General features: G+C 61.5%; 211 protein-coding genes and 2 tRNA genes (2 of these 213 cut by a window edge). 140 read left to right on the top strand and 73 right to left on the bottom strand.

Going from position 1 to position 230686, the window contains the following annotated elements:
- Both AB7813_RS18610 and AB7813_RS18605 read right to left on the bottom strand, forming a co-directional pair.
- A protein-coding gene (locus tag AB7813_RS18610; protein WP_441228255.1) for an MBL fold metallo-hydrolase crosses the window boundary here: on the bottom strand, positions 1 to 163 show its 5' portion. It extends 506 nt beyond the left edge of the window; the window shows 163 of its 669 coding nt (coding positions 1-163); it begins with the start codon at positions 161 to 163; its stop codon lies off the left edge, out of view.
- 250 nt (positions 164 to 413) lie between these two features.
- The gene (locus tag AB7813_RS18605) at positions 414 to 1538 is read right to left on the bottom strand and encodes a vWA domain-containing protein (RefSeq protein WP_439083865.1); all 1125 of its coding nucleotides are present in this window, start codon (positions 1536 to 1538) and stop codon (positions 414 to 416) included.
- Positions 1539 to 1686: 148 nt separating this feature from the next.
- Here AB7813_RS18605 and AB7813_RS18600 point away from each other — a divergent pair, with 148 nt between their 5' ends.
- Positions 1687 to 2181: an MmcB family DNA repair protein gene (locus AB7813_RS18600; protein ID WP_439083866.1), complete on the top strand. Its 495-nt coding sequence runs from the start codon at positions 1687 to 1689 to the stop codon at positions 2179 to 2181.
- A 14-nt stretch (positions 2182 to 2195) separates the two neighbouring features.
- Here the strand turns inward: AB7813_RS18600 and AB7813_RS18595 are convergent, their stop codons facing one another.
- Positions 2196 to 2750, bottom strand: coding sequence for an ActR/PrrA/RegA family redox response regulator transcription factor (locus AB7813_RS18595; protein ID WP_089263491.1), 555 nt, complete (start codon positions 2748 to 2750; stop codon positions 2196 to 2198).
- 214 nt (positions 2751 to 2964) lie between these two features.
- On the opposite strand from AB7813_RS18595, the gene AB7813_RS18590 reads away from it, so the two are divergent.
- Positions 2965 to 4230, top strand: coding sequence for an MFS transporter (locus AB7813_RS18590; RefSeq protein WP_439065297.1), 1266 nt, complete (start codon positions 2965 to 2967; stop codon positions 4228 to 4230).
- Between the two features lie 95 nt (positions 4231 to 4325).
- Here the strand turns inward: AB7813_RS18590 and AB7813_RS18585 are convergent, their stop codons facing one another.
- Together AB7813_RS18585 and AB7813_RS18580 are read right to left on the bottom strand one after the other, a co-directional pair.
- Positions 4326 to 4823 carry a VOC family protein gene (locus AB7813_RS18585; RefSeq protein ID WP_439065296.1) on the bottom strand — a complete coding sequence of 166 codons (498 nt, stop codon included), beginning with the start codon at positions 4821 to 4823 and terminating at the stop codon, positions 4326 to 4328.
- A gap of 139 nt (positions 4824 to 4962) precedes the next feature.
- Entirely contained in the window at positions 4963 to 5508 is a 546-nt protein-coding gene (locus tag AB7813_RS18580) for a carboxymuconolactone decarboxylase family protein (RefSeq protein WP_068729735.1), read from the bottom strand.
- 172 nt (positions 5509 to 5680) lie between these two features.
- Between AB7813_RS18580 and AB7813_RS18575 the strand changes: the two genes are divergently transcribed.
- Both AB7813_RS18575 and AB7813_RS18570 read left to right on the top strand, forming a co-directional pair.
- On the top strand, positions 5681 to 6865 hold the full coding sequence (locus AB7813_RS18575) for an acyl-CoA dehydrogenase family protein (RefSeq protein WP_439065295.1): 1185 nt from the start codon (positions 5681 to 5683) through the stop codon (positions 6863 to 6865).
- Between the two features lie 163 nt (positions 6866 to 7028).
- Positions 7029 to 8165, top strand: coding sequence for an acyl-CoA dehydrogenase family protein (locus AB7813_RS18570; protein WP_439083867.1), 1137 nt, complete (start codon positions 7029 to 7031; stop codon positions 8163 to 8165).
- A 155-nt stretch (positions 8166 to 8320) separates the two neighbouring features.
- Here the strand turns inward: AB7813_RS18570 and AB7813_RS18565 are convergent, their stop codons facing one another.
- From AB7813_RS18565 to AB7813_RS18525, 9 genes are all read right to left on the bottom strand, one after another.
- Positions 8321 to 9361, bottom strand: a complete 1041-nt coding sequence (locus AB7813_RS18565) for an amino acid ABC transporter substrate-binding protein (RefSeq protein WP_439083868.1) — start codon at positions 9359 to 9361, stop codon at positions 8321 to 8323.
- An 82-nt stretch (positions 9362 to 9443) separates the two neighbouring features.
- The gene (locus AB7813_RS18560) at positions 9444 to 10046 is read right to left on the bottom strand and encodes a L,D-transpeptidase (protein ID WP_089263709.1); all 603 of its coding nucleotides are present in this window, start codon (positions 10044 to 10046) and stop codon (positions 9444 to 9446) included.
- Positions 10047 to 10206: 160 nt separating this feature from the next.
- A complete protein-coding gene (locus AB7813_RS18555; RefSeq protein WP_320445888.1) occupies positions 10207 to 10356 on the bottom strand; it encodes a DUF2474 domain-containing protein in 150 nt (49 codons plus the stop codon).
- Positions 10356 to 11357, bottom strand: a complete 1002-nt coding sequence (gene cydB, locus AB7813_RS18550) for a cytochrome d ubiquinol oxidase subunit II (RefSeq protein WP_089263497.1) — start codon at positions 11355 to 11357, stop codon at positions 10356 to 10358. Before cydB ends, AB7813_RS18555 begins: the two co-directional genes overlap by 1 nt.
- Positions 11354 to 12763 carry a cytochrome ubiquinol oxidase subunit I gene (locus AB7813_RS18545; protein ID WP_439083869.1) on the bottom strand — a complete coding sequence of 470 codons (1410 nt, stop codon included), beginning with the start codon at positions 12761 to 12763 and terminating at the stop codon, positions 11354 to 11356. Before AB7813_RS18545 ends, cydB begins: the two co-directional genes overlap by 4 nt.
- A gap of 344 nt (positions 12764 to 13107) precedes the next feature.
- Positions 13108 to 13719, bottom strand: coding sequence for a sigma-70 family RNA polymerase sigma factor (locus AB7813_RS18540; protein WP_093757615.1), 612 nt, complete (start codon positions 13717 to 13719; stop codon positions 13108 to 13110).
- A 192-nt stretch (positions 13720 to 13911) separates the two neighbouring features.
- Positions 13912 to 14649, bottom strand: a complete 738-nt coding sequence (locus tag AB7813_RS18535; protein WP_439083870.1) for a response regulator — start codon at positions 14647 to 14649, stop codon at positions 13912 to 13914.
- A complete protein-coding gene (locus AB7813_RS18530; protein WP_175369165.1) occupies positions 14646 to 16394 on the bottom strand; it encodes an ATP-binding response regulator in 1749 nt (582 codons plus the stop codon). Before AB7813_RS18530 ends, AB7813_RS18535 begins: the two co-directional genes overlap by 4 nt.
- Entirely contained in the window at positions 16364 to 18391 is a 2028-nt protein-coding gene (locus tag AB7813_RS18525) for a sensor histidine kinase (RefSeq protein ID WP_244558258.1), read from the bottom strand. Before AB7813_RS18525 ends, AB7813_RS18530 begins: the two co-directional genes overlap by 31 nt.
- Positions 18392 to 18810: 419 nt before the next feature.
- Between AB7813_RS18525 and ugpB the strand changes: the two genes are divergently transcribed.
- Positions 18811 to 20133, top strand: coding sequence for a sn-glycerol-3-phosphate ABC transporter substrate-binding protein UgpB (gene ugpB / locus AB7813_RS18520; protein WP_184512337.1), 1323 nt, complete (start codon positions 18811 to 18813; stop codon positions 20131 to 20133).
- Positions 20134 to 20171: 38 nt separating this feature from the next.
- Here ugpB and AB7813_RS18515 read toward each other — a convergent pair whose 3' ends face one another.
- The 4 genes from AB7813_RS18515 to AB7813_RS18500 all read right to left on the bottom strand — a co-directional run bounded on the left by AB7813_RS18515 (position 20172) and on the right by AB7813_RS18500 (position 24446).
- A complete protein-coding gene (locus AB7813_RS18515; protein WP_439083871.1) occupies positions 20172 to 21023 on the bottom strand; it encodes an energy transducer TonB family protein in 852 nt (283 codons plus the stop codon).
- Positions 21020 to 21457: a TonB system transport protein ExbD gene (gene exbD, locus AB7813_RS18510; protein ID WP_089263503.1), complete on the bottom strand. Its 438-nt coding sequence runs from the start codon at positions 21455 to 21457 to the stop codon at positions 21020 to 21022. The genes AB7813_RS18515 and exbD overlap by 4 nt, the downstream gene beginning before the upstream one ends.
- Positions 21458 to 21460: 3 nt before the next feature.
- Positions 21461 to 22246 (bottom strand): tonB-system energizer ExbB, encoded by a 786-nt coding sequence (gene exbB, locus AB7813_RS18505; RefSeq protein WP_120287491.1) that lies wholly within the window; start codon positions 22244 to 22246, stop codon positions 21461 to 21463.
- A gap of 130 nt (positions 22247 to 22376) precedes the next feature.
- Positions 22377 to 24446, bottom strand: a complete 2070-nt coding sequence (locus AB7813_RS18500) for a TonB-dependent receptor (RefSeq protein ID WP_439065290.1) — start codon at positions 24444 to 24446, stop codon at positions 22377 to 22379.
- A 319-nt stretch (positions 24447 to 24765) separates the two neighbouring features.
- Here AB7813_RS18500 and AB7813_RS18495 point away from each other — a divergent pair, with 319 nt between their 5' ends.
- From AB7813_RS18495 to AB7813_RS18435, 13 genes are all read left to right on the top strand, one after another.
- Positions 24766 to 26385, top strand: coding sequence for an ABC transporter substrate-binding protein (locus AB7813_RS18495; RefSeq protein ID WP_439083872.1), 1620 nt, complete (start codon positions 24766 to 24768; stop codon positions 26383 to 26385).
- A 234-nt stretch (positions 26386 to 26619) separates the two neighbouring features.
- The gene (locus tag AB7813_RS18490) at positions 26620 to 27633 is read left to right on the top strand and encodes an ABC transporter permease (protein WP_439065288.1); all 1014 of its coding nucleotides are present in this window, start codon (positions 26620 to 26622) and stop codon (positions 27631 to 27633) included.
- Positions 27634 to 27643: 10 nt separating this feature from the next.
- Positions 27644 to 28564, top strand: a complete 921-nt coding sequence (locus AB7813_RS18485) for an ABC transporter permease (protein WP_439065287.1) — start codon at positions 27644 to 27646, stop codon at positions 28562 to 28564.
- Between the two features lie 10 nt (positions 28565 to 28574).
- Positions 28575 to 30389 carry a dipeptide ABC transporter ATP-binding protein gene (locus tag AB7813_RS18480; RefSeq protein ID WP_439065286.1) on the top strand — a complete coding sequence of 605 codons (1815 nt, stop codon included), beginning with the start codon at positions 28575 to 28577 and terminating at the stop codon, positions 30387 to 30389.
- A gap of 23 nt (positions 30390 to 30412) precedes the next feature.
- Entirely contained in the window at positions 30413 to 30592 is a 180-nt protein-coding gene (locus AB7813_RS18475) for a DUF4089 domain-containing protein (RefSeq protein ID WP_439065285.1), read from the top strand.
- Complete coding sequence (locus AB7813_RS18470) at positions 30582 to 31997, top strand: AtzE family amidohydrolase (protein WP_439065284.1); 1416 nt, start codon at positions 30582 to 30584, stop codon at positions 31995 to 31997. The genes AB7813_RS18475 and AB7813_RS18470 overlap by 11 nt, the downstream gene beginning before the upstream one ends.
- Position 31998: 1 nt before the next feature.
- A complete protein-coding gene (gene hpxZ / locus AB7813_RS18465) occupies positions 31999 to 32397 on the top strand; it encodes an oxalurate catabolism protein HpxZ (RefSeq protein ID WP_439065283.1) in 399 nt (132 codons plus the stop codon).
- Between the two features lie 11 nt (positions 32398 to 32408).
- Entirely contained in the window at positions 32409 to 33134 is a 726-nt protein-coding gene (locus tag AB7813_RS18460; RefSeq protein WP_439069003.1) for a GntR family transcriptional regulator, read from the top strand.
- Positions 33135 to 33349: 215 nt separating this feature from the next.
- Entirely contained in the window at positions 33350 to 34804 is a 1455-nt protein-coding gene (locus AB7813_RS18455; RefSeq protein ID WP_175369593.1) for an MFS transporter, read from the top strand.
- Positions 34805 to 34814: 10 nt separating this feature from the next.
- Positions 34815 to 35630 carry a trehalose-phosphatase gene (gene otsB, locus AB7813_RS18450; RefSeq protein WP_175369592.1) on the top strand — a complete coding sequence of 272 codons (816 nt, stop codon included), beginning with the start codon at positions 34815 to 34817 and terminating at the stop codon, positions 35628 to 35630.
- Between the two features lie 156 nt (positions 35631 to 35786).
- Positions 35787 to 37259, top strand: coding sequence for a trehalose-6-phosphate synthase (locus tag AB7813_RS18445; RefSeq protein ID WP_170849615.1), 1473 nt, complete (start codon positions 35787 to 35789; stop codon positions 37257 to 37259).
- 225 nt (positions 37260 to 37484) lie between these two features.
- Positions 37485 to 37574 (top strand) — tRNA-Ser (locus tag AB7813_RS18440).
- A 372-nt stretch (positions 37575 to 37946) separates the two neighbouring features.
- Positions 37947 to 38792 carry a DUF2778 domain-containing protein gene (locus AB7813_RS18435; protein ID WP_439083873.1) on the top strand — a complete coding sequence of 282 codons (846 nt, stop codon included), beginning with the start codon at positions 37947 to 37949 and terminating at the stop codon, positions 38790 to 38792.
- 290 nt (positions 38793 to 39082) lie between these two features.
- Here the strand turns inward: AB7813_RS18435 and AB7813_RS18430 are convergent, their stop codons facing one another.
- From AB7813_RS18430 to AB7813_RS18420, 3 genes are all read right to left on the bottom strand, one after another.
- Positions 39083 to 40309: an alpha/beta fold hydrolase gene (locus AB7813_RS18430; RefSeq protein WP_439083874.1), complete on the bottom strand. Its 1227-nt coding sequence runs from the start codon at positions 40307 to 40309 to the stop codon at positions 39083 to 39085.
- Between the two features lie 12 nt (positions 40310 to 40321).
- Positions 40322 to 41212 (bottom strand): NAD(P)-dependent oxidoreductase, encoded by an 891-nt coding sequence (locus AB7813_RS18425; protein WP_439083875.1) that lies wholly within the window; start codon positions 41210 to 41212, stop codon positions 40322 to 40324.
- 61 nt (positions 41213 to 41273) lie between these two features.
- Positions 41274 to 41957 (bottom strand): GntR family transcriptional regulator, encoded by a 684-nt coding sequence (locus AB7813_RS18420; protein WP_439083876.1) that lies wholly within the window; start codon positions 41955 to 41957, stop codon positions 41274 to 41276.
- A gap of 114 nt (positions 41958 to 42071) precedes the next feature.
- On the opposite strand from AB7813_RS18420, the gene AB7813_RS18415 reads away from it, so the two are divergent.
- Genes AB7813_RS18415 through AB7813_RS18390 form a run of 6 tightly spaced genes read left to right on the top strand, consistent with a single transcriptional unit; the run spans position 42072 to position 47049 of the window.
- Positions 42072 to 43295, top strand: coding sequence for an ABC transporter substrate-binding protein (locus tag AB7813_RS18415; protein ID WP_439083877.1), 1224 nt, complete (start codon positions 42072 to 42074; stop codon positions 43293 to 43295).
- 20 nt (positions 43296 to 43315) lie between these two features.
- A complete protein-coding gene (locus AB7813_RS18410) occupies positions 43316 to 44176 on the top strand; it encodes a branched-chain amino acid ABC transporter permease (protein ID WP_089263519.1) in 861 nt (286 codons plus the stop codon).
- Complete coding sequence (locus AB7813_RS18405) at positions 44173 to 45144, top strand: branched-chain amino acid ABC transporter permease (RefSeq protein WP_439065276.1); 972 nt, start codon at positions 44173 to 44175, stop codon at positions 45142 to 45144. Before AB7813_RS18410 ends, AB7813_RS18405 begins: the two co-directional genes overlap by 4 nt.
- Positions 45141 to 45866 carry an ABC transporter ATP-binding protein gene (locus tag AB7813_RS18400; protein ID WP_439065275.1) on the top strand — a complete coding sequence of 242 codons (726 nt, stop codon included), beginning with the start codon at positions 45141 to 45143 and terminating at the stop codon, positions 45864 to 45866. Before AB7813_RS18405 ends, AB7813_RS18400 begins: the two co-directional genes overlap by 4 nt.
- The gene (locus AB7813_RS18395) at positions 45863 to 46585 is read left to right on the top strand and encodes an ABC transporter ATP-binding protein (RefSeq protein ID WP_441228254.1); all 723 of its coding nucleotides are present in this window, start codon (positions 45863 to 45865) and stop codon (positions 46583 to 46585) included. Before AB7813_RS18400 ends, AB7813_RS18395 begins: the two co-directional genes overlap by 4 nt.
- 59 nt (positions 46586 to 46644) lie before the next feature.
- Positions 46645 to 47049, top strand: a complete 405-nt coding sequence (locus tag AB7813_RS18390; protein ID WP_068729678.1) for a carboxymuconolactone decarboxylase family protein — start codon at positions 46645 to 46647, stop codon at positions 47047 to 47049.
- Between the two features lie 163 nt (positions 47050 to 47212).
- On the opposite strand, the gene AB7813_RS18385 is transcribed toward AB7813_RS18390, so the two are convergent.
- Entirely contained in the window at positions 47213 to 47761 is a 549-nt protein-coding gene (locus tag AB7813_RS18385) for a DUF1269 domain-containing protein (protein ID WP_439065274.1), read from the bottom strand.
- Between the two features lie 70 nt (positions 47762 to 47831).
- Positions 47832 to 48395 (bottom strand): HdeD family acid-resistance protein, encoded by a 564-nt coding sequence (locus AB7813_RS18380; protein ID WP_439065273.1) that lies wholly within the window; start codon positions 48393 to 48395, stop codon positions 47832 to 47834.
- 1026 nt (positions 48396 to 49421) lie between these two features.
- Between AB7813_RS18380 and AB7813_RS18375 the strand changes: the two genes are divergently transcribed.
- The gene (locus AB7813_RS18375; protein ID WP_439065272.1) at positions 49422 to 51248 is read left to right on the top strand and encodes a metallophosphoesterase family protein; all 1827 of its coding nucleotides are present in this window, start codon (positions 49422 to 49424) and stop codon (positions 51246 to 51248) included.
- Positions 51249 to 51423: 175 nt separating this feature from the next.
- Entirely contained in the window at positions 51424 to 51894 is a 471-nt protein-coding gene (locus AB7813_RS18370; RefSeq protein WP_439065271.1) for a DUF992 domain-containing protein, read from the top strand.
- A 501-nt stretch (positions 51895 to 52395) separates the two neighbouring features.
- Here AB7813_RS18370 and AB7813_RS18365 read toward each other — a convergent pair.
- Entirely contained in the window at positions 52396 to 52791 is a 396-nt protein-coding gene (locus AB7813_RS18365; protein ID WP_439065270.1) for a hypothetical protein, read from the bottom strand.
- A 696-nt stretch (positions 52792 to 53487) separates the two neighbouring features.
- On the opposite strand from AB7813_RS18365, the gene AB7813_RS18360 reads away from it, so the two are divergent.
- Both AB7813_RS18360 and AB7813_RS18355 read left to right on the top strand, forming a co-directional pair.
- Positions 53488 to 54033 (top strand): hypothetical protein, encoded by a 546-nt coding sequence (locus AB7813_RS18360; protein ID WP_231078828.1) that lies wholly within the window; start codon positions 53488 to 53490, stop codon positions 54031 to 54033.
- A gap of 108 nt (positions 54034 to 54141) precedes the next feature.
- Positions 54142 to 55581: a basic amino acid/polyamine antiporter gene (locus tag AB7813_RS18355; protein WP_439065269.1), complete on the top strand. Its 1440-nt coding sequence runs from the start codon at positions 54142 to 54144 to the stop codon at positions 55579 to 55581.
- A gap of 16 nt (positions 55582 to 55597) precedes the next feature.
- On the opposite strand, the gene AB7813_RS18350 is transcribed toward AB7813_RS18355, so the two are convergent.
- The 4 genes from AB7813_RS18350 to AB7813_RS18335 form a co-directional block, all read right to left on the bottom strand.
- Positions 55598 to 56698: an AI-2E family transporter gene (locus AB7813_RS18350; RefSeq protein WP_439065268.1), complete on the bottom strand. Its 1101-nt coding sequence runs from the start codon at positions 56696 to 56698 to the stop codon at positions 55598 to 55600.
- A 39-nt stretch (positions 56699 to 56737) separates the two neighbouring features.
- Complete coding sequence (locus AB7813_RS18345; RefSeq protein WP_439089176.1) at positions 56738 to 57373, bottom strand: response regulator transcription factor; 636 nt, start codon at positions 57371 to 57373, stop codon at positions 56738 to 56740.
- Positions 57374 to 57503: 130 nt separating this feature from the next.
- The gene (locus AB7813_RS18340) at positions 57504 to 58133 is read right to left on the bottom strand and encodes a response regulator transcription factor (protein WP_439065267.1); all 630 of its coding nucleotides are present in this window, start codon (positions 58131 to 58133) and stop codon (positions 57504 to 57506) included.
- A gap of 121 nt (positions 58134 to 58254) precedes the next feature.
- Positions 58255 to 59052 (bottom strand): sensor histidine kinase, encoded by a 798-nt coding sequence (locus tag AB7813_RS18335; protein WP_439065266.1) that lies wholly within the window; start codon positions 59050 to 59052, stop codon positions 58255 to 58257.
- Between the two features lie 526 nt (positions 59053 to 59578).
- On the opposite strand from AB7813_RS18335, the gene AB7813_RS18330 reads away from it, so the two are divergent.
- From AB7813_RS18330 to AB7813_RS18270, 13 genes are all read left to right on the top strand, one after another.
- Complete coding sequence (locus AB7813_RS18330) at positions 59579 to 60700, top strand: efflux RND transporter periplasmic adaptor subunit (RefSeq protein WP_439065924.1); 1122 nt, start codon at positions 59579 to 59581, stop codon at positions 60698 to 60700.
- Positions 60697 to 63762 carry an efflux RND transporter permease subunit gene (locus tag AB7813_RS18325; protein ID WP_439068659.1) on the top strand — a complete coding sequence of 1022 codons (3066 nt, stop codon included), beginning with the start codon at positions 60697 to 60699 and terminating at the stop codon, positions 63760 to 63762. Before AB7813_RS18330 ends, AB7813_RS18325 begins: the two co-directional genes overlap by 4 nt.
- A 362-nt stretch (positions 63763 to 64124) precedes the next feature.
- Positions 64125 to 65555 carry a basic amino acid/polyamine antiporter gene (locus tag AB7813_RS18320; protein ID WP_068729654.1) on the top strand — a complete coding sequence of 477 codons (1431 nt, stop codon included), beginning with the start codon at positions 64125 to 64127 and terminating at the stop codon, positions 65553 to 65555.
- Positions 65556 to 65575: 20 nt separating this feature from the next.
- Positions 65576 to 66829 carry an arginine deiminase gene (arcA, locus tag AB7813_RS18315; protein ID WP_439083881.1) on the top strand — a complete coding sequence of 418 codons (1254 nt, stop codon included), beginning with the start codon at positions 65576 to 65578 and terminating at the stop codon, positions 66827 to 66829.
- Positions 66830 to 66931: 102 nt separating this feature from the next.
- On the top strand, positions 66932 to 67744 hold the full coding sequence (locus AB7813_RS18310; RefSeq protein WP_439068658.1) for an outer membrane beta-barrel protein: 813 nt from the start codon (positions 66932 to 66934) through the stop codon (positions 67742 to 67744).
- A 23-nt stretch (positions 67745 to 67767) separates the two neighbouring features.
- A complete protein-coding gene (locus AB7813_RS18305; protein WP_439065262.1) occupies positions 67768 to 68016 on the top strand; it encodes a hypothetical protein in 249 nt (82 codons plus the stop codon).
- Between the two features lie 10 nt (positions 68017 to 68026).
- Positions 68027 to 68566 (top strand): Na+/H+ antiporter subunit E, encoded by a 540-nt coding sequence (locus tag AB7813_RS18300; protein ID WP_439065261.1) that lies wholly within the window; start codon positions 68027 to 68029, stop codon positions 68564 to 68566.
- Positions 68559 to 68834 carry a monovalent cation/H+ antiporter complex subunit F gene (locus AB7813_RS18295; RefSeq protein ID WP_089263539.1) on the top strand — a complete coding sequence of 92 codons (276 nt, stop codon included), beginning with the start codon at positions 68559 to 68561 and terminating at the stop codon, positions 68832 to 68834. Before AB7813_RS18300 ends, AB7813_RS18295 begins: the two co-directional genes overlap by 8 nt.
- Positions 68835 to 68841: 7 nt before the next feature.
- On the top strand, positions 68842 to 69135 hold the full coding sequence (locus tag AB7813_RS18290; protein ID WP_093757580.1) for a monovalent cation/H(+) antiporter subunit G: 294 nt from the start codon (positions 68842 to 68844) through the stop codon (positions 69133 to 69135).
- Positions 69132 to 70073, top strand: coding sequence for a hydrogenase subunit MbhD domain-containing protein (locus AB7813_RS18285; RefSeq protein ID WP_439065260.1), 942 nt, complete (start codon positions 69132 to 69134; stop codon positions 70071 to 70073). The genes AB7813_RS18290 and AB7813_RS18285 overlap by 4 nt, the downstream gene beginning before the upstream one ends.
- Positions 70070 to 70402: an NADH-quinone oxidoreductase subunit K gene (locus AB7813_RS18280; protein WP_439065259.1), complete on the top strand. Its 333-nt coding sequence runs from the start codon at positions 70070 to 70072 to the stop codon at positions 70400 to 70402. The genes AB7813_RS18285 and AB7813_RS18280 overlap by 4 nt, the downstream gene beginning before the upstream one ends.
- Positions 70402 to 71925, top strand: coding sequence for a complex I subunit 5 family protein (locus AB7813_RS18275; protein ID WP_439083882.1), 1524 nt, complete (start codon positions 70402 to 70404; stop codon positions 71923 to 71925). Before AB7813_RS18280 ends, AB7813_RS18275 begins: the two co-directional genes overlap by 1 nt.
- A 125-nt stretch (positions 71926 to 72050) precedes the next feature.
- Positions 72051 to 73553, top strand: coding sequence for a proton-conducting transporter transmembrane domain-containing protein (locus AB7813_RS18270; protein ID WP_439089174.1), 1503 nt, complete (start codon positions 72051 to 72053; stop codon positions 73551 to 73553).
- Positions 73554 to 73596: 43 nt separating this feature from the next.
- On the opposite strand, the gene AB7813_RS18265 is transcribed toward AB7813_RS18270, so the two are convergent.
- Complete coding sequence (locus AB7813_RS18265) at positions 73597 to 74130, bottom strand: TerB family tellurite resistance protein (protein ID WP_439083884.1); 534 nt, start codon at positions 74128 to 74130, stop codon at positions 73597 to 73599.
- 244 nt (positions 74131 to 74374) lie between these two features.
- On the opposite strand from AB7813_RS18265, the gene AB7813_RS18260 reads away from it, so the two are divergent.
- Entirely contained in the window at positions 74375 to 74950 is a 576-nt protein-coding gene (locus tag AB7813_RS18260) for a DUF992 domain-containing protein (protein WP_439083885.1), read from the top strand.
- A 25-nt stretch (positions 74951 to 74975) separates the two neighbouring features.
- Here AB7813_RS18260 and AB7813_RS18255 read toward each other — a convergent pair whose 3' ends face one another.
- Together AB7813_RS18255 and AB7813_RS18250 are read right to left on the bottom strand one after the other, a co-directional pair.
- Positions 74976 to 76418 carry an alpha/beta hydrolase gene (locus AB7813_RS18255; protein WP_439083886.1) on the bottom strand — a complete coding sequence of 481 codons (1443 nt, stop codon included), beginning with the start codon at positions 76416 to 76418 and terminating at the stop codon, positions 74976 to 74978.
- A gap of 207 nt (positions 76419 to 76625) precedes the next feature.
- Positions 76626 to 76829, bottom strand: coding sequence for a DUF6894 family protein (locus AB7813_RS18250; protein ID WP_439089213.1), 204 nt, complete (start codon positions 76827 to 76829; stop codon positions 76626 to 76628).
- Between the two features lie 583 nt (positions 76830 to 77412).
- Here AB7813_RS18250 and AB7813_RS18245 point away from each other — a divergent pair.
- A complete protein-coding gene (locus tag AB7813_RS18245; RefSeq protein ID WP_439083888.1) occupies positions 77413 to 77673 on the top strand; it encodes a DUF3551 domain-containing protein in 261 nt (86 codons plus the stop codon).
- A gap of 169 nt (positions 77674 to 77842) precedes the next feature.
- Here the strand turns inward: AB7813_RS18245 and AB7813_RS18240 are convergent, their stop codons facing one another.
- Positions 77843 to 79489, bottom strand: a complete 1647-nt coding sequence (locus tag AB7813_RS18240) for an amidohydrolase (RefSeq protein WP_439060051.1) — start codon at positions 79487 to 79489, stop codon at positions 77843 to 77845.
- Between the two features lie 226 nt (positions 79490 to 79715).
- On the opposite strand from AB7813_RS18240, the gene AB7813_RS18235 reads away from it, so the two are divergent.
- The 3 genes from AB7813_RS18235 (at position 79716) to AB7813_RS18225 (ending at position 83242) form a co-directional block, all read left to right on the top strand.
- Positions 79716 to 80126, top strand: a complete 411-nt coding sequence (locus tag AB7813_RS18235) for a nitrile hydratase accessory protein (RefSeq protein ID WP_441228253.1) — start codon at positions 79716 to 79718, stop codon at positions 80124 to 80126.
- Between the two features lie 148 nt (positions 80127 to 80274).
- Positions 80275 to 81642: an aspartate aminotransferase family protein gene (locus AB7813_RS18230; protein ID WP_439083890.1), complete on the top strand. Its 1368-nt coding sequence runs from the start codon at positions 80275 to 80277 to the stop codon at positions 81640 to 81642.
- A gap of 28 nt (positions 81643 to 81670) precedes the next feature.
- Positions 81671 to 83242 carry an ABC transporter substrate-binding protein gene (locus AB7813_RS18225; protein WP_439083891.1) on the top strand — a complete coding sequence of 524 codons (1572 nt, stop codon included), beginning with the start codon at positions 81671 to 81673 and terminating at the stop codon, positions 83240 to 83242.
- 253 nt (positions 83243 to 83495) lie between these two features.
- On the opposite strand, the gene AB7813_RS18220 is transcribed toward AB7813_RS18225, so the two are convergent.
- From AB7813_RS18220 to AB7813_RS18205, 4 genes are read right to left on the bottom strand one after another with little or no spacing between them, the layout of a single operon-like run.
- On the bottom strand, positions 83496 to 85145 hold the full coding sequence (locus AB7813_RS18220) for a dipeptide ABC transporter ATP-binding protein (protein WP_439084259.1): 1650 nt from the start codon (positions 85143 to 85145) through the stop codon (positions 83496 to 83498).
- 10 nt (positions 85146 to 85155) lie between these two features.
- On the bottom strand, positions 85156 to 85986 hold the full coding sequence (locus AB7813_RS18215) for an ABC transporter permease (protein WP_410001892.1): 831 nt from the start codon (positions 85984 to 85986) through the stop codon (positions 85156 to 85158).
- A complete protein-coding gene (locus AB7813_RS18210; protein ID WP_439084260.1) occupies positions 85986 to 86927 on the bottom strand; it encodes an ABC transporter permease in 942 nt (313 codons plus the stop codon). Before AB7813_RS18210 ends, AB7813_RS18215 begins: the two co-directional genes overlap by 1 nt.
- 15 nt (positions 86928 to 86942) lie before the next feature.
- Positions 86943 to 88190 carry a serine hydrolase domain-containing protein gene (locus tag AB7813_RS18205; RefSeq protein WP_439083892.1) on the bottom strand — a complete coding sequence of 416 codons (1248 nt, stop codon included), beginning with the start codon at positions 88188 to 88190 and terminating at the stop codon, positions 86943 to 86945.
- Between the two features lie 135 nt (positions 88191 to 88325).
- Between AB7813_RS18205 and AB7813_RS18200 the strand changes: the two genes are divergently transcribed.
- Entirely contained in the window at positions 88326 to 89456 is a 1131-nt protein-coding gene (locus AB7813_RS18200; RefSeq protein ID WP_439083893.1) for a LysR substrate-binding domain-containing protein, read from the top strand.
- Between the two features lie 195 nt (positions 89457 to 89651).
- On the opposite strand, the gene AB7813_RS18195 is transcribed toward AB7813_RS18200, so the two are convergent.
- Together AB7813_RS18195 and AB7813_RS18190 are read right to left on the bottom strand one after the other, a co-directional pair.
- The gene (locus tag AB7813_RS18195) at positions 89652 to 90863 is read right to left on the bottom strand and encodes a serine hydrolase domain-containing protein (protein ID WP_439084261.1); all 1212 of its coding nucleotides are present in this window, start codon (positions 90861 to 90863) and stop codon (positions 89652 to 89654) included.
- A 159-nt stretch (positions 90864 to 91022) separates the two neighbouring features.
- Positions 91023 to 91220: a hypothetical protein gene (locus AB7813_RS18190; RefSeq protein ID WP_089263559.1), complete on the bottom strand. Its 198-nt coding sequence runs from the start codon at positions 91218 to 91220 to the stop codon at positions 91023 to 91025.
- Positions 91221 to 92381: 1161 nt separating this feature from the next.
- Here AB7813_RS18190 and AB7813_RS18185 point away from each other — a divergent pair.
- Both AB7813_RS18185 and AB7813_RS18180 read left to right on the top strand, forming a co-directional pair.
- Positions 92382 to 92885 carry a hypothetical protein gene (locus AB7813_RS18185; protein WP_210269244.1) on the top strand — a complete coding sequence of 168 codons (504 nt, stop codon included), beginning with the start codon at positions 92382 to 92384 and terminating at the stop codon, positions 92883 to 92885.
- A gap of 35 nt (positions 92886 to 92920) precedes the next feature.
- Entirely contained in the window at positions 92921 to 93253 is a 333-nt protein-coding gene (locus AB7813_RS18180; protein WP_089267827.1) for a GYD domain-containing protein, read from the top strand.
- 22 nt (positions 93254 to 93275) lie between these two features.
- On the opposite strand, the gene recQ is transcribed toward AB7813_RS18180, so the two are convergent.
- Positions 93276 to 95153, bottom strand: a complete 1878-nt coding sequence (recQ, locus tag AB7813_RS18175) for a DNA helicase RecQ (RefSeq protein WP_439083894.1) — start codon at positions 95151 to 95153, stop codon at positions 93276 to 93278.
- A 217-nt stretch (positions 95154 to 95370) separates the two neighbouring features.
- Between recQ and AB7813_RS18170 the strand changes: the two genes are divergently transcribed.
- The 3 genes from AB7813_RS18170 to AB7813_RS18160 all read left to right on the top strand — a co-directional run bounded on the left by AB7813_RS18170 (position 95371) and on the right by AB7813_RS18160 (position 96978).
- The gene (locus AB7813_RS18170; protein WP_139285792.1) at positions 95371 to 95694 is read left to right on the top strand and encodes a hypothetical protein; all 324 of its coding nucleotides are present in this window, start codon (positions 95371 to 95373) and stop codon (positions 95692 to 95694) included.
- A gap of 120 nt (positions 95695 to 95814) precedes the next feature.
- Entirely contained in the window at positions 95815 to 96159 is a 345-nt protein-coding gene (locus AB7813_RS18165; RefSeq protein ID WP_120288051.1) for a RidA family protein, read from the top strand.
- A gap of 3 nt (positions 96160 to 96162) precedes the next feature.
- Positions 96163 to 96978 (top strand): 3-keto-5-aminohexanoate cleavage protein, encoded by an 816-nt coding sequence (locus AB7813_RS18160; RefSeq protein ID WP_439065247.1) that lies wholly within the window; start codon positions 96163 to 96165, stop codon positions 96976 to 96978.
- 211 nt (positions 96979 to 97189) lie between these two features.
- Here the strand turns inward: AB7813_RS18160 and ilvD are convergent, their stop codons facing one another.
- Both ilvD and AB7813_RS18150 read right to left on the bottom strand, forming a co-directional pair.
- Positions 97190 to 98884: a dihydroxy-acid dehydratase gene (ilvD, locus tag AB7813_RS18155; RefSeq protein ID WP_439065246.1), complete on the bottom strand. Its 1695-nt coding sequence runs from the start codon at positions 98882 to 98884 to the stop codon at positions 97190 to 97192.
- A gap of 101 nt (positions 98885 to 98985) precedes the next feature.
- On the bottom strand, positions 98986 to 99945 hold the full coding sequence (locus tag AB7813_RS18150) for an ABC transporter substrate-binding protein (protein WP_439065920.1): 960 nt from the start codon (positions 99943 to 99945) through the stop codon (positions 98986 to 98988).
- Positions 99946 to 100216: 271 nt separating this feature from the next.
- Here AB7813_RS18150 and AB7813_RS18145 point away from each other — a divergent pair, with 271 nt between their 5' ends.
- From AB7813_RS18145 to AB7813_RS18135, 3 genes are read left to right on the top strand one after another with little or no spacing between them, the layout of a single operon-like run.
- Positions 100217 to 101113, top strand: coding sequence for an NAD(P)-dependent oxidoreductase (locus tag AB7813_RS18145; RefSeq protein ID WP_439065245.1), 897 nt, complete (start codon positions 100217 to 100219; stop codon positions 101111 to 101113).
- Positions 101114 to 101123: 10 nt separating this feature from the next.
- Complete coding sequence (denD, locus tag AB7813_RS18140) at positions 101124 to 102092, top strand: D-erythronate dehydrogenase (protein ID WP_439065244.1); 969 nt, start codon at positions 101124 to 101126, stop codon at positions 102090 to 102092.
- A 15-nt stretch (positions 102093 to 102107) separates the two neighbouring features.
- Positions 102108 to 102629 (top strand): NUDIX hydrolase, encoded by a 522-nt coding sequence (locus AB7813_RS18135; RefSeq protein WP_089267820.1) that lies wholly within the window; start codon positions 102108 to 102110, stop codon positions 102627 to 102629.
- 35 nt (positions 102630 to 102664) lie between these two features.
- Here the strand turns inward: AB7813_RS18135 and AB7813_RS18130 are convergent, their stop codons facing one another.
- A complete protein-coding gene (locus tag AB7813_RS18130) occupies positions 102665 to 103030 on the bottom strand; it encodes a glyoxalase superfamily protein (protein ID WP_309942205.1) in 366 nt (121 codons plus the stop codon).
- A 67-nt stretch (positions 103031 to 103097) separates the two neighbouring features.
- Positions 103098 to 104168, bottom strand: a complete 1071-nt coding sequence (locus AB7813_RS18125; RefSeq protein ID WP_244528141.1) for a methyl-accepting chemotaxis protein — start codon at positions 104166 to 104168, stop codon at positions 103098 to 103100.
- Positions 104169 to 104490: 322 nt separating this feature from the next.
- Between AB7813_RS18125 and AB7813_RS18120 the strand changes: the two genes are divergently transcribed.
- From AB7813_RS18120 to AB7813_RS18095, 6 genes are all read left to right on the top strand, one after another.
- Positions 104491 to 104805 (top strand): hypothetical protein, encoded by a 315-nt coding sequence (locus AB7813_RS18120; RefSeq protein WP_089267817.1) that lies wholly within the window; start codon positions 104491 to 104493, stop codon positions 104803 to 104805.
- Positions 104806 to 104947: 142 nt separating this feature from the next.
- Entirely contained in the window at positions 104948 to 105124 is a 177-nt protein-coding gene (locus AB7813_RS18115; protein WP_210269243.1) for a hypothetical protein, read from the top strand.
- Between the two features lie 32 nt (positions 105125 to 105156).
- Complete coding sequence (locus tag AB7813_RS18110) at positions 105157 to 105453, top strand: DUF3303 family protein (protein WP_320445823.1); 297 nt, start codon at positions 105157 to 105159, stop codon at positions 105451 to 105453.
- Positions 105454 to 105575: 122 nt separating this feature from the next.
- The gene (htpG, locus tag AB7813_RS18105; protein WP_439083895.1) at positions 105576 to 107447 is read left to right on the top strand and encodes a molecular chaperone HtpG; all 1872 of its coding nucleotides are present in this window, start codon (positions 105576 to 105578) and stop codon (positions 107445 to 107447) included.
- A gap of 63 nt (positions 107448 to 107510) precedes the next feature.
- Positions 107511 to 107735, top strand: coding sequence for a hypothetical protein (locus AB7813_RS18100; RefSeq protein ID WP_089267813.1), 225 nt, complete (start codon positions 107511 to 107513; stop codon positions 107733 to 107735).
- A 151-nt stretch (positions 107736 to 107886) separates the two neighbouring features.
- Positions 107887 to 109080 carry an ABC transporter substrate-binding protein gene (locus AB7813_RS18095; protein WP_089267812.1) on the top strand — a complete coding sequence of 398 codons (1194 nt, stop codon included), beginning with the start codon at positions 107887 to 107889 and terminating at the stop codon, positions 109078 to 109080.
- A 254-nt stretch (positions 109081 to 109334) separates the two neighbouring features.
- On the opposite strand, the gene AB7813_RS18090 is transcribed toward AB7813_RS18095, so the two are convergent.
- From AB7813_RS18090 to AB7813_RS18075, 4 genes are all read right to left on the bottom strand, one after another.
- Positions 109335 to 110420, bottom strand: coding sequence for a lipocalin-like domain-containing protein (locus AB7813_RS18090; RefSeq protein WP_439083896.1), 1086 nt, complete (start codon positions 110418 to 110420; stop codon positions 109335 to 109337).
- Positions 110410 to 112872 (bottom strand): FtsX-like permease family protein, encoded by a 2463-nt coding sequence (locus AB7813_RS18085; RefSeq protein ID WP_439083897.1) that lies wholly within the window; start codon positions 112870 to 112872, stop codon positions 110410 to 110412. The genes AB7813_RS18090 and AB7813_RS18085 overlap by 11 nt, the downstream gene beginning before the upstream one ends.
- Positions 112869 to 113522: an ABC transporter ATP-binding protein gene (locus AB7813_RS18080; RefSeq protein WP_439083898.1), complete on the bottom strand. Its 654-nt coding sequence runs from the start codon at positions 113520 to 113522 to the stop codon at positions 112869 to 112871. The genes AB7813_RS18085 and AB7813_RS18080 overlap by 4 nt, the downstream gene beginning before the upstream one ends.
- A 62-nt stretch (positions 113523 to 113584) precedes the next feature.
- Positions 113585 to 114799, bottom strand: a complete 1215-nt coding sequence (locus AB7813_RS18075; protein ID WP_439083899.1) for an MFS transporter — start codon at positions 114797 to 114799, stop codon at positions 113585 to 113587.
- Between the two features lie 175 nt (positions 114800 to 114974).
- Here AB7813_RS18075 and AB7813_RS18070 point away from each other — a divergent pair, with 175 nt between their 5' ends.
- The 13 genes from AB7813_RS18070 to AB7813_RS18010 all read left to right on the top strand — a co-directional run bounded on the left by AB7813_RS18070 (position 114975) and on the right by AB7813_RS18010 (position 128208).
- Entirely contained in the window at positions 114975 to 116228 is a 1254-nt protein-coding gene (locus AB7813_RS18070; RefSeq protein ID WP_439083900.1) for an ATP-grasp domain-containing protein, read from the top strand.
- Between the two features lie 329 nt (positions 116229 to 116557).
- Positions 116558 to 117268 (top strand): Crp/Fnr family transcriptional regulator, encoded by a 711-nt coding sequence (locus AB7813_RS18065; protein ID WP_439083901.1) that lies wholly within the window; start codon positions 116558 to 116560, stop codon positions 117266 to 117268.
- 133 nt (positions 117269 to 117401) lie between these two features.
- Entirely contained in the window at positions 117402 to 119033 is a 1632-nt protein-coding gene (gene ccoN, locus AB7813_RS18060; protein ID WP_439084262.1) for a cytochrome-c oxidase, cbb3-type subunit I, read from the top strand.
- A 9-nt stretch (positions 119034 to 119042) separates the two neighbouring features.
- Positions 119043 to 119777 (top strand): cytochrome-c oxidase, cbb3-type subunit II, encoded by a 735-nt coding sequence (ccoO, locus tag AB7813_RS18055; RefSeq protein WP_439083902.1) that lies wholly within the window; start codon positions 119043 to 119045, stop codon positions 119775 to 119777.
- A gap of 12 nt (positions 119778 to 119789) precedes the next feature.
- Positions 119790 to 119954, top strand: a complete 165-nt coding sequence (locus AB7813_RS18050) for a cbb3-type cytochrome oxidase subunit 3 (RefSeq protein ID WP_068729582.1) — start codon at positions 119790 to 119792, stop codon at positions 119952 to 119954.
- A 7-nt stretch (positions 119955 to 119961) separates the two neighbouring features.
- The gene (ccoP, locus tag AB7813_RS18045; RefSeq protein ID WP_439065235.1) at positions 119962 to 120837 is read left to right on the top strand and encodes a cytochrome-c oxidase, cbb3-type subunit III; all 876 of its coding nucleotides are present in this window, start codon (positions 119962 to 119964) and stop codon (positions 120835 to 120837) included.
- A gap of 100 nt (positions 120838 to 120937) precedes the next feature.
- Entirely contained in the window at positions 120938 to 122386 is a 1449-nt protein-coding gene (ccoG, locus tag AB7813_RS18040) for a cytochrome c oxidase accessory protein CcoG (protein WP_439065234.1), read from the top strand.
- 11 nt (positions 122387 to 122397) lie between these two features.
- Positions 122398 to 122898 carry a FixH family protein gene (locus tag AB7813_RS18035; RefSeq protein ID WP_439065233.1) on the top strand — a complete coding sequence of 167 codons (501 nt, stop codon included), beginning with the start codon at positions 122398 to 122400 and terminating at the stop codon, positions 122896 to 122898.
- An 8-nt stretch (positions 122899 to 122906) separates the two neighbouring features.
- Positions 122907 to 123077 carry a cbb3-type cytochrome oxidase assembly protein CcoS gene (gene ccoS / locus AB7813_RS18030; protein WP_089267801.1) on the top strand — a complete coding sequence of 57 codons (171 nt, stop codon included), beginning with the start codon at positions 122907 to 122909 and terminating at the stop codon, positions 123075 to 123077.
- Between the two features lie 203 nt (positions 123078 to 123280).
- Entirely contained in the window at positions 123281 to 124864 is a 1584-nt protein-coding gene (locus tag AB7813_RS18025) for a GMC family oxidoreductase (protein WP_231078865.1), read from the top strand.
- A gap of 43 nt (positions 124865 to 124907) precedes the next feature.
- A complete protein-coding gene (locus AB7813_RS18020; RefSeq protein ID WP_244528046.1) occupies positions 124908 to 126071 on the top strand; it encodes a M20 family metallopeptidase in 1164 nt (387 codons plus the stop codon).
- An 83-nt stretch (positions 126072 to 126154) separates the two neighbouring features.
- Positions 126155 to 127876, top strand: coding sequence for an FAD-binding protein (locus tag AB7813_RS18015; RefSeq protein WP_439065232.1), 1722 nt, complete (start codon positions 126155 to 126157; stop codon positions 127874 to 127876).
- On the top strand, positions 127873 to 128208 hold the full coding sequence (locus AB7813_RS18010; protein ID WP_439065231.1) for a 2Fe-2S iron-sulfur cluster-binding protein: 336 nt from the start codon (positions 127873 to 127875) through the stop codon (positions 128206 to 128208). The genes AB7813_RS18015 and AB7813_RS18010 overlap by 4 nt, the downstream gene beginning before the upstream one ends.
- 78 nt (positions 128209 to 128286) lie before the next feature.
- Here the strand turns inward: AB7813_RS18010 and AB7813_RS18005 are convergent, their stop codons facing one another.
- The gene (locus AB7813_RS18005) at positions 128287 to 128781 is read right to left on the bottom strand and encodes a MarR family winged helix-turn-helix transcriptional regulator (RefSeq protein WP_320445806.1); all 495 of its coding nucleotides are present in this window, start codon (positions 128779 to 128781) and stop codon (positions 128287 to 128289) included.
- A 161-nt stretch (positions 128782 to 128942) separates the two neighbouring features.
- On the opposite strand from AB7813_RS18005, the gene AB7813_RS18000 reads away from it, so the two are divergent.
- From AB7813_RS18000 to AB7813_RS17950, 11 genes are all read left to right on the top strand, one after another.
- Positions 128943 to 130220 carry an amidohydrolase/deacetylase family metallohydrolase gene (locus tag AB7813_RS18000; protein ID WP_439065230.1) on the top strand — a complete coding sequence of 426 codons (1278 nt, stop codon included), beginning with the start codon at positions 128943 to 128945 and terminating at the stop codon, positions 130218 to 130220.
- 51 nt (positions 130221 to 130271) lie between these two features.
- Positions 130272 to 132653 carry a xanthine dehydrogenase family protein molybdopterin-binding subunit gene (locus AB7813_RS17995; protein WP_439065229.1) on the top strand — a complete coding sequence of 794 codons (2382 nt, stop codon included), beginning with the start codon at positions 130272 to 130274 and terminating at the stop codon, positions 132651 to 132653.
- A complete protein-coding gene (locus tag AB7813_RS17990; RefSeq protein WP_441228252.1) occupies positions 132650 to 133483 on the top strand; it encodes an FAD binding domain-containing protein in 834 nt (277 codons plus the stop codon). Before AB7813_RS17995 ends, AB7813_RS17990 begins: the two co-directional genes overlap by 4 nt.
- Positions 133480 to 134682: a xanthine dehydrogenase family Fe-S subunit gene (locus tag AB7813_RS17985; RefSeq protein ID WP_439065227.1), complete on the top strand. Its 1203-nt coding sequence runs from the start codon at positions 133480 to 133482 to the stop codon at positions 134680 to 134682. The genes AB7813_RS17990 and AB7813_RS17985 overlap by 4 nt, the downstream gene beginning before the upstream one ends.
- Before the next feature lie 79 nt (positions 134683 to 134761).
- Positions 134762 to 135916, top strand: a complete 1155-nt coding sequence (locus AB7813_RS17980) for an ABC transporter substrate-binding protein (RefSeq protein WP_439083904.1) — start codon at positions 134762 to 134764, stop codon at positions 135914 to 135916.
- 202 nt (positions 135917 to 136118) lie between these two features.
- Positions 136119 to 136991, top strand: coding sequence for a branched-chain amino acid ABC transporter permease (locus AB7813_RS17975; RefSeq protein ID WP_176454739.1), 873 nt, complete (start codon positions 136119 to 136121; stop codon positions 136989 to 136991).
- Positions 136988 to 138034, top strand: coding sequence for a branched-chain amino acid ABC transporter permease (locus AB7813_RS17970; protein WP_439065225.1), 1047 nt, complete (start codon positions 136988 to 136990; stop codon positions 138032 to 138034). Before AB7813_RS17975 ends, AB7813_RS17970 begins: the two co-directional genes overlap by 4 nt.
- Complete coding sequence (locus AB7813_RS17965; protein ID WP_089267863.1) at positions 138034 to 138846, top strand: ABC transporter ATP-binding protein; 813 nt, start codon at positions 138034 to 138036, stop codon at positions 138844 to 138846. The genes AB7813_RS17970 and AB7813_RS17965 overlap by 1 nt, the downstream gene beginning before the upstream one ends.
- Complete coding sequence (locus tag AB7813_RS17960) at positions 138839 to 139543, top strand: ABC transporter ATP-binding protein (RefSeq protein WP_068729545.1); 705 nt, start codon at positions 138839 to 138841, stop codon at positions 139541 to 139543. The genes AB7813_RS17965 and AB7813_RS17960 overlap by 8 nt, the downstream gene beginning before the upstream one ends.
- The gene (locus tag AB7813_RS17955) at positions 139515 to 139877 is read left to right on the top strand and encodes a Rieske (2Fe-2S) protein (protein ID WP_439089173.1); all 363 of its coding nucleotides are present in this window, start codon (positions 139515 to 139517) and stop codon (positions 139875 to 139877) included. The genes AB7813_RS17960 and AB7813_RS17955 overlap by 29 nt, the downstream gene beginning before the upstream one ends.
- Positions 139878 to 140105: 228 nt before the next feature.
- Entirely contained in the window at positions 140106 to 141248 is a 1143-nt protein-coding gene (locus tag AB7813_RS17950) for an alpha/beta hydrolase family protein (protein ID WP_439083906.1), read from the top strand.
- Between the two features lie 43 nt (positions 141249 to 141291).
- Here the strand turns inward: AB7813_RS17950 and AB7813_RS17945 are convergent, their stop codons facing one another.
- The gene (locus tag AB7813_RS17945; RefSeq protein ID WP_439083907.1) at positions 141292 to 141990 is read right to left on the bottom strand and encodes a MarR family winged helix-turn-helix transcriptional regulator; all 699 of its coding nucleotides are present in this window, start codon (positions 141988 to 141990) and stop codon (positions 141292 to 141294) included.
- 194 nt (positions 141991 to 142184) lie between these two features.
- Between AB7813_RS17945 and AB7813_RS17940 the strand changes: the two genes are divergently transcribed.
- The 9 genes from AB7813_RS17940 to AB7813_RS17900 all read left to right on the top strand — a co-directional run bounded on the left by AB7813_RS17940 (position 142185) and on the right by AB7813_RS17900 (position 153981).
- Positions 142185 to 143705, top strand: a complete 1521-nt coding sequence (locus AB7813_RS17940) for a porin (RefSeq protein ID WP_439083908.1) — start codon at positions 142185 to 142187, stop codon at positions 143703 to 143705.
- Between the two features lie 195 nt (positions 143706 to 143900).
- Positions 143901 to 145898, top strand: a complete 1998-nt coding sequence (locus tag AB7813_RS17935; RefSeq protein WP_439083909.1) for an O-linked N-acetylglucosamine transferase family protein — start codon at positions 143901 to 143903, stop codon at positions 145896 to 145898.
- A 471-nt stretch (positions 145899 to 146369) separates the two neighbouring features.
- Positions 146370 to 146576, top strand: a complete 207-nt coding sequence (locus tag AB7813_RS17930; RefSeq protein WP_068729538.1) for a hypothetical protein — start codon at positions 146370 to 146372, stop codon at positions 146574 to 146576.
- Between the two features lie 277 nt (positions 146577 to 146853).
- The gene (locus AB7813_RS17925; protein ID WP_120287415.1) at positions 146854 to 147753 is read left to right on the top strand and encodes a LysR family transcriptional regulator; all 900 of its coding nucleotides are present in this window, start codon (positions 146854 to 146856) and stop codon (positions 147751 to 147753) included.
- Positions 147754 to 147931: 178 nt separating this feature from the next.
- Positions 147932 to 148423 carry a formate dehydrogenase subunit gamma gene (locus AB7813_RS17920; protein WP_184512234.1) on the top strand — a complete coding sequence of 164 codons (492 nt, stop codon included), beginning with the start codon at positions 147932 to 147934 and terminating at the stop codon, positions 148421 to 148423.
- Complete coding sequence (locus tag AB7813_RS17915) at positions 148420 to 149988, top strand: formate dehydrogenase beta subunit (protein WP_439083910.1); 1569 nt, start codon at positions 148420 to 148422, stop codon at positions 149986 to 149988. Before AB7813_RS17920 ends, AB7813_RS17915 begins: the two co-directional genes overlap by 4 nt.
- Before the next feature lie 11 nt (positions 149989 to 149999).
- On the top strand, positions 150000 to 152909 hold the full coding sequence (gene fdhF, locus AB7813_RS17910; protein ID WP_439083911.1) for a formate dehydrogenase subunit alpha: 2910 nt from the start codon (positions 150000 to 150002) through the stop codon (positions 152907 to 152909).
- 15 nt (positions 152910 to 152924) lie between these two features.
- Positions 152925 to 153782 carry a formate dehydrogenase accessory sulfurtransferase FdhD gene (gene fdhD / locus AB7813_RS17905; protein ID WP_439083912.1) on the top strand — a complete coding sequence of 286 codons (858 nt, stop codon included), beginning with the start codon at positions 152925 to 152927 and terminating at the stop codon, positions 153780 to 153782.
- Positions 153754 to 153981 (top strand): formate dehydrogenase subunit delta, encoded by a 228-nt coding sequence (locus AB7813_RS17900; RefSeq protein WP_068729526.1) that lies wholly within the window; start codon positions 153754 to 153756, stop codon positions 153979 to 153981. Before fdhD ends, AB7813_RS17900 begins: the two co-directional genes overlap by 29 nt.
- A 169-nt stretch (positions 153982 to 154150) precedes the next feature.
- On the opposite strand, the gene AB7813_RS17895 is transcribed toward AB7813_RS17900, so the two are convergent.
- Complete coding sequence (locus AB7813_RS17895; protein ID WP_089267781.1) at positions 154151 to 154423, bottom strand: BolA family protein; 273 nt, start codon at positions 154421 to 154423, stop codon at positions 154151 to 154153.
- A 137-nt stretch (positions 154424 to 154560) separates the two neighbouring features.
- Here AB7813_RS17895 and AB7813_RS17890 point away from each other — a divergent pair, with 137 nt between their 5' ends.
- The gene (locus AB7813_RS17890; RefSeq protein ID WP_089267780.1) at positions 154561 to 155217 is read left to right on the top strand and encodes a J domain-containing protein; all 657 of its coding nucleotides are present in this window, start codon (positions 154561 to 154563) and stop codon (positions 155215 to 155217) included.
- 399 nt (positions 155218 to 155616) lie between these two features.
- Positions 155617 to 157125 carry a L,D-transpeptidase family protein gene (locus AB7813_RS17885; RefSeq protein ID WP_439083913.1) on the top strand — a complete coding sequence of 503 codons (1509 nt, stop codon included), beginning with the start codon at positions 155617 to 155619 and terminating at the stop codon, positions 157123 to 157125.
- A 29-nt stretch (positions 157126 to 157154) separates the two neighbouring features.
- Here AB7813_RS17885 and AB7813_RS17880 read toward each other — a convergent pair whose 3' ends face one another.
- A complete protein-coding gene (locus tag AB7813_RS17880) occupies positions 157155 to 157862 on the bottom strand; it encodes an MgtC/SapB family protein (protein ID WP_309942303.1) in 708 nt (235 codons plus the stop codon).
- 202 nt (positions 157863 to 158064) lie between these two features.
- Positions 158065 to 160911: a preprotein translocase subunit SecA gene (gene secA, locus AB7813_RS17875; RefSeq protein WP_441228251.1), complete on the bottom strand. Its 2847-nt coding sequence runs from the start codon at positions 160909 to 160911 to the stop codon at positions 158065 to 158067.
- Between the two features lie 368 nt (positions 160912 to 161279).
- Between secA and AB7813_RS17870 the strand changes: the two genes are divergently transcribed.
- The gene (locus AB7813_RS17870; RefSeq protein ID WP_089267776.1) at positions 161280 to 162218 is read left to right on the top strand and encodes a peptidylprolyl isomerase; all 939 of its coding nucleotides are present in this window, start codon (positions 161280 to 161282) and stop codon (positions 162216 to 162218) included.
- A 148-nt stretch (positions 162219 to 162366) separates the two neighbouring features.
- Here the strand turns inward: AB7813_RS17870 and AB7813_RS17865 are convergent, their stop codons facing one another.
- The gene (locus tag AB7813_RS17865) at positions 162367 to 163173 is read right to left on the bottom strand and encodes an SDR family NAD(P)-dependent oxidoreductase (protein ID WP_441228250.1); all 807 of its coding nucleotides are present in this window, start codon (positions 163171 to 163173) and stop codon (positions 162367 to 162369) included.
- A 122-nt stretch (positions 163174 to 163295) separates the two neighbouring features.
- On the opposite strand from AB7813_RS17865, the gene AB7813_RS17860 reads away from it, so the two are divergent.
- Positions 163296 to 164243: a GlxA family transcriptional regulator gene (locus tag AB7813_RS17860; RefSeq protein ID WP_439083916.1), complete on the top strand. Its 948-nt coding sequence runs from the start codon at positions 163296 to 163298 to the stop codon at positions 164241 to 164243.
- Positions 164244 to 164255: 12 nt separating this feature from the next.
- Here the strand turns inward: AB7813_RS17860 and AB7813_RS17855 are convergent, their stop codons facing one another.
- Entirely contained in the window at positions 164256 to 165218 is a 963-nt protein-coding gene (locus AB7813_RS17855; RefSeq protein WP_093757526.1) for an acetyl-CoA carboxylase carboxyltransferase subunit alpha, read from the bottom strand.
- 139 nt (positions 165219 to 165357) lie between these two features.
- Entirely contained in the window at positions 165358 to 166008 is a 651-nt protein-coding gene (locus AB7813_RS17850; protein WP_439083917.1) for a DedA family protein, read from the bottom strand.
- 297 nt (positions 166009 to 166305) lie between these two features.
- Between AB7813_RS17850 and cobS the strand changes: the two genes are divergently transcribed.
- Genes cobS through AB7813_RS17830 form a run of 4 tightly spaced genes read left to right on the top strand, consistent with a single transcriptional unit; the run spans position 166306 to position 170742 of the window.
- Positions 166306 to 167313, top strand: a complete 1008-nt coding sequence (gene cobS, locus AB7813_RS17845; RefSeq protein ID WP_068729504.1) for a cobaltochelatase subunit CobS — start codon at positions 166306 to 166308, stop codon at positions 167311 to 167313.
- A gap of 19 nt (positions 167314 to 167332) precedes the next feature.
- Positions 167333 to 167728 (top strand): GNAT family N-acetyltransferase, encoded by a 396-nt coding sequence (locus tag AB7813_RS17840; protein WP_441228249.1) that lies wholly within the window; start codon positions 167333 to 167335, stop codon positions 167726 to 167728.
- Positions 167729 to 167737: 9 nt separating this feature from the next.
- On the top strand, positions 167738 to 169639 hold the full coding sequence (gene cobT, locus AB7813_RS17835; RefSeq protein WP_093758161.1) for a cobaltochelatase subunit CobT: 1902 nt from the start codon (positions 167738 to 167740) through the stop codon (positions 169637 to 169639).
- 50 nt (positions 169640 to 169689) lie between these two features.
- Positions 169690 to 170742: an esterase-like activity of phytase family protein gene (locus AB7813_RS17830; RefSeq protein ID WP_439083918.1), complete on the top strand. Its 1053-nt coding sequence runs from the start codon at positions 169690 to 169692 to the stop codon at positions 170740 to 170742.
- 4 nt (positions 170743 to 170746) lie between these two features.
- Here the strand turns inward: AB7813_RS17830 and AB7813_RS17825 are convergent, their stop codons facing one another.
- The 3 genes from AB7813_RS17825 to AB7813_RS17815 all read right to left on the bottom strand — a co-directional run bounded on the left by AB7813_RS17825 (position 170747) and on the right by AB7813_RS17815 (position 176083).
- Complete coding sequence (locus AB7813_RS17825) at positions 170747 to 173476, bottom strand: bifunctional diguanylate cyclase/phosphodiesterase (protein ID WP_439083919.1); 2730 nt, start codon at positions 173474 to 173476, stop codon at positions 170747 to 170749.
- Between the two features lie 125 nt (positions 173477 to 173601).
- Positions 173602 to 175092 (bottom strand): sensor domain-containing diguanylate cyclase, encoded by a 1491-nt coding sequence (locus AB7813_RS17820; RefSeq protein ID WP_439083920.1) that lies wholly within the window; start codon positions 175090 to 175092, stop codon positions 173602 to 173604.
- Positions 175093 to 175333: 241 nt separating this feature from the next.
- The gene (locus AB7813_RS17815; protein WP_231078896.1) at positions 175334 to 176083 is read right to left on the bottom strand and encodes an SDR family NAD(P)-dependent oxidoreductase; all 750 of its coding nucleotides are present in this window, start codon (positions 176081 to 176083) and stop codon (positions 175334 to 175336) included.
- A gap of 349 nt (positions 176084 to 176432) precedes the next feature.
- Between AB7813_RS17815 and AB7813_RS17810 the strand changes: the two genes are divergently transcribed.
- Positions 176433 to 177359, top strand: coding sequence for an AraC family transcriptional regulator (locus AB7813_RS17810; RefSeq protein ID WP_231078897.1), 927 nt, complete (start codon positions 176433 to 176435; stop codon positions 177357 to 177359).
- Between the two features lie 253 nt (positions 177360 to 177612).
- Positions 177613 to 178245, top strand: coding sequence for an HAD-IA family hydrolase (locus AB7813_RS17805; RefSeq protein ID WP_441228248.1), 633 nt, complete (start codon positions 177613 to 177615; stop codon positions 178243 to 178245).
- Between the two features lie 237 nt (positions 178246 to 178482).
- On the opposite strand, the gene AB7813_RS17800 is transcribed toward AB7813_RS17805, so the two are convergent.
- Positions 178483 to 178815, bottom strand: coding sequence for a PepSY domain-containing protein (locus AB7813_RS17800; RefSeq protein ID WP_439083922.1), 333 nt, complete (start codon positions 178813 to 178815; stop codon positions 178483 to 178485).
- A 244-nt stretch (positions 178816 to 179059) separates the two neighbouring features.
- Positions 179060 to 179233, bottom strand: coding sequence for a DUF2283 domain-containing protein (locus tag AB7813_RS17795; RefSeq protein ID WP_439079996.1), 174 nt, complete (start codon positions 179231 to 179233; stop codon positions 179060 to 179062).
- Positions 179234 to 179364: 131 nt separating this feature from the next.
- Here AB7813_RS17795 and AB7813_RS17790 point away from each other — a divergent pair, with 131 nt between their 5' ends.
- The 4 genes from AB7813_RS17790 to AB7813_RS17775 all read left to right on the top strand — a co-directional run bounded on the left by AB7813_RS17790 (position 179365) and on the right by AB7813_RS17775 (position 181729).
- A complete protein-coding gene (locus AB7813_RS17790; RefSeq protein WP_439068648.1) occupies positions 179365 to 179808 on the top strand; it encodes an SRPBCC family protein in 444 nt (147 codons plus the stop codon).
- Between the two features lie 60 nt (positions 179809 to 179868).
- Positions 179869 to 180522 (top strand): dihydrofolate reductase family protein, encoded by a 654-nt coding sequence (locus tag AB7813_RS17785; RefSeq protein ID WP_439083923.1) that lies wholly within the window; start codon positions 179869 to 179871, stop codon positions 180520 to 180522.
- A gap of 323 nt (positions 180523 to 180845) precedes the next feature.
- Entirely contained in the window at positions 180846 to 181112 is a 267-nt protein-coding gene (locus AB7813_RS17780; protein ID WP_439084264.1) for a hypothetical protein, read from the top strand.
- A 284-nt stretch (positions 181113 to 181396) separates the two neighbouring features.
- Positions 181397 to 181729 carry a helix-turn-helix domain-containing protein gene (locus AB7813_RS17775; RefSeq protein ID WP_441228247.1) on the top strand — a complete coding sequence of 111 codons (333 nt, stop codon included), beginning with the start codon at positions 181397 to 181399 and terminating at the stop codon, positions 181727 to 181729.
- 130 nt (positions 181730 to 181859) lie between these two features.
- Here the strand turns inward: AB7813_RS17775 and AB7813_RS17770 are convergent, their stop codons facing one another.
- Both AB7813_RS17770 and rpmB read right to left on the bottom strand, forming a co-directional pair.
- Positions 181860 to 185558 (bottom strand): DEAD/DEAH box helicase, encoded by a 3699-nt coding sequence (locus AB7813_RS17770; RefSeq protein WP_439083925.1) that lies wholly within the window; start codon positions 185556 to 185558, stop codon positions 181860 to 181862.
- A 167-nt stretch (positions 185559 to 185725) separates the two neighbouring features.
- Positions 185726 to 186028: a 50S ribosomal protein L28 gene (gene rpmB / locus AB7813_RS17765; protein WP_089267758.1), complete on the bottom strand. Its 303-nt coding sequence runs from the start codon at positions 186026 to 186028 to the stop codon at positions 185726 to 185728.
- Positions 186029 to 186400: 372 nt separating this feature from the next.
- Here rpmB and AB7813_RS17760 point away from each other — a divergent pair, with 372 nt between their 5' ends.
- The 5 genes from AB7813_RS17760 to AB7813_RS17740 all read left to right on the top strand — a co-directional run bounded on the left by AB7813_RS17760 (position 186401) and on the right by AB7813_RS17740 (position 193543).
- Complete coding sequence (locus AB7813_RS17760) at positions 186401 to 187372, top strand: DUF3108 domain-containing protein (protein ID WP_439083926.1); 972 nt, start codon at positions 186401 to 186403, stop codon at positions 187370 to 187372.
- Between the two features lie 547 nt (positions 187373 to 187919).
- Complete coding sequence (locus tag AB7813_RS17755; RefSeq protein WP_439083927.1) at positions 187920 to 191411, top strand: helicase-related protein; 3492 nt, start codon at positions 187920 to 187922, stop codon at positions 191409 to 191411.
- Between the two features lie 48 nt (positions 191412 to 191459).
- The gene (locus tag AB7813_RS17750) at positions 191460 to 191729 is read left to right on the top strand and encodes an RNA-binding S4 domain-containing protein (protein ID WP_093757514.1); all 270 of its coding nucleotides are present in this window, start codon (positions 191460 to 191462) and stop codon (positions 191727 to 191729) included.
- A gap of 151 nt (positions 191730 to 191880) precedes the next feature.
- Positions 191881 to 192219 carry a ferredoxin FdxA gene (gene fdxA / locus AB7813_RS17745; protein ID WP_068730400.1) on the top strand — a complete coding sequence of 113 codons (339 nt, stop codon included), beginning with the start codon at positions 191881 to 191883 and terminating at the stop codon, positions 192217 to 192219.
- A 259-nt stretch (positions 192220 to 192478) separates the two neighbouring features.
- Positions 192479 to 193543, top strand: coding sequence for a CarD family transcriptional regulator (locus AB7813_RS17740; protein WP_439059997.1), 1065 nt, complete (start codon positions 192479 to 192481; stop codon positions 193541 to 193543).
- 84 nt (positions 193544 to 193627) lie between these two features.
- Here AB7813_RS17740 and AB7813_RS17735 read toward each other — a convergent pair whose 3' ends face one another.
- Together AB7813_RS17735 and AB7813_RS17730 are read right to left on the bottom strand one after the other, a co-directional pair.
- On the bottom strand, positions 193628 to 195091 hold the full coding sequence (locus AB7813_RS17735) for a M48 family metalloprotease (RefSeq protein WP_374725594.1): 1464 nt from the start codon (positions 195089 to 195091) through the stop codon (positions 193628 to 193630).
- 101 nt (positions 195092 to 195192) lie between these two features.
- Positions 195193 to 195981, bottom strand: a complete 789-nt coding sequence (locus tag AB7813_RS17730) for a thermonuclease family protein (RefSeq protein WP_439083928.1) — start codon at positions 195979 to 195981, stop codon at positions 195193 to 195195.
- 195 nt (positions 195982 to 196176) lie between these two features.
- On the opposite strand from AB7813_RS17730, the gene AB7813_RS17725 reads away from it, so the two are divergent.
- The 4 genes from AB7813_RS17725 (at position 196177) to AB7813_RS17710 (ending at position 201226) form a co-directional block, all read left to right on the top strand.
- Positions 196177 to 197382, top strand: coding sequence for an ABC transporter substrate-binding protein (locus tag AB7813_RS17725; RefSeq protein ID WP_439074450.1), 1206 nt, complete (start codon positions 196177 to 196179; stop codon positions 197380 to 197382).
- A gap of 55 nt (positions 197383 to 197437) precedes the next feature.
- Positions 197438 to 198226, top strand: a complete 789-nt coding sequence (locus AB7813_RS17720; protein WP_439083929.1) for an enoyl-CoA hydratase — start codon at positions 197438 to 197440, stop codon at positions 198224 to 198226.
- 2 nt (positions 198227 to 198228) lie between these two features.
- Positions 198229 to 198990 (top strand): hypothetical protein, encoded by a 762-nt coding sequence (locus AB7813_RS17715; RefSeq protein ID WP_439065200.1) that lies wholly within the window; start codon positions 198229 to 198231, stop codon positions 198988 to 198990.
- Positions 198991 to 199099: 109 nt separating this feature from the next.
- Positions 199100 to 201226 carry an acetate--CoA ligase family protein gene (locus AB7813_RS17710; RefSeq protein WP_439065199.1) on the top strand — a complete coding sequence of 709 codons (2127 nt, stop codon included), beginning with the start codon at positions 199100 to 199102 and terminating at the stop codon, positions 201224 to 201226.
- 77 nt (positions 201227 to 201303) lie between these two features.
- On the opposite strand, the gene AB7813_RS17705 is transcribed toward AB7813_RS17710, so the two are convergent.
- The 3 genes from AB7813_RS17705 to AB7813_RS17695 form a co-directional block, all read right to left on the bottom strand.
- On the bottom strand, positions 201304 to 202110 hold the full coding sequence (locus tag AB7813_RS17705) for an enoyl-CoA hydratase/isomerase family protein (RefSeq protein WP_439065198.1): 807 nt from the start codon (positions 202108 to 202110) through the stop codon (positions 201304 to 201306).
- 132 nt (positions 202111 to 202242) lie between these two features.
- Entirely contained in the window at positions 202243 to 203403 is a 1161-nt protein-coding gene (locus AB7813_RS17700; protein WP_120287384.1) for an acyl-CoA dehydrogenase family protein, read from the bottom strand.
- 27 nt (positions 203404 to 203430) lie between these two features.
- A complete protein-coding gene (locus AB7813_RS17695; RefSeq protein ID WP_439065197.1) occupies positions 203431 to 204495 on the bottom strand; it encodes an acyl-CoA dehydrogenase family protein in 1065 nt (354 codons plus the stop codon).
- A gap of 256 nt (positions 204496 to 204751) precedes the next feature.
- Between AB7813_RS17695 and AB7813_RS17690 the strand changes: the two genes are divergently transcribed.
- Complete coding sequence (locus tag AB7813_RS17690) at positions 204752 to 205537, top strand: SDR family NAD(P)-dependent oxidoreductase (RefSeq protein ID WP_439065196.1); 786 nt, start codon at positions 204752 to 204754, stop codon at positions 205535 to 205537.
- 73 nt (positions 205538 to 205610) lie between these two features.
- On the opposite strand, the gene AB7813_RS17685 is transcribed toward AB7813_RS17690, so the two are convergent.
- Both AB7813_RS17685 and AB7813_RS17680 read right to left on the bottom strand, forming a co-directional pair.
- A complete protein-coding gene (locus AB7813_RS17685) occupies positions 205611 to 205880 on the bottom strand; it encodes a GlsB/YeaQ/YmgE family stress response membrane protein (protein ID WP_309942377.1) in 270 nt (89 codons plus the stop codon).
- A 27-nt stretch (positions 205881 to 205907) separates the two neighbouring features.
- Positions 205908 to 206537 carry a YidB family protein gene (locus AB7813_RS17680; RefSeq protein WP_231078917.1) on the bottom strand — a complete coding sequence of 210 codons (630 nt, stop codon included), beginning with the start codon at positions 206535 to 206537 and terminating at the stop codon, positions 205908 to 205910.
- 133 nt (positions 206538 to 206670) lie between these two features.
- Between AB7813_RS17680 and AB7813_RS17675 the strand changes: the two genes are divergently transcribed.
- The 3 genes from AB7813_RS17675 (at position 206671) to AB7813_RS17665 (ending at position 209193) form a co-directional block, all read left to right on the top strand.
- Positions 206671 to 207687 carry a 2-dehydropantoate 2-reductase gene (locus AB7813_RS17675; RefSeq protein WP_439065195.1) on the top strand — a complete coding sequence of 339 codons (1017 nt, stop codon included), beginning with the start codon at positions 206671 to 206673 and terminating at the stop codon, positions 207685 to 207687.
- Positions 207688 to 208159: 472 nt separating this feature from the next.
- Positions 208160 to 208417, top strand: coding sequence for a hypothetical protein (locus tag AB7813_RS17670; RefSeq protein ID WP_231078919.1), 258 nt, complete (start codon positions 208160 to 208162; stop codon positions 208415 to 208417).
- 338 nt (positions 208418 to 208755) lie between these two features.
- Complete coding sequence (locus AB7813_RS17665; RefSeq protein ID WP_309942386.1) at positions 208756 to 209193, top strand: CAP domain-containing protein; 438 nt, start codon at positions 208756 to 208758, stop codon at positions 209191 to 209193.
- A 21-nt stretch (positions 209194 to 209214) separates the two neighbouring features.
- Here the strand turns inward: AB7813_RS17665 and AB7813_RS17660 are convergent, their stop codons facing one another.
- Entirely contained in the window at positions 209215 to 209940 is a 726-nt protein-coding gene (locus AB7813_RS17660) for a hypothetical protein (protein WP_309942388.1), read from the bottom strand.
- 329 nt (positions 209941 to 210269) lie between these two features.
- The gene (locus tag AB7813_RS17655) at positions 210270 to 210650 is read right to left on the bottom strand and encodes a hypothetical protein (protein ID WP_309942390.1); all 381 of its coding nucleotides are present in this window, start codon (positions 210648 to 210650) and stop codon (positions 210270 to 210272) included.
- A gap of 193 nt (positions 210651 to 210843) precedes the next feature.
- On the opposite strand from AB7813_RS17655, the gene AB7813_RS17650 reads away from it, so the two are divergent.
- Positions 210844 to 210920: transfer RNA gene (locus tag AB7813_RS17650), tRNA-Arg, on the top strand.
- 60 nt (positions 210921 to 210980) lie between these two features.
- Here AB7813_RS17650 and AB7813_RS17645 read toward each other — a convergent pair.
- Positions 210981 to 213710 carry a bifunctional diguanylate cyclase/phosphodiesterase gene (locus tag AB7813_RS17645; protein WP_439065194.1) on the bottom strand — a complete coding sequence of 910 codons (2730 nt, stop codon included), beginning with the start codon at positions 213708 to 213710 and terminating at the stop codon, positions 210981 to 210983.
- A gap of 106 nt (positions 213711 to 213816) precedes the next feature.
- Positions 213817 to 214566 (bottom strand): GntR family transcriptional regulator, encoded by a 750-nt coding sequence (locus AB7813_RS17640; protein ID WP_439065193.1) that lies wholly within the window; start codon positions 214564 to 214566, stop codon positions 213817 to 213819.
- Between the two features lie 227 nt (positions 214567 to 214793).
- Here AB7813_RS17640 and AB7813_RS17635 point away from each other — a divergent pair, with 227 nt between their 5' ends.
- The 18 genes from AB7813_RS17635 to AB7813_RS17550 form a co-directional block, all read left to right on the top strand.
- On the top strand, positions 214794 to 216035 hold the full coding sequence (locus AB7813_RS17635) for an alpha/beta hydrolase family protein (protein WP_439065192.1): 1242 nt from the start codon (positions 214794 to 214796) through the stop codon (positions 216033 to 216035).
- Between the two features lie 2 nt (positions 216036 to 216037).
- On the top strand, positions 216038 to 216685 hold the full coding sequence (locus AB7813_RS17630; protein ID WP_439065191.1) for a cysteine hydrolase family protein: 648 nt from the start codon (positions 216038 to 216040) through the stop codon (positions 216683 to 216685).
- A gap of 37 nt (positions 216686 to 216722) precedes the next feature.
- Complete coding sequence (locus tag AB7813_RS17625) at positions 216723 to 217607, top strand: polysaccharide deacetylase family protein (RefSeq protein ID WP_320445755.1); 885 nt, start codon at positions 216723 to 216725, stop codon at positions 217605 to 217607.
- Complete coding sequence (locus tag AB7813_RS17620; protein ID WP_439065190.1) at positions 217604 to 218311, top strand: fumarylacetoacetate hydrolase family protein; 708 nt, start codon at positions 217604 to 217606, stop codon at positions 218309 to 218311. Before AB7813_RS17625 ends, AB7813_RS17620 begins: the two co-directional genes overlap by 4 nt.
- Before the next feature lie 2 nt (positions 218312 to 218313).
- Complete coding sequence (locus AB7813_RS17615) at positions 218314 to 219198, top strand: polysaccharide deacetylase family protein (protein ID WP_439083930.1); 885 nt, start codon at positions 218314 to 218316, stop codon at positions 219196 to 219198.
- A gap of 19 nt (positions 219199 to 219217) precedes the next feature.
- A complete protein-coding gene (locus AB7813_RS17610) occupies positions 219218 to 220069 on the top strand; it encodes a branched-chain amino acid ABC transporter permease (protein ID WP_068729440.1) in 852 nt (283 codons plus the stop codon).
- Complete coding sequence (locus tag AB7813_RS17605; RefSeq protein ID WP_439065189.1) at positions 220066 to 221028, top strand: branched-chain amino acid ABC transporter permease; 963 nt, start codon at positions 220066 to 220068, stop codon at positions 221026 to 221028. The genes AB7813_RS17610 and AB7813_RS17605 overlap by 4 nt, the downstream gene beginning before the upstream one ends.
- A 45-nt stretch (positions 221029 to 221073) precedes the next feature.
- Positions 221074 to 222333 carry an ABC transporter substrate-binding protein gene (locus AB7813_RS17600; protein ID WP_439083931.1) on the top strand — a complete coding sequence of 420 codons (1260 nt, stop codon included), beginning with the start codon at positions 221074 to 221076 and terminating at the stop codon, positions 222331 to 222333.
- 62 nt (positions 222334 to 222395) lie between these two features.
- The gene (locus tag AB7813_RS17595) at positions 222396 to 223151 is read left to right on the top strand and encodes an ABC transporter ATP-binding protein (RefSeq protein WP_158596725.1); all 756 of its coding nucleotides are present in this window, start codon (positions 222396 to 222398) and stop codon (positions 223149 to 223151) included.
- Positions 223144 to 223848 carry an ABC transporter ATP-binding protein gene (locus tag AB7813_RS17590; protein ID WP_439065187.1) on the top strand — a complete coding sequence of 235 codons (705 nt, stop codon included), beginning with the start codon at positions 223144 to 223146 and terminating at the stop codon, positions 223846 to 223848. The genes AB7813_RS17595 and AB7813_RS17590 overlap by 8 nt, the downstream gene beginning before the upstream one ends.
- 7 nt (positions 223849 to 223855) lie before the next feature.
- Complete coding sequence (locus tag AB7813_RS17585; RefSeq protein ID WP_147421581.1) at positions 223856 to 224050, top strand: hypothetical protein; 195 nt, start codon at positions 223856 to 223858, stop codon at positions 224048 to 224050.
- Positions 224050 to 225435 carry an amidase gene (locus AB7813_RS17580; protein WP_439065186.1) on the top strand — a complete coding sequence of 462 codons (1386 nt, stop codon included), beginning with the start codon at positions 224050 to 224052 and terminating at the stop codon, positions 225433 to 225435. The genes AB7813_RS17585 and AB7813_RS17580 overlap by 1 nt, the downstream gene beginning before the upstream one ends.
- A 16-nt stretch (positions 225436 to 225451) precedes the next feature.
- Positions 225452 to 226441, top strand: coding sequence for an amidohydrolase family protein (locus tag AB7813_RS17575; protein WP_439065185.1), 990 nt, complete (start codon positions 225452 to 225454; stop codon positions 226439 to 226441).
- 48 nt (positions 226442 to 226489) lie between these two features.
- Positions 226490 to 227128, top strand: a complete 639-nt coding sequence (locus AB7813_RS17570; RefSeq protein ID WP_120287366.1) for a flavin reductase family protein — start codon at positions 226490 to 226492, stop codon at positions 227126 to 227128.
- A 116-nt stretch (positions 227129 to 227244) separates the two neighbouring features.
- Entirely contained in the window at positions 227245 to 227595 is a 351-nt protein-coding gene (locus AB7813_RS17565; protein WP_439065184.1) for a VanZ family protein, read from the top strand.
- A 347-nt stretch (positions 227596 to 227942) separates the two neighbouring features.
- Positions 227943 to 228845 (top strand): LysR family transcriptional regulator, encoded by a 903-nt coding sequence (locus tag AB7813_RS17560; protein WP_139285789.1) that lies wholly within the window; start codon positions 227943 to 227945, stop codon positions 228843 to 228845.
- Positions 228846 to 228999: 154 nt separating this feature from the next.
- Positions 229000 to 229434, top strand: coding sequence for a TadE/TadG family type IV pilus assembly protein (locus tag AB7813_RS17555; RefSeq protein ID WP_089267729.1), 435 nt, complete (start codon positions 229000 to 229002; stop codon positions 229432 to 229434).
- Positions 229435 to 229446: 12 nt separating this feature from the next.
- A protein-coding gene (locus AB7813_RS17550; protein WP_439065183.1) for a TadG family pilus assembly protein crosses the window boundary here: on the top strand, positions 229447 to 230686 show its 5' portion. Its footprint extends 419 nt past the window's final position; 1240 of the gene's 1659 nt are visible here — the first part of the coding sequence; the start codon lies at positions 229447 to 229449; its stop codon lies beyond the right edge, outside the window.

Raw genomic sequence — 230686 nt, 5'->3', positions numbered from 1 at the left:
CCTTGGCAATGGCGTCCAGGATCAGCGGCACGTCGCCGCCGGGATCGATCACCACGGCCTGCCGCGTGGCCTCATCCCACAGCAACATGCAGTTCTGTTGAAACAGGGTCACCGGAATGATGGTGCCGCCGGCCTGGGCTTTATGTTCGGTTTCATCTGTCATCGCGCCACAATGCTGATTTTTGCGGGCGAGAAAAGGGGGAATTTGGGCGGCTTTCTTTCTTCCCCTCTCCCCGGGCGCGGCGCAGCCGCGACGGGTGGGAGAGGGTGGATCGAACCGCAGAGCGGTTCGAGACGGGAGAGGGGGCGCTCGCTCAAGGCCCTCTCCCGCCTTCGCTTCGCTCAGGCGCCCTCTCCCACGGCGCGCAGCTTCGCTGCGCTGGGGGAGAGGGGAGGGGAAGGACGACCGCGTTCTACTTCTTCAACTGCACCTTCAGCGTCGCCTCCACCTCGCGGTCGAAGGACGATGCCTTGGCCGGCGCCTTGTCGCGCTGGGTCATGAGGTATGCATCGCGCTTGGCCACCAGCGCTGTCAGCTTGTCGTTCAGCGCCTTGCGATCCTTCATCTGCTTGCCGAGTTCATCGGCGCGCTGCTGCGGCGACAATTTGCGAATGGCCTCGGGCAATTCATCCTCCTTCACGCTGTCGAGCTTCTGCTTGCCGGCGGACACGTCGCTGACGAGGTCGCCGCCGCCGGTGACGGCTTCCGACGACACTTTCGCGCGCTTGTTGATGTAGCTCGCCATATCCGTTGCCGAGGCGGGCGCCGCCGCTGCGACTTCCGAGAGCTGCCGGGTCTTGTTCTCGGTGTGCTTCTGCAGCGCGCGCGGGCCGTAGGGGATCACCGTCTTGTTGATGTCGTTCTGCAGGATGATGATTTCTTCGTCATAGGGGGTCTGGATGATGACGATCTGGCCGCCATCTTGCGGGATTGCGATGAAACGGCCGTCGCCGCGTTGGGCAACGTCGCGCCAGACCTTCTCCGTATCGCGGGCAGCGCCTGCCAGAACAGCGTTGACGATGATGTCCTTCTGCTTCGCGACTTCGAGCGTGGTCGTGTATTTCGTGTCCTGCTGATAATCCATATGCGGCGGTGCGTCACCGACCAGGAAGACGATACGCCTGACATCGTTGCCCTTGGTCCATTGCAGCTTGTTGACGGCGACATCGAGCGCCTCGTTGACGCTTTCCGGCCAGTCGCCGCCACCCTTCGCCCGGACCTGCAGCAGGTTGCCATAGAGGTCCTGGATGTCGGTGGTGAGGTCGAAGGTCTTGGTCACGTAGTCGTCGCCGATGTCGCGATAGGCGACGAGACCCATACGGATGTCGGCGTCGGGATTGCTGTCGAGGATCGTGGTTGCGATCGACCAGATCTTACGTTTGGCGCCTTCGATCAGCCCGCTCATGGAACCGGTGGTGTCGAGCACGAAGGCGACTTCGACGGTCGGCTTTGCCTGCGCGGAACCGGCGAAAATCGCCTGCGGCAAAGTTGCGGCAGCGGCGATCAGGATGACGCGGCCGATATGGGCTAAGTTCATGGGATGTCTCCGTAATCCGGGCTGCAGCGATGGAAGAACTCGCCCGCCGCCGCTCGCGGAAAACTTGCGTCCGGCTTGCGACATGCGAGCGGCAGACCGGCGGGAGACGTGATGGGCGGCCCCGCCGAAATCGGCTAAGTTTGTCGCCATGGAATCGAATGCCGTTCACACCCCCGCGCTGATTTTCGATCGCCGCCAGTCGGAGACGGCGTTGGCCATTGCGCGCGGAACCACAAGGCTGCTGCGGTCGCTGGGATTCTCATGCGTCAGCGAACTATCATTGCCGTCCGGACGGCGTGCGGATCTGGTCGCGCTGAACGAGCGCGGGGATGTCTGGATCGTCGAGATCAAGTCATCGATCGAGGATCTGCGGGCGGATCAGAAATGGCCCGAGTATCGCGCGCATTGCGACCGGCTGTTCTTTGCCTTCACGCAGGATCTCCCCTGCGAGATTTTTCCTGCCGACACAGGCCTGATCGTGGCGGATGCCTATGGCGCGCATGTTCATTGCGATGCACCGGAGCACCGGCTGCCGGCGCCGACGCGCAAGGGCATGATGCTGCGCTTCGCGATGACCGCGGCGCACAGACTGAACAGGCTGCACGACCCTCAAGGTCATGCAGCCTGGCCGAACGAAATCTAGCTTTTAAAGAAGGCTCAGCGCGGCGCGCGCTTGGCGAGAATGCGCTGCAGCGTACGGCGATGCATGTTCAGACGACGTGCGGTCTCCGAGACGTTGCGATTGCACATTTCATAGATGCGCTGGATGTGTTCCCAGCGCACGCGGTCGGCCGACATCGGGTTGTTCGGCAGTTCGGACTTGTCATTGTCGATCGCGAGCAGCGCTGCAACGACATCGTCGGCGTCGGCCGGCTTCGACAGATAGTCGACAGCGCCCATCTTCACTGCGGTCACGGCGGTGGCGATGTTGCCATAGCCGGTGAGCACGATGGCGCGCGCATCGGGACGCTGCTGCTTCAGCGCCGACACGACATCGAGGCCGTTGCCGTCACCGAGACGAAGATCGACTACGGCAAAAGCGGGCGCTGATTTGCTGATCTGGGCGAGACCTTCGGAAACGGAGTCGCAGGACGTGACCGTGAAGCCGCGCGTTTCCATCGCACGCGAAAGACGCTCCAGAAACGGCTTGTCGTCCTCCACGATCAGGAGCGAACGGTCGGTCTGTTCAGTCACTTCGGCGAGCGCATTCACGGTTCAAAATCCTCCATATCCAATACGATACCATATGGCGCTGCCGAATGCAGCTGCCAAGGGTGTGAAGATTTGAATGGCTTGATTGTGAAGTTAATCCAAAAGCGGTTTGGCCCGTAAAACGGGTGGTTAATTCTAATCACGGTGGTACATCAGCGCGGCGTGTTGTCGCAGAGCAGCATGATGGACGAAACGTAATGAAAGCAGATCCGGAATGGACGCGACTCCGACTGGGCCGAAGAAGCCCGAGTTAAATGACGAGACATCCGCTCGTTACGACGGCTGGCGTATCGTCGGTGTTTGTTTCCTGCTCGCGACATTCGGCTGGGCGCTCGGTTTCTATGGCCAGAGCGTCTATCTCGCGGAACTTCAGCGCGTGCATGGCTGGCCGGCCTCGACCATCGCAACGGCCACGACCTTCTTCTATCTCGTCGGCGCATTGCTGGTCGCATTCGTAAGCGAAGCGATGCGCGCGCTCGGGCCGCGTAACTGTTTGCTGGCCGGCGTCGGCGTGATGGCGTTTGCCACCATCCTGCTCGGACAGATCACGTCGCCCTGGCAGCTCTATGCGGTGAATGTGCTGCTCGCATTCGGGTGGGCCGGCACAAGTCTGGGCGCCATCACCAACACGCTCGGTCTGTGGTTCGACAAGAAGCGCGGTATGGCCATCAGCCTTGCGCTGAATGGCGCGAGTTTCGGCGGCATCGTCGGCGTGCCTTTACTGGTCGCGGCGAGCAATGCCTTCGGCTTTGGCGGCGCGACTATCGCAGCAGCGATCGCGATGCTTGTGCTGCTCGTCCCGGTGATCATTATCTTCGTCGGCCATCCGCCGCATCGCGCAGCATCCGCCACACCGGACGGTGTTGCCGCTACGGCCAGCGCGCCATCGTCGACACGCATTCGCGCGGAGGCGATGCGCGACGTGGCGTTCCTGACGCTCACCATTGCTTTTGCGTTCGGATTATTTGCGCAGGTTGGTTTCATCGTTCACCTGATCTCGTTTCTCGATCCGGTGATCGGCCGCGAGCGCGCGGCGGCCGCGGTATCGCTGCTGACGCTGATGGCGGTGGTTGGCCGCGTCTTGTTCGCGACAGTGATCGATCGGCTCAATCAGCGACTGGCATCGGCGCTATCGTTTCTCAGCCAGGCAACGGCGCTTGCGATAATTATCAATTCGCGCAACGAAGCGCTGGTGTTCTTCGCCTGCGCGTTGTTTGGCTTTTCTGTTGGCAATCTGATCACGCTGCCGGCGCTGATCGTGCAGCGCGAATTTGCTGCGCGGTCGTTCGGGGTGCTGGTCAGCCTGATCACGGCGGCGACGCAGGTCACTTACGCTTTCGGTCCGGGCATCGTCGGCTGGCTGCGCGATCTTTCGGGCAGTTACGCCGTGCCGTTTTATGTCTGCATGGCGTTGCAGGTGGCCGCGGCACTGTTGATCATGGTGCGGGGGCGGAAGAGCAAAGCTCTAACCTCATGGTGAGGAGGCGCGTAGCGCCGTCTCGAACCATGAGCTGCTTGGCACATCCTTCGAGACGCCGTGCGAAGGGGCGCGGCTCCTCAGGATGAGGACAGAGCTCAAACGTCCCGCTGCTTCAGCAGCTCCTCAACATCCAGCCGCTTCGTAAACATCGCAATCCCGCCATCGCCATTCCGTGGCCACTCCGCCTCCGGCCGATCCCAGTACAGCTCGACGCCGTTCTGGTCGGGGTCGCGCAGATACAGCGCCTCGCTGACGCCGTGGTCGCTGGCGCCGTCAAGCTGTATGCCGGCCGAGAGCACGCGGTGCAGCGCGTCGGCCAATGCGGCGCGGGTGGGATACAGGATCGCGGTATGGAAAAGACCTGTGGTGCCGGGCGCCGGCGGCTGGCCGCCTTTGCTCTCCCAGGTGTTCAGGCCGATGTGGTGATGGTAATCGCCGGCGGCGATGAAGACAGCCTGATCGCCATAGCGCTGCTTGACCTGGAAGCCGAGCACATCGCGGTAAAAACCGAGCGCGCGATCCAGATCGGCAACCTTCAGATGAACATGCCCGATCCGCGTGCCTGCGGGGATTGGCGGGGTTGGGTCGGGCATGTGGGAGCTCCTGAGTTGCGTGATGCTCAAGACGATCTAGTCACGGGATCGAAGGATCGGTAGAGCGTCTTCGCGAAACCCATCGTTTCCGGGAATTGGATTGATGGGTCTCGCGGCGCTTTACCCATAGGGGCATCGCCTACGCAAGTTCCGAGACCAGCCCGTCCGGCAGGCCGAACTCGTAGGTGTTCAGCGTCATCGAGACCATGGTGTAGTAGCCGCACAGGCCGATGATCTCGACGAGGCCCTGGGCGCCCAGCGTCTCGGTGGCTTCGTCATAGAGCGGCTTGGACAGGCCCTGCGCCTCATGCAGCGACTTGGCGACGTCATAGATCACCCGCGCCTTCTTCTCGCTGAAACTCGGCGTGCGACGGTTCTTGATATCTTCGATGATGGCGGGATCGAGGCCGCCGTCGAGCGCCATCTTCTTGTGCGCATACCATTCGAAATGCGCGGTCCAGTGCCGCGCGGTGACGAGGATCGCCAGCTCGGCATGCGCGGGTGTCAGCGTGGTGTCGTAGCGCAGAAACGCGCCGAGGCGGGTCGCGTGCCGGGCCATGTTCGGGCTGGCGAGCCAGGCCATCATCGGCTCCGGCGGGCGTCCGCGCTTGCTGGCGATCGACTCGTCATAGATGGATTTCTGGTCGGGAGACATTTCGCCAGGCGAAAGCCACTTGAGACGCATGTTGTTTCCTCGTGTGTTTTTGCTCGTTGTTCTCTGGCGATACACCGGAATGGCAAGCCTGACTACTTCCGCTTTGCAGCAGGCCATTGAATTCCACGAAGTGGCGAGTAAGCTTCGCCCAACAACATTGCGGATGCTTGGCATCCCGCGCACAAAATGGATGGAAACGCTGATGTCGGATCTCGATCAATTTCGCAGCGAGACGCGCGCCTGGCTTGATGCCAATTGCCCGCCGGAGATGCGCAAGCCGATGAGTTCGGACGAGGATACATTCTGGGGCGGACGTAACGCGAAATATTCATCCGAGCCGCAGCGGATCTGGTTCGAACGGATGCGCGACAAGGGCTGGACCGTGCCGCATTGGCCAAAGGAATATGGCGGCGGCGGCCTCGACGGTGAACGGACGAAGATCCTGCGCCAGGAAATGGCAGCGATCTCGGCCCGTCTGCCGCTGGTGTCGTTCGGCATTTCAATGCTCGGGCCGGCGCTGTTGAAATATGGCACCGACGCCCAGAAGCAGGAGCATCTGCCGAAGATCGCGGCGGGTCTGATCCGCTGGTGTCAGGGCTACTCCGAACCCAATGCCGGGTCCGATCTCGCCTCGCTACAGACGCGCGCCGAGAGCGACGGCGATGACTATCTCATCACCGGTCAGAAGATCTGGACGTCTTACGCGAACTATGCCGACTGGATCTTCTGCCTGGTGCGCACCGACGCGTCCGGCAAGAAGCATGACGGCATCAGCTTCATCCTGTTCGACATGGCGTCGAAGGGTGTCTCGACCAAGCCGATCCTTTTGATCTCTGGCAAGTCGCCCTTCTGCGAAACTTTCTTCGATAGCGTCCGCGTGCCGAAGTCGCATGTGCTCGGCACCGTCGATCGCGGCTGGGACGTGGCAAAATACCTGTTGCAGCACGAGCGCGCGATGATCTCCGGCATGGGCGAGCGCGGTGCTGGCCGGCCGCTTGGCCAGGTCGCTGCCGACTCCATCGGGGCGGACGAACAGGGCCGCCTCGACGATGCGATGCTGCGCGGGCAAATCGCAAGTTTCGAAGTCGACGAGGCCGCATTGGCCTGTGCGGCCGAGCGCGCGGTCGATCTGGCGAAAGCCGGTCAGGCGCATCCAGCGTTTTCGTCGGCGATGAAATATTACGGCACCGAACTCAACAAGCGCCGCCATGAAATCCTGATGTCGGCAGGCGGCATCGATGCACTGGAATGGGAAAGCCAGCGCTCGCATGAAGGCGCACGTCCGCGTGCGTGGCTGCGTACCAAGGCGAATTCGATCGAAGGCGGCACCAGCGAGGTGATGCTGGGGATTGTCGCCAAGCGCATTCTGGATTTGCCGGGGGCGTGAATTTCACTCTGCCCTCATCCTGAGGAGTGGCCGAAGGCCGCGTCTCGAAGGATGGTGGTGCACTCCATCTCATGGTTCGAGACGGCGCTTCGCGCCTCCTCACCATGAAGACTGAGCTAGGATCAATTTGGTCGCCAGGCCGCCTCATCATTGGATCACACCCATGCCTCTCCTCCTCAACGAAGAACAGACCATGCTGCGCGACAGCGTCCGCGGCTTTATCGGCGACAAGGCGCCGGTCAGTCATTTCCGGCAGCTGCGCGATGCCAAGGATGCGACCGGGTTCTCGCGCGACTACTGGCGCGCGTTTTCCGAGATGGGATTTGCTGGATTGCTGGTGCCGGAAGCGTTCGGCGGCAGCGGGCTTGGCGCCGTCGAAGCCGGCGTCGTGATGGAAGAGATTGGCCGCACACTGATGCCGTCGCCATTCTTCTCCACGGCTGTGCTGGGCGTCTCGGCGCTGAATCGGGGCAGCGACGCGCAGAAGTCGGAATATCTGCCGAAGATCGCCAGTGGCGCGCTGCTGGCGGCGCTGGCCATCGATGAAGGCGCGAAGCATCGCCCGCTGCAGACAGCGATGAAGGCCGCGCGCTCCGGCAATGGTTTCAAGCTGAATGGCGCGAAGGCCTTTGTCGTCGATGGCCACACCGCCGATCTCCTGATCGTCGCGGCGCGCAGCGCGGGTGCGCCGGGTGAGCGCGACGGCCTCACGCTGTTTCTGGTCGATCCGAAGGCCAAGGGTATCGCGCTCGAGCGCACCGCGATGGTGGATTCGCACAATGCAGCGCGGATCACGTTCGACAATGTCGAGGTTACCGCCGACAGCGTGCTCGGCGATGTCGATCAGGGCGGGGCATTGTTGGACAGCGTGCTGAATATCGGCCGCGGGGCCGTCGCCGCCGAAATGGTCGGCCTGTCAGACGAAGTGTTCGGCCGCACAGTGACCTATCTCAAGGAGCGCAAGCAGTTCGGCAAACTGATCGGTGAATTCCAGGCGCTGCAGCACCGCGCGGCGCATCTCTATACCGAGATCGAAGTCACGCGCGCGGCCGTGCTGAAGGCGCTGCAGCTGATCGACGACGGCGCACCGACGGCGCCGGCCGCGATTGCCGTCGCCAAGGCCAAGGCCGGCACCACGGCGACGCTGGCTGTGCAGGAAGGCGTGCAGATGCATGGCGGCATGGGCATGACCGACCAGTTCGACATCGGCTTCTTCATGAAGCGCGCGCGGGTCTGCCAGGAATTGCTGGGGGACAGCAATTATCACGCGGACCAACTGGCGCGGCTGAAGAATTATTGAGTGCGGGCGACGAGAGCTCGGACGGACTAGCTGAAACTCGTCATGCCCGGGCTTGTCCCGGGTATCCACGTCTTGGGGTCTTGCTAGGGAAGACGTGGATGGCCGGGACAAGCCCGGCCATGACGGCGTTTAGCTATGACGGAGGGTCGTTAGCCCTACCTGATCGGCGGGGCGTATTGAATGCCACCGGCGCTCCAGATCTGGTTCAACCCGCGCGGAATCTTCAGCTTCGAGCCTTCGCCGATATTGCGGTCATAGACTTCGCCGTAATTGCCGACATGGCGGATGATGCGGGCGGCCCAGTCCTTCGAGAGGCTGAGGTCTTCGCCGTAAGCACCTTCGGTGCCGACCAGACGCATCACGTCGGGCTTCTTGGACTTCAGCGCTTCGTCGATGTTCTTCGAGGTGATGCCAAGCTCTTCGGCATTGATCATGGCATAGAGCGTCCACTTCACGATCATCATCCAGTCGTCGTCACGCTGGCGCACCACGGGGGCCAGCGGCTCCTTGGAGATGACGTCGGGCAGGATCAGGTGATCGTCGGGCTTGCTCATGGTCAGGCGCAGCGCATAGAGCTGCGACGCATCCGCCGTGAAGGTGTCGCACTGGCCGGAATTATAGGCCTTGAGGACTTCGTCCAGCTTCGGAAATTTCACTTCGGTATATTTGATGTTGTTGCTGCGGAAGTAGTCGGCGAGGTTCAGCACGGTCGTGGTGCCGTCCTGGACGCAGACCTTGCTGCCATCGAGCTCCAGCGCGGAATCGATCTTGCGAGACTTCGGCACCATGAAGCCCTGGCCGTCATAATAGGATACGGCGGGGAAATAGAGATCGTAATTGGTTTCGCGCGACATGCTCCAGGTGGAGTTGCGCGACAGAATATCGACCTTGCGGCTCTGCAGCTCCTTGAAGCGATCCGACGCGTCGAGCGGAACGAAGGTCACCTTCTTCGGATCGTTGAAGATCGCAGCGGCGACGGCCCGGCAGAAGTCGACGTCGAAGCCGGCCCAGGTGCCTTGCGCATCCGGGGACGAGAAGCCGGGCAGGCCGGTATTGACGCCGCAGAGTACAGCGTCACGCTTGACGGTGCGCTTCAGCGTCTTGGTGTCGTAGCGCTCATAGGTGATCGCAGCCGCAGCCACTGCAGTGGCAACCACCAGGCCGATGGCCAGCCCGGTCGTGAAAGTCCGCTTCATCCCCATGCGACGTCCGCCCCGTATTCAGAGAAAAATATGTCAGAGAAAAACTGGATCGAAGAGCTGTGCGGCGAGGCGCAGATCAGATTTCAGGCTTCTGCCGTACGATGACCTTGGTGCCCACCGGGATCCTCTCATAGAGGTCGGCGACATCGGCATTGACCAGCCGGAAGCAGCCGGACGATACGGCGGTGCCGATGGTGTCGGGCCGGTTGGTGCCGTGGATGCGATAGACGGTGGCGCCGAGATAGAGCGCGCGGGCGCCGAGCGGATTGCCGGGGCCGCCGGCCATAAAGCGCGGCAGATAGGGCTGACGCGCGATCATTTCCGGCGGCGGCGTCCAGTCCGGCCATTCCGCCTTGCGCGAGATTTTCAAGAGGCCCTGCCACTGGAAGCCGTCGCGGCCGACGCCGATGCCGTAACGCAGCGCGCGACCATTGCCCTGCACCACATAGAGATGGCGCTCTGAGGTCGCGATGATGATGGTGCCCGGTGCCTCGGTGGTGCGGTACAGCACCATCTGCTTCTGGAATTCCGGTTCAAGCTGAACGGAGTCGTCGGCAATCAGCCCGGGCTCGTCGCCGACATCCGGGCGCGGTTGCTGGGCGAGGCCTTGCGTGATCGACAACATCAGGCTGGCTGCGGCGACGAGCTGAAAGCCAAGCAGGCGGCGGATGTTGATCATCGCAGGCATCTCCGGTTTCGCGTCCGATATTCTGTATCATCCCAGCCAAATCACGGGAACCATGAAATCAGCGGGCATGGGGACGGTCCGCGCGCGGACGTCGTGAGTCGCCGGCATATTTGCCGTCTGCGGGTGACGATTTGATTAAAGGTCACCGCGTCTATTTCGGTGCAATCCACAGTCGCAGCACGTAGCTGACGAGGGTCACACTGGCGACGCCGCCCAGCCACAGCGCAACAAACCACAATAGGCGCTGTATCAGCGGGCGCTTGTCTGAAGGGACGGCCTTTTGCTGCGACGCAGGTGTCATCAGTGATAGCCCGCGCCAGCGCGAACCTTGCCGCGAAACACGTAATAGGCCCAGGCGGTGTAACCGAGGATGATGGGAACCAGCACGGCGACGCCGTAGCTCATGAAATGCAGGCTATTGTCGGGCGACGCGGCCTGCCAGATGGTGATGCTGCGCGGCACGATATAGGGCCACATGCTGATGCCCAATCCGGCATAGGACAATGCGAACAGCGCCAGCGACAGGAAGAACGGCCGGTAATCCTGTTTGGCCGCGAGGCTTCGCATCAAGAGCGCCGTGATGGCAGCAACTGCAATCGGCACCGGCGCCGTCAGGATGATGTTCGGCCAGGCGAACCAGCGCCGCGCATATTCGGCATCCAGAAATGGCGTCGCGATGCTGACGAGACCGATGGCGGCGAGCATGGCGAATAGAAGCCACCAACTCAGCCGATAGGCCTGATCGCGCAACGCGCCTTCGGTCTTCAACACCAGCCAGGTGGCGCCGAGCAGGCCGTAACCTGCCATCAGTGCGAGTCCGGTCAGGACGCTGAACGGTGTCAGCCAGTCCCACCAGCCGCCGCCATAGTGGCGACCATTGACGACGATGCCTTGCAGGATCGCGCCGAGCGCCACACCCTGCGCCAGTGTGGCCATCAGCGATCCGCCCGCAAAGGCAATGTCCCACAGATTTCGCTCGCGCGTGGTGCGCCAGCGGAATTCGAAAGCGACGCCGCGAAACACGAGGCCGAGCAGCATCACAATCATCGGCGTATAGAGCGCCGGCATCAGCACCGCATAGGCCAGCGGAAACGCCGCCATCAGCCCTCCGCCGCCGAGCACCAGCCAGGTCTCGTTGCCGTCCCAGACCGGGGCGACCGAGTTCATCATGACGTCACGGTCTTCCTTCTTCGGGAAGAGTGGAAACAGCATGCCGAGGCCGAGATCGAAGCCGTCCATCACGACATAGACGAAGACGGCAAAGGCGATGATGAAGGCCCAGACGACCGCGATATCGATCATGACACGTGCCCCGATGCGGTTGCACCCACGGCCGGGGTAATGCCCGCCGCACGACTCGGCACGTTGCCGGCCGGGCCTTGCTCATCATGATGCGGCGGCGCGGCCATGAGCCGGAGCAGATAGATCGTGCCCGCGGCGAAGACCAGGAAATAGACAATGGCGAAGGCGATCAGCGACGACGCAACGGCTGGCGCCGCCAGCGGTGAAACCGAATCACTTGTCCGCAGCAGACCGAACACCGTGAACGGTTGCCGCCCCGTTTCGGTTGTCACCCAGCCGGCTAGCACGGCGATGAAGCCGGCCGGGCCCATCGCGAGCGCAAAGCTGTGAAGCAAGCGCGACTCATAGAACTTGCCGCGGAAGCGCATGAAGAGGCTCAGCAGTCCCAGCCCCAGCATCAGAAAGCCGATGCCGACCATGATGCGGAACGACCAGAAGGTCACCGGCACCGGCGGCCAGTTTTCGCGCGGAACAGTATCGAGCCCGGCCATCGGCGCATTGAGGTCATGCTTCAGGATCAGCGATCCGAGCTTGGGTATCTCGATGGCGTAGTTCACTTTGCCTTCGGCCTGGCTCGGGAGACCGAACAGGATCAGCGGCGCGCCATGGGGATGGCTCTCGAAATGGCCTTCCATGGCCATGATCTTGGTTGGCTGGTGCTCAAGCGTGTTGAGGCCGTGCTGATCGCCGGCAAGAATCTGCAGCGGGGCGACCAGTGTCGCCATCCACATCGCCATGGAGAACATCACGCGCGGGCCGGGCAGGCGCGTATCCTTGAGCAGATGCCAGGCGCCAACCGCGCCGACCACGAAAGCCGTTGTGAGATAGGCCGCCAGCACCATGTGCACGAGACGATACGGGAAGGACGGATTGAAGATCACCTTCCACCAGTCGGCGGCAACGAACTGGCCGGCAGCATTGATGCTGTAGCCGGCCGGCGTCTGCATCCAGGAATTCGCGGAGAGAATCCAGAAGGCCGAAAACAGCGTGCCGATCGCGACCATCAGCGTAGCGAAGAAATGCAGCCTTGGACCGACGCGCTTCAGTCCGAACAGCATGACGCCGAGAAAGCCAGCCTCAAGGAAGAAGGCGGTGAGGACTTCATAGGCCATCAGCGGGCCGATGATCGGTCCCGCTTTGTCGGAGAAGGCCGACCAATTGGTGCCGAACTGGTAGGACATCACGATGCCCGAGACCACGCCCATGCCGAAGGCCACGGCGAAGATCTTGAGCCAGTAATTGAACAGGTTGAGGAAGACCTCGCGTCCGGTCCACAGCCAGAGCGCTTCGAGCACCGCGAGATAGCTCGCTAGCCCGATGGAGAACGCGGGAAAGATGATGTGAAATGACATCGTGAACGCAAATTGCGCTCGGGCTAGTATGACAGGGTCAAAGCCTTCGAACATTTGCATCCGTCCATGTGTAGTCTGGTCGTGTTCTATCATGCAGAGCGCGCGGGCGAAACTGCGCGAGGTCTTTGTTAGTTGGCCGCCCGGATTCGGCAACGTCTTGAAAAGGCTGTCCATCTGCCCACATTGGCGTTCGCCGTTGGACTCGTAGACAATTTGTCCAATTTTGTCAGATGTATTGCGCAGGTCGATGCGGAAGTTCGTGCGTCCGCCGACGATGACAAAGCCGTAGCTCCAAACAGAATACGACCCGGAAGGGGGCATCCCGTCCGGGTCGCTGGAGGTGGGGAGGTTTACGCGAACTGACGTCTGGAACGTTGGAGCAAAAGGAACGCGGCAGATTACGCTGCGATACTGTCGATGCCGGCGGTCTTCAGGAGATCGGCGAGCTGCTTGCGGGCGTAGAACATGCGGGTCTTCACCGTCGACGCGGGGATGCCGATCAGGCCGGCGACCTCTTCCACTGACTTCTCATGATAGTAGACGAGGTTGACGATCTCGCGATGCGCCGGCGACAGCTTGGCGACACATGCGCGAAGAATGGCGCTGGTGCGGCTGCGATCGAGCGATGCCTCAGGTGTATCGGCCTGGTCGGCGATTTCCATGACATCGTCCTGGTCGATGTCTTCATATTTACGCTGGCGCAGCGCGGTCAGTGCCTTGAAGCGTGCGATCGACAACAGCCAGGTGGAGACCTGCGAGCGGCCTTCGAACTGGCTGGCGGTCCGCCACACGTCGAGGAATACCTGACTGACCAGATCTTCCGCCGCCGACGTGTCGCGCAGCATGCGGAGAACGAAGCGATAGACCCGCACATTGTGCCGGGCATAAAGCGTGTGCATCGCCGTCCGGTCGCCGCTGGCGATATTCTCCAGCAGCATCTCATCCGAGGTGGCGCGGGCCGTAATGATACCCTGCTGACCGGCGGCATTGAGGGCGATGACGTTCTGCATGACTAACTCCCGTAAGAGACCGCGTTGCGGCTTCGTTGGGAGGATTGTTAAGGAGCCCAAGTTTCAGGGCGTCTGCTTCAAAAGCGGAAAATGGTTTCATGGAACCGGAGAATTGTTTCGTCGCAGGGTTAGCGACGAAACATTCAGAGGTGAAATGCGTGTAAATTGAACGAGATAGATTCCAAAAGGGGCTCAGGCCTTGTCGCCCACCGGGGAGAACAAATAGCCCCCGCCGCGAATTGTACGGATCACGGCGGGTTTCGTCGGATCGGGCTCGATTTTGCGGCGGATTCGCATGATCCGCAGGTCGACCGCCCGGTCGAAAGCCTCGGCGTCGCGAGCATTGGCCAGTTCGAGCAACCGTTCGCGCGAAAGCACGCGCTTCGGATTCGCGGCGAATACCTTGAGCAGGCCAAATTCAGAAGCTGTCAGCGGATGTTCGTTGCCTTCGTCGTCACGCAAGGCCTGCGCTTCCAGGTCGAGCCATTTCGTGCCGAAGCGCACGAGATGGTCCTTGTTCTCCTTGGCAGGCGTTGCATCTGCTGCTGCGCCTTTCACCGGCGTGCTTCGGCGCAAGACCGAGCGGATGCGCGCCATCAATTCGCGGAGTTCGCAGGGCTTGGCGATGTAATCGTCGGCGCCGAGTTCGAGGCCGACGACACGGTCGATCGGGCTTGCGGTGGCGGTGAGCATGATCACCGGCACGTTGATGCGGCTCTTGAGGTCACGGATGATCGAGAGCCCGTCTTCCTCGGGCATGTTGAGGTCGAGCACCACGAGATCCGGCACCTTGGTCTCGATCTCGCTGCGCAGGCTCTTGCCGCCGTCGCACAAGGTCACGGCAAAGCCGTGCATCTTGAGATAGTCGCCCACCATCTCGCGGGCGGGTGCTTCGTCGTCGACGACGACGATATGCGGGCTCTGGCTCATGACAGGCCCTCACTGGTGGCTGGCAGCAGGATGGTGAAGGTGGCGCCCTGGCCGGGGCTATGTGCATTCACCTCGCCGCCATGCATGTCGATGATGCGTTTGACGATCGACAGGCCGAGGCCGGTTGAACTTTCACCACCGGTTGGCTTGGCTGAAAGCCGCTGGAAACGACCAAACAGGCGGTCGAGATCCTCCGGCGACAGGCCGGGACCTTCGTCGCTGATGCTGATGCGGACATAATCGGCATCGCCTGTGATGAGCAGCGCGATCTTGCCGCCGATCGGGCTGTATTTGATGGCGTTGCTGACGAGATTGTCGATCGCTTCGCGCATCCGGTCGGCATCGCACATGGTGAGATCGTGGTGATCCGGCGCCGAGACGGAGAGGTCCTGCTGCTTGTTCACCGCAGACGGCCGATTCGCTTCAGCGACGTCCCGGACCAGCGTCGCCAGATCGACCGGCTCACGGCGGATGGTGATATCGAAGGCGTCCGCCATGGCGTCCGAGATCAGGTGATCGACCATCGAGGTCAGTCGCTTGGTGGCGTCACGAATGTGATCGACCTGCGCGGAGATGTTTTCCTTCGGCGATCCCGCGGATATCAGCTCGGTCAGCATCTCGGTGCGGCCGAGGATCACGCCGAGTGGATTCTTCAGGTCATGGGCGACGGTACCCAGAATCTCGTTCTTGAAGCCGTTGGCGCGCTGCAGCCGCAGCCACTGCGCGGAAAGCCGGCGATTGGCCTGCATCAGGGCGCGGGTACGCTGCGCCACGCGGTCTTCCAACTGCGTATTGGCCTCGTGCAGTTGCTGATAGAGGATCACGTTGTCGAAGGCGATCGACAGCCGGCTGCCGAAGATCTCAACCAGAGAACGGTCTGTCTCCGACAATTGCCGCTCCGCCTGCAGCAGCACGACAACCTCACGGCCGCTGCCGGTGCGAATATAGAGCGCCGTCCGATGGTCGGCGAAGTCGTGCTTGCGGCGCTTGAAGGCATCTTCGACCATCTGGCGCAGGTCCGGATCGAGCGACTGTGCGGTGGCGGTACCCATGAAGCGGCTGTAACAGCCTGATCCGGCGAGGACGGCATAGTCGTCGCCGACAACGCCGCCATCGCGCAGCACCAGAATGCCGGCGCAATCGACATTCAGCAGCGAGGCGATCTGCGTCAGCACGCCTTCGGCAAGCCGCTGCATCGACTTGAAATCATAGAGCGTCGAGGCGGCGTCGATGATGATTTCGAGGCCGCGCCGTGTCTGCACCATGCGTTCGAGTTGCTGATAGCTGCGCAGCGCGGCCGTCAGCGAGGTGAACAGCTTGTCGGCGGTCAGTTCGGTCTTCGCCTTGTAATCGTTGATGTCATAGTCGACGATGACGCGGCGCTCCGGCGCCTGGCCGGGCTGGCCGGTACGCAGGATGATGCGGACGGTTTCGTTGTGCAGCTCGTTGCGGATGAACTCGACCAGTTCGAGGCCGGCCGCATCCGTCTCCATGATGACGTCGAGCAGTACGGCTGCGATATCCGTATGCTCGCGCATCAGGGCCTGGCCTTCGGCAGCGGAATAGGCCGACAGGATTTCCAGCGACTGGCCGTTCAGGGTGTAATCGCTCAGCGCGAAGCGCGTGCCCTCATGCACGGCCTGGTCATCGTCGATGACCGCGATCTTCCATTTTCGGTTATTGGATTCTTCCGGGACATCACCGGAGTCTTCAATCAAGTAGAGGACATCGTCCTGGTCGGCCATTGCGTAGTCCCGTCAAATGATCCGGCGGCGCCAGTGGCGGCCCGCGGCATGATAATGCGAAATGTCGTGCCTTGTCCCAGTCTTGACTCCAGCATCATCCGGCCACCCAGCTGCTGGGTCACCAGATTGTACACGATGTGGAGGCCAAGGCCGGTGCCGCCTTCGTTGCGGCGGGTGGTGAAAAACGGGTCGAAAGCCTGTCGCTGGACGTCCGGGCTCATGCCCGCGCCGTTGTCGGAGAAGCTGATCTCAATATCGTCGGTGCCGCGCGGCTTGGCGGTGATGGCGATGGCGCCGGGCTTGCCGTCCGGGAACGCGTGATTGGCCGCATTCAGGAACAGATTGGTCAGGATCTGGCCGTAGGACCCGGGATAGCCATCGATCATCAGCCCGTCCGGCACGTCGACCGTCAGTGTGATCGGAGCCTTCTTCAGGACGGGGCGCAGACTGGCGATGATCTGATCGGTGGCCTCGGAGAGGCTGAATTGCCGCCGTTCGGCGTGGGACCGATCGACGGCGACCTGTTTGAAGGACTGAATAAGCTCGCCGGCGCGATGCAGGTTGGCGACCAGTTGCTGCGCCGCATCGCGTGACGTCTTGACGAATTCTTCCAGTTGCGAGCGCCGCAGCGGGGCATTGGAGCGCAGTTCGGCCTCGAACATTTCCGAGCGCCGCGCGAAGCTTGATGCCACGGTGAGGCTGATGCCGATCGGATTATTGACCTCGTGGGCCACGCCGGCGACCAGACCGCCAAGTGCGGCCAGCCGTTCGGCGTCGATCAAATTCTGCTGTGCGGCATTTAGTTCGAGCAAGGCGCTCTCGGCCTTCTCCTTCGACGCGCGCAGCTCGTTTTCGGCTTCGCGCTTGGCGACGGCGTTCTCACGGAACACCTCGACCGCGCGGGCCATGGCGCCAACCTCGTCCTTGGCGGCGGTGCCCTGAACCTTGCGATCATAGTCGCCGGAGGTGATTGCGCGCATCGAGGCCATGATCTGCTGCAGCGGCAGGCGGATGCTCAGCGCGATGATGATGCCTGCGGTGATGATCAGCCCAAGAAAGCCCGTGGCGATGACCATGACATTGCGGGAGATCGCCGTCAGCGTGCGGTCGAAAGTGGCCTGCGCGGACTGCTCGCGCTGGCGCATCTTGACGGACAGGCCATCGATCGCAGCAATCGTGTCGGCCTGGCTGGCATCGATCGAATTGCGCAGCAGGTCCGTGCGGCTGGAGAGTTGTTCGGACAGTTTTGCGAGCCCCTGGCGGAGGGCAACTGAGCGTCCCTTGAGCCGCTGCAACGCAATACGCTGCAGATCATTGTCGGCGAGGTCGGTCATGACCGGGATAGTACGCTCGATCGTCTCGGTGTTGCGGCGTGCATCTTCGGCCGAGGCGGATGCCAGCGACAGATAATAGGCGTTGGCGGCGACCAGCATCGCGGTGAATGCCTCACGCGACTTGCCGAGTGCCGGCCAGATCAGCGCGTCGCGCTGGCCGGTGGCGCCCTCGATGATGGAGTACAGTCCCGCCATGTCCTTGGCAGGCCCAAGCACCTGTTCTTCGTAGGTCTTGGCAATGGTGGTTTGAAGCGTCCGCAATTCACCGAAGCCGCTAAGGAAGCGCTCGGTGACGCGCTCGAGCTCAGCAACGGAGCCGGACAGCATCGGATCGGTCGAGGCACGGGTGTTCAACGTGCCGAGTACAGCCTCGCGGAGCAGCAGGATTTCGGCGAACAGTTCGGGGCTGGGCTGATTGATATAGCGATGGATCAGGTTCTGCAGCCGGCCTGTCTCGCTCTCGAGCAGGGCCAGAACCTGATCGGACTGCCGGACCTGGCGCACATCGTCCCAGGCCGAGGACAGCACCCGCGAGCCGCTCCAGATCAATCCCGCCAGGACGAGGACGACCGCCGAGTTCAGGGCTGCGATGGACAAAATGCGCCAGCGGATCGGAATCGCACGGACAGCCGCGACGAGGCCGGTCCGGCCTCGCGCCGCCAGCTCGTCCTGTCCTTCAGAAACTCCGTTGTGCGGGCTCGTCACCACAGGTGTGTCATTCGGCCTTGCGAAAGGTTCAATCGGTGAGACAGCCGTGCGTCGCAACCCGGCAACTCGATCTTTATAGTCTGAAAGAGTTTCGTTGAGGTTGCGAGACAGTTCAATGTAGCAAATACAGGCGGTGCTGGCTATTAACCTGCAACAACTGGTTGAACTGGCGCAGTCCCGATTGAACCGAACGCCGCGAAGTCGCAACAGAGTGCTGCGGCAGATCGCGTCCGGTGAACGCCACCGTGCGGGGCGATTTCGATCAAAACTATAATGGAATCATTATTTTATTGGGCGGCGGAAGCTTTGGCCTCCCAACAAGAATGATTAGCACAGCAGGCCGGCAGCCGACGGCGTTGTAAGGGCAGAATGAAATGAAGTTGAAGGTGGCGCTCGGATATCTCGCGCTCGTGGTGACAGTCAGCCAGACGGCGACGCCCGCACGCGCCACCGACATTCAGTGGTGGCACGCGATGTCCGGAGAACTCGGCCGGCACGTTGAAAAGCTGGCCGCGGATTTCAACGCCACGCAGACGGGCTACCGCATCGTTCCGGTCTACAAGGGCAACTATACCGAGACCGTCACGGCGTCGATCTTTGCCTTCCGGTCCCGGACCCAGCCGGCCATCGTCCAGGTCAACGAAATCGCGACGGCCACCATGATGGCCGCCAAAGGCGCAACCTATCCCGTCTATGAGCTGATGCGCGATCAGGCGGAGGCGTTCAATCCGTCAGCCTATCTGCCAGCCATTACGGGCTACTACACCGACATGGCCGGCAACATGCTGTCCTTCCCATTCAATGCGTCGACGCCGATCCTTTACTACAACAAGGATCTGTTCCGTGCCGCCGGACTCAATCCGGACGAGCCGCCGCGGACCTGGCCGGAACTCGGCGCAGCTGCCAAGCGATTGCGGACGGCAGGCGCGGTTTGCGGCTTCACGATGGCCTGGCCGTCATGGATCAATGTCGAGAACTTCTCGGCATTCCACAACATTCCGGTGGCGACCAAGTCCAACGGCCTTGGTGGATTGGACGCCGTGCTCACCTTCAACAATCCGCTGATGGTGAGGCATATTACGCAACTTGCCGAATGGCAGAAGACCAAGGTCTTCGACTACAGCGGCCGTGCGACAGCGGCTGAGCCACGCTTTCAGAAGAGCGAATGCGGGATTTTTCTGGGCTCGTCAGGCACCCGCGCCGACATTCTCGCCAATGCGAAATTCGAGGTCGGCTATGGCATGATGCCGTATTGGCCGGATGTCACGGCGGCGCCACAGAATTCGATCATCGGCGGCGCAACGCTCTGGGTGCTGCGCGATCGCCCGCGCGAAGAATATAAGGGCGTCGCGAAGTTCTTTGCGTTTCTTTCGCAGCCTGAAGTGCAGGCGACCTGGCATCAGAAGACGGGTTACCTGCCGATCACACGCGCCGCTTATGAACTCACGCGCCAGCAGGGTTTTTACGACCGCAACCCCGGCACCGTGAAATCCATCGAACAGATCACGCTCAAGGCGCCGACGGAAAATTCGAAGGGATTGCGCCTCGGCTCGTTCACGCTGATCCGCGACGCCATCGAGGATGAGTTGGAACAGGCCTTCAGCGGCAAGAAACCTGCGCAGGAGGCCCTCGATGCTGCAGCAGAGCGCGGCAACAAATTGCTGCGCCAGTTCGAGCGCGCTAATCCCGTGCAGTGATATCTGCCCGGTCGCGGCGTCATGACCTTCGTTAGTCGCTAACGAAGATCGTATCTCAAGGGAACATTGAACGCCTCCGTACCGCCGGTCTTCTCCGGCGGAAATGCCGGGAATGGCTGCGCGCGACGAACCATGGCGAGCGTTTCGGCATCGAGCGCTTGATTTCCCGACGATCCCAGGAGGTGAGAAGACAGCACGCGACCGCTGCGATCGAGTGTAAAGGCGATTCTGACGACTGCCGTGCCTGACTGACCGGTGCGTGCACTCTGGGGAAATTGCTTGAAGCGTTGCAAGTGTGATTGAACGAGCTGATTGTAAGACGCAGATGCTGCCCTCGAGGCACCGGCCGCTGCAGCCGATGCCGCAGGCGCGATGCGTTCTGCGCGCGGTGCTGCAGTGGTCTGCGGCGCTGCCGGCGTATCGTTGGGCTTCTTCTTGACCTCGGCGCGTATCGGCTTTGGCTTGGGCTTTTCCGGCACCGGCTTTGGCGGATCGGGAATGATCTTGGCGGGCTCGGGCGGGGGAGGCGTCGGCTCGGTCTTCTGCTCGGGCGGCGCTTCGACGACCGGTTTCTCCATCAATGGCGTCGGCGGGATCTGTTCTTCCACCTGCTTCTGCTGAACCGGTTCGGGCGGTGGCTCGGACGGCGCTTCCGCTTTCTGCATCTCGGGGCCGGGCGCGATATCCAGCGGCTGCGTTTCAGGCGCGGCGGTGGCCGGCGCCATGTCGATCATGATGGTCGGCATCGTAACGCCCGGCGGGTTCGGTTGATGGTACCACCAGATGCCTGCGGCGATCAGGCTGGCATGGATCGCGACGATAGCGATCGCCGACCCGGTCCAGCGAAGACCGACGCTGTCGGTCGGCGCATGTAGCGCAAAGACGTTCATGGCGCAGAGGTTCGTCCGTCGAGGCCGACCAGCGCGATCTTGAGATAGCCTGCATTGCGCAGCAGGTTCATCACTTCCATCAGATCGCCATAGCTCACGACCTTGTCCGCGCGCAGGAAGATGCGCTCGTCCTTGTTGTTCTTGGTCGCAGCATCCAGCGTGCCGCTCAGCGTATCGCGCGGGATGATGTCTTCGCCCACGGCGATCGTCAGGTCCGGCTTGACGGTGACGAAGACCGGCTTGTCGGGACGCGGCTGCGGTTCTACGGCGCTTGCCGGCAGATCGACACCGAGATCGACCGTTGCAAGCGGCGCCGCCACCATGAAGATGATCAGCAGAACCAGCATCACGTCGATGAAAGGCGTCACATTGATTTCGTGGTTGACCTCGAGGTCGTCACCGCCGCCTGAGCGTCCACCTAATCTTGCAGCCATGATCTATTCCGCCGCCCGCGAGATCGGCATTCCGCGACGGCCGTGATCGCGGCTCATCAGCAGCATGACCTGTGCGGAGGCATCGCCGAGCAGCGCTCGGTAGGTCGTGATGTTACGAACGAGCTGGTTATAGATCACCACGGCCGGAATGGCTGCGACAAGACCGAGTGCTGTCGCGAGCAAGGCTTCTGCGATGCCCGGCGCGACGACGGCGAGGTTGGTGGTCTTGGTTTCCGAAATGCCGATGAAGGCGTTCATGATGCCCCAGACGGTTCCAAACAGGCCGACAAAGGGTGCAGTCGCACCAATCGTTGCGACCACGCCGATGCCGCGGGAAATCCGGCGCGACATCGCCTGTTCGACGCGCTCAAGCCGAAGCGCAATGCGCTCCTTGAAGCCGTCATCGAACAGTCCATGGGAGAGGGCAGTCTCGCGCACGGCCGAATGAATGAGCTGGGCCACGGGATCGCGGGCATTGGCGCTATCGCGCTCGACCTGGGCTAGCGTCGTGTCGCTTTCCAGTATATCGAGCCGCCGTTTGGCGGACCGCGTTTCGCGGTTGAGTTCGATGGTCTTTGCGAGCCAGACCGTCCAGGTCACCAGCGAGGCGATGGCAAGCCCGATCATCACGGCCTTCACCACGATGTCGGCATTCATGAACATGCCCCATGGGGACAGATTATGCGGAAGCAACGCTTCCGTGGTCGCAGCTACGGCAAACTGCGGAACCGCCGCCGTTCCGCCAACCGCCAGGAATACAGTTGCGATGGGAGACCAGGATCTTGTCATAGGGGCTGCATTCCGTCGGTCGAAGTTTGCAATGGGAGATGATGGCGAAGAATACCTTCGCATGTGAACGATGTCGCCCTCTGGAGGCCGAGTTGAGGCCCAAACTGGAGCGATTCCAAGGTCATTGGGCTCAAAATCTCATACTCGTGAAGAGCCGCACGCCGCGTCCGGGCTGCAACACCTCCGCCTTCTTGAAGGAGATGTGGTTGCGGACCTGTTCGTCGAGCAGATTGTCGCCGGTGACGCCAAAGGTGATGTCGCGCAGGCCGCCGTCGACCTTCGCGAATGTGTGGGTATAGCTCACCTCAGCCTTCAGCAGATTGTAGCCGGCCGTCGAAGTTTCATTGAGTGCAATATCATTCTGTGTGAACGCGTGGAGCACGCCCAGGCGCGCATACCATTCGGCGCTGCGCCACCAGACGCCGCCGCCCACGCGCATCGGTGCGATGCGCGGAACATTGCTGCCATCGGCGAAGGTCGCGCGGACCACGTCGAATTGGGTGTCGATTCCGAGCATGCCGTCGCTGAGCGGCGTCACGTCGAGTTGTGCCATCAGCTCGGCGCCGCGGAAGTTCGCATCTCGTTGACCGTAGGCCACTTGCAGCAGTGGGCCGGTCGCGCCGCAGCTTGCGAAAGTGTCGGTGCAGAAGTTGCCGGTCACCTGCTTGAAGATGAAATCAAGATAGCGCGTGTAGTAGAGGCTGGCCTCGAAACGAAGCTGGCCGTTGCTGCGCTTGAGGCCGACTTCGATCGATTCTGCGGTTTCGATTTTCAGATCCGGATTGCCGATGACGAAAGTGCCGGATGCGCCGTCGGAGCCGCGCGAATAAAGCTCCGGCGCGGCAGGCGCGCGCTGCGCACGCTGTACGCTCAAATTGGCAACCATGTCCCAGGGAAGTGATTTCAGCAGTCCGAAGCTGAAGCTCTTCGGGGTGAAATCGCGCGTCGCTGCGGTCTCGGAGAATGTGTCGGGCGGTGGCAGGAAATTGCTGGGGAAGATCGGCGCCATGCCGGATACGGAAAGATGTTCGATGCGGCCGGCCGCCTGGAATTTGAGAGTGTCCGAGAGCTGCAATTGCTCGAACACGAAGCCCGCGACTGTGTCCGTATTGGTGGGAGCGAGCAGCCCGCCGAGCAGGCCCGCGGTGCCGAGCTTGCGGTTGCTGGCCTGTACGCCCCAGCTTCCGGTCAATGCGCCGAGCGGTGTTGCGACCGCGGCGTGGTCCAGTTCGAAGCGGCCTTCGATTTCCTTGTTGGTGATGGTGTTCTGCAGGCCGTCGACGCCATTGCCGCCGATGCCGAGCTCGCCATGCTTGTAGTCGCTGACACCGAACGTATAGCGGATCGCGGCGATGCCGTCGGTGGGCGCGCGCCATTCGCCCTTGCTGGTCACCTTGGTCTGTTCGAGATCGATGCGAGTCCGCGACGCGGATTCGGCGATGCCGGGGATATGATACAGGCTGGTGATGTGCTGGATCGCGGTGCCGATATAGCCGCCGTCGAAGATGTAGGAGCCGCCGACCGACTGGCCTTCCGAGCGTAGCCTCGTATTGGCCTGCACGCCGCTGCCGGGAATTCTGTAATCGCCGGCGCTGCGGCCGAAGGCGTCGACGTGAATGGCGACATTATTGCCTGATGCATCGATGCTGGCTGCGCCGTCGATGCTGCTATCCACCGAGGAGCCGCCACCCTTGATGCGCGCGCTGAAATTGTCCGGCACGAGATTTTCCGGAATACGATTGTTGCTGGCATTGACGACGCCGCCGATGGCCTGATTGCCGTAGCGCAGTGTCGCTGGACCGCGGATCACCTCGATCTTGTCGGCGGAGAGTGGATCGACCGGGACCTGATGGTCCTGGCTGAAATCCGACGCGTCCTGGCTGCCGATGCCGTTCTCCTGAATGCGAACACGATAGTCGTCGAGGCCGCGGATATTCGGCCGGCTCGCGCCCGGCGCGAAGGTCGATGCCGCAACGCCCGGCTGGGTTGCCAGCAAGTCGGCGATGGAGGCCGAGGTCGTGCGCTGCAGGGCCTCACCGGTGAGCAGGGTGGTGGACTGGAAGGCGTCAGCTTCCTTCTGCCGCTCGGCACTGACCACGATTTCCGACAGCGTTTGTCCCTCCTGGGCCTTCGCGTCTCCAACCCAGACTGACGAGAGGCATGCTGCCCCCGTGATCGATGCCCACAACCTTAAACTCACGCCATTCCCCAACGTTACTGATCTGATGCGAATGCTAATGCGAACTATTCGCAATAAGGAGACGTGAGCCGTTTATGTCAAGCCGGAATCGGGCGAGTAATGACCGGGCAGGCACGCGGGGTGGTCTAAATTTTATGCATATCAATATCTTTGTATGCAACGTGACTGAGTCTCTGGCGATGCTGACCGTCGCAGGCGTTGCGGAAATGCAAGGTTTATCAGATGCCTAGGCGCGCATTAGGTGTTCGTTAAGCTCTGGCACGAAGTTTGCGATGTCTGTTCCCAAGCCGATCCACTCGCGCCCTTGGGGAGAGCCAGAATGAAGCGTCGTGATTTTCTGAAAACCGCCACAGGCGCCGCGGCCGGCGCCATGGTCTCCGGCCCGGCGATCTTTTCGTCCGCCAAGGCAGACGCCCGATCCGAAACCCTGCTGATCGTCTCCGAAAGCGGCCCCAACAACCTCGATATCCATGGCGTGGGCACCAATGTGCCCGGCTATGAAGTGTCCTGGAATTGCTACGACCGCCTGATCGGCCACGAGATGAAGGCCGGCCCCGGCGGCGTGCCCTATTACGACCGCGACAAGTTCAAGCCCGAACTCGCCGAGGACATGACCATCAGCGACATGTCGGCGACCTTCAAGCTGCGCAAGAACGCGAAGTTTCACGACGGCACGCCGGTGACGGCGAAGGACGTCAAGTGGTCGCTGGATCGTTCGGTCAGCGTCGGCGGTTTTCCGACCTTCCAGATGAGCGCCGGATCGCTGAAGAAGCCCGAGCAGTTCGTCATTGTCGACGATCACACCGTGCGCGTCGATTTCGCCACCAAGGATCGCCTGACGATTCCGGATCTCGCGGTCATCGTGCCCTGCGTGATCAATTCCGAGCTGGTGAAGAAGAACGCCACAGAGAAGGATCCGTGGGGGCTCGAATACACCAAGATGCAGACGGCAGGTGGCGGAGCCTACAAGGTGACCAAGTGGACCGCGGGTACCGAAGTTGTGCTCGAACGCAATGACGACTGGGTCAGTGGCCCGATGCCGAAGATCAAGCGCGTGATCTGGCGCATGGTGCCGCAGGCCGGCAACCGGCGTGCGCTGCTGGAGCGCGGCGATGCCGATATGTCTTATGAACTGCCCTACAAGGATTTCCAGGAGATCAAGGCCAACGGCAAGATGAATGTCGTGTCGCTGCCGTTCTCCAACGGCATCCAGTATATCGGTATGAACGTCACCAAGCCGCCCTTCGACAATCCGAAGGTGCGTCAGGCCGTGGCCTATGCGTTGCCCTATCAGAAGATCGTCGATGCCGTGTTGTTCGGTCTCGCCAATCCAATGTACGGCGCATCAGCCGACAAGCCGACCGAAGTCGCGTGGCCGCAGCCGCATAAATACAATACCGACATGGCCAAGGCGAAGGCACTGCTCGCGGAGGCCGGCTATCCCAACGGCTTCGAGACCACGATCTCATTCGATCTCGGCTTTGCCGTCGTCAACGAGCCGCTATGTGTGCTGGTGCAGGAAAGCCTCGGCCAGATCGGCATCAAGACGACCATCAACAAGATCCCCGGCGCCAACTGGCGCACCGAGCTGAACAAGAAGGAGATGCCGCTCTACACCAACGTGTTCTCCGGCTGGCTCGATTACCCCGAATACTTCTTCTACTGGTGCTATCACGGGGACAATTCGGTGTTTAACACCATGAGCTACAGGTCGCCCGAGATGGACAAGCTCATCAACGGTGCGCGCACCGCCGCCGCAACCGGCGACAAGGCAGCCTATGATGCGGACGTGAAAGGCTTCGTCGATCTCGCTTTCAATGATGTGCCACGGATTCCGCTGTATCAGCCCTATGTCAACGTGGCGATGCAGAAGAACATCTCGGGCTACCAGTACTGGTTCCATCGCCGGCTCGATTATCGCGCGCTCGTGAAGGCGTGATGTGATGATCGCCGTTGCAACGCGCACTCTCTTGCTTCCCCTCTCCCTCAAGCAGCGAAGCTGCGCAGGCGGGAGAGGGTGGATCGAACACGCGAAGCGGGTTCGAGACGGGAGAGGGGGCTCTTGCGATCGTGGCGCCCCCTCTCCCGCCTTCGCTTCGCTCAGGCCCCCTCTCCCGCCAGCCGCAGCTGCGCTGCGCCCGGGGGAGAGGGGGCAAAAGCAACGGAGCGTTCTATGCTGACCCTGATCGGCAAGCGACTGATGTTCGCGATCCCGAGCTTGATCGGGGTCGTCATCGTCACATTCCTGTTGACGCGCGCGCTGCCCGGCGATCCCGCGGCCTATTTCGCGGGACCGTCGGCGGACAAACAGGCGATCGAGGAAATCCGCAAGAAGCTCGGCCTCGACAAGCCGCTGATCGAGCAGTTCTTCCGCTACACGGCGGATCTGGCCAAAGGCGATTTCGGCAACTCGCTGACGACCGGCCAACCGGTAGCGACTGAAATTCGCAATCGCCTGCCGGCCTCGGCGGAGCTGACGCTGCTGGGTCTGCTGGTCTCGGTCATGATCGCCATTCCGCTTGGCATTCTCGCCGCCACCCGGCCGGGCTCGTGGATCGATCATCTCTGCCGGGTGACGACGACGGCCGGCGTATCGCTGCCGGTGTTCTTCACCGGCCTAGTGCTGGTCTATGTCTTCTATTTCAGACTGGGCTGGTCGCCGGCTCCGCTCGGAAGGCTCGACGTGTTCGCATCGACGCCGCCCAATGTAACCGGCTTCTATCTGATCGACAGTCTCGTCGCGCGTGACTGGGAGGCCTTCAGGTCCGCCTTCAACCAATTGATCCTGCCGACGGCGACGCTGGCGATCTTTTCACTCGCGCCGATCGCGCGCATGACGCGCGCGTCGATGCTCGCGATCCTGTCATCGGACTTCGTGCGAACGGCCCGCGCAAGCGGTCTGTCGCCACGCGCCGTGATCGTCACTTATGCCTTTCGTAACGCCATGCTGCCGGTCATCACCACGCTGTCGATGACGTTCTCGTTTCTGCTCGGCGCCAATGTGCTGGTCGAGAAAGTCTTCGCCTGGCCGGGCATCGGCTCTTACGCGGTCGAAGCGCTGATCTCGTCGGATTTCGCGCCGGTGCAGGGCTTCGTGCTGACGATGGCCGTCATGTATGTGCTGATCAATCTGATCATCGACATTCTCTACGGCGTGATAGATCCACGCGTGCGGCTGGAAGGGTGAGGTGTCAACCATGAACGCTGTCACGCCTGTCGATTCCGAAGCCGTTCCCGCGCCGCAGCCTGCGCCCGCAAAACGCACATCCGGCCTTGCAGCGACGCTGCAGCATACGCGCTACATTCTAGGCGAGAATCGCGTCACGGCGTTTGCATTCGGCCTGCTGGTGCTGATCGTGTTCGCAGCGCTGTTCGGTCCCTATATCGTGCCTTACGATCCGCTCGCCAGCGATACGGCGCAGGCGCTGAAGGCGCCGTCTGTGGCGCACTGGTTCGGGACCGATCAGCTCGGGCGCGATATTTTCAGCCGCGTCATCGTCGCGACCCGGCTTGATTTCTTCATCGCGATTGCCTCGGTCATCCTGGTGTTCGCCATGGGCGGCCTCGCCGGCATCGCCTCGGGCTATTTCGGCGGCTGGACCGATCGCATCGTCGGCCGCATCGCCGATACGATCATGGCGTTTCCGCTGTTCGTGCTCGCCATGGGTATCGTCGCGGCGCTGGGCAACACCGTGCAGAACATCATCATTGCGACGGCGATCGTGAATTTCCCGCTTTATGCGCGTGTCGCTCGCGCCGAGGCCAATGTCCGCCGCGAGGCCGGCTTTGTGCAGGCGGCCCGGCTGTCGGGCAATAGCGAGATGCGCATCCTGCTGGTGCATATCCTGCCCAACATCATGCCGATCATGATCGTGCAGATGTCGCTGACCATGGGTTACGCGATCCTCAATGCGGCGGGCCTCTCCTTCATCGGTCTCGGTGTCCGTCCGCCGACCGCAGAATGGGGCATCATGGTCGCCGAAGGCGCATCCTTCATGGTGTCGGGCGAATGGTGGATCGCATTGTTTCCCGGTCTGGCGCTGATGATCGCGGTGTTCTGCTTCAACCTGCTGGGCGACGGTCTGCGCGACATCGTCGATCCGCAGCGACGCACCTGAGGGCCCGGACATGACAGCTCAACCGCTTCTCGACGTCAGCGACCTCACTGTCGAATTCGCCACGCGGCGCGGCATCGTCAAGGCCGTGCAGCACGTCAATATTTCCGTGGCCAAGGGCGAAACACTCGGCATCGTCGGCGAGTCCGGCTCGGGCAAGTCGGTGACGTCCTATGCGGTGATGCGCATTCTCGACCGGGCCGGCAAGATCGCCGAAGGCTCGGTGATGTTCTCCGGCGTCGACATCAAGGGCGCAACCGAGAACCAGATGCGCGACCTGCGTGGCCGCGAAATCTCGATGATCTTTCAGAACCCGCGGGCGGCACTGAATCCAATCCGGAAGGTCGGCGACCAGATCGAGGACGTGCTGCGGCAACATGCGCAGGCTGGTAGCGCAGACCGTGCGGAGAAAGCCATCGAGGCGCTGGAGCAGGTCAAGATCGCACGCCCGCGCGAGCGCTATCACGCCTATCCGTTCGAACTCTCGGGCGGCATGTGCCAGCGCGTGGTGATCGCATTGGCGCTGGCCTGCAATCCACAGCTCCTGATCGCTGACGAGCCGACCACGGGCCTCGACGTCACGACGCAGAAGGCGGTAATGGATCTGGTCGTCGAGCTCACCAAGAGCCGCGGCATGTCGACGATCCTGATCACCCATGATCTCGGCCTGGCCGCTGCCTATTGCGACCGTGTCGTGGTGATGGAAAAGGGCAGGGTGGTCGAGACGGCGCTGTCGGCCGATATCTTCGCCAATCCGAAACACGCCTATACGAAGAAATTGATGCAGGCGACGCCGCGGCTTGGCGTCTCGCTGCGCGATCTGCTGCCGGCCGAAGAACGCGCGGCAATGCCGGTGCAGGCTCTTCTTACCTCTCCCCGCTCGCGGGGAGAGGTCGACGCGCGCAGCGCGTCGGGAGAGGGGGAGCCGGCGAGTGAATCTCTGACTCCCCCTCTCCCCGACCCTCTCCCCGCAAGCGGGGAGAGGGAGCAGAGGCCCCTTCTCACCGTCGAAAATCTGGTCAAGGAATATGTCCGCCAGGGCGCAACCGCCTCTCTGGCAAAACTGTTCTCGCGCAAGCCGCCGACCGAGCCGGACAAGTTTCGTGCTGTCGATGGCATCAGCTTTACGGTTGGCCACGGCGAGAGCGTCGGTCTTGTCGGCGAATCCGGTTGCGGCAAGTCCACGACGTCGATGATGGTGATGCGGCTGATCGACAAGACCTCGGGGCGTATCTCGTTCGATGGCGACGAGATCGGCGAGATGGCGCCGAATTCCTTTGCGCGCTTGCCGCTGCGCAAGAGCATCCAGATGGTGTTCCAGGATCCGACCGACAGTCTCAATCCGCGCTTCACGGCGGCGCGTGCCATCGCCGACCCGATCATGCAGCTTGGCGACATCAAGGGCGGCGATGCATTACGTGCAAAATGTGAAGACCTCGCGCGACAGGTGGGGCTGCCGCTCGAATTGCTCGATCGCTTTCCGCACCAGATGTCCGGTGGCCAGAAGGCGCGTGTCGGCATTGCCCGGGCCGTCGCGCTGCAGCCGAAGCTGATCATCCTGGACGAGCCGACCGCCGCGCTCGACGTCTCCGTGCAGGCGGTGGTGCTGAACCTGTTGCAGGACCTGAAACAGTCGATGGGAATGAGCTATTTGTTCGTGTCGCACGATTTGAATGTGGTGCGTTTGCTGTGCGATCGTGTCATCGTGATGCGCACGGGGCGGATCGTCGAGCAGGGCCTGACCGAGGCCGTGCTGGATGCGCCGCAAGATGCTTATACGAAGGAACTGCTGTCGGCGATCCCGCATCCGCCGCTGCCGGTTCACTGATACGAATGATCGAGAGAGGGACCGTGGCCGAACCGCTTGATGACTATATCGACGCTGTCGCCGGGGAGTTGGGACTGCCGATTGAAGACGCGTGGAAGCCATCCGTCCGTGCCAATCTCGCGGTGACGCTGAAAATGGCCAAAATGGTCGACGAATTTGCGCTGCCAGATGAAACCGAGCCGGCGAGCATCTATGCAGCTTGATCTTGTCATCACACCCGAAGGCGACTGGCGCCCGGCCTCCGACATCGCCCAGGCGGTTGCCGCGAAGAAGATCTCGGCGCTCGCTGTCACCGAAGCTGCGCTCGCGCGGATCGCGCAGCACAATCCGGTCCTGAACGCATTCACCGATGTCACCGCCGATCGCGCGCGCGCCACGGCCAAGGCGCTGGATGCCGCTATTGCTGCGGGTCAAAGCGTAGGGCCGCTTGCAGGCGTGCCGTTTGCGGTGAAGAACCTGTTCGATGTCACCGGCTTGCCGACCCGCGCCGGCTCCAAAATCAACCGTGATCGTCCAGCTTCGACCCGCGATGCGACACTGGTCGAACGCATGGAAGCCGCAGGCGCCGTATTGGTCGGCGCGCTCAATATGGGCGAATACGCCTATGATTTTACGGGCGAGAATATTCATGACGGCCCGTCGCGGAATCCGCATGACGTGACCCGGATGACTGGCGGCTCGTCGGGCGGTTCCGGCGGCGCAGTCGGCGGCAGTCTCGTGCCGCTTGCCTTGGGGTCGGACACCAACGGTTCAATCCGCGTGCCGTCGTCGTTTTGCGGTATCTTCGGCCTGAAGCCGACTTACGGCCGGCTGTCGCGGGCGCGCTCGTTTCCGTTTGTCGCGAGCTTCGATCATCTCGGCCCGTTCGCACGATCGGTCGAGGACCTCGCGCTGTCCTACGATGCCATGCAGGGACCCGATGCCGAGGATGCGGCGTGTTCAACCCGCGCCATCGAGTCGGTGACGGCGCTGCTCGGACAGGATATCGGCTCTCTCCGCATCGCTGCGGCCGGCGGATACTTTCGCAAGAACCTGTTTCCGGAGGCCCAGGAGGCGGTTGCGCGTGTCACGAAGGCGCTCGGCGTCACACGCGACATCGAGCTGCCCGAGGTCGCCCGCGCGCGTTCGGCGGCCTACGTCATCTCGACCGTTGAAGGCGCCTCGCTGCATCTGGACCGTCTGCGGACACGGCCCAATGACTTCGACCCGGCGGTGCGAGACCGGTTGCTGGCCGGCGCCATGGTGCCGGCGCCGCTGGTTGATCGCGCGCAGAAATTCCGTCGCTGGTACCGCGCGAAGGCGCTCGAATTGTTCAAGGACGTCGACGTGATCATCGCGCCGGCGACGCCTTGCATCGCGCCGAAACTGGGGCAGGCGACTTTCGTGCTCGACGGCGTCGAACTGCTAGTGCGGGCCAATATCGGCATCCATACCCAGCCGATCTCTTTCATCGGTCTGCCCGTGGTCGCCGTCCCCGTGCCGCTCGATCCGATGCCGATCGGTGTGCAGATCATTGCGGCGCCGTGGCGGGAAGACATCGCGCTGCGCGTCGCTTATGCTTTGGAGCGGGCCGGCGTCGTTGCCGCGCCCCCCGCAAAAGGGTTCTGACATGGAAATCGATCTGCCGGACGTCATCGCCGAAGTGGGCGCCGCCTTCGCACGTTATGAGAAGGCACTAACGACCAACGACACGGCGGTGCTTGGCGAGTTGTTTCGCAACGATCCGCGGACGCTCCGTTACGGCATGGGCGAAAACCTCTACGGTTATGACGAGATCCAGGCCTTTCGCGGTGCACGCTCGCCGGTCGGATTGATGCGCCGCACTGCGCGCACGGTGATTTCCGCCTATGGCCGCGACACTGCGGTTGCCTCGACGCTATTTTATCGCGACACGGCTCCGGGTAAGGTCGGTCGACAGATGCAGACGTGGATCCGCTTTCCGGAAGGCTGGCGAATCGTGGCGGCGTCTGTCAGCCTGATCGACGAATCGCAGGGCGCCAAGGGATGAGTTTCGACGACATGCTGATCCAGCCGGGGAAGTCGCGCCGCAAGGCGGGCATCGCCGGGCCGGTCAGCCGGGTTGACCGTGCCGGGACTATCACCGGCAAGATGACGCGCGCCGAAGAACTCCGCCTGCAACTGGCCGACGAGATCGTGCGCGGCGTGCTGCCCCCCGGTACCTCACTCGACGAAACCGATCTGGCACAACGTTTCAATGTCTCGCGCACGCCCGTTCGTGAAGCGTTGCGCCAGCTCACGGCCAGCGGCCTTGTCGACTCGCGCGCGCATCGCGGCGCCGTCGTGGCGCAGCCGTCGATCGATCGCCTCACCGGCATGTTCGAGGCGATGGCCGAGCTCGAAGCGATATGTGCCGGCCTCGCGGCCGAGCGGATGCCGGCCGTGCAACGTCACGGGCTGGAGGCCATCCACGAAGAGCTGCGGGTGCTGAGCTATGACGGCAATCCGGATCGCTTCCACGAAGTGAACGAGCGTTTTCACAACGCGATCTATGCGGGCTCGCAGAACGAATATATCGCCGAGATCACGCTTGCGACCCGGGTTCGGGTGCAGCCGTTCCGGCGCGCACAATTTCGCAATCTCGGCCGTCTTGCCAAGTCGCAGGCTGAGCACGACCGCGTCGTCGTCGCCATCATGCGCGGCGATCGCAATGGCGCCGCGGCGGCGATGCGCGCCCATATCGAGCTGGTACGCGGCGAATACGAGCATTACGCCGTTTCGCTCTAGGTCCCAATTCCCCCCGCATAAAATGGGAACCAACGCGTTCTTCGTGGGTTGTTTCGCGGAGAATGTAACCCTCTGGCGCTGAATGACCCGTCACCGCAAGGTTTCGGGCTTTTCGCGTTGATGTCGATTTCCGCTTGTCCGTGGGGTAGCGAGCAAATGCTCAGGAGCAAGGCGGCATGGCTTATCTGAGCAGCGCGGATATCGCGGCTTCGCCGATGCCGAGCCAGACGTCAGCTTCTGACTCGGATCGTATCATCGAAACCGATATTCCCGCGCGCCTGGATGCGCTGCGCTGGAGTGGCTTTCACACACGGGTTGTCCTGGCGCTCGGTATCACATGGATACTCGACGGCCTTGAGGTGACCCTGGCGGGGGCGCTATCCGGCGCGCTGAAGGAAGATCCTGCGTTGAAGTTTTCGAACCTCGATGTCGGCTTTGCCAACAGCGCTTATCTTGCAGGCGCTGTGATCGGCGCGCTGGGCTTCGGCTGGCTGACGGACCGCATCGGCCGGAAGAAACTGTTCTTCATTACGCTCGCGCTTTATCTCACGGCGACTGCCGCGACAGCGCTGTCATGGAATCTTGCCAGCTATGCCGCGTTTCGCTTCCTGACGGGCGCCGGCATTGGCGGCGAATATACCGCGATCAATTCGACGATTCAGGAGCTGGTGCCGGCGCGCTATCGCGGCTGGACCGATCTGGTGATCAACGGAAGTTTCTGGCTGGGCGCTGCAATGGGCGCCGTTTGCGCCATCGTTTTGCTGGACCCCGCAGTGATTTCGCAAGCCTATGGCTGGCGGCTGGCCTATTTCACCGGTGCTATTCTGGGTCTCATCGTGCTGTTCATGCGGATGTGGATTCCGGAAAGCCCGCGATGGCTGATGATCCACGGTCAGCCGCAGCGCGCCGAAGAGATCGTGGCTGAGATCGAAATCTCCGCGCATCAGAAGGCCAAGCCGTCGGTTCTGGCCGCGCTGCCGAAGATCAGGCTGACGATGCGCGATCATACGCCGCTGAAGGAAGTCGCGCAGACACTGTTCGTGCTGTATCGGCAGCGGTCGCTGGTCGGACTCGTGCTGATGGCGTCGCAGGCGTTTTTCTACAACGCGATCTTCTTCACCTATGCGCTGGTACTGACGGATTTCTTCGGTATCCCGTCCAACCATGTCGGCTGGTATATCCTGCCGTTTGCCGCAGGCAATTTTCTTGGACCGCTGCTGCTCGGCCGGCTGTTCGATACGCTTGGGCGTCGCGTCATGATTGCGGTTACCTATGGCATGTCGGGCATCTTGCTTGCGATCTCCGGCTATCTGTTCTCGATCGATGTGTTGAGTGCACAGACCCAGACCATCGCCTGGATGATCATCTTCTTCTTTGCGTCGCCGGCGGCGAGTGCGGCCTATCTCACCGTCAGTGAGACGTTCCCGATCGAGGTGCGCGCATTAGCGATCGCTGTCTTCTACGCGATCGGCACCGGGATCGGCGGCGTTGCCGGCCCGGCGCTGTTTGGCGTGCTGATCGATACCGGGTCGCGCAATAGCGTGTTTGCCGGCTACCTGTTTGGCGCTGTTCTGATGATCGTGGCTGCGATTGTCGGCTGGCGCTATGCCATCGCGGCGGAACGCCAGCCGCTTGAATCAGTTGCACGGCCGCTGGCCGTGGTGGAGTAACTTCATGAACATGTCTCAGAAAATTATCGAAATTCCTGTCGACGATGCGCCGCATTCCGAAGAGGTACTGTATCCGGGTGCGGAATTGCCGCGGCTTAGCGAATGTGCGCTGCTGCTCGATATCGACGGTACGCTGCTCGATCTGGCGCCGACGCCGCGTGAAGTGTGGGTGCCGCCGGATCTGGCGACGTCCATGGGCAAACTGCTGCAGCGCACGAATGGCGCCATGGCGCTTGTCTCAGGTCGCTCGATCAACGACATCGATCTGATTTTCGCGCCGATGCAATTCCCGGCGGTCGGCGGCCACGGCGCTGAAATGCGACTATCGGCAGAGAATGAATCGGTCGCGTCAGGCGCGCCGCCGATGGACAAGGAATTGAAGCGTCGCCTTGCTGCCATTGCAAAGTTGAGCCCGGGCATTCTGCTCGAGGACAAGGGCTATGCGCTCGCGCTGCATTATCGTCTCGCGCCGCATGCCGAGAAGGCGATCTATGATGCAGTCTCAGCGATCCGTGCGGATCTGCCGAATGCGCCGATCGAAGTGCTGCCCGGCAAGGCTGTTTGCGAGATCAAGCCGGCTGGTGTGACCAAGGCGACGGGCGTGATCGAATTGATGACGCATGAGCCATTCAGCGGGCGCCGTCCGATCTTCATCGGCGATGATGTCACCGATGAATCGGTATTTGCGATCATGCCCGGCATGAATGGTCTCGCATTCTCCGTCGGTCGCCGTGCGCAAGGCGTATCGGGGCACTTCGACGAGCCGCGCGATGTGCGCGCATGGCTCGCGCGCTTGCTGATCGACGATGCAGCGAAATCGAAGTGATTCATCTCATGTCTTGATACCGATGCAGATGGAACTCACTGAAAGGTGAGTTCCATCGTCGCGTGCCCGAATTTGGTTTCAATTGGGTCGAATGGTGACGAGGAACCATATTGATGAACGGACGTTTATCAGTGTGTGCAATCAGGAGGGGACCCTGTGAATCTCGTCGTAGTCTCAAACCGAGTATCGCGCGCTTCGGCGAATGAGCCGATGACCGGCGGTCTGGCAGCAGCCTTGCTGCCCGTGGTGGAGAAATCTGGCGCGATTTGGGTGGGTTCCAGCGGCCGCGTGCGCGATGGCGCGCAGAAGGAACCGTTTGCCGAAATTGAGGCGCTGGGCGCCGGTGCGCTGGCGATGCTCGATCTGCCTGCGGCGCATTACGGTGGCTATTACGAAGGCTTCGCTAATTCGGCGCTTTGGCCTGCACTGCATTCCCGTACCGACCTGATCTGCACGTCGCACGATGATTATCAGTCGTATCGTGAAGTGAATTCGTTCTTCGCGCGCGCGCTGCTGCGGTTCCGCAAGCCCGATACCGCGTTCTGGATTCAGGATTACCATTTCCTTGCGCTTGGCGCAGAATTGCGTGCGCTTGGCGTGACGCATCCGCTCGGCTTTTTCCTGCATACGCCGTGGCCGGCGCGCGATATTTTTGGCGGCGTGCCGCATCATCGCGAACTGGTCGAGGCAATGCTCGCTTACGATCTAATCGGCTTCCAGACCGAAGGTGATCGCGACAACTTCCTGTCTTATGTCGATGGCGAACTCGGCCTGGACACGACGGGTGGTGTGGTGATGTCGCGTTACGGCGTGTCGCGCTGTGCGGTATTTCCGATCGGCATCGATCCCGCGAAGTTTGCTGCGCATGCTGCCAAGGCGGCGTCGCATCCGGATGTGTCGCGGCTGCGCCGCAGCCTGAACGGCGAGAAACTCGCCATCGGCGTCGATCGCGTCGATTACTCCAAGGGGCTCGTCAATCGTCTCGATGCGTTCGATCGCATGCTGACGCGGCAGCCGCAGCTCAAGCGCTCGGTCTCGCTGTTGCAGATCGCGACGCTGTCGCGCGGCACGATCGAGGCCTATGGCGATCTGCAGAACCAGCTTGCGAAGCTGGTGAGCGATATTAACGGGCGTCACGGCGAAGTTGACTGGACGCCGATCCGCTATCTCAACAAGGGCTTCAGCCAGACCGTGCTCGCTGGCCTCTATCGCACCGCGCAGGTCGGCCTCGTTACGCCGCTGCATGACGGCATGAATCTGGTCGCCAAGGAATATGTCGCTGCGCAGAACCCGGTCGATCCCGGTGTGCTGGTGCTGTCGAAATATGCCGGCGCCGCCAACGAGCTCGATACGGCCTTGCTGGTCAATCCGCATGATGTGGACGGCATGGCGCGCACCATCGCGACCGCATTTTCGATGCCGTTGCTGGAGCGCCGGATGCGCTGGGAAGCCATGATGGCGAAGCTGCGCGCCGGCACCATTCAGGACTGGTTCGCCGATTTCGTCGAGGCGCTTCAGCAGGCCCATGTCGCCAATGACAAGACGCCGGTGGAAACGCTGCCGGTTGAGCCGGCCGTACTCTGGCCGGTCCAATCGCTGGGCGCTGGGGTCGGTAGCCGGTTCCACTGAGCCGCGGCGCCGCCCAGGCGAAATGGGGAGGTCCCCCCGCGGCGCGCTAGCGCGGGGATTGCTGTGCCGACGCATCGCAAGCCGATTCGCCGCTCGCCAGGACGGGCAGGTGGCGCCAAGGCTCCCCGGAATTCCCTATATCCTTCAATAATTTGAGAAAAACCGCCAGGCCGAGCCGGCGGTCCCTTGCAAATCTCGCTCCGGCCCGTCATGAGAAGGCGCGCCGGAGAGATGGCCGAGTGGCTTAAGGCGCACGCTTGGAAAGCGTGTGTGCGGGAAACCGTACCGTGGGTTCGAATCCCACTCTCTCCGCCAGCACCCCCTCCTAACCATCTGATCCATTTGCGAGCCGGCCGTCGACCTTCCGCTCGCCGCGCGGTAACAGGATGACGTCTGCGTCGATGGCTAGGTTTTTAAGGAGCCTGTATCGGAAGGCTGGGATTTGAAAGGAACCTCACGCTCTGGAAGGCGGCCCATTCTTGAATGGCGCAAAGTCTGGCAAGGCCAAAATGGCCTAATACGTCAGGCTGGTTGGCTTGATTTAAGCTTGAATTATTGGGTAGCCTTTTTGCGTCGCGTCCGGGGCATCAATTGCGTAGATCTCGAATTGTTATCGCTGCTGCGTCTGTCGGAGCCTTCGCTGCGGCCCTGACGTTATGCGCGTATGTTCGAGAGCCTCAAAAGGTAGTGAGCTTCTTTAAGGCCAAAAATCCAAGTGGTCCCCAGCTCGACGACGTCTCGTTCGTTCAGCGTTTTCCGCAAGCGTTTGATTTTGAAGTGTCGGCTTCTAATGTCGAATTAGAAGTTCAGCGGGCTAAGTCGCAGCTCGCGCAAGCAATGCGATCGCCGCCAGTGCTTCCCGCCGACAGCTCGCTCGGAATCTCGGCGGCGAATGGAAAAGTGCCGCTACCGAGAGTCCGGCCGTCGGCGGCCAATTTGATTGCTGTGTCTCTGCCCGATCAAGCGTCAACACCGTCTGATCCTTTGTCCAACGTAAGCGCAGCACTTAAAAAAGTCTTCGCGATGCTACAGCCGTCTGAAACTGTTTTGGCATCTGCGTCACCCGAGGGTGGAATCTCCGGTGACGGAAAGGACAGTGCACCTCCAACGTTGGCGGAAACGCGAACGGCGCTTTACGATATTTCCGCGCGCACCGTTTACATGCCCGACGGAACGCGGCTCGAGGCTCACTCCGGACTTGGCGAACTGATGGACGATCCAACGCAAGTCCACGTCCATGATCGAGGTGCGACGCCGCCGCAGATATATGAACTGAGCAAGCGAGAGAAGCCGTTTCACGGCGTTGAAGCATTGCGAATGAAGCCGGTGGGTCAAGGTGATCTGTTTGGCCGCGCCGGATTGCTTACGCACAGCTACCTGATGGGACCAAAGGGAGATTCGAACGGTTGCGTATCGTTCAAGGACTACGCAACGTTCTTGCAGGCCTACAAAGCAGGCGCCGTGAAGCGATTGATCGTCGTACCGAGCCTAGCCGATCCGACCGTTATGGTGGCACAAAAAACGTCGATGTAGCCGTGTCTGTGAATACTCAGATATCGCACCGGCTTGAGATTGATCTTCAGAACTAATTTTCGCCCAGATTTAGATTGGTAGTATGCCAACGCCGAATCGGGGGATTCGCATATGACACCCAGTGACTACGCGCGAATGGCGAAAAATTGCGCTGAGCGAGCTGACGCCTTGGAGCCCGGCCCGAAGAGAGACGAGTTGCTTAAGAAAGCACAGCAGTTTCGTTTTTACGCGAAGGTCGAAAATTGGGTGGCGTCACCGGGGCTGCAACCTCCGGATTGATTTCCGCGCAGTCAAAGCGGCAAACTCCGCAGTGCCTGGAAAACGGGACGCAGATAGTCCAGCATTTTTGGCGCGTTCTCCGTCATCGGAAAATGCCCGAGCTCCGGCATCTCTGTCACCACGGCGCCCTCGATCCATTCGGCGAGCGCGTAGGCATCGCTCACGGTGGCGGAGAAGTCGTAGTGACCGATCAGGAGATGTACGGGGATCTTGTGGCCATCGATGAGCTTGGCGGTCTGCTCGCCGTCGAACTCGTCCGAATAGAAAGCCAGATCGCCGTCATAGATGCCCGGCGCACCCTGCGAATAGATCCAGGCAGCGCGTCGGCGATCCTCAGTGGGGCTGGACGGGCTCATCAATCCGCGCACATAGGCTGCCGAATGCCAGCCGCCATTGACGCCTGCATGCGTGAGATAGTCGTTCCGACGGCCGCGTGGGCGCAAGGGCGCTTCGAGCGCGATCACGGCTTTCACGAGATCAGGTCGCTCTGCGGCGAGCGCCATGGCGATGCCGGCGCCCATTGAGCAGCCCATCACCACAACGGGTTCGCCGATCGCCTGTTCGATGAAGCTCGCGCACCAGTCCAGATAGGTTGGCTGATCGAGCTGATAGATGCTGCCGTCCCAACCGATAGGTGGCATGGAGCGGCCATGATGCGGCATGTCGAAGCCGATCAGGCGCCAGTCGCGCCCGAGTTCGGGATCGCACATCACGCCGTGAAACTGCCGCGTATCCGCTCCGGCCGTGTGGAGGCACAGCACTGGCCTGCCGGTGCCCGTGGCCTCTGAATAGATTTCGGCAATCTGCCCGCCGGCGCTGTGCACGCGGTGATAGCGGCCCTCAAGGCGCGTGAGATCGACTTCGACCGCATGCGCGGCCGGCACCGTCAGATTCGCAAACACGGCTTCTAGAAATGCGCGGGCCTGCGCAATGACCAGCGCATCGCCGCTCACGGTGAAGCTGGTGTTGCGCAGCTGGATCGATGAAAATGAATGATAGGTCGGCGGCGGGCAGGGCGCCAGCACCTTCAGCCATGCTGTGGCTGGTCCAGATAGCGCGATATCCGGCGCATTGCTGGGTATACTGACAACCGGCTGGTTGTTGCGACAAGCGATCGCGACGGCGGCCTCATCGATCCCAAACTGAATTTCAAGATCCAGTCCGCGCGCAAAAGACTGCACCTCCGGCGCGGCAATCGCGACCGCAAGTCGATTGCGAAGCTCGTCGATCAGGCCCATGCCCAACGTTACCTACTTCCTGGCAGTGAGATAGCGGCCAATCTCGACATGGTCGGCCGACGGTCCGAGTTTCTCCAGTGCAGCATCCCACAATGCGGCGACTTCGTCTGCCAGCGGCGCGCTGACGCCGATCTGGTGTGCGAGCTCGTCGGCGGTGCGGATATCTTTCGCCATCAAGGCCAGCCCAAATCCCGATGTGTATTTCTCGGGAATGATGAACTGCTTGAGCTTGTTTTCGGTCGAATTGTTGCGTCCGGTGGAGGCATTCAACACGTCGACGAGGACATTCGGATCGATGCCGAACTTTCCACCGATGGCAACGGCTTCGGCGGCAGCGGCGAGGCCTGCTGCCGAGACGTAGTTGTTCAATGCCTTGGCGGCGTGACCGGAGCCGAGCGGACCGGTGCGGAACACCGACTTGCCCATGGCATTCAGCACGGGATCGGCGCGATCGATGGTCTTGCCGTCGCCGCCGGCCATGATCGCCAGCGTGCCGTCGACGGCGCGTTTCACGCCGCCCGACACCGGCGCGTCGATGAAAGCGAGACCCGCTGCGATCAGTTCTTCGCCGAGCGCGCGCGTGCCCATCGGAGCGGAGGAGCTCATGTCGATCACCACCGTGCCCGGCGCGAGCTTCGCCTTGAGGCCTTCCACGGCCGCGCGCACGATCTTGCCGTCGGGCAATAGCGTGATGACGGCGGCTGCGTCCTTGACGGCTTCATCGACTGTCGCAACTGACGTGCCGCCGGCCTCGGCATATTTGGCGCGCGCTTCGGCGAATGTATCGAAGCCAACCACCTGATAGCCTGCGCGCGCAATGCATGCGGCCATGGGGCGTCCCATATTGCCGAGGCCGATTACTGCGATCTTGGCGGGCGGATTGATGGCGGCTGAATTCGACACGGGCGTTCCTCTTCAAGTTCTTATTTTAGTCGATATCTGGCGCGGCAGGTGATCGCGCTGGTCAGGGATTGTCGCGCCGCAACGCTTCCAGCGCTATCGCGGCGGCATTCTTGATGTGCTGGACGCAAGCCTGCTCGGCGCCATCTTCGTCGCCGGCCTCGATCGCGACAAGGATGGTCTCGATTTCGGCAAGACTGCGGCCGATGCGATTGGACTGGGTCATCGACGTCATGCGCAGCACCGTGACGCGGTTCAGCAGCATCTTCAGAAAGCGTTCGACGAAAACATTGCCGCAGCCTTCGAGCAGCGCAGCATAGAATTCAGTCTTGGCGGCCAACAGGTCGCTGCGGTCTTCCTGACCGGCTACCGCGCCCATCTGGACGAACTGTTTGCGCAATCGTTCGATGATCACCGGATCGCGCAGCCGTGCACATTCACGGCCGGCATAGCCCTCTAGCAGCGCGCGCAAATCATAGAGCTGCTCGGCTTCCTCGACGCTGATGGTGCTGACGATGGGGCCGCGATGCGGGATCGTGGTGACGAGGCCCTCTGCCTCCAGTTGCCGGAGCGCCTCGCGGATCGAGGTGCGGCCGACGCCGACCTGCTCGCACAGTTCACGCTCGATCAGCCGCTGGCCAGGCTTGAACAGCCCGCTACCGATTGCAGAGCGTAGTCGGTTTTCAACCAGCAGTCGCAGGCTGGTCGATTCCCGCGAGACATTCAGTTCCGATTCGATCTTTGCCATGCGTCAAGTTGACCGCCTATCAGACAATCTGTCAAGCAGCTTGACCGCTCGTCTGTTTTATGTCGAATTGGCGATGAAGCCGCAAAGGCCGTTCTGCATTCGGAGAAAACGCCCATGTCCAAGACAACCTCCCATCGTGGTGGCCTGAGCCGACGTTCGCTGCTCGCCGGAACCGCGTCTCTGCTGGCCAGCCCGATGGTGCTGTCGCCCGCCCGTGCGCAGGCGAAGCCGGTCAATATCGGCGTGATCATGCCGCTGTCGGGTGCCAATGCGCAGTTCGGCATCAATTCGCGCAACGGCATCGAATTGGTGGCCGACGAGATCAACGCAGCCGGCGGCATCAAGGCGCTCGGCGGTGCCAAGATCAATCTGATCGTGGCGGACGCGACCTCGACACCGACCACCGCGGGCACCGTCGCGCAGCGCCTCATCACCCAGAACGAGGTGACGGCGATCCTCGGCGCATTCGCATCATCGCTGACCATTGCGATTTCGGAAGTCACGGAACGCCGTGACATTCCGCTGCTCACGATGTCTTTCGCCGACCAGATCACCGGTCGCGGCTTCAAGAACATCTTCCAGATCGTCGCTAAGGCCTCTGCGCTCGGCAAGGCGCAGCTCGACTACACGCTGGCGATTGCGCAAGCATCCGGCGCCAGGATCGACAAGATCGCGATCATGTATGAAGACACCGCCTATGGCACTGCGCAGGCGGCTGGCCTTCGTGCCGCTGCCAAGGCAGCCAATATCGACATCGCGATGGACGATGCCTATCCGCTGGGAATCACCGACACCACGCCGTTGATCAACAAGCTGCGTGCGTCCGGTGCCCAGGCCGTCTTCCCGGTGTCCTATCTCAATGACAGCCTGCTGCTGATCCGCACCATGCGCCAGCAGCGCATCACGATTCCGGCCATCGGTGGCGCGGCCGGCTATGTTATTCCGGATTTCGAGAAAGGCCTCGGCGAATTCGCGGAGAATGTGCTCTCGATCGCGCCAGCCAATTACGATCTCGCGCCGGATCTCACCGAGCGTTTCCGCAAGCGCTTCGGCTATTTCATGGTGCATGAGGCGCTGGAACACGCCGTCGCGCTCGACGTGCTGGTGCAGGCGATCGAGAAGGCGAAGTCGGCCAAGGCCGAGGACGTCACCATGGCGCTGCGCGGCGCGAAGTTCACCGGCGGCTGGACCAAGGCGATGACCGGCGGCGCCGTCGAATTCGACAGCACTGGCCTCAATATCCTGTCGGTTCCCGTCATGGCGCAATGGCGCAACAAGGAGCTCGTCACGGTCTGGCCGAAGGATGTCGCCAAGGGCACGGCGGTCTGGAAGTCCTGACGAACTGAAGAAAGATCGCAGTGTCATTTCTACAAGCAATAATCGACGGGTTGTTGGTTGGTGGCGTTTACGCCGTCATCTCCATCGGCCTGACGCTGGTCTATGGTGTCATGGGCATCGTGAATTTCGCGCAGGCGGAATTCCTGATGATCGGCATGTTCGTGTCCTGGTTCGCCTGGGCCTATCTCGGCCTTGATCCGGTGCTGGCCGCGCCGCTGTCCTTCGCGGTGGCGTTCGGCATCGGCTGGCTGGTGCAGGGGCAGTTGATTGCGCGCGTGTTGAAGGCACCGTCGGTAGCGCAGATCTTCCTCACCGTCGGACTCTTGATCGTCATCGAGAACGGATCGCTGTTGCTGTTCGGCTCGCAGTTTCGTTCGGTGACCACGTCCTACCAGACCATGTCGCTGTCGCTCGGCGCGCTGTTCATCAGCGTGCCGTATCTGATCGCCTTCGGCATGTCGCTGGCTTGCGGCCTTGCCCTGTGGTGGTTCATGCGCACGAGCTGGTTCGGCCGCGCCATGCGTGCCACTGCGCAGAATCCCATGGCTGCACAGTTGATGGGGATCGATACGGCATTGATGTACAAGATCGCATTCGCGCTTGGCGTCGGCCTCACGGCCTTCGGCGGCGCGGTGATCCTGCCTTACGTCACCGTATTCCCCGGGGTCGGTGGCCAGTTCGTCGTGCTGATGTTCACCGTCGTTGTGCTCGGCGGTCTCGGCAGCGTTGCGGGAGCGGTGGTCGGCGGATTGGCTGTGGGCGTCATTCAGGCATTGTCGTCGCTGTTTTTCCCGATCCAGTTGCAGAACCTCATTCTGTTCATCGTCTTTATTTTCGTGCTCGCGGTAAGGCCGCAAGGCCTTGTGGGAGCATCCCGATGAAACGCTGGATCGCGATTCTGGCTGTGATCGCCATTGCGGCTGTGTTGCCGCTGCTGCTCAGCCCGACCGGATACTGGATCCGCGTGCTCACCTTTACGCTGCTATTCGCGGCGATGGCACAGGTCTGGAACATCATCGGCGGTCTGGCCAATCAGACATCGCTCGGCCATGCGGCCTTCTTCGGCATCGGCGCCTATACATCCACCATCCTGGTGCTGAAATTCGGCATCAGCCCGTGGATCGGCATGTTCGCGGGCGGCCTCCTCGGTGGCATCGCCGCGCTGATCATTGCCGTTCCGACCATGCGACTGCAGGGGCATTACTTCGCCTTGGCCACACTGGCGTTCGGCGAAGTGATGCGCGTCATCGCCAATGTCTGGTCGTCGCTCACAGGCGGGCCGGTCGGTCTGTCGGTGCCGTTCGTGCCGCCCAGCATCGCTGCCTATTCCTTCAAGCAGCTATTGCCGCATGCCTATATCGCGCTCATCGCTTTGATCGTTGTGACCTTCATTTTTGAGGCGATCCGGCGCAGCGCGATGGGCTATCGGCTACGCGCCATCAAGGAAAATCCGGCTGCTGCGGAAGTGATCGGCATCGACACCACCAAGGTGAAGCTGCAGACCGCTGTTATCTCGGGCGTGCTGATGGCCATGCTGGGCACGCTCTATGCGCAGGTCGCGGTGTTCTTCGATCCGGATACGGTGTTCAGCGCCGCCTCCATCTCCATTCGCGTCGCGTTGATCGCCATTCTGGGCGGCGTCGGTACGGCGATCGGTCCGATCCTCGGCGCATTGTTCATCATCCCCGTGGAGGAGCTGATGAACGATCTATTCTCGTCGGGCGCGGCGGGCCTGTCGCAACTGATCTTTGGCGTCATCCTGATCGCCGTCATTCTGTGGCGTCCACGGGGCTTTATCACGGTGTTCGACTCGTTGATGGCACGCTTCTCGAAGAAGGCACGCTCATGACCATTCTCGATGTGCGTGGCATCTCGCGTCGTTTCGGCGGCCTTCAGGCGCTGTCAGACGTGACGTTCTCGGTGCCGAAGGGTCAGATCGTCGGCCTGATCGGCCCGAATGGCGCCGGCAAGACGACGTTCTTCAGTACACTGGTCGGCCTCATTCGCCCGGACAGCGGCTCCATTCAACTCGACGGCACCAGTGTGGTCGGCCAGAAGCCGCACAAGGTCGCGGCGCTTGGCATGACCAAGACGTTCCAGAACGTGGCGCTGTTTGCCGAAAGTTCGGTGCTCGACAACGTGCTCACCGCGGGCCTGTTGCGCCACGATGTGGAGACCGCGCGCAAGGAGGCATTGATCTGCCTCGACCGCGTCGGGCTCAAATCCGTTGCTCACAAGCTTGCCGGCAATCTCTCGTTTCCCGAGCGTGCGCGCGTCGAACTGGCACGCGCATTGTGCACTGGCCCCAAAGTGCTGCTACTCGATGAGGTGATGGCCGCACTCAATCCGGTCGAGATGCACGAGATCATGGATCTGATCCGCTCGCTGCGCGACGACGGCATCACGCTGCTGGTTGTCGAGCATCATATGCGCGCAATCATGACGATCTGCGATCGCATCCTGGTGCTGAACTTCGGCCGCCTTCTAGCCGATGGTACGCCGGAGCAGGTTGCGAACGATCCGGTGGTGGTGGAAGCCTATCTCGGCCGTTCGATGGAGGCCCACAAATGAGTGCGTCTCAGCCATTGCTCGAGATCAAGGGTCTCAATGCCGGTTACGGCGAGATCGAAGTCCTGCACGGCATCGATCTGCAGATGTTCGAAGGCGAGTTCGTCTGCATCATCGGCGCCAATACCGCCGGCAAGAGCACGATCCTGCGCGCGATCTCGCGCCTGGTGCCGCATGTCACCGGCACGTTGCGTTTTGCCGGCAATGATCTGTCAAGCCGTGCCTCGCATGACATCCCCACGCTGGGCATCGCGCATGTTCCCGAAGGGCGCCATGTGTTTACGGATATGATGGTGGAAGAAAACCTGATGCTCGGCGCCTTTACGGCGCGGCATGCCAAGGATCTGTCGTCGCGTATGGAAGGCATCTTCGAGCTGTTCCCGCGTTTGCGCGAGCGGCGCGGTCAACTGGCAGGCACGCTTTCTGGTGGCGAACAGCAGATGGTCGCTGTCGGGCGCGCGCTGATGCTGCAGCCAAAGCTGCTGCTGCTCGATGAGCCGAGCCACGGTCTGGCGCCGAAGGTCGTCGAAGAGATGCACGATGCCTTCACCAAGATCCACAGCCGTGGAACGTCGATCCTGCTGGTGGAGCAGAATGTCGGACTGGCGCTCGACGTCGCGACACGCGGCTATGTGCTGGAAAGCGGTCGCATCGCACTGCAGGGCGCGTCTGCAGAATTGAATGAAAATCCTGCCGTTCGCGCGGCCTATCTCGGCATATGATCGAGGCAGACGGGCGAACGACGTCAAACCCTGGCAATCGCAAATAGAAGGAAGAAAATATGAGCTACGATCAGACGATCACCCTTGGCGGAATGTTCGACATCGGTCTTGCCGCACGGCGCGAAGTGCTGGGCGCGGCCTATGTCGACAAGTCGATGCAGTCGACCAATGATTTCATGATGTCGTTCCAGCACATCACCACCGAATGGTGCTGGGGCTACGCCTGGAATCGTCCGGGCCTCGATCGCAAGACCCGCAGCATGTTGAACCTCGCAATGCTGACGGCGCTGAACCGCGCGCCGGAAATCAAGCTGCACACGCGCGGCGCAATCACCAATGGCGTCACGGTCGACGAGATCAAGGAAGTGTTGCTGCACGCCACGGTCTATTGCGGTATCCCGGCCGGCCTCGATGCGTTCAAGGCCGCGAATGAAGTGCTCAAAGAGATGGGTAAGGTGGAGTAGGTCGCCGGCCTGACAACGACACCTCAAACGCAAATTCAACAGTCCGCTTGATCTGCGCAAGATCAGGCGGACTTCGTTATTCGCGGCGATGATACGCACAAGAGCAATTGGCGCAGATATCTACGCCGGACGCTTCTGTTGTACCCATGCCAGTCCCGCAAACTCAGGCAGCGGGCTTGGATGCCGTGGTCGTGGATGCCGCTGGTGCTTGAGCCTGGGGCTCGGTTGTGGCCTTGGCGAGCGCGTTCCTGAGCGCCTGCTCCTTGGCATCGTCCAGGGACGTCTTCAGCACAGTGCCGCCGGCGTCCTGGATTTCCTTGAGCACCTTGTCTGCAGTGATGCTCTTGATGAGAACGAACAGCGCCGCATTTCCCGGCTGAAGGTTTGCCGATAGCTCCTTCATGAAGTCGTCATTGATGCCGTAATCCGTCAGTGCGCCGCCCAATGCACCGGATGCGGCGCCCAGTGCTACGCCGAGAAGGGGATTCAGGAACAGCACGCCGATCAATAATCCCCAGAAGCTGCCGGAGGCCGCGCCGGCCATGGTGGTATTCATCAGCTGGTTCAGCTTCACGGGGCCGGCTTCGGTTTTCACCGCGATAACGGCATCGCTGATCGTGATCAGATATTCCTTCTGCAGCTTGAACAGACGCTGCCGCACCTCTTCGGCTTTTGCCTCGGATGGATAGATGATCGCAACGAGATCTGACATTTCCAATCCTCCTGACTAAGAGATTTCTATTCCGCCACGTGGTCTGCGTCGTTGATGGTTCCTTCTGCGGCTATGCTGCCTTGGTTCTCAGCTGCCATGCGTAAGCGAGCCACGCCAGACCGTGAGAGATCATGTCGACGGCCAGCAGAGAGCCGAGGACCCACAGGCCTGTCCTGGGAAAACCTGTCAGAATAACCAGACCTGCCAGAACGCCGAACAGTCCTGAAGCCAGCATGATCCAGCCCCCTTTGCTCCAGCGGCTAAATCCGAGCAGCGCGCGAATGACGCCGGAAACCAGCAGCAATATACCGAGGACATAGGTGAGGATGATTGCGCTGGCGACGGGCTGTTGCACCAGAACGATGCCGAATGCGATGTAGAGAATGGCGAGCAGGATCTGCCACAGAAATCCTCCCCATCCCTTGGTCCAGAACGCATGGATCATTTCGAACACGCCAGCGGCAATGGCCGTCCAGCCGATGAACAGCGTGCTGATGACAGTGGCGAGAACGACGTCGCCGAGGATCAGGAGCCCGGCCAAAATCAGAACGATGCCAAGCAGTACGCATATCCAGAACGGCGGTGAAGACAAGCCGCTGACGCTTACCGAGGAACTATTGCCATACGTCGTCATCTTGTCCTCCCGCTCCTGCGCTGCTTTTGCGCTATGATTTGAGGCCGCCCGTGTCACCGCGCATGCGCTTCACACCATCAGCGCCAAGCGCAGACGCGGCGACCATGGCGCCACCAACACACACGGCGACGACGTCGCCACGATCGATGCGGGTGGTGAAGGACCCTGCGTGGCGGCCGGCCCGCCACAACCACCTGGGCGTTTTCGGTGAGGGGCTCCAACTTGTTGGCAAGGTCTTTCTGCAGCGGGATTGGCGCGGCCTTGGCAGTCGTCAGAAAGACGCTCGTGCCAAGCCCCGTGGCGACCGCGCTGAACAGAAGGCCCTGCAAGAGGTTTCGCCGATCCATCGCTTCCATAGAACTTCTCCTTTCAAGAATAGAAAAGGAACGTCAGGGATATAAGGAGGCACCGGAATTGCACGGCAGAGCCGATAATCGTAGCGACTCCGAATGGCGACGGCATCGCAAGATCAACGGTGAGGCGCGGACGTGCATGGGCGCGCAAATGGCGGTCGCGAATGATAGTTCACCCATGAAAGCTGTTGTGAAGCGGCGATGGGTTTCAGGCGCCAGCCCTTGAACAGTCTCCGACCAGGTCGATTGCCCAGTCGGGACATCAGGCCGTTCAGCCTGTGTTGCGATCGATTGCGAGTCCATGGGACTCCGTTCCGGCTTTTTATCAGCCTGATTTTTGATATCGCACGGGGCGAATGGATATTACCAAAGGCGCAGTCCGTCAATCAGAACGGGAAGATGCGCTCGATATGGGTATGCCTCGCTGTCTCAATTTTCAGAAGTCTTGAACCGCCTAATTAGATCTGCATGCCGCAACATGTTCGAGAAATTGAGTGATATTTTCAGTGACCTGTCTCTATTTGCCGCGCTCATCTCTCGCCATGCTTCGGTAATTACATCATGCGAGCGGTGATGTTGCATCGGGTCAAACCCTGACGCGTGCGGATGTCGTCGAAGATATGATAGCGTTACTCTCGTGACAGGATTGTGCCTGTTCACAAGAGGCGGTGCCATGAAGAGAGGGGATGCGGGAGACGACGAGCCAACGAAGGAGTGGAACAGGGAAACGATCGACCCGCGTAGGGGCGATATCGAGGACGATGCCGCCAGCCCTGAACAGCGAACTCTGCTCTCGATGGCCGGGAGCCTGCTTGTTGAAGTCAGTCTGCCGAAGCTCCTGTTTGCCTGGACAGTATCGTTGTTACTGCCGGCGGTGTCGTTGGGTCTCGCGGCATTGGTTGCTTCTGCCTGGCTCTCAACTCTGTCGGACAAGGTTCTCGTCCTGACCGAGATCGGCGCGCTGCTGGTGGCAATCGGGATTGTCGCGCTGGGGTGGATCGGCTGGAAGCCTCTGTTTCGGTTCGCCGAGGTCAACTTCTGGTCTCTTAACGCGCTTGCCATCCAGCCTGGATATGTTCTCGGCCGCGAGGGCTTGCAGCATCTGACGGAGAAGATGCTGGGGAGACATCTGACCGTGCGTGGAAGAGCGCGCTTGCGCGCGGTGAATTCGGCCGCGGCAGGAATCGCCATCTCCATCTGCGCTGTAGCGGTTGCGATGTGGGCGTGGCCAGCCTCGCGCTGGACAGGAAGCCTCGAAGATTTTGGTGTTCCTCATCGTTTGATCATTCCGACGCTGGCAAATGCCGCAGTCCTGATATGCGGCTACCTTGCCGGCGCATCGCTTGTCTGGGGCCTGGCCGATGCCCGTATGGCGCAGCCGGTGGATATTGTCGCGTTCGATGCAGCGCCGGCGCATGCCAGGATCTGGCGCGTGGCTCATTTGTCGGATCTCCATGTGGTCGGCGAACGATACGGTTTCCGCATTGAAAGCGGGCGCGCCGGGCCGCAGGGGAATGAGCGTCTTGAGCAAGTGCTGGCGCGGCTGGCCGCCATTCACGCCGTTGATCCGCTCGACCATGTACTGATCAGCGGCGATATGACCGATGCCGGACGGGCGACCGAATGGGCGGAGTTTCTGGACGTCCTGTCACACTATCCGGACCTCGTCGCGCGCACCTTCGTGCTGCCCGGAAATCACGACATCAATATCGTGGACCGGGCGAATCCGGCACGGCTGGATCTCCCGTTCAGTCCGGGCAAACGGTTGAGACAGGTCCGCACGCTTTCGACCATCGCTGCCATTCAGGGCGATCGTACTTTTGTTGTGAAAGACGCGAAAGGTCATACAACGACACTGACCGACGCGTTGGCGCCGTATCGCCGTCAGATGGCCGACTTCGCGGACCTCGGTGGCCTGCAGCGCGCAGCCCGGTTGCGTGGGGTCTTCGATGATTTGTATCCGATGGTGGTTCCGCCTCTGGAGGAGAATGGACTCGGCATAGCGCTGCTCAATTCCAATGCTGAAACACATTTCTCCTTCACCAATGCACTTGGCCTCGTCTCGATCGAGCAGACCCGCCGGCTGGAGGCCTTTATCGCTCAGTTCCCGAAAGCGCGTTGGATAATCGGATTGCACCATCACCTGATGGAGTATCCGATGCCAGTGACTGCGTTCGCTGAACGCATCGGCACGGCGGTGATCAACGGCAGCTGGTTTGTACGTCGGCTGAAGGCCTTTGCTGATCGGGCCGTCGTCATGCACGGGCATCGCCATATCGACTGGATCGGCACCTTTGGTTCGTTGAAGGTCATTTCGGCTCCGTCACCGGTCATGGCCGCTGCTGATGTGGCCTGCACGCGCTTCTATATTCACAGGCTTGCGGCCGGGCCGGGTGAGCAGCTTTGCTTGCTTGAGCCGGAGCGGATCGATGTGCTGGCGGGCGCGAGTGACCGAGCGGATGCGGCGGAGGATACGACCGCCAGATCATCGATCGCGTAATGCTATCACTCGCAATCGTCGGCAGAAATGGCTCGACCAGGAAAGCGCGCCGAGCCGCATCGCGTCGTAACTATTCGAATCGAAATCGAGTCAGCTTGTGAGTTGTGCCTGACGTGGCGATCTTGCGGCGCTGAATAGCCACTGCCATATTCTCGCGCAGAAAGTGGAGGCTCCCATGATCAAGAAGGCCCTGCTTGGACTTTTCGGCGCATCCCTTTTGCTCTGCGTTTCATCGCTGCCGGCTTTCTCTGCCGCATTCAGGGCAGGAACGCTGACATGTATGAGCAATCCCCGGATTGGCCTAATTATCGGCTCGCGTCAGACGCTGCGATGCGTGTTCAGGATACGAAATGCGTCACGGCAGTACATCTATGAGGGAACGGTGCGCCGCATCGGCCTGGATCTCGGGGTGACTCCGTCGAGCGCGCTGGTCTGGCGGGTCTTCGCCCGGAACTCACAGGTCGGCCGGGGTACGCTCCGTGGAAATTACGTCGGCGCGAGTGGCAGCGTTGCGTTTGGCCCGGGTCTGGGCGCGAATGTTCTGATCGGGGGATCTCGCAGGACCGTGATGCTCCAGCCACTGTCGCTTGAGCGCCAGATCGGTGTGAGCCTTGCCGCGGGAATAGCGACGCTGACGTTACGCTAGTGGTGGTGCCCGCTAGCTTGATAGTCCCGTGAAACCAGGCCAACGAGATCACGCGATGCAGGATCGTGGGCGCCTGCCTTGGAAACCGCTATTTTAATCCTATCACTCGACTGATTTTTGTTGCCGGCGCAGCCGCAATTGTCGCTCGCTCGGAGGTCGCGGCATGGCGTGCAAGCGTGGTCGCCCTCTGCGGTGCAGTGTCTGTCCTTGAGGTTGTCGCGGTTGTTCTATGTTGAGCGGGGACGCTGGTGTCTTCAGACGGTTGGTGCGGACATCGTCCCGAATTGCTTCAGAATCCAGCCTTTGACCACGCTCGACGGAGTCGCGAGGGTCTGCAGTCGCGGAGAACGCAGCGCACAAGAAAATCATCCCTGAACCTGCCGCAGCAATAAAGCGCTTCATGATATCTCCTGTTGAGGATCGCTCCGAACGGAGACTCTTAAATGAGAAAGCCGCGCATCTCCATGCGGCCTAACGCAGCTTCCTGGTTTGTCGGATCCGCTAATCGTCGCTTAGCCCAAGGCGCCGGCGGGCCGCTTCGATGTCCGATGTATCTTCGTCCGATGTGTCTGCGTGATCGGCAACCGGATCGCCTGGCGAGGCGGGCCGTGAAGACGCCGTTCGCTCAGATCGACGCGTATCCGTCCGGAGCGACCAGAAAGCCATGGCAAGGCCGATCACGAAGACCACAACCAAAATCAGAAAGAGCGCCGATTGCTTGATCCAGGAGATCGCGGGAACTGCCAGAGCCATTGAGAGGCCGAGAAAGCCCATTTGCAGCGACATAAGGTTCAGGCCGGCGAGAAAAGTGCCAAGCGCTAGCAACATCAAAAGCACGAGACTCGTCGCAGGCGCAGGCAGAAGCTGTTGAACGCCTGCCAGCAGCATGATGTTCATCGTAACAAACCGCGATCCAGTGAAGCGCTTGCGTCCATACCAGTCGAACCCGAGCCTGCCTGTCGTCGCGCTCGGTCCATTCGGTTACGACGCTTACAACGCCAATTGCGAGGGCAAGGAACTCCCAGTAGCCAATGAGTGGTTTGCCTGAAAAATTCGTATAGGCCACGCCCGCAATTGCAAGCGCGAGAATGGCAAGAAAGGGTAGCTGCCTGAGGACGATGCTTCTCGTTCTGAAGTGAAGGTCTTCAGTATGCCGACCCGGTGGCAGATCCAGTTCACTCATCGAAGATCCAGTCGTAATCCCGTCTATTGCCGCGAATTCCAAACGTCGCGTCCTCCGTGAAAAAGCTAGCCTAGGCTTCTGCGAGCCGATGCGATATCGGATGATCACCTTAGGGGACCTAGGGGATTTCCCGATGAGTTCGCAGGTATCAATTTGTTTCCGGTCTGGCTGAGGCGTTGCTTGACGCAACAAACGCGGGCGCAATCGGCGTTCCCTAATCTGGATCCTGCATCTCGCCCTAGGGGAAACACCTGATTGTACTGGTGGCAGCGTCAATGATCTGCTGGGATTTCTCGGCTCGTCGGACATTCCCTGCGACCGCCGCGCCAGCACGCTGTGTTGCTCGAAGACGATCGAGAAAGGCTATGAGAAACCGTTCGACCGAAGGGGCACAAGTCGGGCGAATAGAAATGAAGCTTCGCAAGGTATCGCAGCTCTTCGATACGCTCGATCCGTCTCCGTTCCGCGAGACTGATCTCGCGCTACAGGCTGAGGATTATATCGTTGATCGCGCGCTGGAGTTTTCCGACCGTGTCCCAATTGAAATCGTCATCTATCTGCCGCCTGACGAACTGCGGAAAACGCATGTATCCGATATCGCAGCCGCGGTCAGATACTATTTTGGCCTTCGAAGCCAGGCCGTCTCACGTGAACTGAGCGAGTTGTTCAAGACCGGCCGGCTGTCACTCGTCGTCGGAATGGTGATCCTTTTCATTTGCCTCTTGCTCGGCTGGGTCTTCGCTCAGCGAATGACGGAGGGACCGTTTTCAAGGGTTCTGTCAGAGAGCTTTCTTATTCTGGGCTGGGTTGCGATCTGGAAGCCTTCGGAAATCTTTCTTTACGCCTGGCCACCCGTTGCAGCTCGCAGAAAACTCTTTGACCGGCTTTCCAGGGCGGCTGTTCTGCTCGATGAGGACGACACCGTGTTGTCGACTGCAGAAGGTGCAAACGGATAGCCGGAACGATCTCGGAGGGACCCGGAAACGGTGCCTTCCTATTGCTGCGCCAATGTTGGTCCTTCTTCATTCGACCGATCGTCTTCGAGCGTCAGGTTCAATAGAAAAATGGGAACATCATCCAATTCATCCGATCAGAAGCTCTCGCGCGGCGCGTTGATTGCGCTCGTGGTCGGCTCGATGGTCGGCTCCGGGATCTTTGCTTTGCCATCGGCATTCGGTCGCGCCACGGGCGGTCTCGGCGCCCTGATTGCCTGGTGCATCGCCGGCACCGGAATGCTGATGCTCGCTTTTGTCTTTCAGACGCTGTCCCGGCGTCGGCCCGATCTCGATACGGGCATTTTCGCCTATGCTGAAGCTGGCTTCGGCGACTATGCCGGCTTTGCATCTGCGGCCGGTTACTGGATCGGATGCTGCCTTGCCGATGTTGCGTGTCTTGTGCTGATCAAAGCGACATTGGGGCAGTTCTTTCCGGTGTTTGGCGATGGCACCACGCCCGTTGCGATCGTGGGCGCTTCGTTGCTGCTCTGGAGCGTTCACTTCCTTATCCTCCGGGGCATCAAGGAAGCTGCCGCACTCAATACGATTGCGACATTCGCGAAGATGATACCGATACTCCTTTTCATCGTCGTTGCCGCTTTTGCGTTCAAGGCCGACGTCTTCGCGCTCAATTTCTGGGGCGGTGAGGAGCCGAGCTTTGCCAGTGTGTCGAGCCAGGTTCGCAACACGATGCTCGTCACCGTATTCGTGTTCGTGGGAATCGAAGGAGCAAGCGTCTACTCGCGCTATGCAAGGGACCGCAATGATGTTGGGATCGCGACGGTTCTGGGTTTTCTCGGTGTGCTCGCTTTGCTTGTCCTGGTCACCATGCTGTCCTATGGAATTCTGCTCCGCCCAGAGCTGAGCGCGCTCGCGACGCCGTCGATGGCGGGCGTATTGGAAGCGATCGTTGGGCCTTGGGGCAAGGTATTCATCAGCATCGGCCTGCTGATCTCCGTGCTTGGAAACTATCTGTCCTGGTCATTGCTTGCCGCCGAGGTTCTCCATTCCGCGGCTGTCAATGGCACGATGCCGCGCTTCCTCACGCGCGAGAACGTCAACAAGGTACCCGCAGGGGCGCTGTGGCTTACCAACTGCCTTATTCAGCTTTTCCTGCTCGTCACCTATTTTGCTGAATATGCCTTCACGCTGGCATTGAAGATGACGAGTTCAATGACGCTCATCCCCTATCTGTTCGTCGCTGCATACGGACTTAAACTCGCATGGACCGGGGAAACATATCAGACAGAGCCGCGTAGCCGCGCCATCGACTGGGCGCGCGGTGCGCTTGCCACGATTTACGCGGCTGTGATGATTTACGCAGGCGGTCCCACCTTCCTGCTGCTTTCGGCGCTTCTCTATGCGCCGGTCACGATCCTGTTCGTGATCGCGCGGCGGGAACAGAAAGCAACGGTCTTTGCGTCTCCCGAGGGAATCTTGTTCGGAGCGATCGTCGTGGCAGCTGCCGCTGGCCTCTACAATCTTGCGATGGGCAATATTTCCATCTAGTCGGAGTTTCCCGCCTCTACCTAAGGTCAGGACCGTCGTTCAGGTTATCTCCCAGGCAGTCCTCCACATAGAGTCGAAGAACGGCGACGCGCCCGATCGCGAATAGCGGCATCGCAAGCGCAATTCCCAGAACGCCGAACAGAGAGCCGAGCAGGACGATGGCGACCAGCGTCCATGCGGGGGGCAGTTCCACCGCGCGCCGCTGAATGAGCGGGCCGATCACATAGCCCTCGATGGATTGAATAACGGTGTAAATCCCGATGGCCCAGATCACCATCGAGGGACCAAGCGGCATTGCCACCAATCCCACGGGGATACTGGCCAATATCGGCCCGAGATAAGGCACGAAGTTCGACAGGCCGGCCTGCAGGCCGAGCAGAAAGGCGCTTGGAAGCCCGAGCAAATAGAGCGCCAGCCACACGCAGGCGGTCATCAGGACGATCCGGATCAGTTGTCCCATGAGCCATGAGCGCAGCACGGCGCCCATTTCATCCAGAACAGAACGCATGCGCTCGCGCGAGGAGGGCTTGACCAACAATACGACGCCGTCGCGATAGGCCTGCGGATCGAGCGAAAAGAGAAGGCCAAGAAATATGATGACGAGCGTATTGGCAAGAAAGCTCGAGGCAGTCCCGACGGCCGATTGAGCGTGGCCAAAGAGCTTGTCGTGATCGGGAAACCAACGGGAGAAGTCGCGCCCTCCGTCCGGGCCGAACAGATCCACGCCAAAAGCCAGCAGACGTTGTTGCAGGATATCCAGTTGAGCGTCCATGACGCGCATCAGGATCCGGGCCTGCTCGGGGATTTTTCCAATCCCCCATATTGTCCCCAGCACGACCACTGCAGTCAGGATGACGATCACGATGGCTAGCCGCCACGCGCGCGCGATCGGAATGTATCGACCAAGCGACCGAGCGCAGGCATCGAGAAGCGATGCAAGCAGGATCGCCGCAAATATGATGAGAAGGCTGGACGACGCGCGCCATGCGAGGAAGATGCCGCTGGCAACACCCAGAATAACGAGTGCTCCCCCGAGGGTCAGCCGCCGGCCGGCATTCGCTCCTGCCGTCGGAAGATCCCCACTTCGAACGTCCTTGGCTAGGATGGCTTGATCCACTCTCGGCTCAGGCATGGTCCCCCACATTTCCTATGGCAGCTAGGGTCCAATCAGTTTCATGCGAATTGCATACCGGACCAGTTCGGCAGTGGAGGAAACTCCAAGTTTGCGCATGGCGGATGCGCGGTGGGCTTCGACAGTTTTCACGCTGAGATTCAGTACCGTGCTGACGGACTTGTTGGTGTGTCCTTCGGCGATCAGCTGAACGACGTTTTGCTCGCGTAACGACAGCAGGACTTTCGATTTGTCCTTCTTGCTGGCCAGGTAGTCGTGAAGCAATTTTTCCACGACCACACCGGTGAAGTAAGGCCGGTGATTGAGTAATGCGTCGATCGCTGCAATGAGATGATGTCGCGCATCTGACTTTAACAAGAAGCCTCGTACCCCTGCCAGGAGGGATTCGGTGAGGATTTCATTGCTTTCGTGCATTGTCAGGATGAGCACCTCCGTCCGCGGGTAATGCAACTTGATCTGACGGCTCACCTCCAGACCATTCAGGACGGGCATGGAATAGTCGACAATTGCTATATCGGGCTTCAACTCCCTGATCATGGCGACCGCAGCCCTGCCATCGCTCGCTTCGCCGCTCACAGCCCAGTCCGCACGGCTTTCGACGATCGCGCGCAATCCGGATCGCACGACTTCATGATCGTCTGCAATCAAGATCTGCTTCACAGTGCCGTTCCCATTCGTTGGAACCACTGGCCATATCCAATTGACGAAAGCAGCTCGCTAGAACGACCGCCTCGAATGATATGCGTCACGGCTGCCAAATCCGTGAAGGCCGTCGACCATGTTTGCGCAATCACGCTTCTACTAGATTGTTTCGTACGGCGTACCGAACCAGACCTGCAGTCGATTTTACGTTGAGCTTGCGCATCGCCGCAGCTCGGTGGGTCTCGGTCGTCTTGATACTCAAATTCAAAGTCTCGCTTACACGCTTGTTGCTGTAACCCTCGGCAACCAGTTTAACGATTGTCTTCTCGCGCGGCGAAAGCGATCGGCTTGTGCCAATATTTCCGTCGGATGATCCGACCATTGTGCCGCAAGTCTCGCCGGCATGAAACGATCTGTGATGCATCAGTGATTCAACGGCTGCCAGGAGCATTCTGTTGGCATCGGATTTTCGCAGGAATGCGCGAACGCCAACTTGAGATGCCTGTAGCTCAAGCGCGATCGAGTCGTGCATCGTGAAGATAAGCACCTCTGTTGGAAGTTTGTACTCCTTCATCCGCCTCGCAACTTCGAGGCCGGTCATGAATGGCATCGAGTAATCAACGATAGCGACATCCGGCTGCTTCTCGATGGCGCAAGCAACGGCTTCTTTACCATCGCGAGCCTCGCCAACGACCTCCCATCCGGGACGTCGTTCCAGTATTGCACGAATTCCAGCCCGCACCGCGTCATGATCATCGGCTATCATAATCTGCTTCATGGTCCTCGGTACTCCGATGTCATTTCCTTACAGGCGGCAAAATACTTTCATCGAGAAGATCCAGCCCCTGGAGTTCGTTGCCCTCGCTGAGCGTCAGATTGTTGAATCCGTTAGCTGACCTTTAGCCATGCGACGGTCGGATCTTCGTCGATCCTCGGTCGCCCTGGTGGATACCCGCTGGTTTGTTTCCTTTGCGCGAGATGGCTCGTGGAATAGTCGCGTACACTGTGGTCCCGCTCCATGCCGCTGTGGATGACGAGTGGATCTCAAATGTGCCTCCCATCTGATCCAGTCTCGTTCTCATGGCCGGAATTCCAACACCAAGCGGCACTGCCTTATGGCGATCTCTCGCCTGAGAAATCGGCATTCCGCAGCCGTTATCGCTGATCCGAAGCGTGACGTTGATGTCTGTGGCCTTGATCGAGATAGTCACCTGCGTCGCTTTCGCGTGCCTGAAGACGTTCGCGAGGGCTTCCTGGATAACTCTCAGCAATGAGCGCTGCGTTTCGTTAGGCAATGTATCGACCGCAGCATCGATCTTGAGACGCGTTTCCAGCGATGTCCGCGATGAAAGCCCCACCACAAACTCCTCGATCGCCGACTTCAATCCGCCGTCGAGCAAATTCTGGGGATGCAGGAGGTAGGTGAAAGCCCTGATTTCCCTAAGAGCCTCACAGATCGACGCGTCGATCTCATCACAAATTTTTATGGCGCTGCCGATGCCAGCAACGGCGCACCTCATTCGCATCATATTCAAACTTGCGGCCAGCAGATGCTGGCAAGTCGAATCGTGAAGGTCTGATGCAATCCGCTGCTGCATATCTTCTTGCAGCGCCAAAAGCTGGATACCAAGGCCTGATTTGCCAAGTTTCGATTTTGTTCGTGCACTAGCGGTGCCGTTGAAAGTGTCGTGAACCACGATCTTTTCCCGAACGTGAATTCGACACGAGTCGTCTACGTGAGCCTTGTGGGCCATCATGTAGTCCGATGCATCTTGGATCGAGTGGCGAGTAACCACTAAGGTTAAATGCCATCGTTCTCTTGCGCGAAGTTATCCTTACTAAATACCCTTGATTGAATCGGCGTCAAGTAAGATGTCGCCAGATCGTCCAATGTGCGACTGACTGTACTCAGTCTCGAAATATACGAAGTAACAATAGAAGTAATTTCAGTTAATTGCCGCGTTTGCTTTGCACAAGGAACCTTGTCGTCTTCAACAGGGCGCATGAATCCCGCTACGGTTTGAGAGCGTCCAGCAGCGCGTCAGAGAATCGTTGGTGCGATCAGTAGTTTCCCCGATACCGGGTAGATATCCGCACCCCCAGAATAGTTTGAGTCATAGAAGAATTGGCGGGCAGGCGATCACGCAGGCAAAAGCCAGCTATCTGCTTTTGCGAGGTGGTCAGCGAATCTGGTGTGCAATTTTGCTCAGCGAGGGTTTCTTCATGCCTGCGTATGCGCGTCATGCCTACCTATGTCGAGTTACACGATATCGGACGATTATAATTATTCTAACAATTGTGCCGGCGTTTCTGCTGACGGCGTGCGGCAGAGAGTCTGATGAAGCCGCTCCTGTCGTGCGGCCCGTGCGTACGGTCACTGTTGCGAAGAGCATTGCGGGCGCGCCGCTTTCATTCACCGGCCGTATCGAAGCGGAAGACGAGGTGGCGCTGGCATTTCGTATCTCGGGTCGGCTGATCGAAAACAACGGGAAGACCGGAGATTGGGTGCAGCCCGGTCAGGTCATCGGGCGGCTTGAATCTCAGAATGAGTTGAACACGTTGCGCCAGGCCCAGGCGGCAGTCGCGGCCGCGCAGGGGCAACTGACCCAGGCACGCAACCATTTCGATCGTCAGCAGACACTGCTTGCACAGGGCTGGACCACCCGCGTCAACTACGACCAGGCAACGCAGGCGCAACAAACCGCTCAATCGCAGGTCGATGCCGCCGAGGCCCAGCTCAAGACGGCACATGATCTGGTGAGCTTTACCGAGCTGAAGGTAGATGCACCGGGCGTCATAACCGCTGTCGGACCTGGCGCCGGAGAAGTTGTTCAGGCCGGGCAAATGATTCTCAGGCTGGCGCGGCAAGATGGCCGCGACGCAGTCTTTGACGTACCGGCTCAATTTTTTCGATCGGCACCGAGCGATCCGCAAATAACCGTCAGCCTGACCGACGATCCCGCGGTGACGGCTCACGGTCGTGTCCGTGAGGTCGGCGCCCAGGCCGATCCCGTCACGCGCACCTTTGAAATCAAGGTTGGCCTGACGGATCCGCCGGCGGCCATGCGGCTTGGCGCGACCGTCGTGGGGCGCATGGAAATGGATGCCGTCCCCATGATCGAGATCCCGGCATCGGCATTGACGAGGGCCAATCAACAGCCCGCAGTCTGGATTGTCGATCCCGCGAGTCGCACGGTTTCGATCCGAAACGTGGACGTCTTGCGCTTCGAGCAAGCGCAGGTCGTGGTGTCTCAGGGACTCGACACGGGGGAGGTCATCGTGACCGCGGGTGTGCAGGCGCTGCACCCCGGCCAGAAAATACGTCTTCTTGGGTCAGAGCAATGACCGGCTTCAACCTCTCGGAATGGGCACTTAAGCACCGTTCCCTGGTGGTTTATGTCATGATTGTTGCCGTTATCTTCGGTGTCCTGTCCTACTTGCGCCTCGGTCGCAGCGAGGACCCGTCATTCATCATCAAGACGATGATCGTTCAGGCGGCATGGCCCGGAGCAACGGTTGAGGAGACCGTCAAACAGGTCACCGAGCGGCTCGAGCGCAAGCTGCAGGAAACACCGCATCTGGACTTCCTGCGCAGTTTCACGCGGGCAGGCGTCACCACAATCTTCGTCAACCTGCAGGGGAACGCGAACGCCAAACAAGTCTCCGACACCTGGTATCAGGTCCGCAAGAACATTGGTGACATCCGCCATACGCTGCCGGCAGGGGTGGTCGGACCCGGGTTTAACGATGATTTCGGCGATACGTTCGGAATTATCTATGGCTTCACGAGCGACGGTTTCACGCACCGCGCGCTTCGCGACTATGTGGAAGACGTCCGCTCGAAGCTTCTCCTAGTCCCCGACGTATCGAAGATCGAGTTGCTGGGAGCTCAGGACGAGCGGATCTTCGTTGAATTTTCGATGAAGGAACTGGCAAGCCTTGGCATCGACCGCACCGCACTGCTGTCCGCTCTCCAGACGCAAAATATCATAAGGCCGGCTGGCACGATTCAAACGGGCGACGAGACACTATCGCTTCGGGTATCGGGTGCATTTCAGTCCGAGCAGGATGTCGCTGACATCAATTTTGTCGCCGGCGGCCGCATGATCCGCTTGAGCGACATCGCCCGGATTACGCGCGGCTATTCCGATCCGCCGCAGCCTTTGTTTCGCGTCAATGGCGAGCCGGCCATCGGCCTGGCCATCTCGATGCGGGACGGTGGAGACATTCTCGCGCTCGGCAAGAGTCTCAAGCGGGCGATGGCTGCGATCACGGCGGATCTGCCGATTGGCATTGAACCGAAGCTCATTGCCGACCAGGCTGTCACGGTCGAGAGCGCTATCTCCGAATTCATGATGTCATTGCTGCAGGCAATTGCCATCATTCTCGTGGTGAGTTTTATCAGCCTTGGCGTGCGCCCGGGCCTGATCATTGCGCTGTCCATACCGCTGACACTCGCCATCGTGTTCCCGATCATGAAGCTTGCCGGAATCGACATGCAGCGCATATCGCTCGGCGCGCTCATTATCGCGCTCGCGCTCCTCGTCGATGATGCAATGACCACCACGGATGCCACCCTGAACCGGCTGGCTGAAGGCGACGACAAGGTTCAGGCTGCCAGCTTTGCCTTTCGCACCTACGCGTTCGCCATGCTGGCGGGAACACTGGTGACCATCGCGGGCTTCGTGCCTGTCGGCTTTGCCGCGAGTTCTGCGGGAGAATACACGTTCTCCCTCTTTGCCGTTGTCAGTATCGCGCTGATCGTCTCATGGTTCGTTGCCGTGATCTTCGCGCCGCTGATGGGCGTTGTCATCCTCAAGCCGCCGAAGGAACGCAAGACAGACGCCCCCGGCAGGGTTTTCAGGTGGTATCGCGGCTTCCTGATATTCGCCATGCGGGCGAAATGGCTGACCATCGCGCTCTCGCTGGTTCTTTTCGTCGGCTCGTTTCTTCTTCTCCCGTTCATCCCCCGGCAATTCTTTCCGTCGTCCGATCGTCCGGAATTGCTCGTCGATATCAGCCTGCCGCAGAATGCATCCATCTATGCCAGCCAGACAGCCGCACAGAAATTCGATGCCGCCCTGAAGGGCGACCCGGACGTTGCGCGCTGGAGCACCTATGTGGGCCGCGGTGCCATCCGGTTCTACCTTCCGCTCAATGTTCAGCTGCCCAATGATTTTTTTACCCAGTCGGTGGTCGTCGCAAAGGATGTCGCAGCGCGTGAACGTATCCGCGCAAAGCTGGAGACGCTTCTGGCCGATGATTTTCCCAATGCGATTACACGGGTCTCGCCTCTTGAGCTTGGGCCGCCGGTGGGCTGGCCCGTCCAATATCGCGTCAGTGGTCCTGACGCAGGCATGGTGCGCGAAATTGCGTTCAAGCTTGCGCAAGTCATCGCCGCCAATCCCAAGGCGAATGGCGTCAATTTCGACTGGATCGAGCCGGCAAGGCAGGTACGTATTCGGGTCAATCAGGACAAGGCCCGGTTGCTCGGGCTGAGTTCTCAAGCCCTGGCAGGCGTGCTGAATACGGTCATCTCAGGCACCACGGTCACCCAGGTTCGCGATGATATCTATTTGATCGATATCGTTGCGCGCGCGGTCGATGACCAGCGCGTCTCGTTGCCCAACTTGCGCAATTTGCAAGTTCCGCTGCCAGGCGGGCAGACGGTTTCGCTCAGCCAGTTTGCAACTTTCGAATACGAGCAGGAATATCCCCTGATCTGGCGGCGTGATCGTGTCCCGACCCTCACGGTGCAGACGGATATCACTGCCGGTGCAATTCCGGAATCCGTCGTCAACTCGCTGACGCCGGCCGTTGCCGCGTTGTCGAAGACCATTCCAGCATCCTACAGGATCGTGGTTGGGGGCACGGTCGAAGAAAGTCAGAAATCGCAAGCGTCGGTCATCGCCGTTGTGCCGGTGATGCTACTGATCATGTTTACGGTCCTCATGATCCAGCTCCAGAGCTTTCAGCGGCTGTTTCTCGTCCTGAGCGTCGCGCCCCTTGGGCTCATCGGCGTGGTCGCCGCCCTTCTGCTGTCGGGCCGTCCGCTCGGTTTCGTCGCGATTCTGGGGATTCTCGCACTGCTCGGCATGATCACGAAAAATGCGGTGATCCTGATCGGTCAGATCGACGCCGAACGCGATGAAGGGAAAAGCGTGTGGGACGCCGCGCTGGATGCCTCGAGTTCTCGTTTTCGCCCGATCATGCTGACGGCCGTGTCGACCGTGCTCGGCATGATACCGATCGCTCCGACGGTGTTCTGGGGCCCGATGGCCTTTGCGATCATGGGTGGGCTGTTGGTTGCGACGGTTCTCACTCTGATCTTTCTGCCCACATTGTATGTGGCATGGTTCGGGGGAAAAGAGAGGGCGCCGGGGCCGCTCCGATCGGCGCAAGCATAGTCAGATCGTATCTGTTTCACGCCGGACGCTTCGGCACTTAGGGTAACTCCCGGTCTTCAACCTAGGGCATCACCCGATATCGTGGTGCGTCCCGAATGTGCTCTTCTTTCCAGTAGTTGATGTTGGAAGGGGACGCCGGTGCAGGACCTGATGTTGTTTACATCTGCCCGCGCCTTGCGCGCACCGGCGTGGCTCCTGCGCCCGCCTTGTGAGGCTGCGCAACACAATCGGTGCGCACGCTCTTCGTGGCCAAACTTTCCTCAATCCCGTCGCCGCATCTTGCAGACCCCGGTCGCAGGTGGTCGCCTGCATGTCCCATTTGCTGCAGGCCGACCGCTTCTGCACATGGGAGTGCTTTGGCCATGAGCAATGCAGGCGACCAGAAATTGCCGCTTTGGACGCTCACGGCCATGGTGGTCGGCGGGATGGTCGGCGCCGGCGTGTTTTCGATACCGCGAAATTTTGCGCAGGCCACCGGCATCTATGGTGCGCTGATAGCGTGGGCCGTCGCTGGTGCCGGCATGCTGATGCTGGGATTTGTGTTTCAGACATTGGCCAACCGCAAGCCGGATCTCGATGCGGGCGTCTACGCCTATGCGCGGGAGGGGTTCGGGCCCTATGTCGGCTTCTTCTCCGCCTTTGGCTACTGGGCCAGTGCTTGCGTCGGCAACGTATCCTACTGGATTTTGATCAAGTCGACGCTCGGCGCGCTGTTCCCCGCGCTCGGTCAGGGCAATACGGTCACTGCCATCGCACTATCGTCGGTCGGTGTCTGGGCGTTCCATTTCCTTGTGCTGCGCGGCGTCAAGGAGGCGGCAGCGATCAACAAGATCGTGACGATTGCCAAACTCATTCCGCTGCTGTTGTTCGTCGTCCTGTCGATCTTCTTCTTCAAACCGGATGTGTTCGTCGGAAACCTCTGGGGCGGTGCAAGCGGGGACTACGGAAATCTCTTCGCGCAGATCAAGGCGACGATGCTGGTAACGGTCTTCGTGTTTCTCGGCATCGAAGGCGCCAGCAACTACTCCCGCTTCGCGCAACGGCGCGAGGACGTCGGTATTGCGACTGTGACGGGATTTTTGGCCGTGTTGGCCTTGTTCGCGTCGGTGTCCATTCTAGCATACGGCATCCTCCCCCGCGAAGAACTGGCGCAACTGCGTCAACCCTCAGTTGGCGGCGTGCTCGAAGCGGCCGTTGGTCATTGGGGTGCGATCTTCATCGGCATCGGCGTGATTATCTCGGTGCTCGGGGCCTATCTTGCCTGGACCCTGATGGCCGCCGAAGTGCTGTCGGTTGCGGCGAAGAGGCAAGACATGCCGGCCTTCCTGGCACGTGAAAACGCAAATCAGGTTCCGTCAATGGCGCTCCTGATGAGCACATTGCTCGTTCAGGCTGTTCTCATCGCGACGTTGTTTTCCGACGATGCCTTTACCTTCGCTCTCTCGCTGTGCAGCCACCTGTCGCTGATTCCGTATTTCCTCTCGGCGGCGTTCGCGTTGATGCTGGTCTACCGCAAGGAGACTTACGAGACCGATCCAAGCGATCTTCGGAAGGACACGATCATCGCTGTCCTGGCGACTGCCTACACGATCTTCCTTCTGTTCGCCGGCGGTATGAAATTTCTGCTGCTTGGCTTCATCATCTATGCGCCCGGCACGATCCTGTATTTCATCACGCGGAGGGAGCTCAACAAGCAGCTCTTCACTCCGGCAGAATGGGTCCTGTTCGGCGTCGCTGTCGTCGGATGCGTAGTCGGCATCCACGGTCTCGCCACCGGCTATATCAGCATCTAGGAAATCGATGGGAGTTCATGATGGCCAGCGCAAAAAAAGTCCCGTTTGGTGTGCACTCTGAAGTTGGCCAGCTGCGCAAGGTCCTGGTCTGTGCCCCGGGTCTTGCCCATACACGCCTGACCCCGTCCAACTGCGATCAGTTGCTGTTCGACGATGTGCTCTGGGTTGACAATGCGAAGCGCGACCACTTCGATTTCGTCACCAAAATGCGGGACCGCGGCGTCGATGTCGTTGAGATGCATAACCTGCTCGCCGAGACGCTGGCAGTCCCGGAGGGCAAGGCCTGGATCCTCGACAATCAGGTCGTGCCGAACCAGGTTGGCCTTGGCTTCATCGACGAGCTCAAAAGCTACCTGTCCGGGCTGGACAACCGAAAGCTCGCGGAAACGCTGATCGGTGGCCTGTCGACCCATGACTTTCCCGAAGCACATGGGGGCGCGGCACTCAGGATGGTGAAGGAGGCCGCGGGGGCGACTGAATACCTTCTCCCGCCACTGCCGAACACGCTCTATACGCGCGACACGACCTGCTGGATCTATGGCGGTGTCACTCTCAACGCGCTGTACTGGCCGGCGCGACACGAGGAAACGATCCTCACCACAGCGATCTACAAGTTTCATCCCGATTTTTCCGGCAACGTCAATGTCTGGTGGGGCGACCCGACAGAGGACCATGGACTGGCTACGCTGGAAGGCGGCGATGTGATGCCCATCGGCAAGGGGGTCGTGCTGATCGGCATGAGCGAACGCACCTCACGCCAAGCGATCAGCCAACTTGCCGCGACCCTCTTTAAAAAGAAGGCCGCGGAGCGCGTCATCGTTGCGGCAATGCCCAAGATCCGCGCGGCGATGCATCTCGATACTGTTTTCACATTCGCCGACCGCGACTGCGTGCTGCTCGCGCCTGACTTTATGAACCAGACACGTACCTATTCCTATCGCCCGAGCGATCATCCGAGCGGTGTCGAGTTGCATGCCGAGAAGAAGTCGTTTGTCGGCGTTGTCGAGGAAGCATTGGGTCTCAAGAAGCTCCGCGTGGTCGAAGCCGGTGGCAGTGATTACCAGCGCGAACGGACCCAATGGGATAGCGGCGCCAATCTCGTTTGCGCATCGCCAGGTGTCGTCTACGCCTACGACCGCAACACTTACACCAACACGTTGCTCCGCAAGGAAGGCATCGAGGTGATTACGATCGTCGGCGCCGAACTCGGTCGTGGCCGTGGTGGTGGTCACTGTATGACCTGCCCGATCATCCGCGATGCCGTGGATTACTAACGCAATCGACCATTCTCTGCTCGGGGGAGCGAGATCGTGGGACTGTTAATACCGAAACCAGCACCATCGACCGACGGAGAGTAATTGTCTGGGGAGTGTGCAATGCGTGGATCCAGAATTGTCCTGGCAGCAACAAGCTTCCTTTATGCCAGCGGGGCAGTAGCTGCCGACATAGATCTGACCGAGCTCAGAAAGGTCGAGTACACGTCGATGAGCCCGACATGGAGCGTTGTTGGATCCCTATCGCCCACCTACACGGCCAATGCCCTGTTTTCGCGCGACGACCGGCGGGGGGATTTTTACTATGAGCCCGATGTGAGCTTGCGGCTGGACGGCAAACTTGCGCCGGACCTGTCCTACCGTATTTTTGCACGTGCTCAGTTCGAAGCATTTTCCAGAGAACACGACGGCAATGCCGCCATTGCGCGTCTGGGCGCGCGGCTGACGAAGAATCTGTATGGCTGGAGAATAAGCGCCACCTACGAAAACAGATATGACTACGACGGCGTGTTTCGCGATCTCGCCTTCACCTCCCACGATGTCACCGGCGCTATCGCGCGCGATTTCAGCATCGACAATGTCACGCTCTCGCCGCTCCTCCAGCTCACTTATCGTTTCTCCGATCTCGCTGAGGCCAGGCGCTGGCGTGCCGATGCGCTGCTTGGCATCGAGGTCGAGCTGAATTCGAAATGGTCGATCGTCAGCACGCCTTTCATCGAAGCGTTCTGGTTTACAGACGGCTTGAACCGCGACCGGCAGGACCAGATCTATTCGGCGTCTCTCGGCCTGAAATACAACATCGCCAGCAACGTATCGCTCACCACGAACGTCATCTACGAGGCGCGAAACTCAAACGTGGCGCTGCGTCACTATAGAGACTGGCTGATCGGCCCACGGCTCGACTTCGCGTTTTAGCGATCAGGACACAAGAGGCGATCATGCGGAATTCGATTGTGGCAGCAGGTACCGCTATTCTCTTCATCTGTACGGCGTTCGCCGCCAGTGCGGAGCCACGCGACTCCGTCGAGCGCGGCGACCGGATGGACCGGGATGCTTTGCGGGACGATGTGCGCATCGATCGTCTGAAGATTCCGCAGCACCCGATCGTCGTCGAGGAGCCGCAGCAACCCGTTTACAACACGAAGAGCAAGCAGAAATCAAAGCGGAGCTCGGACAGCAGTCGTTAGGGTGGCTTCAATGAATTTGATCAAGGCCGGCAATATTGGCGAGGCGAGTCCGGCGAGGTGGTCGGATGCCATCGGCAGTGCCGTGATCCGCGCTATCGGTTTCTTCGGCTTCTGGCTGGCGCTGACGCGCGGAGATCCCGGCGATGTGGGCCCCGGTCTGATTGCAGCTGCCGCAGCGACTTGGGCAAGCCTCAAGCTGCTGCCTGCCGAACAATGGGGCTTCCGTCCGGTCAAGTTTGCCGGATTCGTCCTGCACTTCCTCCGTCAGTCGATTGTCGCGGGAGCGGACGTTGCGCTGCGGGCGCTTCACCCACGACTGCCGCTGCAGCCAGGCTTCGTCACCTACCGGGCGCAGCAGCCGCCGGGCAGGAAGCGAAATACGTTTTGCGCGATCATGAGCCTGATGCCGGGCACGCTTCCGTGCGGGACCTCGATTGACGGCAGCCTGGCCATTCATTGCCTCGATGTGACGCAGCCCGTCGTCGAACAATTGTCGATGGAGGAAACTCTGTGCATGCGGGCGCTCGGAGGCGCAAGATCCGATGCCTAGCCTGCTGTTGGGTGCTTCGGTCTTTGTGCTGCTGACGGTGGCGCTGGGCCTGTTCGCCATTCTTCGGCGATCGGCCGATGTGGACCGCCTGATGGCCGTCCAACTGCTGGGCACGGGAGGAGTCGCCATCCTCCTTCTGCTCGCGGTCGCAACCGAGACGCCGCCTGTCATGGATGTTGCTGTGATGCTCGCGCTGTTCGCGGCGTTTGCGGCCGTCGCATTCGTCAGAGACGCGTCCGGCGCGTCATCCGAGGCCAGAGGGGAGTGAGGGGCGCATGAGCCTCGTCATGGATATCCTGACCATTTGCGCGGTCTCCGCAGGAGCGCTGTTCTTCCTTGCGGGCACGGTGGGTCTGTTGCGTTTCCCAGATACGCTGACGCGTCTGCACGCGCTGACCAAGGTTGATAATCTCGGTCTTGGCCTGATCGTTCTGGGCTTGCTGCCGCAGACGAGTAGCCTGCTGTTCGCGGTCAAATTGGTGATCGTCTGGCTGCTCGTCCAGCTGTCCGGGGCGGTCGTCACCCAATTGATCGCCGGTGCGGTACGCCACCACGGAGCAGACGGATGAGCATCGCCTCCGTCTTCGATATTGCTCTCGTTGCGCTGATCTTGACGATCGGTGCTTCAGCCATCCTTGTGCGCACGGCATTCGCTGCAGTTGTCATGTTCGTCGTCTATGGGCTGCTTCTGTCCATGGCATGGGTCCGGCTCCACGCCGTTGACGTGGCGCTGACAGAGGCCGCGATCGGCGGCGGCATGACCGGCTTGTTGCTGCTCGGCGCCGTCGCGCGTTCCCGCTCCGTGAATGTCCATGGTCCGCGGATTTCGCGGCCGGCGCGCCTTGCCACCTGTGCATTGTGCGCGTTGATCGTCGCGGGTCTTGCCATTGCCATCCTCCATCCGCCGGAGGCTATTCCGACACTCGCGCCCACCGTGATGGAAAACCTGCCGCCGAGTGGTCTCGGCAACCCCGTTGCCGGCGTGCTGTTCGTGTTTCGGGCACTCGACACGCTGCTCGAAAAGGTGGTCCTGCTGCTCGCTTTGCTCGGGGTCTGGTCGCTGGCGTCAGATCATGCCTGGGGTGGAACGCCAGGTTTGCAGGTTTACGCACGGCCCGATCCCACGCTGATCTTTCTGGCTCAGCTTTTGCCGCCGGTGGGCATCGTGTTCGGAATCTATATGTGCTGGGTCGGAGCGAAGGGCCCTGGCGGCGCCTTTCAGGGCGGCACGGTGCTGGCCGCGATGTGGCTCCTTGTCATTGTCGCGGGATTACAGCGGGCCCCTGCGATCGGTCGGCTCTGGCTACGTGGTCTGCTCGTCACCGGACCGGTGCTGTTCCTTGTCATTGGCCTTGCTGGATGGGTATTTGCCGACGCATTTCTGGCTTACCCGGCGGGCTACGCCAAACCGCTGATTGTCGCCGTGGAAGCCGCTCTCACGCTGTCGATCGCTGTGGCGCTTGGCATGCTGGCCGCAGGACCGCCGGTACGGGCACCACAGCAATGAACGCGGCAACGCTGTTCGGCTTGTGTGGCGCAGCGCTGGTGGGCATCGGACTGTACGGGTTCATCACGAATCCCGAACCGCTACGCAAGATCCTTGCATTCAATTTGCTTGGGAGTGGTGTGTTTCTGCTGTTCGGTGTGATCGCCAGGCGGGGGGCAGCGGCCGGGCTCGGCGGTGACCCGGTCCCTCAGGCGATGGTGATCACCGCGATTGTCGTCGCCTTCGCGGCGACGGCCATGGCCATCGCGCTGGTGCAGCGTCTTGGCGATGAGACCGGCCGGGCCTCGATCCGTTCCGACAGATCTGGAACCGGCGAGGAAAAATCCTGATGCCGGCTGCAACCGCGCTTGAGGCGACAACTGCCGACGGGGCGCTTCTTGTTCTGGCCATCGTATTGCCGGTTGTTGGCATCTTGCTGTCGTTTGTCCTTGGCGGACGGTACGCCGAAAGGATTGCTGCGTTCCTGTTGCCCGCAGGCCTCTGCGTGGCATGCATCGTCTTCCTGAAAATATGGCAAAGCGAAACGTCGCTGAGCTACGTTGTGGGTAATTGGAAGCCCCCGCTCGGCATCACGCTGCGCGCCGACGGACTTTCAGTCGCGATGATGGTGGCCATGGCCATCGTGATCTGTCTCATCGGCGTGTTTGCGCATGCGAATTTCGACAGTCGCGCAGCGTCCGCTGAAACCCGCGCGCCGATGGTATTCTGGGTCATGCTCATGGCGATCTCGGGCGCGATGAACATGATCTTTCTCGGCGGCGATCTGTTCACGCTATATGTTGCGCTTGAGCTGCTGACCTTCGCTGCGGTGCCGCTGGTCTGTATCGATGGCCGCGCAGAGACCTTGCAGGCGGCATTGCGGTATCTGCTCTTCGCGCTGCTGGGCTCGATCCTCTACCTGGTCGGAACGGCCTTGCTGTATGGCAGCTATGGGACCCTCGACATCGTCCTGATGTCGCAACGCGTGCAGATCGAGCCGGCGACGCTCGCTGCCGCGACGCTGATGACGGTGGGGCTGTTCGCCAAGACCGCGCTCTTTCCGCTGCATCTCTGGCTTCCCCCGGCGCATGCCGGCGCACCGGCGGCGGCCAGCGCGGTTCTGTCAGCCGTCGTGGTGAAGGGATCGTTCTTTCTCATCGTGCGGCTCTGGTTCGACGCCATGCCGGGACTGCTGAACGTGGCCGGCGGCCAACTCATTGGGGCACTGGGGGCGTCGGCGATCATATGCGGCAATGTCGTTGCGCTACGCCAGCGACGGCTCAAATTGCTGATCGCCTATTCGACGGTCGCGCAGATCGGTTATCTGTTTCTGATGTTTCCGCTCGCTGCCGACCCGTTGCATCTCCAGTATGGCGATGCCCTGACGGGCGGCATGCTCCAGGCCATCTCGCACGCCACCGCCAAAGCAGCCATGTTCATGGCTGCCGGACTTGTCTATGCCGCGCTTGGACATGATCAGATCTCGGAACTTGGCGGGATCGCGCGCGCACTTCCCATGACGATGTTTGCCTTCGGCCTCGGTGGCCTATGCCTCATCGGGTTGCCGCCAACGGGTGGCTTTCTGGCAAAGTGGCTGTTGCTGGAGGCGACAATCGCAACGGCGCAGTGGTGGTGGGCAATCGTGATCGTCGCAGGCGGGCTGCTCACGAGCGCATATATCTTCATCGTGCTGTCGCGGGCGATGGACCCACCAAGCGCGCCGCTGACACTGCACGCCGCCGTGCCGAAGTATCAGGAAGTGGCGGCGCTGGGGCTGGCATTACTCTCGGTGTTGCTGGGGCTCGTGGCGCTCGGCCCGATCGATGTATTGCAAGTTGGTCGTCCGGAGGCACCGATGGCTTGGCTGCGATGATAGAGGCTTATCCCTTGCTGGCTTTCGCCTTGCTCTTTCCGCTCGGGATGCTGCTGGTCTGCCTCTGGCCAATGGCATTGCTGCGAATGCCTTCGTATCTGGCGTTTGCTCCGATTCCTGCATTTGTGGCCGTGCTCCTTGTCTCCGACGATTCCCCGCTTGTCGTCGGCCCCGCCCGTCTGCATTTGACTTTCGCTCTTGATCTCCGCGGGGCGCTGCTGCTCGGCGTCGCTGCGCTGCTGTGGATCATGGCCGGGGCCTACGCATCGCCATATCTGCAGGGCAGGCCGAACCGCGGGCGGTTCGCCGTGTGCTGGCTCACCGCACTGACGGGTTGCATCGGCGTCTTTCTCGCTGCCGACATGGTAGGTTTCTATTTGTTTTTGGCGATGCTGACGCTTGGCGCCTGTGGCCTCATCATCCAGCACGAAACAGCCGATGCGTGGCGTGCCGGCGCGCTCTATATCGGCCTTGGATTGCTGGCGGAGACACTGCTGCTCATCGCCTTCGTGCTGCTCGCGTCGGATATTCCCGGCGATGGGCTGTTAATCGGCGATGCCGCTGCCGCACTCCCGACGTCGCCGCACCGCGACCTGATCATCGGCCTGTTGATCGCAGGCTTTGGCATGAAGGCAGGCCTTGTTCCGTTTCATGTCTGGATGCCACGGGCCTATGCGGCAGCGCCGGCGCCGGCAGCCGCAGTGCTGAGTGGCGCAGCCGTCAAGGCAAGCATCCTTGGAATGATCCGCTTTCTCCCCCTCGATACAGCATTGCCCCATGCAGGGACGTTACTCGCGGCTGCAGGCTTGTTCGCGGCGCTTTACGGGGTGGTGATTGGAATGACGCAACGCAGGCCCAAGGTTGTGCTGGCCTATTCCAGCGTCAGTCAGATGGGATTCATCGTGGCCGTCATCGGTATGGGCATGATCGCCGGAGATGGTCGCGCTGCACTGGCGGCGATCTTCTATTCTGCGAACCACGTTCTGGTCAAAGGTGCGCTGTTTCTCTCCGTCGGTGTGATCGCGGCGACCGGTCGCCGATATCTGCTGCCCATCCTTCTCCCTGTGGCGATCATCGCAGTCGGCCTTGGCGGCCTTCCGCTGACGGGCGGTGCGCTGGCAAAAATCGTGGTCGATGGACCGCTCGGAGACGGGGCCGCCAACACGGTTGCAACGCTGTCCGCTGTCGGTACGACGCTGCTCATGCTGCAGTTCGTCCGAGGCCTGGTGACGACGGCATCAACGGAATACGAGGCGACAGCGGCGCCGGGCCTGTTCTGGCCATGGCTGTCGACCGCCGTAGCGTCGCTCATCGTACCATGGGCGCTATTCCTCGCAGTTCCCGAAGGAATGTTGCCCAATCCTCTGGCGCCCGAACTGCTATGGAAAGCCCTGTTTCCAGTTTTGTTGGGGGCCATACTGGCCGCAGTGCTGTGGCGCTGGGTGCGACGGCTGCCTCATATTCCCGAGGGGGACATAGTCGTGGTTCTGGACCGGTGCGTGAAGATCGCTCCAGCCTGGGGCCGGACCATCGAGCAAGCGGAAGGCACGCTTCGCCAATGGCATGTAGCTGGAATTTCACTGCTCGCGTTGACGGTGGCTCTCGGAGCGGCACTGTTGGCCCAGTGAGCATGCCGAAGATCGGCATCTCTAGGATGCACTTATCGCGTCGTCAGGCTGACACCGTCGCCAAGTTCCTTATGCGAGCGACGACGTGCTGTCGAAGTTCGACACGCTGCCGGGACGATACACCCAGAAGGTCTGCCGCACGCCAGATCAGATTCTCTTCAAATTCGTTGACCCGCTGATCCGCGTAAACGATCTCCCACATCAGTTGAACGATCCGTCGACGTCCATCGTCATCGAGCAACTCGTTGAGTTGCCGGGTAAAGCGATAAAGATCGACCGCGCTACGGGCGACTGTATCTGCATAAGCGAGAAGCTGAGCCGTAGCCGTGTCATCGAGCCCATAATGCGATTTGAAAATAGCATGCAATCTGGCGCGCCTGATATTCGATAGCTCGCTATGGACGGTGGCAACGCGGATGAGCAATGCCGCGGTCACGATGAGAAGCTCTCTCTGCTCGACGTTTTTCCGTTGATTGGCGTCTTCCATCGCACGCGAGATGAACGCCTTGATTGATCCAAACATCACCCGACCATTCTCTTCAGAGACAACGACGACTGCGCTCTTGCGGCCGGCCATCCGGGCCCGCGATATCTGGGAAGTTTCAGGAGCGGTCGCCTGAGCTGAAGATGGCGTTTGTCCATCGGCGCCGCCACTTTCTTACCGAATTTTAAAGTTTCCGGATTTGACCAAAAGCGAGGAAAAGCAGCCGTAGTTGTGGCGCTCCGGCCTCTGCGCATGACCTGGAATTTTCCGCGGGGACACGCGTTGCTGCGCGTACCTGAATCCAGATCAATGTTCCCCGGCAATCCGGGTACTCATCATGACCTCTTCAGGGTTTTTCCCGATTAACTATTGCGTGCTGACGGCTAGCCTCGTCCGGCAGAAGCTTGGTTATTTTGTCGCGGCTCCGAGAGGGAAGCAGATGTTCAGTATTCGCATATTGACGGTGGCATGCGCCTTCCTGATCCCGCAGATGTTATCCGTACCGGCTCACGCGCAACAGCTTTTCCGCGTCGGCGGACTGACATGCAGCACCGGTCCGAGAGTCGGGCTGGTTCTAGGCTCACGCCAGGAGATGCAATGTGTCTTCCTGTCGACCGTGGCTGCGCGGCAATATAGTTACAGGGGCACGATCAGGCGGGTTGGCCTCGATGTCGGCGTAACGCGCGGGGGAACGCTGTTCTGGGGGGTCTTTGCGCGAAACAGTAATATCGGCCGCGGTACGTTGAGAGGCAGCTATGTCGGGGCAAGCGGAAATGTTGCCGTCGGCCTGGGCCTTGGTGCCAATGTCCTCGTCGGCGGATCACGCCGTACGATCACGCTGCAGCCGCTCTCTGTCGAGGGCCAGATCGGATTGAATCTGGCACTGGGCATATCCAATCTCGTTCTTCGATAGTCGGCATTTATCATCGGTCATCGCTTTATCGGGCAGGTTGAGCGGTCTTTGCGGGGGTGAGAATGCTCTCACCGATCCGGCCGACCATATAGGGGAAGAACGGGTTTGATGACGCCCGCATCAGCGAGTCGAGGCTGGCGATCAGCACATTGCGTTCGCCGCGCGGCGCCAGGGTACCGAGGTTCTCGCCAAAATCCTCGGACTTGTCCGGCTCCGCCCCATAGAGAGAATCGCTGACCGGAAATGGCAGCGCCACATGCGACAGCGAATAGAAGCCCCGTGGATAGTTCAGGCCGAGCGGGCGGGAATGCTCGTCGACAGTGCCGGCCTCGGTCACACGCTCGATCACGTCGTCATTATTGTCACCGGAATTGGTAATGACGGCGAGGCGGTAGCGCCGCGGGCCGGCGGGTACAATGCGCGCCAGCGCGGTGTCGGTGCTGGTGCGCAGCAGAGGGCCAAATCGGGCGGTGCGGTTGACGTCGAACAGAACGAGTTCGCTCCCATTGGCCGGCAGATGGGCATAGAGATCGGAGACGATGGCCCGCGTGCTAACGGTGAAATCCATCAGCGACTGGAATGTCAGGATGGGTGGAAACCGGCTCAGTCTGCCTTCGCTCGCATAGCGCGCGAGCCTCCGTTGCAGAGCCCTGGTCAGAAGATGCGATTGACGCGCGCCGTTCACCGGAAATGAATTGTACTTGAAGGGATTGAACTCCGGAACGACATCGAGCCATGCGGCCTTGGCGAAGGCGGGCAGAATTGCCGGAAATCCCGCGAGGCCGGCAAACCGTGCAAAACTGGTGATGCCAACCATCGGCGAGATCAATATCAGGCGGTCGGGCCGCGATAGCTTTTCGTCGTCGATGGCATCCAGCGCATACATGATGGCCAGCGCGCCGCCATTGGAAAATCCCACCAGATGCAGCGGCACAGGCGAATCCATCCGCTTCTTCACTTCCCGCACCGCGAGCCGCGTGGCGGCCATCCAGTCTTCCCACGCGATATCGGTCAGTGCGGCCGGAACCGTGCCATGTGCCGGCAGCCTGGGCACGATCGCCAGGAAGCCTTGATCGCGGTAGAAGCGCGCAATATGGCGCTGGCTATAGGGAGAATCCGTCAGGCCATGAAGAAGCACGACCGCCCCGATCGGCTTCCCCTTCGGCTCCAGCACAAAGGAGCGGTTGAAATCCTGCACGAAATGCGGGGGATAGACCGGGCTGCCTTCGAAATACCGATTGGGTGGCACACGTTCTGTCGCATCGAGTTTCTGCGATACCTCGCGCTGGACTTCGTCGAAAAGCTCCGCCTCAGCCGCCATGTATTGCGCCCAGTCGGCAGTATCCAGCTTGCTCGCATGGAGCTCATGCGGAACGTAGGTATGCCATGTCTCGAGTGGCAGTCCGCGCTGCGAATCGTAGATGCGGACAGCGAAGATCGTCATCAGCGCGATGCCGAAAAACGCCATCAGGATCTTTGCAAATCTGAAGATTCTGGCCCGCACGACCGAACCCCGTAAATGACGACGTGGTGCAGGATAGCCCGGAAAAACTGAGACGCGACGGGAGATATAGGGGAAAGCACCTGAGCGGGTATCGGGCTTTACCCTGATACTCGGCAACTTCTTCGGCGACGTCCCGATCCGCATATGCGACGGCAGCCATATGCGAAGCCGTCAGTTGGCTCGGCATCTGAAGATCCGGTTGCCGTTCTCGTCGAGAACGAACACCAGATGGGACCTGCAAAGCGCGCCGGCCTTGCTCAATTCCGTAGCAAGGGCGCGCGCTTGCGTGAACGCAAGCTTCGGATTTGAAAGGCGGCTTCCGACCTCATCTGGAAAAACTTTCGGCCCGTCCAGGATATGGAAAAAGTATCGCATCGCGCTCCAATAATTCGGAAGAGCCGCGTGTCCCAGTGAATAATTAGTAAGGCGCTGACACATGCGATGGCGCGTCATGTGCACCGACCAAGGGTTTTCCCCGATAGCCATGGTTCTGGATGTGCATTTCAAATCGGAACGCGTGCGGGGGCCACAGCATCAATTGTCAGGGAGTTACGCATGCGAAGGATCTCAGCCTTGCTCGTTCTACTCGCGCTGTCTGCAGTGGTTCCGCTGGCGGATGCGCTTGCCCAAAGCGCAGCAGGACGCGGCGCTGTGTCCGGTGCCATCATTGGCGGCGCCGTCGGCGGCCGACGCGGTGCGGCTATTGGTGCTGCCACCGGAGCGGCCGTGGGGAGTCACAGGCGGCATTGGCATAACCGGTATTACTGGCGCCATGGTCGTTGCTGGGTCCGCACATCGAGCGGAAGATCCCACCCGGTATCGCATCGCTATTGCAGGTGAGCGATACGATTGCACCGTTGCGGCTGCGATAGCCATTCCAGCGCATCACGATCTTTCGCTGTGATCGCAGGGGTGATTCCGCGGCTCGGATCAGGTCAACACCCGATATCGTGATGCAATGGCGTCATCCATTATTCCGACGATTGAAAAGGAGGATGCGATGCAGAACCTGAAGAAGCGTTTCTTATTGTCCCTGCTTGTTTCCACGATCGTGGCGAGCGCGAGCATGGTATTCGTCACCACGCAGAGCGAAGCCAAGGGGAGGGTGTGGTGCGCCAAATCACAGTCGCGGGGCACTGATTGTAGTTATGACACGATCGACCAATGCCGTGCAGCGGTCAGCGGAACAGGTGCCTCCTGTCGCAAGCGTGTCCGCTGAGGCACTGTGTCGTTTTTGAATCGGCAGCCGTCGCCACGTCATCTGGCGACGGTACCTTTATGCACAGACGAAGCGGCGCCCTTACGGCAAGGGCCTCCGTCAAACAGATCTTTGCTGCGATACGACTGAACAGCGGGCATTGACCGCATATCGCCGCGTCTTGCGCTCTCTATTCCGCCGCGACCGCGACCTGACCCAGCCTGTCGAAGACGACGTCGCCACCGAGAATGGTGAGATCGCAGCGAGTGTCTTTCTCGACTTCCTCGGGCGCGCAGGTGAAGACGTCGTGGCTGAGCACGGCGATATCCGCGAGCTGGCCCGGCACCAGACGGCCCATGCGATCTTCGGCGAATTGCGTATAGGCGCCGAAATAGGTGTAGGCGTGGATCGCTTCCGCCATCGACAGCTTCTGTCCTTCGCCCAGCAATGTATGACGGTTGGACATGCGCGTGGTCATCGTGAACAGGTTCTTGAACGGATCGGTGGTGGACACCGGCGCGTCCGAACTCGCCGCCGGATGCAGGCCGGCGTCGAACCACTTGCGCATGGGATAGGCGACATCAGTGCGCGCCTGGCCGAGATTGGTGATGTAGAGATCGCCGAATTCATACATGAAGACCGGCTGCGGCACCGGGTCGATGCCCGCGGCGCCCATGCGTGCGATCTGGCTGTCGCTCAGGAAGCCGCAATGCTCGATGCGATGGCGGCGGCCGAGGATAGGGTTCTCCGCCGTCGAGGCTTTCTCGATGCCTGACAGCACCTGTTCGATGGCGGCATCGCCGATGGCGTGGATCGCGAGCTGGTAACCGAGGCTGTGATAATGCGCGAGATAGTCGTGCATTTCCTTGTCGGTGTAGCAGAAGATGCCGCGGTTCTCGGGATCGCCCACGAGATAGGGCTCCGACATCGCGGCGGTGAGGCCGCCGGCGCTACCGTCACCGAACACTTTCATCGCGCCATAGCGCAGCATGCCGACCTCGCGGCCGAAGCGATAACCTGCAGCATGGGCCTGATCGCCGATGCCGTCGGTGTTGCCGTAGATACAGACCCAGGTGCGGATCGGCAGCGTGTTCGATTTCGCAAGATGCTCGTAGGCATCGATCTCATCCATGCCCGCGGCCATGCCGACCGCGGCATCCATCACGCTGGTGAAGCCTTGCTCGAGCATGAACCGGCTGGCGCGGTCAATCGCATCGCGCAAACGTTCGGCGCTGGGCTTCGGCGCGGCATCGACAATCAGGCGTAGCGCGCGTTCGGCGAGCAGGCCAGTGAGCTTGTTGTCGCGGCGTTCGATCATGCCGCCATCGGGCTGCGGCGTGTTATGGCCGATGCCGGCCGCGCGCATCGCCTGCGTGTTGATCACAGCGACATGGCCGCAGGTGCGCTTGAGATAGACCGGATTGTTCGGCGCGACCTGATCGAGCTCTTCCGCGGTGGGGTGACGCTTTTCCGCGAGCTCGTAATGGTCGTAGCCGCGGCCATTGATCCATTCGCCGGGCTTGGCGGTCTTCGCCTTCTCGGCGACGCGGCGCAGGATCTCGCCGATGCTGTTGGCGCCGGTCTCCGGCCGCAAATTGATCTCGGTCATGGTCAGGCCGAGCGGCAGCAGATGCATATGCGCATCGTTCAGGCCCGGGATGGCGGTGCGGCCGGCGAGTTCGATGATGCGCGTATCCGGCCCGGCAAGCTCGGCGATTATCTCGGCCGAACCGGTCGCCAGCACGCGTCCCGATGCGATCGCGATGGCTTCGACAAAGCCCTCGTTGAGACCACAGAACACGCGTCCTCCGGTCAGGATGAGGCTTGGCTTTTCCATCTTAAGTCTACCTTTTATTCACGGGATCGAGTGCAGCGACGGGTACGCCAAAATTATTCAGCGGAGCAAGATCGCAGATTGTGCAGTGTGAGCCTGCAGACGGGGCAACGCGCCGCATATCGCGCTTTATGTTGGAGTTTTTCTCGCAGGTCAGGAATTAGACACCTGCCATGCGCGTCACGCAGCGACATTTGCGTGAGGCGCACGTCGGTGTAGGATTCGCCTGATGTCTGGAGCCGGTGTGATGACGACCAATACTCAAGCTGCAACGCGTGCGACGGCCGAAATCCCGAGCATCCCCTGTGACGCCGAGGGTCCGGTGTTTCGCGAGCCGTGGGAGGCCCAGGCCTTTGCCATGGCCGTGACGCTGCATGAGCGCGGCGTGTTCACCTGGATGGAATGGGCTGCGGCGCTGGCTGCCGAGATCAAGCGCGCCCAGGCGGGCGGCGATGCCGACACCGGCGAGACCTATTACCGGCACTGGCTGGCGACGCTGGAAAACCTGATCGCCGAGAAGGGCGTGACGACGGCGGATGCGCTGCATCGCTATCGCGATGCCTGGGACCACGCCGCCGATCGCACGCCGCATGGCCAGCCGATCGAGCTAACGCCGGCGGATTTCGCGCATCACACCTAGCAGCTTGCTCCGCGCATTGGCCGGCCACGGTGCGCAGCGCGCACCACCGACCCCCTGTTTGGCATCTCCCGCAATCGCCTGGGCAATTCGATGATCCCTTCGTTGACGCTGGCCCTGTCGTGGCTGCCCGGCGTCGTCGGAGAAAAACATGCTCGATACAACAAGAACAACCGGCGATTTGCAGGCGCTCGATGGCGCGCATCACGTCCATTCCTTCACCGATCCCGCCGTGATCACCAGCGGCAAGACTCGTGTCGTGGTGCGGGGCGAAGGCTGTCAGATCTGGGACAGTGACGGGCGCAGATTCCTCGACGGGATGGCCGGGTTGTGGTGCGTCAATGTCGGCTATGGCCGGCAGGAACTGGTCGATGCCGCTACCCGGCAAATGACCGAACTGCCATTCTACAGCAACCATTTCCAGTCGACGACGCCGGCGATGACGGAGCTCGCGCACAAGCTTTCGCAGCTCACGCCGGACGGTCTCGACCACTTCCTGTTTACCTCATCCGGCTCCGAGGCCAATGACACTATCGTCCGCATGGTGCGCTATTTCTGGAAGCTGCAGGGCAAGCCGGCAAAGCGCACCTTCATCAGCCGCACCATGGCCTATCACGGCAGCACGCTGGCAGCCGTGAGCCTGTGCGGAATGCCGCACATGCACGCCATGGACGGCGGCACGCTGCCCGGCTTCGCGCATATCCAGCATCCGCACTGGTACATGTTCGGCGGCGAGCTGACCAAGGAGGAATTCGGGCTGCAGGCCGCACAGGCGCTCGAGCAGAAGATTCTCGAACTCGGGCCGGACAATGTTGCGGCCTTTATCGGCGAACCCGTGCAGGGCGCCGGCGGCGTGATCGATCCGCCATCGACCTACTGGCCGGAAATTCAGCGCATCTGCGGCAAATACGATGTGCTGCTGATTGCGGATGAAGTGATCTGCGGTTTCGGCCGCACCGGCGAATGGTTCGGCGCGCAAACTTACGGCGTCACGCCGGACCTGATGACGCTGGCCAAGGGCCTGTCCTCCGGCTATCTGCCGATCGCCGCGGTGGCGATGAACAAGCGGGTGTTCGAGACCATCGGCGCCGGCGGGTTGCTCGCCCACGGCTATACCTATTCGGGCCATCCCGTCGCCTGCGCGGTGGCGCTCGCCAACATCGACATCATTGAACGCGAAGGCCTGGTCGACCGCGTTCGTAACGACATCGGCCCCTATCTGCATCAGGCGCTGGCGCAGTTCGAACAGCATCCGGTGGTCGGCGAGGTACGCGGCATAGGTACGCTGGCGGCGCTGCAACTGGTCAAGGACAAGGACACCCGTGAGATCTTCACGGCCGAGGACGGCGCCGGCATCTTTTGCCGCGAAGCCTCTTATAATCAGGGCCTGATCGTCCGCGCCGTCGGCCAGTCCATCGTGCTCAGCCCGTCGCTAGTGATCACCCATGCCGAGATCGACGAACTCATCGACAAGCTCAAGCGCGCGCTCGACGAGACCGCCCGGCATTTCGGATTATAAATAATTGCAACGTGATTTGGAGAGCCGCATGAGGATGATATCTGCCTTCGCCGCCATTGTCGCGGCTTTCACATTCGCAAGCGCTGCCGCCGCCGAGGAGCCGATCCGCGGCGGCACAATGCGGATCGTGATGACCGCCGATATCCGCACCCTCGACGCCTCGCGCAGCGACAATCTCACCGACCACGTCCTCAATCACATCTATGAACAGCTTGTCGCGCACAGGAACGACATGACCATCGGCCCCGCGGCGGCCGAGAGCTGGGACGTGTCGCCGGACGGCAAGACCTACAGCTTCAAGCTCCGCGACGGTATGGTCTATCACAACGGCGACAAGGTGAAGGCCGCCGACGTCAAGTGGCTGTGGGACCGCCGCATGGCGGCCCCGAAGTCCGGTGCGCCATGGGTCTGCGCCGCAAGCTTCGACGGGTCGCGCGGCATGAAGGTCGAGTCGGTGGAAGCACCGGACGACGGCACCGTGGTCTTCACGCTCGACAAGCCGAACACGCTGTTTCTGGTGCGGCTCGCCGACATCGTCTGCAATTTCTGGATCGCCAGCCCGAAAAATGTCGACGCTGACGGCAATTGGATCGCGGGGGCGGCGATCGGTTCCGGCTCGTTCAGGCTGAAGGAATGGCGCAAGGAGCAATATGTCTCGCTGGAGCGGTTCGCGGACTATGTCCCGTCGAAGCAGAAACGCGACGGTTTCGGCGGCGATCGGACCAGTTATTTCGACGAGGTGCGTTTCGTCGTCATCCCCGACAAGACCGCGGCGGAAACTGCGCTGCTCGCCGGACAGGTCGATATCGTTACCTATCTGCAGGTCTCGCGCATCGAGGAAATGAGAAAGCGCGGCGCTGTCGTAAAGACCGCGCCGGGCCTGTCACTGTCGGCGATCTTGATCCAGACCACTGACCCCTTGATGTCGAACGTCAAGATCCGCCGGGCGCTGGCACATGCGATCGACTTCAAGGAGATGGCCGAGACCAAGTTGATGGGGCTCACCGAATTCAATCCCTCGGGCGTCGCAGAATCCTCGGCCTATTTCGACAAGTCGTTCCAGGCATGGCCGAAATACGATCCGGAAGCCGCCAGGAAGCTGCTGAAGGAGGCCGGCTACAAGGGCGAGCCGATCAAGATGCAGACCAACAAGCGCTATATCGGCATGTATGAAAATGCCGTTGTGGTGCAGGCCATGCTCAACGCCGCCGGCTTCAACGTGCAGCTCGACGTGATCGACTGGGCGGCGCAGCTCGAGAACTGGATGAGCGGCAAGTTCCAGCTGCAGTCCTTCGGCTATTCCTCCCGCGCCGATCCGATGCTGATGTATGGCACCATCATCGGCAACAAGGCCAAGGCGCCGACGTCGCAATGGGATGATGCCGAAGCGCAGGCGCTCTATCTCAAGGCGCTAAACGCGACGGGTTTCGAGGAGCGCAAGGCCATCCTCAAGCAGCTCCATGCCAAAATGGCGGAGGAAGTGCCCATCCTCGGGCTTTACTACTATCCCGTGATCGAGGCGGTCTCGCCGAAGCTCGTGAATTACGAGTCGTGGCCGCTCGAAAAACCGCGCGCCTGGGGCGTGTGGAAAAAGCCGTAATCGCCCGCAGCGTTACGGCAGACTCGAAGACCCGGAGCCAGCGACGGCTCCGGGTTTTTTCGTGGGGATACTTGGAGAAGTGGGAGGAGCGCTTGGAGATGGTGTGCACCGACCTCTCCCCACGTCATTGCCGGGCTTGACCCGGCAATCTATCTTTCAGGCGACGAGAGTGGCGTGTGGGGCAAAGATGGATACGCGGGTTGTCTAGCGAAGCTCTTCGCGCTGCCCGCGATGACGGCCTGAGAAATCGGCGCTAGACGGCTGTTGCCGCCACCGCTCCCTCAAACCTCCGATCCAGCAGCATCGCTGCATTCAGCAACCGCTTCGTATAGTCATGCTGCGGCCGGTCGAAAATATCGTCCCGGCTGCCGACCTCGACAATCTTTCCGTTCTGCATGACGGCGACACGGTCGGCGACCTGCTCGACGGCACCGAGATCATGCGAGACGAACAGACACGCAAACCCATAGCGCTCCTGCAACTCGCGGATCAGTTTCAGGATCTGCTTCTGCACGGTCATGTCGAGTGCCGACACCGGCTCGTCGGCGACCACGAAGGCCGGGCGCCGTGCGATGGCGCGGGCGATGGCCACGCGCTGGCGCTGGCCGCCGGAGAGCTGATGCGGCAGCCGGCGCAGGAAGTCCTGGGACAGGCCCACTTCATCGAGCACCTCACGCACGCGGAGTTCGCGCGCCTTGCCATCCATTGTGGTGTCGAGGCGCAGTGGTTCGCCGACGATGTCGCCGATGCGTTGGCGCGGATCGAGCGAGGAATACGGATCCTGGAAGATTATCTGCATTTCCTCGCGCTGCAGCCGCGCCGCGCGGCCGCGCCAGGTCATGATCTGGCCGCCGCGGAAGGCGATGCTGCCGGAGGTCGGTGTGATCAGGCCGACGGTGGCGCGGCCAAGCGTGGTCTTGCCGGAGCCGGAACCGCCGACCAGCGCCAGCGTCTCGCCCTCGCCGATGGTGAGATCGACGCCGTCGACGGCGCGCTTGGCCTCCGTGCGGCCGAACAGGCGCGGGCGTCCCGCATAGTCGATCACCACATCGCGCAATTCGACCAGCGGTTTGATCGTGCGGGCGCTGCGTAAGCCGCCGGCGCTTCGTCGCGGCAGCGCGTCGACGAGACGCTGAGTATAGTCGTGCTGCGGCGACGACAGCACGTCGAGGCTGCGACCCTGTTCGACGATCCGGCCCTTCAGCATCACGGCGACATCGCGCACATAATGCGAAACCATGCCGAGGTCGTGGCTGATCAGTAGCACCGCGGTGCCGTTCTCCTGCGTCAGTTCCACCATCAGATCGAGCACGTCGCGCTGCACCAGCGTGTCGAGTGCCGTGGTCGGCTCGTCTGCGATCAGCAGGTCCGGCTTCAGCAGCATCACCGAGGCCAGCATGATGCGCTGGCGCATGCCGCCGGAAAATTCATGCGGATAGGCGCCGAGGCAATGGACGGGGTTGGGAATGCTGACGCGCTTCAGCATCGTGAGGCAGCGCTCGCGGATCTCGCCGCGCGACAGCCGGCGATGATGCAGCGCGAGGCCCTCGGCCATCTGGCGGCCGATGGTCATCGACGGATTGAGCGATACCATCGGCTCCTGGAACACCATCCCGATATGGGCGCCGCGGATTTTGCGCAGGGCCGGCGGCGCGATGCCGACCAGCTCGGTGTGGCGGAACCTGATGCTGCTGCCCGGTGCGGCGATCAGCGGTGTCGGCAACAGGCCGAGCACCGCGCGTGCCGCCATGGTTTTACCGGAGCCGGATTCGCCGACCAGCGCCAGCATGCTGCCGGGCATGATGGAGAAGCTGGCATCGTCGACGAGCTTGTTGCCGTCGGGGCCGACGGTCACGGTCAGATGCTCGGCGGCAATGACGGGCTGCGATGGATCGTGTGTCATCGTCATCGCATCAGGCCTGCATCTTCGGGTCGAGCCAGTCGCGCAGCGCGTCGCCCAGCATGTTGATGCCGAGCAGCGTCAGCGAGATGCACAGGCCCGGCAAAATGAGCAAATACGGCGCCTGCGTGATGAAAGGCCGGCCCGAGGCCAGCATGTTGCCCCAGCTCGGCGCCGGTGGCGGTACGCCGAGGCCGAGGAAGCTTAGCGCGCTTTCGGAGAGGATCACCCAGCCGAACATCGTGGTGGCCAGTACCGTGATCGGTGCCATGCAGTTCGGCAGCACATGGCGCACCATGGTCACGAGTTCCGAATTGCCCATCACCCGCGATGCCTCGATGTATTCGCGTTCGCGCACCGACAGCACGCTGGCGCGTGCGACGCGCACCACGGCGGGCATATAGGCGACGCTGAGTGCCAGGATCAGCGCCTCGCGGCTCGCGCCCGAGATCGCCATAATGAACAGCGCAAGCAACAGGCCGGGAAAGGCCAGCAGCGAGTCGTTGAGGATCATGAGTATCCTGTCGGTCCAGCCGCGCAGGAAGCCGGCGACGATGCCGAACAAGAGGCCGAGCGAGACGGCGATGGCAACGGTGGCGAGCGCGATCCAGCCGGTGGTGCGTGCGCCATAGATCAGGCGGCTCAGCACGTCACGGCCGAATTCGTCGGCGCCGAACAGATGCGATGCGGAAGGTGCTTTCAGCACGGCGCGCAGGTTGAGCTTGAGCGGATCATAGGGCGCCAGCATGGGGCCGAAGATCGCGAGCAAGGCCAGCAGCAGGACGAGGCCGCCGCCGATCAGGAGATTGGCGCGGCCGCGCGCGAGGCGTGGGAGATACCGCATCATTGCGCGATCTTCGGATCGAACAACGGATACAGCATGTCGACGACCAGATTGACGATGATATAGATGACGCTGATGAACAGGATGCAGCCCTGCACCACCGGATAGTCGCGCGCATAGATCGCCTCGACCAGCAGGCGGCCGAGGCCGGGGATGGTGAATACCGTCTCGGTGATGGCGATGCCGCCGAGCAACCCGCCGAGGATCAGGCCGATCAATGTCCAGGTCGGCGCAAACGCATTACGGAACGCATGGCGCCACATCACCTCGGATTCGGACAGGCCCTTGGCGCGGGCATGGGTGATGTATTCGAGCCGCGACACCTCAATGGTGGAGGCGCGCGCCATGCGCACGATCGGGCCGAGTTCGACCATGATCAGCGTCAGCACCGGCATGAAGATGAACAGCACGCCCTGGCGGAAATTCTCGCTCAGCGACACGTAGCCGATGACGGGAAACCATTCGAGCCACATGCCGAATACCAGCAGGATCATCAGGCCGAGCCAGAAGCTCGGGATCGACAACAATAGCGTCGAGAGTGCCACGGTGCCGTAGTCGGCGAAGGTGCCCTGCCGCCATGCCGCGAACATGCCGGCCGGCACCGCGATGAGCGCGGCAAACACCACGGCTGTGACGACGATGGTCGCGGACACCGCGAAGCGATCGAGCATCAGCGGCAGTACGTGTTCGCCGGATGAGATCGACTTGCCGAAGTCGCCGGAAAAAATATGGCCGAGCCAGGTCAGATATTGCGACGGCAGCGCGCCGGACAGACCCATCTCCCTACGCAGCGCCTCGACCTGCTCGGGCGTCGCGAGATCGCCGAGCATGACGGAAGCAGGATCGCCGGGGATCAGCCGCATGGCAAAAAAGATCGCTGCCGATACGATGATCAGTGTCGGCACCGCCTGCAGCAGACGTCCGAGCAGGAAGCGGCCCATCACGCTGCCTTTCGGTTATCGTATGAGCGCATCGCGGATCGCATGCGCGGCGGCGACGGCCTCGCGGGCGCGCGGCACGCTGGTGACCTCGGGCCAGGTCGAGAGTTTGACGAAGGCGAATTCGGACTCCGGATCGATATAGATCAATTGCCCAAAGATGCCCCGTGCCAGCATGGCGCGGCCTTTTGGGTCTTCGATCCACCATTTGTTATGATAGGCGCCCTCCGGCAGCGTTTCGCGGAAGAAGCCCTGGAACAGTTCGGGATTGGCGTCATTGCGGGTCGCGTCGATCCACGCTTCTGGAATGACCTGGCGTTCGCCGGACCGCCCGCCATTGATGGTCATCTGCGCGAAGCGGCCATAGTCACGCAGGCTTGCGCAGAAGCCGCCATCGGCCAGCGCGAAGCCGCCGTGATCGACGGTGAAATAGCCGTCCTCCTGCGCGCCCATCGGCGCCCATAATTCGCGGCTGACCAATTCGGAGAGCGAAGTTGCGGTGGCACGTTCGAGGATGAAGCCGAGCACGTCGGTCTCGATGGAGCGATACTGGAACAGCGCGCCGTGGGGGCGGTCCTGTTCGGTCAACGTCAGGATCAGCTCCCACATGGTGCGCGGGTAGTCCGGCTGGTCGTTGACACGCCAGCCGCAGGCATAGCCGAGCTTGACCATATGCGAGCCGGGCGTGGTGTAGGATTCGTCGAACACCACGCCGGTGGTCATGTCGAGTACGTGCTGCACACTCGCGCCGCTATAGGCGGTGCGCGCGAGCTCGGGCAGATAGTGCGTCACCGGCGCCTTGGGATCGAGCACGCCACGGTCGGTGAGAATGCCGGCCACCATGCCGACCATCGATTTGGCCATCGACATCGACAGGTGTTGGCTGTGCGGCTTCATATCGTTGAAGTAGCGCTCATAGACGATGGCGCCACGGTGCAGCACCAGCATGCCGTCGGTAGCGTTGTCCGTCAGAAAGCTCTCGAAACTCAGATCGCGGCCGTCAAAGCTGAAAGCAACCGTATCGAGCGCCTGGAAATTCTCGCGCATCGGCATCACCGGGCCCGGTCCGCGCCAAACCTGCGCGGTCGGCGTCATCTCGCGGATGTGCTGGAAGGTCCAGCGATGCATCGGCGCCCGGCTCCAGCCGGAGCGCGGCAACAGGGGGCCGCCGGGATTGAGCGGGTCGCGGTAGCGTGGTCGCTGAAACAGATCGGTCAGTGTCGTGATCCCCATGCCGCGGCTGCCGCGCCGCGCGCGATGAGCCATCGTTAGACCTCACGAGGGTAACGCCATCAAGATGACCCGGAAGATGCCAATGAGGGGCATGGTGGTGCACCGGGCGCACCGTGCTAGGCTGCCATCTTGCCGCAGCCCTGCCGACTTGCCTCTGTGCACGCCGGCATGTCTCTTGCTTCGCTGAATGCTTGTCTCGTTGGGACGATCCGCCTGGCGGTCGTGCCGCCAACCGAATGTGGATGGATGATGAAGCCGGTCTCCAGTCCTGGCCCCAATCCTGTCGTGATGGACGATTCCGGAGCTGCGCCGGCCCCGGCGCTGAACCCGCCGTCACGCAAGTCGATCCCGCCTTTCGAGGCGCTGCGTGCCTTCGATGCGGTGGCACGGCTCGGCGGCGTGCGCCGCGCAGCGCAGAGCCTCGGGCGTGATCACGCGGTGATCAGCCGGCATCTGCGCACGCTGGAATCATGGACCGGCACCAAGTTGATCGACCGGACCTCATCGAGCATCTCGCTGACCGATGACGGCGTGCGTTATCACCGGCATATTGCGGCGGCGATGGATGCCATCGCCGATGCCACCATCGACCTGATGCGGCGCGGTGACAATCATCGCCTGCTGATCTGGTGCGCGCCGGGCTTCGCGCTGCACTGGATGTCGCGCAAGATCGGATTGTTCGAGAAGGCCAATCGCGACGTCGATATCGAGCTGCGCCCCACCGATCGCCGGCCGGATTTCGCCTCGCACGAGACGGATATCGATATCCGCTTCGAGTCGGTCTATGGCAATCCGCTGCAGCTCGCCCCCGGCCTGCGCTGCATCGAGGCGGCGCAGGTGCCGATCGTCGCGGTGGCCAGCCCGGCCTACCTGGCCTCAATGCCGGCGATCGAGACGCCGCGCGATCTGCTGAGCCAGCGCCTGCTGCATGAAGAGGATTTCGACAGCTGGGCGCACTGGCTGGCGGCGCACGGCATCTATGACGAGCTCGACCTCGGCGGTCCTCGCCTGTGGCAGGGCCACATGACGCTGGACGCCGCGATCCACGGCCGCGGTGTTGCGCTGTCCAACCATATGGTGGTTGCGCATGAGCTGGAATCCGGCCGCCTGGTCGAGATCGGAAAAGGCAATGCGAGCTTTCAGCCTTATTCCGACGGCATCTATTACTTCATCACCCGCGCCGACCGCTGGGATGCGCCGCTGATCCGCCGCTATCGCAACTGGCTGATCGAGGCCATCGCGCAAGACTGGCCCGAGCTGAGCGTCGCGGCACAGGCGAAGCGGAGCAAAGTGGGGTAGAACAAGCGAGCGGCTCTTAACCTCTCCCCGCCTGCGGGGAGAGGTCGACTGGAACGCGCGAAGCGCGTGGAAGTCGGGTGAGGGGGACTATCCATTCGCTCTGAGCTTGCGGAGACTCCCCCTCACCCAAAGCCTTCGCTGCGCTCAGGCTTCGACCTCTCCCCGCAAGCGGGGAGAGGTTAAGAAGCCAGCGCCTCACTTCAGCGCCTTCACCAGCGCATTGAAGAAATCATTGTCCAGAATCGGTGCGTTCAGCGTCGTCGGCTTCGAGCGCGCGCTCAGCACGACGCAGATCACGCGCTGTTTCGGATTGATGTACAGCATCTGGCCGAAGATGCCGCGCGCGACGAAGGCGCCGTCATCGAGCGTGCCGTCGGGCGCCGGCACGATCCACCACATATAGCCGTAATCGACGCGCTGGCCGTTGATCAGGCGTGATGCCCCGGCCTCGCGGACCCAGCCTTCCGGCAGCACGCGGGTGCCATCGATCACGCCGTCATCGAGAATGAACCGGCCGAACCGGGCATAGTCGCGCAGGGTGGCGAACAGGCCGCTGCCGGCGACTTCCAGCCCGCCGGGCGCTTCCAGCCACCAGGCGCCATCGGCCTCCATGCCGAGTCTGAACCAGATCTTCTCCGAGAGATAATCGCTCAGCCATTTGCCGGTGGCGGCCTTCACCAGCGCGCCGACGACATGGGTATCGCCGGTCGAATAGGTCCATTGCGTGCCAGGCGCCGCGGCGCGCGGGCGCTCAGCCATGTAGCGCATGACGGCACCGGGCCCCTGCCCGACCTGCAATGCGAGCATCTTGCGGCGCTCGGAATTCGCATCGGTCTGGTCGTCGCTCCAGCGCAGGCCCGACGTCATCTGCATCAGCGCCTTCACGCTGACGCCCTCATAGGCGGTGCCGGAGAATTCGGGAAGATACCTGGTCAGCTGGTCGTCGACGCTCTGGATATAGCCGTCCTGGATGGCGGCGCCCACCAGCGTGGTGCTGAAGGATTTCGCCATCGACATCGACAGCCAGCGCGTGGCGGCGTTGATGCCGAGGTCATAATGTTCGAGCAGGACCTCGTCATTCTTCATCACCAGAAGTCCGGCGACGCGGTTGCGCGAGACATAGTCGTAGATGTCGAAGGTGCCGGCGGTGGAGACGATCGGAAAGTCCGGCAGTGTGCGCTTGCCGTAAGTCAGCCGCCGCACCGGTGCGCCCGCCTTGATGGTGCGCGTCGCGAAATTCATCTCGGGCGTGACGAAGGTCCGCAGATGATCGATAGGCATCGATCGGCCGGCATAGGAATTGATGATCGCGTCGGTTGCGGTTTGGTTTGCGGTCTTGGGGCTCGTCGCGGAAGCTTGACGAATGGTGCTGTTGGCTTCGCCTGCACCCGGCGCCACATCTGTCACAGTCAAAGGTCTGTCCTGCATCTTCGGGCGCGTCGATGCGCTCAAGGATTTACTATGGCAGGGTAGAGGGACTGTCGAGGGTGCCAAGGTTGAAATGCGCGGTGCGCCGGCATCACCAGCGCATCACGCTCAAACCGGTCCGGTGTCCTGATGCGACAATCAGCGAACCGCCGTCGTGTTCGAACTGGTGAGGGCGGTCGGCTGACCGGCCTTGATGACTCGAGCCGTCTGGGTGCCGTCGCTGGTGCCCGTGCGGGCGGCAATGCCGAAACCTGCAACCGCGATGCCGGCAACCAGGGCGACAACGACGATCTTCAGATGCGTGCTGCGGTCTGCGCTGTGGATCGAGTGGTTCATGGCGGCCTCCTGCCGTCTACGCGGCTACTTGTTGCATGGAGGTGTAATCCCAGCCGGTTTCCAGCCGATGGCGTCCGTGTAGAAAATTGTTTCGTGGAAGCGGAGATTTGTTTCGTCGCGTAGCCGGATACTTACGAATGCGGCGGTTTTGGCGCCTTTGGCGGTATTTGCGTCACACGTATTGTTCGATGCCGTGCAATGGCGGACAAAGTCCGAAGCGTCTGGCCCCACGCTGTCATTCCGGGGAAGCTCGATGTGTTCACTGACTCTCGTCATTCCGGGGCACATCGAGCCGCGTAGCGGATCGGTGTGAACCCGGAATCCCGGAGTGTTTGGCTCTACGGAGACTCCCATGTCGAGATTCCCCGCCACTCCAAGTGGAGTGGCTGAGGCTCGGTCCCGTCGCCTGCGGCGTCGGTCCCGCCCTCAGGCAAACCAATTGGTTTGCCGGGGAATGACAGCATGGGCGGCAGACAGCCCCCAACATTTTTTCCTATTCTTTGTTGACAATATACCTATAAGGATTATTATCTCCTCTGTCCGGCTCCGATGAGAGGGGCGAGCGCGATCGTCACGTTCGCGGGGCTGGATGCGGTGGACGCCGGAGATGCGGCGTTACGCGGTTTATGGGGGACGTCTGTCTTCGGGCAGGACGGATCTGCGTCAGCACTGCCACTGGCAAGGAGACGGCCGACCTTGGGATGGAAAGACCCCTGGACAGTGTGACGGACGACCAAGTCAAAACGCGTTCGGCTTACTCGCTTGAGGCTCCCTTCCCATCGCCTTGGGACTTTAATTCGCGATCGGAGCGTTCGTCGAGGCAAAGTGCAAGCAACCGAAAAAACACCGCAGGCGGAACGTCGGGCACTTGCTCGGCGCCTCCGAAAGTCCTGATGCACTCCAGATTGCGGAAGACCGCATTCGCATCAGGCCCAAGGGTGCAACGGGCACCCGGCGTTCCGCACGCCCTCTTGATTGAGGGTGGGAAGGAATGCGCAAAACTCGGACGCACAAGCGCCGCGAGAATGCGAGTGTGTGTTTCCACGTCACCGAAGCAGGTACCGCCACCCCACTCGATTTAGGTAAGCACTCCTGCTTGTTATTGCGGAGGGCGGCCTTCAAAACTCCTCCTCGAAGGGCTCATGGGCAGACGAGGATCACATGATCATCAAGCCCAGCGCATCGTGGCACACCCGCTCGACCCTCAGCAGGTTGGCGCACATTCTCGAACGGACCGGACTCGCTTTGGTTGGGGCTGCCTGCGGGCTGTTCGTTGCCGAGGTTGGCCGCTTCATCGAGGTCATTGGCTCGGGTGAAGTCGTGTTCGCCATGATCATTTACGGGGCTACCGGCTTCTATCTTGGAATCGATCTGCCCCAGGTTCCTGCCGATTACCGCATGCATCTGCCGCTATGGCGCGGGCTGGGCAACAGTGCGGATATGGTGGAGCTGCTCACTGCGGCCGGTACCTTCATCACATCGGTGACGGCGATCACGTCAGTCTCCAGTATCATTCTGGGTGAAACCGTGCGCCCCAGGACGGCTGGCATCATCTGTTTGAGCTGGGCAATCGGCGCCACCATGCAGATCGCTGCCGGTATCATCGCGCGAATAGAGTTAGGCCGTGCCGTGAAAATGGCGAAGCTCGCGCTCTTCTCCCGGTGAAAGGTCAGGACAATCCCGGCTGACGGAGGTCGAACATGCCGCTCTATATGTATCAGGCTGCCTACACGCCAGAATCATGGGCCGCGCAAATGAAGAATCCGCAGAACCGCGTTGAATCCGTTGGACGGCAGACGACGGAGGCCGTCGGAGGACAATTGATCGGTGGTTGGTATTGCCTGGGCGAATATGACGTGATGCTGATCGCCGATGTGCCGGATATCGAGAGCATGGCGGCCATCGCCGTCGCGATTGCAGCGGGCGGCGCCATCAAGTCCAGCCAGACGACTGCATTGATGACCGGGGCAGAACTTGTGGCGGCCCTGAAGAAGTCGGAGTCCGTCATCAAGGGCTACAAGCCCGCGCGATAGACATCGGTGGCGTCGATCGCCGCTATCGCCCCGGAGTCGCATTCACCAAAGCGAGGATCTCCGCGCCGTAATGCTCCAGCTTCTTGTCGCCGATCCCCGGGATTTCGCGGAGCTGGTCGAGCGTGGTGGGATGTTCGCTGGCGATGCCATCGATGGTGGCGTCGTGCAGCACGACATAGGCCGGGACGTTGCGCTTCTTCGCGACTTCCGAGCGCCAGGCGCGCAGCACAGCGAGCAGATCGGGATTGGCGTTGTCGCTGCGCGGTGCCGCAAGGTCGCCGCGGCGGGATTTGCTGCGCGGGGCGCGGCCGGTACCGCCGGTTTCCTCGCGGAACATCAGCTCGATCTCGCCCTTGAGAACGCCGCGCGCTTCTTCGGTGAGCTTCAGCGCATTGAAACTATCTGCATCCGCATAGAGAAAGCCGCGCGCCACCAGTTGCCGCATCACGGCGCGCCATTGTTTCTCGGTGAGTTCGCCGCCGATCCCGAATACCGACAGCTTGTCATGGCCGAATTGCTTGACCTTGTCGGTGAGGCGGCCGATCAGCACGTCCACCAGATGCATGGCGCCGAATTTCTGTCCGGTGCGATAGGCGCAGGATAACAGCTTCTGCGCGGCAACGCTGCCGTTCCAGACTTTCGGCGGCGAGAGGCAATTGTCGCAATTGCCGCAGCGCGTGCCGGTCGCCTCTTCGCCGAAATAACCCAGCAGTCGGGTGCGGCGGCAATCGACGGTTTCGGCGAGGCCGACCAGCGCATCGAGCTTGCCGATGGAGACGCGCTTGAATGTCTCCGATCCGGTGGACTCGTCGATCATGCGGCGCTGCTGCACGATGTCGGAAAGACCATAGGCCATCCACGCATTCGACGGCTTGCCGTCGCGGCCGGCGCGGCCGGTTTCCTGATAATAGGCCTCGATGCTCTTCGGCAGATCGAGATGGCAGACGAAGCGCACGTCGGGCTTGTCGATGCCCATGCCGAAGGCGACGGTGGCGACGATCACCACGCCGTCTTCATTGATGAAGCGATCCTGATTGGTCTCACGCAGGCGTGCGTCGAGCCCGGCGTGATAGGGCAGCGCGAGGATGCCGGCCTTGTTCAGGGCCGCCGCGGTGTCCTCGACCTTGGCACGCGACAGGCAATAGACCACGCCGGCCTCACCGGAATGCCGGTCGCTGATGAAAGCCTGCAACTGCTTCTGCGCGTTGGTCTTGTCGACGATCTCATACTTAATGTTGGGCCGGTCGAAGCTCGCCACGAAATTCGGCGCGTCTTCCAGGCGGAGACGTTGCACGATCTCCTGCCGGGTCAGATCGTCGGCGGTGGCCGTCAGCGCAATGCGCGGAATGTTCGGGAACCGTTCGGCGATGACCGAGAGGCCGATATATTCGGGCCGGAAATCGTGGCCCCATTGCGCGACGCAATGCGCTTCATCGATGGCGAACAGGGCGATCCTGGCGCGGCCGAGCATCGACAGGCACCGCGGCGTGACCAGACGTTCAGGGGCGACGTAGAGAAGGTCGAGTTCTCCGGCGAGCAATTGCCGCTCGACCTCGTTGGCTTCGTCCCAAGACAGGGTGGAATTCAGCACCGCCGCCTTGACGCCGGCTTCCAGCAGGCCGGCCACCTGGTCGCGCATCAGCGCAATCAAGGGCGACACGACGATACCGCAGCCCGCGCGTAGCAAGGATGGCAACTGATAACATAGGGACTTGCCGCCGCCGGTCGGCATCAGCACCAGGCAATTGCCGCCATCGGTCACGTGGCGGACAATATCTTCCTGGGCACCGCGAAAACCCGGCAGGCCGAACACCGAATGCAGCACGGACAATGCGTCCGAGGTCTGGAACACGTCTGGCTGATTTTTCGATTGACGCGAGGCGCCGGCGGGAACGGACATGGCGCAGGTCTATTCCTGATTCGAGGGTCGCGTATATCCCGTGAAACGCGTCGTTCCCCCAGGAGAACGCGTCATTCCCGAGAGAATGCTCCATTCTCTATGGCATCGTGACGTTTCGCCTTGATCGCGCCGCTTTACCCCTGTCGATGATCCGTTCTAAGAGAATGAGTGCGCGACCGCGCCAGCGTCGCTGCAACCGGGCAAAAAGAAAAGCCGTATGCCATTCATTTTGCGAATCTTTTCATGGCTTCTGAACCGTCGCCGCGGACCCAAGATCCGCTGGCAGGCGGCCAATGAGAATGCCGCGCGCAAAGTGCGCCGGAAATTCAAAAAGGGGCCGAAGTCCGCGATCCTGTCCCATGTCATCGCGCATCGACCGTCCGTGACGCTGGTGGGGCGGCTGCCTGCGGTCGAAATCTGGAACCTGTCAGATCCGAAGCGTGTCGCGCTGCTCTATCTGCAGCATGGCCGCCGGTTGCGGCTGCCAGCGCCAAAGGCGTTGATGGACGATGCCGTGAAGCGGGCCCGCGCCGCGGAATAGTGGACGTGGTCCACGCGGGGCCACTTGTGCCGTGTGACGTCATGGGCTTGACGGGCCAGTTCCGAGCGGGGATGGTCGCGCCCGGGTCACTCCGTTCCACACTCAATGAAAGACTTCTGCATGATCAAGCGTCTCGGTCCCGGCAAGCGTCTCAGCCAGGCTTCCATCCATGGCAACACCGTCTATCTGGCCGGCCAGGTGCCCGATGAATATTCGGGCGACGTCAAGACGCAGACCAAGCAGGTGCTCGACAAGATCGATGCGCTCCTCAAGGAAGCCGGCACCGACAAGAACAACATCCTCAGCGCCACCGTCTGGCTGCCGAATATCAATGACCGCGATGCCATGAACACGGTGTGGGATGCCTGGGTGCCCGAAGTTGGCCCAGCGCGCGCCTGCGTCGAGTCGAAGCTCGCCGACCCCGCCATCAAGGTCGAGATCGCCGTCATCGCAGCGATTCCGTAAATCATGTCACCCGTTGCCATTGCGGTCGCCCCCAACGGCGGCCGCAAGGTCAAGGCCGACCATCCCGCCGTGCCGCTGACGCCGGCGGAGTTGGCGGTGACGGCCGCGCATTGCCTCGAGGCAGGCGCGGCGATGATCCATGCCCATGTGCGCAACGCCGACGGCAGTCACCTGCTCGATGCGGCGGCCTATCGGGACGCCATCGCGGCGATCCGCAGCGCAGTCGGCGACAGGCTCGTCATCCAGATCACCTCCGAGGCAGTTGGCAAATACACGCCGGCGCAGCAGCGTGCGGTGGTGCAGGCGGTGAAGCCGGAAGCGGCGTCGCTGGCGCTGCGCGAACTGGTGCCCGATGCCAGCGAGGAGCAGGCCTTCGCCGATCTGCTCGGCTGGATGAAGCGCGAGCGCGCGACACCGCAAATCATTCTCTACGATGCGCAGGATGCTGCGCGGCTGGCCGAGTTTCGCAAGCGCGGGCTAGTGCCGTTCGAGAAGCTGCCGGTGCTGTTCGTGCTCGGCCGTTATACGGCGGGGCAGACGTCGCACCCGGCCGATCTGCTGCCGTTCGTCGCGCCCGGTGCGCCAACATTCGAACACTGGAGTGTCTGCGCCTTCGGTGCGCAGGAGACGGCCTGCGTCACCGCGGGCGCATTGCTGGGCGGCCATATCCGCGTCGGCTTCGAGAACAACGAATTGCTGCCGGATGGCTGCCGCGCCAAAGGCAATCAGGATCTGGTTGCGGCGGCGCAACGTGCGATCGAAGCAGTCGGGCTGAAGCGCGCGACGGCGGATGAGCTCAGGGCTGCGACGGCGCTCTAACCTCTCCCCGTTCTTTACGGGGAGAGGTCGCCGCGTCTTCGCGGCGGGTGAGGGGCGGCGCGCTGTAGTCGTCGCACAATAGCACTCACGGTTCGCACCGATCCCGACCCGATAGACCATGCGAGATGATAGGCCGTTACCTTGCCCCTCATCCCGACCTTCTCCCCGCGCAGTGCGGGGAGAAGGAGCGCACTGCCGGCGCCAGGACTACTCACTCAAACCACGGCCATTCCGCGCCGCCATCATGCGTGACGGCGCCGCCGGGGGCCTGTCCGACGAGCTTGGCATATTTCGCCAGCGCACCGGCCCGATGACGCGGCGGACGCTGGGTCCACGCCGCTTTGCGCGCGGCGAATTCGGCATCACTGATCATCAGATCCAGTCGCCGCGCCGGCGCGTCGATGCGGATCTTGTCACCATCGCGCACCAGCGCGAGTGGGCCGCCGATATAGGCTTCCGGCGAGACATAGCCGATGCACATGCCGCGGGTGGCGCCGGAGAAGCGGCCGTCGGTGATCAGCGCGACCTTCTCGCCCATGCCCTGGCCGTAGATGAGCGCGGTGACCCCGAGCATCTCGCGCATGCCGGGGCCGCCGACCGGGCCTTCGTTGCGGATGATGAGCACGTCGCCTTCCTTGTAGTTCTGGTCCTTTACCGCGGCGACGCAGCTTTCTTCGTCTTCGAACACGCGCGCCGTGCCCTCGAACACCGTCTTCTTCAGACCGGCGACCTTGATCACCGCACCATCGGGGGACAGGTTGCCCTTCAACACCGCGACGCCGCCATCGGGCATGATCGGCTTTGCTGAGGAGTAGATGATCTCGCCATCGGCCTTGTTGGCGTTGCCGTATTCTTCCGCGATGGTTCGGCCGGTGATGGTCAGGCACGAACCGTCGATATGGCCGCTCTCGACCAGTGCACGAATGACGACCGCCGTACCGCCGATATCGTAGACATCCTTGGCCACATATTTGCCGCCCGGCCGCAGATTGCCGATCAGCGGCGTGCGCGCGAAGACTTCACCGACATCGTCGATGGTAAATTTGATACCGGCCTCGTTGGCGATGGCCGGCAGATGCAATGCGGCATTGGTCGAGCCGCCGGTGGCGGCGACGATGGCCGCGCCGTTCTCCAGCGATTTGCGGGTGACGATGTCGCGCGGCAACGGGCCGCTCTTGCGCAGCATGTCCATGACCAGACGTCCGGCGCGCCGGGCGAATTGCGCGCGTTCGGCATAGACGCCGGGGATCATCGAGACATTGGGCATGGTGATCCCCAGCGCCTCGGAGACCATCGCCATCGTATTGGCGGTGAACTGGCCCGCACAGGCGCCGATGGTTGGCAGGCACGCGCGCTCGATGGCCTCCAGCTCCTGCTTGTCGATGTCGCCGGTCATGAAGGCGCCGACGGCTTCATAGGAATCCAGCGCAGTCAGCGTCTTGCCCTTGTGTAATCCCGGCAGCGAACTGCCGCCATAGATGAAGATCGACGGCACATTGCAACGGACCATGCCCATGATGACGCCGGGCAACGTCTTGTCGCAGCCACCGAAGCCGATCAGTGCGTCGTAAGCGAGGCCGTGCATCACGGCTTCGATACTGTCGGCGATGATTTCGCGCGACAGCAGCGAGAACTTCATGCCCTCATGGTTCATGCTGATGGCATCGGAGACCGAGATGGTCGAGAACTCGCGCGGCGTGCCGCCGGCTTCGGAAATACCGGTCTTGGCGGCGTCGACCTGAAAGTCATGGGTCATGTTGCAGGGCGTCTGCTCGCCCTTCATCGACACGACGCCGATCATGGGTTTTGCGATCGCCTCGTCGTCGAGGCCCATGGCGCGCATGAAAGCGCGGTGCGGGGCACGGTCGAGGCCGTCGGTGGTGACGCGGGATCGCAATTTCTTCATGGGGCGTATCTTTCCGTTTCTTGGTCTTGTCGTCCAATGCAGTGAGGCCACGCCGTGGGCGTGGCCTCAGGACATCATACAATGAGATGTCGCGTCTTGCTCTACTGGATCGGCGCCACGATGGTCGGGTGCTTGAACTGCATCGCGTCCATCTTCGGCAGCATGCCGGCCTCGGTGTAGATATCGAGCATCTTCTGCATGGCCGGGAAGTTCGGTGCTGCGCCCGGGTCGCGGGCGAAGTCGTTGTCCTTCAGCAGATAGGTCTCCAGTACCGGGATCGGCGCCCTCATGACTTCGTTGACGACCTTCAGCGTTTCCTCGCGGTTGGCCAACGCTTTCTTCATGCCAAGGGTGATGTCGGCGACATAGGCCTTGGCGAGTTCGGGATTCTTGTCGACGAAATCGGCGCGGCAGGCTTCAAGGATATGCACGATGTTCGGCATCGCTTCGTTCAGCGAGAACAGCTTGCGCGTGCCGCCCTTAGCTTCCATGCGCGCGGCAAATGGCTGGTTCATGTTGATCGCGTCGACGCGGCCCTGGCGCAGCGCATCCTCGGAAGCTGCGAAGCCGATCTCGATCAGCTTGACGTCCTTCTCGGGATCGACGCCGGCGCCCTTCAGCAGCATCTTGAACGGACCGTAGGTGCCGCCGCCGATGACGGAAATGCCGACATTCTTGCCCTTGAGGTCGGCGATGGTCTTGATCGGCGAGTCATCCTTCACGGCCCAGTAGACCGAGAAGCTGCCGGGCTTTTCCGACACGTGCTGCGCGACGATATAGGCCTTGAGGTTGCCGCCGTTGACGCCGTTGGCGAGCGACAGCACGCCCTGGGTGGCGCAATCCAGCGCACCGGCGGCGAGCGCCTGCGTCATCGGCGAGGTGCCCTGAAACTGGGTCCATTCGATATTGTAGGTCTTGCCGAGATTGGTGAATTCGGTCGGGCGTTTCATCATCCAGTATTTGGATTCTTCGGCCGGAATGGTCCAGCCGACCTTGATGGTCGGAATCGTCTGCGCCTGCGCCGCACCCGTCAGCGCCCCCGCCGCGAGAGTCGCCGCCATCAGCCACTTCGAAGAACCCAGCTTCATGCCCGCTCACTCCGTTTGATGATGGCCAGACCCGGCCAAAAGAAAAGCCTCACTGTCTTGAAGCCTTTCATGCTTCAAATATTCTGGCAAGCGAGGTGCGTGCCCAACATTCATTCGTGCTGTGGCGCAACAATTGGCAGTTACGCAGGCGTTGATATCATCGTTGCTGCGGCTGCGGACGCAGCGTAGATAGCTCGCAGATGCGAGCAGCGTGGCTCGGCGGCAGAAGGACAACGGCGTCAAAATGGTGGATTCAGCGGGCGGCAAAGAGAAGCTCGGTTACCTTGGCCTCGGCCTGATGGGACTGCCGATGACCAAACGGTTGCTGGGCGCCGGTTACGATGTGGCCGTCTGGAATCGCTCGCCCGGCAAGGCCATTGCGCTGGTAGAGGCCGGTGCGAAAGTCGCCGCCAGCCCACGTGATGTCGTCGCCCATGCGAGCATTATCTTCATGTGCCTCACCGATGCATCGGCGGTAGAGGAAGTGGTGTTTGGCGACAACGGCCTGTCCGGCAGCGATGGCAATGGCAAGCTGGTCGTCGATTTCTCCTCGATTCATCCGGACAAGACCAAGTCCATCGCGGCACGATTGAAAGCCGCAAACGGCATGGGCTGGATCGATGCGCCGGTGTCGGGCGGCACCAAGGGTGCGGAGGAAGCCACGCTGGCGATCATGGCCGGCGGCGACGCCGCCGATGTCGAACGTATCAGGCCTTATATTCTGGCGATGGCGCGCAACTTCACGCATATGGGGCCGACCGGCGCCGGGCAGATGACCAAGCTCTGCAACCAGGTGATTGTCGGCTGCGCCATGGCGGTGCTGGCCGAAGCGACGCGACTTGCCGTGAATGCCGGTATCGACGCCAAACGCCTGCCGGAAGCACTCGCGGGTGGTTTTGCAGACTCGATCCCGCTGCAACTGTTCGTGCCGCGCATGGCACAGGGCATTCACTCGCCGCCGCTCGGCCACATCCACACGATGCTCAAGGACCTCGATACGGTCGTCGCCGTGGCGCAGGACACATCGACGCCGGTGCCGATGGCTGCGCTCGCGGCGCAGATCTTCCGCATGGGCAAGGCGGTGCGCGGCGCCGATGCCGACGCGCTGGAGATCTACAAGCTGTCGGCGCCCAAAGAGTGAAGATCAAGGAATGAAGGTTCTGGTGATTGGCGCGGCCGGCATGATCGGCCGCAAGCTGTGTGAGCGGCTGCTGAAGGACGGTCATGTCGGCGGTGGGGAAATCGGCGATCTTGCGATGGCCGATGCGATCCCCAGCGATCTGGTTGGCGCGCGCAGCATCATGGTCGATCTCGCAAAACCGGATGCGCCCGCAGCACTGCTGGCGTCAAAGCCTGACCTGATCTTCCATCTTGCTGCGGTCGTCTCCGGCGAAGCCGAACAGAATTTCGACAAGGGCTACGCGGTCAATCTCGACGGCACGCGCAATCTGTTCGAGGCGATCCGCGCGATGGGGGGTGGTTATCGCCCTCGCATCGTCTACACCTCGTCCATCGCGACCTTCGGCGCGCCCTATAACGGGCCGATCACCGACGATTTCTTTCATACGCCGCTGTCGAGCTACGGAACGCAGAAGGCGATCTGCGAATTGCTGCTGGCGGACTATACGCGGCGCGGCTTCTTCGACGGCATCGGCATTCGCCTGCCGAATATCTGCGTGCGGCCGGGCAAGCCCAATGCGGCAGCGTCGGGTTTCTTCTCCAATATCATTCGCGAGCCGCTGGCCGGGCGTGAGGCGGTGCTGCCGGTAACCGACGACGTCGGGCAGACACATGCCAGTCCGCGCGCGACGACGGAATTCCTGCTTCATGGCGCGACGCTCGACAGCGCCAAGCTCGGCGCACGCCGCACGGTGATGATGCCCGGCGTGCGGGCATCGGTCGCGGACATGATCGCGGCGCTCCGCCGCGTGGCAGGTGACAGTGTTGTGACACGCATCAAGCATGTGCCAGATCCCGCCACGATGGCGATGGTTGCCGGATGGCCCACGATGTTCGATACCAAACGTGCGCTGGCGCTGGGTTTCCAGGCGGAACCGGACTTCGATTCCATCATTCGTGCTCATATCGAGGATGACCTCGATGGCGTCTTTGTGCGTTAGCGGTTAAGGACAATCATGGCGCGCGATATCATCATGGCGGCGGGAGGCATTGTCGTGCAGCGGGGCGAGACGCCGCTGTTCGCCGTGGTCTGCCTGCGCAAGCGCGGCGACTGGGTGTTGCCGAAGGGCAAGCTCGACAATGGCGAGACGCCGCGCGACGCAGCCGAGCGCGAGGTGCTGGAAGAGACCGGCCATGCCGCGTCGGTGCATGACTATCTCGGTGCCCTGGCCTATCCGCTCGGTGAACGGACCAAGGTCGTGCATTTCTGGCACATGGAGGCCGCGGCCGCGCCGTCACGCAAGTTGATGAAGGATATCAGCGAAGTCGCGTGGCTGCCATTTGACGCCGCGCTGGCGCGGCTGACGCGCAGCCATGAACATGCGTTCCTCGCGCAGGTCGGGCCCATGGCGCTGGCGGCAGCAAGGGCAGCGCCGGTCGTGGATGGCGAGCCCGTGCGGCCAATTGCCGTGGGGCCTGTCAGCGTGCGACGTGACACGGGGTTCTTCGCGAAGATCCGGAACTGGTTGAACGGGTAAGTTCTCTCGTTGCAGCGATGGCTGAAGCGGCGGGCTCAGTGCGTGTTGGTCGCGTCATCGAAGCGCAGCACATTGCCGAACGGGTCGGTGATCTTTGGGGCCGTATCGGTCGGACTCGGGCGCGCGAAACGGGCCCGCTTGTCATGCAGCTCCTTTGCGAAAGCCGCGATATTGCTGCCGCGGATATAGACCACGCTGCCCGGCGTGCCGTCGCCATAGTGTTCGCTGAGATGCAGCTTCACGCCGCCGCGCGACACCTGCATGTAGAGCGGGGAGTCCGGCTCGTAACGATGTTCCCAGTCGATCGCAAAGCCGAGGAAGTCGACATAGAACTCCTTCGCTTTAGCAATGTCATAGATGCGCAGAACCGGAATTGCCGGTTCGAAAGTGACGTCGGTCATCGCTGTCTCCCGCTCATGGCGTAGGGGAGATTATCGCAGCGAAGTCGTCATTGACTAGATCGTGCGGCTAGGCGCCGCGCATGATCACGCCGTACCAGCCGAGACCTTTGTAAGTCTCATAGCCCGGTGTGGCATGGAAGGCGACGAGGCCGCCCGAACGGTCGTGATAGAAGCCGCTGCGGCGGCCGTTCAAGGCCAGCGGGATGCGTTCGGTGAGCAGGCCCTGGCCGTCGGACGAGGCGATGACGCGCAGGTTCGAATCCACCAGCAGTACGCGCGTCTTGTCGTCGTCGACGCGAACGCCCTCGACGATGGCGCGCGCCTGGGCTTCCCAGTCGAAATGAATCGCGAGCACGCCGATGGCGCGGCCATTGGCCTTGCCGCCTTCGCGCACGCTGGCGCAATAGGTCGCGACCTGCGCATTGTTCAGGAGCGGCTGGCGCTCGACGTCGCCCGCGGTGTAGTCGTCGCCGGAGCGCAGCGTACGGGCGTCGCGAAACCAGGCGGTGCCGGCGATATTCTGGCCCGTCACATTGAAACGATCGCCACGGCCGCTGGCGATGACATTGCCCTGCATGTCGCACAGCCAGAGATCGAGATAGACGGTGTAGGCGCCGAGGATCACGGCGAGCCGCTCCGATACATGGGCGACGGTGGCGTCGCTCGGTGCGGCCGCGCAGTCGACGACGGCGGAGTCGGTCGCCCACCAGCGGACGTCGCAGGTGCGCTCATAGAGATTGCGGTCGATCAGCTCGATGGCATTCAGCGACAGGTCGACCATGCGTTCGCCGCGCGAGCGCTCGGTCATCTTCTCGATCGACGCCATCAGGCTGCCGGTGCGGGCTGTGAGCTGGGATTCCAGATCGCGCGCGATGGTCTCGACCTGCTGGCCGACATTGCGCACTTCCTGCGCGACGACGGCGAAGCCCGCGCCCTGCGCTCCCGCGCGCGAGCTTTCGATCAGCGCGTTCAGCGCCAGCATCTTCATCTGGTTGGTGATGTGCTGGATCGACCGGGTTTTCTCGCAGGCGATCTCGTTGACCTCGGCGGTCAACCGCCCGATCAGCGCGGAGATATCGGAGCTATCGTCGTTCTCTTCGGTTGCATTGGCATGCGCAGAATGACTGCTGCGGTTCATTGCCAAGACCATCGTCGTATCCCCGTTGACAGCAATCAGTTACCTCCCGGTTATTGCCCGGTCATGGTTAATCGTGGCTTAATTTTCCGTGTGCCGGGTTCCGCCGACTTGCACGAATAAGCGGCAAGAGTGCGCAATAGGCACTATCTCATTGCGTCTGGGCATGCGCGGCCGCATCCGTAGGACGTTCGATGCCCCGCTAACGGTACAAATTAGGGCGTCATTAGTGATGCTTATACACGCGCCCCCGATTGCTCTGACGAACAACGCGATATCAACCACACTCGTGCAGGCTCAAAGCTTCATAGGCTGAGCCATTGTGATGAGCGTTCTCGAAGACCTGACCGGTGCGACCACGTCGGAACTGTCCGACGAATTGATCTTCCAGATCGCGTCGGCGTCCAGTCCCGAGCAGCGCAAATACGCGGCTGACCTGTTCCGGTATTTCGCCAAACAGCTCGAATTCGAATCTTATCGGCGCGGGCAGCAGAGCATGGCCGTTCCACAGCTTCCGTCGCCGGCCATGATTATCGACGCGACGCCCGAACAGGACGAAGCGCCCACGATCCAGCCGTCGGATGACCCTGGCGATGACCCGTCCGTCGGTCTGATCCCGCCGGTGAGCTGGCAGGATTGACGGCGGCGCGACAGTTTTACGTCAGATCCGTTGCTTCCTACCGATTGGCTTAACCATTCGCAGGCCAAATGAGTCGCGAGTGATTCGAGCGTTGCAATCGTGAAGAGCGGGCGTGCCAGTGAGTGTAGTTATCCCTTTCCCCATGCGTGTAGCGGCCCCCCAGGCCGATGAGTGTGAAATCGATCTGCTGAGCGCCGTCGATCTGGCGATCCGCGATCTCCGCGAAATCTCCCAGACCGCGAACGACATCGCGCAGGCGCGTGCGCGTGAATGCCTGGCCATGCTGGAAAGCGCCTATCACGGTGCGCTGCAGGGCTGACGCATTCTGAGTGCGCCGACAGGAGATCAGCGATGCTGTTTCTGGTGATCTCGAATCCGCGCGCCGATCGTCCGTCCGACATGGCGGCCGCGCGTCAGAGCTTCTGGCCGTGGATGGCGGGGTATCAGGCGTCGGGCATCTGCCAGCACATCTATCCCCGCGTCGGCCGCGGTGTGGTCGCGGTGTTCAAGGTCGGGAGTAACGACGTGCTGCATCGTATCCTCAACGAATGGGCCGATATCATTCCGGCTCAGTTCGAGGTCCATCCGCTGGTCGATCTCGATGCGACCACGGCTCTGCTCGCATCGCAGGTCGCCGCTTCAAAGTAGCGTCGCGAGTTTCAGTTCCCGATCAGCCTTTTCGCGCGGAAACCATCGGTTCGCACCATGGACTCGGCAAATCCGCGTCGCTATATGCGTGATCTCTCCCTTACCAGTATCGGGCACTTTTCATGACGACCACTGACACCGCTGCACCCGTTTCCCAGCCGTTCCAGGCCGAAGTCGCCGAATTGCTGAACCTGATGGTTCACTCGGTGTATTCCGAGACCGATATCTTCCTGCGCGAACTGGTCTCCAACGCGTCCGACGCCTGCGACAAGCTGCGCTATGAGGCGATCGCCAATCCGCAGCTGATCCCCGACGGCCAGTCGCCCAACATCACCATCATTCCGGACAAGGCGGCCGGTACGCTGTCGATCGTCGATACCGGCATCGGCATGGATCGCCAGGAACTGATCGACAACCTAGGGACCATCGCGAGATCCGGGACCAAGTCGTTTCTGTCGCGGCTGACCGAGGCCAAGGACGGCTCGAATCTGATCGGCCAGTTCGGCGTCGGCTTCTATGCGGCCTTCATGGTGGCCGAGAAGATCGTCGTCACCAGCCACCGCGCCGGCACCCATGACGCCTTCACCTGGACCTCGACCGGCGGTGCGGGTTTCGAGATCGGCCAGGTCAGTGACGGCATGAGCGTGCCGACCGGCACCTCCATTGTGCTGCATCTGAAAGAAGACGCGAAGAAATATCTCGAAACTTACGAGATCGAGCGCATTGTCGGCGCCTATTCGGACAACATCCAGTTTCCGATCATGCTCAAGGACGGCGATGCCGAGCCGCGCCAGATCAATTCGGCCAGCGCGCTGTGGCAGCGCTCCAAGTCCGAACTGACGCCGGAGGATTACAGCGCGGCTTACAAGTCTATCGCGCATGCCTATGACGAACCGGCGATGACGCTGCATTACCGTGCCGAGGGCCGCTATTCCTATGCGGTGCTGCTGTTCGCGCCGTCGCAGAAGCCGTTCGACCTGTTTGAGCCGAACCGCAAGGGCCATGTGAAGCTCTATGTGCGTCGCGTCTTCATCACCAACGATGCGGACCTGTTGCCGTCCTATCTGCGCTTCATCCGCGGCGTCATCGATGCCGAGGATCTGCCGCTGAACCTCTCCCGGGAGATGTTGCAGAACAATCCGCAGCTCGCGCAAATCAGGAAGGCCGTGGCGACCCGCGTGATCGGCGAGCTGGAGACGCTGAGCGAGAAGGATGCCGAGACCTTCACCAAGATCTGGGACGCCTTCGGCCCGGTGATCAAGGAAGGCATTTATGAGGATTTCGAGCGTCGCGAGAAGCTGCTGGCGCTGTCGCGCTTCACGACGACCACGGGCGAGAAGCGTTCGCTGAAGGATTATGTCGCCGACCTGAAGCCGAACCAGACCGAAATCTATTATCTCGCCGGCGACAGCCTCGATCGCCTGAAGTCGAATCCGAAGCTGGAAGCCGCCAAGTCACGCGGCATCGAAGTGCTGCTGTTGACCGACGCGGTCGATGCGTTCTGGAGCTCGGCGCCGCTCGATTTCGATGGCAAGCCGCTGAAGTCGCTGAGCCAGGGCGAGGTCAATCTCGATCTGATCCCGCGCATTGATGAAGACGCGACCAAGGACGAGCCGAAGACCGAGACCGACGAGGCTGCGACCATTGCCGTGATCAAGGACGCGCTCGGCGATCGCGTCTCCGACGTGAAGGTCTCGACGCGCCTGACCACATCGGCGTCGTGCCTTGTCGCTGGCGGCGCCGGTCCGGATCGCGAGCTCGAGCGCATGCTGGCGATGCAGAATCGCGGCAGCGTCACCAAGCCGATCCTCGAGATCAATCTGCGCCATCCGCTGGTGGCGAAGATCGCCGGTGCCGACAAGGCGGCGGGCGGCGAAGCGTCCGACATCGCGTTCCTGCTGCTCGAGCAGGCGCAGATCCTCGACGGCGAATTGCCAGAAGACCCGGCCGCGTTTGCGAGCCGTCTCAACCGGTTGGTGCTGCGCGGTTTGTGATCGCCGACCGTTCACGGCGCGGGGCATTCGTCCCCGCGCTTTTGATGCCAAGGAACTCCACCCATGAGCACTGTCTTCGAGAAACTCATCGCGAAATATGCCGAGCGCGGCGATTTCGAGCGCCTGCAGGGTTATCGGGACGATCGTCTGGCCATCCTGAAGAGCATTCAGGATGGGACATACGAGAAGATGCACCTGATCTCCGACACCGATCCTGTCTCGATGGTCGCGGAGATCGAGCGGGAACTCGCCTGTATCGATGCTGCGCTGAAAAAGCGGATGCAGTGACCGCGCGCGTGCGTTGCAGCAATCGTCGTTGGGAGTGATCTTGAACTAACGCAAAGCTGATCTGCACATTTCGGCTAAGTCGAAAGATTATCTGGTTCGTTCCGAGCTTCTCACATAGCGTGCGCCCAAATTGAAAACCTGGGAGGCATTGATGAAATTCGGACTGTTGTCGACGGCTGCGCTGTGCGGTCTTTTCCTGGCCGCGCCGGCCTCGGCGCAAGGCGTAAAGATCGGCATTCTCAACGATCAGTCCGGCGTCTATGCCGATTACGGCGGCAAATATTCGGTCGAAGCCGCCAAGATGGCGATCGAGGATTTCGGCGGCGAGGTGCTCGGCAAGAAGATCGAACTGGTCACCGCGGATCACCAGAACAAGCCTGACCTCGCCGTCTCGATCGCGCGGCGCTGGTATGACGTCGAAGGCGTCGACATGATCACTGAATTGACTACCTCGTCGGTGGCTCTCGCGGTTCAGGAACTGTCGAATCAGGAGAAGAAGATCGACATCGTGGTCGGTGCGGCCTCGTCGCGCGTCACCGGCGATGCCTGCACGCCTTATGGCTTCCACTGGTCGTTCGATACACGCGCCTTGGGTGTTGGCACCGGCGGCGCGCTGACCGAAGCTGGCGGCGATACTTGGTTCTTTCTCACGGCGGACTATGCCTTCGGCTATTCGCTGGAGAAGGACACCGGCGACATCGTGAAGGCAAAGGGCGGCAAGGTGCTCGGCGCCGTTCGCCATCCGCTGAACTCGTCTGACTTCTCGTCGTTCCTGCTGCAGGCTCAGGCGTCCAAGGCCAAGGTCATCGGCCTTGCCAATGCCGGCCTGGACACGACCAACGCCGTGAAGCAGGCGGCTGAATTCGGCATCGTCGCCGGCGGACAGAAGCTCGCCGGTCTCCTCCTCACGCTGGCCGAAGTGAATGGCCTCGGGCTGCAGGCGGCGCAGGGTCTGGTGCTGACTGAGTCGTTCTACTGGGATCGAGACGACAAATCGCGTGAGTTCGCCGATCGCTTCTTCAAGCGCACCCAGCGCATGCCGAACATGATCCAGGCCGGCACCTATTCGTCGACGCTGTCTTATCTGAAGGCAGTCAAGGCGGCAGGCACCAAGGACTCCGAAGCTGTCGCGAAGAAGCTGAAGGAACTTCCGGTCGATGACGCCTTCGCCCAGGGCGGCAAGGTGCTCGCCAATGGCCGCATGGTGAAGGACCTCTATCTGTTCGAGGTCAAGAAGCCGTCGGAATCGAAGAAGCCATGGGATTACTACAAGCAGCTCGCCGTGGTGCCCGGCGACAAGGCCTATCCGACCGCGGCCGAGAGCGGCTGCCCGCTGACGAAGTAAAATCGAAGCGCTGATCTTCCTTAACCTCTCCCCGCATTGCGGGGAGAGGTCGGGGCCGGCGCGAAGCGACGGCTCCGGGTGAGGGGCGAGGTATGGCGGAAAATACAAGCTCTTATTCGCGGGTCGGATGGTGCGATCCGAGGGTGTGGTAAGTGGGGCAAGCTCAATGCCATGCCCCTCACCCGAAATACTCGCTCCGCTCGCATTTCGACCTCTCCCCGCGCAGAGCGGGGAGAGGTTAAGAAGATAGCCCCCTAATATCCCGTCATCTCAAGATAACCCACGCCGCTGTGGCTGCCGGTGAAGCTCACCGGCCCTTCCCAATATGGGAAGCTCGTCGTCATCCAGCTCCTGGCATTCAGCGGCGAGGTCGTGATCTGCAATCCGCGCGATGCGATCGATACCTTCCATGACGTCGGGATCCTGCGGCCCGCGATCTCCGTCATGACTGTCGGCGTCATATCTATGGCGCCTGAGGCAAGCTGTTCGGATTTTCCGTCCGGCGTGATCCAGTTGCCGGCAAAATAATGCGCGCCATCTTTCTGCCTGAGACGAAACAGCATCAGCTTTGCATTATCGGGCAGATGCAGCGAGAACCAGTCCCAGCCCGTCTGGTCGGAAGCCAGCGGCTGGCTCGAATATTCCCTGTCCATCCAGGCGCGGCCGGTGACGGCAATCTCCTTGTCGTCGAGGGTCAGCACGCCCGATGCGGTGAAATAGGGCTGGCTGTAGTAATAAGACGCCTGTCCGCGTTCGGATTTGCGGCTGAAGCCGTTGTCGCCCTGCAGCACCAGCGGTTGCTGCGCAGTGAGCCGGAGCCGATAGCTGAAATCCGCTGACGAAGCGGACACGTCGAGCGGCGCAATCGACACGTCGTCGAAGTTCTCAAGCCCGCGCATTTCCCACGCATCGATCCATGCACGGAACGGTGTCGTCGTGACACCGGCCTGACCGACGCCACCGCGGGCAAAACTCTCGGCTGTATGATGCGCGGTTGCCGATGTCACCGCCGCATGGCCCATCCAGATCTGCGGCGTTGCCCAGCCGTCGCCTTGCGCGCCCGCCGCCATCGCCTGACGAAACAGCGTCCACTGCGCGCCATAGGCATTGCCCGATGCGTCCGTGAGATTAGCGGTGAGGTACCACCATTCGATGCGATAATCCGGATGCGGGCCGTGATCGGCCGGAAAAGCGAGAGGACGCCCCGGAACGACAGCCGCAAAACCTTCGGCGTCTCGGCCGAGGCCGGCAAAGCCCTGGGCGAATGTGCGTGAACCGCCGAGCCCGAGCAGCGCGATGCCGCCGATCAAACTGCGACGCGTGATGAGGCTAGCGCTCATTGGCGAACACTTTCACCAGTGTGGCCGGTTGCATGCGCAGCAGCTTCAAGATCGGTAGCAGAGCTGCGAGCAGCGAGGCCAACATGGCAACGCCGAGCAACTGGACCAGTTGCAGCGGAAACACATGGAACGGAAGTCGCCAGCCGAAGGCCTTCACATTGACGACGGCAATAAGACACCAGGCCACCAGCAGCCCGAGCGGCAGCGCCAGCAGTGAGGTAATCAAGGCAACAGACAGCGTCTTCAACAGCTCGATCCCGGCCAGCCGACGGCGCGTGATGCCGATGGCCCAGAGCGGCGCCAGTTGCGGCAGACGCGAATTGCTCAATGTGAGCAGGCTGGTGAGCAAGGCGACGCCTGCGACGCCGAGCGTGAAGGCATTGAGCGCTGCAGTCACCGCGAAAGTGCGGTTGAAGATTGCAAGCGATTCCGTTTTCACCGTTGTCTGGTCAGCCACGCTGCGGCCATCAAGGCCGAAGCGCGTGCGGATGGCGTCGATCAGCGCGGGCACGGCCGCGGGGGCCACGCGCAGGCCCATGCGGGTCTGCGAAATATCAGGGAAATGTTTGACCAGCGCATCGATGTTCACGCCGATCTGGCCTTTGGGATTGCCGTAATCCGCATACACGGCAACGATCTCCATCGGCCATGTGCCGGTCGGCGTCGGCACGTCCAGACGGTCGCCGAGTTTGAGCTTCATGCGCAGCGAGAGTTGTTCGCTGATGAGCGCGCCGTCGCCGGTGCGCACGCGATCCCATGCGTCGCTGGTAGAATCCAGCAGCGGCCATTGATCGCGATAGGTGGCGTGATCGGCGAAGCCGAGAAGCTCGATCGGCGCACCATTGAACTGCACGTCGGTGCGGCTGCCGGGCAGAACAGCCTGCACGTCGGGGCGCGTCTTCAGCCAGGTCTTGATCTCGCTCGCCTGCTTCTCGCTGGCCGCGTTCAGATAGATCTCGGACGCCAGCCGCCCGTCGAGCCAGCCCGTAAAGGTCCGGCTGAAACTCTCCACCATGGTGCCGACGCCGACATTGACGGCGAGCGCCAGCAGCAGCGCCATCAGCGCCAGCGACAGGCCCGAGAGTTGCAGCCGGCTGTCGGCCCAGAACCATGTGACGAGTGGCCGTCGCGTGCTGCGTTCACCGCCGGCAAGGACGATGCCAAGAATGACCGGCAATGCGAGCGCAGCGCCGAGCAGGAGCGCCGCCAGCACGAAAAAGCCAGCAATCAGTGAATCGCCAAGCCAGAGCGCGAGCCCGGCAGCGATGAACACGAGCAATGCGCCCGTGCCTTGCAGCCGCAGCCAGCGATGCTGTGCCTGTTGCCAGGCATAGGGCTGTGCGGTGGTGAGCAAGGGGAGGCGGACAGCTTTCAGCAGGCTCGATGTCGCCGCCAGCAGGGCGCCAATGATGGAGATCGCGAGGCCCGCGAGCCACCATTCGGGCTTCAGTGTAAGTTGCCCCGGGATTTGCGCGCCATAGAGCCCGCGCAGGCTGGCCGCAACATCGGGCAGCAGCGATGCTGCGATGAAGTATCCGCAGACGAGACCGATGGCGCCGGCGATCAGCGCGATGCTGACAAGCTCCAGCACCAGCACGCTGTTGAGCTGCCGCGCCGAGACGCCACAGGCGCGCAGCGTGCGCAGCATGGGCAGTCGTTGCTCGAAGCCGAGGCCGATGGCCGAATTGACGATGAACAGCCCGACGAAGAAGGATAGCAGGCCGAAGGCGGTGAGATTGAGATGGAAACTATCGGTGAGACGTTCGAGGTCGGTCTCCGCATCGGGCTGCACCAACCGCAACCGATCGCCGGCGACGCTCCCCAGCGATGTACGCGGACCCTTGGCGCTGCCGATCAGCAGGCGTGAAATCTGGTCCGGCATCTTCAGCAGTTTCTGTGCGATGCCGATATCGACCACCAGCACGCCGGGCGCGAGCTGCGGCTGCAATTTCAACGGCGGCAGCAGGGCTCCGTCGTTGAGCGCAGGCGTCGCACCCTCAGTAAGGCCGAGGCTGGCCAGCGTTTCCGGCGCGATCAGCGCCTGACCGGGCGGCGTGAGAAACGCCTGCGCGCCGGTCCTGCCGATCTCCGTCGCAGCGCTGGCTTCGACAGGCATGGTCACCGGCTCGATGCCGAGCAGGCGCACCGAGCGGCCGCCAATGGAGATCCGGCCTTCGACCACAGGGGACACCGGCCAGCCCGCGCGGCGGAGCTCGATAAAGAGCTGTTGCGCAAACGCGCCGCCATTGGTCGCGACCAGCATCGGCGTGCGCGTGCCGCCGAAGGCGGCGGCGGCGCGGTCATAGCTGGTGCGCGCCTGCTGGTTGAGCGCCTGCACGCCGCTCCATAATGCGGTCGCGGCGATCAGGCCGATCAGGAGTGTCGCGAACTGCATCGGATGCCGGCGCCAGTGGCTGAGTAGCACCGCAAGGATCCAGAGCGCGCGTCTCACGCGATCAATCCGGCATGAAGATGGATGCGGCGATCCAGCGTGGCCGCGAGACGCTCGCTATGGGTCACCATCAGGAAGCCGCAGCCGGTGCGGGCGACGAGATCGCGCGCCAGCCTCAGAACGTCGTCGGCGGTGTCTTCGTCGAGATTGCCGGTGGGTTCGTCGGCGAGCAGCAGCAGCGGTTTCGAGGCCAGCGCACGACCGATGGCGACGCGTTGCTGCTGGCCGCCGGAGAGTTGTTCGGGATAGCGCTTGAGCAGCGCGCCGAGGCCGAGGCGTTCAGTGAGTTCGTTTTGCCAGGCTGCGTCATGCTTGCCGGAGATGCGCGATTGAAACGCCAGATTGTCCGCGACCGATAGCGACGGGATCAGGTTGAACTGCTGGAACACGAGGCCGAGCCGATCGCGGCGTAAGGCGGCGCGGGCGGAATCATGGAGGCCGGTGACGATGATGTCGCCGAGTTGGATCTCGCCGCTGTCGGCTTCATCGAGGCCGGCGATCAGATGTAACAGCGTGCTCTTGCCGCTGCCGGATTCGCCGGTCAGCGCCACGCTCTCGCCTGCGGCGACGTCGAGATCGACACCGCGCAGAACGGCGACCTGTTCCTGGGCTGAACGATAGGATTTGGTGAGATGGCGAACCGTGAGCATGCGGCGGAGACTATAACAGAACCGCTCCCCGCCGTCCCCACGCAGGCGGGGACGACAACCCGTTATCGCTTGCGCTCCGACACCAGCGCCAGCAGCACCGTCGCCGCCATGAAGCAGGCGGAGGCGCCGAACACCCAATGCGGCAGCGCGTGATCCATGAACCAGCCGAACAGGATGGGGCTGATGATGCCGCCGAAATTGAAGCCGGTGGAGACGATGCCGAAGGCGCGGCCGGCGGCGCCGGGAGGGGCGGCCTCGCGCACCAGCATGTCGCGCGACGGCGTCAGCACGCCGCCGAGGAAGCCCGCGGTGGTCATGGCCGCGACGATCACCGGCGTCGGCAGCGTGAACGCTGCGATGGCACAGATGATGGCGGCATTGATCGTGAAACACACGGCAGCGACGCGGCTGTGGTGTCTGGTCCGATCGGCCAGCCAGCCGCCGGCAAGCACGCCGACGGCGCTGGCCGCGAGGAAAGCGGTGAGGGCGATATTCGCCGATGACAGCGATGTGCTGTAGCCGTTCATCAGCGCGACGATGCCAAAGCTGTTGATGCCATTCTGCGACAGCGACAGCAGCGTGAAGAACAGCGTCAGCATCAGAATCGCCGGGGTCATCATGCTGACCTTCGGCGACTCGGCGCCCTTGGCGTCATCGCCATCAGCCATCGCGCCGGCATCGGGAATGCCGACCACGATCAGCATCAGTGCGATCGCCACGCCGATGGCTCCCGCGACGATCAGCGCGCCCTGGCCGCCGATACCGACCAGCAGTGCCGCCATCAGGGGAGGCGCGACTGCGCCGCCGACGAAGCCTGCGAATGTATGGATCGAAAATGCGCGGCCCATCTTCGACTCGTCCATATGCGCGGCGAGGATGGCGTAGTCGGCCGGGTGATAGACGCTGTTGGCGAGGCCGAGCAGCGCGGCGCAGACGATGAGCGCGGGATAGCTGAGCAACAGGCCGAGAGCGATCAGCGCGCAGCCGCCGAGCATGACGCCGAGAATCAGGATCTTGCGTGCGCCGATGCGGTCGACGAGATAACCGATCGGCGCCTGAGTGAGGCCGGAGACGACAGCGAACGTAGTGAGCGCGAAGCCGAGTTCGATATAGCCGACGCCGAGCCGGTCCTTCAGGAACGGGAACAGCATTGGCAGTACGAAAATGTGGAAGTGGCTGACCCAATGCGCAGTGGAAATCGCCGTCAGCGTCCGCGTCGCCGAAGGGACGTGGTCACGCGACGCGAGATGCGAGGTCGAGGCCGGAATATCGACCATATGCGTTTCCACCCAAGGCGGCTGACGGCCGCTTTTTGCAGCCTCGAAAAGGTGCGCTATGCCTACGTTCTCAGCAGGTTAATGTCTATCAGCGCTGCGACATGCAGGTGTTGCGGCCCGTGCAGAGCGGCATCCGGACGCGCGACGGCGGCCCAAGAATGCGACATGATTGAGCATGACCACGAGCCGCCCGAATTTTAAGCCGCTGCGGATCCTGCTGTCGGAAGGCACCAGCACCTCCGCGCGGGAGGCTGTCACCGTGCTCGGCCTCGCCGGCCATGTGGTGGATGTCTGCGATCCCGCCGCTGCCGGGCTGGCGCGGTTCTCGCGATTTGTCCGCATGTATCACCGCTGCCCGGGAATGCGGGAAAATCCCCTGGGCTTCCTGCGGTTCATCGAAGGCCTGCTGGCGACGGGCGACTATGACGTACTACTGCCAATCCACGAACAGGGCTTCCTGTTCGCGAAAGTGCAGGAGCGGCTGAGGCCGCTGGCCGGCCTGGCCTTGCCGTCCTTCGCGAGCTACCGGGCGGCGCATAGCAAGGCCGGCTTCAGCCGCGTTTTGAGCGAGCTTGGATTGCCGCAACCCGAGACCCAGATCGTCGCCGGCGCCGCTGCGCTCCGCGCCGCTGTCCGTTTTCCCTGCGTCATCAAGACGGCCATCGGCACCGCGAGCCGCGGCGTCTGGGTGGTGCGTGACGGTGCCGACCTCGCGCTGGCAATGAGAGAGCTTGAGGACGGCAACGGCTTTGCCGGCGAGGTGCTGGTGCAGGCCCGCGTCAACGGCGCGACCGAGAAGGCGCAGGGCGTGTTCTCCCGCGGTGAGCTGATCGGCTTTCACGCCACTCGGCAGATCATGGAGGGTGCCGGCGGTGGCGATGCCATCAAGCGCAGCGTGCGGCGTGATCGCGTGCGCGACGATCTCGCAACCGTCGGTCGGCATCTCGCATGGCACGGCGCGCTGTCGATCGACTTCATCATGCCGGACGACGACAGCGGGCCATTCTATATCGACTGCAATCCGCGGCTGGTCGAGCCGATGGCGGCTTATCTGGCCGGCGTTGATCTGGTCGATCTGCTGCTGCGGATCTCGCTGGACGAGACGCCGGATGTCGCACCAGCGACGCGCGAGGATGTTGTCACCCATCAGGCCATGCAGGCGCTGCTCGGCAGGGCGCAGCGCGGCGGCGACAGGCGCGATCTGCTATGCATTTGCCGCGATATCTGGTGTCGCCGTGGCGACTATGCCGGCAGCACCGAAGAGCTCACGCCGGTGCGCATCGACTGGCTCAGCGTAGTGCCGCTGATGATGACTGCGCTGTTGCTGCTGGTGTCGCCGGGGCTGTCGCATGTGCTGGCGAAACGCGGCTGGGGTGCGCATCTGCTCAATGTCGGGACGGTTGCGGCCATCGAAAGCGAGATGTTTTAGTTTCATCCGGCCGCGTTAGAGTTGAATAGTTGCGGCAGACGCGACCGGCTCCCTCTCCCCGCTCTGCGCGGGGAGAGGGGTGGGGTGAGGGGCGTGGCACCTCAGCCACTGCCATCTCTGCTTCTTCGATTCGATAGGTCTTGTTAGGCGACAACTGCAGTGCGTCGCCCCTCACCCGGATCACGCGCGATGCGCGCGACCCGACCTCTCCCCGCGCAAGATGCGGGGAGAGGTAAGAGGCGATTGATGTGTATCAATGTGTGCTGCGCTGATCCGGTTATCCAAAAGTGCCCCGCACTTCCGCGAGGCCAACGAAACCCGGAGAGCGCATGACAAAGCTGATGGCTGCATCGTCGTTCGCTGCACCTTGTGCGAATGCGGCTGTGCAGCCGGGCGGCTTCCTGTCTCATCTGGGCGCCGCCGATCTGCGTCAGTTGATGGCCTTGGGCGAGCGGGTGCCCTATACTTCGCAGGATGTCCTGTTCACGCAGGGAGCGCCGGCTGGCAAATGCTTCAGTGTGGTCGAGGGTGTGGTCGGCATCTACAGGACCGAATGCGGTAATCGTCGCCAGATCACAAGTTTTGCGCTGCCGGGCGACATCCTCGAGATTGCAACGCAGGGGCATCATGAAGTGTCCGCCGCTGCAATCGGTCCTGCAGTGGTCTGGGAAATCCCGCGTGAGAAATTCGCGCAATTCGCCAGTCACCGGCCCTACGTGTTGAACGAGATCGTCGCGCTGATGGCGGCCGAGATCGTTGACGCACATGACAAGATGTTCTCGCTGGGCCGCCGCGTGGCTGAAGAGAAACTGATAGTATTCCTGACATGCTGGCGCGACCGGCTGGCACGGCTCGGCCGCGATGTCGATCCGCTTCCGGTGCCGATGAGCCGACGCGATATCGCCGATCATCTCGGCCTCACCGTCGAGACCGTGTGCCGGACGCTGGCCAAGCTCGAACGCCGCGGCGCGATCGAGATTCTGCCGGGCCGCATCCGGCTGCTGGACACCGAATCCGTCGCGGCTCCCGCTCTCGCCTGACGCCTCGCGCAGCCAGCAAGCGAGCTTCCCCCGACTTTGATTTCAATCAATTCACTGAGCGCGCCGCCGTGATTGATGGGTGCGTGCTCGGGAAAGAATCATCATGACGAACCAGACTGACAGCGTGAAGTGGATGACGATCGGAGAGGCCGGTCTGACCGTGATCCTCGCGGCCACCGTATTTCTCTCCATCATCGCAGCGGCCAAGGCGGAAGATGCAGCCTATGCCTTCCACGTGACGCTGGCCGGCTTCGCCAGCCTGGCCTCCGTGTTCGTCATCCTCAATCGTTATTTCGAGCGCGGCGCATTGCCACCGCAGGAGATCGACGGGCGGCCGAATTACAATTTCGGACCGATCAAGTTCGCTGCTGCGGCCTCGGTGTTCTGGGGCATCGCCGGCTTCACGGTGGGTCTGCTGATCGCCATGCAGTTGGCGTGGCCGGACCTGAACTTCAATCTGCCCTGGACCTCGTTCGGCCGGCTGCGGCCGCTGCATACGTCGGCGGTGGTGTTTGCCTTTGGCGGCAACGTGCTGATCGCGACCTCGTTCTTCGTGGTGCAGAAGACCTGCCGTAGCCGGCTCGCTGGCGATCTTGCGCCGTGGTTCGTCGTGCTCGGCTATAATTTCTTCATCGTCATTGCCGGCACCGGCTATCTGCTCGGCGTCACGCAATCCAAGGAATATGCCGAACCGGAATGGTATGCCGATCTCTGGCTGACCATCGTCTGGGTGACTTATCTGCTGGTATTCCTGATGACGCTCGTGAAGCGCAAGGAGCCGCATATCTTCGTCGCCAACTGGTTCTATCTCGCCTTCATCATCACCATCGCGGTGCTGCATCTCGGCAATAACCCTGCGCTGCCCGTCTCGGTCTTCGGCTCCAAGTCCTATGTCGCCTGGGCCGGCGTGCAGGATGCCATGTTCCAGTGGTGGTACGGCCACAACGCGGTGGGCTTCTTCCTCACCGCCGGCTTCCTCGCCATCATGTATTACTTCATTCCGAAGCGCGCCGAGCGACCGGTCTATTCCTATCGGCTGTCGATCGTGCACTTCTGGGCGATCATCTTCCTCTATATCTGGGCCGGTCCGCATCACCTGCACTATTCGGCGCTGCCCGACTGGACGCAGACGCTCGGCATGACCTTCTCGATCATGCTGTGGATGCCCTCCTGGGGCGGCATGATCAACGGCCTTATGACGCTGTCCGGCGCATGGGACAAGCTGCGCACCGATCCAGTGCTGCGCATGCTGGTGGTGTCAGTGGCGTTCTACGGCATGGCGACCTTCGAAGGTCCGCTGATGTCGATCAAGGTCGTCAATTCGCTCAGCCACTACACCGACTGGACCATTGGCCACGTGCATTCCGGTGCGCTTGGCTGGGTCGGCTTCGTCTCCTTTGGCGCGCTCTACTGCCTGGTGCCGTGGCTGTGGAATCGCAAACAGCTCTACAGCCTGAAGCTGGTCGAGTGGCACTTCTGGATCGCGACGCTCGGCATCGTTCTCTACATCTCCGCGATGTGGGTGTCGGGCATCCTGCAGGGTCTGATGTGGCGTGCCTACACGTCGCTGGGCTTCCTCGAATATTCCTTCATCGAAAGCGTCGAAGCGATGCACCCGTTCTACATCATCCGTGCAGCGGGCGGCGGGCTGTTCCTGATCGGTGCGCTGATCATGGCCTGGAATTTGTGGATGACCGTGCGCGTCGGCGAGGCGGAAGAGGGCGCGCTGTCGAGCCCTGGCGCAACGTTGCAGCCGGCTGAGTGAGGATCAATCATGTCGTTCTGGAGTCGGCACCAAATCTTCGAGAAGAACTCGATCGTCTTGATCGTGGGCATCATTCTCGTCATTGCCATCGGTGGCATCGTCGAGATCGCGCCACTGTTCTATCTCAAGAGCACCATCGAGGCCGTCGAGGGCATGCGGCCCTATACACCGCTCGAACTCGCCGGGCGCAACGTCTATGTCCGCGAGGGCTGCTATCTCTGTCATTCGCAGATGGTGCGGCCGCTGCGTGACGAGGTCGAACGCTATGGGCACTATTCGCTCGCGGCGGAGAGCATGTATGACCATCCGTTCCAGTGGGGCTCGAAGCGCACGGGGCCGGATCTGGCCCGCGTCGGTGCCAAGTATTCCGATGAGTGGCACGTCACGCATCTGAGCAATCCGCGCGCCATCGTGCCGCAATCGGTGATGCCGTCCTACAAGTTCCTGACCGAGACGCCTGTCAGCACCGAGACCATCGCCGATCATCTGCGCACCAACCGCGCGGTGGGCGTTCCCTATACGGACGATCAGATCACCAATGCGGTGGCGGACCTGAAGACCCAGGCCGATCCCGACAATGGCGATACCGACGCGCTGCTCAAGCGCTACCCGAAATCGGTGGCACGTAACTTCGACGGCAAGCCGGGGCTGCCCACCGAGATGGACGCATTGGTCGCCTATCTGCAGATGCTGGGCACGCTGGTCGATTTCAAACTCTACAACGAAAAAGCAAACCTCCGTTGAGGAGATGGAAGCATGCGCGCAATCCTGACCGTCGAGAACTTCGCGTCGAACCTCGTCCTCACATTCTGGACGCCGGTCTTTGTCGGAATCTTCATCGCAATTCTGACCTACGCATTGTGGCCCCGCAACAAGGCGATGTTTGACGCAGCTGCGCGTCAGCCGTTGCGAGAGGATTGATCAGATCATGAGCGATCACGAAGGTGAATTCGACAAGGCCACCGGCAAGACCACCACAGGTCACTCCTGGGATGGTATCAAGGAACTCAACACGCCACTGCCGCGCTGGTGGGTGATGACCTTCTATCTCACCATCGTGTGGGCGATCGGCTATTGGGTCGTGTATCCGTCATGGCCGCTGGTGCAGAGCTACGCGACGGGCGTCATAGGCTATTCGTCACGCGCGGATGTCGCCGTCGATCTCGCCAATCTTGAGAAGATCCGCGGAGGCAAGATGGCGGCGCTCGGCGCTGCACCGCTCGCGGAAATCGAGAAGGATCCGGCTCTGCTGGCGCTGGGGCGCGCCAGAGGCCGTGTGGTGTTCGGTGACAATTGCGCGCCGTGTCACGGCACTGGTGCGACCGGTGCCAAGGGCTTCCCCAATCTGAACGATGACGACTGGCTGTGGGGCGGCACACTGGAGCAGATCGAGAAGACCATCCAGTTCGGCGCGCGTTCCGCCCATGCGGAATCGCATGAAGGATCGATGCTGGCTTTCGGTCGTGACGGTATGTTGAAGAAGCCGGAGATCGAGACGGTTGCGAACTACGTGCGCTCACTGTCCGGATTGCCGACGGCCAAGGGTTACGACGCCAACGTCGGCCAGAAGCTGTTCGCCGACAACTGCGCCTCGTGTCACGGCGACGCCGGCAAGGGAAATCCCGACATGGGGGCGCCGAACCTGACCGATAATATCTGGCTTTACGGTTCGGACGAAGCGACTATCGTCGAGACCATCACCAATGGCCGCAACGGCGTGATGCCGGCCTGGATTGGCCGTCTCGATCCGGCGACCATCAAGGCACTGACGATCTATGTCCATTCGCTGGGGGGTGGACAATAAGTCATAGCGCGCGCGGCCAATCCCGCGCGTGCCTTTGACGTACATCAATTGCATCGCACCGGCGAAGTCTAGGGTCATTCCAAAGACGAGAGTGACCTCCATGAACAAGCCCGTTGCACCCGAGGAATTCGACTACGGCCCGCTCTATGCGGAGCAGAAGAAGGTCTATCCGCAGAAGGTCTCCGGCAGGTATCGCAACGTCAAATGGGCGCTGATGGCGGTCTGCCTTGGCATCTATTATCTGCTGCCCTTCGTGCGTTGGAACCGCGGTCCCGGTGCTCCCGATCAGGCGGTGCTGGTCGACCTGCCGAACAGTCGCTTCTATTTCTTTTTCATCGAGCTGTGGCCGCAGGAAGTTTATTTCTTCACCGGCCTACTGATCCTTGCGGCCCTCACGCTGTTCCTGATGAACGCCGTCGGTGGTCGCGTCTGGTGCGGCTATCTCTGTCCGCAGACTGTCTGGACCGACCTGTTTTTTGCCGTCGAGCGTTTGATCGAAGGCGACCGCCGTGAGCGGATGAAGAAGGAGGCCGAAGGGCTCACGCTGCAGCGTGTCGTCGAACTGACGATGAAGCATTCGATCTGGCTGTTGATCGCATGGTGGACCGGCGGCGCCTGGGTGCTCTATTTCAACGATGCGCCCACGCTGGTGAGGGAACTCGTGACGTTCCAGGCGCCGGCGCTGGCCTATATCTGGATCGCGATCCTGACGGCGACAACCTACACCCTGGCGGGCTGGATGCGCGAGCAGGTCTGTCTCTATATGTGCCCGTGGCCTCGCATCCAGGCGGCCCTTACCGACGAATGGGCGCTCAACGTCACCTACAAGACCGATCGCGGTGAGCAGCGGACCTCGTTGAAGAAGGCGGCCGAGCTGCGCGCGCTCGGCCAACCCGCAGGCGACTGCATCGATTGCTATCAATGCGTCAACGTCTGCCCGGTCGGCATCGATATCCGCAATGGCTTGCAGATGGATTGCATCCAGTGCGGGTTGTGTATCGACGCCTGCGACGGCGTGATGAGCAAGATCGGCCGGCCGACCCGGCTGATCGGCTACGACACCGACCTCAACATTGCCAGGCGCAAGGCGGGCAAGCCGGAGATTTATCGTATTATCCGGCCGCGTACGGTGGCCTATGTCGGCATGATTGTCGCTGTCGGTGCGGTGATGCTCTACGCGCTGCTGAACCGTTCGCTGCTCGACATCAACGTGCTGCACGATCGCAATCCGGTCGCTGTGCGCCTGAGCGACGGTTCGATCCGCAATGCCTATACGGTGCGCCTCTTAAACAAGCGCGGCGCCGGCCGCGTGGTCACGCTCGACGTCAACGGGCTGGCAAATGCCACGGTGCACGTGGTGGGCATGGATGCCGCGTCTACGGGTCGGCCGGAGATTGTGCTGGGCCGCGACCAGACCACCGAGCTGCGCGTACTGGTGACGGCGCCCGCGGCAATCAATTCCGAGAAGTCGCTCCCGCTCGTGATGCGTGTCACCGATGCCGCCCATGATGACATGGCGTCGGCGACCGATCATTTCGTTGCACCGTGAAGGAGAACAGCATGAGCGCCGCCGTTGCCGCACCTCGTCCGATCACCGGCCGGTTTGTCCTGATCTGCCTGGTTTTGTTTTTCGGCATGATCATCGGCGTCAATGTCGTCATGATGAAATTCGCGCTGGAGACGCTGCCGGGTGTCGAAGTGGATAGTCCCTATACAGCGAGCCTCGCTTACGGCAACGAGATCGAGGCCGCGCGTGGCCAGAGCAGTCGCGGCTGGAAGGTCAGCGCGCATGTCGAGCGCGATGCTGCAGGTGATGCCGCGGTCCGTGTCGAAGCGCGCGATCGTCACGGCAATCCGATCACGGGGCTGAGTTTCACCGGGCGGCTGGAGCGGCCGGCCGATCGTCGCGCGGACCGGCCGGTTGAGCTGATCGGGGCCGGGGGCGTGGTCCATCGCGGCAAGGTCGCCGAACTTGCGCCGGGACTGTGGGATCTGGTGCTTGAAGGCGAGGCCGGCGGACAGCGCATGTTCCTGTCGAAGAACCGCCTCGTGCTGAAATAGGTCCAACCATGCAGTCCCTCGTCGTCCTCGTGCCGCTGGCGCTCGCGCTTGGGTTGCTCGGCCTCTGGGCCTTCATGTGGTCGCTGAAAAGCGGACAGTATGAGGATCTGGAAGGTGCGGGATGGCGCGCGATTCTCGATGAGGATCCGCCGGCGAAGAAGCCTGGCGATCCCCTCTGAGGCGGCTCTTTCCGTTCAATCCATCACCGCCACAACTTGTGGCCATATTTTTCCAACCGCCATGCCTTTGCCGCGCGTTGCCTCTGCAGCGCGCGTGCTGGCGTCTGCTGTGCACCGGGCGCATAATGGCGGGAACGGATTTTGCACGTGTTCGGCCGGACAAGATCGGCGTAGGGCGCCGCAGCAGAAAGAAATGAAGCACTATGTATGATGTGATCGTCGTCGGCGGTGGATCTGCCGGCGCTGCCGTGGCTGCCAGGCTCTCCGAAAATCCCGCCACGCGCGTGCTGCTGCTGGAAGCCGGGCTCGACTGGCGCGCGGCGGATGCGCCGTGGGAAGTCACCACAGCGAACCCGATCCCGATCATTCACCAGCGCGAATTCCAGGAAAAGTGGCAGTGGCCGCAGCTGCATTCGCGTCGCGTTGCCGGACAGGATCAGCGCTTCTACTGGCGCGGCAAGGGCCTCGGAGGCTCGTCGATGATGAACGGCCAGATCGCGATCCGCGGTGTCGCCGCTGCATTCGACGAATGGGCATCGCTGGGGTGCACCGGCTGGTCGGCCAGGGACGTCATGCCGCTATTCTCGGTGATCGAGGATGATCTGGACTTCGGCGACAGGCCCGGCCATGGCCGTGGTGGTCCGCTGCCGGTCTATCGCGCGCCGCCGGAGACATGGGGGCCGATCGACAATGGCTTGCGCGATGCGGCGCTGGCGTCGGGCTATGCGTGGTGCGACGACGTCAACGGACCGGATGGCGAAGGCGTCGCCTGCTATCCGATCAACAGCCGCGATCTGCGTCGCATCTCCACCAATGAAGCCTATCTCGAACCGGCGCGCGGCCGCGCCAATCTCGAAATCCGCGGTCATGCGCTGGTCGACCGCGTTGTGATCAAGGACGGTCAGGCGACCGGTGTGATCGTGCACTTCGAGGGGCAGGGCACGCAGGAAATCAGCGCGCGCGAGATCGTGCTATGCGGTGGCTCGATCCACAGCCCGGCGATCCTGCTGCGCTCGGGCATCGGTCCGGCGGACGAGCTGAAGGACATGGGCATCGCTGTCGAGTGCGATCTGCCCGTCGGCCGGAATTTCTTCGATCATCCGCTGTTTCGCACCACCCTCAAGCTGCAGGATGCCGTCGCGCCAAAGGATCGGGACACCCGCCACACCAATTGCTGTGTAACTTACTCGTCGGGCTTGGCCGAGGGCGGCAAGCGCGACATGATCCTGATCGCGTTCAATCACCGTGGCATCGGCAATCCCGGTGCCATCGGCGCCGGCCTGTTCAATGCGTTCTCACGCGGCACGCTGAAGCTCGCATCGACCGATGCGTCGATCGACCCGATCGTCGAGGAGAACATGCTGGCAGACCCCCGCGACATGCTGCGGATGGTCGATGCCGTGAAGCGGCTTGCCGTGATCACCACGCAGCCGGCGCTGGCCGGCATCGCGGACTGGATCCGCCTCACCGATACCGACATGACGCTGCCGCAGGCGGCGGCGTTGCCGACGCGCGAGCTTGAAGCCGTGCTGCGCCGTGACACCGGCGATATCCAGCACGCCGCCGGCACCTGCCGCATGACCGGCTTCAAGGATACGGGTGGCGTGGTCAATCCGGATGGCACCGTGAAGGGCCTCAAGGGTCTGCGCATTGCCGATGCGTCGATCATGCCGTCGGATTGCCGCGCCAACACTCATTTCACCACGGTGGTGATCGGCGAAGCCATTGCGCGCATGATGATGCGCAGGTCGAATGTAGCGTCGCCCGTCGTGGCGATGGCGAAGTAAGAACGCGCAACGCAAGCGCTCAAGAGTGACCGAAGGACAATTCATGTTGAACACTACCGAAACCCAGATCATCGACTGGCTCGCGTCCCAGAAGCAGCCGATGATCGACCTGCTGCGCGACGTCGTGAACATCGATTCCGGCTCCTTCGACAAGGAAGGTGTCGATGCCGTCGGCGCTCGTTTCGAACAGCACTTCGCCGAATACGGCATCGAAACCTGGCGCGAGCCTCATGATGTCTATGGCGATGCCGTGCATGGGCTGATCACCAAACCCGGCAGCAACGAAAAGCCGATCCTGCTGATGGGCCATCGCGATACCGTGTTTCCCAAGGGCGAAGTCGCCAAGCGCCCCTTCACTATTAAAGGCAATCTGGCCCATGGGCCTGGTGTTGCCGACATGAAGGCCGGCGTCGTCATCAACGTATTCGTGGCCGCCGCGCTAAAGAAGTTCGATGCTGCGCCGTGCCCCATCAAGCTGCTGATCACCGGCGATGAGGAGATCGCGTCGCGCTCGTCGCGGCCGATCATCGAGCGCGAGGGCCGTGCGGCGCGCGCCGTCTATAATTCGGAACCGGGACGTCCGACCGGCAATATCACCACGGGCCGCAAGGGCGGCGTGTTCATGCGCTTCGAGGTATTCGGCAAGGCCGCGCATTCCGGCAACAATTTCTCGGTGGGCATCAGTGCCATCGGCGAACTCGCGCACAAGATCGTGCAGATTCATGCGCTGACCGATATGGACAAGGGCATCACGCTGAATGTCGGCCTGGTGTCCGGCGGACAGTCGGTCAACACCACGGCGCCGCATGCCGAAGGCGAGATCGATTTCCGTTACATCGATCCGGCGGACCGCGCGACCATCATGGGCGCCATCGAGAAGATTATTGCGACGTCGACCGTGCCGGGCACGACGGCAAAGCTGCATATCAACGGCGAATTCCTGCCGCTGGTGCAGGACGCTGCGGCGAAGGCGATGTTCGAAGCCTATCAGGCGGCCGCTGTCGACTCGGGCCTCACCACGTTGACCGGCGAATTTGCCGGCGGCTGTGCAGATTCCGGTTTCACCGCCAGCGTCGGCACGCCGACGCTCTGCGGTCTTGGCCCGGTCGGCGGCAATGTCCATACCGACCTGGAGTGGCTGGACATCGAGAGCATCGTTCCGCGTGCACAGACACTGGCGCGGGCGATCCTGCGCACGGAGATCTGACGACGGGAGACGCCGCGTGGCATGGTTCTGGCCCGGCGACGGTTGCTGACAACGCCTTTGTTTGAAGAGACACTCGCCTGACCATGACATCACCTTCTCCCAATACTTCGGTTCCCACCCATCTCGAAGCCGATGTTCTCGTGATCGGCGCTGGCGGCGCCGGCATGTATGCGGCGCTGGAAGCAGCGAAGGGCGGCGCGTCGGTCGTTCTCGCCGATCGGAGCCTGATCGGGCGCGGCGGCGCCACTGTCATGGCGCAGATGACGGTCGCAGCCGCTTTGGGCGAGCAGACACCAGATCACTGGGAACATCACTTTGCCGATACGCTCGCGGCCGGCCGCGGGCTGTGCGACGAACGTCTCGCTGCGTTGTTGTGTGAAGATGGCCCGCAGCGATTGCGCGAGATGGATGCCTGGAAGGTCGGCTGGGCGCGCGAGGACGGCCATATCAAGCAGGCACAGGCGCCGGGCCATGATCGGCCGCGTTGTGCCTATGTGGACTTTCTCTCCACCGGTCCCGCAGTGTCGAAGACGCTGCGTACGCAACTCAACAGCGCCAGCGGCATTCGCCGCATCGGCGATCTCACCATCGTCGATATCGCGCTGCGTGATGGCGAAGCCTGCGGCGCTACGGCGCTGCATCTGCCGACCGGGCAGGCGGTGACGCTGGCCGCGAAGGCCGTGGTGATCGCGACAGGCGGGCTTACCGGTCTCTATCGCCGCAACAGCGCGTCGTCGAATATGGGCGGCGACGGCTATGCGCTGGCACTACGCGCCGGCGCCGAACTGATCGACATGGAGTTCGTGCAGTTCTTCCCGATCGGCCATCTCGCGCCGCGCCTCGTCGGCATGGATCCGATCATGTGGGACCCGTTCCGCTACAAGCTCGGCGGCAAGCTGCTTAATTCCGAGATGCGCGAATTCGAAGAGGACTATGCAACGCGTGACAAGCGCAGCGACGGCACCTATGTGCTAACGCGTGATCTCGCCACCTATGCGATTACCAAGGAGGTCGAAGCCGGCCGCGGCAGCCCCGCCGGCGGCGCCTATCTGAGCTTCCAGCATGTGCCGGAGGCGGAAATCCGCAAGGCGTTCGGGCCGGTGGTGGACCGGCTCGCCGAAAACGGCATCGATCTCGCGCAGCGCCCGGTCGAGGTTGCGCCGATCGCGCATTATCATATGGGCGGCGTTCGCGTGGACGAGATGATGGCGACCGGCGTGCCCGGGCTCTATGCCTGCGGGGAGGCGGTCGGCGGCGCCAATGGCGCCAATCGGCTGTCGGGTAATGCGATCACCGAAGCCTTTGTGTTTGGCGCGCGGGCAGGACGCAGCGCCGCCGAGCGTGCCAAGCAGGGCACTGCGACGTGGTTTGCTGATGCGGCGAAGCCGACCATCGATCTGCTGCGCAGTGCCAGCAAACGTGATGCGCCAAATCCCGCAGCGGTCATCGCGAAGCTGCAGGCCGTGATGGCCGACGATGTCGGTCCGTTCCGCACCGATGCGAAATTGCGTGCGGCGATATCAGCCATCGCGCAATTGAAGGCCGATATCGGCGATACGCCATTCGCGTCAGCGGAAAGCTTCGATCCAGTGCTGGCCGACTGGCTCGATCTGCGCAACATGCTCGCTGTCGCGCAATCGGTTGCCATACCGGCGCTGGCGCGTACCGAAAGCCGCGGCGCGCATCAGCGTGACGATCATCTCGGTCTGGATGATGCGTGGAGCATCAACCAGATCGTGTCGATGTCGGATGGCGACATGACCCTGCGCAAAGTGATGCCCACCACCGGAAAGGCCGCCGCATGAAAGCGACACTCAGCATTCAGCGCGGCGCACTCGGTGAAGCGCCGCATCACGACACGTTCGATATTCCCTTCGAGCACGGCCAGTCCATTCTCGATGGCTTGCGTGCCATCAGGCGCGGCATGGATCCCTCGCTGGCGTTTCGCTTCTCCTGCATCAATGCGAATGCGTGCAAGGAATGCATGATGCTGATCGATGGCAAGGTCGATTACGCCTGCACGGTTCGGCTCAAAGAGGGAATGACGACGCTCGCGCCGCTGCCGAAAAAGGCGCTGATCCGCGATCTCGTCACCGAAATCGCACCGCCTGATGAACGGCTGATGCTGCGGTCCTGAATAATTGTCTGCCTGCTCGGCGGTCAGGCTGATTAATTTATAGTCGTTCTAATCTGGGAAGAGCCCTCTCGGCGACCTTCAATCCGATAGATCAGCGGCTCCGTCGCGGCTGCTGTTCGCTGCGACAATGCGCTGCATCATGGCAATAAACGCAGTCTGTTCCGTTTTGGTGAGGTTGCCGAGCGTGGCGCGGTGCGCCTCGCGTGCGGCGGTTTCGATCTTGTCGAGCAGGGCTGCACCGGCCGGTGTGAGCCGGCAGACGCGGGCGCGGCGGTCGTCGTCGCTGACCGGACGCTCGACCAGCCTGCGTGCTTCGAGTCGCTTCAGCGCGCCCGTCGTCGTCGTGCGATCCAGAGCAATATCAGCGGCTAAGCTGGTTTGATCGGCGGTTCCACGCGCCGCCAATGCAGACAGCAGGCTGTACTGGAGTGGCGTCATCTCGAAGGCACTGCAGGCTTCCTGGAACAGCGCGACATGGATCTGGTGTAGCCGTCTGATCAAAAATCCCGGTCGCTGGGCCAGCGGCCAGGGCTTATGGACGGGCTTGTCACGGCGCGGCTTGGCCTGGGGCAACGCAGTCTCTCCTTGTGTCGGCTACGGCTCGTATGGTGCGAGCGCGTTGAAAAACTACCGCATCGCAATGTTTATGGCACGGACTTTGCTTTTGTAAAATACGAAGTATGCTTCGTATTTTGGTGGACCTCTAATGTCCGCCGGAACGCAAGGAGACCGCCATGTCCGTTACCGCCTCATTCGACCTGCTGCTGCGCGGTGGTCGTGTTATCGATCCCGCTGCTGGTGTTGACGGCATCAAGGATGTTGCCATTCGCAACGGCAAGATCGCCGCAGTGCAGTCCGATATTTTGCCGACCAGCGCAAAGGAAGTGGTGGATGTGACCGGCAAGCTGGTACTGCCGGGCTTGATCGATACCCACGCGCACGTCTTTCAATATGTCAGCGGTCGTTTCGGCATGCAGCCCGACATGGTCGGCGTGCAATCCGGCGTCACCACGCTGATCGACCAGGGCGGCCCGTCCTGCATGACGCTGCCCGGCTTTCGTCACTTCATCGCCGAGCCCGCAAAATCGCGGGTCTATGCGTTTCTGTCGGCCTATCTCGTCGGCGGTCTCGAAGGGCATTTCTATCCCAACCTCTACAGCCCGGACGGTGTCGATATCGACGCGACCGTGAAATCGGCGGTGGCCAATCGCGATCTCGTTCGCGGCATCAAGGCCCATGCGGAAATCGGCGGCTTCGCGCGCTGGGGCATTCGCGTGATGGAAATGGCGGCCGAAATCGGCAAGCGCGCGGAATTGCCGGTTTACGTGCATTTCGGCCAACTCTGGGGTCTGCCGGAGTCAGGCAATAATGGCGAGGACGTCGATACGATTCTGGAGCGCGTGATTCCGCTGCTGAAGGAAGGTGACGTGCTCGCCCATCCGTTCACGCGGCATCCTGGCGGCTTCGTCAATCGCGAAGGCGAGGTGCATCCGGTGATCCAGGCGGCGATCGATCGTGGCCTCAAGATCGATGTCGGCCATGGCAGCCACTTCTCCTATCGCCTGGCCAAGAAGGCGATTGCGGCCGGCATTGTGCCGAACACGCTCGGCGCCGATATTCACGGTTACAACACGGAGGTGCCTGCGCCTGCCGGCACGCCGGATGAGCACGAGGATGACGAGAACCATCCGTTCAAGGGCCAGGCCAAGTTCAGCCTGGTGCAGGCGATGAGTTCGATGATTTCGCTCGGTCTCACGCTGGAACAGGTGGTGCCGATGGTGACGTCGAACCCGGCCAAGATGATCGGCCTGTCCGACAAGATCGGCTCGCTCAAGGTCGGCATGGATGCCGACGTTTCGGTGCTCGTCGAGAAACCCGGCCGTTACGTCCTGCGCGATAACGAGAACACCGACGTGATTGCGAACGGCCTGCTGCAGCCGGCCTTCTGCCTGCGCGCGGGCACCCGCTTCGATCCGATCGCTCCGATCCTTCCTCAGGCCGTTGCGGCCTGAGCTTTGCAAGCCAGTTCGCTAGTCAATCCGGAAGGCGCCGGGAGTTCGTCGATGCGCAATGAGCGAGATATCTCGCCCGCCGCCCCTGTTTCAAAGCAGGGCGTTGGCGCGCGCGTACCGCGCAAGGAGGACGATCGCCTCATGCGCGGGCGCGGGCAATTCGTCGGCGATATCCGGCTGGCGGGATTGCAGGACGTCGCTTTCGTCCGCAGTCCGCTAGCGCATGCGCGAATCCGGGCGATCCATATTCCGGAACGCTATCGCGACGTGGTGTTCACGTCTGCCGATCTTGTCGGTATCAAGCCAATCCGCGCGATCACGGGATTGGCCGGCTTCAAGCCGTCCGATCAACCCATTCTGGCCACCGACAAAATTCGTCAGGTCGGCGAACTCGTCGCTATATGCGTCGCGCCGACGCGTGCCGAGGCTGAAGATATCGCGGCCTCCGTCACGCTCGATCTCGAAGAGCTACCCGCCGTCTATGACATGCTCAAGGCTCGCGAGCCCGGCTCGCCGCTGGTGCATGAGCACTGGGGCGACAACGTCTTTCTCGAAAGCTTCTTCGAACTCGATATTTCCAGCGCTCTCGACGCACCGATCAAGGTGACGCGCGAAATCTCGACCGCGCGGCAATGCATGTCGCCGCTCGAAGGTCGGGGTGTCATCGCCACGTTCGATCATCGTCTCGATCAGCTCACGCTCTATACGGGCAGTCAGATGCCGCACATTGTGCGCAACGGGTTGTCCGATTGCCTTGAGATGGATCAAGGACAGATCAGAATCGTCTCGCCGGATGTCGGTGGCGGCTTCGGTCACAAGGGCATCTTGCTGCCGGAAGAAGTCTGTCTGTCATGGCTCACCATGAAGCGCGGCTTCCCGGTGCGCTGGATCGAGGATCGCCGCGAGCATTTGGTCGCCAGTTCCAACTGCCGCGAGCACCACTACAAGATCACCGTCTATGCCGATCGCGACGGCACGCTGCGCGGCATCGACTGCGAGGCTACTGTCGATTCCGGCGCCTATTCGTCCTATCCGTTCTCGGCCTGTCTCGAAGCCGCGCAGGTGGTCAGCATTTTGCCCGGCCCCTATCAGATGCCGGCCTATCGCTGCCGTACCTATTCGGTGGCCACCAACAAGTGTCCGATCCTGCCCTATCGCGGCGTCGCCCGCACCGGCGTGTGTTTCGCGCTGGAGCTGATGCTCGATCTTGTCGCGGCGGAAGCAGGGCTTGAGCCCGGCGACGTCCGGCTGCGCAATCTGGTGCGGCCGGAGCAGATGCCGTTCGACAACATCACCAAGAAGCATTTCGACAGTGGCGATTATCCCGAGGCGCTGCGCCGCGCGGTGGCGCAGATCGATATCGATGGCATCCGTGCGCGGCAGCGCAAGGGCGAGGATGACGGACGGCTGATCGGTGTCGGTCTCTCGATCTATTGCGAGCAAGCCGCACATGGCACCTCGGTCTATTCCGGCTGGGGCATTCCCATGGTGCCCGGCCATGAACAGGCCACCGCGCGACTGACGCCGGATGGTGGACTCGAACTGAAGGTCGGGGTGCATTCGCACGGTCAGGGTCTGGAGACGACGCTGTCACAGGTCGCATTCGAGATGCTCGGTGTCGATGTCGCAAAAATCCGTGTCGTCCATGGCGACACGGCGATGACGCCCTATTCGACCGGCACCTGGGGCTCGCGCTGCATGGTGATGGCCGGTGGCGCTGTGGCGACGGCGTGTCACGAACTCGGCGAGCGCGCCAAGAAGATCGGCGCCAAGCTGCTGCAGGTCGATGAAGCCAATGTCGTGCTGGTCGACGGCGAAATCCGCGGGCCCAATGGCAGCGTGACGCTGAAGGAAATCGCGCACACCTGGTATCGCCGTCCGCAGGATCTGCCCGGCGATGTCGACCCGGGCGGATTGGAGGCGACCTCCGGTTACAAGCCGCAGCGTGACAGCGGCACGTTCAGCTATGCCGCCCATGCGGTCACCGTCGCCGTCGATCCTGATTTGGGCGATGTGGAAATTCTCGACTACGTCATCGTTGAGGACGGCGGCGTGCTGGTCAATCCGATGATTGTCGACGGCCAGATCTATGGCGGTCTCGCGCAGGGCATCGGCACAGCGCTGTATGAGGAGATGCCGTTTGATCGCGCCGGTCAGCCGCTGAATACGACGCTGGCCGATTATCTGCTGCCCGGCCCGACCGAAGTGCCGGCGCCATGGCTGGATCACATGGAAACGCCGTCGCCTTACACCAAGTTCGGCGTCAAGGGCATCGGCGAAGGCGGGGCCATCGCGCCGCCGGCGGCGATCGGCAATGCGGTGAACGATGCGCTGCGCGGTCTCGGCGTCGAGATGCTGCAGTCGCCGATCACGCCGCGCCGCGTGCTGCAGGGCATTCTCGCAGCGCGCGATGCGAAGAGGACCGCCGCATGAAGCCGGCACCTTTCGCCTATGAGCGCCCGCGCGACGTCGCCTCGGCCTTAGCCGCAATGGCTGGCGATGGCGTGATCAAGATCATGGCCGGAGGCCAATCGCTCGGGCCGATGCTGAATCTGCGTCTGGTGGCTCCCGACACCATCGTCGATATCACCGGCCTCGCCGAGCTGAAGCATGTGGAAGTCGCCGGCGATGAGCTGGTGATCGGCGCCTGCGTCACCCATGCCGATATCGAGGATGGCCGCATTCCCGACGTCACCCGCGGCGCGATGCAACGCGTGGCCTCCGCCATCGCCTATCGCGCGGTGCGCAACCGCGGCACCGTCGGTGGTTCGCTCAGCCATGCCGATCCGTCCGCGGACTGGGTCGCCACTTTCGCCGCACTTGGCGCGACGCTGTCGCTGCGTAGTGCAAGCGGAGCGCGGCGTGTTGCGATGAAGGATTTCCTGCTGGGTGCGCTGGAAAGCGTGCTGCAGCCCGGCGAGATGCTGGAAGCCGTGCGCGTGCCGGCGATGTCTCGCTCCGCGCGCTGGGGCTATGTGAAGAGCTGCCGCAAGACCGGCGAGTTTGCTCATGCCATCGGTGCGGTGCTGATCGACCCCGAGGCGGGCCGCGCGCGTGTCGTCATTGGCGCAGTCGAGGCCGCGCCTATCATTGTCGACAATGCCGAAGAACTGTTCGGCGGGCGTATCCCCAACGATTTCAAATCGCGCTTCGACGCGCGCGTCGCCGACACCCTGCTGTCGAAGGCCGGCATGAGCGATGCCGCCGACCGGCATATTCACGTCACCATTCTGCGCCGCGCTGTTGCGGAGGCCGCGGCATGAACTCGGTCGAACTCACCGTCAACACTCGCGCCGTGAAGAGGGACGTCGAGCCACGTACGAGTCTCGCCGACATGATGCGCGACACGCTCGATCTCACCGGCACGCATCTCGGCTGCGAACATGGCGTCTGTGGTGCCTGCACTATCCTGGTCGATGGCATACCGACGCGCTCCTGCATCACTTATGCGGTGGCATGCGATGGCGCCGATGTCACCACCATCGAAGGTCTTGATGATGACGAGATTGCCACGGAGCTGCGCGCGGCCTTTACCCGCGAACACGCGTTGCAATGCGGCTACTGCACGCCGGGCATGCTGGTCTCGGCGCGCGATCTGGTGAAGCGCCTGCCGGATGCCGACGAGAAGCAGATCCGCATCGGCATGTCAGGCAATCTCTGCCGCTGCACCGGCTATGTCGGCATTGTCCGCGCCGTGCAGTCGGTCATCACCGAGCGCCGCGCGCGCGATATCGCGCCGGAGCCGGATGGCGGGCGCAAGGTGCTGGGACCGGCAGGGTCAGGGCACAAAGCCTGTGTCAGCTCCCAGAAGCTGATGCCCGCGCAGCCTGCTGTATCCGAACCGGCTGCCGCCGTCGCACCGCTGGACATTCCAGACTTCACGCCATCGACCACGCTCGAGCAGCAATTCACTGTCGCGCATGCACCTGCAAAAGTCTTTGCACTGTTCGATGACATCGCGGCCGTCGCCTCGTGCCTGCCGGGCGCCACGCTGGTCGGCACGCCCAGACCCGAGCGTGTCGAAGGCGCGATCCGCGTCAAGATCGGGCCGATCTCGGCCAACTTCAACGGCGCCGCCCGCGTTGAGCGCAACGAGGCCGATCTCGCCGGCCGCATTCTCGGCATAGGCAGCGACCAGCGCAGCCGCTCCACCACGCAAGGCGAAATCCGTTACCGGCTGGTGCCGCAGGATGACGGCGCGGCGACGCGTGTGGAGCTTTCCATCGGCTACAGCCTCACCGGCATGCTGGCACAGGTCGGTCGCAGCGGGCTGGTGCGCGATCTCGCGGCGCGGCTGGTCGCGGAATTCGCCGGCAATCTCGATCGCCGCCTGTCGGGCGATGTGACATCGGCGCCGTCAGCGGCAGCCGATCTGAATGGTGTTTCGCTGATCCTTGGTCTCCTGCGTGAGCGCGCGACGAATGTCGTTCGCCGCCTCACCGGGCGCGGAGGATCGGCGTGAGAGATCGACGTTCGCGCGGACATGCGAGCGGCGGGGTTTGGACTGCGCAAGTTTCATCAGCGTAACACTGGAGGACCACATGATACGGACCATCAAAGCCGCCTCGGCGGCCGCCCTGGCCATTGCTTTCCTGAGCAGCGCCGCCACTGCGCAAACCATCAAGATCGGCGTCAATGAGCCCCTGACCGGCGCCTTCGCCGCATCGGGCACCTATGTCGTCAACGGCGCCAAGATCGCCGCCGACGAAATCAACGCCAAGGGCGGCCTGCTCGGCAAGAAGATCGAACTCGTGATCGAGGACAACAAGAGCAACCCGACCGAAGCCGCTGCCGTCGCCGAAAAGCTGATCACCCGCGACAAGACGCCAGTCATGCTGGGCGCCTGGGGCTCCAGTCTCACGCTCGCGGTGATGCCGAAGCTGGTCGAGTACGAAACCGCGATGGTGGTCGAGACCTCGTCGGCGAGCAAGATCACCACCTCGGGCAATCCTTACGTATTCCGTATCTCGCCGCCGTCTTTCGTGGAAGCGGCTGCGTTCAAGAACATCGTCGACAAGCTGGCGCTGAAGAAAGTCGACTTCCTTGTGATCAACAATGACTGGGGCCGCGGCACTGCTGAGGACTTCAGCAAGATGATGAAGGAAAAAGGCATCACCATCGGTCTGGTCGAGACCATGGACCAATCGGCGCAGGACATGAGCGCCCAGCTCGCCAAGATCAAGGCAACGGATTCCGAGACCGTGATCATCACGGCTGCGGTCGACCAGCTCACTTTGATCTTCAAGCAGGCCGCAGCACTCGGCCTGAAGAAGCGGATCATCACTACCGGCGGTTCGCAGAATCCCGATCAGATCATCGCGCAGGCCGGTGCCGCCGCGAACGACACCATGCATCTGACGACGTTCTTGCCGTGGATGCCGGAAAAGACGCCCAACCCGGAAGCCACCACCTATTTCATCAACGAGTGGAAGAAGCGCGGCTTCGATTTCGCCGGCTGCACCGAGAGCTTCCGCGGCTATGATGGCATCCGCACCATCGCGGCAGCCATCGAGAAGGCCGGCAAGGCCGAGCCGGCCGCGATCAAGGATGCGCTCTGGAAGATCGACGTCAAAGGTTTGAATGGCGACATCATCTTCAAGAAGTCGGGCCCGGCCGGTTCGGAGAGCGGCCAGAGCTTCCCGAATGTCTATCTGGTCGAGATCTCCGGCGGCAAGATCGTGATGAAGGATCTGTGATCCAGACGAACTCCGGCAGTGAGCTCCCTCGCCCCGCTCTTGCGGGGAGAGGGCTGGGGTGAGGGGCACTTGCGAGTGAAACTCTGGCTCCTCTCACCCGAAGCCTCGCTGTCGCTCGGCTCCGACCTCTCCCTGCCCGGCGAAGCAAAGCTTCGCTAGGCGGGGAGAGGTTAGCACCTTACTCGAACCTTTAGGGCCGCTCGTGGACCAGCTCCTGCAACACCTCGTCAATATGCTTGTGCTCGGCGGCACCTATGCGCTGCTCGGCATCGGGTTGACGCTGATCTTCGGCATCATGAACGTGGTGAACTTCACCCACGGCATCCTCTACACATTCGGCGCCTATATGATGTTCATTGTCGTGCATCAGCTCGGGCTGAATTTCTTCGTGGCGCTGCCGGTGGCGATCGTCGCTGGCTGGCTGCTGGGCGCCGTCATCGAGATCACGCTGCTGCGGCCGCTGCGCGGCGCCGATATCGATACCACCATGCTGGTGATGATCGGTGCCTGGATCGCGATGCAGTCCGGCGCGCTGTGGATCTGGGGTGGCGTCGCCAAGTCGATCGACAATCCGTTTCCTGACGCGCCGCTGGTGATCGGACCTGTGTCCGTGTCCTGGCTTCGCCTGTTCGTGCTGTTCGCCGCCGCGCTGCTGATCGTACTGGCCTACTCGCTGATCAATCTCACGAAACTCGGCAAGGCGATGCGCGCGACCTTCCAGGACTCCGACACCGCGGCGCTGATGGGCGTCAATGTCAGCCTGATCTACACATCGACTTTCGCCATCGGATCGAGCCTTGCGGCTGCCGCTGGTGCATTGCTCGGTCCGGTCTATGTCGTGTTCCCGCAAATGGGCGATCTCGCCGCGGTGAAGGCCTTCGCCATCGTCATTCTTGGCGGCCTCGGCAATATCACCGGCGCTGTCATCGGCGGCTTCATTCTCGCACTCGCTGAAGAGCTCGGTGCTGGCTACATCTCGTCGGGCTATCGCGATGCCATGGGCTTCCTGATCATCATCATGGTGCTGATCTTCAAGCCGACAGGATTGTTTGCACGGGCGGAGCGCGTCGGATGAAACAGATCGTCACTCTCCTCTGTCTCGCCTTCTTTGCCTCCGTGCCCATGTGGCTGACGGATCCGTATCTGCTCAACGCGCTGATTACGACCGGCATCTTCATCATCGGCGCCATGAGCCTCAATCTGCTGCTCGGCTTTACTGGACAGCTCAGCCTCGGCCATATCGCCTTCTTCGGCATCGGCGCCTATGTCAGCGCGCTGACATCGCTGGGATTCGATGTGCCGATCTACGGTGATTTCCACATCGTCCACGTGCCGTGGCCGCCGATTGCAGGTTTCTTTCTGGCGATCATCATCTCGGGCTTCTGTGGCTATCTGGTCGGACGCCTGTCCTTCAGCGTGCGCGGCGCTTACTTCGTCATCGTAACGATTTCGTTCGCCGAAGTTGTGCGGCTGGTGGCGCTGAACTGGGTCGAGCTGACGCAAGGCCCGCTGGCGTTGACCAATATTCCGTCGATCACCATCGGGCTGCCAGGGCTTGGCTATCTCGTGCTGAAGACCAAGTTTCACAATTACTATCTTGTGCTCGCAGTCGCCGCGATCTCGTATTTCCTGATCTCGCGTCTCGTTCATTCCCATTACGGCCGCGCCATGCGCGGGCTGATGGAGAACGAGACGCTGGCTGTCGCCGTCGGCATCGATGTGACAAAGACGCTGACACTGGCAGCCGTGATCTCTGCGGGTATCGCCGGCGCGGCGGGAAGCCTTTACGCGCATTACATCCGCATCATCGATCCCGACGTCTTCGCTTTCATCTCGACGGTGACCATGGTGATCATGGTGGTGTCGGGCGGTAAGGGATCGCTGGCCGGGCCTGTGGTCGGCGGCGTCATCTTTGGCCTGCTGCCTGTGTTCCTGCGGCCGATCATGCCGCCGGAGGCACAGTGGATCACCTATGGCGTGGTGCTGATCGTCATCCTGTTCGTCATGCCGCGCGGCATCGTGCCGTCGCTTGCCGCGAAACTCGGTTTAGCGCGGGCCGGCGGAACCAGGCGGGCGTCCATCGCCGTCTCCGAACGTACCGCCGAGGAGCGCGCCTGATGGCCGAGACAGTACTCAGCATCGAACACGTCGCGGTCCATTTCGGTGGCCTCGTCGCAATCTCGGACATGAATTTCCATGTCGACAAAGGCGAGATCGTCAGCCTGATCGGGCCGAACGGTGCCGGCAAGACCACGGCCTTCAACGTCATGACCGGCTTTCTCACGCCCACGAAGGGCGCGGTGAACTATTGCGGCGCGGACCTCAAGGGCAAGAAACCGCATGAAATCGCAGATCTCGGGCTGATCCGCACCTTTCAGCGCACCAGCGTGTTTCCCAACGACACGGTCTACGACAACGTCCTGATCGGCCTGCATCGCCAAGGCGAACTTAAAGGCAAGCTTGGCCTTGCCGAAGCCATTCTCGGCCTGCCGCGCGCCCGCGCATCCGAGAAAGCCCAACGCGCGCGCGCGGCCGAATTGGTGCGCTGGATCGGCCTCGAAGCCCGCGCCAACGATCTTGCGGGCTCGCTGTCCTACGGCGAGCAGCGTCTCGTTGGTGTCGCGCTGGCGCTCGCCGCGCAGCCGAAGATGCTGCTGCTGGACGAGCCTGTGTCCGGCATGAACGCGTCGGAGACGCATACTTTCGTACAGCTGATCCGCAATATCCGGGATCGTGGCGTCACGATCCTCTTGGTCGAGCACGACATGCCGATGGTGATGAGCGTATCGGATCGGATCGTGGTGCTGAATTACGGCCGCATCATCGCCGAAGGACCGCCCGACGAAATCCGCAAGAATCCCGCAGTGATCGAAGCCTATCTCGGTCAGAGCGCGAAGGATGTGGTCAAGGAGGTCGCAGTCCATGCTTGAGATCCGTGACATGGTCTGCGCCTATGGCCAGATCTCTGCCCTCAAGGGCATTTCGCTTTCGGTCAAGGCCGGTCAGCTCGTGGCGCTGATTGGCGCCAATGGCGCCGGCAAAAGCACGACGTTGCGGGCGATCTCGGGCCTCGTGCCATCGCGCTCCGGCAGTCTGCATTTCGACGGCGAAGACATCACCGGCATTGGCGCGCAGCGGGTGCTCACAAAGGGCATCGCACATTGTCCGGAAGGACGTCGCGTTTTTCCGCATATGACGGTGGCCGAAAATCTCGACATGGGCGCCTATCTGCGCTCGGACACGAGCGAAGTCGCAGTGGACCGCGATCGCATTTATGGCGAGTTTCCGCGCCTCGCCGAACGCCGCAAGCAGGCGGCTGGCACGCTGTCCGGCGGCGAGCAGCAGATGCTGGCCATCGGCCGTGCATTGATGTCGCGCCCGCGCCTGGTGATGTTCGATGAACCCTCGCTCGGTCTCGCGCCCAACATCGTCGAGCGCACCTTTGCGATCATCCGCGCGATCCGCGATGCCGGCACGACTGTTTTGCTAGTTGAGCAGAATGCCTTCGCCGCGCTCGAGATGTGCGATCATGCCTATCTGCTGGAGTCCGGCCGTGTCGTGCTGTCCGGCGCGGGAGCGGAGCTGATCGAGAACGAGCATGTCCGACGGGCCTATCTTGGCGGATGACGACAATCCCGCCCGATGGGTCGCTGTCTGTTCGCGCGAGCGTCTGACCGAACAGATAATCGTCTGCGTCAACGTGGCTGGCTTCGGTATTCTCATCGTGCAGGATGGTGAGACGATCTACGCCTGCGAGCGCGCCTGTCCGCATGAGCAGGCAGATCTCAGCCTTGGCCGAGTCGCCGATCGCCGGCTGCACTGTCCGCGTCATCTGGCCTGGTTCGATTTGGCAGACGGCAGCATGTCGCCGGGCTGGCCGAGCAGGGGTTTGCGACGCTATCCGGTGTGCGAAAGCGATGCGCAAATCTGGGTCGATGCACAGGCCATCGTCCCGACGTAACAAGCCTTCGCGCGAGTTACGCGGCATCCGGCCTGGATGCAGAATTCGTTGGCGCTGCAGCATTCAATTAGTGCAGCTCCGGTATAATAATCATGCTTGCCCCCTCGTAAAGCGCGGATAATACTGCTGAAAAGTCGGACTCCCGAGTGTGTCTGGCAGTACACAAATGGGCGTAAGACCCATGCTTCTCGTCGAACTTCCAAGTGATCTCCGTCAAGGGCCAGGGATGTGACCATTATCGATTTTGCCAAGGCCATCCCGTCGTCGCAGGCCCGCGGCTGGCAGCAATGGCCTGGCCATGAAGACTTTTCGCTGCAGTTCTTGCGCGTGCTGCGCGCGGCGCAGGAAGGCGGAAGTACCGTTTCGGAATGTTTCCTGGCGGCGGAGCGCATCAATCCGCGCGATGACGAGAGCTGGTATCGTGAATGGTATAGCGCGGCTGATATCAACCGTGAGCGCGCCGCGGAGGCGCTGGCCAGCGGCCGAATCCCGACGGCGCTGAGCAATTGGCTGCGCGCAGCCAACTACTATCGCACTGCTCAGGTCATGCTCGCTTGCAGCGATCCGCGGCAAGGCGCCGCCATCGCACTGATGCAGGATTGCGCCCGATTTTACGTGCAGTATGCAACGCCTGCCGGCGAGGTCGTCGAGATCCCGTGGCGGGACGGTGTGTTGCAGGGATACTTCGTTCCTGCGCCGCGCGCGACGCGGCCGCTGCCGGTCGTTCTCTGCGTCGTCGGGCAGGGCCACTACAAGGAAGAGCATCTGCACAGGGTGCCCAGCTACGCGCTGGACCGCGGTCTCTCGCTGTTGCTCGTCGATTTGCCCGGTCAATCCTATAGCCAGGAGATGGTCGGATCGCCTTGTCGGTATGAGGTCGAAACGGCGATCAGCGGCTGGGTCGATTTTCTGGCCGACCGCAGCGATATCGATCAGGAGCGAATTGCGATCTTCGGAGACGGCTTGGGAGCTGCCTTTGCGACGCGCGGCGCCAATCTCGACGACCGCTTTGCAGCAGCTGTTTGCGATGCCGGAATCTGGGAGCTTCACGAGCGCGCGTTTATTGCCAGCCGCATTTCAGGCCGGGCTGGTCTGGGCTGTCCGAGTGAAATCGAGGGCTTTAACAGCAGCAGCGTTGCCGCCAATATCAAATGCCCGGTCCTGGTTGCGATGGGCGAGCGCGACTGGCTCGATGTCGATCACGTCACGGAATGTTGCCGCGTCATGAAACAAAACGGCCTCGACATCGAACTGAAGATCTTCCGCGCGTCGGAAACGGTGGCCCCGCCCGCCCAGATCGATATTCCGACAGTGGGCAACGAGTTCATTTTCGACTGGATTGTCGATCGTCTGGACTCACGAACGAAGTAGGGGCGCGGCTCGGTCGATTGACCCGCGGCTCATCCGGCGATGGTCAGCTCTCGACTTCCAGCATCAGTGTCGCTTTTTCGAGGCGACTCTTGAGCCGGGACATGTGCTGTCCGATCTCCTTTAAGGCCTGCTCGTCGAAATCGCTGAGAATGAAATCCCCGAGCGACTCCCTGCGGGTTGATAGCGCGGAGATCTTCTTGCTGGCCTTGTCGGACAGCGACATCAGTACGACGCGGGCATCCTCGCGGGACGCGACGCGCCGTATGAAGCCATTCTTCTCGAGCATCTTGGATTGGGTGGTGACGAAGGAGGGGTCGACGTGGAGCATGGCGGACACATCCTTGACCGGCACGCCGTTGCCGCGATCGAGGTCGCTGACGGCCATCAGGATCATCCATTGCGGTCCGCTGATGCCAAGCTCCTTGGCCCAGAACTGGCGGATTCCCTCAAGATGGACGTTGATCGAGGCGATGTCCCAGATGAACTGTCGGATGATCTCCTGATTCTGGCCGGTCACCCAAATTGAAAGCTCATTTTCGTTCCAGCCCGCAGATCCCCCACGCATAGTCACCACTGCCCCGCCGGCCATTCGATCGTCCCACACTTCCCAGAATTCTATAATTGTATCAGTGAATTGTGACGTGCAAACCACGATTTCGTGTGTTGCCGGGAAACCACACTGCATCGCGATAAAGTTACCTGAGTTCATAAAGTATTTTGCTTCTAAGAATTGCGCAGGCATTCTCAGTTCCGGCGATGGGGAAACCCTCAGTCGTCCCGTTGAAGTAGTTCGCTTGAGTGCCTCGCGTTATGCGGGTGTTTCCGAAAGCGCGAAGTATTTGAGCGGTTAGTTTGGGGACTTGGGGGACTAAATCTTCGGGCGTTCGCGTCTGGCAGATCCGGAACCTTCCCTTTTGGACAACTTGGAGGTTTAACATGACGATGATTAAGAGCCTTATCCTCGGCTCGGCGGCGGGTCTGATCGCCATCGGCGGAGCTCAGGCAGCCGATCTTCCGGTGAAGGCCAAGGCAGTGGAATACGTGAAGATCTGCTCGCTCTACGGCGCAGGCTTCTACTACATCCCGGGCACTGATACCTGCATCAAGATCGGCGGCGCGATCCGTTTGGACGTTGCCTTCAACGGCGGCACCTACGACGTTCCGTTCTGGCAGGGTGGCGCTGGTGGCGCAGGCGTTTTCACGAAGAACTATTACTCGACCCGTGAGCGCGTCAACTTGACGACGGACACCCGCACCGCGACCGAATACGGCGTGGTTCGTACCTACGCGAACATCCAGTTCGACTTCCTCCAGGATCGTGAATCGATCGCTGGTGGTTACACCGAAGTCGACTACGCGTTCATCCAGTTCGCAGGCTTCACCTTCGGTAAGGCCGTTTCGCAGTTTGATCCTCAGTGGGCGCTCGCCAAGCCGTACATTTCGTCGGGCTTCAATGCCGGTTCGAACAACGCGACCGGTATCCCGCAGCTCGCTTACACCGCTTCGTTCGGTAACGGCGTGTCGGGCACGATCTCGATCGAGAACGCTTCGCCCTACCGCAACGCTGGTGTCATCAACAACATCACACCGTTCGTTGGTCCGTTCGGCACCAACACCGCCGGCGCCTACGGTGTCGCGTCGAACACCTTCACCGGCAACTCGTACGGCGGTAACCACATTCCTGATATCGTCGGCAACATCCGCCTCGATCAGGCCTGGGGCACGCTGCACTTCGGCGCCGCGATGCACACCATCACCCCGACCTTCTACAGCACCGCTGTTGGCGGTACCGGTACTGAGGCGCTCGGCCACGCCGACGATTCTTACGGCTTCGCTGTGACCGGTGCGGTCGAGTTCAAGAACCTGCCCACAGGCGCAGGCGACAGCTTGAAGCTCGAAGCCAGCTACGGCAAGGGCGCTGCCAAGTATGTCTTCGGTGGCACCACCGACACCAACGGTGGCGGTCGTTATGCCAAGGTCACCGGTAACACCATCGGTTTCGGCTACGTGCTTGACGGCGTCTACACCAACGGTGGCCAGATTATTCAGAGCGACGCCTGGGAAATCAGCGCGTTCTATGAGCACTACTGGACCCCGGCTTGGCGTACTTCGGTGTTCGGTAACTACAGCCACATCTCCTATGGCTCTGACGGTAACGCGCTCCTCGCGGCTGCTTTCAGCCCGGCACGAGTGGCTGGTACCGGATCGAACAACGGTTCGCTGGTGGGTTCGAGCGGCAATTTCGACCTCGGCCTGACCCAGATCGGTACCCGTACCGCCTGGACCCCGGTCCAGAACCTGACCCTGTCGGCTCAGTTCACCTATAGCCGTCTTGAGCAGAATCTCGGTGGTACCTTTACCGGTGCTGTGACCGGCAAGGCGACGCCGGTTGGTGGCTACGCCGTCGGCAATCAGAACGCTTACAACGGCGCTGTGCAGATCCTGCGCTCCTTCTAATTCTGATCGTCTCACGACGACCAGTCTTTGAAACAAAGACCCCCGGCAGGAAACTGTCGGGGGTTTTTGGTTTTATGGAGCCTCGCCCGACCTCGTCCGCTCAAGCGGGTGTTCTCGACGCAGCGGAGGCGGGCGTCTATACCGGCGGGGTTGCCCTCGGCCATGCAAGCCGCAAAGCCCGAACTCCGCAGAATCATGGCGTCTCCAGCTGAACTGTTTCAAAGTGCATTCGCCGCCTTCCAGCAGGGCCGCCTCCAGGAGGCCGAGCGCGGATTCAGCAAGTTCTTGCGCAAGAACCCGAAGCATTTCCCGGCGCTGAATATTCTCGCCATCGCGCTGGTCGCGCTGAAGCGCCATGCGGAGGCCGAGCCGCATCTGAAGGCGGCTCTACGCATCAATGCGACATCGGATGCCACGTTCTACAATTACGGCCTGGTGCTGAAGGCGCTGAGCCGGCCGGATGAGGCGCTACTTCGTTTTACCGAAGCGCTGGCGCTCAATCCCGGCAATGCCGAAACGCTGAATAACCGTGGCACGGTTCTGAACGATCTGCGCGACTACCCCGCCGCGCTGGCTGATTTCGATCGCGCGCTGGTGCTCCACCCGCGCTATGCCGCAGCATTCTTCAACAAGAGCAAGTCGCTGGCCGAGTTGAAGCGCTATGACGAGGCGCTTGCAGCCTGCGAGTCGGCACTCGCCTTGCAGCCCGATCTGGCAGAAGCGTGGTTTGGTCGCGGCTACATCTTTGGCCAGATGCGGATGCCGGCAGAAGCGGTGGAGGCCTATGGCCGCGCACGCCAGTTCAATCCGGACATGCCACTGCTGAAAGGCAACTTGCTGCATCAGAAGATGCTGGTCTGCGACTGGCATGACGCGAATGGGCTGATTGCGGAGATCGAGGCTGATCTCATAGCCGGCAAACTGGCCGCCGAGCCATTCGGTTGGCAGGGCGTCGCCACCTCGGAACGCAGCCTGCAGCGCTGCGCCGAACTGACCAACGCCTCGCGTTTTCCCATGCAAGCTCCACCGCTGCGCGCTTCCCCGACCGGGCCGAATGCAAAAATTCGCGTCGGCTATCTGTCCGGTGAATTTCGACAGCAGGCGACCTCGCTGCTGCTGGTCGGTGTGCTGGAGCAGCACGACAAAAGCGCGTTCGAGATTTTCGCCATCGACAACGGGTATGACGACGGCAGCGACATCAGGCGACGCATCGCTGGCGCCGTGGATGGGATCGTCGATATCTCCACATTGAGCGATCCGCAGGCGGTGGACGCCCTTCGTGCGCATCGCATCGACATTCTCGTCAATCTCAACGGCTATTTCGGCGAGCAGCGCACCGGCATATTCGCGCGCAGGGCCGCGCCGGTGCAGGTCAATTATCTCGGCTTTCCAGGCACGCTCGGCGCGGGTTTCATGGATTACATCCTCGCCGATCAGCACGTCCTGCCGCCCGAGCACCGGCAATTCTATAGCGAGAAGGTGGCTTGGCTGCCGAATTGCTATCAGGCCAATGACGATCGCCGGGAGATATCGGTACGTGCATTCGCGCGCGCGGAGGTCGGTTTGCCTGCGCAGGGCTTCGTGTTCTGTTGCTTCAACAATGCCTACAAGATCACGCCCGATGTCTTCGACAGCTGGATGCGGATCCTCTCAGCCGTTGACGGCAGCGTTCTCTGGCTGTTGGAGGACAGCGCGGCGGCTGTGGCGAATCTGCGCCGCGAAGCGGAATTGCGGGGCATCGACCCCGCGCGTCTGGTGTTTGCCGCGCGCATGCTGCCGGCCGAGCACCTGGCGCGGCATCGTTGTGCGGATCTATTTCTCGATACGTTGCCGTACAATGCGCATACCACAGCGAGCGACGCATTATGGGCTGGATTGCCGTTGCTGACGTGTCGTGGAGAAACCTTTGCAGGGCGGGTTGCCGCGAGTCTTCTGCAGAATCTGGGTGTGCCGGAGTTGATTGCGGCGAAGCGAGATGACTATGAGCGTATGGCGATCGAGCTGGCGGAAAATCCCGAGCGGTTGTCGTCGATCCGGGAGAAATTATCGGCCAATCGTCTGAACATGCCGGCCTTCGACACTCGGCGTCTGGCGCGTGATATCGAAACCGCATTTCGCAAGATGGCCGAACGGGCCCGGGCAGGGCTGGCGCCAGCCCACATCATGTTTCCCGCTAACGATAGCGGCCAATAATATATTTGATTGAGCAAATCAGGTATTGCGCTCAACATTCTGGCTCATGTAATATTTTCGTGCGCAGCCGGCAAATTTTTGACGGCCCTAAGTCTTCGAGGAGACTCGCGCACTCTGCTGTAAATCTCCGAAACCACCGGCAATGCCCTGCCGGTGGTTTTTCGGCTTTTTTGGGGCCAGTTTCGAGTGGCTGGCTGGTATTCCAGGATTATTGCTAACGCGGAAAGGGCGCGGGAACTGTGCCATGGCGGCACGCCCTTGAATCAGTCCAACCCCCTCTTAAAACGACAGAATTGCTGCTGACCAGATCGGCAGCATGAGCTGGAATTGGTCGCAGAGGCATCCAAATTATGACCTGTTGCCCATCGTTGCATATCAGGACTGACGAGCTATCTGGCCGAAATTGCTAGAGATTTCTTGCTTTTTGAGCAAGTTGTGGCTAAAAGCCGCTCATCGTGGAGAGTATGAATAATGGCGCATAACTACGCAATTAATGAGGACGTTCACCACCAGCTGCAGGGGCCGCAGGGCCGTTCCACCATCAAGGAACGCAGCATCTACACCATCACCTCTCGCCTTCCGATCGAAGCCGATGGTCGCCCGCGTTACCGGATCAAGAGCAAGTCCGAGAACATCGAGCGTGTCGTGACCGAAGAGCAGATCAGCCGCCTGGGTTGATCTCGGATCAGCCTTCTGGCTGATCGTATTTGCCGTTTGCTGTCGTCGCCGGGGCCTTGGACCCCGCGACGAAGCAGACCGCCGCAAAGATCCCAACCAGATTCTATCTTGAAGCGGGAAGCTTGGCCGGGGCTGATCTCTGCTTGTCCTGCTGCGATGGTTGCGGCAAGGCGGCTTCGCACCATATGCTTTGCCCCGAGGGCGGACACCGAAGGCCACATACGCGATCGTCGCGCCGCACCTCGGCAAAAATGATGTGGTCGGAGCGGGGCGTCCCTTGATCGAAAAACTTGAACTGCTGTTGTCGCTGGCGAAGGAACGGCATTTCGGCCGTGCCGCCGAAGCATGCGGCGTCACCCAGCCCACCATGTCGACCAGCCTCAAGCAGCTCGAGGATATGCTCGGCGTGATGCTGGTGCAGCGCGGCTCGCGCTTCCAGGGGTTTACGCCGGAAGGCGAACGCGCGCTCGATTGGGCACGCCGCATCGTCGGCGATGCTCGCGCGATGAAGCAGGAAATCAACGGTCTCAAGGACAGTCTGTCCGGCGAGATCCGCATCGCTGCGATTCCCACGGTGCTCGGCATGGTCGCCTCGCTGACGACGCCGTTTCGTGCGCGGCATCCCGATGTACGCTTTAAAATCATGTCCTGCACTTCGGCGGCGGTGCTGGGCCTCCTGGAAAATCTTGAGGTCGATGCGGGGCTGACCTACATCGAAAATGAACCGCTGGGCAAAGTCCGCTCGATCCCGCTCTACAAGGAAAGCTACCGGCTGCTGACCTCGCCGGACGGCCTGTTCGGTGATCGCAAGGAAGTCACCTGGAGCGAAGTCGGCCAAGTGCCGCTGTGTCTCCTGACACCCGACATGCAGAATCGCCGCATCATCGATCGTGCCCTGAAATCGGTGGGCGCCGAAGCGATGCCGATGCTGACGTCGAACTCTATCATCGTGCTCTATACCCATGTGAAGACCGGCCGTTGGGCCAGCGTGATGCCGGCCAAGCTGGCGGAGACGCTGGGCCTGACCGCCAATGACTCGGTCCGTATGATCCCGATCGTCGATCCTGTGGTGAATTATGGCGTCGGCCTCGTGGTGCCCCAGCGCGATCCCATGACCCCGCTGGTGGCGACTCTGGTCCAGATCGCCCGGGAGGTTGCGCCGTCGCTGGAGGCGTAAGACCTTCGTTTCGGGCGCTGTAATTGCTGCGCTGCAACCAAGCTAACCATTTCAAATTCATCGATTTCGCCGGGTGTCGATACCGTTTCCGTATCGCAGCATGAGACAGCTTTATTGATCTTTGGATCGATTCCAATTTTGATTGGTTTTCCAGTCATAAGATCAATCGAGTACCGGGATGAACGCAGCCTACGAGCCGAATGCTTATGAGCCTTGGAGTGCCGACCGAGGCACCGAGATCATCGAGAGCCTGTCCCATGTGGAAGGCGGCGTGATCGTGATTCTGCATGCGATGCAGGAAGCCTTCGGCTATGTGCCGGAGCCGGCAATCCCGATGATCGCGCTGGCGCGTAACCTGTCGCGCGCCGAGGTCCATGGCGTGTTCACTTTCTACCATGACTTCCGCCACGAGCCGGCCGGCAAGCATGTGCTGAAGATCTGCCGCGCTGAGGCTTGCCAGGCGGCTGGCGGCGATGCACTTGCGGCGCGCGCGGAAGCGAAATTGGGTGTAAAGTTTGGAAACACGACGGCGGATCAGCGTGTTACGTTGGAGCCGATCTATTGCCTCGGGCTCTGCGCCACGGCGCCATCGGCGATGCTCGATGGCCGTCTGGTTGGCCGCCTCGATGAGAAGCGCATCGATGCGCTGGTCGCGGAGGCACAGCGATGACATCTGATAAAACTCTGAAGATCTACATTCCGCGCGATGCGGCCGCCGTTTCCGTCGGCGCCGATGAACTCGTCAGTGCCTTCGAAGCGGAGGCTCAAAAGCGCAAGCTTGCAATCGAGATCATTCGCCCCGGTTCGCGCGGATTGCTGTGGCTGGAGCCGATGATCGAAGTCGCGACGCCGGAAGGCCGTGTCGCCTTCGGGGCGGTCGAAGAGAAAGACGTTGCGTCGGTGCTCGATGCGATGGTCGCAAACGGCTCTCACGCGCTGCGTCTTGGTGTCGCGGAGGAGATTCCGTGGCTCAAGAAGCAGACGCGTCTGACCTTTGTGCGCTGCGGCGTCGTCGATCCCCGGTCGGTCGAGGATTACATCGCGCATGATGGCTACAGGGGCCTCACGCGCGCGTTGACGCTGGATAGCGCCGGCATCATTGCCGACGTCACCACATCCGGCCTGCGTGGCCGCGGTGGCGCTGGCTTCCCGACCGGTATCAAGTGGAAGACCGTTGCCGATACCAAAGCCGATCGTAAATTCATCGTCTGCAATGCGGACGAGGGCGACAGCGGCACCTTCGCCGACCGCATGATCATGGAAGGCGATCCCTTCGTGGTGATCGAAGGCATGACCATTGCCGGCATCGCGGTGGGCGCCACCAAGGGCTACATCTATATCCGTTCGGAATATCCGCATGCCGTCGAGGCGATGAATGAGGGTATCGCTGCCGCCAAGCGCGCCGGTTATCTCGGCGACAAGATTCGCGGCTCGGCGCACGCATTCGATCTCGAAGTCCGCGTCGGCGCCGGCGCCTATGTCTGCGGCGAGGAGACCTCACTGCTGGAGAGTCTCGAAGGCCGTCGCGGCATCGTCCGCGCCAAGCCGCCGCTGCCGGCGCATAAAGGCCTGTTCGGCAAGCCGACGGTCATCAACAACGTGCTCTCGTTTGCGGCGATCCCGTTCATCCTCGACAACGGCGCCAAGGCCTATGCGGATTACGGCATGGGCCGCTCGCGCGGTACGATGCCGATCCAGCTCGCGGGTAACATCAAGTTCGGCGGCCTCTTCGAAGTCGCTTTCGGCATCACGCTGGGTGAGCTGATTGATGATATCGGCGGCGGCACCTTCACCGGCAAGCCGGTCCGCGCGGTGCAGGTCGGCGGTCCGCTCGGTGCCTACTTCCCGCGCGAATTGTTCGACACGCCGTTCGACTACGAGGCTTTCGCCAAGCGTGACGGCCTGATCGGCCACGGCGGCATCGTGGTGTTCGACGACACCGTCGATATGTCGAAGCAGGCGCGCTTTGCGATGGAATTCTGCGCCATCGAATCCTGCGGCAAGTGCACGCCGTGCCGCATCGGCTCCACCCGTGGCGTTGAGACCATCGACAAGATCCGCCGCGGCGAACGCGTCGCCGAGAACATCGCCGTGCTGCAGGACCTCAGCAACACCATGAAGTTCGGTTCGCTCTGTGCGCTGGGCGGCTTCACGCCGTATCCGGTGATGAGTGCGCTGAAACATTTCCCCGGAGATTTCGGCCCGGCGCCATCGCGCCTTCAGGCCGCAGAGTAAAGGAGCAACACATGTCGCTCGTTCACGAAATCGATTTTGGTACGCCGCGTTCGAAGTCCGAAAAGATGGTCACGCTGACCATTGACGGGCAGAGTGTCTCGGTGCCCGAGGGCACCTCGATCATGCGCGCCGCCATGGAGATGGGCACGCAGATTCCGAAACTCTGCGCCACCGACATGGTGGATGCCTTCGGCTCCTGTCGTCTCTGTCTCGTCGAGATCGAAGGCCGCGCGGGCACGCCGGCCTCCTGCACCACGCCGGCCATGGAAGGCCTCGTGGTTCATACCCAGAATGCGCGGCTCGCGGCGCTGCGCAAGGGCGTGATGGAGCTCTATATCTCCGACCATCCGCTCGACTGTCTCACCTGCGCCGCCAATGGCGATTGCGAATTGCAGGACATGGCCGGCGCCGTCGGCCTGCGCGACGTGCGTTACGGTTATGACGGCGAGAACCATGTGTTCGCCAAGTCTGGCCCGAAGCACAATCACAATTCGCCGGAAGCCTGCGAAAACGATCACTGGATGGCGAAGGACGAGTCGAATCCGTACTTCACATACGATCCCTCCAAGTGCATCGTCTGCTCGCGCTGCGTTCGCGCCTGTGAAGAAGTTCAGGGCACTTTCGCGCTGACGATCTCCGGCCGCGGTTTCGAGAGCCGGGTCTCGCCGGGTATGAGCGAGAGCTTCCTGGGTTCGGAATGCGTGTCCTGCGGCGCCTGCGTGCAGGCCTGCCCGACCGCGACGCTGACAGAGAAGGCCGTGATCGAGATCGGCCAGCCCGAGCACTCGGCTGTGACCACCTGCGCCTATTGCGGCGTCGGCTGTACTTTCAAGGCGGAAATGCGCGGCGAAGAGTTGGTGCGCATGGTGCCGTACAAGGACGGCAAGGCCAATCGCGGCCATTCCTGCGTCAAGGGCCGCTTCGCCTGGGGCTATGCGAACCACAAAGAGCGCATCCTCAATCCGATGATCCGCGAGAAGATCAGCGATCCATGGCAGGAAGTGTCATGGGATGAGGCCTTCAATTTCGCGGCCAAGAAGTTCAAGGGCATCCAGGCCACACACGGCAAAGACTCTATTGGCGGCATCACCTCGTCGCGCTGCACCAATGAAGAAGTATTCGTGGTGCAGAAGCTGATCCGCGCCGGCTTCGGCAACAACAACGTCGATACCTGCGCGCGCGTCTGCCATTCGCCGACCGGCTACGGCCTGTCCTCGACCTTCGGCACCTCGGCCGGCACGCAGGATTTCGACTCGGTGGAAGACACCGACGTCGTGATGATCATTGGTGCGAACCCGACCGATGGCCATCCGGTGTTCGCGTCGCGCCTGAAGAAGCGTTTGCGCGCCGGAGCCAAGCTGATCGTGGTCGATCCGCGCCAAACCGATATCGTGCGCTCGGCCCATATCGAGGCACAGCACCATCTGCCCCTGATGCCCGGTACCAACGTCGCCGTGCTCACGGCGCTGGCGCATGTCATCGTCACCGAAGGCCTCGCCGACGAGACCTTCATCCGCGAGCGCTGTGACTGGAGCGAGTTCGAAGACTGGGCCGCCTTCGTCGCGCAGCCGAACCACAGCCCCGAAGCCACTGCCATCATGACCGGCGTCGATCCGAAGGAGCTGCGCGCCGCCGCCCGTTTGTTCGCCACCGGTGGCAACGGTGCGATTTATTACGGTCTCGGCGTCACCGAGCACAGCCAGGGTTCGACCACCGTAATCGCGATCGCGAACCTCGCGATGGCGACCGGCAATATCGGCCGTCCCGGCGTCGGCGTGAATCCGCTGCGCGGCCAGAACAACGTGCAGGGCTCTTGCGACATGGGCTCGTTCCCGCACGAGCTGCCGGGCTATCGCCACATCTCGGGCGATGCGGTGCGCGAGCAGTTCGAAGCGATGTGGAACGTCAAGCTCAACAGTGAGCCGGGCCTGCGCATTCCCAACATGTTCGATGCCGCCACCGAAGGCACTTTCATGGGCCTCTACGTGCAGGGCGAAGACATCCTGCAGTCCGACCCCAACACCAAGCATGTGGTCGCGGCGCTGTCGGCGATGGAATGCGTCATCGTCCACGACCTGTTCCTGAACGAGACCGCCAACTACGCCCACGTGTTCTTCCCGGGCTCCACCTTCCTGGAGAAGAACGGCACCTTCACCAATGCCGAACGTCGCATCCAGCGCGTCCGCAAGGTGATGTCGCCGAAAAATGGTCTTGAGGACTGGGAAGTGACCTTGGGATTCGCCAAGGCACTCGGCTATGAGATGTCCTACAATCACCCCTCGGAGATCATGGACGAAATCGCGGCGCTGACGCCGACTTTCGCCGGCGTCTCCTATGCGAAGCTGGAGGAGGTTGGTTCGGTGCAGTGGCCGTGTAACGAGAAGCAGCCTCTGGGCACGCCGATCATGCATATGGACGGCTTCGTGCGCGGCAAGGGCAAGTTCATGCTCACCGAATACATCGCCACCGACGAGCGTACCGGGCCGCGCTTCCCGCTGCTGCTCACCACCGGCCGTATTCTCAGCCAGTACAATGTCGGCGCGCAGACACGGCGCACCGAGAATGTGGTCTGGCATGAAGAGGATCGTCTGGAGCTGCATCCGCATGACGCCGAACTGCGTGGCATCCGCGACGGCGACTGGGTGAAGCTGCAGAGCCGCGCCGGCGAGACGACGTTGCGTGCGCTGCTAACCGAGCGTATGGCGCCGGGCGTGGTCTATACGACCTTCCATCACCCGACCACGCAGGCCAACGTCATCACCACCGAGTTCTCGGACTGGGCCACCAACTGCCCGGAATACAAGGTGACCGCGGTGCAGATCTCGCCCTCGAACGGTCCGTCCGAGTGGCAGAAGGAATATGACGAGCAGGCTCGCCAGTCGCGCCGGATCGCCATGCCTGTCGTGGAAGCCGCGGAGTAGGTCTGGAAACCAAAGATGCACGAGCCAGTTCGCTCAGTCCCCCGCAAGATCTGGCGCCAGTCCGGCGTCAGCGAGGGGCTGCGCGCGGTGCCGGAAGAGACCGCGTTGGCGATCACCTATAATGGCGGTACCTATGCCGTCATGATGGGGACGCCGCAGGACTATCGCGACTTCGCCTATGGCTTCAGCCTGAGCGAAGGCGTAGTCACCTCGATCGACGAGATCGAGAGTTTTGAGGCCGTTGAATTCGACGATGGCGTTGAGCTGCGGATGTGGCTCGCAGGCGAGAAGGCCGAGAGCATCAGCGCGCGGCGCCGGCAGATCGCCGGGCCGACGGGCTGCGGTCTGTGCGGCATCGACTCGATTTCTGAAGCCGTTAAGCCGGCGGCCATCGTCGCGCCCGGCGGCGTGTTCTCCTTCGACCAGATCATGGCGGCGATGGAGACGCTGTCGCCGCTGCAGAAGGTCAACATCCAGACCCGCGCCGTGCACGCCGCGGCGTTCTGGACGCCGGCCGACGGCATCGTCGCGTTGCGTGAGGATGTCGGCCGTCACAATGCGCTCGACAAGCTGGCCGGCGCGCTGGCGCAGGCCAAGGTCGATGCAGGGCAGGGCATGGTCCTGCTCACCAGCCGCGTCTCTGTCGAGATGGTGCAGAAGACGGCTGCCATCGGCGCGCCGCTCATGGTGTCGGTCTCGGCCCCCACCGCACTGGCCATCCGTATGGCGGAAGCCGCAGGCATTACGTTGGCCGCGATCGCGCGCAGCGACGGGTTCGAAGTTTTCACACATCAGCATCGCGTGCGTCAGCACGGCGTCACCGCGGATGCATCAGGGCAAGAGCATGGACACCCACACATCGACGTCGCCTGACCGGCTGATCTATATGGCCAACCAGATCGGCGACTTCTTCAACAGCCAGGGCCACGATCACGCCGTGGCCGGCATTGCCGAGCACATCAAGAAGTTCTGGGATCCGCGCATGCGGAAGAAGATCTTCGAACATCTGGATGCGGGCGGCGCCGGGCTGAAGCCGAACGTCCTCGAGGCGATCGCGTCGCTGAAGAAGTAGGACCAGCCCACACTCGTCATTCCGGGGCGGGGGCGCGTCTTCGTGCGCGCGAACCCGGAAGCTGGACATGGCTTGGCGCTGTTGGAGACTCCCATGCTGAGATTCCGGGGCGCGATCGCCAAGCGGTGCTCGCGCCCCGGAATGACGGTGTAGGGTGCCGCGACGAAACCTAACCCGCTTCCTTCGGCGTCTGCGGTTTCAGCGCCAGCGCATGTACCGTTCCCGCAAGTTCCGCCGCCAGCAGTTCGTTGATCATGCGATGGCGGTCGATCCGGCTCTTCCCTTCGAAGGCCTCCGACACAATATTGACCCTGAAGTGGGTTTCACCCTCCGGGCGGTGGCCCATGTGACCGGCATGCAGATGCGATTCATCTGAAACGTCGAGGCTGAGGGGCGCGAAAGCCTCTGTCAGCTTCTTTGTGATGTTATCTTTCATGGTCATGATGGCCGGCTTAGCGGTTCGCCCCACTCATGGTCAATCACGATGTGGCGACCATATTGGTGCGGCGCAGGGCGCCGAATGAGGTAATCGGAATGTCAAGACTTGAAGCTTTTTGCATTGCGTTGTCATAGTCAGCCATGCCCATCGACTCATCCAAATTCTTCGACAGCATCCGTATCAAGCCGAACAAGCTGAGCGCGAAGCAGCAGGCCGCTGCGCGCGAAGAAGCTATTATGTGCGAGTGGCCCGAGTGCAAGAACAAGGGTCCGCACCGCGCGCCCAAGGGCCGTGCGCAGGACAAGGAATACTGGCATTTCTGCCTGAACCATGTCCGCGAATACAATCAGGGCTACAACTTCTTCCAGGGCATGGCCCCGGACGCGGTCGCCAAGTACCAGAAGGACGCGCTGACCGGCCATCGTCCGACCTGGAAGATGGGCGCCAACGGCTCTGCGGACAAAACCAAGGCCGGGCAGCCCGACCTCGACGGCGCGATCGATCCGTTTGCCATGTTCAACGAGATGAACGGCATGGGTATGGGGCGCGGCCGGGCCCGCAAGCCGCAGCAGCCGATCAAGGAAGAAACCCGCAAGATCTTCAATGCCGAGCGCAAGGCGCTACAGGTTATGGGTCTGGGCCCCAGCGCGACGCTGGACGACGTCAAGGCGCAGTACAAGGCGCTGGTGAAGCAGCATCACCCCGACGCCAATGGTGGCGACCGCTCCACCGAGGACCGGTTGATCGAAATCATCAAGGCTTACAACTACTTGAAGACCGTGGTCCGGGGCTCCTGAGGCACTCCGAGATTGTCCACGCCCTTGCCAATGTTCGTCGTGTCCGGCCAGCGCGAAGCGAGCTTCGCTGGATGTGCCGGGCATCCACATCTTTGGCGGCGAGTGAACAAAGACGTGGGTGGCCGGGACAAGCCCGGCCATGACGGTCGAGAGCGCTGCCAAACTATTAAGCATAACCCGCCGCCGCCTGCTTAATTCGCCTTCCCGCCAGATACCGCCGCAATTCCGCCCGGCCTGAGATCTTCAATCTCTGTTGACCATCGCCGGAACGGAACCTGCTGCTCACGGCCAGTTGCCTTGCGAGCAGGGGGCCTTAAGGCTAATATTTGCGTACGAATAAGGGCTCATTTGTCTTTATTCCTTGGGGTGTCGACGTCCCGTCGGCTGCGGAGCTTGGCTTTGAAACATCGCTCGCTTGTTCGCGCGCTGCTGACGTCGGTCGTACTTGCGACAGGCGTGGTGCTGGCCGGCTGCAACGGCGAAGACATGTCGCTCGCCAGCAATGCCAAGGCGAACCAGCCCGTTCCGCCCAAGCTCGTCGCCGAGATGACTGAAAAGGACATGGACCTGCAGTCGCCGATGCTGGTCCGTGTGTTCAAGCAGGAAGCCGAACTCGAAGTCTGGAAGCAGAATCGCTCCGGCCAGTTTGCGCTGCTGAAGACCTATCCGATCTGCCGCTGGTCCGGCGATCTCGGCCCGAAGGTCAAGGAAGGCGATCGCCAGGCACCGGAAGGTTTCTATTCGATCACGCCGGCGCAGATGAATCCGCGCTCGTCCTACTATCTCTCCTTCAATACCGGTTTCCCCAACGCCTTTGACAAGTCGCTGGGACGCACCGGTTCGCAGCTGATGGTGCATGGCGATTGCTCGTCGCGGGGCTGTTTCGCCATGACCGACGAACAGATCGCCGAGATCTATTCGCTGGGCCGTGAATCCTTCTTCGGCGGACAGCGCTCGTTCCAGTTCGCGGCGTTTCCGTTCAAGATGACGCCGGTCAACATGGCCAAGCATCGCAACAACCCGAACATGCCGTTCTGGAAGATGATCAAGCAGGGCTATGATCATTTCGAAGTGACGCGGCAGGAGCCGAAGGTCGAGTTCTGCGAGAACAAGTATGTGTTCGATCCGGCCGCACCTGCAGGATCGACCAAGCCGCTGGTGTTCAATGCCTCGGCCAAGTGCCCAGTCTACCAGATTCCGTCCGAGATCGCCGATGCCGTCAGCGCCAAGCAGGCGCAGGATGATGCGAAGATTGCCGAACTGGTTGCCAAGGGCACGCCGGTCGCGCAGCGCCGTCCCGATATCGACGGCGGCATGAACCGCGTCTTCGCCTCCAAACTGCCCGATGGCGCCACCGGCCTGTCGGATCCGGAGCCGCCGGGTGTGCAGACCGCCGCCTATTCGCGCGCACCGGGCACCATCCCGCCGCACGTCAATCCGCCGAAGGCGACCGCTGCGGCGACAACCTCCTATTCGGCGTCGCTGTTCGCAGCATCGGAAGAACCCGTCGTCGCCGCGCCCTCCACGCGTGTCGCGTCGGCCTCGTCGGACGGCGGTTTCTTCAGCAATCTCGCCAAGAAGGTCGGCATTGGCGGCTCGGAAACGACCGCGACCGCAACTACGGCGCCAGCGGCTCCCGTGCCGACACCGGCCGCGAAGCCGAAGGCCGTCGCCAGCAAGGCCGGTCCGTCGGCTGCTCCTGCGACGCCTGCTTCTGTAGCTGCAGCGAAGCCGGCCGCCGCACCCGCACCGCTCGTGGCCACCGCGCGCCCGCCGCTCAAGCCGACGCTGTCGGCCGAACCATCCACGCCAGCCTCCGGCGGCGGCACCGGCACAGCCGCGCTGTCAGGCGCAGCCCCGGTCGTGTCCGCGAATTCGTTCACGGACCGCTTCTCGGCGATGCGCTAGGCGCGTCGCTCTTCCTGCAGACATATCGCTCACGTGTGATTGGCGCCGTGGTCGCTGACGCGTTTGACAATACTCACCTGACGCACGCCGTCGAGCTCCTGCAGCTTCGAAGGATAGCTCGCGATATCCTGTGACGACACCTTGCTGAGCAGGATCGAGAGCTGGTCGGTGCCTTGGGGATCGCGGCTTTCCACGAGGAAGCGCTTCACCTGGCCGGCGCGCAGCGACAATGTCTCGCGCAGCAATTCCGGCGTCAGGCCGTTGTTCTCGACTTCCACCTTCAGCATGCAGGTCTGGTTGCGCGAGCGATAGGCTTCCTCGAGCGGCTTGATACCGACGAGGATGATCAGGATGATCACCGTCGATGCGCCGGCCGCGAGATACAATCCTCCGCCGACCGCCAGCCCGATCGCTGCCACCGTCCAGATACTTGCCGCCGTGGTCAGTCCCTTGACGATCTCGCCGCGCGCCAGGATCGATCCCGCACCGAGAAAGCCGATGCCGGACACCACCTGCGCTGCGATACGCGATGGATCGAGCACGACATTGGATTGCGTGAGCAGGATGTTGGAGAAGCCGTATTGTGAGACCAGCATGATCAGGCAGGAGCCGACGCAGACCAGCATATGCGTGCGGATGCCCGCGGCCCAGAGCAGCCGCTCCCGCTCGAAACCGATCAGACTGCCGAGCGCCGCGGCGGAGATCAGGCGGATCAGCATTTCGGAATTGGACATCATCGGCACGCCCCCTCATTCCTGCGGCCGCTCGTGTCGGCACGATGGAACAGGCTAGTCCTCTGCGACGCGTTGTCCAATCGTCGTCAGCGGCGTCCAGCGCAGTGCTTGGCTGCGTGAATGCGTGGAACCAACAGCCCAAAGAAAAATCCCTCCCGAACGGGGAGGGATTTCAGATGGCTTCGCGATCGACCCGGTGGTCAGCTTACGCATACCGCCCGTGGCAGTGCTTGAACTTCTTGCCGGAGCCGCACGGGCAGTCCTCGTTGCGGCCGACCTTGCCCCAGGTGTCCTGGTTGTTCGGATCGCGGGCGACGGCGGGCTGCTGCTGGCCCATCGGTGCCAGCGCCGCATTGGCGAAGGCCATTTCGTCTTCGCCGGTGTTGTAGTCGAGCTTGTGGGCTTCCATGACAGGCAGTTCGGGCTGCACGTCCGGCGGCACGATTTCGACGCGCATCAATTGCGCGGTGACGGCTTCGCGCAGATTGGAAATCATGGCCTCGAACAGGTTGAAGGCTTCCGCCTTGTATTCCTGCAGCGGATCACGCTGGCCGTAGCCGCGCAGGCCGATGACCTGACGCAAATGGTCGAGCATCACCAGATGCTCGCGCCACAGATGATCCAGCGTCTGCAGCAGGATCGTCTTCTCGACGTAACGCATCACGTCGGGGCCCCACTGGGCGACCTTCGCGGCCATGTGCTCGTCGGCCTTCTGCTCGATACGGTTGAGCAGTTCTTCGTCGGCGATGCCTTCTTCCTTGGCCCATTCGTCGACCGGAAGATCGAGATCGAGCACGCGCTTCAGCTCTTCCTTCAGGCCGACCACGTCCCACTGCTCGGCATACTGGTTTTCCGGCACGTGTTTGGTGACGAGGTCCTCGACGAAAGCGCGGCGCATGTCGTTGACGGTCTCGGCGACGCTATCGTTCTGCATCAGGTCGACGCGCTGTTCGAAGATCACCTTGCGCTGGTCGTTCTGCACGTCGTCGTATTTCAGCAGGTTCTTGCGGATGTCGAAGTTGCGCGCCTCGACCTTCTGCTGGGCTTTCTCGAGCGCCTTGTTGATCCACGGATGGATGATCGCTTCGCCTTCCTTCAGGCCGAGGCGCGTCAGCATCGTATCCAGACGATCCGAGCCGAAGATGCGCATCAGGTCGTCTTCCAGCGACAGGAAGAACTTGGACCGGCCAGGGTCGCCCTGACGGCCGGAGCGGCCGCGGAGCTGGTTGTCGATGCGGCGTGACTCATGGCGCTCGGAGCCCATGATGTAGAGGCCGCCGGGCTTCTCGACGGTCTTGGCCGGCTTGCTGCCCTTGGCGGGTTCGATCTCGACCACTTCCTTGGCGTTCAGCACGATCTCGCGGAACCGCTCGATCTCGGCCTTGATCTCGGCGATCTTGGCAACCTTCTCGGCTTCGTCGGCGATATCGGCCGTTTCGATCTGCGCGCGCATCTCGACCGAGCCGCCGAGTTTGATGTCGGTGCCGCGGCCGGCCATGTTGGTGGCGATGGTGATGGCGCCGGGGACGCCGGCTTCGGCGACGATATAGGCTTCCTGCTCGTGGAAGCGCGCATTCAGCACCGCGAACAGTTTCGCCGGCTTGCCGGAACGCGCGGCCGCATAGAGCTTGTCCATCGCCTTCGGCTTGGTGAAGTCGATCAGCTTGTAGCCGTTCTTGAGCAGATACTCGCCAAGCACTTCCGATTTTTCGATCGACGCGGTGCCGACCAGTACCGGCTGCATCCGCGCATTGGCGCGCTCGATTTCGGCGAGGATGGCGGCGTGCTTCTCGTCCTGGGTGCGATAGACCTCGTCGTCCTCGTCCATGCGGCCGATGCCGACATTGGTGGGCACTTCGACGACTTCGAGCTTGTAGATGTCGAACAGTTCGTCCGCTTCGGTCAGCGCCGTGCCGGTCATGCCGGCCAGTTTCTTGTACATGCGGAAGTAGTTCTGGAACGTGATCGAGGCCAGCGTCTGGTTTTCCGGCTGGACCGTCACATGTTCCTTGGCTTCCAGCGCCTGGTGCAGGCCTTCCGAATAACGGCGGCCCTGCATCATGCGGCCGGTGAACTCGTCGATAATGATCACCTCGTCGTCGCGGACGATGTAGTCCTTGTCGCGGTTGAACAGCGAGTGGGCGCGCAGCGCCTGATTGATGTGATGCACGACGGAGACGTTCTCGACGTCATACAGCGTCTCGCCCTTGAGCTGGCCGGCATCGCGCAGCAGGGTTTCGATCTTCTCCATGCCTGCTTCGGTCAGCGTCACGGTGCGCTGCTTCTCGTCGACTTCGAAGTCGATGACTTTTTCGAGCTTGGGCAGGAAGGTGTCGATGGTGTTGTAGAATTCCGAGCGGTCGTCGAGCGGGCCGGAGATGATCAGCGGCGTACGCGCTTCGTCGATGAGGATCGAGTCGACTTCGTCGACGATGGCGTAGAAGTGCTTGCGCTGGACCATGTCCTCCAGCCGGTACTTCATGTTGTCGCGCAGATAGTCGAAGCCGTATTCGTTGTTGGTGCCGTAGGTGATGTCGCAGGCATAGGCCGCCTGGCGCTCGGCATCGTCGAGTCCGTGAACGATCACGCCGGTGGTGAGGCCCAGGAAGCTGTAGATTTGGCCCATCCAGCCGCTATCGCGCTTGGCGAGGTAGTCGTTGACGGTGACGACATGCACGCCCTGGCCGGCGAGCGCGTTCAGATAGACGGCGAGGGTGGCGACCAGCGTCTTACCTTCGCCCGTCTTCATCTCGGCGATGTCGCCCTCATGCAGCACCATTCCGCCGATCAGCTGCACGTCGAAGTGACGCTGGCCGAGGGTGCGCTTGGCGGCTTCGCGGACGGTGGCGAAAGCGGGAACGAGGAGATCGTCGAGAGTCTTGCCGGCTTCGAGTTGTGCCTTGAACTCGGCGGTGCGCGCTTTGAGCGCATCGTCCGACAGCGCTGCGACCTCAGGTTCCAGCGCGTTGATCGCGGCAACACGCGATTGATATCCCTTGACGCGGCGGTCGTTGGCAGAGCCGAAGAACTTGCGGGCGAGCGCGCCGATCATCACGAAATCCTGTCTTTAGCAATGCGGCCCGAAGGCCGTGGAATGGTGCAGCGGTCGCCCAGCCTCGTCATATCCAAAGTCTGTGGCGGATTGCTGTCTGGACCCCGGTGCGGAGCGCCAAAAAAGCAAGACCCCGGGAGATGAGTGGGAGCAGGGCAATCAGGGGTTCAATGACCACGGCGCGGCCGAAATCGCGCCTTCGCCACCGGCCCGGTCGGGGAGAGATATGGCCCGTGTGGGGGGTTGTCAACGGCGCGAACCTCTCAAGGATTTCATCATTTTGACAGAGTTTTCGCGTTGCCAAGACGGTACGTTTGGGAGAGTGTCCGCCGTCCCCAACAGGCTCTTATCCGAGATAAGGATTTTCCATGACCTTCGTATCGCTCGCCCTGACGCCGGGCCTGCGCCCGGGCCGCACCCTGGCTGCCCTGACCGGCGCCGTTGCGGTGGCCTTTCTCACCAGTTTCCCGGTTTACGCGCAGGATGCCAATCCGGTCCTCGCCAAGGTCAACGGCCAGGAAATCCGCCAGAGCGACGTCACCATTGCCGAGGAAGAGCTCGGCCCGAGCCTCGCCCAGATGGATCCCGCGACCCGGAAGGACAATGTGCTGTCGTTCCTGATCGACATGAAGATCGTCGCCAAGGCGGCCGAGGACAAGAAGATCGCCGATCGTGAGGATTTTAAGTCCAAGCTGGCCTTCGCCCGTAACCGTCTGCTCATGGACAACCTGTTGGCCGTCGAGGGCAAGGAAGCCCTGACCGACGACAACATGAAGAAGGTCTATGAGGACGCGGCCAAGCAGATCACCGGCGAAGCCGAAGTCCATGCCCGCCACATCCTGGTGGAGAGCGAGGCCGAGGCCAAGACGGTCGCCGACGAGCTGAAGAAGGGCGCCGATTTCGCCGAACTCGCCAAGAAGAAGTCGAAGGATCCGGGCGCGGCCGATGGTGGCGATCTGGGTTTCTTCACCAAGGACCAGATGGTGCCGGAATTCTCCGCCGTTGCCTTCGCGCTGGAGCCGGGCAAGATCTCGGACCCCGTGAAGTCGCAGTTCGGCTGGCACATCATCAAGGTCGAGGAAAAGCGCAACCGCAAGGCGCCGGAATTCGACCAGGTGAAGCCGCAGATCGAACAGTATGTCGTGCGCAAGGCGCAGGCCGACTACGTCACCAAGCTGCGTGAAGGTGCGAAGGTTGAGCGTATCGATCAGGCCGCCGCAACGCCTGCTCCGGCGGCACCCGCCGCGCCTGCTGCCAAGGACGCGCCCAAGCCGGCCGACAGCAAGATGGCTCCGGCAAAGAAGTAATTCTGGACTCGAAAAGCCCGCCCTCTGTCGAAAGGGCGGGCTTTTTGCTGCCTGTAACACATACGCTGTCATGGCCGGGACAAGCCCGGGCATGACAGAGTTTTAGTTGCCGGGCTTGGCAGATAATCCCCGGCCGAGCCGACAACGTCTATGCCGGTACGGTCACCCGATAGCGCGGCGCTGGCGTCGCATGACCGAATTTGGTCGAGAGGGCGCGGCGATCTGCTTCGAAGCGGGTCCAGTTCGCGCCGTCCTGCAGGCCCGGAATAGTGACGAGCTCACCCTGGTCGAGGCCGGCCAATGCAGCATCGACCATGTCGTCAGCGCGCATCACTGTGGCCTGATCCATGTTCTGGTGTGGGAAGCCCGCGATGTCCCAGAATTCGGTGGCCGTTGCGCCCGGCAACACCGCCTGCACGCGGATGCCCTTGTCGGCGAGTTCATGCACCAGCGAATGGCTGAAGCTGAGCACATAGGCCTTGCTGGCTCCGTAGACGCCGTTGAGGATTTCTGCGCCGATACCGACGATCGACGAGATGTTGATGATCGTGCCTTTGTTGCGCGCGACGAAGCCGGGCACGGCGGCATAGGTCAGCCGTGTCAGTGCGGTGACGTTCAGCGTGATCATGTCTTCCATTTTGTCGACATCGGCATTGAGCAACGCCGCCACCGCGCCGACTCCGGCATTGTTGACCAGCATCGTAATGCTCGCATCGTCGCGCAGCGCGGCTTCGACCTTTGCCAGATCGGCCTTGTTGCCGAGATCGGCGGCCAGTGTGCGGACCGATCGTCCGGTTTCGCTGGTCAGTCGCTTGGCGAGGGCCGCCAGGCGGTCCTGGTTCCGCGCCACCAGAATGAGGTCGTAGCCGCGCTTGGCCAGCCGGTCCGCGTAGACGGCGCCAATACCCGTGGAAGCGCCCGTAATCAGTGCCGTGCCCTGATGTGAATTCGTCATTGTCGTTCTCCTGAATGCTCTCGGCCGCAGCGGCCGTGTCAGGAAACCTAGTCTTGCGCGGGCGCGTCTTAAATGTCATATAAGCGGCGTTTTAGGACGTTTTGTCCTGAGAGAGCGGACACATGCAGCGCATCGGCCTTGTTGTTTCCCCGGGGTGCTCGCCCATCAGCCTTGCGGCGATGTCGGTCTTTGAACTGGCCAATATGCTGACCGATCCGCCCACCTATGATCTGCATGTGTTGTCGGAGCGGGGCGGTCAGGTCGGCACCTCGCTGGGCATGAGTTTGACCACCGAACCGTTCAATGCGGCTGATGCCTATGACACGCTGATCATTGCCGGCGGTCTGACGGTCGAATCCGCGACGCCCGGCCTGATCGATTTCGTGCGACAGGCGCCCAAACATGCGCGGCGTGTTGCGTCCATCTGTATCGGCGCCTTCGTGCTCGCCGAAGCTGGCATTCTCGATCAACGGCGCGCGACCACGCACTGGTTCTATGCGCGCGACATGCAGAAGCAATTTCCGAAAGTGAAGGTCGATGAAGACCGCATCTTCGTGAATGACGGTCCAGTTTGGACCTCGGCCGGCATGACCGCGGGCATCGATCTCGCACTGGCGATGGTCGAGGCCGATCTCGGCGAGGACGTCGCACGCAATATCGCGAAAAAGATGGTCGTGTATCACCGTCGCGCGGGCGGTCAGTCGCAGTTCTCGGCGTTGCTTGAACTGGCGCCGAAATCGGACCGTATTCAGAAGGCGCTCGCTTTCGCGCGCGACAATCTGCAGAAGCCGCTGACGGTGAATGATCTCGCCGATGCTGCGAGCCTGAGCCCGCGGCAGTTCAGCCGCGCCTTTCACGCCGAGACAGGCCAATCGCCCGCCAAGGCCGTCGAGCATCTGCGGCTAGAGGCCGCGCGGTTGATGATGGAGCAGAGCCGGCATCCCATCGACACCGTCGCGCAGCAGACGGGGTTTGCCGATCGTGACCGCATGCGCCGCGCATTTCTGCGCGCCTATGGCCAGCCGCCGCAGGTGATCCGCCGAAATGCGCGGTCTCAGATGGACGCGTGAGAGAACGTCAGCTCAGCCAATCTTGCGGCCGATATCCAGAAACTTCTGCCGGCGCTGCTGACGAATAGTCGCCGCGTCCATGCCGCGCATGTCGTTGAAAGCCTGGGCGATGGCGTCGCCGGTGATGGCGATCATGGCGGCGGGGTCGCGGTGGGCGCCGCCCGGCGGCTCTTTCAGGATGGAATCGATCACGCCGAAACGCAGCAGATCCTGCGCGGTGATCTTCATATTAGTCGCGGCTTCCTGCGCCTTGGATGAGTCGCGCCACAGGATCGACGATGCCGCTTCCGGCGAGATTACGCTGTAGATGGCGTGTTCCAGCATCAGCACCTTGTTGGCGGTGGCAATGGCGATGGCGCCGCCCGAGCCGCCTTCGCCGATGATCACAGCGACATTGGCAACGCCAAGGCCGAGGCAGGCATCGGTGGAGCGTGCGATGGCTTCAGCCTGGCCGCGCTCTTCCGCGCCGATGCCGGGATAGGCGCCGGCGGTGTCGACCAGCGACAGCACGGGAATGTTGAAACGGTCGGCCATCTCCATCAGGCGAACTGCCTTGCGGTAGCCTTCGGGGCGGGCCATGCCGAAATTATGCTTGAGGCGGCTCTCGGTGGTGTTGCCCTTTTCCTGGCCGAGCACGCAAACGCTCTCGCCGCGGAAACGGCCGAAGCCGGCCACCAGCGCTTCATCCTCGCCGAACTTGCGGTCGCCGGCGAGCGGCGTGAATTCGGTGATCAGCGCTTCCACGTAATTCATGCAATGCGGGCGCTGCGGATGCCGCGCGACCTGGGTCTTCTGCCACGGCGTCAGGTTCGCATAGAGCTCGTGCAGCGCGGCGACGGCCTTGTCCTCGATGCGCACGATCTCCTCACCGATGTCGCTGCCGCTGGCGGCCAGCGTGCGCAATTCATCGATCTTGGAATCCAGCTCGGCAACGGGCTTTTCAAAGTCGAGATAGCTGCGCATGGGTTCGGACATTCACTGGATATGGGAAGGACGGACGGCGGGCGAAACTGCCGGTGCAGGCTTTTCAAGTCAATCGGGGCTGCAAGTCAAGCCGAGGAGGCGTCATTTACTCTGAAAAATCAAAGAGATATTTCAACGTTGAAACGCCTTTTTATGACGTTTCCATTGCTGTGTTGCGCTTGCGGCGATGCCACCACCAGACGGCGGCACCGGCCAGCACGGCCGCCACGATCACGGCCTGAATCCAGTAATGCTTGGCTTGGCCTTCGAGGCCGGCAATGCCGCCATAGCGGTCCAGCACCGACACTGCGAGCACGCCGGGTAACACGTGCGCCGGCGCCCAGAGCAATGCTGCGGGGATGTTTACGGCATAGAATTTCGCCGGTGCGGTCCCCAATGCTCCGGCCGTGACCGGCACGAAAGCGCGGATGGGCGGAACGAAGCGGCCGAGGAACACGGCCAGCGTGCCGAAGCGATGGAAGAAGGCCTCGCTCTGCGCCACCACGCCCGGATAATTCGAAAGCGGCCACGCGTCGAGCAGTTGTCGTTGCCGGACATGCCCGATCCAGAATGCGCTCCCGTCGCCGAGCACGGCGCCCGCCACGGCGGCCGCCAGCACCGCCACGAGATCGAGGTCGCCTGCCGGAATCAGGGCGCTCAGCGCCAGAATGACCGTGGTGCCTGGGATGAATGTTCCGAGCACCGGCACGGCTTCCAGCAAGGCAGCGAGGAAAATAGTGAGGTAGCCCAGCCAGGCATGCGCGGCGACAAAATGGGTCAGGGAATCGATGAAGGACGTCACGAAATTCCGATCCAGCGCGGGGTGCCTCAGCCAACTGACAGCATATATGATTGAAATGGCCGGCCGCGCCGTTCGATCCCCAAATACCGCTGCAAATTGATCGACCCGGAGCATCGGCTGATTCGCAGGGCAGACTTCCAAAAATTGCCGTTAGAACCTATCTCGATGATAACATTCGGGAACTTTGATGAAGGGCTGGGCTTTGTCCAGCCGCGGCTCTCTGATACGTTCCACAAAGCACCCCATCCGCAGCCATTACTAGACTGGTTTCGGGATATCCGGGACCACGGAGGATTGATGACCGCCGCCTCGACCAAACTGCAAGAAAAGACCGACGCGTTGATTGGCATTCCCGACAAGATGGTGTCGGTGCGCAAGTTGTTCGGCATCGATTCCGACCTCGAAGTGCCTGCCTTCTCCGAATCCGATCCGCATGTGCCGGACACCGATCCCGATTACCGGTTCGATCGCGCCACCACGCTCGCCATTCTCGCCGGTTTCTCGCGCAACCGCCGCGTGATGGTCACGGGCTTCCACGGCACCGGCAAATCGACCCATATCGAGCAGGTCGCTGCCCGCCTCAACTGGCCCTGCGTGCGCGTCAATCTCGACAGCCACATCAGCCGTATCGACCTCGTCGGCAAGGACTCCATCGTGGTCCGGGACGGCAAGCAGGTCACCGAATTCCGTGACGGCATTCTGCCGTGGGCTCTGCAGCACAATGTCGCGCTGGTGTTCGACGAATACGACGCCGGCCGTCCGGACGTGATGTTCGTGATCCAGCGCGTGCTGGAAGTGTCCGGCCGCCTGACCCTGCTCGACCAGAACAAGGTCATCAAGCCGCATCCGGCGTTCCGCCTGTTCGCGACCGCGAACACGATCGGTCTCGGTGACACGTCGGGCCTCTATCACGGCACCCAGCAGATCAACCAGGGCCAGATGGACCGCTGGTCGATCGTCACTACGCTGAACTATCTGGCGCATGACGAGGAAGTCGAGATCGTGCTGGCGAAGGCCAAGCACTATCAGAACCCCGAGGGCCGCGACATCGTCAACAAGATGGTGCGCCTCGCGGATCTCACGCGTAACGCCTTCGCCAATGGCGACCTGTCGACGGTGATGAGCCCGCGTACGGTGATCACCTGGGCCGAAAATGCCGACATCTTCAACGATATCGGCTTCGCGTTCCGCGTGACCTTCCTGAACAAGTGCGACGAACTCGAGCGTCCGCTGGTCGCCGAATTCTATCAGCGCTGCTTCAATGCAGAGCTGGCGGAAAGCTCGGTGAATGTGGCGCTGAGCTGATGTGATGGCGAAGGTTACCGTGGAGCGCACGATTGGAGCAACCAAGCGCGCGGTTCAAGGTGGCCTGTTTCGCTACAATGTCGAGAAAATGGGGAAGCAGAAGCACAAGAGCTTCGCCATCTCTTTGCGCGACAAGAAAGAAGTCGTCGGCGGCATTGTTGGCGAAGTCTGGATGACCGTGCTGTTCATTCAGCTCTTCTGGATCGATCAGCAGTTTCGCGGCAAGGGTCATGGCAAGGCGCTGATCGAATCGATCGAGGATCAAGCGCGAAACTTCGGCGCGGTGCGTGCCTATGTTGATACGATGAGTTTTCAGGCGCCAGACTTCTACCGCGCCTGTGACTATGAAGCTTTAGGCACCATCGATGGTTATCCAGGCGGCGTGACGCGCCACTGGTTTACCAAGGCGCTGTAGGGACTGGCGATGAGCACGACGACGACCAACAAATTCCGCCCCGGCTCTAAGGAAGCGCCGACCGAGCCGTTCAAGCGCGCGGTGACGTCGTGTTTGCGCGCCATCGCCAAAGCGCCCGAGCTTGAAGTGACCTTCGCGGCCGAGCGGCCGGGTCTCTCACCGGGCAAAGCCCGTCTTCCTGAACCCGCGCGAAAAATGAGCAAGCGCGACGCCGCCATCGTGCGCGGCCACGCGGATTCGATCGCACTCAAACTCGCCTGTCACGATCCCAAGGTTCACCGCAAGCTGATGCCGGGTAATCCGCAGGCGCGCGGCGTGTTCGAAGCCGTCGAACAGGCCCGCGTGGAAGCGCTCGGGTCGCGCCGCATGGCCGGCGTGGCGAAGAACCTCACGGCGATGCTCGACGATCATTTCCACCGCGGCAAGTTCGACGAAATCACCGACCGCGCCGATGCGCCGCTGGCCGATGCGCTGGCGATGCTGGTGCGCGAGCGCCTGACCGGCATGGCGCCGCCGGCTGCCGCGAAGAAGATGGTCGACCTCTGGCGGCCGGTCCTCGAAGACAAGATCAGCGATCGCCTCGACCAGCTCGATCGGTTCGCGGAGAACCAGGCCAAGTTCGGCGATGCCGTCCATGACCTGCTGTCGGCGCTGGAGCTCGGTGACGATCGCAATGCCGAGCCGGATGACGAGGAGAGCGAGGACGACGAGCGCCAGGGCGAGAACGATCAGGCCGGCGCCGAAGGCTCGCCGGAGAGCGACGCCTCCCAGGAAATGAGCGCCGATCAGGCGCAGCAGTCGTCCGACGAAATGTCTGACAGTTCGATGGAGAGCGCGCAGGCCTCTGCATCGGACACGTTCGACGAAGACGGCGAGATGGGCGACGACGAAACGCCCGGCGAAGCCACGCGTCCGAATTCGCGCGGCGCGAACGAGCCGCGCGGTCCGGAATATCACGCCTTCGCGCCGAAATTCGACGAGGTCATCGCAGCCGAAGACCTCTGCGATCACGACGAACTCGAGCGGCTGCGCTCCTATCTCGACAAACAGCTCGCGCACCTGCAGGGCGTCGTCGCGCGTCTGGCCAATCGGCTTCAACGTAAGCTCATGGCGCAGCAGAACCGCGCCTGGGACTTCGACCTCGAGGAAGGTATTCTCGATCCTGCGCGCCTGTCGCGCGTGGTGACGGACCCGCATCATCCGCTGTCCTTCATGCATGAGAAGGAAGCGACGTTCCGCGATACGGTGGTGACGCTGCTGCTGGACAATTCCGGTTCGATGCGCGGTCGCCCGATCACGGTCGCTGCGACCTGCGCCGACATTCTCGCGCGCACGCTGGAGCGTTGCGGCGTCAAGGTGGAAATCCTCGGCTTCACGACGCGCGCCTGGAAGGGCGGGCAGTCGCGTGAAGCGTGGCTCGGCGCCGGCAAGCCCGCCAATCCGGGCCGCCTCAACGATCTCCGCCACATCATCTACAAGTCGGCCGATGCGCCGTGGCGCCGCGCGCGCAAGAATCTCGGTCTGATGATGCGCGAAGGTCTGCTCAAGGAGAACATCGACGGTGAGGCGCTCGACTGGGCGCACAAGCGCCTGCTCGGCCGTCCCGAGCAGCGCAAGATCCTGATGATGATTTCCGACGGCGCGCCGGTGGACGACAGCACATTGTCGGTCAATCCCGGCAACTATCTGGAACGCCACCTGCGCCACATCATCGAAGAGATCGAGACCCGCTCGCCGGTCGAACTGATCGCCATCGGCATCGGCCATGACGTGACGCGCTACTATCGCCGCGCTGTGACCATCGTCGACGCCGAAGAACTCGGCGGCGCCATTACCGAGAAGCTGGCGGAATTGTTCAGCGAAACGGCAGGGCCGGCACCGACCCATGGTCGGCGACGCAGAACGCATTAGGCTTACAGGATGGGTTTTGCTTTGCTCTACCCATCCTCCGGGGCCATCGCTTGACTGCTCATCTCACCCGTCGTCACTTTCTTGCAGTCGCGGCTTCAGCAGCCGCGCTGCCGTCGCTTGCCCGTGCGCAGCCCGTGCTGGTGCCGGCAACGCCATCGGTCCGTGCGCCGGTGTCGATCGAGATCGAAGCGCGGCCGATCCCGGCTTTCGATACGCGTGATCGCACGCATACACGGTTCGGGTCGCTGCAATATCGCAGCGGATTGGTCCTGACGTCGCGCTACCAGGACTTCGGCGGCATCTCCGGTCTTCGCCTGGACGACAAGGGCGAGGGTTTCATCGCCATCAGCGATAAGGGCAACTGGTTCACCGGCAAGATCGCCTATAGCGGCGATACCATGGTCGGCATTGTCGATGTCGAGGCGGCGCCGATGCTGGGCGCCGACGGCAGGCCGATCACCGCGCGCGGCTGGTACGATACGGAGTCGATCGCGGTGGACGGACCGACGGTCTATATCGGCCTCGAACGCGTGCATCAGATCCTGAAATTCGACTTCGGCCGCGATGGCGTGCGGGCCCGGGGCGAGCAGATCCCGCAGCCGCCGGGCATGCGCAAGCTGCCCAGCAATGGCAGTCTCGAAGCGCTGGTGGTGGTGCGCAAGGACAGGTTCAAGTCTTCGCCGCTGGCCGGCATGCTGCTGGCGATCTCGGAGCGCGGGCTAGACAGCGCCGGCAATATTGCGGCCTGGATCATCGGCGGCAAGGCACCGGCGAATTTCTCGGTTCGCCGCACCAAAAATTATGACATCAGCGATGCGGCGCTGCTGCCATCCGGTGATCTGCTGCTGCTGGAACGCAAGTTCTCGCTGTTCGGCGACACCGGCGTCCGCATCCGCCGGATTCCCCTCGCATCGATCGTGCCGGACGCCGTCATCGACGGCCCCACTATCTTCGATGCGGATCTCGGCTACGAAATCGACAATTTCGAAGGGCTCGATGTCCATGTGACGCCGGAGGGCGACACAGTGCTGACGCTGATCTCGGACGACAATTTCTCGATGCTGCAGCGAACCCTGCTGATGCAGTTCACGCTCGTAGAATAAACGGTCAGGCCGCAGCCTCGGCCTTGTTGGCCTGATGCGCGATCAACAGATCCCGCAATTCTGCTGCGGGCTTGGCGGGGCTGAACAGATAGCCCTGCATCTCGGTGCAGCCGAGCGCGCGCAGCAGCTCCTTCTGCCGGGGCGTCTCGACACCTTCGGCCGTCGTCGTCATGTTGCGCGAACTCGCGATATTGACCACGGCTTGCACGATCGAGGACGACCCCTGTGCATCGGCGATATCGGTCACGAAACAACGGTCGATCTTGATCTTGTCGAACGGGAAACGCTGCAGATAGCTCAGGCTCGAATAGCCGGTGCCGAAATCGTCCAGCGCAATGCGCACGCCGATCTCGCGCAGCCCGTGCAGGATTTCCAGTGCTGTCTCGTCGTCGCGGATCAGCACGGCCTCGGTGATTTCGAGCTCCAGCCGCCGCGCCGGCAGTCCGGACGCGGCGAGGGCGGCGGTCACCTTCAGCGCCAGTGACGCGCAGCGGAATTGAACCGGCGAGACATTGACCGCCACCCGGATGTCGTCGGGCCAGTTGGCAGCCTCGGCGCAGGCGGTGTTCATCACCCATTCGCCGAGCTCATTGATGATGCCGATATCTTCGGCGACCGGAATGAACTCGGCCGGGGAGATCATGCCGCGTTCGGGATGACGCCAGCGCAACAAAGCCTCGCAGCCCACGATGGTGTCGTCGCGCAGCGTCAGCAGCGGTTGATAATAGACTTCGAAACCGCCTTTAGCGAAGCCGCCATCGCCGGCGGCGTGACGTAGTTCAAGCTCCAGCGAGCGACGGGCCTGCACCCGCGCATCCATTTCGGGCTCGAAGAAACGGAACGTGCGGCGGCCGTCGGCTTTGGCGCCATACATCGCAAGGTCGGCGTTCTTCAGCAGCGTATCGAGGTCTGCGCCGTCGCGCGGCGCCAGCGCGATGCCGATCGACGCGTCGGTGAGCAGGCTGTGGCCGAGACAATCGAATGGCTGGCGGATCGCATCATAGATGCGGCCGACAAGATCTGTGATGTCGGCATGGCTCTCGACGCCAGTCTGCACGATAGCGAATTCGTCGCCGCCGAGCCGCGCCACCACGTCGGAGCCGCGCACGCAGCCGCGCAGCCGCAGCGCGATGCCCTTGAGCAGTTCGTCGCCGACGGGATGGCCGAGCGAGTCGTTGATGCCCTTGAATTCGTCGATGTCGATATAGAGCACCGCGCATTGCGCGCCGCGCGCGACGCGCTTCAATTCGCGTTCGAGCTCGTTGCGGAACAGCGTGCGGTTCGGCAGGTCGGTCAGCGCATCGTAATGCGCCAGATGCGCGATCTTCTCCTCGGCATTGCGCCGCTCGGTGATGTCTTCATGGGTCGCAACCCACCCGCCATCGGCCACCGGCCGCGACGAAATCTGGATGGTGCGGCCATCGGCGGTCTGCATGATCTGGATGTGCGACCGTCCGACGTCGCGCAACACTTCCGCCACATAGGCGTCAACGCTGCCAGCGAATGAGCCCGTTTCCTTGCGATGCGCGATCACGTCACGGAACGGCCGGCCGGGTGTGATGACCTCGCGCGATAGCCCGTACATGTCGAGATAACGCTGGTTGCAGACCACCACGCGCGCCTGCGCATCGAACAGCAGCAGGCCCTGTGTCATGTTGTTGATGGCGGTGTCGAGGCGGTTCTTCTCCAGCGTCATCTGCAACTGTGCTGCACGGTTCTGCCGCTGGATGTGACGGATCATCAGATAAAGCAGGCCTGCCAGGATCAGGGCCGACAGCGTCGCGAGGGTCACGAGAAATTTGGTCTGGTCGCGCCAGTTGGCCAGTGTGCCCTCGACCGTCGTGGTTGCGACCAGCGCGACCGGAAAGTTTTGCAGCAGGCGGATCGAGCCGAGCCGATCGATATTGTCGATGGGGCTGACGGTGCGGATGGTTGCGGGCGCGTCGCTGAAGCGCAGATGTTGCAGCAGCGGGCCGCTATTGAAAACCTTGCCGATCGACGAGGGCGTCTGCGGGTAGCGCGCCAGCAACGTGCCATTGCGGTGGAACATCGCGATGGTCCCGTTCTCGCCGAGCGAGACGGAGGCAAAGAATTTTTCGAATTGCTGCGGTTCGACGCTGCGCGTCACGATGCCGAAGAATTCGCCCTTGGGCCCTGTAATGCGACGTGCGAACAGCGTCTTCCACCGGCCGGTGATGCGGCTCAGGACGGGCTGCACGATCTCTTCGTCCTGGGTGAAGGTCTGCGATTTGAGTTTCTGGAAATATTCACGGTCGGCCAGCACCAGATCCGGTCCGGGCCAGGCTCCTGTCCAGTTGACCAGACGGCCTTCGGCATCGAGAACGGTGATGTCGTTGACGAATTCATCATCCACCTTCGACTTCAGCATCATGTGGGATTCGTAGCTCGACATGCTGCTGGCAAAGCTGTGGACCGACATCACGCCATTGGCGAGAAGATGAGCCGTGAGGCTCTTCTGGATGCGCTGCAGATCCTGGAACTGCTGATCGAAATGCCGGCTGAGCAGCAGCACGGTGTTTTCAAGTTCGCGGTTGGAATTGTCGATCGTGCGCTGACGGAAATTGTTCACGGTCATCGCCGTGCCTGCGGCAATGGTGACGATCAGCACGGCGCCAACGACCACGAGCCAGCGCACTGGCGCGCGACGTGTCGTCGAGCGCCCATCGCCATGTTCGGCGGAGCCCGGCGCTGAAACGCGCACGTCGTTCGTCATTCGCCTCCCCAGCAGCCGCATGAATTCCTACCCCTCGTGCATAGGAATACCCGAGCAAGGGTGGAAGACGCGTTAGGAAGTCAGGTGAACCGCGGGTTAATTACAACCGTACAAATGGTATCTGCTTACGCCGCAAGGCTTTTCTGCAGCGGTGCGACCGGCCATGTCTGGTTGCGACCGTGCGCTTTTGCGGCATAGAGCGCACTGTCGGCATTGCTGATCAGGTCGTTCGACGTGGTTAGCGATGACGGCACGAGACACGCTGCACCGACGCTGATCGTCGTCGTGGTCATGCCGTCGCGCTCGAGATGGCCCACCTCGACGCGGATTCGTTCGCCGAGTTCGATGGCGTCGGCCAGCGAGAGGCCCGGCAGGATCAGGGCGAATTCCTCGCCGCCATAGCGCGCGGCGCAATCGCTGGCGCGTTTGGCATGCCGGGCGATGCTCCAGGCGATCCCGCACAGAACGAGGTCGCCGGCCTGATGGCCGAAATTGTCGTTGAACACCTTGAAGTGGTCGGCGTCGATCATCAGCAGCGAGATCGGCGCGCGGACACGCTGGGCGCGCTGCCATTCCTTATCCATGACCACGTCGAAATGACGTCGGTTGGCGAGACCGGTGAGGCCGTCGGTCATGGCGAGGCGTGCCATCCTGTCTTCCATCTCGCCGCGCTTGCCCATCTCGCGCGCCAGGATCAGCATCAGCGCGCAGGCGATCAGGCCGAGGGCAGCCATGGCGCCGCCGATCTGCAGCGCATCCTTGCGCCATTGGCCGAAGATCACGTCGGTGGAGCGGCCGACCATCACGATCAGGGGATGCGCGCCTTCACGCCAGACGAACAGCCGCTCGATATCGTCATTGGAGCCGCGCCCCACAAAGGAGCCGGAGAAATAGGCCAGCGCCTTCTGCACGCCGCGCATTTTGCTGACGTCGCGGCCGATCACGTCCATGTCGAACGGCGCACGCATGACGATGACGCCATCCTGCCGCAGGACCGTGATGACGTCGTTGGGTTCGAGCTGCAGGCGATCGACCATCTCGTGGAAATACGTGTAGCGGATGAAGCCGGAGACGACACCGATGAGAGTTCCGTCGCGCGCCGCAATACGGCGGCTCAGTACGATGCCGTAGCTGCCCTGATGCAGCATCGGCTTGGAGATATAGAGGCCGAACAGCGGATCGCGCTTGTGCACCTTGAAGAATTCCTCATCGGCGAAATTCTGCTGCTTCGGATCCAGCGTCGACGAATCCAGCGTCACATTGCCGGCGACATCCATCACCTGGATGGCGCCGAAATGGCGCGCGGTGGCGGCGTGGTCGAACAGGATCAACTGCCGCATCGGCCGCGAAATCTCGACCAGTTCCGGCGAGGTCATGTTGCTGACCACGTTGCGCAGCGACAGATCGTAAAGTTCCACATTGCGGGCGACATCGGCATCGATGCTGGAGGCGAGGTTGCCGAGCGTCTGGTGCGCCAGCTTCTCGTCGCCGCGGCGCATGCTCATCAGCACGCTGCCGCAGATGACTGTGAATCCGACAACGACGATCGCCGCAGCGGCCAGCAGCCAGCGCGGGGAGATCCGGCGGGTCGTCTCGGATGTATTACGGGCCAGCATTGGCTTTCGTCGATCAAAAAGGACTGCGTTACAATCACCGACGCATAGCATCAGAACCGGTAATTCTTTGACAGCTACGCGGTGATCAACAGTTTCGTTTCGCCGTTTTGTGACGGGCGGTTAATAGGATGTGAAAGAAATCGAGACGCTTTGGTCGGCGAATGCGCAAAAAGAAATATGGGCGTGCCGCGCAGGCACGCCCATAAACGTCGGGAGGGAACCTGGAAAGCGGGTTCCCACGTCACCGCATGGCGCCGGCCACCATGATGTCGCGGCCGGAACGATCAGCACTGTCGTCGCAGGTCAGCGCCACGGCGATGTCGGCGATGCCCTCGGTTGTGTGGTTGCGCGCAGCGGGCAAAGCGATGAACTGCCGGTTCCGCACGCTGCCGTCGAGCACGTCGATGGCGGCGGGTTCCTCCGGGCCGAGCATCCCGGGTGCGATGGTGCTGACGCGGACATTGCGCGTGCCATAGGCCCGCGACAGCCCGCGCGTCATGGCATCGATGGCGGCGTCGGCGCCGGGGTCCGGCAGTGATGCGGGCGCTGTCGGAATCCCGTCGAGGGCGGTGAGATTGACGATACTTCCGCCGGCGACGCCGAACATCCGCACCGCCTCCTGGCACAGCAGCATGGCGCCGAACACCTTCAGCTCGCGCTGCCGGTGCAACTCGTCCTCGGACACCACGTCCTCTATTTCGCTGCGCGCGAAGGCGCCGTTATTGACGAGAATATCGAGCCGGCCGAAGGTCGCCGCGATTTCCTCATAGAGCCGCCGCACGTCCGGCCAGCGGGCGATATCGCCCTGCACGGCGATGGCGCGGCCGCCGCGCCACACGATTTCGGCGACCACGCGCGCCGCGCCGCGGGGATCGTCCGCGTGATGCACGATCACCGCCGCGCCTTCTGCGCCGAAGCGCCGCGCAATGCCCGCGCCGATGCCGTCCGCGGCGCCGGTCACGAGCGCAACTTTTCCTGCCAGTCTTGTCATGGCATGTCCTTGGATCTGGATGATGTCTGTCTTGATCGTCAGTCGTGTGCGTAGATTTTGAGGCGGAATCGATCCGGGCGTGATCGCGCCCCGACAACAGTCTGGACGCGCAAGGCGGGGAGTTCGACCCGATACCCGTATGGCCTGGCAGATCCGAGGCCCGCGGGCGGCTCGCCGATCTGCTCTGTGGCTGACGCTGTTATCGCAAACGCAGCCGCGTCGGCGTTAGCGCGATCCTGCATCTGTTTTGCACGATCCTGCAAAAGTGATGGCGCGGCCATTTCCCTGCCACGGCACTGCACCTAGATACACCTCGGCATAAAAGGCCTGCCGCTTGAGGGGTTTGCGTGTGACCGAGACGATTCGTGAGATTGCCGACATCATTGCCCGTTACGCCGCCAATGGCAGCGACCATCCGACCGGCCTCGCCAGCCTCTATCTGAAGCGGCAGACCGAGCCGACGCAGCTCGTGCATACCGCGCAGTGGCCGTGTTTCGGCCTCGTGGCGCAGGGCGCCAAGCGGCTGCAACTGGGCACCGAGACCTACACCTATGCCGCCGGCGATTATGTGCTGGTGTCGCTCGATCTGCCGATGTCGTCCTGCATCGTCGAGGCCTCGGAAGCGCAGCCGCATCTCGGCATGGGCTTTGCGATCGATCCGCAACTGTTGAAGGAGGTGCTCGGCCGGTTCGGCAACGGCCATGCCGATGCGCCCGCGCATCCGCAGCTCCCCGAGCGCGGCGTCGTCGTCGCCAAGGCCTCCGCCGATCTGCTCGACGCCACGCTGCGGCTGCTCCGCCTGCTCGACCGGCCGCAGGACATTCCGGTGATGGCGCCGCTGCTGGAGCAGGAGGTGCTGTATCGCCTGCTCGTCGGCCCTTACGGCGCGCGTCTGCGGCAGATCGCGCTGGCCGAAAGCCCGAGCAACAAGGTCGCCAAGGCGATTTCCTGGCTGCGCAGCAACTATGCCAGCCCGCTCCGCATCGAGGATCTCGCCGACCGCGTCGGCATGAGCGAATCGTCGCTGCATCACAATTTCAAGACTGTCACCGCGATGACGCCGATGCAGTATCAGAAGCAGCTTCGTTTGCACGAGGCGCGCCGCCTGATGCTGGTGGAGCGGCTCGATGTCGGCAGCGCCGGCTATGCGGTCGGCTATCAGAGCCCGTCGCAATTCTCGCGCGAATATGCCCGGCTCTACGGCCAGCCCCCGATCCGCGACGTCGGCTCCGCGCGCGGCCCCGTGCTCGGAGGCGAGGCCCGCGTCGCGGGGTGACGGTGTCACCCTGACTTTTTGCGGACACCGGCAATCTCGCTTCACCGTCGTCCATCTGGACTCTCAGCGACGCACCGACCCCTCCACGTCATTGCCGGGCTTGACCCGGCAATCCATCTTTGCCCCGGCGTGTGAAGCCAAAGATGGATACGCGGGTCAAGCCCGCGTATGACGTCGGAGTGTGAGGCGCGCTTTAAGAGTAGGGATTCGCGCGCGGCCACGCACGACAACGAAGCAACAACAAGGGAAACACATGATCTCTGCGGTGATCTTTGATTTCGGCGGGGTGATCACCTCCTCGCCCTTCGAGGCCTTTGCGCATTACGAGCAGAGCCATGGCCTGCCGAAGGACATCATCCGCCGCACCAATGCGGATAACCATTTCGAGAATGCCTGGGCGAAATTCGAGCGCGCCGAAATCGATCTCCCAACCTTCGACGCTTTGTTCGCCGCCGAGTCCAAAGCGCTCGGCGCCGAAGTGCCCGGCCGCGATGTGGTCAAGCTGCTGAAAGGCGAGATCCGCCCCGACATGGTCGAGGCGCTGCGCCGTATCAAGCAGACGTTCAAGACCGGCTGCATCACCAACAATCTGCCGGCCAATGCCATGGGCTCCACCGACGGCCGCGCGCTCTATGTGGCCGAAGTGATGGTGCTGTTCGATCACGTCATCGAATCCGCCAAGATCGGCCTGCGCAAGCCCGATCCGCGCATCTACACGATGATGACCGACAAACTGTCAGTCGATCCGAAACATTGCGTCTATCTCGACGACCTCGGCGTCAACCTCAAGCCCGCGCGCGAACTCGGCATGACCACGATCAAGGTGACATCAGGTGCACAGGCGATCGCAGAGCTGGAAGCCGCGACGGGATTGAAATTGAGGTAGGCGCTGACGCTACTCCAGTGTCACGACGCACCGTCGGTCATGCCCCCTCTCCCCTTGCGGGAGAGGGTCGGGGAGAGGGGTAGCCACAAACTCCGTCGCCCGCGGCCCCCTCTCCCGGCGCTACGCGCCACCCTCTCCCGCAAGGGGAGAGGGGAGCCATTCGCGTCGGCGCCTCAAAAGCACCCACAAAAACAAACGGCGCGCTCATCGCGCGCCGCCTGCTCACTTCCCACCCGATCAGATAATCGAACGTTCCACATGGCGCACTTCGCCGGTGCGCGCATCGATGTCGACCTGGATCCACTTGCCGTATTGATCGCGGCCCTCGATCTCCCATTCGTTGTCGTCGAAATGGGTGTTCTGCACCGTCACCACGCCGATCCCCGACGCGATCGCCAGCGCATCCTGCAGCGTCAGCGGGCCGGATGGCACCACCACGGCGGCGCGCGGCGCGGGCTGGCGCATATAGACATCGGCGGCGACAGCCGGCGCCGCGACGCCAATCGCGCCCGCCAGTGCCAGCGGAAGCAAGGCCTTCGAAAACACGGCCTTCTTCAAAATCTGTTGCATCGAAATCTCCTCATCTGTCCCACGCGCCGCATGCGGCGCAACCGGGTTAAGAACGGTGCACGCTGCACTGCGTTCCCGGAGGAAATGAGGCGATTTGGTGCGGGAAAAGCGGTGATGCGCTATACTGGCAGCAGCACATCAGCACTCTCACGAATGAGATTTTTGGTCGAGGTCAGTGATGACAAAGAGAGCTGGCAAAGCGTTGGTGAAAAACCGCAACGTCCGCGGGTGAGGGGCCTTGCGCTTACTCTGCTGCGCTCACCGCTGGCAGCGCGAACGTCTCGATTCGCGTGAGGTCGAGCTTGCCGGATGCCTGATCGATAGCGAAGCCCACCACATCGCCGTTGGCGTCGAGATCGACCACCAGCCCTGCGACGATTTCCCGGCTCCCGGCGCCGGGCGCATCCTTCAGCGCGATATAGAGACTGTCAGGATTTTTATTCCGCTGAGATGTCGGGGCTTGGCGGGCCCGTTCGTCATGGATGTATCGGGCGGCGGAAGCTGCCCGCCGGACGACAACCGAAGTAACCGAGCCACAGGAAGAAGCCCATGCCCAGCACGATCCGTCTGCATCGCGTTATTGCCACCAAGCCCGAGAAGCTTTACCGCGCGTTCCTCGAACCTGACGCGATTGCGAGCTGGCTCCCACCCTACGGATTCACATGCACCGTCCATGAGCTGGATGCGAAGGTCGGTGGCCATCACAGGATGTCATTCCGGAACTTCACCACGGGCGGCAGTCACGCCTTTGGCGGGACCTATCTGGAGCTCGTTCCCGGTGAGCGTCTCGTCTACACCGACCGCTTCGATGATCCCAACCTGCCGGGCGAGATGAAGGTCACGGTGACGTTGAAGGCCGTGTCTGTCGGCACGGAGGTGAACATCGAGCAGCAGGGCGTGCCCGACGTGATCCCGGCCGAGGCCTGCTATCTCGGCTGGCAGGAATCCCTGCGCAAGCTCACGAAACTCGTCGAGCCCGAGATCAACCAGTAGCGCCGTCGCTTCCGGAACGGTTTAAGAAAACGCGACCAACGGCAGGAAGGAAGGCCAGCCATGTCACTCGCCCGTGTCCAACATGTCTCCGTCTCGCTCGACGGTTTCGCCACCGGCGAAGGCCAGAGCCTTGACGCGCCGTTCGGCCATGCCGGCGAGCGGCTGCATCAATGGATGTTCGCGACCCGGTGGGGTCGCCAGATGCTCGGCCAGCCCGGTGGCACAGCGGGCATCGACGACGCGTTCCTGCGGCTGTTCGCGCCCGGGATCGGCGCCGAGATCATGGGCGCCAGGAAGTTCGGTCCCCCCACATGGCATGAGGATCCGGACTGGAAAGGCTGGTGGGGTCCCAACCCGCCGTTCCATACGCCGGTCTTCGTCCTCACCCATCGTCCGCGCGCATCGATCGACATGGAGGGCGGCACGGTGTTCCACTTCATCGACGCTTCGCCTGCCGAGGCCCTTGAGACGGCCCGCGAGGCTGCGGCCGGCAAGGACGTGCGCATCGGCGGAGGTCCCACCACGATCCGCGACTTCCTTGCCGCCGGCCTCGTCGATCACATGCACATCGTGGTGGTTCCGATCCTGCTCGGCCGCGGCGTGCGCCTGTGGGATGGCGTGGAGGGTCTTGAGAAGGACTACGAGATCGAGACGACATCCTCTCCCGGCGGGGTCGCACACATGACATTCGCTCGAAAGCACCAACCGCCATGAGAAACGGCGCCAGAAACCGATCCCAAAATGCCATGTCGTCGAACTGCCGAAGGCGTTCGGTAACGGCGCGCTCCACGACATGAGGAACCGATGGTCCGTTTGGCGTAGGGGAGTGCCGAGACCACCAGATCGATGATGAGCGTTTCGTCGCAGTCTGTGATCGGAATATTCGGAAAGCGCCTCAGGTCGCGCCGGGGCAAGCTCGGGAGGCCGGGGCGCGATGTGCGGAAACTGCAATGTTGCAATGCGGTATTGAACTGTGCAATGCAGCAAAAGAAGTCTAGGCTCCCTCGTTCAATCCTACGAGGAGCTTAACAGTGAAGATGACCTTTTCGATCGCCGTCGCGGCCGTGATCTCGATTGCGGGTGGCTGCGCCGGCTTCGCTGCGGAGTTGCCGACCTATGGATCGGCGGGTTTGCCGATATCGGCGGTGCAGGTTCGCGTGCTGGGAGCTGCGAACGTCCAGGAACAGTCGGCGGCGCCAACCTCCACGGCGTCTCTGCATCAGCTGAGAGTTCTGGCACCGCGGACGGAAATGACGACCGCGACGGCACCAACCCGGACCGAAACCGCTCGCTCACTTCGTTGACCGACACCTCGTACCGATATCGCCGCGTCTTTCATTTTCGAAAGGGCTTCGCGTGCACATCAGGGCGGTGCCGCACCTCTCCCCGCCGGGGAGAGGTCGCCGCGTCTTCGCGGCGGTGAGGGGGCTCATGACAGACGGGCGATCCATCTGCTCAATGTCACCAATCCCGTGATATCTCTATCAGACGAGAGGTTCGCGATGACCTCGACAGCTAAAAAACCCGACTAACAAAGGGCGCGAGAAAGCGTGCGATGACGGCCGGCAAAAAGGCCGGGACAACACGCGTGACAAAGCGCAACACCCGCCTGACCCTGGAGCTGCTGGAAACGGCGCGTGACATGCACGCCGGCGGTGTTCTGACAGACGGTGTCCGCGACAAGATCATGATGCGTCACCTCGGCGGTGCCGCCACTCCTGCAGATCCGGCTGAACTAATGGGCGAGGACATCAAGGCCCTTCGCGAGCAGGCCAATCTCAGCCAGGCGGTGTTCGCAAGCTACCTCAAGCTGACAGTCGGCTATGTCTCCAGGCTCGAGCGCGGCACGGAAAGTCCGAAAGGACCGACGCTCGTCCTGCTCGATGTCATCCGCCACAAGGGCTTTGAGGCGATTCTTTGAGTGCGATAAGAGCCGTGAGTTGCGCGCGCCGCGTGCGGGGCAACCGGGTTGAGAACGATGCACGCTGCGCTGCATTCCCCGGGGGAAATGAGGCGACGTTGTGGGGGGAGCGGAGTTACCCTTGATGGATCTAGCGTTCTACTTCGATCCACTTATTTCGACTCCGTTTTCCAGAACTTACGCGTCCAACGATAGAATTGGTGGATAGCTCAAAGATGGCACCCACGTGATGAACGCGCAGCCCCATCATCGTCTTGACCTGCGAACAAGCAGCTAGATGTCGACCGCTGGGTGAACGAACTGCAGCCTCAATGATACACTTTCCGCCGCCAATGGCATTGGCAACGCGCTCAGAAACGTTGCTCCATACATGAGCTTCCTCGGCGTTTCGCCGCACACCATCCAGAATTTCCGCGAGGGGCCTCAAGCGGGGCTGGCCAGCTTCGTCAATATACTCAACATGGATTGGTAAGCCGGTTAGCTGGCAGTCACGAATATCGTCGGGGTGCGTCTTTCGTTCGCTCCACACGCAGATCTTTGCCTCGCTGGGCGCGCAAAATTTAGATGCGGCCGATCTGACTGCAATTTCTTCTAGAACCCGACATTGCGAGATGCTGCTATTCACTAAGAAGCGTTTCAATGCTCGTTTGCTGGTAATGTCACAACGGCCGAGGCCAATGGGTAAAACCTTCTTTCCTGTAACCTCGCATCGTTCCAGCACGCCTAGTCTAACAGCATACCCGGTTACTTCGCATTTTTCAGATTCATCATGCGTGATTGGCTGTCGGGTCTCGTGGCAAACAACGAACTCAGTGCTGTGCCCACTTCTCCCTGAAACGGCCGATATTTTCTTCTGATCGACACGGTAGTTTTGGCCCGATATCTCGCTCTTTGCGATCTCATCGCGCAACACATAGTCCTTCGTGAAGTTGCATACCTCAAAATGCTCTGGTTCGGCTTTGACCCCGCTGAGCGCGGAAACCTTGAGGAGGTCAGAGCGAACGAACTGTCCGGAGATGGCCGACTTTTCAGCCTCGTCGGCTAAAATGCGTTTATTTGTTACGCCGCATGTCACCATGAATTCTGGAAGCGCCATACGACCGCTGACCTCGGATCGTTCGAGTAGGTGGCTCAAGACCTCAGCACCGGTTACGTCGCATTTCGATATGCAAGAATTCGGAACGGTTTTTCCTGATTTTGAACACAGAGCTAGTTGAGGGGCTCCTGCCACAACCTTGTTGTGTGGGGTGATCGTGATCTCACTCTCGTAATCCGGTCCGGAGTTAAATCTGTAGCTTGTCTTAACCTCAATTTTTCTATGGAGCTTACCCTCTAAGCCAACCAGCATCATTTCTAGTCGCGGGGTAAATTCGTCTTGCAGCTTCTTTCGTTTGCGCTCGTCTTTCGACGATTTTGTTTCTTGCTCGCGGCGCTCTAGGTAAAAGCGACAGAATTCTGAGATGTGCTCGTCGCCGCTAGCAGCGGTTTGTAATTTTTCTATCAATAGCCCGAGTTCATTGGGATTCTCGAAAGATCGGGGCAAGGGCGCCAGCGCAGGGCGGCCCCTCGAAGTATACGCGTCTTCGTGTAAGCAGGCGACGTCGACCAATCGTTCATAACTATCGTGAGCAACAGTCGCTCTAACGCGGATCACTGCGGTTCCATTAAATACGCGCGTGATTCTTCCAATCTCGGTAGAAGTCTTTGTTCCGCCGAATGTTTCAGCCCAAGCGGAGGCGGTGTCGTCGCAAGCTTTAGCCGGGTCTATGTCTAGATCTTCAACGTCATGCACCCCCGACGCTACAAGCCTGCTAACGAGACGTTGGAACGCTGGCGCTCCTGGGCCATAAAATGTGCTTTTCAGGTTTGCCGTTGTCTGTTCCTGAAAACGTATGTACTCGCGGCCCGCATTCTCCTCAGCGAGAAACAATCCTGCTGGATGGGGTGTAAGTCGAACTCCGACTACATCGAGTGCTTTTAGAGTAAACTCTTCGGCGCCCATTGTGTGGGGAGTTGGAGGCAGGCTGGGAGATCGAGGCCCTACGTACTCGCTACCATCCATGCTGCCGAGCATTTCACTGATCGCGGCCTCCTCGCGTTCTAATTCGGCTTTGGCGTCCTCAATGCTCTTTTCTGCAAGGCGCGTTGCCTTATCGGTGTCTTTTCCTGCTAGCGCGGCGAGGACCAATTTAAGTATTTGCTCCTCAAAGCCTTCTCCATTGTCGTCATCGCCTTCTCCGATATCAGATCCGTGAAGTAGTGCCTCGACGTCGCCAATTGCGTGAGCGGCCATCTGGAGCTTTTCCATGAGGCGTCCAACGATATATTCTTCAAAGGTGCCGCGTAGCGTAACATTATAGATGCTCACATAAGCATGATTGGAAGCTAGGCGCTGAACACGGCCTATTCGTTGCTCCACAATCATTGGATTCCAAGGCAAGTCGTAGTTGACGAGTACATTTGCGACCTGAAGATTCACGCCCTCAGAGCCCGCTTCGGTTGAAACGATGACTCTGCAGCTCGGTGGATCGGCGCGAAACCGATTGATCGTCTCTTGATTGCGTTCTCCAGAGTCTCCGTTAATTATCCCGACCGTCAGTCCCTTCTGTTCAAGGAAATTCTGAATAGTTGTTTGCGTCTCGCGGCGGATCGTAAAGATCACAAGTCGCCAGTCTGCTGGACTTTCTTTTTTAAGTTTTTCTATGAGGCCACCGAGACCTAGAAGTTTGGCAGTTGGAGGCATTGTTGTGACAATGCTTTTCACTGCGGCGGCCAAATCGGCCGGCACAGTGCCTTTGCGCGCCATATTTAGTAATTGCGCCATCAAGGCTTCGGGGCTGCTTGTAAGCGCCTGTAAAATTGAGATCTGAGTTAGCTTGTTGAGCTTTTGTATTGGTTTGGCGATTGTCTTGATGAGCTCAAGTTCCGCTGACGTCGGATCAACTTTATGCATCAAGACTTTACGGTCCGGGAAATAGAGTTGAGCGTCTCCTCGTCGTACCCGAGACATATAGCCGTAGACGATCGAACGAAATTCCTCACGCGCCTCGTGCTTTAGCTCGCGGGCATCTTCTCTATCATCCGCGATGAAGCGCCGGGCAAACATGCCCGGGCTTCCGAAGGGGTTGTCGTGCCCCCTGGCCACGGTCAGCAAGTCCACTAGTGAGTAAAGATCCCACAGGCGATTTTGAATGGGCGTTGCAGTCAGCATCAGAACAAAGCGAAAGCGCCGAGCGTCTAGGGCCTTCCTAAATTGCTTGGCAACTTCGGGCGGCTTCTTAGTGCCATATAAATTGCGAAGTTTGTGTGCTTCATCGAGGATCAGCATCTGAAAGCGATCCTCGGGAATTCTTTCGAGGTACAATCTCGCAGAGTTGTAGGTAGTAATGATCGCAATAGTCTCTTCGGCAGGCTCTTCTAGAAGCTCTTTCCCAATTGCAATCTGCGCCAAGATATCAAATTTTGCCTCAAGTTCCTCCTTCCATTGCTGTGCCAGTATCTTGGGGCAAACGATCAAGATTCTTGATAGACGAGACCTCGCCTTCAGTTCGCTGACGATCAGTCCGGCGCTAATTGTTTTTCCTAAACCGACGTCGTCAGCAAGCAGAGTGACCGGCAGTCGTCGACAAAAGGTGACGAGGTTGCTGACCTGATGGCGATATGGCGTAAGCCTGTCGCGCCAGCCTTGTGTGGATTTAAAATCTTCGGGGCCGTCTATTACAATCGGATCAGTCAAATCCCATTCGAGACCTGCTCGATAGACGCGGTATTCCTCAGCGCTTCTCTTACGGCTCAGGAGTTTCGTATGAAATTCCGACGCTATGTCCATTCAGTCCGATACTCCAGCTCGGTTCAACCGCAGGATGCTTACTTGCGCATCCACAGGCAAGTGCGAGGTCGGCTCAAGTTGGCGTCGTTTAATCCCAAACGCAAAAACGGCCGGATCTCGCGATCCGGCCGTTCTGTATTTAAAAACTTAAAGTCTGATCGAAGCGATCAGGCCGCGACTGCTGCGGTCTCGGCCTTCTTCTTTTCGATGGCGCGCTTGAGCAGCACGGCCTTCTGGGAGAGCTCGCTCTCGCGGGCCTTGATCAGATAGGCATCGAAGCCACCGCGGTGGTCGACCGACTTCACGGCATTGGCCGACACGCGCAGGCGCACGCCGCGGCCGAGCACGTCGGACAGGAAGGTCACATTGACCAGGTTCGGCAGAAACCGGCGCTTGGTCTTGATGTTCGAGTGGCTCACCTTGTGGCCCACCTGGGGGCCCTTCAGTGTCAGTTCACAGCGCCGAGACATGGCGAAAATCCTCTGTCATCCCCGCAGCTAAAAGGCGAAGAGCCCAAAGCCGGGCAGGGGGTCAAAAATCACGTCCATTTCAGGAGTGGCGGACGTATAGGGGGCTTGGCCGCGATCGTCAAGATATCCGGCCAGCGAAAGTCGCGGCAAAACCGGCAAAAGCCTGCGCTTTCGGGGGCTGTATAGCTCGTCCTGCCGGCGGAAACCACATGGAATCCGACGCGGTTCCCATCATATAAACGACGTATTCGGGCCGGAAACAGGTCGCTCCAGCCCAATTGAGCGATGCGGCCCTGCGCCTTGAGCCGGGGATCGCCGACCAGGTGATATCAGCAAGTGAGCCTTCGCACGCCCCGCTTTGTGACCCGACCGGTGACCACCCCGCGGACCGCCGCGCCCGCAAGAGTGCGATTTGCGGGCTTTGGCGCGCGTTTCGCCGTCGCTGCGGGCCTGATGCTGCCGGTTTTGCCGGTGGACGCCTCGGCGCAGGCGCAAGGCCAGATCCAAAGCCAGACGCAAGGCCAAGCTCAAGGCCAGGCCCCGGCCGCCGTGCCGGTTCAGGCCCCTGCGCAGGCGGTGTTGGCGGGCGGCAAGCTCGAGGCCAAATATGAAGCCAGCCTCGCCGGCATTGCGGTGGGCAAGGGCCAGTGGGCCATCGACATCAATGAAGATCAGTATTCCGCGACCGCCAGTGGCGGCACCGCAGGTCTGCTGAAGGCATTTGCCGGCGGCTCGGGCTCCGGCCAGTCCACCGGCCGGGTGGTCGCGGGCGCGCTGGTGCCGTCGAATTATCAGGCCGTCACCACCTCCGCGAAGAAGTCCGAAACGATCAAGATGCTGATCACGCCGGGCTATGTGAAGGAGTTCTCCATCGAGCCGGAGCCGCCGCTCGATCCCGAGAAGATTCCGATCACCGATGCGCATCGCCGCAACGTGATCGATCCGATGACCGGCTCGCTGATGCGCGTCGGCGGCACCGGCGAATTGCTGACGCCGGATTCGTGCCGCACCGGCGCGTCGATCTTCGACGGCCGCATGCGCTACGATCTCAAGCTCGACTACAAGCGCATGGAAAGCGTGAAGGCCGAGAAGGGCTATCGTGGGCCTGCCATCGTCTGCGCCGTCTATTTCACGCCGATCGCCGGCTATGTGCCCGACCGCGCCGCCATCAAATATCTTGCCGCCCAGCGCAATATCGAAGTGACCCTGGTGCCGATCGCCGGAACCCGCGTGCTGGTGCCGTATCGCATGGTGGTGCCGACCCCGCTTGGCGTCGCCATGCTGGAGGCCACCGAATTCGTCACCACCCCCGCGCCGGCCAAGGCCGTGGCGAAGACGAACTGAGTCGACGAACGAGCGGAGCGCGAGGACACGTTCAAAGGAGGCAACCCACTCCGGCCTCATCCTGAGGAGCCCCGTCTTCGGGGCGTCTCCTGCGAATGGCAAAGCCATTCGCCCGGGATCGATGCAAGCTCCGGCCCCGCCAGCCATGGTTCGAGACGCGCGAAGCCGCGCTCCTCACCATGAGGGACCGAGACGGGACGCTGCCGCAGGATTGCCGCAAGACAAAGTGCGCCATCGCAGCATCGTCGCAAACGCGCCGCAGGATTTGCGCAGGATCCCGGCTTGACTCAAAGCCGGTTCGGAGTCCGTGCGCTGTTCATAACTTCGGGGATTTGTCGGCCCTTGTTGCGCTGTCACAAACTTGATCTAGTCAGTCTCGGAGAATGTCAGCGCGAGATGTTGGGGTGATGCGGCCATGGAGGTGCCGAGTCACCGATTCGGGCCGCTTTCGTTCCGGACTCGTTCCAAACCATCAAAAAGCGCGGCTCTGAAGCGTCGTAACCTGTCTCGGTCTTGACAGTCGGCGACGCGGAAATATCTGAAAAACATGGCCTTTTTGTCTTCTCCGCCCACGCTGTCCAACGGCAGGGCCCCCGGCGCCGGCGTCACCGCAGTGCTCGGCCCCACCAATACCGGCAAGACCCACCTCGCCATCGAGCGCATGCTGGCGCATTCGTCCGGCATCATCGGCCTGCCGCTGCGGCTGCTGGCGCGCGAGGTCTATAATAAAATTTTGGACCGCGTCGGCCCCGAAGCCGTGGCGCTGATCACCGGCGAAGAGAAGATCAAGCCCGCCAAGCCGCGCTACTGGGTCTCCACCGTCGAGGCGATGCCGCGGGATCTCGACGTGTCATTTCTGGCCGTCGATGAAATCCAGATCGCGGCAGATCTGGAGCGCGGCCACGTCTTCACCGATCGCATCCTGCATCGCCGCGGCCGCGACGAAACGCTGCTGCTCGGCGCCGCCACCATGCGCCCGATCATCGAGCGGCTGCTGCCCGGCGCCAGCATCGTGACGCGGCCGCGGCTGTCGCATCTGGAATTTGCCGGCGATCGCAAGATCACGCGGCAGCCGCGCAGGACAGCGATTGTCGCGTTTTCCGCCGACGAAGTTTACGCCATCGCCGAACTGATCAAGCGCCAGCACGGCGGCGCTGCAGTGGTATTGGGCTCGCTGTCGCCGCGCACGCGCAACGCGCAGGTCGCGATGTTCCAGAACGGTGACGTTGACTACTTAGTGGCAACCGACGCGGTCGGAATGGGCCTCAATCTCGACGTCGACCACGTCGCCTTTGCCAGTGATCGCAAATATGACGGCTATCAATTCCGCCGCCTCACGCCGTCGGAATTCGCGCAGATCGCCGGCCGCGCCGGCCGCGCCACGCGCAACGGTACCTTCGGCACCACAGGCCGCTGCGAGCCGTTCGAGCCCGAACTCGTCAATCAGCTGCAGAACCACATCTTCGAGCCGGTGAAGGTGCTGCAGTGGCGCAATTCGAAGCTGGATTTCTCGTCGATCGCGTCGCTGCAGGTGTCGCTGGCGGAGGTGCCGCGCCACGAGGCGCTGACCCGTGCGCCGATCGCCGAAGACCTGCGCGTGCTCGATCATGCCGTCCGTGACGTCGACGTGCGCGAAATGGCGCAGGGCAAGGCCGCCGTCGAGAAACTGTGGGACGCCTGCCAGATTCCAGATTACCGCCGCATCGCGCCCGCTGCACACGCAGAGCTGGTAGTCACTATCTTCAACTTCCTGATGCAGCGTGGGCGCATCCCCGATGCCTGGTTTGGCGCTCAAATCGCGCAAGCGGACCGAACCGATGGCGATATCGACACATTATCGGGCCGAATCGCGCAAATCCGGACCTGGACATTCGTGGCAAATCGTCCCGATTGGCTCTCAGATCCTGATCATTGGCAGGGAATTTCGCGCGAATTGGAAAATAAACTGTCAGATGCCCTTCATGAGAGGCTCACTGAGCGTTTCGTTGATCGTCGTACCAGTGTATTGATGCGCCGCTTGCGGGAAAACACGATGCTGAATACTGAAATTGGTAAGACGGGCGAAGTGATCGTAGAGGGCCATGTAATTGGCCGTCTCGACGGATTTACATTTTTGCCCGATGCGGCCGAGGCTGGCTCGGATGCGAAGGCCTTGCAGGCCACAGCGCTGAAGGCGCTGGCCGGCGAGATCGACGCGCGCGCCGAGAAGCTCGGCAACGCGCCGGACGATCAGTTTGTGCTCGCCTCCGACGGCACCATGCGATGGACCGGCGATGCGGTGGCCCGTCTGGTTGCAGCCGACGATGTGCTGCATCCCCGTCTCCGCATCATCGCTGATGAGCGCCTCTCCGGCGCGCCGCGCGATGCGGTTCAGGCCCGCCTCGATCTCTGGCTGAAGACGCATATCGAGAAGCTGCTCGGGCCACTGTTCGATCTGACCAAGGCCGAAGACATCACCGGCATCGCGCGCGGCATCGCCTTCCAGCTCACCGAAGCGCTGGGCGTGCTGGAGCGGCAGAAGATCGCGACCGAGATGAAGGATCTCGATCAGCCGTCGCGCGCGACCTTGCGCAAATACGGCGTGCGCTTTGGCGCCTACCACATTTATATTCCCGGTCTGCTGAAGCCTGCTGGGCGTTCGCTCGCGGCGCTGCTCTGGGCGTTGAAGCAAGACAATGTCGACATGTCGGCACTGTCGAGCGCACAGCATCTCGCAGGCTCGGGCCGTACATCCTTCCCTGTCGACAAGCTGCTCGATCGCGATGCCTATCGCGTGCTTGGCTATCGCCAGTGCGGCGAGCGCGCCGTGCGCGTCGATATTCTCGAACGTCTCGCCGATCTGATCCGTCCCGCGCTCGCGTGGCGTGAAGCCTCGCCGGGCGAGAAGCCCGCCGGCGCCTTTGATGGGCGCCACTTCGTGGTGACGCAGGCGATGACCTCGCTCACCGGCTCGGCCGGCGAGGATTTCGCCTCGATCCTGCGTGCCCTGGGCTATCGCATGGAGAAGAAGGCGCCATTGCCGCCGGCACCGCCGAAGCCGGTCGCTGCGACGACGCCGATCGAGGCCAAGGCGGACGACAACACCGGCGATCAGCCCGACGCCCTGGTGGGACTTGCCGAGGCTGACAAGCCCGGTGAGGACAATGTCATTGCAGTCGAGGCTGCCGCTGAGGCGGCCGAGACGGCTGAGATCGCGGCTGCGGATGTCGCACCTGCCGAGGTTGCGACCGAAGTGGCCCCGGCCGTGGAAGCTGCAGCCGTGCCGTCGGCATCGCTGTTGCCTGAAGTCGCACTGGTGCCCAGCGCCGCGCCTGAAGCTGCACCCGTTGAAGAGACGGCTTCCGTCGAAGCGCAGCCAGAGCCCGCTGCGGCCGTTGCCGAAACCGGGACTGTTGCCGAGACCGCACCTGCTGCAGTGGCTGATGCTGCTGCGCCTGCCGAGGGCGACGCCGCTGCGGCTCCTGCCGTCGCTGCCGAGCCCGAACTGGTCGAAGTCTGGCGCCCGGGTGGCCGTTCGGAAGAACGCCGTCCGCCGCGCCACGACCGCAACCGTCATCATCGCAATACCAACGCCCCGCAGGGCGCTGCGCAGTCGGCTCCCGCCGAAGGCGCCGTGGCCGACGGCGCGCAGCGCGAGCGGCATGACCGCAACGGTAACGATCGGGGTGGCCAGGGCCGCCGCGATCGCAACAATAACAACGAGTTCCGCCGTCCGCGCAGCGACGCGCCGGCCGCCGCGGTCTCCGCTGAAGGTGCGCCGAACCGCGACAACCGTGGCAATCGCGGTAACCGCGACAACAACAAGCCGGGCGATGCCGGTCGTCCGCCGCGTGAGCGCGAACGCTTCCAGGGCAAGGGCAAAGGCCCCTTCAAGGGCGGCGACAAGGGCCGTGAGGGCCGTGGCAACGACCGCGGCGGCGCGACCCGCCCATTCGCCACATCGGCCGCACCGCGCGAACGGGACCGTCCGATCGATCCGAACTCCCCCTTCGCGAAACTCGCCGCGCTCAAGGAGCAGCTCAGCGGCCGCAAGGATTGATGCAGGTCATGTGAGGCGGCACCGAGCCGCCATTTGGTGGTGTGTCGGTTGGAGCGCCAGCGTCTCGATAAATGGCTGTGGCACGCGCGGGTGGTAAAGGCCCGCACCAGTGCCGTTGCGCTGGTGGAAGGCGGCAAGGTTCGCATCAATGGCGAGCGCGAGAAATCGCCGGGCCATGGTGTGAAGATCGGCGACGTGCTCACGGTGGCGCTGGATCGCACCGTGCGGGTGATGAAGGTCGAGGGCTTCTCGGAACGGCGCGGCGATGCCACTGCGGCGCGCGTGCTCTATACCGATTTGCAACACCTTCCGGAGTAACTATCTAGGCTAGATGCCGCGTCCAACGATGGTTTCGTGGCAGGCTTTTTCCTTGGTCGAAATGCCCTGACCCATGCCGGCCGCGTCCCTTGCGGCAGCGGGGTTGGTGCGCTACGCAAACACTGAATATCGATCGTTTCCGGAGTTCTGGATGACTTACGTCGTCACCGACAATTGCATCAAATGTAAATACACCGACTGCGTCGAAGTGTGTCCCGTGGACTGCTTCTACGAGGGTGAAAACATGCTGGTCATCCATCCGGACGAATGCATTGATTGCGGTGTCTGCGAGCCCGAATGCCCGGCGGACGCGATCAAGCCTGATACCGAAGGCAATATCGAGAAGTGGCTGCAGATCAATCTGGAACACGCCAAGACGTGGCCGAACATCACCCAGAAGATCGACGAACTGCCCGAAGCCAAGGAATTCGATGGTCAGGAAGGCAAGTACGAGAAGTATTTCTCGGCGGCGCCTGGCAAGGGCGACTGAGTTCCCCGGTCACAACGATCAAGCAATTGATTGGGTGACCCCGATACCCCCAGCCACACGAAATTTACCCTAGCCCCGATTATGCCCCGGAAGCGGCCGCCGAGCCGCCGCGACAGGGCATAAATCATTGATTTTTGCGGGAAATGTGCTATAATAGGCACAATTCAAGAAGCTGGACCATGTGGTGCCGCTCGATTTGGCCCTGCCGGGTTCCCGTTTAAACATCAAACAGGGGCGTGGCGGTTTCCACGCGCAGGCTGTGTCACAGAAAACGCGTAAAAAGAGTGTTTCCAAGGCTGCTGTTTCGAAGAAGGCTACTGCTTCGAAGGTTTTGGATCCGAAGGCTTCCAAGAAAACAACTGCGGCGAGCCGCGTTGTGAAGGGTCCTGCTGCGAAGAATTCTGTCACCAAAGGCCGTGCCCGGGCTCCTGTCAAGGACACCCGGACCGCCGCGAAGGCTGCGGCTGAAAAGTCCTCCAAAAATAAAAGAAGTGCAATGCCCAACAAGACTGCCAAACCTGCCCCGAAGGCTGCTGCTTCGAAGACCACTGCCGCCAAGCCTGCTGCGCCGAAACCGGCCGCGAAGGCTCCCGCCGCCGCTCCTGCTGTGAAGGCTGCTGCGCCGAAGGAAGTTGCCAAGGTTGCTGCGAAGCCGGTCGTTGCCAAACCGGTTGCCGCCAAGCCGGCGCCCGCTGCGGCTCCGCGCGTCGAAGAGCCGAAGAAGCCACTGACCCAGCGTCAGGGCTTCAAGACCAACGAATTCGTTGTCTATCCGGCGCATGGTGTTGGCCAGATCCTCGCCATCGAAGAGCAGGAAATTGCAGGCGCCAGGCTTGAACTCTTCGTGATCAATTTCATGAAGGACAAGATGACCCTGCGCGTTCCGACCGCGAAGGTCGCGAATGTCGGCATGCGCAAGCTGTCCGAGCCGGCGCTGGTCAAGCGCGCGCTGGAGACACTGAAGGGCCGTGCCCGCATCAAGCGCACCATGTGGTCGCGCCGCGCACAGGAATACGAAGCGAAGATCAACTCGGGCGATATCGTTGCCATCGCCGAAGTGGTCCGCGATCTGTTCCGCTCCGACTCGCAGCCCGAGCAGTCCTACAGCGAACGTCAGCTGTATGAAGCAGCTCTCGATCGTCTGTCGCGCGAAATCGCTGTGGTTCAGCACGTCACCGAGACCGAAGCGGTCAAGGAGATCGAAGGCCAGCTCGCCAAGAGCCCGCGCCGTGGCGCCAAGGCCGAGGCAGGCGCTGAAGCCGGTGCTGACGAGGCCGACAGCGATGGTGACGATGATGTCGCCGCCGCGGACGAGGCTGCATAAGCAGCGTCCCGCAAGTTGAATACGAAAAGCCCGGCCGAGAGGCCGGGCTTTTTTGTTGTCTATGAGCAAGTACTTGGGTGGATCTCAATCCACCACGACCTTGACGCGGTCGCGGGCTTTCACGCTGGCATTGTTCTCGAGCCCGTTCAATACGCGGAAGCGCTCCAGTGGACGATCGACGCCGCTCATGCGATGCGACAGTGACTCCACGGTGTCTCCGGGCTGCACGGTGATCACCTTGATGCGCAGCGGACGGGCGGCCTGAATCTCGGCCAGGGTCAGGCGGCGGAACGAGTTGACGGTGTCGCGGGCGTTCCGTTCGCTCTCGGTGCTCTTCTGCTTGGCAGCGAAGATGAAGCGGTAGACGTCGCTGCCAAAGCGCAGCGCGTAAACGCGGAATTGCCACTGGTCGCCGCGCGCGATGGCGGACGCTGCCGGGAAGCCGTTGATGGTCAGCTCTTCCGTGGTGGCTTTGTCGACATTCTCCATCCATCCGGAATTGAGATAGTCGCTCAGCGTCTGTTCGGATGGTACGCGGACCACATCGAAGCGCATGGCCTGATTGCCGCCTTCGCGCACGCCGATCACTGCCTGCGCCGTATTGTCGAGGGTGAACGCCTCTGGCGCCTGGAAGGTGAAGCCGAGCTTGGGATGCAGGAAGCGGCGGCCGCGCACGAAGCCCTCGCTCGGGTCCTCGCCATAGACGATGCCGTCGATGGCCGTGAGATAGGTCTCGCGATCGCGCTCGCCACCGTCCGGCGAAGAATATTGCCGCGCATTGGCCTGCGCATTCTGCACGCGCTCGGGCGTCGCCGGATGCGACGAGAGGAAGTCCTGCGCGCGGGGATCGAGCGGCGTGCGGCTGGCCTTCAGCGCCGCGTTACGCTCCATCGCCGCGAGGAAGCGCGACGCGCCATAGGGATCGAACTTTGCGCGGGCCGAGATGCCTACGCCGATGCCGTCGGCTTCGAACTCCTGCGCGCGCGAGAAGCTCGCCATTGTCAGTTTGGATTTGGCGAGCGCGAGCGCAGTGAGATCGGGATCGCTGCCCATATCGGTGACGACGCGCGTGACGATCGATGCCTGCCGTGCCTGCTCCTCGCGGATGGACGCGTGTTTGGCCAGCACATGCGCCATCTCGTGCGACAGCACCGATGAAATCTCGGATGTATCGCTGGCCAGCGCGATCAGGCCGCGCGTGACATAGAGTTGTCCGGTCGGCAGGGCAAAGGCGTTGACGGCGCCCGAATTGAGGATCGTGACCTTGTAGGCGAGGTCCGGTCGCTCAGAGGCAGCGACCAGCCGATCGACGGTCTTGGTGATCAGTGATTCCAGCCGCGGGTCGTCATAGGCGCCGCCATAGGATGCGAGGATGCGCTCGTGTTCTTTCTCGGCGGCCGGGGTCTGCACCACGGCAGGCTTCGGCGGCTTGGCCGGCACCGTCGGCTTGACCGACGAGGCGGCCTCGAACCGGCTGGCATCGCCGCAGGCCGATAGAGCGAGCGCGGCGCACAGCAGGGCAGGCGCAGCCCAAAGGCGGCGGCTCAAGCTGGTTTGCCGTCCCACACCCGTCACGTCGTCCACTCTCTGCCCAAACAGCCCATTCGCCCAAATCATCTTCGCTCAAGCGATCTTGCTGCCCAAGTGGCCTACTTGTCCCCGACCACTTCGATCTGCCACACCCCGAGCGCCTCGATCCGCGGCCCGCCGCGCCTCTCGATCCATCCCCGAACGCGAATATGTCGTCTTTCCAGGGACTTAAGCATAATTCCTGTCGTCTCGAAGGCGGCTATCATGCGCCTTGAAACGGTCACCGCAAAGTCCTCAGTCCAGCGACGCCCGAAATTGACGTAGGTCACCGTCCCGGCCTGGCGAACCGACAGAACCCGCCCCTCGACCACCCCGAAACGCCCCACATCGGCCAAGATATCGCCGGGACTTTCCGCGTTTTTTATGACGTTGGTTTGAGCCCAGATTCCGCGCTTCAGCCGGCGGGCCAAGCCTTCTGCAGCGGCGAGTTCCGCCGCACAGGCCTTGTCGGAAATCGCGCCAGAGGCGAGGGCGGCGCCCTGTGCCAGAAGCTGCGCCTGGAGCGACGGCGCAGTGGGATCGACGAAGACAAAAGCCGGTTGTCGGCCGTAGCGATCCGGCATGTCGCTTTCGCCGTACAAGGTGACATCACGGCCGGAGGCCAGTGCGAAGAGATCATTCGTCGGCCCTGATGAGTTTGCGATCGGCTCGATCCCCGCCAGACGGATCACGTTGCCGTCGCTCAAACGCAATGTTCTGACATCGATCACGTCGGCGACACGACCTTCGCCCTGGGCGGCAAACATGCAGGCCGCCGACGCAGATTGCGCGGATGTTGAAAAGGCTGTCACTGCCAGCAACAGCGTTGCGGCACGCGACACGTCACACTTTGCTGATGCGGCACGCATCACGCCACCTTGCGAACTCCGGTCAACCTCTCGTCTATCATAGCCAGAAATCCATTCCGCTTTGCGGAAAACCTTGATGTCTTTGCAGCTATTCTTGGCAGCGCCGCCGCTTGCCGCTGTTGTTCCATTGCGGCATGATCGCGATAACAACAACACCGCGCACGAACAACAACGGCGCGTCTGAGGGAGGGACTTTTGAAGAAGATCATTTCAGGTCTGCTGGCGTCAGCAATGGCATTCGCGGCCACAAGTGCCATGGCGCAGACCAAGCCGCTGAAGCTCGGTGCAATTCTCGATATGTCGGGCCTGTATGCCGATATCACCGGCGTCGGCAGCGAGACCGCTGCGAAGATGGCTGCGGAAGATTTCGGCGGTGAAGTGCTGGGCCGCAAGATCGAGATCATTGCTGCGGACCATCTCAACAAGGCCGATCTGTCCGCCAACATCGCGCGCGACATGCTCGACAATCAAGGTGTCGAGGCGATCATCGACGTTGCGGCATCGGCGACCGCGCTGGCTGCGAGTGAGATCGCGCGCGCGCGCAACAAGATCATCATCTTCAACGGCCCGGGTTCAATCCGCCTCAGCAACGAGGCCTGCGGCCCCTATACGGTGCATTACGTGTTCGACACTTACGCGCAGGCCAATGTGACCGGTCTCGCCACGGTGAAAAACGGTCTCGACACCTGGTTCTTCCTGTCGGCCGACTATGCATTCGGCGCGGACCTCGAGAAAGACACCACGGCCGTCGTCACCAAGGCCGGCGGCAAGGTGCTGGGCTCGGTCAAGCATCCGCTGAATACGTCCGACTTCTCGTCCTTCCTGCTGCAGGCGCAGAGCTCGAAAGCCAAGGTCGTCGGCCTCGCCAATGCTGGCGGTGATACGATCACCGCGATCAAGCAGGCGGCCGAGTTCGGCCTGACGCGGAGCGGCGGACAGAAACTGTCGCCGCTGCTGGCCTTCATCTCCGACATCGACAGCGTCGGTCTCGATACCGCCCAGGGCCTGATCCTGGCGGAAGCGTTCTACTGGGATCTCAATGACGAGACGCGCGCGTTCACCAAGCGTTTCCAGGAGCGCACCAAGCGCGTACCGACATCGGCCCAGGCCGGCGTCTATTCATCGGTGATGCATTATCTCAAGGCCGTGAAGGCCGCCGGTACCACGGACTCGGCTCCGGTCATGAAGCTCATGAAGGAGACGCCGATCAACGACATGTTCGCCAAGAATGGCCGGATTCGCGAGGATGGCCGCATGGTGCATGACATGTACCTGTTCGAGGTGAAGAAGCCGTCGGAATCCAAGGGCCGCTGGGACGACTACAAGCTGCTGGCAACCGTGCCCGCAGAGCAGGCATTCCAGCCGCTGGAAGCCTCGCGCTGCCCGCTGGTGAAGAAGTAATCGTCAGGGTCCAAAGCTTGCCGGACGGTCAAGAACAACAACAAGGAGCGCAATCATGAGCGACATCGTCCTGCAGGACCTCGACAACGGTCTTCTGACCATCACCATGAATCGTCCGGATCGGCGCAATGCGCTCAATCCGGAGATGACACAGGGCCTGGTCGTGGCGGCCCGCCGTGCGCAGGAAGATCACGACGTCCGCGCCGTGCTCATCAAGGGCGCCGGCGGCACGTTCTGTGTCGGTGGCGACGTCAAGTCGATGGCGGCTGGCCGCGCGCCGCTGCCGTTCGAGGCCAAGCGCGCCAACCTGCGCCGCGGCATGGAAGTGTCGCGCATTCTGCACCAGATGGCGAAGCCGGTGGTGGCGCAGCTTGACGGCGCTGCCGCGGGCGCTGGCCTCTCCATCGCGCTGTCCTGCGATCTGCGCGTCGCCGCAAGCTCGGTGAAGATCACCACGGCCTTCGCCAAGGTCGGCTTCTCCGGCGATTATGGCGGCACCTATTTTCTGACCAAGATGCTCGGCAGCGCCAAGGCACGTGAGCTCTATCTGATGTCGCCGGTGCTCTCCGCACAGGAAGCGCTGGCGCTCGGCATGGTGACCAAGGTTGTCGACGACGCCGAGGTGGAGAAGGCGGCGCGCGACCTGGCAATGTCACTCGCCCAGGGCCCGAGCATCACCTACGGCTATATCAAGACCAACATCAACAATGCCGAGACGATGACGCTCGAAGCCTGTTTCGACGGCGAGGCGATCCATCACACCCGCTGCAGCGATACCGACGATCACAAGGAGGCCGCCAAGGCCTTCGTCGAGAAGCGCAAGCCGGTCTTCAAGGGGCAATGACCATGAGCCAGATGCGGTTGCGGCAAGTTTGTCTGGTCGCTCCGCATCTGGAGCCAGTGGTGAGCGATATCGCGGCCATTCTTGGCCTCAATGTCTGCTACCGCGATCCTCATGTAGGCAAATACGGGCTTGAAAATGCACTGATGCCCGTTGAGGCGACGTTGCTCGAAGTGGTCGCGCCGACGCAGCCGGGCACGGCGGCTGGGCGGTTCATGGAGAAATCCGGCGGGCGCGGCGGCTATATGGTGATCCTGTCCTGCGAGGATCCCGACGAGCGTGGGCGCTTCGCCGCCAACATCGGCGTGCGCACCGCCAATGTGATCGATCATCCGCCCTATCACGGCGTGCAATTGCATCCACGCGATTGCCGAGCCGCCTTCATCGAGTTCAATCACACCAAAGACAGCGACGACGATTTCGGGCCGTATCCGCCGGCCGGTCCGGACTGGCAGGAGGCGATCCGCCATGACATCACGCGCGCGCTGACCGAGGTCGAGCTGCAGAGTCCGGACCATTACGATCTGGCGCAGCACTGGAGCAATATCATCGGTGTGCCGCTGACCTCGGCCCGCAACGACGATCCGCAGATTGCGTTCACGAACGGCTGTTTGCGCTTCGCGAAGGGCAAGAGCGAAGCGATGACCGGGATCACTTTTCGCGTCAACGACGTCGCACAGGTGCTCGGCAGCGCACGGGCACGCGGATGTCCCTGCGCCGGGGATGCATTTCTGCTGGCCGGGGTCACGTTTCGCGTCGTTGCGTGATCGCGGCAATCGCCGCACGATCAGTTCCTGTTTGACGCGTTTCCTTCATGCGAACCGGTATCCACTTCGCTCGGAAACGCTACGGCAACAACAATAAACGGGAAACGCCATGACTGTGACACGTCCGCATCCGCTGGACTTTTTCTTCAATCCATCCAGCATCGCCATCATTGGCGCTTCCCGCGATGTTACGAAGATCCCGGGCCTGCTTCTCTCCTTTCTGCGCAAAAACCAGTTCTCCGGCGCGATCTATCCGGTCAATCCGAACTATCCGGATATCGATGGGCTCGCGTGCTATCCGACCATCGAAGCCATTGGGCAGCCGATCGACCTCGCCGTCGTGATCATTCCCGCGCGCGTCGTGCTCGGCGCGCTTGAGGACTGCGCGAAACTCGGCGTCAGGCATGCGATCATCATTTCCTCCGGCTTTGCCGAAGAAGGCGGCGATTCCATCGCCATGCAGGATGCTATTGCGACGCTGGCGAAACGCACCGGAATGCGCATATCCGGGCCGAATGCCGAAGGATATTACAACCAGATTGCCGGTATTGCCGCGACCTTCAGCCCGACCGTTGATGTAAAGTCGGATCAGCTGCAGCTGGTCGCTACCACGAAGCGGATCGGTATCGTCGCGCAATCCGGCGGCATCGGCTTTGCGATCTATAACCGCGCCAAAGCGCTCGGCATTGCTCTCAGCACCGTGATCTCGACCGGCAACGAGTCCGATCTCGGTGCAGGCGAATTCTTCGATTACATGGTGCAGGATCCGGCGACTGATGTGATCCTGCTGTTCATTGAGGGCATTCGTGACGTCGACAAATTTCTCGCCGCGGCCCGCAAGGCGGCGGAGCTCGGCAAACCCGTCATCGTTGTAAAGGTCGGCCGCTCCGGTGCTGGCGAGCGCGCAGCAGCCTCGCATACCGCCAGTATGGCGGGCTGGACGGCGGCCTATGATGCGGTGTTCGCGCGCTATGGCTTCATCGTCTCCAACGATCTCGACGAAGCAGTGGCGATCGCGGCCGTGCTGACCACATCGCCGCTGCCGAAGGGCGACCGCGTCGCTGTCGTCACCGTCTCGGGCGGCGCAGGTATCTGGGGCGCTGATGCCGTGTCGGCGCAGGGGCTGCAGGTGCCCGAATTGTCGGACGGCGTTCAGGCGACGATTCGCGGGCTGATCCCGTCCTACGGATCGCCGTGCAATCCGATCGATATCACGGCCCAGGCAGTGCACAGCGGCGGGCTGCAAAAGACCATTGAATTGCTCGACAGGTCTGACGAGGTCGATGCAATCCTGGTGGTCATCTCGCTGTCGAGCGAGACGCGGATGCCGTTCAAGACGCCGGAGCTGAAGCCCGTCATTGCCGCGCAGAACAAACCGATTGTGTTCTGGTCTTATACGCTGCCGTCGAACTTTGCGCGCATGGGTCTCGCCGAGTCCGGCGTCGTCGTTTTGTCCGGCCTCACCCATGTCAGTGTAGCGTTGCGGCGACTTGTTGATCACGCAAGATTCAAACTTGTAGAGCCGGTTGCTACAGCGGCACCTGCGCAGAATGATCTGGCTGAGCATCTGACCGCGCCGACGCTCTCCGAGTATGACAGCAAGACGCTGCTGCAGATTGCCGGTGTCGCGCTGCCAAGCGAGGTTCTTGTCACCGACAGATCATTGCTGGATGCAGCGATTGCCAAGATCGGCTTCCCGCTGGTGATGAAAATCCAGTCGCGCGACATTCCGCACAAGAGTGAGGTTGGCGGCGTCAGGGTCAACATCGCCACGAAGAATGAAGCCGCAGCTGCCTATGATGCGCTAACCGCCAGCGCCCGGCAGCACCGACCGCAGGCCGCGCTGCAGGGCGTGCTCGTTTCGCCGATGGCTAGCAAGGGTGTCGAGATCATCGTGGGCACACTACTGGACGAGACCTTTGGGCCAATGGTGATGGTCGGTCTTGGTGGAGTGACGGCGGAATTGTTCAAGGACGTGGTCTATCGCCCGGCGCCCGTGAGTGCCGCTGAGGCTGCTTCCATGCTAGGCGCACTCAAGGCCGCGCCGTTGCTGAACGGCTTTCGCGGCGCGCTGAAGGCCGACGTGTCGGCGGCGGCGGAGCTGATTGCGCAGCTCTCGCAGCTCGCAGCTCAGTTCAAGGGCGAGATTGCCGGGATCGAACTCAATCCGGTACTGGTGCATCCGGCGGGCGAGGGCACCACCATCGTCGATGCGTTGGTAGTGCGGAAAGACTAGAGTGCCCATGACATAAAAATGGCCGGACGAACCCGGCCATTTCCAAGTGAGGTTTGAAAAACAACCCCGACGGGGACTTAGCGCCCCTTGAAGTTCGGCACCCGGCGTTCGGCAGTCGCCGCAACGCCTTCCTTGAAATCTTCTGTCTTACGCAGGCGCGTCTGTTCGGCGAGTTCGTGCTCCGTCGCCTTGGCGACGCGGTCGGCGAGGCCGTTGCGCATGGTGGCGCGGGTCGAGAGCAGGCCGAGCGGCGAGCATTCGGCGATCTCCTCGGCGAGCTTGATGGCGGCGTTGCGGACCTCGGCCTGCGGCACCAGCACATTGGCGAGGCCCATCTTCAGGGCTTCCTCTCCGCCCACACGGCGGCTGGTGTAGAACATCAACTCCGCATTGTTCTTGCCGACCACTTCGGTGAGCGCGACCGTCAGGCCGAAGCCGGGATGGAAGCCGAGCTTGGTGAAGTTGGCGGCGAAGCGGGTTTCCGGGCAGGCGACGCGGAAATCGGCCGACACCGCGAGGCCGAGGCCACCGCCAATGGCCGCGCCCTGTACGGCTGCGACGATCGGCTTCTTGGCGCGGAAGATGCGTACGGCTTCCATATAAAGATGCCCGATGGAGCCAAGATTGTCGGCGGGGTCGCCGCTCTTGGCGGCTGCCTCGGTCTCCTTGCGGTTCGGGTCGCTGAAATCGGCGCCGGCGCAGAATGCCTTGCCCTGCGCGCATAGAACCGTGGCGCGGATCTCGGGATTGGCGTCGATCTCGTCGAGCGCATTGGCGATCTGCTGGATCAACATGATGTCGAAGAAATTCAGCGGCGGCTTGCGGATCTCGATAATCGCAATGTGGCCACGGGTCTCGACGGCGATGTCTTTGTAGGTGGTCATTTGTTTCCTCGTCATTCCGGGGCGCGCCCGGCGCTTGCCGGGTGTGAACCCGGAATCTGGATGTGTTCAAATCACTTCTAGGTTCCGGGTTCGCGCGCGCAAAGATGCGCGTGCGCCCCGGAACGACGAGCCTCAGCGCAGACCAAGTCCGCGCGCGATGATGCCGCGCAGGACTTCGGTGGTGCCGCCCTGAATGGTGAGTTTCGGTGCCGTCTTGATGGCGAAGCCGAGCATTTCGTCCAGCGTGGCGTGGTTCGAGGCGTTGTCGTCGACGAAGGCTGCGAGTTCGCGTACGCGATGGGGCAACTGCTGCTCCCAGATTGTGCCGATATCCTTGACGATGGACGCTTCCACCACCGGCTCCTTGCCGGCCTGCAGCATGCCGGCCACCGACACCGACATGCGGCGCATTGTGTGCAGCTGTGCGACGAGGCGGCCGATGCCTTCGGCGCTGCGAGTGTCCGGCTTCGGTCCGACAGCACGGACCAGTTCGGTCAGCACGTAATAGGTTTCAAGGAAACGTTCGGGGCCGGATCGCTCATAGGCGAGCTCGCTGGTGGCCTGCTTCCAGGCGCTGTCGATCTCGCCGAGCATGTGGTCGTCGGGCACGAAGTGATCGGTGAACACGACTTCGTTGAATTCATACTGGCCCGTGATCTGCGCGATCGGGTTCACCGTGATACCCGGCTTCTTCATATTGACCAGAAACTGCGTCAACCCGTGGCGGCGGTTTTCCTTGGTCGGGGCCGATGTGCGGAAGATCGCGATCATGTAGTCGGCCATATGCGCCGAGGTCGTCCAGATCTTGCTGCCATTGATCAGCCAGCCGCCGTCGGTCTTGGTGGCCTTGGTCTTGGCGGCGAACAGGTCGGAGCCGGAATTCGGTTCGCTCATGCCGATGGAGAAACAGACCTCGCCGCGGCAGATGCGCGGCAGGATGTCCATCTTGATATGTTCGGGCGCATATTTCAGCAGCACCGGGCCGCTCTGGCGGTCGGCGACGAAAAAGCGGCGCACCGGCGCGTTGGCCACGCGCATCTCCTCGGTAACGACGTAGCGTTCGAGGAACGAGCGCTCGTGGCCGCCGTATTTCTTGGGCCAGGTCATGCCGAGCCAGCCGCGCTCACCTACGCGTTTGCTGAATTCGGGATTGTCCGAGTCCTCGCGCTGGGGCTTGTGCGGATCGAAAGTGCCGGCGGCGATTTCCTCGGCGAGGAACGCGCGGACTTCCTTGCGCAACTGCTCGCATTCGGGCGGAAGGCGGATCGGATCGAAACGAAGGGCTGCGGTCATGTGAAAGATCTCGTTACTTGTATTCGATCAGCGCGAAGCGACCAGAGGCCACAGCTCGTCGGCACCGCGCGCAGCGACCAGTTTGCCGAGCTCGACCGCCCAGTAGCTCTCGCTGCCGAAATCATCGCGCCATGCCAATGCGCGCAGCGTGTAGCGATGCAGGATGTGCTCCTGCGTGAAGCCGATGGCCCCAAGAACCTGATGCGCGATGGCGGCGCCCTTTTCGGCGGCCTCGGAGCAACGGATCTTTGCAGCGGCGGCCTCGAGGAAGAGCGCGTCGTCAAGCGGTGCCCCGCTGGAGAAGGCGTCAGCCGCGGAACTGGCAGCGGCGAGGGCTGCCGAGGTCTCGCCTGCGAGCTTCGCCAGATTGTGCTGCACCGCCTGGAATTTCGAGATCTTCTTCTCGAACGCCACGCGCTCGCCGGAATAGTTCACGCCGATGCTGAGCATGGTTTCCAGTGCACCGGCAATCTGCTGGCTGCGCACGAGTGCGCCCATCAGCAACAGCGCGTTCTGATCGAAGCCCGATGGTGCAGATTGAAGGGTCACCGGCTTCACAGCGTCGAAATGCACTGTGTCGGATGGGTCATCGGCCAGACCGAGCCCGGCTTCGATGCGGCAGGTGCTGGCGTCCACCAGCGCAATAGAGGCACCGCCGATTCCGGAGGCGACGACGGCGATGTATTTCGCATCCGTCGCGAACGGCACGCCACGTGCGCGGCCGGTGATTGTACCATCCGCGTTGAGCGTGAGGCGATCGCGCGGGCTTGCCGGCGCGACGGTCATCATGCCTTCGGGCGATTTGATCTGGGCTTGCGCGAGCAGCCAGCCCGCCAGCATGGTCTCGGCGAGCGGCACCGCAACGCCGGCGCGACCGGCGACGCTGAGGACGCTGAAACCTTCGGCCATGCTGGTGCCGGAGCCGTCGCACTCTTCAGGCACCCATGAGAGCGGCAGGCCAGCATCTGTCAGTGCCTGCCAGAGCGGCGCTTTCCAGCTGCCGTTCTTGTCGTGATTGATGGTCTGTGCGTCAGCGAGATCGGCGAAAATACGTTCCGCGGTTTCCGCAACGATATTGTCTGCGTCCGTCAAGGCGTTCCCCGTGTGCTAGCGCATCTCATTCGGCAGGGAATGCCGGGCATGGGCGCTGCCACTTTTCTTGCATTCATGATGCGGAAAAGGTGGAAGGAAGACAAGCGGGCTGGCCGCAGAGGGGCCTGCGGTGGCGGCATGATGTGTTGGTGCGACGCAATTTAATTCCGCAAAGCGAACTTGTGTCGCGTTGTATACCAGCGCGACCGCATTATGATAGATCGCATCAGCGTCAGAACAAGCAGAGGAAATGCAGATGGCAAGTGACGGTTTGTGCGTCGTGATTACAGGGTCGGCATCGGGGCTTGGTGCTGCGACCGCCGCCATTCTCGCCAAGGACGGCGCCCGTATTGTCATCAACTATTCGTCGAGTCAGAAGGAAGCCGAAGCCACTGCCGAGCTGTGCCACGATGCGGGTGCAACCGAAGTCATCGTGGTTCAAGGCGACGTATCGAAGGACGAGGATTGCAAGAACATCGTCGCGGCCGCCCAGCACTGGGGGCGGCTCGATGCGCTGATCAACAATGCCGGCATGACCAAGCATGTGCCGCATCACGATCTCGATGGCCTTTCCGCGGAAGATTTCCAGCGCATCTACGCGGTCAACACGATCGGGCCCTATCAGATGGTGCGTGCGGCGCGTGCCTTGCTCGAAGCCGGCGCCAAGGCGTCGGGTCGTGCTTCGGCCGTCGTCAATGTCTCGTCGATGGCCGGTATCACGGGCGGCGGTTCGTCAGTCGCCTATGCCGCCAGCAAGGGCGCGCTGAATTCGATGACGCTGTCGCTCGGCCGTGCATTGGCTCCGCTGATCCGCGTCAATACGGTCTGCCCCGGCTATATCGATACGCCATGGTTCACCAAGGGACGCGGTGCGGACGGCGCTGCCAAAGTTCGCGATGCCGTAATCGCGCGAGTTCCGCTGAAGGTGGCCTCGACCGCGGAGGACGTCGCCGCCCTGATCTGCTTCCTCGCCACGTCGCCATCGAGCAATATGACGGGCGAATTGGTGCGGATGGATGCCGGCATGCATCTGCTGGCCTGATCGGAAACCTGCGTCAAACAGCAAAAAGCCTCGGGTGATGCCCGAGGCTTTTTCATTCTCGATTGCTGGCACGTCAGCGATTGCCCGGATCGGAAATCATCCGGCGGGCGACCAGTCTGTTCCAGATGAACAGCACCACCAGCGCGCCGATCGTGGCGGTGATGAAGCCGGCACCCTGGTTCGGGCCGTAATGGCCGATCTGCTGGCCGATGAACGTCGCCAGGAATGCGCCGGCAATACCCAGGATAGTGGTCAGGATGAAGCCGCTGGGATTGTTCGGTCCTGGCGATAGAAGGCGGGCGACAATGCCAGCGACAAAGCCCACAACGAGAATCCAGATCATAGCAATATCCCCTCTTTCAAGTGCGCGTTAAACCCAGCTGGACTTAACTTCGTCTTCCGTGGGTAGCCGGCCATGCGGTGTGAACTGATTAACGGCATCGGGCAGTTCGTTGCTCAGCTCCGCGAGAAGCTGCTCGCGGGACATGCCGGTGCGCGACGTCAGTTGCGCGATCTGATCCGCGCCAAGTGCGGCGCCGAGATCGTTAGGTGAAATCTGCTTGTTCGGGCCGGAACTGACCCAGGAATCCGCGGCGTCGCCATGGCCGTTCTGCTGGAACTGCTTGAGCAGGTCGCCGAGGCCACCGCTAAGCACGCTGCCGGCAGCTCCACCCGCCAACAGACCGCCGAGCGGGCCCTTCAGAAGGTCGCCGAGGCCGCCACCGCCTGCTGCAGTGCCAGAATTTCCGCCGAGGAGGCCGCCAAGCATACCACCGAGGCCACCATCCTGCACGCTGGCCTGCGTTGTATTCGGCGGCGGGATTTCTTGCGCGTGCCCCTGTGCCGCCGGTTGGCTACCAGTGAAGTGCTTGTAGCCTTTGTAGGCGAGCAGCGCGAGGATCGCCATCGTCATCGGCGACATGCCGCCGCTCTTGTCGTCGGGATCGCTGGGGCCACGCGGCCCGTTGGCCATGCCATTCAGAATGTCGAGCAAACCCATGATCATCTCCTGTTCTGCCAGCCCGGCGAAAGCATAGCTGCGCGGTATGACGCCTACAAGGCGTGTCGGTTCCGCCGATAGGCAGCGCTGCGGCATTTTGCTAGTAACGGATGCTGGATGAACGGGAGATGACGTGATCGAAACGCGGCCCATTTGTATCGCCGGTGCCGGCAGTATCGGCTGTTTCGTGGGCGGCATCCTGGCGGCAGCCGGCCGCGACGTCGCCATACTGGCGCGGCGGCGCATCGTGGACAGCATCGAGGGGCACGGTCTGAGGCTGACGAGCTTCGAGGGACTTGATCAACGTCTCGCCCCCGGCCAGCTGCGGCTGTCGGATGACCCCGCCATCATGAGCGAGGCGAAGATCATTCTGGTCGCGGTCAAGAGCGGCGATACGGCGGAGATGGCGGGGCTGATCGCGGATCATGCAGCGCAAGACGCGATCGTCGTCAGCCTGCAGAACGGCGTCGGCAATGTTGCGGTCCTCCGCGCAGCTCTGCCCGGGCGCCGCATCCTCGGCGGAATGGTGCCATTTAATGTCATCGCAAAGGACGATGGTCATGTTCACCGCGCAACGTCCGGAAACATCGTCGTCGAACGCGATGGGGCCGATACCGCTTCGAAGCTATCCGTGCCGCATCTTGCCGTCCTTGCGAGCGACGATATCGTCGGTGTCCAGTGGGGTAAGCTGCTGGTCAATTTGAACAACGCGCTCAATGCGCTGTCGGATATACCGCTGCGGTCGCAGCTTGCACAGCGCGCGTGGCGCTCGTTATTCGCCGATCAAATGGCGGAAGGCCTGGCCGTTCTGAAAGTCGCCGGTATCAAGCCCATCTCGGCGACGCCGATCCCTGCGCGACTAACGCCGCATTTGCTGCGGCTACCTGACGGCCTGTTCAATATGCTGCTCGGGCGGACGATGAAGATCGACGCAAATGCGCGCTCGTCCATGTGGGAAGATCTGCAGCGCGATCGACGCACCGAGATTGACTATTTGCAGGGTGTCGTCGTTGAGCTGGCGGCGAAATATCAGATCACGGCTCCGCTATCGCTGCGCGTGATGACACTGATCAAGCACGCAGAGACGTCAGGCAGGGGATCGCCCGCACTCACGCCAGATCAGATTCGCAGTGAACGTGAAATTGATTGAGCTGAAGGGAGTGTTGGACCGGCTTCGGCGCTATCATTACGAGAATGTTACTAATCATTTCGGCTACTATCGGTGGACTCAACTATCCGAATGCTCCAATTGCGTCTGCCGGTCAATGCGATGGTACCATTATCCGTTGCATTCGCATCAAGCCGATGATTATCCGTTAAATATCAATTGCGGATACGCGTCGGTGAATTCTCAGTAAATGAGATGTAAAGCGTCTTTTAGCCCGTTATTCGCAGACGAGTAGCAGTTCGCGTCGTGAAGAAGGCTCGCAGGAGTGCGGCTGGTTCAATACTAGACATCATGATGTGACATCAGGGGCTATGTCATTCGCGACATCTTTAGTATAGAAGGCCGCGTGATTTGACGGTGGTTCGCGCTTCGCGCCGGGCTGGGCGTTTGATCCTTTCATATCATCGGCAAAGCGTGTGCCGGTCGAATTATTCAACTAACAATCGGAGCTACAATGGCCAAGAAAGCGAAAAAGAAACTCGTCCGTCGCGAGTACACCAAGGAAGACGTGAAGATCCTGAAGGCGCATTCGAAGGCCCAGACCCCGCTCGAGAAGATTTCCAAGGAGATGAAGCGCACCGGTGGTTCGCTGCGTCAGAAAGCCATCAAGCTTGGCATTCCGCTCGGTCATCGTCGCCGCAAGGCGAAGAAGGTTGCCACGAAGGCTACCAAGGTGACTAAGACTGCAAAGGCCAAGAAGGCCAAGAAGTAAGCTTTCGTACTGAACGAAGCCGGCCTGAAGTTCGTTAGCGCTTCAGGCCGTTTTCTTGGGTGGAGCGATCGATGCGAACCCTGTTTTTGAAGGTCTTGAAGCGGAAATCCTGCGCCGCTATCGCTGTGGTTGCGGCGATACTAAGCATTGGTGCAATCGCACCTGCATTTGTGGTTCCTCCGACGGTCACCCCGTCGCCGGGTTATGATGCCCGGCTTGCCGAGCAACGACGCGCGACTGAAGTGCAGGCGCCTGCGCATGCTCGCAAGCCCGCTGCCGCGATCGTCTGCGCAACGTCGTCGGTATAGTCATTGAATTTGATCCGTGAAGCGATTGTCATGACCTACCGCCCCCTGAGGTTGTTTGTGCTCTGTGGTGCGTTGATCGTAGCAACCATTGTCGAAAGCAGAGCGGCGGATTATGCGAGCCAGATCAGTGCCTTTCGCCGAGCGCACAAGCTCTCCTCTGTCACGCTGGACAGTAAATTGAACGCGGTCGCGCTTGCTCAGGCGCAGGCGATGTCATCCAGTGGCAAGGTCAGCCACGAGGTCGGCGGTGTTTTCTCCGCGCGTGTGGGGAAGCTCCGCAAATCCAAAGCAGCAGAGAATATCGCGGCGGGCTTCCTGACATTTCCCGAAACGTTGAAGCAATGGGAAGAGAGCCCAGGTCATCGCGACAACCTGCTCATGTCCGGCGCACGCAAGGTCGGCGTCGCTTACGTCGCCAATCCCAAGTCGCCCTACCGGATGTTCTGGGCGATGGTGATCACGGATTAATACTCGAGGGGTTGTTATGTCTCAGGTGCGCTTGGTCTTGGCCGGCGCGGGCGTGCCGAATAGCGCGTCCTTGATGTCTTTCAGCCCCGATGACAATTTGGACCATCCGCAGGCAAGCGGCTCGATCGCGCAGTCCGGCTCCTTGGCGCGCACTTTGGGCCGAGGCCTGGGTAGCACGACAGGCTTCGCATCGCTTGGGGTTTCCGCGGTCTGCCGAAAGTCCGTTTCGAGCGCAGCCTGGGTTTGCGCCTCGCGCTGCTTTTCAGCGAAGGCCGCGACGATGACGCTGCGACGCTGATTGTCCAGATAGATCTTGTACTGCTCGTCGATCGCCTTCTGTTCGGCCGTGGTTGGGTTCGGGCCAGCGATATCGAAGCTGCGGTTCTGCATGAAGTCGTGATACGTATAGCCGCCACCGCGCTTGCGCCGTCCCGCGAACTTGCTTTCGCAATCCGACAGCGCCACAGCTTTGGCGTCTTTCGAAGCCGTCGATTTTTCGATGCGCTCGGCGCAATCTTCATAATCCGCAGGCGCGGCAGTCCACCATTGCGCACGGGCAGGCGAAGACATCAACGCGAGACCGGAGAGTGATGCGGTCGTCAGTAGCGCAAATATGAGTGACTTGTATGCGGACAAATGAGCCACGTAGGTTCCGATGTAGATAACAAACCCAATTCTCGCCATTTGTGGGCCATTTTTCAACCTCGGATGTGTTACTTCTCCCCGCTTTTGGAGCAAGTGCAGCATGACTGCATCAGTGCGGTCATGTGGTAGGCAAACCGGCGTTATTTCGCGATACAACGCTGATGTGGAAGTGTTTTCAGGGAGAGATCTGTTGCTGCTCTCATATCACCGAAATTGATGACCTCAGAGTTTTGAGTCATTCTGACAGTAGTTTTCGGATCGCGCTCCTACTCGACGCGCAATCACCTACACGGGACCACACGTAGTTCGTGAAGCGATGGGCTTGCGTCCGATGGAGCGGTGTCGTCGTTTCGTGCGCTTGGAACTCTATCCGATAACAGACACGAAAAAGGGCGGTCCTTGGGGCCGCCCTTTTTCTGATGTCAGTTGTATTACTGGCAGATGTGTCGTCGGCCGTCCTCGCCGCGGAACCAAGTTCCCGGCTGACACACGAAGCCCATGCGCTGTGCGTAGGAATCGCGCGGGACGCCATTGTAGCCATCATAGGAATTGTAGCTGTTCCGGAACGGCGCAGTTGCGATGGCCCCGGCGGCGCCCACAGCCGCCCCCGCGACACCGACCGCGCCGCCAACCACGCCTGCCGCAACGTCACCCGGCCAGAAGCCCGAATCACGATAGCCGCTATCGACTGTACTGGCGCGATACTCCTGCGTGGCCTGCGCCCGGCGATTCATCGGGTCCTTTGCCATCACTGGCGTAGCGATCAAGCCAGAGACCACGGCAGCAGCAGCAAGAAGTTTCATCTTTGTCATGCGGGATTCTCCATCGTTATTATGACAACCAGCCAACGATGGGCGGTCCGAGACGTTCCGATAGATGTCCCGATCTTTTAAGGGCATCTGTCGCCGGTTCCGGCCCCGTCCTATTTGAACTGCCAACGGGTAGCGATGATCGAACGGCTCTGGTATGGAACTGTCCATGCCCGGTGTTCCTGACCGGGATCGCGGTCCCGTAGCTCAGCCGGATAGAGCGACGGTTTCCTAAACCGTAGGTCGCATGTTCGAGTCATGCCGGGATCGCCAGCTTTCTGTCTGTTTAATCCAAAACAGGCCATTTTCGCGACGACTTCGGACCTCCTGGTGTCAGGCGACGGCGATCTCGCGCTTCTGGAGCATGGCGCGAATCTCTCGTGACGGCTTGGCGGCACTGAAAAGAAAACCCTGCATCTGGGTACAACCGAGCATACGCAGTGCGTCGAGTTGATCGGCTGTCTCAACACCCTCCGCCGTGGTGATCATGTTGCGGGCGGCAGCGATGGTTACAACCGCCTGTACGATCGATGATGATCCGCCGGGCGCCACGATGTCCCGGATGAAACTGCGGTCGATCTTGACCTTGTCGAACGGGAATCGCTGCAGATAGCTGAGCGACGAATAGCCGGTCCCGAAATCGTCCAGCGCAATCCCGACACCAATGCCGCGGAGCTGATGGAGGATCGCGAGCGCCATCTCGTCATCGCGGATCAGCACTGTTTCGGTGACCTCAAGTTCGAGTCGGTGAGCTGGCAAGTTGGCTGCCACGAGGGCTCGAGTGACATTCAAGGCCAGGGTTTGCGTCGTGAATTGAATCGGCGATACATTGACAGCGAGCTTGATCGGCGCCGGCCAGGAGGCGGCCTCAGCGCATGCCGTTCGCAATACCCAATTGCCGAGTTCGGTAATCAGGCCGGTTTCTTCGGCGATCGGAATGAACTCTGTCGGTGAAACCATGCCGCGAACGGGATGCCGCCAGCGGAGCAACGCTTCGCAACCAATAATCTCGTTGCTGGCGATATCGACGACGGGTTGATAGTGAACCTCAAGTCCGTCTTCCGCGAGCGCCTTCCGCAGATCCTGCTCCAGCGCGCGCCGCGCCCTTGCGCCTTCATCCATGGCAGGCTCGAAGAAGCGAAAGGTGCGCCGTCCAGCGGCCTTGGCGCTATACATTGCAAGGTCGGCATGTCTCAGCAATTCGTCGAGATCGGAGCCGTCATCGGGGGCTACAGCGATTCCGATGCTGGCATCGGTCGTGATCTGGTGACCAAGGCATTCATAGGGCTGCCGGATGGCGTCATAGAGCGGCACCACCAGATGAGTGACATCGCTGCGGCGGGCAATTCCCGTATGCACGATGGCGAATTCGTCGCCGCCAAGTCGCGCGACAAAGCCCGCATTACCGACACAGCTGCGCAGCCGCGTGGCCACGATTTTCAGCAGTTCGTCGCCGATCGCATGACCGAGCGTATCATTGACGCTCTTGAATTCATCGATATCGATATAGAGAATCGCAAATCGCGCGCCGTCATGGAGCGTTGCGATTTCCGCTTCGAGGCGCTCACGGAACATCACCCGATTGGGGAGATCTGTCAGAGCGTCGTAATGCGCGAGATGGGCAATGCGCTCTTCCGAACGTTTGCGATCGGTGATGTCCTCGAGCGTCGAGGCCCAGCCGCCGTCCCCCGATCTCTGAACGAGGATCTGGATCGAACGACCATCCGGCGTGGTCAGCAGCGTATCGTGGACGGGGCCTTCAGCGACGCTTCGCAAGAACGACGTGCAGTACTCGTCGACATCGCCGATGAAGGTTCCGTTGTCCTTGCGATGCTGGATGAGGTCGCGGAAATAGCAACCTGGCTTCACGATCTTGTCGGATAGTCCGAACATGTCGATGAAGCGCTGATTGCAGACGACCAGCCGGCCATAGGCATCGAACAACAGCAGGCCCTGCGTCATATTGTTGATTGCAGTATCGAGATGTGTCGATTTTTGCGCCAGCATCCGTTCGGCCGAGCGGTGCTGGCGGTTCAGCTGCCGGACGATCAGGAACAGCGTCGCCAGGATCACCAATGCGGCAAGTGTCGCACCGATGATTTGATATTTGGTCTGCTCGCGCCAGTCATGCAGGGCCGCGGGCATGCTGGTGGTCGCGACGATCATCACGGGAGCCGCCGCGAGGCGCCTTGCGGAGCCCAATTCGTCTTCCCCGTCGATGGGGCTGATATAGTGCCCCGTCGAGGTTCCGCCCGTCGACCAGAGGTCCTTGAAGACTGAGCTGTTGCTGAGGTTCTGGCCGATAACGGTCTCGTTCTGCGGATAGCGAGCAAGCACGGTGCCGTTGCGGTGGATCATCAAGATCTTGGCGTCTTTTTCGAGCGCGAGGGATGCGAAGAAGCTCTCGAAGTGAACCGGCTCGACGCCGCGGCTGATGATGCCCATGAATTCGCCGTGGCGTCCGATCAGCTTGCGCGAAAACACGGCGGTCCATGCACCAGTCACCCTGCTGATGACGGGTTCGGCCAATACGACCGCGGGCCCGTTGTCGGCCTGCAGCGTCTGGAAATGCTGACGGTCGGCAATGTCGATGGCAGGCACCGGCCAGGTTTCCGACGAGTTGAGCAGCTTGCCTTCGGAATCGAACAGGTTGATGCCGCCGACATAGGGCAGGCTGCTGAGCTTGGTGCGTAGCATGCGGTGGACGTCGATCCCCGACATCAGATGCTGATAGGCGGCGCTGTTCTGGATGTTGGCCGACTTCATATAGGTGATGACGTCGTTCTGGATGCCCTGCAGGTCTCCGAACTGCTGGTCGAAGTGTCGTGCGACCAGCAGAACCGTGTTGTCCAGTTCGCGCTTCTTGCTCTCGATGGCGCGGTCTCTGAAATGGACGGTGATGTAGGCCGTGCCGATGGCGATGGCGGTAATCAGCAGGCAGCCGCACAGGATGAGGCCTTGGATCGGCCCGCCTTGAAATCGGAAACGGCGCAGCGCGGCGAAGCCAGCAAGGCCGCCAGCGCCATCAGACCGTTCCCCGGACTTTGCGTCGTTTTGCCCCATGCGTAGTTTTGTACCGGGGGGACCGCCAACGCGCCGTTACGAACTTCGGTGAATGATAGGTTAAGACGCTGCGCCATCGCGACGATGTCGATACGCCGCCGGTGGCCTATCCCGCCGCCGAACCATTGACGATATCGGCCTGCTCGCCGCGCTCGATCAGCGATTTGACCAGCGAGGATTTCACGCCGGAGACGTGTTCGCGCATCAGTACCTCCGCGCGCCAGGGCTCGCGGGCCAAAATGGCGTCGTAGATCCGGTGATGATCATCATGACGCCGGCGTACGTCGCGATGCTCGAAGGCGACGATGTTGCGGCTCGATGACATCGGCACGTGGTGGCAGATCCGGATCATCTCCGCCAGCATGCGGTTACGGGCGGCGCCCAGCAGGGTGTCGTGGAAGTCGCCATTGATACCGCGATAGATGGTGAGATCGCCTTCCGCGAACTCACCGCGCGCCAGCAGCTTGTCGCCGGCGACAAGGCTTTCCTCGATGATGGCGCGCTCCTCGGCGCTCAGTCCACGTTCGGCGGCGAAGCGTGCGGCCACGCCTTCCAGCGATGCGCGAATTTCATAAGCATCGACGATGGCCGAGAGCGGGAATTCACGGACGGTGAAGCCGCGATTGGGGGCGTAGTCGAGCAGCCCTTCGCCGGCCAGTGCCTGCAAGGCGGCCCGGACGGGGGTCCGCGAGACCTCCAGCGTCTTGCTGAAGCGGACCTCGTTGATCCGTTCGCCTGCGCTGACCGTGCCATCCAGAATGGCGTCGCGGATCTGATCCGTCACCGATAGCGACCGGTTAGCGGCGCGGCCGGGGCCGCCAGCTTCAGGCGGCGGCAAGGGGGATGAGTCGGGCATCGGTGGTGCTCCGCAGCAAAGTGAATACAATTAAATCCGAGTGTGATCCGTCTTTGCTACTCAGCATACAGGAAAGCGCTATTTTGCTGCATAAATATCGCGCACAAAGGGGAGGCAATTCGCGGAAATGATGAGCATAGGGAAAAGTGTATGTAATTCTGATTGACTCGTGACCCGAACCCGCAATGATGCGGTCACGTTCACAAGAAGCAGGCGGTACGCGTCTCATGGCGGCAGGGAAGTCGATCGGCGAAAACGCCATCGAGGAGATCACGGCGGATCGCACCCCGCACTATGAGCCGTTTGGCTGGCATCACTGGCCGGAGCATCCCTGGCTTGCCTATCAATTCCGCCGCGGTCTCGGTGAGACCCAGGAAGGCGGGGGCAGCGTGTCCGAGGTGATGCTGGCCGGTTCGCGGATGATCCCGGGCGATCTCGAAAGCTGGCATAAAGAGTGGATGGTGATCGCGGATGCCAATTGGCAGCGCGGCTTGGCCCAAGAGAGGCTCGGCCACATCCGCACGGCGATGAACTGTTTCCTGCGGGCTGCCGATTATTACCGCCAAGCCGAATTTCATCTCGAGCCGACCGATCCGCGACGGCTGCCGACCTTCGAGAAGATGGAAGCCTGCTCGCATAAGTTCATTTCCTATCTCAATCCGCCCGGCGAAGTGGTCGAAATCCCTTATGAGCCGGGCAAGCCGATCTGCGGCTACTTCATCCGTGCGCCATTTCCGGGAGACAAGCTGCCGGTGCTGATCTGCATGGGCGGTCTCGACTCCATCAAGGACGAGATGTGGTTCATGCAGGCCCATGGTTGCCTGCAGCGCGGCATCTCGGTGCTGATGGTCGATCTGCCCGGGCAGGGCGGTACCTTGCGCCGCCACGGACTTGCAACCCGCGCCGATACGGAAGTGCCGGTCGGCAAATGTATCGACTGGCTCGAAAAGCGCGCCGATGTCGATAGCTCGCGCATCGCGGTCTGCGGCTCCAGCATGGGCGGTTACTACGCCGCGCGCGCCGGCTGTTACGAGCATCGCCTCGCGGCGGTGATCTCGCACGGGGCTGTCTGGTCGGTGCATGACATGTGGGGCCAGAAGGGCGACGACTTCGGTCTGGCGATGCATATCCGCTGGGTATTTGGCGCCAAGACCATGAAGGAAGCTCATGAGGTGATGAAGCCCTTTACGCTGAAGGGTCATCTCGAGCACATGAAGTGTCCGTATCTCGTGCTGCATGGCGGCCACGACGTGCTCACGGTGACCGCGGCGCGCTCGACCTATGACCACGCCATTGCCAATGGTGTCGATGCGACGTTGCGCGTGCTTGAGCCGGATGAGACTGGCGCTGAACATTGCCAGCACGACAATCCGACGATTGGTCAGGAAGTGCTGGCCGACTGGCTCGCCGACAAATTCAAGATCGATCAGCGCGCGTTGCTGAAGACCTCATTCAACCCGCTGGTGTGATCATGAATCTCGGTGTCAATCAAATCAAGGCTGCCGTCGTTGCGATCGACCTGCATCGCGGTCATCTGGACATGTCGGTGGCGACCATGCCGACCACGCGGGATGTCGCGAAGACGGTGATCGCTGCCAATAAGCGGCTGTTCGACTGGTGCCGTAGTGTCGGCATTCCCGTGATCCACCAGGTCACGTCCTATCGCGACGAGGCCGAGATCCGCGCCAACCCGTTCTGGCGGACCCGCGCCGAGGATCCAAAAGCAACGCGCAAGAATGTGATGAGGCACAATATCATGGGCGGCCCCGGTTGCACCGTGATGCCGGAGCTGCTCGACCCCAGCGACTTCATCGTCAACACCAAGAAGCGCTACGATTGCTTCTTGGGCACCGATCTCGATTTCGTGTTGCGTTCGCACGGCGTCAATACACTGCTCATCACCGGCGTGAACACTAACTCCTGCGTATTGGCGACGACGACGGCTGCCAATGTGCGCGACTACTCGGTAATCGTCGTCGAGGACTGTGTCGACAGCATGGACGGGCCAGAGTTGCATGCCGCCGGCCTTGCCTGCATCCGCACCGCCTTCGGTTTCGTGATGGATACCGATGCCGTGATGCAGCTCGATGGCCTCAAGGGTGCAGGACGCGCCGCATGATCCCATACAATTTCCCACTTTCGAAGGGCATCCAGCCATGACCGGTCCCATGCAGCCGCGCGAGCGTTGCGACTACTCCGCCATCGTCGATCGTCCCAAGCTGAAATTGCCGGGCAACGCCCGCATGATCGTCTGGACCATCGTCAATCTCGAGGTCTGGGATATTGCCAAGCCGATGGCGCGCCAGGTGCTGCCGGCGCCGACCGGCATTCCGCTGCTGCCCGATGTCGCCAATTGGGGTTGGCACGAATACGGGATGCGTGTCGGTGTCTGGCGTTTCTTCGATCTCTACAAGAAGCTCGGCATAAAGCCCACGCTGTCGATCAATGCGCGCGTCTGCGAGGATTATCCACGCGTGGCTCAGCAGGCGAAGGACGCCGGCTGGGAGTTCATGGGCCATGCCTATGAGCAGGGGCCCATCCACAAGGAGGCCGACCAGAAAGCGATGATCAACCGCTCGATGGATGTGATTGAGAACTTCACCGGCAAGCGCCCGGTGGGCTGGCTCGGGCCGGGTCTTACGCAGACGCTGGAGACCCCGGAATTCCTCGCCGAAGCCGGCGTGAAATATATCGGTGACTGGGTCTATGACGATGAACCGACCGTGATCCGTACCGAGAAGGGGCCGCTCACAACGCTGCCTTACACAGTGGAGATGAACGACATCCCGATGATGATGGTGCAACATCACGAGAGCACGCAGCTCCTGAACCGTGCCAAGGATCAGTTTGATCGCCTCTATGCTGAAAGCGCCGAGCGGCCGAAGATCATGTCGATCGCGATCCACCCGTATATTTCGGGTCAGCCGTTCCGCATCAAGTATCTCGAAGCGATCTATGACTATGTGAACCAGTTTGAAGGCGTGGTGCATTGGAATGGTGCCCAGATCCTCGACTGGTACAATACCCAGGTGACCAAGTGAGCGTGACGTCCCAGCAGATGCTGCCCGCAATTCCCCTCACCGGCGTGCCGGTCGTGGGTGGCGGCTTTTTCCCCGTACGCCGCGTCTATTGCGTGGGGCGCAACTATCTCGACCACATCCGCGAGATGAAGGAAGCCGACGAGCGCGATCCGCCGTTCTTCTTCCAGAAGCCGCGCGACAGCGTGGTGCCGGACGGCGCGCGCGTGCCTTATCCGGCGTTCACCGAAGACTTCCAGTTCGAGGTTGAGCTGGTGCTGGCCATCGGACGCGGCGGCCGCGATATCGCGGTGGAGGATGCGCTCGATCACATCTGGGGTTATGCCGTTGGCATCGACCTCACCCGTCGCGACCGCCAGCGCGATGCCCGCGATATGCGACTGCCTTGGGAAATGGGCAAAAGCTTCGACGCGTCCGCGCCTTGTGGCGAAATTGCGCCAGCACGCGATGCCCGGCATTTCAACAATTGCGCGATCACGCTGTCGGTGAACGGCGTCGAGAAGCAGCGCGGCGATATCGGCCAGATGATCTGGAGCGTGCCGGAGATCGTGGCGCAGCTGTCGAAGCAGATGAAGCTCGAGCCGGGCGATCTCATCTATACGGGCACGCCTGCCGGCGTGGGCCCCGTCGTTCCGGGCGACGTTATCGACGCGCGGATCGAAGGCCTGCCGTCGCTCGGCATTACCATCGTTAAGCCGGAGACCTGATCATGTTGCCGACCGAACGCATTTCCTACTCGCCGATTGACGCTCGTCCACCGCTGAAGCTGCCGAATGGCAAGCGCATGGCAGTGTGGATCATCGTCAATGTGGAGGAATGGGACGCCAAGCAGCCGATGCCGCGTACGGTGCTGACACCGCCGGCCGGCGGCTCGCCGTCGCCAGACGTTCCGAACTGGGCCTGGCACGAATACGGCAATCGTGTCGGCTTCTGGCGCATGCTGAAAGTGTTCGACGACTACAAGCTCCCCGCCGCGCTGGCGATCAATGGCTCGGCAATCGCCGCTTACCCGCCCATCGTCGAGGCAGCCAAAGCGCGCAACTGGGAATTCATGGGTCACGGTTTCACCCAGCGCAATATGCAGAAGGTTGAGAACGAACGCGAGGATATCCGCAAGACTGCCGAGGTGATCGAGAAGGCCACTGGCAAGCGGCCGCGCGGTTGGCTCGGGCCGGGTCTGACCGAGACCTGGGAAACGCCGGACCTGCTGAAACAGGAAGGCTATGACTACGTCGCCGACTGGGTACTCGACGATCAGCCCGTATGGCTCAAGACCACGACGACACCGATTGTCAACGTGCCCTATACGCAGGAATGCAATGACGTCGCGATGATGCTGATCCAGCATCACAAAGCGTCGGAATATTACGACCGGGCCATCGACCAGTTCGAGCAGATTTACGAGGATTCCGAGAATTCGGCCCGGGTCATGGCATTGGTTGTGCATCCCTACATCATGGGCGCGCCGCATCGCCTGAAGCACTTCCGCCGGGTCTTCGAGACCATCCAGAAGAAATCCGACGTGGCTTTCATGACCGGCGAACAGATTCTCGATTGGTATCTTTCGGTCGGACCGAAAGCGCCAGAAGCATAGATCAGGCAAGCAGCAGGGCATGAGTCTCTTTCAACTCCTCAACGGCCTGACCTTCGCCGCGTTGCTGTTCGTCGTGGCAAGCGGCTTCACGCTGATCTTCGGCCTGCTGCGCATCGTCAATCTCGCGCATGGCGCGCTGTATCTGTTTGGCGGCTATATCGGCTATAGCGTTGCGGTGAAGACCGGCAGCTTTGTGCTCGGCGGTATCGGCGCCATGGCGGCGATCGCGGCCATCGGCTTCGTGCTTGATCAGGGATTGCTCCGCTTCGTACGCGGCAATGAGCTGCGGCAGGTGCTGCTGACGCTCGGCGTTGCCTTTTTCCTCAACGATCTCGCGCTGGTGATCTGGGGCGGCGACAGTTTCACGGTGCCGATTCCGGAGATGTTGCGCGGCGGCACGCGGGTGTTCGGCACCTTCTATCCGATCTACCGGTTGTTTGTGCTGGGGATGGGCATCTTCGTCTTCATCGGCCTGTGGGTGCTGCTCAATCATACAAGGCTCGGCGCGCTGATCCGCGCCGGCGTGGACGATGCCGAGATGGTCGAAGCGTCCGGCGTGAATATCCGCCGTGTCTTCCTCTTCACCTTCCTGTTCGGTTCGGCGCTGGCCGGCCTTGGCGGCCTGATGGGAGGTGCGTTCCTGTCGCTCTATCCCTCAGCGGACGCGGAAATCCTCACCTTTAGTCTCGCCGTCGTCATCATTGGCGGGCGTGGCAGCCTCGTCGGCGTCGGTGTCGGTAGCCTGCTGGTCGGGCTTCTGAATACGCTCGGCCAGGTGATGTTCCCCGAACTCGCTTATTTCGTGATCTTCGGCCCGATGGCGGTGTTGCTCGCATTCCGCCCGCTCGGCCTGTTCGGACGTGCCACATGATGCAGCCCGTATCCAAAACATCAGTTCTCGCCGGCATGACTAGCCGTGCGCTCGTCATCGCCGGGCTGGTGGTGATCGTCGCGGCCTGTCTGCCGATGGTGCTGTCGAGCTATCAGGTCGGCCTCGCCACCGAAGTGTTGATCTTCGGAGTCCTTGCCATGTCGATCGACATTCTCGCCGGTTTTGCCGGCCGGACTTCCCTCGGGCATGGTGCCATCTTCGGTGTCTCGACCTATGTCGTCGTCTACGCGACCGGCCAGGCCGGTCTGTCGCCCTGGGCGGGCTTCGCGCTTGGTGTGCTGGCGGCCACCGCGGTGGCCTCGGTATTTGCGCTGCTCGCAGTCCGCACCTCCGGCGTCTACTTCCTGCTGCTGACGCTGGCGCTCGGCATGATCGTGTGGGGCGTCTGCTTGCGCTGGACGCAGGTCACCGGGGGCGAGAACGGCATGCGCGCCGATGTGCGGCCGGCAGCCCTGATGAGCCACAGCGCGTTCTATTGGGCGGTGCTGGCCGGCGCCGTCATTGTATCTTTTGCCATGTGGCGGTTCGTGCGATCTCCGTTCGGCCTGACGCTGCGCGGCATCCGAGACAGTGAAAGCCGCATGCGCAGCCTCGGCTACAATGTGCCACTGCATCTGTTCATCGGTTTCACGGTGTCCGGCATCTTCGCCGGTATCGCCGGGGGCCTCTACGCGATGTTCAACAATTTCGTCAGCCCTTCGACCGTCGCGCTCGCGCAATCGGTGGAAGGCGTGTTGATGATGATCGCCGGCGGTGTCGGCACGTTGTTCGGCGCCTTTGTCGGGGCAGCGGCGATCATCGTGCTGGAGAACATCGTCAGCTCCTACACCGAACGCTGGCTGATGGTTCTCGGCATCACATTCGTTCTCATCATGATCTTCGCCCCCGAGGGCATCATAGGCAAGCTGCGCGCGATCACCTCGCGCAAGGTGCGATAAGTCGGTTTCACGTTTCAATCGGGTTGCTCACGAAAGGACTTCGAGATGGATCGCAGGCAATTTCTCAAGAACACTACGGCGGCCGTCGCTGCCGCGGGCGTCGGCGTCGCTCCGTGGCGCTCCGCACAGGCCCAGGCTGGCCCGATCAAGATCGGTCTGCTGGTGCCGCTGACCGGCGTTGTCGCTTCGGGCGGCAAGGAAATGGTCGAGGGTGTGCAGTTCTATCTCGATCAGGTGAAGAACGAGATGGGCGGCCGCAAGGTCGAGCTGGTGATCGAGGACGATGCGTCGAATCCCGACACCGCTTTGCAGAAAGCGCGCCGTCTGGTCGAGCAGGGCAATTGCCACATGCTGATCGGCAATCTGCTCGCCAATACCGGCCTTGCTGTCGCCAACTACGTTAAGGGCACCGGCACGCCCTACTTCATTCCGATTATCGCGGCTGACGATCTCACCCAGCGCGCCCGCATCAAGAACGTAATCCGCGTCGCCGGCTATTCTGCCAGCGCCTTCACCCATCCGTTCGGTGATTGGGCCCTGAAGCAGGGCTACAAGAAGATCGCCACCATCAGCCAGGATTACACCTTCGGCCACGAACAGTGCGGCGGTCTCGCCCAGGTGTTCACCGAAGGGGGCGGGCAGATCGTGCAGCAGTTCTGGCATCCGCTGAACACTGCCGACTTCAGCCCCTATCTCGGCCAGCTTGCCGATCTCAAGGTCGACGCGATCTTCGCGATGGAGACCGGCGCGGACTCGACTCGTCTGATCCAGCAATATGCGTCGTTCGGTCTGAAGGAAAAGACGCCGCTGTTGATGGCGATGAACGGCACCGACCAGTCGGTGATCCGCACCATGGGCCCCGAATGCGAAGGCATCATCGCAGCGGCACATTTCGCTGAAGGTTCGGACGTCCCGACCACGGCAAAGTTCGAGAAGGATTATGAGGCGAAGTACGGCAAGATCCCGTCGCTCTACGGTTTCTCGATGTATTCCGGCATGATGTGGATCGATGCCGCGCTGAAGAAGATGGGCGGCAAGGTCGAGGATCGTGAGGCTTTCATTGATACGGTGCTCAAGACCGAGCTCGACAATTCGCCGCTCGGCAAGACCGTGAAGTTCGACGACTACGGCAACCCGATCTACGACGTCTACATTCGCAAGGTCGTCAAGCGCGCCGATGGCAAATACTGGAACGTGCCGATCGAGACCTATCCGAATGTCTCGCAATTCTGGAAGTACGATCCGGCGACCTATCTGAAGCAGCCGCCTTACTCGCGGACCTTCCAGGGCATCAAGAAGACCTGATTCAATATTGCTGACATCGAGGCGCGGCCGTGTCGCCGCGTCTCGTTCACTGGGAATTATTCGTGTCCGATCCGATCCTGACGCTGACAGATGTGGTAGTGGCCTTCGATGCCTTGCGGGCGGTCGATGGCGTCAGCCTGATTGTGCCGCGGGGCCAGCGCCGCGCCATCATCGGCCCCAATGGCGCCGGCAAGACCACATTGTTCAATGCCATCGCCGGCGCGCATCCGCCGACCTCCGGCAAGATCACATTCAATGGACACGACGTGTCCAGACTGCCGCCACACCGGCGTGCGCAGCTCGGCATCTCGCGTACCTTCCAGATCACCAACCTGTTCCCCACGCTGAGCGTGCAGGACAACATGATGCTGGCGCTGCGTGGATTGAAGCCGAAGAAGTTTTCGCTGTTCGGCTCGCCAGATGCGGACGAGGGTGAGGCTACACGTATCGCGGCCGCGCTGAATGCCGCACGGATCGCCGAACGCGCGGACATCATCGTCAAGGAAATGTCCTATGGCGAGCAGCGTCAGCTCGAAATCGCGATTGCGCTGGTGACGACGCCAACCATGTTGCTACTGGATGAGCCCGCGGCCGGCCTGTCGCCGTCGGAGCGCTCGATGATTGCCGAGGTGATCCGTTCGCTCGATCCGGCGATCACCGTGATCCTGATCGAACACGACATGGATCTGGCACTCGGTCTGGTCGACTACGTCACCTGCATGTTCGAAGGCCGCGTGCTGGTGGAGGAGCCGCCGGAAGGCATCCGCCGCAACAAGCAGGTTCAGGAAGTCTATCTCGGGAAGCCGCGTCATGCTTGAGGTCAAGGATCTGCACAGCGGTTACGGCGACGCGGTCGTGGTGCGCGGTGCGTCGCTTGAGGTGCGCCCTGGCGAGATCGTGGCGCTGCTCGGCCGCAATGGCATGGGCAAGACCACCTTCATTCGCTCGATCATGGGCCTGACGCCGCCGCAGGTGCGCTCGGGCACGATTACCTGGCGCAGCGATAGCCTTATTGGTCTGCGTCCCCATGATATCGCCAATCGCAAGATTGCGATCGTGCCGCAGGGGCGGCGGCTGTTTCCGTCGCTGACGGTGACCGAACATCTGACCATGCTGAAGAGCGCGCGCGCCAAGGACGGCTGGACGCTCGATCGCGTATTCGGCATTTTCCCGCGGCTTGCTGAGCGCCGCTATCACCGCGGTGGCCAATTGTCTGGTGGTGAGCGCGGCATGCTGGCTGTGGGCCGTGCGCTGATGATCGACCCCGAACTGGTTCTAATGGACGAGCCGTCCGAAGGCCTCGCGCCGGTGATGGTGCAGCACCTCGAAAGCATCATTCTCGATCTTAAAAAGGAAGGGCTGTCGATCCTGCTGGTCGAGCAGAATCTCTATAGCGCGCTGGCCGTCGCCGATCGCGTCTACATTATGGAAACCGGGCAGATCGTGCATCACGGCACGTCGCAGGAAATGAATGAGCAGACTGACGTGCTATTCCAGCGCCTCGGCGTGCATTGAGGTGATCATGAGCGAAGACCTATTGCGTCAAGTCGCCGCCGAATTGAACAAGGCGCCTGGCGCCGCTGAACGCACACCGCGCATGACGGGGCTGGTCGTGGAAAACAACACGCGCGTCGCGACTGCGGCTATTCAAGACATGGCGTTCGATTCGACGCCCTACGCCTATCAGGCGTGGCTCGCTGGCATGGACAAGCGCTGATGCAGAGCGCGATTGCAGCCCTTGATCTCTGCGCCCTCGCGGATGCTGTCGCTAAAGGCGAAGTTACGTCCGTGAAGGCGACAACGGTGGCGCTGGAACGGCTCGATCTGATCGGCCGCAAACTGAATGCCGTGGTGCGGCTTGACGACGAACGGGTGCTGAACGCGGCCGAAGCCGTCGACAAGTTGCGCGCATCGGGAGCGGCATTGCCAGTACTGCATGGCGTGCCCCTTGCACATAAAGACCTCTTCTATCGCGCCGGTGATCTGTCCGGTGGCGGCTCAAAAATCCGGGCGGACTTTCGCGCCGACGTGACAGCCACGGTGATCGCTCGGCTCGACGCCGCCGGCGCGCTCGATCTCGGCCGGCTGCAGCTGGCTGAATTCGCGATGAGTCCGACGGGCTATAACGAATCGCTGGGGCATGCACGCAACCCATGGAATCCTGGGCATGTGCCGGGCGGCTCGTCCTCTGGTTCCGGCGTCGCCATCGCCGCGCGCCTCGTGACCGGCTCGCTCGGGACGGATACCGGCGGTTCACTACGTCATCCCGGCGCGATGTGCGGCCTGATCGGGCTGAAGCCGACCTGGGGACTGGTTCCGACCGATGGTGTGATGCCGCTATCTGCCTCACTGGATTGCACGGGACCTCTGGCTCGTACCGCACGGGATGCCGCGCGACTGCTGTCGGTGATCGCGGATCGCGACTATGAAGCGACGCTCGACAGGGGTGTGACCGGGATGCGCATCGCAATTCCCGGTGGGTACTACCGCGAGCTCCTGCATCCGGATGTGGCGACTGCGCTCGACGAAGCCGTGAAGACGTTGCGGTTGCTCGGCGTCACCGTCGTCGAGACCTCACCGCCGGATATGGCCTTGATCAACGCGCTGATGCAGATCGTCATGAGCGTCGAGGCCGCGACGATCCATCGCCGCTGGCTAATCGACCGCCCGCAGGATTATGCCGATCAGGTGCGCTCGCGCATCGAGCCTGGCCTGCTCTATCCGGCGACCCGTTATGTGGAAGCGCTGTCGCTGCGTACGCAGATCACCCAGCAATGGATCGCGTCCTGCATCGGATCCGCCGATCTCGCGCTTCTGCCGGCGATCTCGATTCCGGTACCGACCATCGCGGCGACCACGGAAGGCAACCCCGCCGACGTCGCTGCTGTGATCGGCCAGCTCACACATTGCACCCGCGGCATCAATTATCTCGGCCTACCCGGAGCGTCAGTGCCGTGCGGCTTCGATGCGGCAGGTCTGCCGATCGCGTTCCAGCTGGTCGGCCGCCCCTATGCCGAGGCCGATATCCTGCGCGCCGCTCACGCCTATCAGGGCGCGACCGACTGGCATCATCGCGTCCCCGACGCTGCCGAACTGAACTAGGAAAAAGAGATTCCGAATGCCCATCATCGATATGCACACCCATGCCCTCAGCAAGCGCGTCGAGCCGCTGGTGGCCGGGCACTACGATCCGATGGACAATCCCTATCGCCGCGACATGTCGCCCGCGAGCCGCGAAACTGATGCAGAGCAGGGCAAGCTGCTGCCGGGCTTGATGCTCGACATCGCCAAGCGCCGCGAGATGATGGCGAAGATGGGCGTCGACTTTCAGGTGATCGCGCCGGCACCGGCGCAACAGAACTACTGGGCCGACGAAGATTTGCAATGTGCGCTGTCGCGCGTGCAGAACGAAGACATTGCCGCGCTTGCGGCGCAGGATCCTGCACATTTCGCCGGGATGGGTACGCTGCCGATGCGGTTTCCCGGGCGTGCGGTGGAGGAGGCGGTTCATGCAGTCGAGCAGCTCGGCCTGCGCGGATTCCAGATCGATACCCGCGTCGAAAACCTCGAACTGTCCCATGCCGCCTTCGATCCACTCTATGCGCGGCTTACCAATCTGCGCGTACCGCTGTTCGTGCATCCCCTGGGCTTCTCCCATGGCCAGCGGCTCGGCGATTTCTTCATGGTCAACAGCGTCGGCCAGCCCATCGAAGAGACGATTGCGATCGCCCACTTCATCATGGGTGGCATTTTAGACCGGCATCCGGATCTCGACGTGGTTATCGCTCATGGCGGTGGTTTCTACCCATTCTACGCAGCCCGACTGGATCACGCCTGGAAGGTGCGTCCGGAAGTACGCCGGCTCACGGCAGATGCGCCGTCGACCTATCTTAGGCGGCTCTGGTTTGACACCTGCGTTTTCTCTGCGGAGCTGATCGACAACCTGATCAAGACGGTGGGCCTCGATCGCGTTATGATGGGCTCGGACTACCCGTTCGACATGGGGGACCCCGATCCGGTAGGGCTGGTCAACAAGGCCAAGCTATCGGACACTGATCGTCAGAAAGTCCTGTTCGGTAATGCGAGCCGGCTGTTCAAGATCGGATAAGCTCCTGCCTCGTTGCGGCAAGGTGCGGCACAAGAGGCAAAACCTGCGATGACGATCCACTTTGATTTCGCCAAGCTTAGCGCGCCGGAGCGCTACAAGTTGCTTTGTGGTCTCGTTGTCCCGCGACCGATTGCGTTGATCACAACCATTTCCGAGGCTGGCGTGGTCAATGCAGCGCCGTTCTCTTTCTTCAATGTGTTCTCCGAAAAGCCGCCGCTGGTAGTGGTCGGCCTGCAGGCCAGGCCCGACCTGTCGGTCAAGGACACGACCCGCAATGTGCGCGCCAATGGGTTGTTTGTTATCAATATGGTGGATGAGGCCCTTGCCAACGATATGGTCGATTGTTCGATCAGCTTTCCATCTGACATCGGTGAACTGGATGCCCTGCAGCTCCCAATGACGGCTGGCATCAATGTGCCGGTCCCGCATTTGGCGAAGGCGCCTGCGGCACTGGAATGCCGAAAAGTGACAATGATGAACTTTGGCGCAGAACGCGACCTACTGGTCGGAGAGGTCCTGGGCATTCAGGTTCGCGATGGTGTTGTCGACCCCGTCACCTTGCGTACGGACTATGATCACTATCTTCCGGTCGCACGCATCGCGGGAACCATGTATGCACGGATGCAAGATCGGTTCGAGATCAAACCTGACAGTTTAGACACTTGGCAACTCCGCAACCCCCGCTGAGGGAGGTTTTGTCCGCGGAGTGCGTCGGAATGCCGGTGGTAGTTCTCTGCGCGTTCGATTAACCGTCAGAGGTGAGAAATTGCCGCTCCTGCGGTTGCATGGGATATGACTGCTGGATGTATCGGAAAACCGTCATTGTTGTCGCGTGGACTACACTTGCATTGATTGCTTTTGCGACTCTGTCACCGATCGGTTTGCGGCCGCATTTTGGCGGCGTCAGCCTTGAGCGCTTCGGCGCATTCGCACTCGTGGGCCTTTTGTTCGGTCTCGCTTATCCCCGCCATCTCTGGCTTGTCCTGACGCTCGTTGGGGGGGCGGCAGTCGGGCTGGAGGTGCTGCAACATCTGACGCCGGACCGGCACGGCGAGGCGCGGGATGCGCTGGTCAAACTTGCAGGTGGCGTCACCGGCATCGGGATATCGCTCGCGCTCCATCAGACCTTAAAGCGATTTATCACCTTAGGTTGAAAATCAGCTGAACTACTCACTGAGGTACGTCAGTTTTTTCCGCGAATCGCGTTTGGTGAGTTCCAGCCTGTGAAGCGCTATCCCGATGCTTTACATCTCGCGGCTTTAAAAAAATACGTGTAATCACGGTAGTGCTCTACCCGCGCCCCCTCTTGAGACTGCTAATGGCAGAAATCACACATGTCTCCACATGAAAGTACTTGGCATGTGTAAAAAGACACCGATACAACTTGAAGGATGGTGTATGCCGTGGCGTCTACAATTTGGACGAGCCTAAGAAACGTTTCGGCCAGATTGATGTAGATGGCCGATGACTTTGGTGCGAGGTCTCGAAGCGGACAATTCCGTTGCGTGGAGAAGACGTCGATCTCAAAGGACAACGTATTATGCATCGGCGGTACCAGCATTCGAGCATCCCAACCGAAATCATGCGATCGGTTGTCGGTATTTCCGAAGCCGGCAGTATCACCAAGGCCGCGAAGCTGCTCGGCCTGAGCCAGCCTGCCATCAGCTCGCAGATCAAGCGCATTGAGCACGCGGTCGGCGGCAGTATCTTCCAGAAGTCTGCCAACGGCTCATCGACGACAGAACTCGGAAAGCTCGTTCTGATCCAGGCCAGGAAGATTTTGGAGGCGAACGACCAGTTGCTCTTGCTGCGTGGCGCTTCGCCCGAAGATCAGACCATCCGGCTTGGTCTGACCAATTTCTATTCGCAACGCGCAATGGAAGGGATGAGCAAGGCGGCGATGAGCAATGTCTGCATCTATTCGGATAATTCGGCCGAGATCGCGAAAAGCATGCTCGACGGCTACGTCGATGTCGGCGTGTTCCTCAGTATCTCCGATATGCCCGGGGATGCGGCCATCGATGTCATCGCGCAACGCGACGATGAATTGACTTGGGTTCGATCCAGGGATTTTACGTTAAGCCCTGGCGCGCCCATTCCGTTGCTGACCTGGCCGGGGCAGATCGTGCATAACGTCATGATTCAGGCGCTTGAGCGCAAGGGAATGATCTATCGTATCGCATTTTCCAGCCCGGACTATCATGCACGGATCGAGGCTGCGAAGGCGGGCATCGGTTTGACCCTGCTGCCAACGGCACTGATCCCGGCGTCGCTCTTGGCCGCCAATGAGTATTATCTTCCAAAGCTGGCGATACCCAAACTCGTGCTATGCGCGCGCGAGGGTATTCGCAAGAAACACAGCATTCTAATAGAGGAACTACACGTTAAATTCTTCGGAATATAGTTCTCTCATCAGCGCGCGTATCAGAAAACATGATCACCTCATCAAATCCAATGCCATCATCCAACACAATGCAGGCATTGGAGATGATCGATCCCACCAAGTGGTAGCAGAAGTTGTATAGGTAGTTTTCACGCGGTCTTGCGAAGCTCAGCGCATGTTGAGATTCGATGCCAGCATGAAAAAACTCCTATCGTGTCGACGCGGTTCTTCCGCAGTCGAATTCGCGATGCTGCTTCCCGTCTTCCTGTCGATCGTTTTCGGCATCGTCGTCTTCGGGTCATATTTTGCAGTCGTTCACGGTGTTCAGCAGCTTGCTGCCGAGGCAGCACGTTCCTCTGTCGCCGGGCTGACCGAGACCGAACGTGGCTCGATCGCATCGACCTATGTCACGTCGAATGCCGCGACTTATCCGCTGATCAATGCGTCAAAGCTGAGCGTCAATGCGGCGACATCGTCGTCGAACGCAAACGTCTTCGTAGTCACGGTCAACTACGACGCGTCGACCATGTTCATCTATTCACTTCCTTTCGTGCCGATGCCTCCATCGCAAGTCTCGCGATCTGCCGCCATTCCCTACGGAGGGTTTTGAGCGATGGAATCGATGCGCGCACTTCTCAAGAGGTTTCGCAACGACCAGCGCGGAAATATTGCCATCATGTCTGCGGGCGGCATGATCCTGGCCGTTTGTTGTGCTGCACTGGGTGTCGATATCGGGACCATTGCCGCCGATCGTCGCAAGACGCAGGCTGCCACGGATCTCGCCGCGATCGTTGCGGCCAGCAACTTAAGCAATGCGACAAACGCAGCAAAGGCGGCGGTCACCAGCAATAACTATCCAGCCAGCGCTCTGGTCGGTGTAGAACTCGGAACTTACACAACCAATTCCGCCGTCGCTGCGCAAAGCCGCTTTGTCACGCCAGCGACTGGAACAGCCAATGCGGCGCGGGTCAGTCTTCAGACGGCGACGCCCCTCTACTTCAGCCATTTCTTTACCGGCAGCAACAATTTCACCATCAAGACAACGGCGACCGCAACAACGACGGCCATCGCGTCGTTCTCGATCGGTTCGCGATTGGCATCGTTAAATGGCGGCTTGTTGAATAGTGTTCTCGGATCAATGCTGGGCACGACCCTGTCGCTGTCAGTCATGGACTACAATGCGCTTCTTGGCGCGCGCATCGATGCTTTCACCTTCCTCTCGGCGCTGGCGACGCGCGTCGGTCTGACCGGTGTCACTTATGACACGCTGCTGAATTCGAACATCAAGATCGGGGACGTTCTTGCCGCAGCGCTGAGCGCGCAGCAGGCTACCAATGGTAGCGGCACCGCGACCACCGCACTCTCGACGATATCGCAGGCTTCGGCACCCGTGACGACCAAGATTGCGCCTGGCAAGCTGATCGATGCGGGCCCCTACGCGAACCTGATCGTGGGCGTCAAGCCGAAAGACGGTGTGAGCATCTCGCTTTACGATTTGCTACAGGCAACAGCTGGAATCGCTAACGGCACCAACCAGATCGCCACATCCGTCAATTTAGGCCTGCCGGGCATTGCCAGCGCGTCGCTGACGGCGACCATTGGCGCACGGCCACAGGGATCCGGCTGGATTGCCGTGGGCACGCAGGGCGTCAGTGTTCATACAGCTCAGACACGTGTGCTGCTATCCATCCAGTTGATCGGAAGTGGTTCGGCGTCATTGGTCAATCTACCGGTTTATGTAGAGGTCGCGTCGGGCACAGCGACGCTGAACAAGGTCAGTTGCGGCTATCCCAACGTCAATACATCGAGCGTCACGCTTGGCGTTACGCCGGGCATTGTCGATGCATGGATAGGTAACGTCA

Origin of the sequence: Tardiphaga sp. 20_F10_N6_6, from assembly GCF_052076045.1 — a bacterium.
Lineage (GTDB): Bacteria > Pseudomonadota > Alphaproteobacteria > Rhizobiales > Xanthobacteraceae > Tardiphaga > Tardiphaga robiniae.
Note: the sequence above shows the minus strand (reverse complement) of the source record. Positions and strands in the feature narration are given on the sequence as shown.

Bases quoted from the DNA above. Each gene is read 5' to 3' on its own strand.
- AB7813_RS18605 (WP_439083865.1), bottom strand. From the start codon at position 1,538: ATGAACTTAGCCCATATCGGCCGCGTCATCCTGATCGCCGCTGCCGCA.
- AB7813_RS18600 (WP_439083866.1), top strand. From the start codon at position 1,687: ATGGAATCGAATGCCGTTCACACCCCCGCGCTGATTTTCGATCGCCGC.
- AB7813_RS18590 (WP_439065297.1), top strand. From the start codon at position 2,965: ATGGACGCGACTCCGACTGGGCCGAAGAAGCCCGAGTTAAATGACGAG.
- AB7813_RS18585 (WP_439065296.1), bottom strand. From the start codon at position 4,823: ATGCCCGACCCAACCCCGCCAATCCCCGCAGGCACGCGGATCGGGCAT.
- AB7813_RS18580 (WP_068729735.1), bottom strand. From the start codon at position 5,508: ATGCGTCTCAAGTGGCTTTCGCCTGGCGAAATGTCTCCCGACCAGAAA.
- AB7813_RS18575 (WP_439065295.1), top strand. From the start codon at position 5,681: ATGTCGGATCTCGATCAATTTCGCAGCGAGACGCGCGCCTGGCTTGAT.
- AB7813_RS18570 (WP_439083867.1), top strand. From the start codon at position 7,029: ATGCCTCTCCTCCTCAACGAAGAACAGACCATGCTGCGCGACAGCGTC.
- AB7813_RS18565 (WP_439083868.1), bottom strand. From the start codon at position 9,361: ATGAAGCGGACTTTCACGACCGGGCTGGCCATCGGCCTGGTGGTTGCC.
- AB7813_RS18560 (WP_089263709.1), bottom strand. From the start codon at position 10,046: ATGATCAACATCCGCCGCCTGCTTGGCTTTCAGCTCGTCGCCGCAGCC.
- AB7813_RS18555 (WP_320445888.1), bottom strand. From the start codon at position 10,356: ATGACACCTGCGTCGCAGCAAAAGGCCGTCCCTTCAGACAAGCGCCCG.
- cydB (WP_089263497.1), bottom strand. From the start codon at position 11,357: ATGATCGATATCGCGGTCGTCTGGGCCTTCATCATCGCCTTTGCCGTC.
- AB7813_RS18545 (WP_439083869.1), bottom strand. From the start codon at position 12,763: ATGTTCGAAGGCTTTGACCCTGTCATACTAGCCCGAGCGCAATTTGCG.
- AB7813_RS18540 (WP_093757615.1), bottom strand. From the start codon at position 13,719: ATGCAGAACGTCATCGCCCTCAATGCCGCCGGTCAGCAGGGTATCATT.
- AB7813_RS18535 (WP_439083870.1), bottom strand. From the start codon at position 14,649: ATGAGCCAGAGCCCGCATATCGTCGTCGTCGACGACGAAGCACCCGCC.
- AB7813_RS18530 (WP_175369165.1), bottom strand. From the start codon at position 16,394: ATGGCCGACCAGGACGATGTCCTCTACTTGATTGAAGACTCCGGTGAT.
- ugpB (WP_184512337.1), top strand. From the start codon at position 18,811: ATGAAGTTGAAGGTGGCGCTCGGATATCTCGCGCTCGTGGTGACAGTC.
- AB7813_RS18515 (WP_439083871.1), bottom strand. From the start codon at position 21,023: ATGAACGTCTTTGCGCTACATGCGCCGACCGACAGCGTCGGTCTTCGC.
- exbD (WP_089263503.1), bottom strand. From the start codon at position 21,457: ATGGCTGCAAGATTAGGTGGACGCTCAGGCGGCGGTGACGACCTCGAG.
- exbB (WP_120287491.1), bottom strand. From the start codon at position 22,246: ATGACAAGATCCTGGTCTCCCATCGCAACTGTATTCCTGGCGGTTGGC.
- AB7813_RS18495 (WP_439083872.1), top strand. From the start codon at position 24,766: ATGAAGCGTCGTGATTTTCTGAAAACCGCCACAGGCGCCGCGGCCGGC.
- AB7813_RS18490 (WP_439065288.1), top strand. From the start codon at position 26,620: ATGCTGACCCTGATCGGCAAGCGACTGATGTTCGCGATCCCGAGCTTG.
- AB7813_RS18485 (WP_439065287.1), top strand. From the start codon at position 27,644: ATGAACGCTGTCACGCCTGTCGATTCCGAAGCCGTTCCCGCGCCGCAG.
- AB7813_RS18480 (WP_439065286.1), top strand. From the start codon at position 28,575: ATGACAGCTCAACCGCTTCTCGACGTCAGCGACCTCACTGTCGAATTC.
- AB7813_RS18470 (WP_439065284.1), top strand. From the start codon at position 30,582: ATGCAGCTTGATCTTGTCATCACACCCGAAGGCGACTGGCGCCCGGCC.
- hpxZ (WP_439065283.1), top strand. From the start codon at position 31,999: ATGGAAATCGATCTGCCGGACGTCATCGCCGAAGTGGGCGCCGCCTTC.
- AB7813_RS18460 (WP_439069003.1), top strand. From the start codon at position 32,409: ATGCTGATCCAGCCGGGGAAGTCGCGCCGCAAGGCGGGCATCGCCGGG.
- AB7813_RS18455 (WP_175369593.1), top strand. From the start codon at position 33,350: ATGCCGAGCCAGACGTCAGCTTCTGACTCGGATCGTATCATCGAAACC.
- otsB (WP_175369592.1), top strand. From the start codon at position 34,815: ATGTCTCAGAAAATTATCGAAATTCCTGTCGACGATGCGCCGCATTCC.
- AB7813_RS18430 (WP_439083874.1), bottom strand. From the start codon at position 40,309: ATGGGCCTGATCGACGAGCTTCGCAATCGACTTGCGGTCGCGATTGCC.
- AB7813_RS18420 (WP_439083876.1), bottom strand. From the start codon at position 41,957: ATGGCAAAGATCGAATCGGAACTGAATGTCTCGCGGGAATCGACCAGC.
- AB7813_RS18415 (WP_439083877.1), top strand. From the start codon at position 42,072: ATGTCCAAGACAACCTCCCATCGTGGTGGCCTGAGCCGACGTTCGCTG.
- AB7813_RS18405 (WP_439065276.1), top strand. From the start codon at position 44,173: ATGAAACGCTGGATCGCGATTCTGGCTGTGATCGCCATTGCGGCTGTG.
- AB7813_RS18400 (WP_439065275.1), top strand. From the start codon at position 45,141: ATGACCATTCTCGATGTGCGTGGCATCTCGCGTCGTTTCGGCGGCCTT.
- AB7813_RS18395 (WP_441228254.1), top strand. From the start codon at position 45,863: ATGAGTGCGTCTCAGCCATTGCTCGAGATCAAGGGTCTCAATGCCGGT.
- AB7813_RS18390 (WP_068729678.1), top strand. From the start codon at position 46,645: ATGAGCTACGATCAGACGATCACCCTTGGCGGAATGTTCGACATCGGT.
- AB7813_RS18385 (WP_439065274.1), bottom strand. From the start codon at position 47,761: ATGTCAGATCTCGTTGCGATCATCTATCCATCCGAGGCAAAAGCCGAA.
- AB7813_RS18380 (WP_439065273.1), bottom strand. From the start codon at position 48,395: ATGACGACGTATGGCAATAGTTCCTCGGTAAGCGTCAGCGGCTTGTCT.
- AB7813_RS18375 (WP_439065272.1), top strand. From the start codon at position 49,422: ATGAAGAGAGGGGATGCGGGAGACGACGAGCCAACGAAGGAGTGGAAC.
- AB7813_RS18370 (WP_439065271.1), top strand. From the start codon at position 51,424: ATGATCAAGAAGGCCCTGCTTGGACTTTTCGGCGCATCCCTTTTGCTC.
- AB7813_RS18365 (WP_439065270.1), bottom strand. From the start codon at position 52,791: ATGAACATCATGCTGCTGGCAGGCGTTCAACAGCTTCTGCCTGCGCCT.
- AB7813_RS18360 (WP_231078828.1), top strand. From the start codon at position 53,488: ATGAAGCTTCGCAAGGTATCGCAGCTCTTCGATACGCTCGATCCGTCT.
- AB7813_RS18355 (WP_439065269.1), top strand. From the start codon at position 54,142: ATGGGAACATCATCCAATTCATCCGATCAGAAGCTCTCGCGCGGCGCG.
- AB7813_RS18340 (WP_439065267.1), bottom strand. From the start codon at position 58,133: ATGAAGCAGATTATGATAGCCGATGATCATGACGCGGTGCGGGCTGGA.
- AB7813_RS18330 (WP_439065924.1), top strand. From the start codon at position 59,579: ATGCCTGCGTATGCGCGTCATGCCTACCTATGTCGAGTTACACGATAT.
- AB7813_RS18325 (WP_439068659.1), top strand. From the start codon at position 60,697: ATGACCGGCTTCAACCTCTCGGAATGGGCACTTAAGCACCGTTCCCTG.
- AB7813_RS18320 (WP_068729654.1), top strand. From the start codon at position 64,125: ATGAGCAATGCAGGCGACCAGAAATTGCCGCTTTGGACGCTCACGGCC.
- arcA (WP_439083881.1), top strand. From the start codon at position 65,576: ATGGCCAGCGCAAAAAAAGTCCCGTTTGGTGTGCACTCTGAAGTTGGC.
- AB7813_RS18310 (WP_439068658.1), top strand. From the start codon at position 66,932: ATGCGTGGATCCAGAATTGTCCTGGCAGCAACAAGCTTCCTTTATGCC.
- AB7813_RS18305 (WP_439065262.1), top strand. From the start codon at position 67,768: ATGCGGAATTCGATTGTGGCAGCAGGTACCGCTATTCTCTTCATCTGT.
- AB7813_RS18300 (WP_439065261.1), top strand. From the start codon at position 68,027: ATGAATTTGATCAAGGCCGGCAATATTGGCGAGGCGAGTCCGGCGAGG.
- AB7813_RS18295 (WP_089263539.1), top strand. From the start codon at position 68,559: ATGCCTAGCCTGCTGTTGGGTGCTTCGGTCTTTGTGCTGCTGACGGTG.
- AB7813_RS18290 (WP_093757580.1), top strand. From the start codon at position 68,842: ATGAGCCTCGTCATGGATATCCTGACCATTTGCGCGGTCTCCGCAGGA.
- AB7813_RS18285 (WP_439065260.1), top strand. From the start codon at position 69,132: ATGAGCATCGCCTCCGTCTTCGATATTGCTCTCGTTGCGCTGATCTTG.
- AB7813_RS18280 (WP_439065259.1), top strand. From the start codon at position 70,070: ATGAACGCGGCAACGCTGTTCGGCTTGTGTGGCGCAGCGCTGGTGGGC.
- AB7813_RS18275 (WP_439083882.1), top strand. From the start codon at position 70,402: ATGCCGGCTGCAACCGCGCTTGAGGCGACAACTGCCGACGGGGCGCTT.
- AB7813_RS18265 (WP_439083884.1), bottom strand. From the start codon at position 74,130: ATGGCCGGCCGCAAGAGCGCAGTCGTCGTTGTCTCTGAAGAGAATGGT.
- AB7813_RS18260 (WP_439083885.1), top strand. From the start codon at position 74,375: ATGACCTCTTCAGGGTTTTTCCCGATTAACTATTGCGTGCTGACGGCT.
- AB7813_RS18255 (WP_439083886.1), bottom strand. From the start codon at position 76,418: ATGGCGTTTTTCGGCATCGCGCTGATGACGATCTTCGCTGTCCGCATC.
- AB7813_RS18250 (WP_439089213.1), bottom strand. From the start codon at position 76,829: ATGCGATACTTTTTCCATATCCTGGACGGGCCGAAAGTTTTTCCAGAT.
- AB7813_RS18245 (WP_439083888.1), top strand. From the start codon at position 77,413: ATGGCGTCATCCATTATTCCGACGATTGAAAAGGAGGATGCGATGCAG.
- AB7813_RS18240 (WP_439060051.1), bottom strand. From the start codon at position 79,489: ATGGAAAAGCCAAGCCTCATCCTGACCGGAGGACGCGTGTTCTGTGGT.
- AB7813_RS18235 (WP_441228253.1), top strand. From the start codon at position 79,716: ATGTCTGGAGCCGGTGTGATGACGACCAATACTCAAGCTGCAACGCGT.
- AB7813_RS18230 (WP_439083890.1), top strand. From the start codon at position 80,275: ATGCTCGATACAACAAGAACAACCGGCGATTTGCAGGCGCTCGATGGC.
- AB7813_RS18225 (WP_439083891.1), top strand. From the start codon at position 81,671: ATGAGGATGATATCTGCCTTCGCCGCCATTGTCGCGGCTTTCACATTC.
- AB7813_RS18220 (WP_439084259.1), bottom strand. From the start codon at position 85,145: ATGACACACGATCCATCGCAGCCCGTCATTGCCGCCGAGCATCTGACC.
- AB7813_RS18215 (WP_410001892.1), bottom strand. From the start codon at position 85,986: ATGCGGTATCTCCCACGCCTCGCGCGCGGCCGCGCCAATCTCCTGATC.
- AB7813_RS18210 (WP_439084260.1), bottom strand. From the start codon at position 86,927: ATGGGCCGCTTCCTGCTCGGACGTCTGCTGCAGGCGGTGCCGACACTG.
- AB7813_RS18205 (WP_439083892.1), bottom strand. From the start codon at position 88,190: ATGGCTCATCGCGCGCGGCGCGGCAGCCGCGGCATGGGGATCACGACA.
- AB7813_RS18200 (WP_439083893.1), top strand. From the start codon at position 88,326: ATGTCTCTTGCTTCGCTGAATGCTTGTCTCGTTGGGACGATCCGCCTG.
- AB7813_RS18190 (WP_089263559.1), bottom strand. From the start codon at position 91,220: ATGAACCACTCGATCCACAGCGCAGACCGCAGCACGCATCTGAAGATC.
- AB7813_RS18185 (WP_210269244.1), top strand. From the start codon at position 92,382: ATGATCATCAAGCCCAGCGCATCGTGGCACACCCGCTCGACCCTCAGC.
- AB7813_RS18180 (WP_089267827.1), top strand. From the start codon at position 92,921: ATGCCGCTCTATATGTATCAGGCTGCCTACACGCCAGAATCATGGGCC.
- recQ (WP_439083894.1), bottom strand. From the start codon at position 95,153: ATGTCCGTTCCCGCCGGCGCCTCGCGTCAATCGAAAAATCAGCCAGAC.
- AB7813_RS18170 (WP_139285792.1), top strand. From the start codon at position 95,371: ATGCCATTCATTTTGCGAATCTTTTCATGGCTTCTGAACCGTCGCCGC.
- AB7813_RS18165 (WP_120288051.1), top strand. From the start codon at position 95,815: ATGATCAAGCGTCTCGGTCCCGGCAAGCGTCTCAGCCAGGCTTCCATC.
- AB7813_RS18160 (WP_439065247.1), top strand. From the start codon at position 96,163: ATGTCACCCGTTGCCATTGCGGTCGCCCCCAACGGCGGCCGCAAGGTC.
- ilvD (WP_439065246.1), bottom strand. From the start codon at position 98,884: ATGAAGAAATTGCGATCCCGCGTCACCACCGACGGCCTCGACCGTGCC.
- AB7813_RS18150 (WP_439065920.1), bottom strand. From the start codon at position 99,945: ATGGCGGCGACTCTCGCGGCGGGGGCGCTGACGGGTGCGGCGCAGGCG.
- AB7813_RS18145 (WP_439065245.1), top strand. From the start codon at position 100,217: ATGGTGGATTCAGCGGGCGGCAAAGAGAAGCTCGGTTACCTTGGCCTC.
- denD (WP_439065244.1), top strand. From the start codon at position 101,124: ATGAAGGTTCTGGTGATTGGCGCGGCCGGCATGATCGGCCGCAAGCTG.
- AB7813_RS18135 (WP_089267820.1), top strand. From the start codon at position 102,108: ATGGCGCGCGATATCATCATGGCGGCGGGAGGCATTGTCGTGCAGCGG.
- AB7813_RS18130 (WP_309942205.1), bottom strand. From the start codon at position 103,030: ATGACCGACGTCACTTTCGAACCGGCAATTCCGGTTCTGCGCATCTAT.
- AB7813_RS18125 (WP_244528141.1), bottom strand. From the start codon at position 104,168: ATGAACCGCAGCAGTCATTCTGCGCATGCCAATGCAACCGAAGAGAAC.
- AB7813_RS18120 (WP_089267817.1), top strand. From the start codon at position 104,491: ATGAGCGTTCTCGAAGACCTGACCGGTGCGACCACGTCGGAACTGTCC.
- AB7813_RS18115 (WP_210269243.1), top strand. From the start codon at position 104,948: ATGCGTGTAGCGGCCCCCCAGGCCGATGAGTGTGAAATCGATCTGCTG.
- AB7813_RS18110 (WP_320445823.1), top strand. From the start codon at position 105,157: ATGCTGTTTCTGGTGATCTCGAATCCGCGCGCCGATCGTCCGTCCGAC.
- htpG (WP_439083895.1), top strand. From the start codon at position 105,576: ATGACGACCACTGACACCGCTGCACCCGTTTCCCAGCCGTTCCAGGCC.
- AB7813_RS18100 (WP_089267813.1), top strand. From the start codon at position 107,511: ATGAGCACTGTCTTCGAGAAACTCATCGCGAAATATGCCGAGCGCGGC.
- AB7813_RS18095 (WP_089267812.1), top strand. From the start codon at position 107,887: ATGAAATTCGGACTGTTGTCGACGGCTGCGCTGTGCGGTCTTTTCCTG.
- AB7813_RS18090 (WP_439083896.1), bottom strand. From the start codon at position 110,420: ATGAGCGCTAGCCTCATCACGCGTCGCAGTTTGATCGGCGGCATCGCG.
- AB7813_RS18080 (WP_439083898.1), bottom strand. From the start codon at position 113,522: ATGCTCACGGTTCGCCATCTCACCAAATCCTATCGTTCAGCCCAGGAA.
- AB7813_RS18075 (WP_439083899.1), bottom strand. From the start codon at position 114,799: ATGGTCGATATTCCGGCCTCGACCTCGCATCTCGCGTCGCGTGACCAC.
- AB7813_RS18070 (WP_439083900.1), top strand. From the start codon at position 114,975: ATGACCACGAGCCGCCCGAATTTTAAGCCGCTGCGGATCCTGCTGTCG.
- AB7813_RS18065 (WP_439083901.1), top strand. From the start codon at position 116,558: ATGACAAAGCTGATGGCTGCATCGTCGTTCGCTGCACCTTGTGCGAAT.
- ccoN (WP_439084262.1), top strand. From the start codon at position 117,402: ATGACGATCGGAGAGGCCGGTCTGACCGTGATCCTCGCGGCCACCGTA.
- ccoO (WP_439083902.1), top strand. From the start codon at position 119,043: ATGTCGTTCTGGAGTCGGCACCAAATCTTCGAGAAGAACTCGATCGTC.
- AB7813_RS18050 (WP_068729582.1), top strand. From the start codon at position 119,790: ATGCGCGCAATCCTGACCGTCGAGAACTTCGCGTCGAACCTCGTCCTC.
- ccoP (WP_439065235.1), top strand. From the start codon at position 119,962: ATGAGCGATCACGAAGGTGAATTCGACAAGGCCACCGGCAAGACCACC.
- ccoG (WP_439065234.1), top strand. From the start codon at position 120,938: ATGAACAAGCCCGTTGCACCCGAGGAATTCGACTACGGCCCGCTCTAT.
- AB7813_RS18035 (WP_439065233.1), top strand. From the start codon at position 122,398: ATGAGCGCCGCCGTTGCCGCACCTCGTCCGATCACCGGCCGGTTTGTC.
- ccoS (WP_089267801.1), top strand. From the start codon at position 122,907: ATGCAGTCCCTCGTCGTCCTCGTGCCGCTGGCGCTCGCGCTTGGGTTG.
- AB7813_RS18025 (WP_231078865.1), top strand. From the start codon at position 123,281: ATGTATGATGTGATCGTCGTCGGCGGTGGATCTGCCGGCGCTGCCGTG.
- AB7813_RS18020 (WP_244528046.1), top strand. From the start codon at position 124,908: ATGTTGAACACTACCGAAACCCAGATCATCGACTGGCTCGCGTCCCAG.
- AB7813_RS18015 (WP_439065232.1), top strand. From the start codon at position 126,155: ATGACATCACCTTCTCCCAATACTTCGGTTCCCACCCATCTCGAAGCC.
- AB7813_RS18010 (WP_439065231.1), top strand. From the start codon at position 127,873: ATGAAAGCGACACTCAGCATTCAGCGCGGCGCACTCGGTGAAGCGCCG.
- AB7813_RS18000 (WP_439065230.1), top strand. From the start codon at position 128,943: ATGTCCGTTACCGCCTCATTCGACCTGCTGCTGCGCGGTGGTCGTGTT.
- AB7813_RS17995 (WP_439065229.1), top strand. From the start codon at position 130,272: ATGCGCAATGAGCGAGATATCTCGCCCGCCGCCCCTGTTTCAAAGCAG.
- AB7813_RS17990 (WP_441228252.1), top strand. From the start codon at position 132,650: ATGAAGCCGGCACCTTTCGCCTATGAGCGCCCGCGCGACGTCGCCTCG.
- AB7813_RS17985 (WP_439065227.1), top strand. From the start codon at position 133,480: ATGAACTCGGTCGAACTCACCGTCAACACTCGCGCCGTGAAGAGGGAC.
- AB7813_RS17980 (WP_439083904.1), top strand. From the start codon at position 134,762: ATGATACGGACCATCAAAGCCGCCTCGGCGGCCGCCCTGGCCATTGCT.
- AB7813_RS17970 (WP_439065225.1), top strand. From the start codon at position 136,988: ATGAAACAGATCGTCACTCTCCTCTGTCTCGCCTTCTTTGCCTCCGTG.
- AB7813_RS17965 (WP_089267863.1), top strand. From the start codon at position 138,034: ATGGCCGAGACAGTACTCAGCATCGAACACGTCGCGGTCCATTTCGGT.
- AB7813_RS17960 (WP_068729545.1), top strand. From the start codon at position 138,839: ATGCTTGAGATCCGTGACATGGTCTGCGCCTATGGCCAGATCTCTGCC.
- AB7813_RS17955 (WP_439089173.1), top strand. From the start codon at position 139,515: ATGTCCGACGGGCCTATCTTGGCGGATGACGACAATCCCGCCCGATGG.
- AB7813_RS17945 (WP_439083907.1), bottom strand. From the start codon at position 141,990: ATGCCTGCGCAATTCTTAGAAGCAAAATACTTTATGAACTCAGGTAAC.
- AB7813_RS17940 (WP_439083908.1), top strand. From the start codon at position 142,185: ATGACGATGATTAAGAGCCTTATCCTCGGCTCGGCGGCGGGTCTGATC.
- AB7813_RS17935 (WP_439083909.1), top strand. From the start codon at position 143,901: ATGGCGTCTCCAGCTGAACTGTTTCAAAGTGCATTCGCCGCCTTCCAG.
- AB7813_RS17930 (WP_068729538.1), top strand. From the start codon at position 146,370: ATGGCGCATAACTACGCAATTAATGAGGACGTTCACCACCAGCTGCAG.
- AB7813_RS17920 (WP_184512234.1), top strand. From the start codon at position 147,932: ATGAACGCAGCCTACGAGCCGAATGCTTATGAGCCTTGGAGTGCCGAC.
- AB7813_RS17915 (WP_439083910.1), top strand. From the start codon at position 148,420: ATGACATCTGATAAAACTCTGAAGATCTACATTCCGCGCGATGCGGCC.
- fdhF (WP_439083911.1), top strand. From the start codon at position 150,000: ATGTCGCTCGTTCACGAAATCGATTTTGGTACGCCGCGTTCGAAGTCC.
- fdhD (WP_439083912.1), top strand. From the start codon at position 152,925: ATGCACGAGCCAGTTCGCTCAGTCCCCCGCAAGATCTGGCGCCAGTCC.
- AB7813_RS17900 (WP_068729526.1), top strand. From the start codon at position 153,754: ATGGACACCCACACATCGACGTCGCCTGACCGGCTGATCTATATGGCC.
- AB7813_RS17895 (WP_089267781.1), bottom strand. From the start codon at position 154,423: ATGACCATGAAAGATAACATCACAAAGAAGCTGACAGAGGCTTTCGCG.
- AB7813_RS17890 (WP_089267780.1), top strand. From the start codon at position 154,561: ATGCCCATCGACTCATCCAAATTCTTCGACAGCATCCGTATCAAGCCG.
- AB7813_RS17880 (WP_309942303.1), bottom strand. From the start codon at position 157,862: ATGATGTCCAATTCCGAAATGCTGATCCGCCTGATCTCCGCCGCGGCG.
- secA (WP_441228251.1), bottom strand. From the start codon at position 160,911: ATGATCGGCGCGCTCGCCCGCAAGTTCTTCGGCTCTGCCAACGACCGC.
- AB7813_RS17870 (WP_089267776.1), top strand. From the start codon at position 161,280: ATGACCTTCGTATCGCTCGCCCTGACGCCGGGCCTGCGCCCGGGCCGC.
- AB7813_RS17865 (WP_441228250.1), bottom strand. From the start codon at position 163,173: ATGACGAATTCACATCAGGGCACGGCACTGATTACGGGCGCTTCCACG.
- AB7813_RS17860 (WP_439083916.1), top strand. From the start codon at position 163,296: ATGCAGCGCATCGGCCTTGTTGTTTCCCCGGGGTGCTCGCCCATCAGC.
- AB7813_RS17855 (WP_093757526.1), bottom strand. From the start codon at position 165,218: ATGTCCGAACCCATGCGCAGCTATCTCGACTTTGAAAAGCCCGTTGCC.
- cobS (WP_068729504.1), top strand. From the start codon at position 166,306: ATGACCGCCGCCTCGACCAAACTGCAAGAAAAGACCGACGCGTTGATT.
- cobT (WP_093758161.1), top strand. From the start codon at position 167,738: ATGAGCACGACGACGACCAACAAATTCCGCCCCGGCTCTAAGGAAGCG.
- AB7813_RS17825 (WP_439083919.1), bottom strand. From the start codon at position 173,476: ATGACGAACGACGTGCGCGTTTCAGCGCCGGGCTCCGCCGAACATGGC.
- AB7813_RS17820 (WP_439083920.1), bottom strand. From the start codon at position 175,092: ATGCTGGCCCGTAATACATCCGAGACGACCCGCCGGATCTCCCCGCGC.
- AB7813_RS17815 (WP_231078896.1), bottom strand. From the start codon at position 176,083: ATGACAAGACTGGCAGGAAAAGTTGCGCTCGTGACCGGCGCCGCGGAC.
- AB7813_RS17805 (WP_441228248.1), top strand. From the start codon at position 177,613: ATGATCTCTGCGGTGATCTTTGATTTCGGCGGGGTGATCACCTCCTCG.
- AB7813_RS17800 (WP_439083922.1), bottom strand. From the start codon at position 178,815: ATGCAACAGATTTTGAAGAAGGCCGTGTTTTCGAAGGCCTTGCTTCCG.
- AB7813_RS17790 (WP_439068648.1), top strand. From the start codon at position 179,365: ATGCCCAGCACGATCCGTCTGCATCGCGTTATTGCCACCAAGCCCGAG.
- AB7813_RS17785 (WP_439083923.1), top strand. From the start codon at position 179,869: ATGTCACTCGCCCGTGTCCAACATGTCTCCGTCTCGCTCGACGGTTTC.
- AB7813_RS17780 (WP_439084264.1), top strand. From the start codon at position 180,846: ATGACCTTTTCGATCGCCGTCGCGGCCGTGATCTCGATTGCGGGTGGC.
- AB7813_RS17770 (WP_439083925.1), bottom strand. From the start codon at position 185,558: ATGGACATAGCGTCGGAATTTCATACGAAACTCCTGAGCCGTAAGAGA.
- rpmB (WP_089267758.1), bottom strand. From the start codon at position 186,028: ATGTCTCGGCGCTGTGAACTGACACTGAAGGGCCCCCAGGTGGGCCAC.
- AB7813_RS17755 (WP_439083927.1), top strand. From the start codon at position 187,920: ATGGCCTTTTTGTCTTCTCCGCCCACGCTGTCCAACGGCAGGGCCCCC.
- fdxA (WP_068730400.1), top strand. From the start codon at position 191,881: ATGACTTACGTCGTCACCGACAATTGCATCAAATGTAAATACACCGAC.
- AB7813_RS17730 (WP_439083928.1), bottom strand. From the start codon at position 195,981: ATGCGTGCCGCATCAGCAAAGTGTGACGTGTCGCGTGCCGCAACGCTG.
- AB7813_RS17720 (WP_439083929.1), top strand. From the start codon at position 197,438: ATGAGCGACATCGTCCTGCAGGACCTCGACAACGGTCTTCTGACCATC.
- AB7813_RS17715 (WP_439065200.1), top strand. From the start codon at position 198,229: ATGAGCCAGATGCGGTTGCGGCAAGTTTGTCTGGTCGCTCCGCATCTG.
- AB7813_RS17710 (WP_439065199.1), top strand. From the start codon at position 199,100: ATGACTGTGACACGTCCGCATCCGCTGGACTTTTTCTTCAATCCATCC.
- AB7813_RS17705 (WP_439065198.1), bottom strand. From the start codon at position 202,110: ATGACCACCTACAAAGACATCGCCGTCGAGACCCGTGGCCACATTGCG.
- AB7813_RS17700 (WP_120287384.1), bottom strand. From the start codon at position 203,403: ATGACCGCAGCCCTTCGTTTCGATCCGATCCGCCTTCCGCCCGAATGC.
- AB7813_RS17690 (WP_439065196.1), top strand. From the start codon at position 204,752: ATGGCAAGTGACGGTTTGTGCGTCGTGATTACAGGGTCGGCATCGGGG.
- AB7813_RS17685 (WP_309942377.1), bottom strand. From the start codon at position 205,880: ATGATCTGGATTCTCGTTGTGGGCTTTGTCGCTGGCATTGTCGCCCGC.
- AB7813_RS17680 (WP_231078917.1), bottom strand. From the start codon at position 206,537: ATGGGTTTGCTCGACATTCTGAATGGCATGGCCAACGGGCCGCGTGGC.
- AB7813_RS17670 (WP_231078919.1), top strand. From the start codon at position 208,160: ATGGCCAAGAAAGCGAAAAAGAAACTCGTCCGTCGCGAGTACACCAAG.
- AB7813_RS17665 (WP_309942386.1), top strand. From the start codon at position 208,756: ATGACCTACCGCCCCCTGAGGTTGTTTGTGCTCTGTGGTGCGTTGATC.
- AB7813_RS17660 (WP_309942388.1), bottom strand. From the start codon at position 209,940: ATGCTGCACTTGCTCCAAAAGCGGGGAGAAGTAACACATCCGAGGTTG.
- AB7813_RS17655 (WP_309942390.1), bottom strand. From the start codon at position 210,650: ATGACAAAGATGAAACTTCTTGCTGCTGCTGCCGTGGTCTCTGGCTTG.
- AB7813_RS17645 (WP_439065194.1), bottom strand. From the start codon at position 213,710: ATGGGGCAAAACGACGCAAAGTCCGGGGAACGGTCTGATGGCGCTGGC.
- AB7813_RS17640 (WP_439065193.1), bottom strand. From the start codon at position 214,566: ATGCCCGACTCATCCCCCTTGCCGCCGCCTGAAGCTGGCGGCCCCGGC.
- AB7813_RS17635 (WP_439065192.1), top strand. From the start codon at position 214,794: ATGGCGGCAGGGAAGTCGATCGGCGAAAACGCCATCGAGGAGATCACG.
- AB7813_RS17630 (WP_439065191.1), top strand. From the start codon at position 216,038: ATGAATCTCGGTGTCAATCAAATCAAGGCTGCCGTCGTTGCGATCGAC.
- AB7813_RS17625 (WP_320445755.1), top strand. From the start codon at position 216,723: ATGACCGGTCCCATGCAGCCGCGCGAGCGTTGCGACTACTCCGCCATC.
- AB7813_RS17615 (WP_439083930.1), top strand. From the start codon at position 218,314: ATGTTGCCGACCGAACGCATTTCCTACTCGCCGATTGACGCTCGTCCA.
- AB7813_RS17610 (WP_068729440.1), top strand. From the start codon at position 219,218: ATGAGTCTCTTTCAACTCCTCAACGGCCTGACCTTCGCCGCGTTGCTG.
- AB7813_RS17605 (WP_439065189.1), top strand. From the start codon at position 220,066: ATGATGCAGCCCGTATCCAAAACATCAGTTCTCGCCGGCATGACTAGC.
- AB7813_RS17600 (WP_439083931.1), top strand. From the start codon at position 221,074: ATGGATCGCAGGCAATTTCTCAAGAACACTACGGCGGCCGTCGCTGCC.
- AB7813_RS17590 (WP_439065187.1), top strand. From the start codon at position 223,144: ATGCTTGAGGTCAAGGATCTGCACAGCGGTTACGGCGACGCGGTCGTG.
- AB7813_RS17585 (WP_147421581.1), top strand. From the start codon at position 223,856: ATGAGCGAAGACCTATTGCGTCAAGTCGCCGCCGAATTGAACAAGGCG.
- AB7813_RS17580 (WP_439065186.1), top strand. From the start codon at position 224,050: ATGCAGAGCGCGATTGCAGCCCTTGATCTCTGCGCCCTCGCGGATGCT.
- AB7813_RS17575 (WP_439065185.1), top strand. From the start codon at position 225,452: ATGCCCATCATCGATATGCACACCCATGCCCTCAGCAAGCGCGTCGAG.
- AB7813_RS17570 (WP_120287366.1), top strand. From the start codon at position 226,490: ATGACGATCCACTTTGATTTCGCCAAGCTTAGCGCGCCGGAGCGCTAC.
- AB7813_RS17565 (WP_439065184.1), top strand. From the start codon at position 227,245: ATGTATCGGAAAACCGTCATTGTTGTCGCGTGGACTACACTTGCATTG.
- AB7813_RS17555 (WP_089267729.1), top strand. From the start codon at position 229,000: ATGTTGAGATTCGATGCCAGCATGAAAAAACTCCTATCGTGTCGACGC.